The organism is Sphingomonas sp. GV3 (assembly GCF_031082075.1).
GTDB classification, from domain to species: Bacteria; Pseudomonadota; Alphaproteobacteria; order Sphingomonadales; family Sphingomonadaceae; genus Sphingomonas; species Sphingomonas beigongshangi.
Map to the genome: position 1 here is coordinate 2,880,849 of NZ_JARWLE010000001.1, position 229,711 is coordinate 3,110,559.

A 229,711-nucleotide genomic window follows, 5' to 3' on the forward strand; every position below is an offset into this window, starting at 1 on the left:
TCACGCGCCTGCCAGGCGCGCGACGATGGCTCGGGCTGGCGGGGTAGGTCGTCCGGTTCCTCTCCCGCCAGCAGCGTGCAGCCTATCGGCGCGGGTCCGCGATCAGGCCGGGCCAGCGCGCGTCGATTGCACTGGCGACGCCGTTGGTCCAGCCGAAGCCGTCCTGGTTGGGATACTCGCCGCCGCCGCCGGGCTTGCGCTCCTCGACGTCGTATTTCTCCAGCATCTTGCCCGTTTCCGCATAGGTCCGGGACACGGTGCCCATCCAGCGGCGGGCGATGTCCTTCGCCAGCGCCTGCTCGCCGCTGCGGGCGAGGCCATCGATCGCCACCCATTGCAGCGGCGCCCAGCCGTTCGGCTCGTCCCACTGCAGCCCGGTGCGCTGCGTCGTGGTGCGCACCCCGCCCTCGCCGAGCAGGCGGGCACGCACCAGCGTGGCGGTGGCGCGTGCCTGCGCCGGCGAGGCGGCGCCGACGAACAGTGGGAACAGCATGGCGGCGCTGATCGCGGCGGTCGGCTGCCTCGCCGAAAGGTCCCAGTCGGCGAAGCGCCGTTCGCCGGCCACCCAGAGGTAGTGCGCGATCGCGGCACGGCGCGCGATGGCGCGCCGGCCGAAGTCGTCCGCGCAGGCCCGGTCGCCCGCCGCTGCGCAGCGCGTCGCGATCCGCTCCTCCATCGCGAGCATCAGGCTGTTCAGGTCGACGGGTACGATCTGCGTCGTCCGGATCGTCGCCAGCGTCCGGCCGTCGGCAAGCCAGCGGCTGGAAAAGTCCCAGCCGCTTTCCGCCGCGGCACGCAGGTCGCGGTACGCGGTCGCAATATCGCGGCCGGCCTTCGCCGCCTCCGCCCCCGTGGCGACGTCCTCCGCGTAGGATTCGTCGCGCGGCGTGTCGCGGTCGTCCCAATAGCGATTGAGCAGGCTGCCGTCGGGCATGCGCACGACACGCGCGCAAGCGCTAGTCCTGGCGACGCAGGTGGTACCCTGCATCCAATAGGCATATTCGCGGCGCAGCGCCGTCAGCCGCCGGGCGGCGACCGCCGGGTCGGCGTCGCGCGACAGGTCCAGCATCAGCGCGAAGAAGGGGGGCTGCGACCGGCTGAGATAATAGCTGCGCATGCCGTTGGGGATATGGCCGTAGCGCTCGATCACGTCGGTAAAGTCCGCCAGCATCGATTCGACCAGCGGCTGCTGCCCGTCGGCGACGAGGCCGAGCATCGTGAAGTAGCTGTCCCAATAATACATCTCGCGGAACCGGCCGCCGGGTACGACATAGGGTTCGGGCAGCGGCAGCGCGGAGCTTCCGGGCCTGGCGGCCTCGGGCTGGCGGACCAGCATCGGCCACAGCGACCGGACATGCGCGCGGACATCGGTGGCGTCGTGATCGTTGACGCCAGGCACGGTGAAATTGGCGAGCACGAACGCCTTCAGGTCGCCGATCCGCGCGCGATCGAAATCCGCCATGATCGCGGCGGGATCGCGTTTCGGCACGGCGTCGACGAACGTCTTGCCGTCCGGGAAGATCTTTTGCGTCTGCACCGCGACGAACAGCGGACCGAACAGGTCGGCGGGAGAGGGGGCGCGTGCCTCCACAGTGGGGGATGCCTGCATCGCCGACGTGATCGCCGGGGCGGCAGCGAGCGCGGCGCCGGCTGCAAGACGTGATAGGAAACGTGCCATGTGCCTCTCCCAAAAGGTTACCATGCGGTGGCACAGGCCAGCGGAGACTTCCACCGTCTGATCCTGCGGCCGCGGCGCCCCCTCGCCATGGCCGGCGTGCATGTGGCAAGGAACGGCGATGACCACCAAGCCTCCGATCGGTCGCGACACGCGACTGTGCATGTCGCTCGCCGCGCGTCCCGGCAACTTCGGATCGCGCTTCCACAACCGGCTCTACGAGCTGACCGGCCTCGACTACGTCTACAAGGCGTTTTCGACGCGGGATCTGGCGGCGGCGGTCGGCGGAATCCGGGCGCTCGGCATCCGAGGCTCGGCGATCTCCATGCCCTTCAAGGAAGCGGTGATCCCGTTGCTCGACGCCCTCGCCCCGACCGCGGCGGCGATCGACAGCGTCAACACGATCGTCAACGACGACGGTCTATTGACCGGGCATAACACGGACTATGGCGCCGTGCGGACGCTGCTCGACGAAGCGGATGTCGATCCGGCGATGCCGTTCGTGCTGCGCGGGTCGGGTGGGATGGCAAAGGCGGTCGCCGCGGCGCTGCGCGACCGCGGCCATCGCCACGGCACGATCGTCGCGCGCAATGCCGACGCGGGTGGCGCGCTTGCGGCGCTCTATGGCTTCGCCTGGAAGGCGGACCTCGGCGACCTGTCCGCGCCGCTGCTGATCAACGTGACGCCGATCGGCATGACGGGCGACGCCGCGGAGATGCTCGCCTTTCCGATGGCGGCGATCGATGCGGCAACGGTTGCGTTCGACGTCGTCGCATTGCCACCGGAGACGCCCTTCCTGCGCGCGGCCCGGGGTGCGGGCAAACGCTGCATCACGGGCACCGCTGTCGCGACGCTTCAGGCGCTCGACCAGTTCGTGCTCTACACCGGCGTCCGCCCGACGGATGCGCAGATCGCGGAAGCGGAGGCGTTCGCGCGGGCCGGATAGAAATATGGCGGACACATGCGACGAACGCCCGAACCGGACGATTGCCCGCCGGGCCCGCACGCTTTAATGCCAGCCGCCGCATGTACGCGGCGTCCTATCGATCACCACCGGACCGCCGCCGCAGGGCGATCAGCCTCGCGCTGACGATCGCCGCGCACATCCTGATCGCGCTGCTACTGCTCCTGCTGCCCAATTCGCCGCTGACGCGCATGGGGCCGAGTTCCGCGCTGACGACGTTCGACGTTTCCGATTCCGGCAGCCCCTCGCCCAGCAAGGCGCAGGCGAAGAAACAGGCGGCCGCCGCGCCGCGTGGGGGCGCCCCGGAGGTTCGGCCCGAGCCCACGCCGCCGCAGGACCAGCCGGTCCCGCCGCCCCCGCCCGAGGTGGTGCAGAACAACATGCTGATCATGGATCGCGCGTCGTTCGCGGCGACCGACGTCGGCAAGATCAAGGGCAAGAAGAGCGCGCGTGAACTCGCCGTGGCGGGTGATGCGAACGGCGACAGTGGCGATTCGGGGGGTGGCAACGACACGCCGGGCGCGGGCATGGGGCCGGGCGGGCAGCGCCTCTACGCTGCCGACTGGTACGTGCGTCCGCCGCGTACGGCGCTGAACCCCTATATGCCCCCGCACGACGTCCCTGCCGGTTCCTGGGGCGAGATCGCCTGCAGAACCGCGCCCAACTACCGCGTCGAGGATTGCGTCCAGATCGCCGATTCGCGCCCCGGCCTCGGGGTATCCCGCGCGATGAGGGAGGCTGCCTGGCAGTTCCGCGTCATGCCGCCGCGCATCAACGGCAAGCAGCAGATCGGCACCTGGGTGCGAATCCACTATGACATCGTCGACAAGGGCGGCGACGGGGGCGACTGACGGGGCGCGTCCTCAGCCCCGCTCGCGCGCACGGCGATAGGTGCCCAGCACGCGGACCCATTTGGAATGGAAGCCCAGTTCGTCCAGTGCGCGATCGACCGCGGCATCCCCGGGCTTTCCCTCGATATCCGCGTAGAATTCGGTCGCGGCGAAGGTACCCCCCCGCTGGTAGCTTTCGAGCTTGGTCATGTTGACGCCGTTGGTCGCGAAGCCGCCCATCGCCTTGTACAGCGCGGCGGGTACGTTCTTCACCTCGAAGATGAGCGTCGTCATCCAAGGGCCTTCGCCGACCGCCGGCTTGCCGCCGCGCGCCAGCACGACGAAGCGCGTCGTATTGTGGTCGGCATCGGCGATGTCGACGGCCAGCAGGTCCAGTTCATAGATCGCCGCCGCCCCGGGCGGGGCAAGCGCCGCCACCGATGGATTGGCAAGCTCGGCGACATGAGCGGCTGCCCCGGCGGTGTCCGGATAGGGAACCTGCCGGATGCCATGCGCCTTCAGCCAGTGGCGGCACTGGCCCAGCGCCTGGGGATGGCTCATCGCCTCGCGCACGCCGTCGCGCGGACCGATGCCGATCAGCGCATGGCGGATCGGCAGGAAGTGCTCGCCGGTTATGACGAGGCCGGATTCCGGCAGCAGGAAGTGGATGTCGGCGACGCGACCGTGCAGCGAATTCTCGATGGGAATGACCGCGCAGTCCGCCCGGCCTTCGCGCACCGCGTCGATCGCATCGTCGAAGGCGAAGCAGGGGAGGGGAAGGCCGTCCGGAAAGGCCTCCAGCGCGGCGACGTGGCTGTTCGCCCCCGGCGCGCCCTGGAAGGCGACCGCGCGGTCCGGCTCGGCGGCGGCGGCGGCGGTCATCGCGGCGACGATCGGGCGGGCGGGTGCGGCATAGCTTTGCATGATCGGTGCGCGCGTACGGCGCCCGCCCGCCCCCTGCAAGCGCGCGCTTGCGGGCACGCACGGGCTTTCCTATGGGTTGGCCCAAGAGGCGAGGATAAGAGGGGCAAGGCCGGCTGATGGATAACCGCACCAATACGATTGCCGGCTGGGCGCTGGCGGCCTGCGGCGTTGCGCTCGGCCTGTCGATCGCCGGCGGCATGGTCTTCCATGGCGGCCGTCCGGAAAAGATGGGGTACGCGATCGAGGGCGTCGAGGAAGCCGGTGGCGGCGGCGAGGCCGCGGCGGTTCCGATCGCGACGCTGCTGCCCACCGCAGATCCCGCGAAGGGCGCGGAGGTGTTCAAGAAGTGCGCGGCCTGCCACACGATCAACCAGGGCGGTGCGAACGGGATCGGCCCCAACCTCTATGGCACGCTGGGCGAGCCGATCGGTCAGGGCAAGGGCGGGTTCGCCTTCTCCGACGCGCTCAAGGGCGTCGGCGGCAATTGGGACTTCGACAAGATGAACGCGTGGCTCACCAGCCCGCGCAAGTTTGCGCCTGGTACCAAGATGACCTTCGCGGGCCTCGGCAACGCACAGGATCGCGCGAACGTCATCGCCTATATCAATAGCCAGGGCTCGAACCTGCCGCTGCCCGCCGCGCCTGCCGCCGGGGCGGCGCCCGCCGGCAAGCCGGACGCCAAGCCGGCGACCAATGCCGCGAAGGATTCGATCACCAATACGGATGCCGCGAACAATCTCGGCAATACCGGCACCCCGGCGTCGGGCGCACCCTCGGTCGATCCGAATGCGGCCAAGGAGGGCGCGAAGGCCGGCAAGTAAGCCGCGTGACCTCCCCCTCGTCCGGGGGAGGTGTGTTGCCGTCATCGGCTCTCGAGGACAGTCGATGGCATGATCCGCGCCGGGGGCCTTGCCCATTGCGCCGCGCTGATGTGCGATCCGGCAGGGCCGGAACGGGCCGGCGCTATTGCCACGCACTAGGACCAGGCACTGGCCGATCCCCCGTAAGGTCTCTCCCCTCTCCCGCCCTGGAAGAGGGGAGGAAGGCTCAGCCTTCCTTGCGTGCCTGTTCCTCGTAGAATTCCCGCACGACGTCCCAGGCCTCCTCGGCCGTTTCGACGTAGGTGAAAATCCCCAGATCGCGCTGGCTGACGACGCCTTCGTCGACGAGCGCCTGGAAGTTCACGACCTTGTCCCAGAACTCGCGACCGAAGAGCAATACGGGAATGGGCTTGATCTTACCCGTCTGTATCAGCGTGAGCAGCTCGAACAGTTCGTCGAACGTTCCGAACCCTCCCGGAAACGCTGCCAAAGCGCGGGCACGCAGGAGGAAGTGCATCTTGCGCAAGGCGAAATAATGGAACTGGAAGCTTAGCGAGGGCGTGACATAGGGATTGGGCGCCTGTTCGTGCGGCAGGACGATGTTGAGTCCGATCGATTCCGCGCCGACATCGGTCGCGCCGCGGTTTGCGGCTTCCATGATCGAGGGGCCGCCGCCCGAGCAGACGACGAACTGGCGCATGCCGTTCTGGTCGCGCGGAACGCGGCTGGCGATCTGCGCCAGCTCGCGCGCGACCTCGTAATAGCGGCTCTTGGCGACCAGCTTCTCGGCGATCGCGCGGGCGGTATCGTCGCTCGCCATGTCGAGCAGCGCCTTGGCCTTCGCCGGCTCGGGAATGCGCGCCGAGCCGTACATGACGAAGGTCGACGCGATCTTCGCCTCTTCCAGCAGCAATTCGGGCTTCAGCAGCTCAAGCTGGAAACGGACGGGGCGCAGATCCTCGCGGAGCAGGAAGTCCATGTCCTGGAAGGCGAGTTTGTAGGCGGGATGCTCGGTCTGTGGCGTGGAAATCGCCGCCTTGGCGCTTTCTGCGTCCTGCTTGGCATGCGGGAAGACGCGCGCGGGTACTCGTGTATCAGTCATTTTCGCCGAGTTAGAGCAAAGCCGACAGGCGCTCAACGACAGAAATGCGCGTCATCGTCCTCCAGATGCAGGTGATTGCGATGCGCCGCATTATAGGCGGGCGACAGCACGGTGCCGAAGCGCCGGCAGGCGGAGCGGTGGATCGTCGACAGGAACGCCTGAACCTGCGGGTCGGGCGAGCTCCAGTCGTTCAGGATGCTGATCCGGCGCCCATCCTTCAGCGTCACGCCGCCGACGTCGACCGCATTGGCGATGGCGTGGCCCGAGCGGCGGTCGCCTGACCCCGCCGTACCGACGACGTTGCGGCATACGTAGCTGCCCATGCCCTGGACGCTGGCGAGCTCGCTGCCGAGGATCTGGTAGGCGGCGGGGCCGACGGCATTGCGCACCCAGGCGGAAAAGGCGCGCGCTTCGCCGCACCGCATCGCGGTGACGCCGGTGACGGGTACGCCGATCTCGACCAGCTGCACCGCCCCGGACAGGCCGCAGCCATTGCCGAAATCGCGATCGGGCAGGACCCTGTAGGCGACATGATCCGCACGCAGGTCAGCGAGGCATTGCGCGGTGGCGCGCGGCGAGGCGAGGGCGATCGATGATCGCTGCGGTGCGGGGCGTTCGCGGCTGCCGCAACCGGCAAGAAGGACGAGCAGCACCGAGCAGGTAAGGATGCGACGCATCCCCACTTCCTATCGCGCGGATCGGCCGGCGGAAGACGGCGGCGGCTCGAAAGCGGCTTTGCGTGACGACCCGCGCGGAAACGGCGGTGGGCCGACGGATGGGGGCCGACTGGTGTCGGACCGATCCCCTGGAGACCCGGCGCAAAAGCGGTCTCGCCGTCGCTGCCGGGCGAAAGCGGATGCCTGTCGCAAGGCCGCCGTGACGGCCGGCGCAAGGACTGTACACAGCGCGCGCGATCAGGAAAGTCCGTGACCTCGCCAGAGTTCGTTCGAAAATTGTGCAGCGCCCCACGGAGGCGATCGATCCGAACTTTCCCGCTTGCCACGTCACCCTCGTATCCCTAGGGCCGTCGACGGGCCACGCGGTCCCAACGCCGCGCGTGCTCTCTGTGAGGAGAGTCTTCATGACTGATACGACGCTCGCCGACGCCACTCTTGCGCCTGCGAAACCCGCCGCCAAGCCGGCGCGCCCCCAATTCTCGTCCGGCCCCTGCGCCAAGCCACCCGGCTACGATCCCGCCAAGCTCGCGACCGCCGTCCTCGGCCGCTCTCACCGCTCGAAGCTCGGCAAGCAGCGCCTGCAATATTGCATCGACCTGATGCGCGAGCTGCTCGGCCTGCCCGACACGCATCGCATCGGCATCGTCCCGGGCTCCGACACCGGCGCCTTCGAGATGGCGATGTGGACGATGCTCGGCGCCCGCCCGGTTACCGCGCTTGCCTGGGAAAGCTTCGGCGAAGGCTGGGTGACCGATGCGGTCAAGCAGCTGAAGATCGACCCCAAGGTGATCCGCGCCGACTACGGCCAGCTACCCGACCTCACGCAGGTCGACTGGGCGACCGACGTGCTGTTCACCTGGAACGGCACCACCAGCGGCGTGCGCGTGCCGAACGGCGACTGGATCGCCGAGAGCCGAGAGGGGCTGAGCTTCGCCGACGCGACCAGCGGCGTCTTCGCCTATGACCTGCCCTGGGACAAGATCGACGTCGCGACCTTCAGCTGGCAGAAGGTGTTGGGCGGCGAGGGCGCGCATGGCGTACTGATCCTCGGCCCACGCGCCGTCGAACGGCTCGAGAGCTACACCCCCGCCTGGCCGCTGCCCAAGGTGTTCCGCCTGGTGTCGAAGGGCAAGCTGACCGAGGGCATCTTCAAGGGCGAGACGATCAACACGCCGTCGATGCTCGCCGTCGAGGACGCGATCTTCAGCCTCGAATGGGCGAAGTCGCTGGAACAGGGGGGGCTGGTCGCGCGGTCCGACGCGAACGCCGCCGCGCTCGACCGGATCGTCGAGGCGCGCGACTGGCTCGGTCACCTCGCGGAGGACCCGGCGTCGCGGTCGAGGACCAGCGTCTGCCTGACGGTCGACGCGGACGAGGCCGTCATCAAGAAGATGGTGTCGCTGCTCGAGGCGGAGGACGCCGCCTATGACATCGGCGGCTATCGCGACGCACCGCCGGGCCTGCGCATCTGGTGCGGCGCCACGGTCGACACGGCGGATATCGAAGCGCTCGGGCCGTGGCTCGACTGGGCCTACGCCACCGCCAAGGCGGCGGCCTAACTTTCTCCCGACCCCCATCGTCATCCCGGCGAAAGCCGGGACCCACGGACGCGATACGGCTGCGACTTCAAGCGTTCGGTATCCATGGGCCCCGGCTTTCGCCGGGGTGACGAGCGGAGGGCCGCGATCCCGTCTTTCCAGAAAGGCTATTTCATGCCCAAAGTCCTCATCAGCGATAAAATGGACCCTAAGGCCGCGCAGATCTTTCGCGAGCGCGGCGTCGAGGTCGACGAGATCACCGGCAAGACGCCGGACGAACTGAAGGCCATCATCGGCCAGTATGACGGGCTCGCCATTCGGTCGTCGACCAAGGTCACCAGGGACATTCTGGACCACGCGACCAATCTGAAGGTCGTCGGGCGTGCCGGCATCGGCGTCGACAATGTCGATATCCCCGCCGCGTCGGCGAAGGGCGTCGTGGTGATGAACACGCCATTCGGCAATTCGATTACCACCGCCGAACATGCCATCGCGCTGATGTTCGCCCTCGCGCGCCAGCTGCCGGAGGCGGACGCCTCGACCCAGGCGGGCAAGTGGGAAAAGAACCGCTTCATGGGGGTCGAGCTCACCGCCAAGACGCTCGGCCTCATCGGTGCGGGCAATATCGGCTCGATCGTCGCCGACCGTGCGCGGGGGCTGAAGATGAAGGTCGTCGCCTTCGACCCGTTCCTGACGCCCGAGCGCGCGGTGGAGATGGGCGTCGAGAAGGTGACGCTCGACGACCTGCTCGCCCGCGCCGACTTCATCACGCTTCACACGCCGCTGACCGACCAGACCCGCAACATCCTGTCCGCCGAGAACCTGGCGAAGACGAAGAAGGGCGTGCGCATCATCAACTGCGCGCGCGGCGGCCTGATCGACGAGGCGGCGCTGAAGGAAGGGCTCGACAGCGGGCATATCGCCGGCGCCGCGCTCGACGTGTTCGTCGAGGAGCCTGCCAAGGCCTCGCCGCTGTTCGGCACGCCCAATTTCGTCTCGACGCCGCACCTCGGCGCGTCGACGACCGAAGCCCAGGTCAACGTCGCCATCCAGGTCGCCGAGCAGATGGCGGACTATCTCGTATCGGGCGGCGTAACCAACGCGCTGAACGTACCGAGCCTGTCGGCGGAGGAAGCGCCGAAGCTGAAGCCCTATATGGTACTGGCGGAGAAGCTCGGCAGCCTCGTCGGCCAGCTGACCACGGGCGCGATCGCGCGCATCTCGATCCATACCGAGGGCGCGGCGGCGGAACTCAACCCCAAGCCGATCACCAGCGCGGTCTTGGCGGGCTTCCTGCGCAATCAGACCGACACGGTGAACATGGTCAACGCACCCTTCCTGGCGAAGGATCGCGGCATGGAGGTGCGCGAGGTGCGTACCGAGCGCGAGGGCGATTACCACACGCTGCTGCGCGTGTCGGTGAAGACGGCGGACGGCGAGCGTTCGGTCGCGGGCACGTTGTTCGGCGACCAGGCGGCGCGTCTCGTCGAGCTGTTCGGGATCAAGGTCGAGGCCGATCTGGCCGGCCAGATGCTCTATGTCGTCAACGAGGACGCGCCGGGCTTCATCGGCCGGCTCGGCACGACGCTGGGCGAGGCTGGGGTCAACATCGGCACCTTCCACCTTGGCCGCCGCTCGGCGGGCGGCGAGGCGGTACTGCTGCTCTCGGTCGACGAGCCGGTCAGCGGGGACCTGCTCGCCCGCGTCAAGGCGCTGCCGGGCGTGAAGACCGCGATGGGGCTGTCGTTCTAAGCCGCCGGACCTGTCCCGATCCCCGCTGTCTGGGCGTCTCTTCCCTTCTCCTGTCGGGAGCGGGAAGAGACGGCGATGCCGGCCAATAGGGTGAGGGGCAGCGCCGGAACCGCCAGTGGCGCGGCGCGCGCAAGCCGGCTATCGGGCGAGCCATGATCACGACCGGCCTGCTTCCCGAAGGATTCCACGACCGCCTGCCGCCGCATGCCGATGCCGCCGCCGCGGTCGAGGCACGCGTGCTGGAGGCGGCGCGTCTGCACGGCTATGAGCGGGTCGATCCGCCGCTCGCGGAACATGCCGATGGCCTGTCCTCGCGGCTGAAGGATGGCGCCCTGACGGACGCGGTGCGCTTCGTCGATCCGGTGTCGCAGCGCACGCTGGCGATCCGTCCCGACATGACCGCGCAAATCGCGCGGATCGCCGCGACTCGCATGGGCCATCATCCGCGTCCGGTACGCCTGTCCTATGCCGGTCCCGTCCTGAGATTGCGCGCGGACCAGCTCGCACCGGCGCGCGAATGGCGTCAGATCGGCTGCGAACTCATCGGCCGCGATTCGGTCGCGGCGGCGGCGGAAGTCGTCGGGGTCGCGGTCGAATCGCTGAGCGCCGCCGGAGCGAGCGGCCTGTCGATCGATTTCACATTGCCCGATCTGGTGGCGACGCTCGCCGCCGGCCCCCTGCCGGTGGCAGCGGACCAGATCGAGCCGCTGCGCAGCGCGCTCGACGCCAAGGACGCCGGTGCGGTCGCGACGCTGGCCCCCGCCTATCTGCCGCTGGTCGAGGCGGCGGGGCCATTCGCCGCCGCGGTCGCGCGGCTGCGCGCGTTCGACGCGAAGGGCGTCCTGGCGAGCCGTCTCGATGCACTGTCGGCGATCGCGGCATCCTTGGGAGACCGCGTGGCGCTGACCCTGGACCCGACCGAGCGACATGGCTTCGAATATCAGTCGTGGCTCGGCTTCTCGCTGTTCGTCGCCGGCGCGAGCCGGGAGGTCGGGCGCGGCGGCACCTATATGATCGTGGGGGCGGAGGGCGAGGAGCCCGCGACAGGCTTTTCGCTCTATGCCGATGCGATCGTCGCGACCGCCGGCGCGGTCGAGCGTCGCCGGCTGTTCCTGCCGCCCGGCACGCCGGTGGCCGACGGTGCGGCGATGCGGGCCGCCGGCTGGGTCACGGTGGCGGCGCTGGAAGCGGACGATACGCCGCAGGCGCAATTGTGCACCCACATATGGAAGGACGGCGTGGCACAGCCGGTCTGAGACCGATCGGCGAGCGTCCCCGGCGCCGGCCGGTCGGAACCGGCAATAACGTACCTCCACGGTTGACCCCGCGGGCGCGCGCCGCTAACCGCCCGCCCGCACTTGATGGAAATCCCGCCGCGCCGAGTCCTGTCGAAGGGCGCGCCGGGTCTGGCCGGCAGGTGGAGACCTGTACATGGCGAACGTCGCGGTGATCGGCGCCCAATGGGGTGACGAGGGCAAGGGCAAGATCGTCGACTGGCTGGCGGAGCGCGCCGACATCGTCGTGCGCTTCCAGGGCGGGCACAATGCCGGCCACACGCTCGTCGTCGGCGAGAATGTCTACAAGCTGTCGCTGCTGCCGTCGGGCATCGTGCGCGGCACGCCGTCGGTGATCGGCAATGGCGTGGTGCTCGATCCCTGGGCGCTCAAGGCGGAGATCGAGCGGCTGGGCGAACAGGGCGTTGTCGCGACCCCCGATACGCTGCGGATCGCCGACAGTTGCGCCCTGATCCTGCCGCTGCACCGCGATCTGGATGGCTTGCGCGAGGATGCGAGCGGCGCGGGCAAGATCGGCACGACGCGCCGCGGTATCGGCCCGGCCTATGAGGACAAGGTCGGCCGCCGTGCGATCCGCGTCTGCGACCTTGCGCATCTCGACGACCTGGGGCCGCAGCTCGACCGACTGCTCGCGCATCACGATGCCCTGCGCGCGGGGTTCGGCGCCGCGCCGATCGATCGCGAGGGACTGATCGCGGAGCTGCGCGACATCGCGGGCTTCGTCCTGCCCTTCGCCAAGCCCGTGTGGCGCGACCTCAACGAGGCGAAGGGACGCGGCAAGCGGATCCTGTTCGAAGGCGCGCAGGGCGTGCTGCTGGACGTCGACCACGGCACCTATCCGTTCGTCACGTCCTCCAACACGATCGCGGGCACGGCGGCCGGCGGGTCGGGGCTGGGGCCGGCGGCCGTCGGTTTCGTGCTGGGCATCGCCAAGGCCTACACCACGCGTGTCGGCTCCGGGCCCTTCCCGACCGAGCTGCACGACGAGACGGGCGAACGACTGGGCGTGCGCGGCCACGAGTTCGGCACGGTGACGGGACGCAAGCGCCGCTGCGGCTGGATCGACACGGTGCTGCTGCGCCAGTCGGCGGCGGTCGGCGGGATCACCGGGATCGCGCTGACCAAGATCGACGTGCTGGATGGCTTCGACGCGGTGAAGATCTGCACCGGCTATCGGCTGAACGGCGAGACGATCGACTATTTCCCCGCCCATGCCGCCGATCAGGCGGCGGTCGAGCCGGTGTACGAGGAAATGGAAGGCTGGCAGCAGTCCACCGCCGGCGCGCGCAGCTGGGCGGACCTGCCGGCGCAGGCGATCAAGTATATCCGCCGCGTCGAGGAACTGATCCGCTGCCCCGTCGCGCTGGTGTCGACCAGCCCGGAACGCGAGGACACGATCCTGGTCCGCGATCCGTTCGCCGACTGATCCGGACACGCGAAAAGGCCGGCTGACATGACGTCAGCCGGCCCTTCGCTAGCCTCGTAAGGCGAGGCTGTTATTGCGGCGTCGGGGTGCCGGCGGTCGTGCCGGCGGTGCCGCCCATCGTGCCGGTGGTCGAGGTGCCGCCCATCGTGCCGGTCGTGCCGCCACCCATCGTGCCGGTGGTCGTGCCCGTGCCGGTGCCGGTCGTGCCGCCCATCGTATCGGTGGTGCCGGTCGTGCCGCCCATGCTGCCCGTGGTCGACGTGCCGGTCGAATTCTCGACGCCCGTCGTGCTGCCGTTGGTTCCGGCGCGGCTGCTACGTCCACGCTTGTTCATCTTGCCGCGCGACTGCGTCGACATGCTGCCCGACGTGGTCGTCTGGTCGGTCGGCGACGTGGTGGTCTGGCCGCCCATCGAGCCCGTCGTCGAACCGCCGGTGGTGGTGGTCTGCGCGAACGCGGCCGGGCTGATCAGCATGGCAGCTGCCATGATCGGAAGGACCTTACGCATTGTTCTCTCCTGCAAAAATCTGTCCGCCCTCAACGGGTCGGGTGCAGGAGCGTTCCCTCTATCGGCCGCATTGACCCCGGTGAAGCAACGCCTGATCGGCTAAAACGAGCGCGACCATCGCCTCCACGACGGGGACGCCGCGGATGCCAACACATGGATCATGACGCCCCTTGGTCAGGATTTCGGCGGCCGCGCCGGACCGGTCGACGGTCTCGACCGGGATCAGGATCGAGCTGGTCGGCTTGAACGCGACGCGCAGCCGGATCGGCTGGCCGGTCGCGATGCCACCCGCGATGCCACCGGCATGATTGGCCAGGAACGTCGGGCCGGACACGCCCGGGCGCATCGGATCGGCATTCTGCTCGCCCCGCAGCGCGGCCGCGGCAAAGCCGTCGCCGATCTCCACGCCCTTGACCGCATTGATCCCCATGCAAGCATGCGCCAGTTCCGCGTCGAGCTTGGCATAGAGCGGCGCGCCCCAGCCGGCGGGGACGCCCGTCGCCTCGCACGCCACCACCGCGCCCAGCGACGATCCGTCCTTGCGCGCGGCATCCACCATCGCTTCCCACCGTGCCGCGGCGGCAGGATCGGGGCAGAAGAAGGGGTTGTCGTCGATCGCGGCATCGTCGAACGCGCCGTAATCGATCGCATCGCCGCCGATCGCCTCAACCCAGGCACGGATGCGGACGCCCGGCACGACCAGCCGCGCGACCGCGCCGGCTGCGACGCGGCTTGCCGTCTCGCGCGCGGAGGAGCGTCCGCCGCCGCGATAGTCGCGAAAGCCGTACTTGGCGTCATAGGCATAGTCGGCGTGGCCGGGACGATAGGCCTTGGCGACATCCGAATAGTCCTTCGACCGTTGGTCGACGTTCTCGATCATCAGGCTGATCGGCGTACCGGTCGTGCGCCCTTCGAAGACGCCGGACAGGATGCGGACCTGATCGGGTTCGCGCCGCTGGGTCGTGAAGCGACTGGTCCCCGGCCGCCGCTTGTCGAGCCAGGGCTGGATATCGGCCGCGTCGAGCGCGATTCCCGGCGGGCAGCCGTCGACCACCGCCCCGATCGCCGGGCCGTGGCTCTCGCCCCAGGTGGTGAAGCGGAACAGATGGCCGAAGCTGTTGACGCTCATGCGCGCGCCCTCGTGCGCGGGGCCAGGATGGCGGGAACGACGCGGTGGTGGGGGCGGGCGGGCATGCCGCCAGCCATGGCAGATCGACGCGCGATATCCTAGCGTCGCCATGACGGCGCGATGCGCCGATTCGAAGGCCTGATTGGGGGATTGGGATGCGATTGGGGGGATGTGCGATCGTCGCTGCGGCGCTCGCGAGCGCGACGCCGGCACTGGCGGAAGCCGACAAGGTCGATTTCGAGACCTGCGACGGACTGCAGGCGCCCGGCAAGCAGGCGGATGGCATGCGTCCGCCGTCGTCCGTCGCATCATGGGGAATCGCGGGGAATCGCAACGGCGCGGCGATCGCCGCCTGTACCCGTGCGCTCGCCAGTCCGCGCTTGCTGCCGACGCAGACGCTGCGGCGTGTCCATCTGCTGCGCGCCCGTGCCGCCGCGAACATGGCCAGCGACGCGATTCCAGCCGCCATCGCCGACCTGGAGGCGGCAGAGGCGGCGGGTGCGCAGCTGGCCGGCGACCCCTTCTACAAGCGCAGCATGGGCGTTTCGCTGTCGCTGCTAAGGGCGATCGCGCTCGCCCGGCAGGGCGATGTCGCGGCGGCGGGCCCGCTGGCGCGCGCCGCGATGGCAGCGCGCCCCTATGCGCTGCATGTCCAGCTCGCGGGGGAAAGCGTGCTCGAGCAGCTGTCCGATGGCGGGGCCGCGGCGATGGACAGCGTCGTCCGGCTCGATCCCGATCTGTCCACCAAGCTGATCCTGCTCGAAACCGCGGCAGGACATCATGCCAGGGTGCTCGAACTGGCGCCCCGCACCGATGCCGCCTGGCCTGTGGCGCGCCTCGCGCCCATGGCGCTGGCGGTGCAAGCGCCCGATGGCAAGGCGCTGTTGCGCGCGCTTACGCTGACGTTGCACACCGCTTATGCCCGCGCCGCGACAGGAGATGCGGCCGGCGCGCGGCGCGACGTCGCCAATGCAATGACGCATCTCGATGCGCTGCTGCCTGTGGCCAGCGCCGACCCAAAGGCCGGGGCGGGGAGCGCGCAGGGCGCGGCATTCGTCGGCATGCTCAACGACAACGTCCGCAAATTCGCGGGCGACTATGGCCGGCTGGTCGAGGCACGGATCGCGATCGACCAGAAGCGCCCGGCCGAAGCGCTCGCCGCGGTCGGCACGGTGACGATCAGGCCGGGCGTGACGATGCCGTACAGCGGTCCGCTGCTCGACGTGACGACGAAGCTTCGCCCGATGCTCACCGCCGAACAGGCGCAGTCGCTTCCCGATACAACGTCGATCGTCGCACAACTGGCGAAGGCGCGCGGCGACGCGCTGGTCGCAGCGATCCCCCTGGCGATGATCGTGCCGGAAACGCCGCGTGCCGTCATCGATTACAACCGCGCGCGCCCGAACATCCTCGGGGCGCTGGTGGGCGGCGCCTTGTCGATGGGCACCAGCCTGCTCGGCGGCATCAAGCGCACCGACGGCTTCCGATCGACGCTGAATCCCGACGGGACCCAAAAAGTCGAGTTCATCGGCAATTCGAGTTCGCCGGCGGTGATTCAGGAAATGACGCTGCTGCGCGCGGCCGAGGTGACGCGCGGCGCCGGCAAAGCTGCCTTCGCGATCACGACGCGGGCGGATTATTCGCGGCAGCTGGTCCAGTCGCAATATGGCCGCGAAATCAGTCGCACCCCGACCGGCTTCAAGAGCGAGCTGACGATCCGCCCGCTCGACCCCGGGGCAGACACGACGCACGCGATCGATGCCACGGCGGTGATCGATGCCTTGGGCCCGCTCTATTACGAGGAGAAGAAGCCGGCGGCCTGATCCGCGATTGCGGTGAACCGCGTGATGCTGAGCATGAGGCCCGGTGATCGAGGGGCGGATCGGGCCGGCTGGTTCTTCCTGGCGGGGCAGGCAAACCCCGTCGCTTTTGCAATACAATCGCCGGTCCGTCGCGAAGCGCTTGCCGCGCTTGCGTTCAGCGCTGCGGGCCGGGATCGATGCGGAAGGCGCGAAGAAGCGCGCGCCGGGCGGGACCGGCGATCAGGACGGCCAGCAATACGCCGATGCTCGCGCCCGCGCTGCCCGCCCCCGATATCCATCCCCATTGGGGCGCGATCCAGCCGCCGATCCACACGCCGGCGACGATCAGCGCCAATGCCAACGTGTCGCCGACCGCCCGCGCATGCGCCTCACGCGGCGTAACGGCCCGTTCGTACCGGCCGCGTTGCCAGCCGTAATAGCCGGCGAGCATGGCGATCAGCGCGAGAGCGGCGGATAGCGTCATCGTCGGGTCTTCAGGCGAGCGCGATGTCCGGCGCATCCTCGGCCTTCATGCCGATGACGTTGTAACCCGCATCGACATGATGGATCTCTCCGGTCACGCCCGCCGACAGATCGGACAGCATATACAGGCCGGCGCCGCCGACATCCTCGATCGTGACGGTGCGGCGCAAGGGCGCGTTCAGCTCGTTCCACTTGAGGATATAGTTGAAGTCGCCGATGCCCCGCGCCGCCAGCGTCTGGATCGGCCCGGCGGAGATGGCGTTGACGCGGATATTGTCCGGTCCCAGGTCGACCGCCAGATATTTGACGCTGGTCTCCAGTGCGGCCTTCGCCACGCCCATGACGTTATAATGCGGAATGACCTTTTCGGCGCCATAATAGGTCAGCGTCAGGATCGCGCCGCCGTTCGGCATCATCGCGCGCGCGCGCTGCGCCACCGCGACCAGCGAATAGGCGGAGATGTTCATCGTCATCAGGAAATTGTCGAGCGTCGTGTCGTAATAGCGCCCGCGCAGCTGCGACTTGTCGGAGAACCCGATCGCGTGGACGACGAAATCGATCGTCGGCCATTCCGCCTTCAGCGCCGCGAACGTCGCGTCCAGCGCGGCCATGTCGGACACGTCGCAGTCGAACAGCCGCGCGACGCCGAGCTGCTCCGCGAGCGGGCGCACGCGCTTCTCCATCGCCGCGCCCTGATAGGAAAAGGCCAGCTCCGCCCCCGCTTCGGACAATTGCTTGGCGATTCCCCAGGCCAGCGACTTGTCGTTCGCCAGTCCCATGATCAGCCCGCGCTTGCCCGCCATCAACCCCGTCGTCACGCCGCCTGTGCCTCCACCTTATGCGTCGCGCCTTCCTCTAGCGCCGGTTCGGGTGGTTCCGCCAGTGCCGCGTTGAGATGCGCGCCGAACACGAGGCCGAGGCCGATCAGGTAGAAGAACAGCAGCATGACGACCACGCCCGCCAGGCTGCCGTAGGTGAGGTCATAGCCGCCGAGATGGCTGAGCACCAAGGGCAGCAACGCCGTCATCGACACCCACCAGCCCGCCGTGAACAGCGCGCCGGGCCATTTCGGGCAGTCGGAATGGCGGTATTTGCCGGGCGTCACCGAGTAGAACAGCAGGTAGAGCGCGCCGTACATCACGATGCCGGGGATCACGCGCGACAGGCCAACCCAGCCTGCGGCGTCGCGGGCGAACGGGAGCAGGCGGTAGATGAACTGTTCGGCGGCGGTCAGGATACCCTGGATGAGGAAGCTCATCAGCGCGATCACCACCGACAGGATGATGACACCCGACGACGACAGGCGGGATCGCCAGAAGGGCACGCTCGCCTTGGTCCCATAAGCGCGATGGAACATGTCGCGGATGGTTTCGATGAACCCCCCGACGGTCCACAATCCGACGAGGCCGCCGAGCCATAGAAGCGATCCCGTCCGCGCGACGAGCACGTCGGCGATCGGTTTGCGCAGGATTTCGGCGACGTCAGGCGGAAGGACGTGGAGGAAGGAGGCGACGGCGCGCTGCGTCTCGGCGCTCTGGCCCAGCAGCGACAGCACCGCCGCCGCCGTGATGAAGAACGGAAACACCGTCATCAGCGCCAGATAGGCCAGATTGCCGGCGTGGATGAAGCCATCGTTGAACACGCCGATCGCGGCGCGCTTGGTCACTTCCCAGGCCGCGGCGGGCGGCCGCAGCTTCGCGAGACGCTGGCGGGCGCCGCGATGCTGATGCGCGCGATCTTCGGGGGTATAGGCTATGGTATCTGTCACGTCATGGCGTCAGACGCCCATCGCCGCGCGCGGGTTCCGCCCGTCGGACCATCCTTCGACGAACTGTTGCAGCGCTGCATCATCCGCCGGCACGTCGATCATCAGCGTGACGAGCTGGTCGCCGCGCGTTCCGTCCTTCCGGTGGAACCCCTTGCCCTTGAGGCGCAGCGTCTTTCCCGACGTCGTGCCCTTGGGCACCGTCAGCATCACCGCCTTGTCGACGGTCGGCACGCGCACCTGTCCGCCAAGCACCGCCTCGCGCAGCGACAAGGGCAGATCGAGGCGGACATCGTCGCCGTCGCGGGTGAAGAAGCGGTGCGGCTGTATCTCGATCGTCACGATCGCGTCGCCGGCGCCCCCCGGACCCTGCTCGCCCTTGCCGCCCAGCCGCATCTGCGTGCCATCCTCGACGCCGGCGGGCAGCTTGAGGTCGATCGTCTTGCCGTCGCCCAGCGTCACGCGCTGCGGGCTGAGCGTCGCGGCATCGACGAAGGGCACGCGCAGCGAATAGGCGACATTCGCACCCTTCGGCTGCGGTCGACGGCCGAAACCGCTGGCGAAGCCGCCGCCACGCGCGCCACCGCCGCCGAACAGGCCCTCGAATATGTCCCCCATGTCGCCGGCATCGCCGCCGAATTCGAAACCGGCGCTGCTGAAGCCGCCGCCGGCGCCGGGCCGGGCATAGGTACCGCCGCCGCCCGGCCGAGCGCCGCCATAGCCGAAGGGGGAGGCGGGATTGCCGTCGCCGTCGATCTCGCCCCGGTCGAAGCGGGCGCGCTTGTCCTTGTCGGTCAGCAGGTCGTAGGCGGACGTCACCTGGCTGAACCGCTCGGCCGCCTTGGGATTGTCCTTGTTCCGATCGGGATGCAGTTCCTTGGCGAGCTTGCGATACGCCTTCTTGATGTCCGCCTCGGACGCATCGCGCGCGACGCCCAGGGTCTTGTAAGGATCGGCCATTGGGTCCCCGTTGGTGTATTACCGACCTATGTGGGGGAGGGCGAGGCGCAACGCAATCGGCTCGACGCTCGTTGAAGGCCGCAAGGAGACGGACGATGAGCGACAAGCAGCCAACGCAGGCGATGGATACCGACCATGACGGCGCGCACGACGGCGTCGGCGACGCACCGGGCAAGCGCGCGGGCGGCGGCGAAAGTGGCGGCGGCGCCTATCCCAACCCGCATACAGCCAAGGGCGGGGGCGATGCCGGCGGCGGCTTCATGGAACATGGCGGCCAGTCGGAGATCGACTATTCGGGCACGGGCGACAAGGATACCGACGATACCGTCGGCAACGACAATGCGGTGACCAAGGAATAGCTTGGCATTTCCGCTGTCGAGAAGCGGGCCGGCAGGAGGGCGTGCCATAGTCGGTGCCCTCCCGGTCTCAGATATCCGGCAACAGCTGGTCCGCGATACCCCAGCCCTGCAATGCGCGCGACGTCGCACGGGCAAGCAGCGCGTCGCGATCGGCGACCGACCAGCGCGCCGCGCTATCGAGGTCGCGCAACTCGCTCCACGATACCGGGGCTGCAACCGGGGCGCCGGCACGCGCGCGGGCCGCATAGGGCATGATGGCGGTGCTGCCGCGCTGGTTGCGCAAATAGTCGATGAAGATTCGCCCCTTGCGCTTCGCCTTGGTCATGACCGCAACGAAGCGATCCGGATCGGCCGCGGCGAGTGCCTTGGCGAAGCGCTCGGCGAAGTCGCGGACAATTGGCCATTCGGCCCCTGGCATCAGCGGCACGACGACATGGACGCCCTTTCCGCCCGACAGCAACGGAAAGCTGGTCAGGCCGATCTCGGCGAGCTGGTCGGCGACATATTGCGCGGCCTTCCGCGTTTCCGCGAAGTCCAGCGCCTCGTCGGGATCCAGGTCGAAGACCATGCGGTCAGGCGTTTCCAGTGCATCGATCGTCGATCCCCAGCCGTGGAATTCGATCGTCCCCATCTGCACGCAGGCGACCAGCCCGTCCGCGTCGTCGACCCACAGATAGGGTTCGGTGCTGCCGTCCTTTTCGGTGATGTCGACGTGGTGGACATGATCGCCGAAGCTGCCCGCGTCATGTTTCTGGAAGAAGCACGCCTTGGCGCGGCCTTGCGGGCAACGGACGAGACTGACCGGCCGTCGCCCCGTCCAGGGCAGCACGACGGGCGCGAGCGCCGCATAATAATCGGCAAGGTCGCCCTTGGTGACCTGGCTGTCGGGAAAGATCACGCGATCGCGGCTTGATACCTTGACCGTCACGGACGGTGCGCCTTGTGCGGGTGCCGGTTCCGGCGTCTCGACGACCACGTCCTGCGCTCGCTTGTCGCCTCGCAATCCGATGAAGCTCGGGTGGCGTAGCAGGCCGTCCGGCGTCACCTCGGTGAAGGCGATTTCCGCGACGAGCTTCGGACTGACCCACTGCGCCCCGCGGACCATGGCGCGCGGCGCCTCGACCGTCGGCGTCTTGCGTGCGAGCCGGGACAATTGTGCGGCGATCGCGTCCATGCGGCTGGCGTCGAAGCCGGTGCCGACCTTTCCCGCGTACCGCAGCCGGCCGTTCTCGTGCACGCCCAGCAGCAGCGAGCGAAAGCCGCGCTTCTTGTCCGATGGCAGCCAGCCGACGATGACGAATTCCTGCCGACGGGTGCATTTCGCCTTGAGCCAGGCGCGCGTGCGGCCCGACCGATAGGGCGCGTCGGCGCGCTTGGAGACCACGCCTTCCAGTCCCTCGCGGCACATCGTCTCGAACAGGGGCTCGCCCGCGCCCAGCACATGTTCGGCGAACTGCAGCCGTTCGCCGGCCGGCAGCAGCGCGCGCAGCCGCTCCTTGCGCGCCAGATTGGGCAAGGCGCGCAGATCCTCGCCGTCGTGCTCGAGACAATCGAACGCGAACAGCGTCATCGCGCCGCCGCCGGCGATCGCATCCTTGAGCGTGGAGAAATCGGGACGCCCGTCCTTGAACGCGACGATCTCTCCATCGATCAGCGCGCTGCCCGGGATGGCGGCGGCGGCCTGTGCGATCGCCGCGAACTTGTCCGTCCAATCCAGGCCGTTGCGCGTGAAGACCGTCGCCTGGCCTCCCGCGACCGCGACGAGCGCACGATAGCCGTCATACTTCACCTCGTGCATCCATCCGCTGCCCGCCGGCACCGCTTCCACCAACGTGCACAATTGCGGTTCGATGAAAGCCGGGGCTTTCGCTTCGGCAGAAGCGGGGGACGCCCGTCGTCTACGCCGGCTCGTGCCCGGTGTCGCCGCGCTCTTTGCGGGTGATCCGGCGCTTCCGCCGGTGGTGCGCCCCGGCGCCGCCTTGCCGCGGCGGGACGGCGTCTTCCCTTCAGCGATCTCCTGCATCGTGCGGCCGGTCGCGACGCTGGTCAGCGCCTCCTCGGTCAGCGTGTCCGTCCCTGCGGCGAAGGCGTCGTCGATCTTGCGCAGCAGCCAGTTCTCGCGCCGCTCCTTGCCGCGTGGCTTCAGGCGGATCAGCAGCCATTCGCCCTTCATCCGCTCGCCGTCCAGCACGAAGTGGAGATGGCCCTTTTCCAGGTCCTTCGCCGATTTACCGGCGACGGGCGACCAGGTGCCGCGATCCCATAGCATGACGGTGCCGCCGCCATATTCCCCTGCGGGGATCGTGCCCTCGAACGTCGCATAGGACAAAGGATGATCTTCGGTGCGTACCGCGAGACGCTTTTCGTCCGGGTCGAGGCTCGGGCCGCGCGTCACCGCCCAGCTCTTCAGCACGCCGTCGATCTCGAGCCGGAAGTCCCAGTGCAGCCGGGTCGCGTCGTGCTTCTGCACCATGAAGCTGTTGCCGTGGCCGGGGGCGAGCGTGCCGGCTGGCTCGGCGGTCTTCGCGAAGTCGCGCTTGGCGTTGTACGCGGCGAGCGGATCGGTCATCGGCGTGCGCCGAAATGACGGTGGAGGGGGCGGTCAGGCACGTTTCTTCGCCGCGGCCTTGGTGGCCGGCTTCTTGGCTGGCGTCTTCGCCGCCGGCTTGCGGGACGGGGCCGTCTTCGCGGGTGCCGCGTCCGCCTTGCCGCCTTCCATCGATTTCTTGAGCGCCGCCATCAGGTCGACGACGTTGCTGCCTGAACGCCCGCCGCCCTCGTCCTTCTCCTCGATGATCTTGCGACCCTTCGCCTTTCGCTTGCGTTCGATCAGGTCTTTCAGCGCGTCGACATAGCGGTCGTGGAACTCCTGCGGATCGAAGGCGCCCGTCTTCTTGTCGATCAGCGCCTGCGCCAGATCGAGAAGGTCGGGATCCGGCTTGTCGTCGGGAATCTCGCGGAAATAGCTCTGCGCCTTGTTGACCTCGTCGGCATAGCGCAGCGTTTCCAGTACCATGCCGCGCCCGCACGGCTTCAGGCTGACGACATATTCACGCCCCCTCAGCGCGAGCTGGCCCAGGCCGACCTTCTTCGACCGCTTCAGCGCCTCGCGCAGGACTATGAACGCCTCCTCGGCCAGATCGTCCGCCGGCACGACGAAATAGGGCTTTTCGTAATAGATGACGTCGATCTCGCTGGCGTCGACGAATTGCGTCAGCTCCAGCGTTTTCTTGGATTCGAGCTTCACCGCATCGATCTCGTCCTGCTCGAGCAGCACGAATTCGCCCTTCGATACCTCATAGCCCTTCATGATCTCGTCGGTATCGACGGGGCCGATGCCGGTGACGACCTTCTCGTAATGGATCGGTTTGCCGCTGGGTTCATGGATCTGCTTGAACGAAACGGTCGCGCCGCTGCGCGTCGCCGAATAGATTTCGACCGGGATCGACACGAGGGCGAGGCGGATCTGGCCTTGCCAATAGGCGCGTGCGGGCATGGGACAGAGCCTTGACGTTGCGGAAGCGATTCAATTCGCTGGCGGATGACGGGTTCCGCGGTGATCTGGATCGGGCTGTGACAGCGGCGGCCTTTTCGGTTAGGGCGCGCGCATGGCTGACGATCCCTTCGCGCTGTTCGACGCCTGGCTGCAAGAGGCCGAGGCGGGCGAACCCAACGACCCCAATGCCATGGCGCTCGCGACGGTCGACGCCTCCGGTCAGCCGTCCGTCCGGATGGTGCTGTTGAAGGGGCATGGCCCCGACGGATTCGTCTTCTATACCAACCGTGAAAGCCGCAAGGCGGCCGATCTTGCCGCCGTGCCCAAGGCGGGTCTGCTGTTCCATTGGAAATCGCTCCGCCGCCAGATCCGGATCGACGGGACCGTCGAACGCGTCGGCGATGCGGAATCCGACGCCTATTTCGCCACCCGCGGGCGCGACTCGCGACTCGGTGCCTGGGCCTCCGACCAGTCGCGCCCGCTCGACACGCGCGAGACGTTCGAGGCGCGGTTTGCGGCGATGCAGGCGCGGTTCGAGGGGCAGGACGTGCCCAGGCCGCCGCATTGGGGCGGCTATCGCGTGGTTCCCGATCGGATCGAATTCTGGCAAGACCGCGCGCATCGCCTGCACGAACGCAGGCTCTTCACCCACGATGGCGACGGCTGGACCGAAGGACTGCTGTATCCATGACCCAGGACGAACGACGCAGGATCATACCGCTCGCGACGCGTGCGGCACTCGCCAGCGTCGCCATGGCGTGTTTCCTGCTGGCGCTCAAAAGCTACGCGGCGTGGCAGACCGGATCGATCGCGATGCTCGGCAGCCTTGCCGATACCGCGCTCGACCTGCTTGCCAGCCTCGTGACGCTGTATGGCGTGCGGCTGGCGGCGACACCCGCCGACCATGACCATCGCTTCGGCCACGGCAAGGCAGAGGCGCTGGCGGCGCTGTTCCAGGTCGCGCTGATCACCGCGTCGGCGGGCGGCATCGCTTGGCGCGCCATCCAGGCGTTGGGCGCGGACACCGCGACCGGGGACGCGGAATTTGGCATCGGCGTCTCGATCGTCGCGATCGTCGCGACCATGGTCCTGCTATGGTACCAGCGCCGCATCATCCGCCAGACCGGGTCGGTCGCCATCATGGCGGACAATGTCCATTATCAGTCGGACGTGCTGCTCAACGGATCGGTGATGGTCGCGCTGATCGTCGACCAGTATCTGGGCTTCCACAAGGCCGATCCGTTGTTCGGCATCGCTATCGCGATCTGGCTGGCCTGGGGCGCCTTCCAGGCTTCGTCGACCGCGATCGATCAGCTGATGGACAAGGAATGGCCGGAAGACCAGCGTGCCGCCTTCCTCGACGTCGCGGCACGCCAGCCGGGGCTGAAGGGTATTCACGATTTCCGTACGCGCCGTTCCGGCAGCCACGATTTCGCGCAATTCCACATGGAGGTCGACCGGCACCTGACGGTCGGCGCGGCGCATGATATCGTCGAGAATGTCGAGAAGAGCCTGCGCAGCGCCTTTCCGAAGGTCGAGGTGCTGATCCATCTCGATCCGGAGGGCCATGTCGATACCGACAACCCGCTGGTCGAGGCGGACGTGACGCCGCACTGGTTCGGCAAACGCGTCGGCTATTGAGGAAGTCCCGAACATGCGCATTCCGTTCAGCCAGATCGACGCCTTTGCCGATGTGCCTTTCGCCGGCAATCCGGCGGCGGTGATGCCGCTGTCGACGTGGCTCGACGATGCGACGCTGCAGGCGATCGCGGCCGAGAACAACCTCTCGGAAACCGCCTTCCTCGTACCCGACGCGAGCGGACAGGCGGATTTCGAGCTGCGTTGGTTCACCCCGGCATCCGAGGTGCGCCTGTGCGGCCATGCGACGCTGGCGAGCGGACATTTCGTGCTCTCTTCGGGAGAGCCGCGAGATGCGGTGCGGTTCCGGACGCGGCAGGCGGGCATCCTGACGGTGACCCGGGTCGGCGCGGGCTACGAACTGGCGCTGCCCGCCTGGAAACCGGAATCCAAATCCTTGCCGGACGTGGTGGCGGCGCTGGGTGTCGGGGATGTGGTTGAAACCTTGTGGCGCGAGGGCGGCTATGGCGTGGTCGTTCTCTCGTCCGAGGCGGCGGTGCGCGCGGTGCAGCCCGATTTCAGGGCGCTTGCTGCGACCGGAGAGCATCAGGCGATCGTCACCGCCCGCGGCGACACGGCCGATGTCGTCAGCCGCGTCTTCGTCCCCGCCTTCGGCATTGACGAGGATCCGGTAACCGGATCGGCGCATGCGGTGATCGTGCCCTATTGGGCGGAGGCGCTGGGCCGAGACACCTTCACCGCCTATCAGGCGAGCGAACGGGGCGGCCGCTTGACCTGCCGTCTGGACGGCGATCGTTCCGTCCTCGGCGGAAAGTGCATCACCGTGATCGAGGGTACGTTCCTGCTGCCGTGACCTCTTAGTGCGCGATCCAGCAAAGCTGGATCGGCGCGGTACCGGCCCCCACCCCTCCTCGTCAGGGAGGGTTCGTTACGCGGCCGCGAGCGCGGCTTCGGTTTCCGCGATCCAGCCGCCACCGAGCACCCGGTCACCTGCATAGAGCACCGCCGCCTGGCCCGGCGCCACGCCATATTCGGGCATGTCGAACACCAGCCGCTCGCCGATCATGCGCGCCGGCACGGGCTTGGCCATCGAGCGGACCTTGGCGGTCAGCGGGCCGTCGAGCGGACCCAGACGGCTGAGATCGGTAAGCCGTGCCGCCGCGACAGCGAGCGCGGCGCGAGGGCCGACGACGACACGCTTCGTCTCGGCGTCCAGCCGCACGACATAGAGCGGTTCGGCGGTGCCGCCGATCTCCAGCCCGCGTCGCTGGCCGACGGTGAAATGGATGATGCCGCGGTGCTCGCCCAGCTTGCGGCCGCCGAGATCGACGATGTCGCCGGCGGTATCGGCGTCCGGGCGCAGCTTCTTGACCAGTCCCGCATAATCGCCGTCGGGTACGAAGCAGATGTCCTGGCTGTCCGGCTTGCCCGCGACGGCAAGACCCATGTCGGCGGCCAGTTCGCGCACCCGCGCCTTGGGCAGGGGCCCCAGCGGAAAGCGCAGGAAGTCCAGCTGTTCCTGGGTCGTGCCGAACAGGAAATAGCTCTGGTCGCGCGCGGGATCGGCACCGCGGTGCAGCTCGGCTCCCTGCGGACCGAGGACACGTCGCACGTAGTGGCCGGTGGCGAGGCAGTCCGCGCCAAGCTCGCGAGCCATTTGGAGGAGGTCGGTGAACTTCGGCCCGGTGTTGCACTGGACGCAGGGAATGGGGGTGCGACCGGCGAGATATTCGTCGGCGAAGCGGTCCACCACCGTCTCGCGAAAGCGGCTTTCGTGATCGAATACGTAATGCGCGATGCCCAGCCGGTCGCACACCGCGCGCGCGTCGCGGATGTCGCGGCCGGCGCAGCAGGCGCCGGCGCGACCGATCGCCTCGCCGTGATCGTACAGTTGTAGCGTCACGCCGATCGTTTCCGCACCGGTGCGCGCGGCGAGCGCGGCGACCACCGAGCTGTCGACGCCCCCCGACATCGCGACCACGATACGCCGCGACCCTACGGGCCCGGCCAACTGGAAATCCACATCGTCCATGATGGCGCGTCCCATACGCCCTTTCCGGTCCGGCGGCAAAGTTCGCGAAGGATCACGAGGCATTGTGCGGCGCTTTTACGGACCCTTCATCCTGTGTGGCCTAAACCGTCCGTCCCGAACGACGATGTGGGCGTACGCTTTTGGATCTGAGCTTTCCCGGTTTCGACAAGGATGCGGAGGTTACCCGGCTGCCGGGTGACCTCGCCGTGCTCATGGTCGGTATCGCGGCGCGCCAGAATGCCAGCGCGACCGCGACGGCGCAGGCGCAATTCGGCCGGGTTCGCGACATCGGGCGGCTGCTCCAGCCGCTCGACGGCGCGTTCAACGGCCCGATGGCGGCGGCGCTTATGCGGTGGGGCGAGGGGTGAACGCGATATTTACCGAGGCGCTTCAGGTGATCTTCAAGCGTCGTCGTTAGGGAAGCGTATCGAATGTTGAACGTAGGCCTGCTGGCCCCGGTCGAGGTTGAGTAATGATCGAGAACCAGAAAATCCGTCCCGCCAAGGTCATCGGCCCGCTTGGAGAGTCGCTGACCCTGGATTCGCTGCCGCCCCCGTCGACGACGCGGTGGGTGGTCCGTCGCAAGGCGGAAGTGGTCGCGGCGGTCAACGGCGGCCTCCTGTCGGTGGACGAGGTCTGCGAACGGTACGGCCTGACGGTCGAGGAATTCGCGGGATGGCAGCGCGCGATCGACCGGTCGGGCATGCCCGGACTGCGCGTGACGCGCATCCAGCATTACAAATCGCTGTACGAGCGCCAGCAGAAATACTGATCCGCGCGCCCTTGGCGCCGCATGCCGGCCCGCCTTTCCCCGGTTCGAACCGGGTGCAAAGGCGGGCCGGTATCGATTCAGGGGAGGCGGCGGTTCCTGCTCGGGCTGGCGCGCGATCCCCGCGGCCGGCTGCGTCAGAAACCCCGCGGTAGCGGCAGCCTCGCCTCGAAACGGGTATGATCATCGATGCGCGGCAGGAGGCGGACGTCGCCGCCATGACCGCGCACGATCTGACGGGCGAGCGCCAGCCCGACCCCGCTTCCCGACGGCTTGGTCGTCATGAACGGGTGAAAGATCGAGTCGGTCAGGTCGGAGGGAACGGCAGGGCCGTCATTGCCGATCGTCACGACGGCGCCATCGGCATCGCGTGACGCAGTCAGCGTCACGGCGCCGGGGCGGTCGCCCTCCGTCGCTTCCGCCGCATTCTGCAGGATCGCCCACAGCGCCGCGGTGAGCTGGTCGGCATCCGCGATGACGCTTGGCGGCGCGTGCTGCATATCGACCGCAAGCGGTATCGCAGGCCAGCGGACCGCGAACAGCCGGGCGAGGTCGGCCACGAGGTCGGCAGTCGCGATCCGGGTCCGCTTGGGCGCGGGAAGGCGGGCCAGACTGCGATAGGCGTCACCGAATCGCTGAAGCCCGCCGGCGCGACGCGCGATGGTCTCCGCCGCCTCGCATACCGCCTCCAGATCCAGCGGCGTATCGTGCAGCATCGCGGCGACGGTGTCGGCAAGCGATGCGATCGGCGTCAGCGCGTTGACGATCTCGTGGCTGAGGATCTGGACGAGTTCGCGCAGGGCGGTCGCCTCTGCGGCCTTCAACTCGGCGTCGATATCGATCAGCGCGCCGACCTGCGCCACCCGCCCTCCGAGCAAAAGTTCGCCGGCCGCGAGGGCAAAGGGGCGCGGCATGCCGGCAAGCTCGAGCGTGACGGTGGCGGTGCGGCCCGGCTGCGTGTGTGCCAGCGCCTCGAGCAAGGCGGCCGGCGGCGCGGGAAGCACGTCGTCCGCGCCGAAAAGTCGGCGCGCGGCGCGGTTGACCGCGCGCAGCACGCCGGCCTCCAGCACGACGAGTGGCGCAGGCGACAGGTCGAGATAGGCGGTCAGCCGGCGATGATCGTCCTCGCCCCGCATGGCCGCGGGGGGCGGCAGCGGCAGGGGCGGGCGGGTGGCGATCACGGCGGCGGCGGCGGTCCAACCGGCGACGAGCAGCGCGAGCACGGTCGTGGCATAGAGGCCGGAGGCGGCGCTCCACGCTGCCGCGCCTCCCGCGAAGGTGCCGACCGCGACGCGGATACCGGCTGCGAGCCGATCAGAGACCATAGCGGGCCATCCGCCGGTAGAGCGCGGCGCGCGTCAGGCCCAGTTCTGCGGCGGCGCGACTGACGTTGAAGGCGTGCCGTTTGAGCGCCGCGGCGACGAGCGCCTCTTCGCTGCGCGCAAGATTGAGATCGGCCGCCAGGGCGCGCGGCGCGAGATCGTCGGGTGGCAGTGCCAGCGCGAGATCGGCGACATCGTGCGCCGGGGCGGTGCCAAGCAGCACCGCGCGCTCGGTCGCGCGACGCAGGCCGCGGACATTGTCCGGCCATGGGTCGGCCGCGATGGCGCGCGCGGCTTCGGGTGTCAGCGGACGCGCCGGCTTGCCGTACCGCCCAGCGAAGACGCCGAGGAAATGACGCGCCAGCAACAGCGCGTCATCGTCGCGCGCGGCGAGCGGGGGCAGGTCGATCTCGATCGTCGCGACGCGGTCGAGCAGGTCCTCGTGCAGCGCGCTACGCAGCGTCGCACGATCCAGGCGGCTGGTCGCGATCACGCGGTCCGTGCCGAGCGCCCGCGCCAGCGTCGCGTGCAGCGCCGGGGCAAGTCGATCGATCTGGTCGATGACCAGTGTCGCGCCGGCGGCCTCCGCCAGCGTGGCGTCGAGAACGGCGGCATCTGCCGCAGCGGCATCCAGCGTCACCAGCGGCCGATCGCTCCGTGGCGAACCTCGGTGGATCAGCGTCGCGGCCAGCGTCTTGCCGCTGCCGGGGCCGCCGCTCAGCAACAGCGGCGCGTCGGTGGGCGCGATCCGCGCGATCAGCCCGCGGACCGCGGCGATGGCAGTGCTCTCCCCCAGCAAGGCCGGTGCCGCATCGGGCGCGGGTGCCGGCGCGGCGTCGAGCTTGGCGCGCCGCAGCGCGACGCCGCGTTCGACGGTCGCGAGCAGGCGGGCGTTGCTCCATGGCTTGATGACGAAATCCGCCGCACCGCCGCGCATCGCCTGCACCGCCACCTGGATGCCGCTATGCCCGGTGACGACGATGACGACCGCATGGCGATCGGCAGCCATCAGCCGATCGAGCAGGGCGAAGCCCTCCTCGCCGCTGGTCCGGCCGCGCGCGAAATTCAGGTCGAGCAGGATCACGTCGGCGGGGCGCTGTGCCAGGCTGACCCAGGCGGCATCCGGATCCGCGGCGCAGGCGACGGCCATGCCGTGGCGCTCGAGCAGCAGCTGCGCGGCTCGCGCGATATCGGGATCGTCGTCGACGACGAGAATGGTCGGTGATTCGGTTGACATCACGCCTGCACTGTCCGGAAACGGACACTGGCTACAGGTGTGTACGGACCCTTGGCTAGGGGTGTAGAAAAGAACACGTTAAAACAGGTGCTTAGGTGTGTGCGGGGTGTTCGGTCTACACTGTCCGGCATGTTGGACACGCCTTCTTCGACCCCGATCAGCGGCGCAGGCATGGATCGCCGCATCGAGCGGCCATCCGCCAAACGTCGCAAGCGGCTGATCCGCATCGCAATCGGTTTGGCGATCGCCTGCGCCGCCGCCGTGCTGTGGTGGCTGATGCCGGGCGGCAACAGCCTTGCGGTGGACGCGCAGTCCATCCGCACGGGCGCGGTGACGCGCGAGGCGTTTCGCGACTTCGTGCCGCTGCGGGCCGAGGTCGCGCCGCTGCGCACCGTCTATGTCGCCGCGGTACAGGGCGGCTCGGTGGCGCAGGTGATCGCCGCGGACGGCACGATCGTCGCGGCCGGCGCGCCGCTTGCGCGCCTGTCCAACCCCGGTCTCGAGCTCGACGTCGCCAGCCGCTCCGCGACGATCGTCGGCCAGCTCAGTGCCAACAGCGGCGAGCGGCTTTCCGTGCAGCGCACGCGCCAGGACAGCGCCCGCGACGTCGCCGAGGCGCGCAACGCCCTGTCCAAGGCGCAGACCGCGCTGCGCCAAAAGCAGGTGCTGTTCGACAAGGGGTTCGTCACCGCCGCCGCGATCGATCCGCTGCGCGAGGAAGTCGCCTACCAGTCCAATCGCGTGGCCGCGCTCACCGCGGGTCAGGCACAGGCCAACGGCACCCTTGCCGATCAGTCCACCGGCATCGCCGCGACGGCGCGCGAACTGCGCGAAAGCCTGGCGATGGTGCGGGCCAGTCTCGCGGCGCTCACCGTTCGCGCGCCGGTCGCGGGACGGCTCACCGCCTTCACCATCCAGCCCGGACAGATTCTCAAGGCTGGCGACCCGGTCGGCCAGATCGATTCGGAGGGGCAGTGGAAGCTCGTCGCCGATGTCGACCAATTCTACCTCGGCCGCGTGCGGACCGGCCTGTCGGCGACCGCCGACCTCGACGGCGGGCGCTATGCGCTCCACGTCATCCGTATCCTGCCACAGGTGACGGAAGGGCGGTTCCGCGTCGAATTGGGCTTCGACGATCGGGTCCCGACCGGCCTCAACCGTGGCCAGACGCTCGACGTGCGCCTCGTGCTCGGCGCGGACCGTCCCGCGACGGTCGTACCGGCGGGCGGCTGGCTCGATGCGGGCGGCACCACGGCCTTCGTCATGGACGGCGACAAGCGGGCGGTGCGGCGGGCGATCCAGACCGGTCGCCGCAATCCCGACCAGGTCGAGGTGACGAGCGGCCTGTCACCCGGCGAGCGCATCGTGACGACGCCGCTTTCGACCTACGCCCAATACCAGACCCTCCTCATACGATAGGACTTGCCATGATCCAGCTTCAGGACGTCAGCCGCACCTATGCTTCCGACGAGGTCGAAACCACGGCCTTGGGCGGCATCGACCTTCACGTCGAGGGTGGCGAATTCGTCGCCATCATGGGCCCCTCGGGGTGCGGCAAGTCCACGCTTCTTAACATCCTGGGCACGATCGACCGGCCGAGCGGCGGACGGTATGTGTTCGAGGGAGAGGACATCGCCCGCGCGCCGGAGGCGGAACTGGCGAAGCTGCGCCGCGACCGGCTGGGCTTCGTGTTCCAGAGCTTCAACCTGATCGACGAACTGACGATCGCGGAGAATGTCGCGCTCGGCCTCGCCTATCGGTCGATGCCCGCGCGCGAAAAGAAGGATCGGATCGCCGCGGCGATGGACCGCGTCGGCATCGCCCACCGCCAGCGGCACCATCCGCATCAACTGTCGGGCGGTCAGCAGCAGCGTGCCGCCATCGCGCGTGCGATCGTCGGCGAGCCGCGGCTGATCCTGGCGGACGAGCCGACCGGCAACCTAGACACCGCCAATGGCGCGCAGGTGATGGAGATCCTGCAGCAGCTGAACGCGGAGGGCGCGACGATCGTGATGGTCACGCACAGCCCCGCGCATGCCGACATCGCGAAGCGCACCGTCCATATGCTGGACGGCCGTATCCTCGCCTCCGCGCGGCTAGCGGCGTGATGCTGCGCCGCGCCCCTCGCACGCGCGGCAACGGTGTCATCGTCGTGCTGCTCGTCCTCGTCCTGCTGCTCGTGCTGCGCATCGCGTCGCAGACCAAGCCCGTCGCCTGAAGGTGATCGCCATGTCCTCCTCGGCCTCCGCCCTCGTCAGCTTCTACCGCGCGCTGACCCGCCACCGCCTGTTCGCCCTGCTCAACATCGGCGGCCTTGCGCTCGGTATCGCGGTGTTCCTGCTGCTGTTCCTCTACGTGCGGTTCGAGACGGGCTATGACCGGTCGATCCGCGGCGCGGACAAGCTCTACATCGTCCAGGAACGCTATTTCACGCCTGGTTACCCCCCGGAGGCGAGCCCCTATACAATGGGCGCCTTCCTCGAGCGCTTGCGCGGCGATTATCCGGCGGTCACCGGCACCCGATTCTGGCCGATGAACGCGATCGTCCACCAGGGAAGCACCGTCACCGACGAGCAGCTTGTCGCAGTCGATCCCAATTTCTTCGCGCTGCTGGATTTTCCCGCTGTGGCCGGCGATCCGGTCAGGGCGCTCTCCGGCCCCGATACGGCAGTCATCACGCAGCAGGTCGCGCGAAAATATTTCGGGACGCAGCCGGCGATCGGCAGGTCGCTGACGATCACGATCGACGGCAAGACCTTCACCTATCGCGTCGCTGCGGTGGTCGCCGACATGCCGACGGATTTCAGCTTCCCCAGTGACATCTTCGTGCCGATCGTACGCGCGCGCTTCGCGAACGAATGGTTCGACCATTGGGGCAGCACGTCGCTGACCACCTTCCTCCGCTTTCCCGATGCCGCGGCGGCCAGCGCTTTCGAAGGCGAACTCGGCCGCTTTGCCGAGCGGCATGTCTTCCCGGACGGCAACATCAAGAAGGGGACGTGGCAGCAATCGCTGCGTCCGCTCGTCGACAATCATCTCTACGACCCCGCCGATCGCGCCGCGGTGACGACGTTGGGCATCGTCGGGGCACTGACGCTGCTCATCGCGATCGTCAATTACGTCAATCTGGCGACCGCAAGGTCGGGTCTGCGGGCGCGCGAGGTGGCGGTGCGCAAGGTGCTCGGCGGCACGCGCGCGGCGCTGTTGCGGCAGTTCATGCTGGAGGCGACGGCGACCGTCGCGCTCGCCGCATTGATCGGGCTGGCGATCGCAGAGCTTGCCCTGCCGCTCGTCAACCTCGCTGGCGGCATGTCGCTCTCTATCCGCTACATCGGCGAAGGGTCGATCCTCGTGCCGCTGGTCCTCGTGATCGTCTTTGTCGGGGCGGCGGCCGGCCTCTATCCGGCGCTGGTGCTGACCCGCTTCCGGCCGGCGGCGGTGCTCGCATCGGCGCGGGCGCCGGGCGGCGGACGCGCGGGCGCGCGGTTGCGGACCGCGCTGGTCGTCGGCCAGTTCGCCATCGCCATCGTCTTCGGCATCAGCACGGTGACCATGCTGGCACAGGCCGTGCACGTCCGGGCCGCCGATCTCGGCTTCCGGCGGGACAATCTTTTCATCCTGTCGAAATTCGCCTGGGTGGACGAGGATCAGCAGGCGGGCGTGCTGCGCGCCTATGCGGCTCTGCCAGGGGTATCGGCCGTCACCTCAGCCCAGAACGCGCCCGGCGACCAAATGATGACCAACACATCGAACATCTACCGTGCCGGCCTCGACCAGAGCCGGGGCCACTCCACGATGGACGTCGTCGTCGGTGACGCTTACTTTCCGGCGGTGGGCGGCCGTCTCATCGCCGGCCGCTTGTTCGATGCAGCGCATCCCGCCGACGACATCGCTTTGCGCGGGAAGGACAGCAAAGCGCCCTACAACGTCGTCATCAACCGCACCGCCGCGGCGAACCTAGGGTTCGCCAGTCCGGCGGCGGCCATCGGGCAGTCGCTGGCCGGCAACGGGACGATGACGATCGTCGGCGTGGTCGACGATTTGCGCTTCCGCGGTCCGCGCGAGCCCGTGGCCAGCGTGGAATATCGCTATTCGAGCAAGCCCTTCCCCAGTCCTTATGCGATGGTCCGTTACAGCGGCGATCCCGCCGGCTTCCGTGACACGGCAGAGGCCACATGGAAGCGCGTCGTCCCCGCCGTCCCGTTCGCGGGGCGAACGGTCGAGGAGAATCTGTATCGGCGCTATTACAAGACCGACGCGCAGCGCGCCAAACTGTTCACCATCGGTGCGGTGCTGGCGGTGCTGATCGGCTGCATCGGTCTCTACGGGCTTGCCGCGTTCGACACCGCGCGGCGTATCAAGGAGATCGGCATCCGCAAGACCTTGGGTGCGTCGACCCTGGACGTGCTCAGGCTGCTGATCGGACAGTTCATGCGACCGGTGGTCCTCGCCAACATCGTCGCCTGGCCGATTGCTTTCGTCGCGATGCGGCGCTGGCTCGGCGGCTTCGACGATCGCATCGCGCTGTCGCCGCTGTTCTTCGTCGCGGTGGCGCTGGTCGCGGCGGGAATCGCGGCGGCGACGGTCTTCGCGCAGTCATGGCGCGTCGCCCGCGCGGAGCCCGCGCGCGCATTGCGCTACGAATAGGAGGGGGTCCCATGCATTCGGCGCTGGTTTCCTTCTACCGCACAGTTGTTCGGCACAAGCTCCATACCGCGCTCGATATCGGCGGTCTTGCACTCGGTATCGCCGTGTTTCTCACGCTAGCGCTGTACGTACGGTTCGAGACGAGTTTCGAGCGATGGCTGCCGCATCACGAGCAAATCTACGTCGTCGGTACTGAGGTCCACTTGCCGGGTAGCGCGATCAATGGCGTCTATCCCGCGACGATGGGCGGCCTGCTCGAGCAGATGCAGGCGGCATTTCCGGGTCTCACCGGTACACGCATGCGGGGCGGGACAGGCGGCGGCGTGGTACGCGATGGCGTGACGACAAAGGAGGATGTGACGCAGGTCGATGCGTCCTTTTTCGATGTCTTCGCCCTGCCGATGGTCGCGGGGCAGGGAGCTGGCGCGTTGCGTGACCCCGCAGCGGTGCTGATCAGCCGGGCGGTGGCCGCACGTTATTTCGGCCATGATGATCCGATCGGCCAGACGCTGACGATCGCGTTAGATGCGCCGGTCCGCTATCACGTTGCTGGCGTATTCGAGGACATTCCCGCCAATAGCGATCTCAAGGCTGGTCTGCTGATACCCATGCCGTCATTGCCGCCACCAGGCGAATGGGCATGGAATAAATGGGGCACTGCGTCGCTAACAACCTACCTGCGCTTCCCCACTCCAGCGGCGGCGGCGGCGTTCGCAGCCAAGCTGCCTCCGTTTGTCGACGCCCGAGCGCGGCCGGATGTAGGGCCGGGAGCGTCGAAATGGCTCTCGCTGCCGCTGATGCCGCTGAGGGACGTGCATCTGCATCCGGTCGGTGCGGAAAGCGCCAGCCGGAGGATGATGGTCGCGGTGTTGGGCGCCATAGGCCTGATGACTTTGGCGATTGCCGTGTTCAACCACGTGAACCTCGCGACCGCACGAGGCATCTTGCGCGCACGGGAGGTGGCGCTGCGCAAGGTGACGGGCGCCACGCGCGCGACGTTGATCCGCCAGTTCGTCGGTGAGGCGGTCCTGATGGTCGGCTTGGCGGCGCTCGTCGGGTTGGCGCTGGCGGAGGTCGGGTTGCCGCTCGTCAATGCCGCGGCCGGAACCTCGCTGACGGTCCCTTATGGCTGGGCCTTGCCGCTACTGGTTTTGCTGACGGGCGTGGTCGGTTTCCTCGCAGGCTTCTATCCAGCCATCGTTCAGTCAACCTACCCCGCCGCTGCGGCTTTATCCGCCGCTCCTGCACCGGCGGGCGGTCGCGGAAAGCGCCGCCTGCGTGAGGCATTGATAGTCCTCCAGTTCACGCTAGCAATCATCTTCGCCATCGGAACGTTGGTGATGATGGGTGAGGTCGCGCATCTACGCGGCAGCGATCTCGGCTTTCAGCGGCGCGGGCTAATCACCGTCGCATCACTTGCCGATAAAGGGCTTGCACCGGATCAGGTGCGAAGCGTCGTCAGCGCGATCCGCCGCCTGCCCGGTGTGAACTCGATAGGCCTCGCTACGGCCGGCCCGGGCGGGGACGGCAGCAGCATCGCGGATGCCATCGAGACCCCCGGTCAGTCCAATGGCGGGCCGATCTTGCAACTTGTCAGCGTCGGGCCCGGATTCTTCGACACCTATGGCGCCCGCTTGCTTGCCGGGCGCGTGTTCGACGGTCGGCATCCGGGGGACGATTCGAGCAACTGGAAGAGGTGGAATGCGGGGCGCATGATCGTGTTGAGCCGCCAGGCTGCGCAGACTTTGGGCTTTGCCACACCTGGAGACGCGATCGGCCGAACGGTCGGCTATCCCCGGCCGCGTACCATCGTCGGCGTGATAGAGGATATGCGCTTCCTTTCCACGCATCAGCCTGACGGCGGCAGCTACTACATCTTTTATCCCGATCAACCGCCGCAGCCAGTTGCCGCCGTGCGTTTCCGGGGCGATCCACGGGCGATGTTGGACCGGATCGCCAGCGTGTGGCGGCGGGAGGCGCCGCAGGTGCCGTTTCGCGGCGACACTGTCGATGCACGCATCGCCAGCCTTTATGAGGTGGACACTCGGGCGATGCGCCTGTTCACCATCGGCGCGGTGCTTGCGCTGGTGATCGCGTGCATCGGGCTCTACGGTCTTGCCGCGTTCGACACCGCGCGCCGAGTGCGGGAGATCGGCATCCGCAAGACGCTGGGCGCCTCGACGGCGGAGATGCTGCGCATGCTGGTCGGCCAGTTCCTGCGTCCGGTGGTCGTCGCCACCGTGCTGGCCTGGCCGATCGCCTTTTACGCGATGCGCCAATGGCTCGCCGCCTTCGCCGATCGGATCGCGCTGTCGCCGCTCTATTTCCTCGGTGCCGGCGCGGCGGCGCTCGTGATCGCGGCGGCGACGGTCCTCGCCCAGTCATGGCGCGTCGCCCGAGCGGAGCCCGCGCGCGCCTTGCGCTACGAATAGGGGACTACTCGTCCGTCCGGCGTTGTGCGAAGGCGGCGGCATGACCACCATCCACCTGTCCGCCGCACCACGTCCGTTGGGGCGCAGCGATATCCTGGTCTCGCCGATTGCCTGGGGCATGTGGCGGCTGGCGGGTGCGGTGGCGGGCGCGCGCGCGTCGATCGACGCGGCGCTGGAGGCGGGGATCACGTTGTTCGATACCGCGGACATCTATGGCGCGGACCAGCCCGCCGGCTTCGGATCGGCGGAACTGCTGTTCGGCGATGCGCTCGCGGAAGCGCCCGACCTGCGCGAGCGGATGGTGATCGCGACCAAGGGCGGCATCCGTCCCGGCATCCCGTACAATTCGAGCGCGGCCTATCTGGCGGATGCGCTCGACGCCTCGCTGACGCGGATGCGGGTGGAGCGGGTCGACCTCTACCAGATCCACCGCCGCGACCTGCTGACCCATCCGCAGGAGGTGGCGGGGGCGCTGACGCGGATGGTCGAAAGCGGCAAGGTCCGCGCCGTTGGCGTCTCCAATTACAGCCCGGCGGAATTCGAGGCGCTGCAGGCGTTCCTCGACCAGCCGATCGTCAGTACGCAGCCCGAATTCTCGGCTTTGCACAGCGCGCCGCTGTTCGATGGCACGCTCGACCAGGCGATGCGGCTCGGGGTGGGCGTGCTCGCCTGGTCCCCGCTGGGCGGCGGCCGCCTGGCCACGGGCGACCATCCCGCCGCGGCGGCGCTGGCGGCGCATGGCGCGCGGCACGGCGTCGATGCGGCCACGGCCGCACTCGCCTGGGTGATGGCGCATCCGGCGCGGATCGTCCCCATCGTCGGATCGCAGGCGCCGGAGCGCATCCGCGCCGTCGCCGATGCCTATACGGTCGGCTGGACGCGCGCCGAATGGTATGCCGTGCTCGAGGCCGGCCTCGGCGCGCGCCTGCCGTGATCAGCGTGTGAACGCGCCGATATCGGCGATGGCGAGCTGGCCCACCGGTTTCGCGGCGGCGGGGAAGGCCAGGCGCAGATAACGCGCGCGGACCGGTGCGGCGAAGGCGATACGCTGCGTCGAGAGGGCATAGGCGATGTTCGGAAATTCGCCGTCGCCCGCCGGAGCCCAAGACGTGCCGTCGAGGCTCGTTTCGACGCGATAGCCACGCGGTGGTGCGCTGTCAGGATCAGGGTGGCGCCATGGCGTCAGGCTGAAGCCGGCGATCGTCTGTACGCCGCCGATGTCAAGCGTGACGCCGGCCGGCGCCCTCGTGGTGGGCGCGGGTTGCGTCCAGACCGTCGATCCGTCGCCGTCGAGCAGCGCCTCCGCGCCGGGGGCGGTCGCCGCGACGACCTTCCAGCCGCGCGTCGAGAGGGTCGTCGGATCGTTCGATTGCGGCGGCGCGACGTCAGCAGGCGCGACGCTGCGGAAGAGGGCGATCTCGCTGATCGCCGGGCAGACGGGCGCCTCGAGGATCACGAGCCGCACCCGGCGCGCAGCGATCGGGGAGGGCAGGCGGATCAGCCGCTGCGCGCCGATGCAGGCGTGGGTCGCCAGCCGCCGCCAGGTGCCGCCGATGTCCGCCTCCACCGCGAACCGCGTCACGCGCACGCCGAGCGGCAGGTGTTCGCGCAGCCGGATCAGGTCGAACGCGCGGCCGGGGGGCAGGTCCAGCGTCAGCGTCGGCGTCGTCACGCCATCGGGCGTAGACCAATAGGTGTCGCGGTTCCCGTCCAGCACCTTTGCGGCGCCGAACGCCGGGCCCCGGATCGCGCTGGCTTGCGCTACTGCGCCTTGCGCGAGATCGGTGGCAAAGGTCGCGCGCATCGCGTCGCCGAAGCTCTTCAGCACCGCGACGTCATGCGCCGGGATCTGCCCGCGCCGGTCGGGCGGAAGATTGAGATTGAGGTTGGTGCCGCGACCCACCGATTCGTCCAGCAGGCGGACGAGCCGTGCCGGGCTCTTCACCTTCGCATCCTCGTCTGCGTGGTAGAACCAGCCGGGTCGGATCGACACGTCCGTTTCCGCCGGCCACCACAGCGGGGCGCCGCGTACGCCGCTATTGCCTTCCTCCTGGACATAAGGGTGATCGGGCATCGTCGGCCAGCACGGATCGCCCGCGACGCCGTCTTCATTCCCCACCCAGCGGATATCGGCGCCCAGCGGATCGAAGGTACAGGCCATCGGCTGATGCTGGTGGACCAGCGCGATGATCGAGGGCCAGTTGTAATATTTCGGCGCGTCGATCTTCCGCGTCTCGCGCGCGCCGCCGTAATAGCCGTCGCCGCCATTGGCGCCGTCGAACCAGAATTCGAAGAGCTCGCCGTAGCGGGTGCAGAGCTCGACGACCTGCTTGCGGTAATAGTCGATATAGGCCGGTCGGCCATAGTCCGCGTGATTGCGATCCCAGGGCGACAGATACAGGCCGAAAGACAGGCCGGCGCGGCGCGTCGCCTGTTCCATCTCGCGCACGATGTCGCCCTTGCCGTTCTTGTACGGGCTGTTGCGGATGCAATGTTCGGTCAGCATCGTCGGCCAGAGGCAAAAGCCGTCGTGATGCTTGGCGGTGAGGATGATGCCGGTCATACCACCTGCCTTGGCAGCGGCGACGATCTGGTCGGGCCGGAAGTCGGTCGGGTTGAACAGCGTCGGGCTCTCATCGCCATAGCCCCATTCGCGATCGGTGAAGGTGTTGATCGAGAAATGGACGAAGGCGTAGCGCTCGCGCCGGTGCCAGGCGAGCTGCCTTGCGGACGGCAGCGCTCCCCATGGCGTGGGCGCGGCGACGCTGGTTAAGCGCGCCTTGGCGGCGAAGGCAGGAGCGGTGCTGGCGGCGAGGCCGGCGGCGACGAGCGTGCGGCGGGAAAGATCGTTCATGGACGCGTGGCTCCGGTGGAAAGGGGGTCGGGAATCAGCCAGGTCTCGGCAACCTGCTTGCCGCGGCCGCTGCCACCCATGCCGGGCGGTCGAGTCCAGGCGAGGTCGAGCGTGCCTCGCGCCGTCGCGGCCCTGGGCACGTCGAGCGTGACCTGCATCGGATTGTCGGTGCGGCGGAAGGCGTCCTGGAGGACGTACCGGCCGTTGGCGACGAGCCGGATCGGGAGCGTATAGTCCTCGCCCGCATAGGTGATCGTCAGCCGATAGTGCCGGCGCGGGTCGAGTCCGGCATAATGCAGCCGCAGGGGCGTATCATAGAGCGTCTCGGCATAGTCGAGCGCGGATGGCGCCCAGCCGTCGGCGAGCGTACGGTCGGCGATACCGTCGATCACGGTGGCGAACCCCTGAGGATCGCGCGACAGGCCGAGGCCGCGCACCAGATGCGGTTCGGCATCGGGGCGGCCCAGATCATCGTAGAGTGCCCCCTCCGTCGGGCGGCCGCGGTCCGGGATCGGCCAGCGCTTCTCCATCTCTGTCTCGATCCAGGCGCGCCCCGCGAGGTCGGTGTCGGCGCGGTCCAGATTGGCGCCCCGCTCGACGTTCGATGCGCCGTAGCGCGCGACGCTGAGCTGCAGCCGTGCCCCCTGCCACAGTCGCTCGGCCAGCGCGTTCAGGCGGGCGAGCAGGGCATCGACGACGGCGCCATCCGGCCGGGCGAGGATGGCGCGCGCCGTCACGGGGTCGGGAGCGGCCAGCGCCGCCCTGCGCCGTGCGCGCGCGGAAATCGTCCGATGGCGCACGAGCGCGTCATAGACCGCGCGATAGCGCAGCGCGTCGATCCGCCAGTCGGCGAAGGCGGCGGGGCGGATCGCATCGGCATGCGCCAGCGTGGCATCGATGCCGGCGTTGGTCGCCGGGTCTCCGATCCAATTCGCTTCCAGCGCGGCGGGCAATCCTGCGGCGGCGGCATCCCCGATGAAGACGCGGGCATAGTCCGCCGCATAGCTGTTGAGACCGGTGTGCGGGTCCCAGCCCAAGCGGAACCACAGGAACTGGTTGAAATCGTCGTTCACCCCTTCGGAATAGGTGACGAAGCCGACGGCATGCGGCGCGAGATGAGCGAAGATGCGGGCATAGGCGGCGGGACGGGGATTGATCGGCTCACGACCCTCGGTCAGCGCGAATTCGGGCCACCAGCGATCCACCGGAAACTGCGCGTGCATCGTATGCGCGATGTCGGGATAGAGGATCAGCGGATAGCGTGCGGGGATGCGCGCCCGCTGCACGGCCAGCGGATCGCGCGTCTGCGGGCCGACGAAGATGCCGGTCAGCCATGCGGGGCGCTTGTCGAGTTCGTGGTAGAAGGCATCGAACCCGGCGGCGTCGAACCCCTGGGACGAAATATAGACGGGCGCGCCCGGCGCCCGTGCGCGCAACAGCGCTGCCTGCGCGGCGACGAGTGGGAACAGCCTGTCGGGCGCGGTGTGGCCGGGGTCGCCACCCGGTACATAGAGCGCGTCGACGAAGGGGAGGTCGGCAAGCGTGCGGCGGAAGGCCGCCATCTCCGCAGCGACCACCCCAGGCTTCGCATAATCCCCGAGCTCGGGATAATAGAGCGCGACGTCGAGGCCGAGTCGGTGCGCGATCGTCGCGATCCCGGCCAGCGTCTCGCGCGGCGGCGCGGGAAACAGCGGGCCGGTCGCTTCGTCGTCGGACACAGGCGCAATCAGCTGTACGCCGCTTGCGCCCCACAAGGCGAAATCCTCGATCCGCCGCGCGAACATCGGCAGCGTCCACGCGTCGTAGCTGTTGTTCTTCGGCCGGTAGCCGATCTGCGTCAGCCGTGTCGGCTGTGCCGGTGCCTCGTCGACGGGGCGGGGCAGGCGGAGGCGGGCCGTGCCGCCAGCGACCTCGAGATGCCTGAGCACCCAGCCTGAACCGTAGACGAGCCCGCGCGTGCCGTGCGCGGTCACCACCGTCGTTACGCCGACGCGGCGGATCGCGAACCCTTCGCGCGATAGGGAGGCCGGCGCGCGCCACCGCCGCCGGTCCGGGGCCGGCAGGGCAGCGGCGACCGCTTCGATCGGCGCGATGACCAGTCGCAGTGCTCCGCACGTCGTTGCCCGTTCCGCGATGCGGCTCCGCAGCAGGGTGGCGGCGACCTCTCCGCCCGCTCCGGTCGTCACGCAGGACGCGGCGAGCGCCGCCGCCAGCATCATGCGCGCAGACGGCCGTTCGACGGCGGACGGGCGGCCGGCGCGCGGCCGAAGCGCTTGTTAGGCGTCGCGCTCATCGTGAAGCTGAGCGTGCCGCCCTTCACCAGATCGGCGTGGCGGATCCAGGTCCTGCTCCAGGGACGGCCGTTCCACCGGACGGCGGTGACATAGGGCGTGTCCGCGCGGTTGCCCGGTGCCTCTATCACCAGCCGCTTGCCACCGGGCAGGCGCAGCGTCGCACGCTCGAACAACGGCGATCCGAAGACATAGACCGCCTCGACCGGGTCGACGGGATAGAAACCGAGCGCGGACAGCACGAACCAGGCGCTCATCTGACCGCAATCGTCGTTGCCGATGACGCCGTCCGGATCGTTCCTGTACATGTCCGTGCAGAGGCGGCGCACCATGGCCTGCGTCTTCCAGGGCGAACCGGTATAGGCGTAGAGATAGGCGACGTGATGGTCGGGCTCGTTGCCGTGCGCATATTGCCCGACGAGGCCGGATATGTCCGGCGGCGCATTGGCGGGGAGCGTCGACGGAGCGGTGAACAGCGCATCGAGCTTCGCCTCGAACTTCGCCTCGCCGCCCATATGGTCGATCAGGCCATAGACGTCGTGCTGGTTGAGGAACGTCGCCTGCCAGCCGTTCGCTTCCGTATAGTCGCGCCACCAAGGCTTCGGCATGTGCCCGAGCTGGACGGGATCGTAGGGGCTCCACCAGCTGCCATCGGCGAAGCGCGGGCGGGCGAAGCCGATGCCGCCGTCGATGACGTTGCGCCAGTTGCGCGAACGCCGGAGCAGGCGGTCGGCCTCGGCCGGTCTGCCGATGGCGCGCGCGATGTGCGACGATGCCCAGTCGTCATAGGCATATTCCTGCGTTCGGCTGACGCTTTCCCACCAAGTGTCGGCGGGGACGTAGCCCTTGGCATCGTAGAGGTCGCGGCCCTTGCTGTTGTCCATATCGGGCGCGGCAAAGTCGAAGGACCGCCGGGCAATGCCCGGCCAGGCGGCGGCATAGTCGCCCGGAATGCCCTTGGCCTGCGCCTCCGCGAGGACCGAGACGCTGTGCCAGCCGATCATGCAGCCCGTCTCGACGCCCTGCAGCGGCCAGACGGGCGGTCCATAGGGGCTCTGCTGCGTCTGGCGGATCATATCCGCGACCAGGCTCTCGACCCGCTCGGGCGCGACGATGGTGAGCAACGGGTGGAGCGCCCGGTACGTATCCCACAGCGAGAAGGTGCTGTAGGCGGCCTGCCCCTTCGGCAGGCGGTGCACCTTGCGATCCATCCCGACGTAGCGACCGTCGACATCGGAGAAGAGCGTCGGCGCGAGCTGCGCATGATAGAGCGCCGAGGCCATGATCGTGCGCTGGTCGGCGGTGCCACCCTCGACCGTGATCGTGTCGAGTGCCCCCGCCCAGCGCGCCCGCGCGGCGCGGCGGATGCGGTCGAAATCCCAGTGCGGCGCCTCCGCCGCGAGGTTGGCACGCGCGCCCGCGACATCGACGGCGGACAGGCCGCAGCGGGCGGCGACCGGCGCGGCGCCCGCGTCGTCGTAATGCAGCACCGCCTTCAGCCGCTTACCCGCGATGGCGCGCGATCCCGCCGGCTGCTCCCTGTCGCCGTCGCCGTAGAAGGTGATGCGATCGGGCTTGCGCGACAGCTGCAGCGCGAAATGGATGCGCCGCCCCTTGGCCCAGCGGTTGACGGTGCGTGCGCCCGTGATCGTGCCCGCGTCGTCGACCCCCAGCGTCGCGTCGGTGATCAGCGGGGGCTGGTCGCTTGAGTCGAGGATCAGGTGCGACAGGTCCACCAGGATATGGCCGGGACCGGCAGGAAACGTATAACGGTGCCAGCCGGTCCGCTCGGTCACCGTCAGCTCGGCGACGACACCACTCTCCAGCGTGACACGGTAATAGCCGGGCTCGGCATGCTCGTCCCGGAAGCGCTGACGATAGCCCTTGTCCGGATCGTCGAGCGGGCCGGGGAGCAGCTGTACGGGGCCGCGCGTCGGGACCAGCAGCACGTCCAGCATGTCGCCGATGCCGGTGCCCGACAGATGGGTGTGACTGAATCCCATGATCGACCCGTCGCCGCTGTGGTAGCCGGAACAGGCGTCCCAGCGTTCGACATCGGTGTCGGGGCCCAGCTGTACCATGCCGAAGGGCAGGCTTGGGCCGGGGTAGGTATGGCCGTGGCCGCCGGTGCCGACGAAAAGGTTAGGCGATGTGGGGACGGGGGTCGCGGCGAAGGCGGGCAGCGGCAGCGCCGCGGCAGCGGTGGAGGCTAGCAGCGCGCGGCGAGTGACGTGCACACCCTCACCCGTCCCACCCGTCCCACCCGTCTTCGGCGGGCTGGCGCCCTTCCTCCGCCAGGGGGAGAGGGCGGGGGCGGCGAGACCGCGGGAGGGCGGGGGTGTCATCGGAACGTCTCCTGCAGGATCGCCGGCTGCGTCCGTGCCAGCGTCACGATCAGCTCGCCGAACAGGCCGTTCGCCCAGGCGAACCAGTCGCGCGTGAATTTGGCGGGATCGTCGCGATCGAAGGTCTCGTGAATGAAGCCGGTGCCCGCGTCGCTGTCGCGGATCGTCCTCAGGCAGGCGCGGATCGTATCGGCGTCGCTGGTCGACAGCGCGCGGACGATCAGCGACATCGGCCAGATCTGGCCGGGGCCGACATGGGGGCCGCCGATGCCCTCGCCCGCGCGGCCGCGGAAGAACCAGGGGTTTGCCTCGCTCCACGCCGCCGCTTCGGTCGTGCGCCACAGGCGATCGTCCGGCGTCACGCAGCCGAGATAGGCGAGGCCGGACAGGGACGGGACATTGGCATCGTCCATGAACAACCGGTTGCCATAGCCGTCGACCTCATAGGCCCAGACCTCGCGCCCGTCCGGCAGGCGCATCGTGCCATGCTGCCGCAACGCTGCGGCCACTTCGTCGGAAAGGGCGGCGGCATCACCGGCGAGTGCGACGTCGCCGACCGCCTGCGCGAGCTGTGCGAGCTCGCGCAGCGCCGTCGCCGCGAACAGGTTCGACGGAATCAGGAAGGGGTAGAGGCAGGCATCGTCGGAGGGGCGGAAGCCCGATGCGATCAGCCCGACCGGCTTCACCGGATGGCCATGGCCCCACAGCAAAGTCTCGGTCGGCTGCGGCGCGCTGCGGCGGAAGCTGTAGGGGCCGTCACCCTGCTTGCGCTGCTGCTCGAGAAAGGTGCGCAGCGCCGCGCGCGCCGCTTCGCGCCACGTCGCATCGAAGGGGCGCGTGTCGCCCGTTGCGCGCCAATATTGGTGCGCGAGGCGGATCGGATAGCAGAGCGAGTCCACTTCCCATTTCCGCTCGGCGACGCCCGGCTTCATCGCCGTCTCGTCCTTCAGTGCCCAGGGCAGGTTGGTGGTCGCCGTCGGGTCTTCCATGAAGGCATTGGCGTAAGGATCGAGGAGGATCGAGCGCGCCTGCCGCGCGATCAGGCCGCGAAACAGCTCGGCGAGCCGGGCGTCTTCCTTCACCAGGTGCAGGTACGGCTTAAGCTGCGCCGAGGAATCGCGTAGCCACAGGCAGGGAATATCGCCGGTGATGACGAAGGCGTCGGGCTGGCCGCCCACCATGCCCATCCTGACGGTGGTATCGAGCGTGTTGGGATAGCAATTCCCGAACATCCAGGCGAGCTTCGGATCGGCGATCCGCTTCTGGATACGGACGATCTCGCGCTCGACCGCGCGGCTGGTGAAGCGGCGGTCGGCGGGCGCGGGGCGCTTGCTGGCAAAGGCCGGCGCGGCGGCGAATGCCGGGGTGGAGGCGATCGCCGCGCCACCGGCGACGAAGGCGCGACGGTCGATCCTCATTTCGGCAGCTCCGTGTCCGCGCCCGTCACCATGAAGTCGTGCCAGACGCCTTCGCCGTCGCCCGGCTGACCGCCGCCGACGTAGAGGCGATAGGCCCCCGGGGCGACGTGGCGGCGGCCGTCTCGGTCGACGATGCTCATGGCGCGCGGATCGATCGCGAAGCTGACCCGGCCGCTGCCGCCGCGCTTCACCGACACGCGCGCATAGCCGACGAGCTGGCGCTGCAGCACCGCCTCGGTCATGGTCGGCTTTTCGGAAGAGGCGGGGGGGACGAGATAGGCCTGAACCACCTCCTCGCCATCGCGGGCACCGGTGTTGCGGACGGTGGCGGTCACGGCAAGCGTCGCGCCCGCCGCGACGGTGACGGGCGCCGCGACGGGATCGTAGGCGAAGCGCGTATAGCTGAGGCCATGGCCGAAGCCCCACAGCGGCGTACCGGTGAAATAGCGGTAGGTGCGTTCCTTCATCGCATAATCGACGAAGGCGGGTAGGTCGCTCGTCGCCTTGTAGAAGGTGACGGGCAGGCGGCCCGCCGGGTTGTTGCGGCCGGCGAGCGTATCCGCGATCGCCGTGCCGCCCGCCTCGCCGGGATACCAGGCGGCGAGGATCGCGTCGGCGTCCGCCGGATCGACCGCGACCGCGCTGCCGCTGGTCAGGACCAGGACGATCGGCTTGCCGGTCGCCCGGAGCGCTTCGATCAGCGCGCGTTGCGGCGCGGGCAGCGCGATATCGGTACGATCGCCGCCGACAAAGCCGGGGACGGACACCGACAGAGCCTCGCCCTCCAGATCGGGCGACAGGCCGCCGACGACGACTGCGACGTCCGACGCCAGTGCCGCCGCCACCGCCTCGGCCAGCAGCGGCGCGGCGGGCGGCATCCAGGACAGGCGGAAGCTCTCGTCCTCGCTCTCGTGATCGAGCAGGATGTCGAGCGGCTGCGCGCTGCCGTCGGCGTCGATCGTCAGCTCGACGCGCCCCCTGGCCAGCGGCCCGTCGTGCAGGACCTTGCCGCCGATCGCGACACGCACGCTGTCATGCGTCGAGCAATCCTTCCAGCATTGCGCCTGATCGAGAATCAGCCGGTACCGGCCCGGCGCGGGCGGTACGAAGTCGCCGGTCCAATGCGCGATATAGCCCGTCGCCGGCACGCCCGCGGCGGGCGGGGCGCGATTGAGGTCCAGGTCGATGCGGCGGACATGGTCGGTGACGACGCGGTCGCCGACGCGGTATTCGACCGCCAGGCCGGGTCGGCCACCACTGCGCAGGGCGGTTTCCGGCAGCACCACGGCGGCGCCTTCCGCCAGCATCGATCCTTGCGCATAGCGGACGTTGCCCGCGCCGAAGGCGGTGCGCAGCCCCTCCAAGGGAGTCACCGGTGCCGCGGCGGTGCCGTGATAATTGCCCTGCAGCACGCCAAGGTCGTCGGCGTCCGCGCCGATCACCGCAATCCGCGTCCCGGGCTTCAGCGGCAGCAGGTCGTTGGCGTTCTGGAGCAGCACGATCGCCTTGCGCGCGGCCGTCAAAGCGAGTGCCCGGTGTGCCGGCGTGTCGACCTCGCTCGGCTTGATCCGCGCATAGGGGCTGGTCGCGCCGAAGGCGATGCCGAGCGCCTGCCGTGCGCGCAACGCACGCGCCAGCGCGGTGTCTACCTCACCCTGCGTGACGAGACCGCGACGCAGCGCCTCGGGCAGGGCGGCATAGGCGCCGCCGCAATTGAGGTCCGTGCCGCCGCGCACCGCCGCCGCCGCGCCGGCCGCGGCGTCCAGTTTATAGTGATGGAATAGGGAGATGTTCGCCACCGCATCGCAGTCCGACACGGTGAAACCGGTGAAGCCCCAATCCCGGCGCAGCCGGTCGTTCATCAGCCATGACGCCGCGCATGCCGGCGTGCCGTGGATCGCGTTGTAGGCGCACATCAGCGACTGCGCCTTGCCGTCCGTCACGACGCGCCGGAAGGCAGGGAAATAGGTTGCCTCCAGGTCGCGGGGGGAGGGGTCGACGTCGAAGCCGTCGCGCCCCGCCTCCGGTCCGCTGTGCACGGCGAAATGCTTCGGCGTGCCGACGACCCGTGGGTGCGCCGGGTCCGGCCCTTGCAGCCCGCGCACGAATGCGGTGCCGAGCGTACCGGTCAGATACGGGTCCTCGCCATAGGTCTCCTGGCCCCGGCCCCAGCGCGGATCGCGGAAGATGTTGATGTTGGGCGACCATATCGTCAGCCCCTGGTAGATGCGCCGGTCCGCTCCGACCGGGCGGGCATTGAAGCGCGCGCGCGCCTCCGTCGACACGACGGTACCTGCGGCCTCGAGCAACGGCGCGTCCCAGGTGGCGGCCATGCCGATCGCCTGCGGAAAGACGGTGGCCACGCCGTTGCGCGCAAGACCGTGCAGCCCCTCGTTCCACCAGTCATAGGCGGGCAGGCCCACCGCCGGATCGGGGGGCGCGGTGTTCTGCAATTGCGCGGCCTTCTGCTCCGGGGTCATCTTCGCAATGGCGGCGGCGACGGGGTCGGCGGCCTGTGCCGCGAGCAACAGGGCGAGGATCATCGTGCGAGCGTCCTTGGCGTCGGCATGGGGCCGGTGATGGTGACGGTGCGGCTCTCGCCCGGCAAGAGATCGAAGCCGTTGTCCGACGCGCTGCCGCCCGCCGCGCCGAAGTCGAGCATCACCGCACGGGCGAGGTTGCGCGCCGTGATCGTCAGCGTATCGCCCTTGCGACGCAAGCTCAGACCCGGGTCGGGATAGGCCATATCCTTTGGCGCGCCCCGCTCGACAAGTTCGCGGCTCACCACCGTGCCGCCGACCAGCAACTCCGCGACGGCATAGCTTCGCGCGGGATCGGCGGCCCCGAACAGGTCCGCGTCCGCGAACCGCGCGACATCGGTGGAGGACAGCGGGGCGAGGCTGGTCGCGCCTTCCCGCGTCGCCAGCGTCGCGCCCGTCATGTCGCGTACCGTCACGCGCCATGTGGCCGGCATGGCTTGCTGCGCGTCGGAAACCAGCGCGATCCGCGTCGCGCCGTTCTTGTGCTCGGCGACGATCGCCTGGGGCGCGTACATGCGCCGCGACTCATATTGCAGCAGCTTCCAGCGGCCGAGATGATCGATGCTCGCCCAGGATACCGCCGGCCAGACGTCGTTGAGCTGCCAAAACAGCGAGCCCATCGTCACCGGGCGGCAGGCGCGATGATGGCGTGCCGCCACGCCGATCGCCTGTGCCTGGTTCACCTGCGTCAGATAGACGAAGTCGGCGAAATCCTTCGCGGGTCGCAGGCGCTGGTCGAGGTAGAGCTGCAGGCGCGCATTGCCCTCGCCCGCCAGGAACTTCTGGTGCGCCTTCATCACCGGGCTGTCGGGCGTCAGCCCCTTCAGCGAGCCGGCGAAATTCCTGATCGTCTCCAGCATCGGCATGGACTGGAAGCCATATTCGCTCATGAAGCGGGGGCAGCCGTCCAGATAGCGTTCGACCGGCTTCGACCCGGACCAGACGTCCCAGAAGTGGCGGTCGCCGTTCGCGTCCGTGTCGACGGGCCCATCATAGTCGGTCGACGGCGAGCCTGGCATATAGGGCGTCCCCGGGCTGTTGCGCGTCACCGCGTCGCGCAGCACGCGGTCGAACAGCACCGCCATGCCGGTGCCGATCCTCTCCTGCGCATCGGGGCCGATCGCGGTCTTGAACGCCTTGCGATCGCTCCAATTCTCCCAGCCCGACAGCACTTCGTTGTTGCCGGTCCAGATGACGATCGAGGGATGGTCGCCCAGCCGCGCCGTCTGCTCGTCCGCCTCGATCGCGACGTTCCGGCGAAAGGCGAGATCGGGCGGTGTCACCGACCCGCCGAACATGAAGTCCTGCCACACCATCAGGCCCATGCGATCGGCGAGGTCGTAGAAGGCGTCATCGAGATAATAGCCGCCGCCCCAGACGCGTACCATGTTCATGTTGGCGTCGCGCGCGCTGGTGAGCAGCTGCGCCATCTCGCTCTGTTCGACACGCGCAGGGAAGCTGTCGAACGGGATCAGGTTCGCGCCCTTGGCGAAGATCGGCACACCGTTGACCGACAGGGCGAAGGCGCCACCGGTGCGATCGAGCGTGACGGTGCGCAGGCCGATCGTCCGGGTCGCGCTGTCGCGCATCGTGCCGCCGTCCACCAAGGCACCGGTGACGGTGTAGAGCGGCTGCGCGCCGTAGCCGACCGGCTGCCACCGCTGCGGCCGCGCCACCGTCAGCGGGATCGCGATCGAGTTGGTACCGGCGGCCAGCGCGACCTGTCGCTCGACGCTCTGGCGCTCGCCGTTCGGACCGCTCAGGGCGACGCGGACCGTCTGCGTCGCGGCGCGGTCCGCGACCAGCGTCATTCGCGCGGTCAGCCGCGCTTCCGCGTCATTAAGATCGTCCTGCGCGACCTGCAGGCGCTCGATCCGCGCGGTGTCCCATGCCTCCAGCCGTGCGGGGCGCCAGATGCCCATGGCAACGAGGCGCGGGCCCCAATCCCAGCCGTACTGATATTTGGGCTTGCGGATATAGGGCGACGTCTGCCTGCCTTTCGGCTCGTCGCCGAACGCGCTGTCATACTCCCCCGGCAACGCGTTCTTCTCGGCCAGGACCATCGGCTGGAGCGTGCGGATCGGCGAGGCGATGCGCACCAGGATCTCGTTGTCGCCCGCATGCAGCAGCGCCTTGGCATCGGCGCGCCAGCGTCGATGCGCGTTGTCGGCGGACAGCAGCCGCGTGCCGTTCACCCAGACACTGGCGAACGTGTCGAGCCCGTCGAACACGAGGTCAAGATGCCCGCGCTCCAGCATCGCCGGGGTCACGGCGATCGTGCGGCGGAACTGCCAGTCGGTCAGGCCGACCCATTGGATCGCGCCTTCGTTGATGCCGAGGAACGGATCGGGGACCCGGTGCGCGCGGATCAGGTCCTCCTGCACGCTGCCCGGTACGCGTGCGGGCAGCCAGCGTGCCTCCTGCGGATGCGCCTTTGCCGCTGCGCCGTCGGCGGGATCGATCCGCACCTGCCACGCGCCATCGAGCGTCACCGTGTCGCGCGGGCCGGCCAGGGCGGGGGCCGCAATGCTTGCGAGGAGAAGGGCAAGCGCGACACCGCGGATCATCGTACGCCTTCCGACAATTGCACGCGCTCGACCGCGTAGAAGGGATCGCTGAGCGGCGAGGTGAACTGGAAGCAGAGGTCCGCGTCAGTCATCCCGGCCGGAACCGGGGCATCGAAGCGGAACTGCGTCGGGGACTTTGCCGGGTCAAGCAGAGGGAAGGTCGCGATGACCGGAGTCTTCGGAACGTCCTTGACCGGGCAGCCGGCGGTGACCACCAGTTCGCCATAAGGCGTGACGTTGAAATGGCCGCGCAACGCCGTGAAGTCGTGCGCGAGGCCGTAATTGCGCGGCAGGCGCGCCACGGCCACCGTGATCGACCGCGCGTTGGCGAGGGGCGCGTCCTTCCAGGCAGTGCAGGTGTCGAACAGGTTGATGTTGAACACCGGGGCATTGGCCGTGGCTTCGGAAGTCAGCGGCACGCGCAGGCCGAGCGCGCCCATCGGACAGGCGACGAGGTCGCTGGGCGTCGCGGAAAGCAGGCTGGCGCGGCTCGTCTCGAACGGCCGTGGCGCGGCCAGCATGTCGCCCTCCAGGAAGGCGGCAGCGCGGATCGGTGTACCGGAGACGACGCCGATCGGCGCTTTATAGACGCGGGAGCGGGGCGTCGGGGGGCTGCCGTCGGTCGTGTAGTGGATCGTGCCGAGCGGCACCTGGGTTTTCAGCGCAACCGTCAACCGGCCGGAACGCAGCGCGGCGCTCCGGCTGCCCTGCAGCGCATAGGCAACGGCAAAGGCGCTGTCGGCGACCTCTCCGCCATCGCGGCGCCAGCGCGCCATCTGCGGTACGATGCGGCGCGCGAAGCTGGAAAAATCGCGCACGCTCCTGGGCGACCAGGTCACCTCCGCCAGCGCGCCGAGCCGCGGATAGACGTTGTGGTCCACCTGATACGGCGTGACGAGATATTCGCTCCATGCATTTGCCTGCGCGCCCAGGACGTGCCGCGCCTTGTCGGCATCGATCCCGGCCGGCATCGGGTCGTAGCCGTAGACGGCTTCCAGCGTCTGAATGCCGATCCGGCCATTGGGCTCGTCGGGCAGGTCGCTCTGCAGATTGTCCAGATAGAGGTTCGGGGCGGGTGAAAGGACGACGTCGTGGCCCTTGTTGGCGGCGTCGACCGCACCCTTGTCGCCGCGCCATGACATCACGCTCGCCGATGGCGGCACGCCGCCCTCCAGGATCTCGTCCCAGCCGATCAGGCGGCGGCCCTTGCTCGCCAGATAGGCGCCGAACTGGTCGATCAGCCAGCTCTGCATCTCGTTTTCGGTCTTCGCGCCCACGGCGGCCATCTGCGCCTGCACCGCCGGGCTGCGTTGCCATTGATCCTTGACCGCCTCGTCGCCACCCAGATGGATATAGGTGCCGGGAAAGACCGCCATCACCTCGTCGAGGATGTCCTCCACGAAGCGCACCGTCTTCGCATCGGGGTTGAGGAGATAGGGATTGACGCCCCAGTCGTGACCCACGTCCGGCCGGTCGCCGAACACGCCATGTTCGGGATAGGCGGCGACCAGCGCCTGCGCGTGGCCAGGCAGGTCGATCTCCGGCACGATCGTGATGCCGCGTTCGGCAGCATAAGCGACGAGCGCCTTGAGCTGTTCCTGCGTGTAGAAGCCGCCGACCTTCGCGGCCGGTGACCCGCCGGTCGAAGGCGGCGTCCGCCAGGCTCCGATCTCCGTCAGTCGCGGATACCGCTTGACCTCGAACCGCCAGCCCTGGTCGTCCGATAGATGCAGGTGCAGCGTGTTGAGCTTGACGGCGGCCATGCGGTCGACGGTGCGATAGAGAAATTCGATCGGCTGGAAATGACGCGACGGGTCGATCATCAGCCCGCGCCAGGAAAAGCGCGGCGCGTCGGCGATCGACACCGCCGGAATGGCGGCGGGGTGGCCGATCATGCCGTCGGGACTGGCAAGCTGCGCCAGGGTCGCCGCACCATGCACAAGTCCCCGGTCGCCCGATGCGGCGATGACGATGCCGCGCGGCGTGACATCCAGGCGATAGGCTTCGTCGCCCGCGAGCGCGGGATCGCGGACGAAGCGGACCGCCCCTTGGCCGGTCATGGGCCGCAGCACCAGACCGCGGGCCGCCTTGACCTGGACGGAGAGCAGGCGCGCCGCCGCGGCAGCGCCGGCATCGCCCGGCGCGGTCCCGATCGTGGCACCGTCGGTCAGCAGGAAGCGCCCGGCACCGCGGGTCACGCTTTGCGGCATCGGCACGAGTGGCAACGGGGCGGATCGGGTGGCGGAGGGAGACGCGGAACCCGCGTAAGCGGGCGCGCCGGGGGCGATCAACGTCGTTGCGAGAAGAAGCGACGCGCTGCGGATCATGACCGGCTCCCTGGTTCCGTTTTGGTATGGTCAGGTATCATGACCGAGCGAAAGCCTGTCGTCCATGCCCCTCACAAAAAAGGCCCCGGCATCGCTGCCGGGGCCGAGGGAGGGGCGGGTGCAAGCCCCGCCTCCCGGGGATGAGGTGTCAGAAGCGCGCGGTTCCCGTAAGCGAGAAGACGCGCCCATTCTTGTAGAGCGCCGTTGGCGCCTGCGGCGTGCTGCTGTACTGGTAATAGGTTTCGTCGAGCAAATTCGAGGCATTCGCCGTAATACGGAAATGCTCGTTGATGTTGTACGATGCCGAAAAGTCGAGCTGGCGATACGAGTCCGTATAATTCGACGACTGGAGGCGACCGAAGCCGTAGAAATACTTGGAGCGATAATTATAGCTCAAGCGCGCCTGGAAAGGACCGGATTCGAAGTAAGGCACGATATTGTAGGTGTTGCGCGACAGATAGGGCAGGCCCTGACCGGCGACGCCGGTATCGCCGCTGGCGAATGTGTAGTTCGACTGGATGCCGAAGCCCCAGATCAGATTGGCCTGTGCAGTAAGCGAGAAGCCGGTAACGGAAGCTTTGCCGCCGTTTATCGGTCGCGAGACGCTGTACGTGTAGGTGTTGCCGGTCAGCTGGTTGGTGATTTGCTGCTCGACCGTCTGGTTGCCGATATAGTTGGTGATGTCGCGGTAGAAGACCTCGCCGGAGAAGTAGCTTGCAGGTGCGAAATACCATTCGGCGGACAGGCCGAAATTGGTTGCCGCATACGGCTTCAAATCCGGGTTGCCGCCGCTTCCGGTGCGCTGCGTATCGTCGAGCGACAGAGAGCCCGCAAGGTCGCTGTACCGCGGACGGGCGATCACCTTCGCCGCCGCAGCGCGCAGTACCACCGTCGAGGCGGCGTCATAGGCGATATTGAACGAGGGCAGGAACCGGTCGTCCGTACGCGGCGCCGTGACGAGCGTCGTCTGGCCGCCGGAGGAAAGATAATAGGACGAGATGTCACGGGTGCGAACGAAACGGCCGCCGATGTTGCCGCGGAACTTCCCCGTGGCATAGTCGAGCTGGACGTAGCCGGTGCCGATGCGCTCTTCGACCTTGAAGAAAGACCCTGTGTCGAGTGAGCGCGTCACGTTGAGCGTTCCGGGAGCGTTCAGCGCCTTGATCGCATTGGCCTGTGTCAGCGTCGCATAGGGCGTCGCGTTGCCCGACGTCGAAAGGCCGTCATAGACCTTGCTGTCGAGGACGTAGGAGCCGAGGTCGGCCAGCGTGAAGAAATTGTTGGTGAAGGTGGCGCCGCCGTAGGTCGTCTGCTGGTTGTTGTGCACGTTGGCGCGGACACCGAAATACAGCTTCTTGAAGAAGCCCTCGAGGTCGCGGGAGAAATCGACCTGGCCGAACTTCTCTTGGTCGACGGTATTCTCCGCCTGCGTGATACCGCCGATCTGCGCACCGAAGAAGCCGGCGCCGCCCGTCTTCGCGAGTACGGCCGGTTCGGTTTGGAGACTCGATTCGGCGGGCGAGGTACTGATCCACTGGGTTCCGTCGCTGGCGGGATAATCCCAGTTCAACATAGTGTTGCGGCCGTTGGCGCCCACGGTGAAGCCCTGGCGCGTGCGGAAGTTCAGCAGATATTCCGGATCCTTGCCACCGGTTGCCCGGGTGTAGCCGCCGTTGCCGGTGATCTTCCAGCCGTCGTCGAGATCCCAGTCGAACAGCGCGGTGTAGCTCTGGTTGGAGATGCGCGTGCGCCGGAAATTGGTATCGAGTTCGCCCATCCAGGTCTTGCTGGTGCTCGGCTGTGCCGCGAACGTCGCCGAGGTTATCAAGCCATTGCTGATCGTCGCCGCTGTCAGCTGCGAGCCACGGACGTTGTAGCTATATTCCGAGTTGCTGAAATTGTCGTAGTTGCCCTTGATGTAGATGGCGTTGGCCGTCAGCGTGAAATTGTCCGTTGGCTTGAATTGCATCGTGCCGGTGAAGCCAAGGCGCTCGCGCGTCTGCTGGAAATATTCGTGAGCAAGGAAAGCGGGCAAACGTGCGGTCTGCAGATCGGCGATCGATCCACCGGTAATCTTCGCATTCGGGTTTTGCAGCACGGTCTGACCAGCGGCGTTCGTCGTGGTGAACTGGCTGCCCGTCAGATAGCCGTACACCGCCACGCCCGCACGGGCGAGGTTTTCCTTGTCGTAATTGACAGACCCCAGGATTGCGAACGTGTCGCTAGCATTGTGCCAGCTGTACAGCGCCGAACCGCGGAAATTGCCCTTATTCGAGCGGTCGTTATATTCATAGCCGCCGGTCGCGGTCAGCGTGTTCGGCTTGAGGTCGAGCGGCTTGCGTGTCACGATGTCGACCGTTCCGCCGATCGCGCCCTCCTGGATACGGGCTTCGGGCGTTTTGTAGACGACGGCTTGGCTGATGATCTCGGGCGACAGCAGCGAGTAGTTGAAGGTGCGGCTGGAGCGATCGCCCGGGTTGCCGCCCCAATCGGCCGATGCAATCGAGTGGCCGTCGATCAGAATACGGTTGAGAGCGGGTTCCACGCCAGCGATCGAAACCTGTTCGCCTTCGCCGAACTGATGATCGACGGTGACGCCCGGAAGGTGCGAAAGCGACTCGGCGACGTTCGTATCAGGGAATTTGCCGACATCCTCGGCGCTGATGACGTCCGTGATCGCATTGGTCGATCGCTTCGTGTCGATGGCATCCTGCAGACTCTTGCGGATGCCGCGCACCACGATGTCGTTGTCTTGCCCGACGGCACCCTCCTCCTGCGTCGAAGCGGGCGGGTTGGCCTGAGTCTGGGCGTGAGCGGAACCGGCGACGCCGGCGAGTGCGGTGGTCACGAGAATCACGTGGCGCAGGCGCATAATCAAAATTCCCCCCTCTAAAACGATCCAGACCCGATCGGCGTGGATCGTCGTTGCTGCAGCCGGACCGGGCCGGCGGATGCGAGCCGCCGACCCCTGCTTATAGGATCGTTTCGGCCCTTAACCGTATACGGCCATATACCAATTGAAGTCCAGAATGCTACCAGAAAAATTGCATTATTGTTTCAGCGGCTACATTGGCCTTACAAACGAACAGGTCGCTGCGCCCGCGGGCGCGGTTTGATAAGGCGGCGCGGACACGACGCGGTGGGGAAGGGGCAGACGTGATACGCGAAGGAACAGGGACCAGGATCGAGCTCGAAGTCTGCGTCGAATCGGTCGACGGCGCGCGGGCGGCGATCGCGGGCGGGGCGGATCGTCTCGAACTGTGCTCGGCACTCGCGCTCGGCGGCCTGACACCGTCGCAGGGCCTTGTGGCCGCCGTAATGCCGGTGGCGAGCGCGGCTGGCGTACCCGTGCGGGCGATGGTGCGCCCGCGCGCGGGCGATTTCGCTTATGATGCGGACATGCTCGCGCTGGCGCAGACGGAGGCCGCGGCCTTGCTCGCGCAGGGCGTGGAGGGGCTGGTGTTCGGCGCGGCGCGTTGCGGGGCGCTGGATTGCGAGGCGTTGGGGACATGGGCGGCCGGCCTTGCACGGCCGTTCGCGCCGCCGGGCCTCACGCTGCATCGCGCCGTCGACCTTCTCGACGACCCGGTGTCTGCCGTCGATCAGGCGATCGCGCTGGGGTTCGACCGAATCTTAACATCGGGCGGCGCCATAACCGCCGTTGAAGGGTCGGCCACGATCGGGGCGATGGCGCGGCAGGCAGGGGGACGGATAAGGATCGTCGCCGGTGCCGGCGTGCGACCCGACGGTGTCGCGGCGCTCATCGCGGCAACGGGGGTTCGCGATGTTCATGCCTCCGCCAGCACGGCGGACCGTGCCGACGATCCGGCGGCGCTGCGTCTCGCATTCGGCGCACGGCCCCGCGTGACGTCATCCGACGTCGTCGCCGAATTGCGCGCTGCGATTGACGACATATCCAATCTAGGACAAATGTAATGCGGGCCGCGATCCCGCGTGCGTTACTTCCCAGTCCTGTCACCGCACATGCGCGGGCAAGGAGCCGCCAATGACCTTCATCAGCAAGATCGGGACGTTTCGCACGGACAATCCGTCGCCGCTCTACCTGCAACTGCAACAGCTTATTCGGGATGCCATCGCGGGCGAACTGATCGCGCGTGGCGAGGCGATCCCCGCCGAGCGCGACCTCGCGACGGAATATGGCGTGTCGCGCATCACCGTGCGTAAGGCGATCGAGGGGCTGGTCGAAGAGGGCCTGCTGACCCGCCGACGCGGCGCCGGCACGTTCGTCGCCGGGCGCGTCGAAAAGAATTTCTCCAAATTGTCCTCCTTCACGGAGGACATGATCGCACGCGGTCGCGTGCCGAGCAGTGCCTGGATCTCGCGCAGCAGCGGCATCGTCAGTCCGGAGGAATCGATGGCGCTGGCGCTGTCGCCGGGCGAGCCGGTGATGCGGTTCCAGCGGCTGCGCTTCGCCGACGAGGTGCCGATGGCGCTGGAGCTGTCGACGATCGCGGGCTTCTGCCTGCCGGGCGTCGATGCGGTCGATGCATCGCTGTATGAGGCGCTGACCGCCGCCGGACATCGACCGGTGCGGGCGTTGCAGCGCCTGCGCGCGGTGCCGTTCGGCGGCGACCACGCCCGCATGCTCGGTGTCGATCCTGGGTCGCCCGGACTGCTGATCGAGCGGCGCGGCTTTCTGCGCGACGGCCGCGCGGTCGAATTCACACGATCCTATTATCGCGGCGACAGCTACGACTTCGTGGCCGAACTCGCCGACGCCTGACCTGCACGACCTGGGGGACCCGACGTGACCACTGCCACCGCGACGACGCTGATGCGCGCGGAGACCCATGAGGCGGGCGCCGCCGTCGCGCGGTTGCTCGCGCGCAACGGCGAGGGGCTTGCCGCGCTCGGCGCCCGGCTCCGTAACGCGGCGCCCGACGTGGTCGTCACCTGTGCGCGCGGCTCGTCGGACCATGCGGCGACCTACGGCAAATATTTGATCGAGACGATGGTCGGCGTGCCGGTCGCCTCCGCCGCGCCGTCTGTGGTGTCGCTCTTCGACGCGCCGGTAACGACGCGTCGCGCGCTGTGCCTCGCCATATCGCAGTCCGGCCGGAGTCCCGACCTGCTCGCCACGGTGGATGCGCATCGCCGTGGCGGCGCGCAGGTCGTGGCGCTGGTCAATGACGAGCAATCGCCCCTCGCCACCGGCGCGGACACGCTGCTGGCGCTGTGCGCCGGTCCCGAGCGGTCGGTGGCGGCGACCAAGTCCTGCATCGCGGCGATGGCCGCGCTCGCCGCACTGGTCGCCGCCTGGTCGCAGGATGCCGCGCTGTCCGCCGCGGTCGCGACGCTGCCGCAGGCGCTTGACGACGCTGTGGCGCGCGATTGGGGCGCGGCGGTCGCGCCGCTGGCCAACGCGCGCCAGATGTTCGTCATCGGCCGTGGTTATGGCTTCGGCATCGCCCAGGAATGCGCGTTGAAGCTGAAGGAGACCTGTCAGCTGCAGGCGGAGCCGTTCAGCGCGGCGGAAGTCCGCCACGGTCCGATGGCGATCGTCGGAGAAGGCTTTCCCGTGCTCGCGCTCGCCACGTCCGATGCGGCGGGCGACGACGTTATGAGCGTGGCCCGCGCCTTCGCGGAACGCGACGCTGTGGTGCTGGCGGCACATGCGGGCGAGTTGACCGGGGCCTTGCCGGCGGCCGCCGCGCATCCCGCGATCGAACCGATCCTGATGCTCGCCAGCTTCTATGGCCTGGTGGAGCAGCTTTCGCGGCGGCGGGGGCTCGACCCCGATCAGCCGCCGCATCTCGCCAAGGTCACCCGGACGCTATGACCCTGCTTCATCGTTACGCCAACGGCCAGGTCGTGGTCGGCGATGCCTGCTGGCCAGGTGTCGAGATCGCGGTGACGGGCGACCGGATCGCCAGCATCCGTCCGCTCGCCGCGGATGCCGCCGACGCCGTCGACCTCGAGGGTGGCTGGTTGATGCCCGGCTTCATCGACACGCAGGTGAACGGTGGCGGCGGCGTGCTGTTCAACGACGAGACGAGCGTCGATGGCATTGCCGCGATCGGCGCGGCGCACGCGCGCTACGGCACCACCGCCTTTCTCCCGACGCTGATCAGCGACACCCCCGACCGAATCGCACTGGCGCTCGATGCGGTGGACGACGCGATCGAGGCCGGCGTGCCCGGCGTGGTCGGCGTCCACATCGAGGGGCCGTTCCTCAACGTCGCGCGCAAGGGCATCCACGATGCGGCGCGATTCCGCCTGCTGGACGATGCGATCGTCGCGTTGCTGACCAGGCCGCGTCGCGGACGCGTGGTGGTGACGCTCGCGCCGGAACTGGCGGAGATGGATCAGATCGCGACGCTCGCCAGGGCAGGGGTGCGGGTCAGCGCCGGGCATAGCGAGGCGCCGTACGAGACGATGCTCGCGGCGTTCGATGCCGGACTGACGGGCGTGACGCATCTGTACAATGCGATGCCGCCGATGGTGCAGCGCACGCCAGGGCTGGTCGGCGCGGCACTCGACGACCCGCGGCCCTGGTGCGGGTTGATCGTCGACGGCGTCCATGTCGCGCCGGCGGTGCTGCGCATCGCATTGCGCGCGCGCGGTACGGAGCGGATGATGCTGGTCACCGACGCCATGTCGTCGGTGGGTGCGACCGACAAGGATTTCGTGCTGCAGGGCCGCACGATCCGTGTCGCCGATGGCATCTGTTCGTACGAGGACGGGACGCTCGCTGGATCGGACCTCGACATGGCACAGGCGGTGGCGAATGCGATGGCGATGCTGGAGCTGGATCCGGCGACGGTGGCGCGTCTGGCTTCTGCCAATCCCGCCGCCTTCCTGGGCCTGGATCACGAAAGAGGGGCGCTCGCCGCCGGCCGGCGGGCGGACTGGGTGCAGTTGTCGACCGCGATGGCGCCGGTCGCGACGGTGATCGGCGGGCACGCCGCATGACGATCGACCGGCGCCGGGTGTTGATGGGATCCACCGGCGTCGGTCTGTCGCTGACCCTGTCCGCCGGTCGCCTGATCGCCGCGCCTGCACCGGGCGGCGGCGAGGCGGGGGCGCTGCCGATGCCGCCCGTCGGCGATGCGCTGCTCGCGCCGCTGCCCGTCACGGACCCGTCCCGGATCGGCTTCGACCAGGGATGGCTGTTCCATGCGGGCGATATTCCGGTGCCGCCCGCCACCGACCACGAGCAGACCTATCTGCGCGCCAAGGCCGGTCATGCGGTCGGCGCGGCGGCGATGACCTATGACGACAGCGACTGGCAGGCGGTGACGCTGCCGCACGACTGGGCGAGTTTCCAGCCCTTCGTCGAGAGCGCCAATGTCAGCCAGGGCTATCGGCCGCGCGGCATCGGCTGGTATCGGCGCACCTTCCGCCTCGATCCCGCCGATCGCGGTAAGTACTTGGAACTGCAGTTCGACGCGATCGCGACCCATGCGACGATCTGGGTCAACGGCAGCGTCGCCGCGCACAATTGGTCGGGCTACAACAGCGTCTACATCGACATCACGCCGTTCGCGCGGTTCGGCGACGAGCCCAACGTCGTCGCGATCCGTGTCGATGCGGAGGCGATGGAAGGTTGGTGGTATGAAGGCGCGGGCCTATACCGCCACGCCTGGCTGGCCCGGCGGGCACCGGTGTCGATCGTCACCGACGGCGTGCATTGTGATCCGCGCAGGGGCGATTCGGGGTGGCACGTACCCGTCACGGTGACCGCGCGCACGGTCGAGGCGGCGACGGCGACCGTCACCACGCGCGCGCGCCTGCTCGACCCGGACGGCCGGGTGGTGGCGGAGGCGCGGTCGCAGCCCGTCGCGGTGCCGACGCTCGACACCGCCGATCTGACGATGGACCTCGCGGTTCCGGCGCCGCGGCTCTGGTCGATCGAGACGCCCGTGCTCTACGCGGTCGAGGTGACGCTGGAGCGCGACGGCGCGGCGCTGGATATGCGCCGCATCCCGATCGGCTTCCGCACGATCCGCTTCGACGCCGATCGCGGCCTGTTCGTCAACGAACGTCCGGTCAAGATGAAGGGCGTGTGCCTGCATCATGATCATGCCGGGGTTGGCGTGGCGGTGCCGGACGCGCTGCTCGCCTGGCGGCTGTCGCGGCTGAAGGACATGGGCTGCAACGCCATCCGCTGTTCGCACAATGCGCCTTCGTCGGCCTTCCTGCATCTGACCGACCGCATGGGGTTCGTCGTCATGGACGAGAACCGCAATTTCGATCCGGCGCCCGACTATATGGCGCAGCTGGAATGGATGGTGCGGCGCGACCGCAATCATCCCAGCGTCATCCTGTGGTCGGTGTTCAACGAGGAGCCGATGCAGGGTACGCCCGCGGGCGTCGAGATGGTCCGCCGCATGGCCGCGGCGGTCCACCGGCTGGACGGCAGTCGCCCGGTCACCGCGGCGATGAACGGGTCCTTCTTCGAGCCGGTCAACGTGTCCACCGTCGTCGAGGTGATGGGCTTCAACTATTACCAGTCCGACTATGATCGATTCCACGTGCTCAACCCGCGCAAGCCGACGACCAGTTCCGAGGATACGAGCGCGTTCATGACGCGTGGCGCCTATGCCAACGATCCGGCAGCGCATGTCATCACGTCGATGGACACGGAGGCCGCGTCATGGGGCGGGACGCACCGTGAAACCTGGCGGCGGATCGCGGAGCGGCCGTTCGTCGCGGGCGGGTTCGTGTGGACCGGATTCGACTATCATGGCGAGCCGACACCCTATGCCTGGCCGACGATCGCCAGCTTCTTCGGCATCCTCGACCTATGTGGGTTTCCCAAGACGGCCTATGACATCCATCGCGCGCAATGGGTCGACGATGCGCCGGTGATCGGCCTCGCGCCGCACTGGACCTGGCCGGGCCGCGAGGGGCAGTCGATCGACGTGCTGGTGCTCTCCAACACGGAGCGGGTCGTGCTCAAGCTCGACGGCCGCGTGGTCGGGGAGGGTAAGGGCGATCGAATCATGGGCAACAGCTTCACCGTCCCCTATGCACCGGGGACGCTGGAAGCGCTGGGCTACAACGGCGGCCGCCTCGTCGCGCGTGCGGCGCATGCCACCGTCGGCGCGCCGGTCGCGCTGCGGTTGACGCCGGCGCGGCGAGTGATGGCGGGCGATGGCGTCGACGTGCAGCCTTTCACCGTCGATGCGGTCGACGCCGCCGGGCGCCACGTGCCCACCGCCAATCTCCCCGTGCGCTTCGCGGTCGAAGGCGGGACGATCATCGGGCTGGGCAATGGCGATCCCAACAGCCACGAACCGGAAAAGGGCGACGTAAGGTCGTTGTTCAACGGCCTGGCGCAGGTGATCGTGCAGGCCGAGGGCGGGCGCGGCCCCCTGACGCTGCGGGCGACTGCGCCGGCATTGCGGTCGGCAAGCGTTCGCGTCGACCGGCTCGCGGTGGCAACACCGGCGCAGGTGCCGCCGCTGGCGTCCGCAACGCGTATCGAGGGCTGGCGCGTCTCTCCGCCGCTTGCCGCGAAACCCGATCCTGCCTTCGCGCCGGCGGATGGCGACAACAACAGCTGGGCCTTCCAGCGCAGTGGCGTCGTGACGCCGCCGGACGCGAGCCCTGCCTGGCGGCTGTATCGCGCCAAGTTGACGCCGCCGCGCCGCGTCGCGCGGGATGGCGGCATGCTGACGCTGGACAACGTGTCGGGAAAAGCGGAAGTGTGGATCGACGGAAGGCAGGTCGCGCGCAAGGCGGATCCGCGCCCCGCGCCGCTGACGGCGCCTGTTCCGGCGGGGCAGGGCGAGCGGACCGTCGTGCTGATCGTGCAATCGAAGGCGGGGGCGGTGTCCGGTGTCGGCGGTTCCGCGACGGTCGCGCCCTGACGATCGTCGGACTGCCACGGCTGTAGGCTTCACAGGCAACGACATCGCGCTCTCGTCGCGACGTGCCCTAGTCTGGTCGGCGTGTGCCAGGCCATTCGTCTTGCTCGATCGCACGCCAAACCCTCTTCCCGGAACGAGCGGCCAGCCTGTGGCGCCATTCCTGTCGGTTTTCCGCGTACCCGCTACCGGGGGGGGGGGCGATCACGTCGCTCGGCGGACCGATCCGTCTCATGACCGCGCCGTACGATCGTAACAAAATGGTCTTTAATAGGTATTGTCAGCCGGCCTGCTTAGGATACGATAGTCGAATGGGTCGGGGACGTGCAGATGGTTGAGGTGAAACTGGTGGCGCCGCTGCAAGGCTGGGCGATGCCGCTCGCGACGGTGCCCGATCCGGTGTTTGCGAGTGGCATGATGGGCGATGGCATGGCGATCGACCCAGTCGGCGACACGCTCTACGCGCCCTGCGACGCACGCGTCGTGTCAATCCACGCGGCGGGTCATGCCGTCACGCTGGATGCGGGGGAAGGCCTTCGGCTGCTGGTACATGTCGGGATCGATACGGTGACGCTGGCCGGCGTGCCGTTTTCCGCCTGCGTCGCGGCGGGCGAGACCGTGCGGGCTGGCGATCCCTTGCTGCGCTTCGATCTCGACGCGGTCGTCCAGGGAGCGACCGCGGCAGCGACGCCGATCCTGGTTGTCGAGCCTGAAGGCGCGACCATTTCCGCGCGCGCCGATGAGGGGCCGATCGCCGTCGGCGACCCGCTGTATTACGTGACGATGGGAGAAGCCGGTGCGAAAGCGACCGCACAGACCGGCGAGACGCTGCGTCACGCCATGACCGTCGGGCTGCCGCACGGACTGCATGCGCGTCCGGCCGCGCGGATCGTTGCGGCGGCGCGAGAAACGGGCGCAGCGGTGACGCTGGTCAGTGGCGATCGCCAGGGCGCGGCGACGAGTCCCGTATCGCTGCTGTCGCTCGGTCTCGCGCACGGCGACGCGGTGACGATCGAAGCGCGGGGCGCGGGGGCCACGGCGGCGATTGCCGCGATCGTGCCGCTGCTGACCGCGGAGGTCGACGCTACGCCGATCGCGCGCTCGCATTCTGCGCCGACGATCCCTGCGGCGGTCGATCCCGACGCCGCGGTCGGCGTCGCAGCGGCACCCGGTCTGGCGATCGGCACCGCGTGCTGGCTGCGCCCGGTGGTGCCCGACATAGCCGCGACCTGCGACGATCCGGTGGCCGAGCAGGCGAGGCTGACCACTGCGATCGGCGCGGTCGGCGCCGCGCTCGACGCGGGCGGTCATGGTGCGCAGCTTGCGTCGGTGATGGCGGCGCATCGCGCGATCCTCGACGATCCCGACCTGATCGCCGCCGCTCGACGGGCGATCGACGCGGGCGCGTCCGCTGCCGCGGCGATCCTTGCCGCCGCGGCCGATCAGGGCGCGCGGCTGCGCGCGTCGAGCAACGCCCGCGTCGCGGAACGCGCCGACGATATCCGTGATGTCGCGCTGCGCGTCGTCCATGCCCTGCTGGGCACGACGGCAGAGGCCCCGGTCCTCCCACAACGCGCGATCCTGGTGGCGCACGACCTCCTGCCATCACAGCTCGCGGCACTGGACGCGCGGCGACTGGCGGGGATCGCACTGGCCGGCGGCGGCCCGACGTCGCATGTCGCCATCCTCGCTGCCGGACTGGGCGTCCCGATGGTCGTAGCGCTCGGTGCCGCGATCGACGGCGCGGCGGACGGCGCGACCGTGATCCTTGATGGCGATGCCGGTACGCTCGTTGCCGCGCCGACGACGGATCGCCTCGCGGCCGCGACGACGACGATCGCCGAACGGGCGGCGGCGGAAGCGGCCGCGCGCGCGGCGGGTGATCGGCCGGCGAGGACGCGCGACGGCACGGCCGTGTCCGTCTTCGCCAATCTCGGGTCCGTCGAGGACGCGCGGGCCGCCGCGGCGGCGGGCGCGGAAGGCTGCGGCCTGTTGCGCACCGAATTCCTGTTCCTCGACCGCGAGACGCCGCCGACGCTTGACGAACAGAGCGCGGACTATGCCGGTGTCGTCGCCGCGCTCGCCGGCAAGCCGGTGGTGATCCGCCTGCTCGACGTCGGCGGCGACAAGCCGGCGCCCTATCTCGACCTTCCTGCGGAGGAGAATCCGGCGTTGGGCGTCCGCGGCATCCGCGTCGGGCTGGCGCAGCCCGCGGTGCTGGAGACGCAGCTGCGCGCCATCCTCGCGGTGCCAGACCGCGCCGCCTGCCGGATCATGGTGCCGATGGTGGCGAGCGGCGACGAGATGGCGCAGGTGCGCGCGATGCTCGACCGGCTGCATGACGAGATCGGCGGCGCGCCGGTCCAGCTCGGCGCGATGGTCGAGACGCCCGCCGCCGCCGCGACCGCGGACCTGATCGCCGCACACGCCGATTTCCTCTCGATCGGCAGCAACGACCTCACCCAATATGTGCTGGCGATGGATCGCGGCAATGCCGCGCTGGCTGGCGGTATCGACGGCCTGCATCCGGCGGTGCTGCGGCTGATCGGCCAGACATGTGCACGGGCCGCGACCACGGCGACGCCGGTGAGCGTGTGCGGCGGCCTGGCCGCGGACCCTCTCGCCGCGCCGATCCTGGTCGGTCTTGGCGTGCGCACCCTGTCGGTGCCGCCGGCGCGCGTGCCCGCGATCAAGGCGCTGATCGCCCGTCTCGATCTCGGCGCGGCGGAGGCGCATGCGCGGACCGCGCTCGATACGCCGTCCGCATCCGCCGTCCGCGCGCTTGCGCGTGCCTTTGCCGAGGAGATGCGCTGATGTCGCGCGGACGTTTCAACCCGATGGCGTTCCTCCAGCCGCTCGGCCGCGCGCTGATGCTGCCGATCGCGGTGCTACCCGTCGCCGGCCTGCTGCTGCGCGTCGGTCAGCCCGATATGCTGAACATCGCGTTCGTCAGCGCCGCCGGCGATGCGATCTTCGCGCATCTCGGCCTGCTCTTCGCGGTCGGCGTCGCGACGGGGTTCGCGCGTGACGGCAACGGCGCGGCGGCGATGGCGGGCGTGGTCTGCTACCTCGTCGTCGGCAATTGCGCGCAATTGTTCTTTGCTGTGCCGCCGGGCGCCGTGCCTGCGGGATTGGAGGACAAGCTCTCCGCGACGCTGACCGCGGCGTGGAAGGCGGCGGCGATCGACAAGCTGCAGGTGCCGATCGGCATCATCGCCGGACTGGTGGGCGGCGGCTTCTACAATCGGTTCGCGACGGTGAAGCTGCCCGACTATCTCGCGTTCTTCGGCGGGCGACGGCTGGTGCCGATCCTGGCGGGAATCGCGGGTCTCGTCATCGGCGGTCTGCTGGGGCCGAGCTATGGCGCGATCAGCGCGGGCGTGGACGGCCTCAGCCGCGGCGTCGTCGCGGCCGGTGGCTGGGGCCTGTTCGCGTTCGGCGTGCTCAATCGGCTGCTCATCGTCACCGGGCTGCACCACATCCTGAACAACGTCGCCTATTTCGTCGTCGGCGATTATCACGGCAAGACGGGCGACCTGACGCGCTTCTTCGCCGGCGATCCGACCGCGGGCGGCTTCATGAGCGGGTTCTTTCCGGTCATGATGTTCGGCCTGCCCGCCGCCTGCCTTGCGATGTACCGGACCGCGCTGCCCGAGCGGCGCAAGGCGGTCGGCGGCATGCTGCTCAGCCTAGCGCTGACTTCGTTCCTGACCGGCGTCACCGAGCCGATCGAGTTCAGCTTCATGTTCCTCGCGCCCGTGCTCTATGCGATCCACGCGCTGCTGACCGGGGCGGCGGAGGCGCTGATGAACGCGCTGGGCGTCCGGATGGGCTATGGTTTTTCGGCCGGGCTGTTCGACTATCTCCTGAACTTCGGCAAGGCGACGAAACCGCTGCTGCTACTGCCGGTCGGCCTGCTTTACGCCGGGCTGTACTATGGCCTGTTCCGATGGGCGATCGTGCGGTTCGACCTGAAGACGCCCGGACGCGAGCCGCTGGAGCCAGCGGCGACGTCGACGCCCGCGCCCGCGACCGCCGATGCGAAGGCCGCCGCGTTCGTTGCCGCGCTGGGCGGCGCGAGCAACCTGCGCGCTATCGATGCCTGTACGACGCGGCTGCGGCTGACCGTCGCCGACTCCCAGGCGATCGACGAGCCGCGCCTGAAGGCGCTGGGGGCGCGGGGCGTGCTGCGCCCGTCGCCGACGGCGGTGCAGGTGATCGTCGGTGGTATCGCCGATGGTCTCGCGATGGACATGCGCGCGGCGCTCGACGCCGATCCGGTGCCGCCGGCCGCGCCCGACGTCGCACCGGCGGCACCGGTGGTGCTACCTGACGGGCTGCTCGCGGCCCTCGGCGGACAGGCCAATGTCGCGGCCGCCTCCGCGCATGCGGGGCGCTATCGCGTGCGCGTCGCCGATCGCTCGCGGGTGGACGAGGCGGCACTGGCGGGCGCCGCGCGGATGATCGCCTGGCCGGTGCCGGACGTCGCACACATTCTGGTGGTCGCGATCTGATCCCGCGCCGGGCGATCGGCTGACGCGGGCCGGCGTTCCGCCCGATCGCGTCGTCCGGATCGGACCCTCAGGATAGGCGCGGCAGCGTCAGTCGCGCGCGCAATCCGCCCATGTCTGCGGCGTCGAGCGTCAGCGTGCCGCCATAGAGTTCCGCCAGTTCCGCGACGATCGCGAGCCCGAAGCCATAGCCCGGCTGGCGCTCGTCCAGCCGCACGCCCGGCTGCAGCGCCTGCGCGCGCGCTGCCGGCGAGAGGCCTGGCCCGTCATCGGCAATGTCGATCGCCCAGTTCGCGTCGCCGGGCGTGGCAACGATCTCCACGATCGCCGAAGCATGACGACAGGCATTGTCGATGAGGTTGCCCAGCATCTCCTCCAGGTCCTGACGCTCGACCGCGACGGCGGCTTGTGCCGGTATCGTCGATCGGATTGCGATCTCCCGCTCGGCGTGGATGTGCCGCAGCGCGCCGGCGACGTCGCGGGTCACGCTGGCCAATTCGGTCCGCGCGCGTGTCCCGGCGGAAGGTGCGGCGCTGCGGGCGCGGCGCAGGTGATGCGCGATGCGCTCGCCGAGTTCCGCGACGAGGCCGCGCGCCTCCGCGGACGCCTGCTCGCGGTCCAGACGCAGCGCCAATGTCGCCAATGGCGTCTTCAACCCATGGGCCAGATTGGCGACGTGGTGCCGCGCATTGGCGAGCCCGGCCGCATTCTGAGCGATCAGGGCGTTGATCTCCGCCGCCAGCGGCACCAGCTCGCGCGGCTGATCGAGAGGCAGCGCGTTGTCGCCACCCGCACGGACGCGGGCGACCGCATCCTGCAGGCGGCGGATGGGGCGAAGCCCAACGCGCAACTGTACCCAGGTCGCCGCCGCGAGACCCAGGCCGAGCAGCGCGAGGGCGCCCGACAGCGTGCCGATCGCCGCCCGGATCGGTCGGCGTACGAGTGCGCGCGGGGCCGCGGCGACCACCTCTGCGGTGCCGCCAGCGACGGGCATGGTCAGCCGCCGCAGGTGGATCGGCTCGCCATCAGCCCCGCGGACATCGCCGGGCATGATCGGCGCCGGCGGCGGGGGCGCCGCGACGGGCGATGCCTCGGGAGGGGGCGGGGGACCGGGCAGCGGCGGGTGGCGATCACGGGGAGGCGGGCGATCCGCGTCCGCCACGTCGCCGATGCGCGCGCCAAGCCGCCATTCGCCCGCCGGGGTCCGTACCCGCCATCCCCATCCGGATCCCGTTCGAGAGAAGCCAGGCAGATCGACGACCCGCGCGGGATCCAGACGCCCCTGCGCGTCGATCGCACGGGCGAGGACGGTCACCTGTGCGTCCAGTCGTTCGTCGAGCCCCTGCATGACGAAGCGCTCCAGCACGCCGCCGATCGCGAACGCCGCGAAGGCGAGCGCGGCCAAACCGCTGACCCCGGCCACAAGCAGCAGGCGTGCGTGGAGCGACAGTCGGCTCACATCGCCACCGCGTCGCCCGCGGTGAGGCGATAGCCGCGACCGCGTACCGTCTCGATCATGTCCGCGCCGATCTTTCGACGCAGCCGCGCGACGATCACCTCGAGCGAATTCGAGTCGCCCTCCGCATCATATTCGTAGACCCGTTCGAGCAACTCGCCGCGATCGACCACCATTTCCCGGCGCAGCATCAGGGCGGACAGGACGCGCCATTCGAACGCGGTCAGCTTGAGCGGCAGGCCATCGAGATCGAAATGCCCGACCTGCGTATCATAGCCCAGCCGCCCACATGTGATCCGCGCGGCGGCATGGCCCGCCGCACGCCGGACGAGCGCGCGCAGCCGCATCACCACCTCCTCGATCCGGAACGGCTTGGTCAGATAGTCGTCGGCGCCGGCCTTGAAGCCCGCGACCTTTTCCGACCAGGCATCGCGCGCGGTCAGGATCAGCACGGGCAGGTCGCGTCCCGCCTTGCGCCACGCCGCCAGCACGGACAGTCCGTCGATTACCGGCAATCCGAGGTCGAGGACGGCGGCGTCATACCGTTCGGTGTCGCCGAGGTGCAGCCCGTCCTCGCCGTTCCGCGCGAGGTCGACGGCGAAATTCTCGGCCCGCAGCGCGCGGGCGATCTCGCTGCCCAGATCCTCGTCGTCCTCGACCAGCAGGATGCGCACCGTCTTCGTCTCCCTGACCCGCCGCGCCGATCGCGCCCGGGCTCGGCCACGATGGACCGAATGCGGACAGGAACGCCGTCTAGGCAAGAAAGCCAAACCGAAACTGAACGATCCGGTTCAGTCTGGCCGCTACCCGATGCGCGTAAATCCCCGGATGTCATCTGACGAAGAGGAGGTTTGAAAATGGTTTTTGCTACTCCCAAGGCGCGTATCGCCATGGCCGGCGCCGCTTTGCTGCTCGCGGGCGGCGGGATCGGGTCGGCGATCACCCATGCGGTGGCGCCAGAGCGGGTGATGGCCGCGGCGCCGCCGGTGCGCATCGGTTCGCTCGCCACGATGCAGGCGCCGATCCTGGGCGACCCGATCGCGACCGTGCGTGGCCGCATCGCCGAACAGTTCGGCAATCGCGTGGTGCTCGACGACGGCAGCGGTCGCGTGCTGGTCGACACGGGGCCGGGCCGCGACGGGCCCACGCTCGCCATCGGCCAGACGATCACGGCGCAGGGACGGTATGGCGACGGTTCGATCCACGCCATGTATCTGATCGGCGCCGATGGGCGCACCTACGCGACGGGTCGCCCGCCGCATGGGCCGCATCCGGGCGGTCCGGACGGTCCCGGTGGACCACGCCCCGACGGCCCCCCGCCGCATGGCGGCCGCGGTCCGGGGGAGGCGGGACCGCCGCCGCCCCCGCCGCCGGCACCTGCCGGCCAGCCGCCGATGCCGGGCGCGGGCACGATGCCCGGTGGCCAGCCCGGCGCGGTGCCGGCAGTGCCGCCGCAGGCTCCTGCCGCAGTGCCCAAAGGCTAATATAAATTGTGTTGGCTCAATTAGTTGAGCGGCGCATATGGTCGCCGTCCGGTTCCGTACCGGGCGGCGATCCGCCTGTTGTGCGCCCGCCGGATTACCGTATGCTGACCGCATGGGAGACGATCGATCGGGTCAGCCGTGGGGGCACGGCGCCGACGCTGGAGCGTCCACGGATGCCGCGCGCGCGCAGCTTTCGCTCGCCGCCTCGCTTATCGAGGCTGTGCCCGGGGTCGTCTACGCCAAGGATCGCCAGGGTCGGCTGATCCTGGGCAATGCCGGCACGACGGCGCTGATCGGCCTGCCACCCGAAGAATATATCGGCCGGACCGACCTGGAGGTGCTGCGCGATCGCGATCAGGCGCTGCGGGTGATGGCGAACGACCGCCGCATCATGGAGACGCAGGAGGCCGAGCAGATCGAGGAGGAGGTGAGCCTGCCCGACGGCACGCGCGCCGTCTGGCTGTCCACCAAGGCGCCGCTGTTCGATGCCGCGGGCGAGGTGATCGGTCTGGTCGGGTCTTCGCTCGACATCACCGAGCGCAAGCGTGCCGAGGAGGAAAGGCAGGCGCTCAACACCATGCTCGAGCAGCGCGTGGCCGCCGCGATCGCGGAACGCGAGCAGGTCGAGGATGCGATGCGTCAGTCGCAAAAGATGGAAGCGGTCGGGCAGCTGACAGGCGGCGTCGCCCACGATTTCAACAATCTGCTGACCATCATTCGATCGTCGGTCGACCTGCTTCGCCGTCCTGACCTGCCCGACGACCGCCGCCGCCGGTATCTCGATGCGGTATCCGATACCGTCGACCGCGCAGCCCGCCTGACGCGGCAATTGCTCGCCTTTGCCCGGCGTCAGACGCTGAAGCCCGAAACGTTCGACGTCTGCTGCAAGCTGTCCGAGGTGGTCGACATGCTCGATACGCTGACCGGCGCACGGGTGGATATCGCGCTGCAACTGCCCGAGCAGCCGTGTTTTATCGATGCCGACCTCAGCCAGTTCGAGACGGCGCTCGTCAACATGGCGGTGAACGCCCGCGACGCGATGGACGGGACCGGCACGATCACGCTGCGCGTGACCGCGCATCGCACGCTTCCCGCGATCCGTGGCCACGCCGAATCGCCGGGTCCGTTCGTCGCGGTCAGCGTCGTCGACCATGGCGAGGGGATCGCGCCCCAGCATCTGGCCGCGATCTTCGAGCCCTTCTTCACCACCAAGGGCGTTGGGAAGGGGACCGGGCTCGGCCTCAGCCAGGTGTTCGGCTTCGCCAAACAGTCCGGAGGCGACGTCGAGGTCGAGAGCACGCCGGGGCAGGGCAGCACCTTCACCTTATACCTGCCGCAGGTGTCCGAACCTGCGCAGGGGGCAAAAAGCGTGAACGTGACGGTCGCTCCGCGCGGTCACGGCAGCCACGTGCTGGTCGTGGAGGACAACGTCGAGGTCGGTGGTTTCGCGTCGCAGATCCTGGAGGACCTCGGCTACCACCCGCATTGGGTTACCAACGCCGATGCGGCGCTCGCCAAGCTGGGGCGCGACGGCGGCGGGTTCGACATCGTCTTTTCCGATGTGGTGATGCCCGGGATGGGCGGCGTCGAGCTGGCGCATACCATCCGCGCACGTTTGCCCCATCTGCCGGTGATCCTCGCATCGGGATACAGCCATGTACTGGTCGACGATGCCGAGCATGGCTTCCCGTTGCTGAACAAGCCCTATTCCGCCGAACAGCTGTCGAGCGCGCTACGCGCGACGCTGCGGGGACAGCAGATCGGCTGACGCGGGTCGCTAGAACTAGATCCGCGTGCGTGGAAGCGGTACCGGCCCTCACCCCACCCGGCCGCCCACGCAGCGTATCCTGGATGGGCGGCCGGGTGGGGTGAGGGCCGGTACCGCGCGCCGATTCAGCTTTGCTGGATCGCACACAAAGGCGTTCGCTCGACCGCGCCGTATCAGCCGCGCCCACGATCCGCGGCGAGTTGCTCCGCCGCGACGCGTTGCAGCGATAGCGCAAGGTCGGGCGACAGGCCCAGTTCGTCGGCGGCGCGCTCGTTGGCGCCGAGCATGCGCGGATCGAGGCCGGTGACCCTGCCGAAGACCATGAGCGCTTCCAGGTAATAGCCGGCGATGCTGGCATGATATTGGTCGTAGGACCATAGATTGACCTGGCCGAAGGTGATGCCGTCATACGGATCCGGATCGGCGACATGCTGCGCCATGGCGCGGGTCCAGGCTTGGCCCACGCTGATGACGCCCGTCGCGCCGCTCGCGCGCCGCGCGCGTTCGGCGGCCGCGGCGAGGTCGTCGGCCATGGCCGCGATGCCCCGCCCGTACCAATGGCCGCCGGGGCGGTAGGTCTGGTCCGCTCGACTCCAGGTCGCGGTAAGCTCGATGCGCGCGCCGGGATTGCGCGCCCGGAACAGCCGGGTCAGCCGTTCAACGGCCGACAGATATTTGCCCGGATCGCCAGGTCGCTCCGCGTCGAGCGTGCTATATTCCTGCAGCACGACGACATCCCATGCGCGGTCGAACAATTGCCGTCGCTCGTCATAGTGGAACGCAAGACTGCGCCCGCCCTGCGTCTCCAGGCTGACCGCGTAGCGCAGACCCACTTCGTCGGCGAACTCCTTGAAAAGCGCCGGCACGCCGCCATAGCGTTGGCCGGTGAGATCGACGACCCGATCCGCGTGCCAATTGCGCACCGCCGAATGCGCCCCCTGCGTGAAGCTATTGCCGATGAACAGGATCGTGCGCTGGGTCGGTGCGGTCGGCGGTGGCGAGACGCGCTGACTTGTGCGGGCTTGCACAGCGGACGGTAGCAGGGCGAGGAGCAGCGCGGGAAGCAGGCGGATCATCCACGCCTCTTGCCAGACAAGGCGGCGCCGCCACAACCGGCGTAGGGACATGACGCACCCGCAATCGCGCGCTATCAGCCGCGACGACAATGCCGCAGTTCCATCATGACGATCTGGCCAAGCTTCGCGCAGCCGACCGCTTCCGGTCGCTGCGGCCGCGCATGGGATACGACTTCGCCTCGAACGATTATCTTGGGCTTGCCCATGCGCCGCGTCTGCGCAGAGCGGTGGCGGATGCGCTGGCGCGCGGCGTCGCGGTCGGTTCCGGCGGGTCGCGGCTGCTGCGCGGCAACGATCCGGAGCATGAGGCGCTGGAAGCGGAGGCGGCGCTGCATTTCGGCAGCGAGTCCGCCATGTTCTTCGCCACCGGCTTCGCCGCCAATCAGGCCCTGTTCGCCACGTTGCCGCAACCGCAGGACATCGTCGTCCACGATGCCCGCATTCACGCCAGCGCGCATGACGGCATGCGTCTGGGCCGCGCGCCGCGTATCGTTGTCGCCCACAATGACGCCGGTGCGGTAGAGACGGCGATACGCCGCTGGCGGCTCGAAGGAGGCACCGGCACGCCGTGGATTGCGGTGGAAAGCCTCTATTCGATGGACGGCGATGTCGCGCCGCTCGACGATCTGGCGGAGGTGGCCCGGCGGCACGAGGCGATGCTGCTGATCGACGAGGCGCACGCGACGGGGGTGTTCGGGCCGCAGGGGCGCGGCCTCGCCCACCATCTCCATGGCCGTGACGACGTCGTGACGCTGCATACCTGCGGCAAGGCGCTGGGCGTGGAGGGGGGACTGCTGTGCCTGCCCGCCCACCTGCGCGACTTCCTGATCAACCGCGGCCGCGGCTTCGTCTTTTCGACTGCGCCATCACCCCTGATCGCCGCGGCGGTACGCGAAGCGTTGCGCATCCTTGTCGAAGAACCGCAGCGACAGGCAGCCCTTGCCGCACTCGTCGACCATGCGGGTGTCCGCCTGGCCGGCATAGGCGCGGCGACGACGGGCACGCAGATCATCCCCGTCATCCTGGGTGCGGATGGACTCGCGGTCTCGCGCGCGGCGGCATTGCAGGCGGCGGGGTTCGACGTGCGGGCGATCCGGCCGCCGACGGTCGCGCCTGGGACAGCGAGGCTGCGTCTGTCGATCACCCTCAACGTCAACGAAAACGCGATCGACGAACTGACGCGGACACTTGCCGCGGAACTGGAGATGGCATGAAACCGATCGTCGTCACCGGCACCGACACCGATGTTGGCAAGACCGTCTTCGCCGCTGCGCTCGCTGCCGCGATCGGCGCGCGGTATTGGAAGCCCGTTCAGGCAGGCGACGATGACGGGACCGACCGCGAGCGGGTCCGCCGTCTTGCCCGCCTGCCCGAGGGGGCGATCCTGCCGGAGGCATATCGCCTGCGCACGCCCTGTTCGCCGCACCGTGCCGCGGCGATCGACGGCGTAACGATCGACCCGGCGCGACTGGTCTTGCCGGCGCTGGACGGCAGTCTGGTGGTGGAGGGGGCGGGCGGCGTGCTGGTGCCGGTGACCGACGGCCTCCTCTTCGCCGACCTTTTCGCGCGCTGGCAGGCTCCTGTCGTGCTTGTCGCGCGCACCGTGCTCGGCACGATCAACCACAGCCTGCTGTCGATCGAGGCGCTCCGCACGCGCGACGTGCCGATACTGGGCATCGCCTTCGTCGGGGACGCCGTCGAGGACAGCGAGGCGACGATCGCGCGCATCGGGGGCGTCCGCCGCCTCGGCCGCCTGCCGCACCTGGACCCGCTGACGCCCGAAGCGCTCGCCGATGCCTTTGTCGCCAACTTCGATCTGGCGGCGTTCCGATGAGCGACACGCCGATCTGGCATCCGTTCACCCAGCACGGCCTGGGCGAGCCGATCCCCTTGGTCACCCATGCCTCGGGCGCCGCGCTGTACACGGCGGATGGCCGTCGCATCGTCGATGCGATCTCCTCCTGGTGGGTGACGACGCACGGTCACGCGCATCCGCGCATCGCCGCCGCCATTGCGGACCAGGCGGCGCGGCTCGACCAGATCATCTTCGCCGGGTGGACGCATCAGCCGGCGCTCGACGTGGCCGAGGGGCTGCGCGCGATCATGCCGCCGGAACTAACGCGCGTCTTCTTCTCCGACTCAGGGTCCACCGCGGTCGAGGTCGCGCTCAAGATGGCGCTGGGATACTGGCTGCATCGCGGCACGCCGCGCCACCGAATCCTCGTCCTCGAACATGGCTATCATGGCGATACGATCGGCGCGATGTCGATCGGCGCGCGGGGCGCGTTCAACCGCGCCTATGAGCCCCTGCTGTTCGACGTCGCAACCATCCCCTTTCCCGCGGAGGGGGCGGAGCAGGTGACGCTCGACGCGCTGGCGGCGGCGCTGGCGGACGATCCCGCGGCGCTGATCATCGAGCCGTTGGTCGTCGGCGCGGGCGGCATGCTGACCTACCCGCCGCACGTGCTCGCCACGATGCGACGGATGTGCGCCGATGCGGGCGTGCTATTCATCGCGGACGAGGTGATGACCGGGTGGGGACGCACGGGTACGCTGTTGGCTTGCGAGCAGGCGGGTGTCGTCCCCGATATCCTGTGCCTGTCGAAGGGGCTGACCGGCGGCGCGGTGCCGCTCGCGGTGACGATGGCGACCGAACCCATCTATCAGGCGCACTATGCCGCCGACCGCGCGCGGATGTTCTTCCACTCGTCCAGCTACACCGCCAACCCGATCGCCTGCGCGGCGGCGGCGGCGAACCTTGCGATCTGGCGCGAGGAGCCGGTGATGGGGCGGATCAAGACCCTGGTCGAGCGGCAGCGCGTGCGCCTCTCCGCACTCGCGAACGTTCCCGGCGTGGCCAACGCGCGCCAGATCGGCACGATCGCGGCCGTTGACCTGCCGGGGGGCGAAGGCGGCTATCTGTCGGATCGATCGCCCCGCCTGCTCGCCTTCTTCCGCGAGCGCGACCTGCTGCTGAGGCCGCTCGGCACGACCGTCTACTTAATGCCGCCCTATTGCATCGACGACGGCGACCTCGACGCGGTCTATGCGGCAATCGGTGAGGCGGCGGGGCTATAGAAGCCGATCGCCCGGCTGACGGCGGGGCTTGATCGCTTATATCGGGATCTTCTCGCTGAGATACGGGTCCTTCGGCGGCTTGCGCGGTACGTGCACCTTGATGGCGGGGCGGGCAGCCTGTTCCGCCAGCCACGCAGGGCCGTTCTTCTGCTTGCGAATCGAAGCGTCGGTCCGATAGGCGACCAGGCCATAGATCGGCCGCCGGCCATAGCCTGGCGCCGAATCACCGAAGGCCCAAGCGATGTTGCCATAGGTCGACGGATCGCGGCCATCGAGGCTGAACCGGTCGTTGAGATAACAGGCGGTCGCCCAGCCTTCTTCCGGGCTCGGGGTCATCTGGATCAGCCATTTCGCCCAGAACATGCGCAGGTTGTTGTGCATCCAGCCATCGAGCAGGAACTGCTTCTGGGCGGCGTTCCAGCTCTCGTTCTCGGTCTCGCCATGAACGAGCGCATGCAGCGTCTCCCGATGCGGTCGTTCGTCCCCGGCGTGTTCCCCGAGTTCCCGTCGTGCCCAGTCGGGCAGGCGCGCGTAGCTTTCGGGAACGCGCATGCGCCGCGCCTTGTAGTGGAACCATTCGCGCCAGGTGAGCAGCTCGTCCAGATACTTGCCGCGCTTTTCCGCCGATACGTCCGCCCGTCGTACCGCCGCGACGATCTCGCGCGGGCCGACCATGCCGAAATGGAGATAGGGCGACAGTTCGCTGGCGCCGTCATCGCGCGAGGCATCGCCGCGTGCATCGGCATAGCGGGGCAGCACCTCTTCTGCGAGCCGCTGCAGCCGCTCGGTCACCGCATCGCGCGTCGCCGGGAAACGTGCGACCGGCGGCAGATCGTGGTCGATCGCGAGGCCGGCGACCAAAGCGTCGATCTCGGCATCGTCCATGCCCGCGACGTCGTCCGGCGCATAGGGCAGGGGGCCGTCATAGAGCGGCCGCTCCGGCTCCTCGTCGTGGCTGTCGTACCAGTCCTCGCGGATCGCTTCGTGTCGGCGGCGGAAGGCGCTAGTCGCGCGAATCTCCTGGTCGAGCGCCGCGGGCGGCACGGTGCAGGCGGCATTCACCGCATAGACGGGCCGCTCGACCCTGCCAGCCACCCGTTCGGCCTGCCATTGCGCGACGAAGGCCGGCTGATCCTCCAGCACCACTGCCGCGGCCTGCTGGGCAAGGCGATAGACGAGGCCCTTCTCGCGCTTGTCTTCGCGGTCGACGAAATGGACGCAGGCAAGGCCGCGCTCTCGGCACCCTTTGCCCAAATCGCGCGACGCACCGAGTATGAAGCGGTGCAGCCGGTCGGAGGCGTAGGGATAATCCTCGCGCAGGCCGTGATAGACCAGCACCGGCAGGCCCAGCGCATTGCCCAGCCTCACGGCCGCGTCGATCACCGGATTGTCGTGCGCGCGCAATGCCTGTTGCAGCCAGCACAGGACGTAATCCGCCTTGGCCGGCGGTTCGCAGCCGTTCATCGCACGCACGCGCGGCGCCTCGCGCCAGTCTGCCAGCGCCGGGGGAAGGGTATCGGTCATCGCCCCCTAACGCTTGCCGCTTCCGATGGTGTCAGGCAAGCCGGCGGCTATGGCCGTCACCGATATCGCCACGCGCACCTGGGATCACAATTGGCGGCTCGACCCGATCGTTCGCAGCCTGCTCGACACGGATTTCTACAAATTGCTGATGCTGCAGATGATCCGGCATCTGCACGGCGAGACCCAGGCGACATTCCGGCTGATCAACCGGACGACGTCAGTGCGGCTGGCGGCGGTGATCGACGAGGCCGACCTGCGCGCGCAGCTGGATCATGTAAGGACACTGCGTTTTTCGAAAAAGGAGCTGATCTGGCTGGCGGGTAACAGCTTCTACGGGCGCTCGCAGATGTTTTCGGCGGATTTCCTGGCCTGGCTGGCCGATTTCCGGCTGCCGCCCTACGAACTGCACGTGGTCGACGGCCAGTTCGAACTGACCTTCGCGGGGCCGTGGACGTATACCACGATGTGGGAGATACCCGCGCTCGCCATCGTCAACGAATTGCGCGCGCGGGCGGCGCTGCGCGACAAGGGGCGGTTCGCGCTCGACGTGCTGTACGCCCGCGCCAAGGCGAAGCTGTGGGACAAGGTGGAGCGGCTGCGCGACCTTCCCGACCTCGTCCTCTCCGATTTCGGCACGCGGCGGCGGCACGGATTCCTGTGGCAGCGCTGGTGCGTCGAGGCGTTGAAGGAGGGCCTGGGAGAGCGGATGGTCGGCACGTCCAACGTGCTGCTGGCGATGGACAACGACCTGGAAGCGATCGGCACCAATGCGCACGAGCTGCCGATGGTGCTCGCCGCCCTCGCGCCGGACGACGCCGGGATCGCGGCGGCGCCCTATCGCGTGCTGCAGGAATGGCAGGCGCATTATGCGGGAAACCTGCTGGTCGTGCTGCCCGATGCCTTCGGCACCGAGGCATTCCTGCGGAATGCGCCTGCCTGGGTTGCGGAATGGACCGGGTTCCGCCCGGACAGCGCGCCGCCGATCGAGGCGGGCGAGCGCATCATCCGCTGGTGGCAGGACCATGGCCAGGATCCCCGCACCAAGCTGCTGATCTTTTCCGACGGGATGGACGTCGACAGTATCGAGCGCGTCTATCGCCATTTCCACGGTCGGGTGCGGATGAGCTTCGGCTGGGGGACCAACCTGACCAACGATTTTCGCGGCTGCGATCCCGACGGGCTGCCGGGGCTGGAGCCTATCTCCCTCGTCGCAAAGGTCGTCAGCGCGGACGGTCATCCCGCGGTGAAGCTTTCCGACAATCCGGCGAAGGCGACCGGCGATCCGGCCGAGATCGCCCGCTATTTGAAGATTTTCGGGAACGCCGGGCGTGAGGCGGCGACGGTCAGCGTTTGAAAACGCAACCGCCACAGGATCAGCCTATAGCGTGAACCACACCGGCCCCGCGGCGAACAGCGTAGCTGCCGGAATCGGGCCGTCGCCGAAGCGGACGGTTGCCGCCGGCACGTCGATTCCCCGGATCAACGCGGCGACCTTGAGCGTCTTGCCCGCCACGGCTCGTTCGAACGCGACGATCCTTTCGCTCCCGCTGATAGCCACGGGCCGGTAGTCGCCGTCGGCGAACAGGGCCGGCTCCGCGTGCCGCAGCGCCAACAGATCGGCGATCAGCCGCATCTTCGCGGGCATGCCGTCCGCGATCAGCCGCTGCCGCAGCGCATAATCCACCGGTCGCCGGTTGTCTGGGTCGACGAGGCTCAGGTCGTCGAGCTCGGTCCCCTGATAGAGATCCGGGACGCCGGGCACGGTATAGCGCAGCAGCGTCTGGACCAGGGTGTTCGCCTCGGCCGCCGGGGCGAGCGTGGCGACATAGTCCGCCAGGTCGCGGACGAAGGCGGCATCGCTGAGCAGGTCGTCGACCAGACCCGCAGCCTCCGCTTCATAGGCCTCGTCCGGCGCCTCCCAGGAAGACCGCAGCTTCCCTTCGCGCAACGCCTTCTGCTGCCACGCCTTGACGCGATCGGCGAGGTCATGCCGCGCGCCGTCTGCCGGCCAGGCGCCAACCAACGTCTGCAGCAGCATGTAGCGGTCGTCGGCAGCGACCGCGCGCGCCTCGTACAGCCGCATCCAGCGCTCGACGCGCACGCGCCAGTCGCCCGGCCGGTTGCTCAGCACTGCGAGACGGGCGCGCACGTCCTCGCCGCGCTTGTGGTCGTGCGTCGCCGTGGTGAGCATCGCATGCGGTACGTCGCGCGCGCGCTCCGCCATGGCGTCGTGAAATGCCGCAACGGAAATGCCGAGCGTCTCCGCATCCGCACCGACGTCGTTGCGGCTGATCAATCGGCCATAGCGGTAGAAGGCGGTATCCTCGACCGCCTTGGCGGCGATCGGTGCGGACAATTGCTGGAAACGACGCACCGCATCCGCCGCCAGCGCTATATCGCCGGGCCCTTCGCCCGCCAGCCACGCAAGGACCATGTCCGTCACCGCGTCCTCCCCGGGCGGGATGAGGGCGGCGACCTTCTCGCGCACGAGCGCGCGGATGCGGGCGTCGGAGGTGGGAGCGGCAGTGCCGGTGCCATAGGTGCGATAGACGGGAAAGACCCAGAGCAGCCGTTCGATCGCGCGACGCAACATCGCGCGCGTGATGCCGTCGCCCTGTGGTGACGATGCCGCGAGCGCGGCAAAGGCGGCGACGCAGGCGTCGAACTGGCCGGCAAACTGCCAGGACAGAAGGTCTTGCCGCGCTTCGAATTCCTCGACCTCGAAAAATTCGCCGCGGCGACTGATGGCGTCCCACATGCCGGCGAGCGGCTCCGATCCCGCCGGATCGTGGATCAGCGTGCTCACCTGTTCCATGAAATCATAGCCGCTCGTGCCGTCGACGCCCCAGCCGACCGGCTGAGTCTCCGCCGTCCCCAGGATCTTCTCGACGACGATCCAGGCGCTCGGCCCGAGCCGCTCGCGCAGCTTGCGGCAATAGCCGATCGGATCGGTCAGCCCGTCGACATGGTCGACGCGCACGCCGTCGATCAGTCCTTCGTCGTACAGTCGGAAATAGAGCGCGTGGGTCGCCTCGAACACCGCCGGATCCTCGATCCGCACGCCGGCGAGATCGTTGACCGTGAAGAATCGCCGCCAATTGAGCTCGTCGTTCGCGAAACGCCAGCTTGCGAGCCGATAATGCTGGCGATCGACCAGCGCGGCGAGCGGCAGGGTGTCGGCCTTCGCTTGATCCTGGTCGCGGATGGGGAAGCGGTGCTCGCCATAGGCGACCAGCGTCCACCGATCGGCGTCGCGCTCGATCGCCAGGTCGCCTGCGGCAAGAACCTCGGACAGCGGTGCGCCGAGCACGGGCAGGACCAGCTTGCCGTCGGGATCGCGCGTCCAATCGATGTCGAAGACGCGGGCATGCTCGCTCGCCTGCCCCTTGGCCAGCACATCGTTCCACCACGCGTTGCCGCCGCCGGCGACCCCCATGTGATTGGGCACGATGTCGATGACGATGCCCATTCCGCGCGCCTTCGCCGCCGCGGCAAGCGCCCGGAACGCCGGCTCGCCACCCAGTTCGGGATTGATCCGCGTTGGATCGACGACGTCATAGCCGTGCATCGATCCCGCCGCCGCCACGGTCACGGGGGACGCATAGACATGGCTGATCCCGAGCGCGTCGAGATAGGGAAGCAGCGCCTCCGCGTCGGCGAAGCCGAAATTCTTGTGAAACTGGAAGCGATAGGTGGCGCGCGGCGTCATGCGGATCGGCTTTCGGCAAGCAGGGCGGTACGTCGCGCAACCTCCGGCCGGGCGAGCAGCGCCGCCGTCGTATCGGGAAGGCGGCGGCGCCAGTTGGGATGTTCGTCGGTCGTCCCGGGCAGATTCGGTTGCTCTTCAAGCCCGATCAGATCCTCTGCCGGCACGATCACCAGGGGACAGGCGGCGGTGGCGGTCAGCGCGAGCGCGGCATCGACCGCCGGGGCGGGATCGTTGGGCATCGGCCCGCTCGCCACGCCTGCCTCGGTCGCCGCGATCCACAGCTTCTTGCGCTCGCCGATACGGCGGACGCGTTCCGCCCCCTCGTCGCCGTCACTGCGCTTCAGTTTGTGCGCCCAGGTGATGTCGCGCCCCGCCCACCAGCCCGCGAGCGTCGCCGTGTCATGCGTGCCCGTCATCGCCACGGCGCAGCGGTCCCATCCGGCGGGATCGGTGAACCCGCCCGTGTCGTCGCGCTCAAACGGCAGGACGCGCATGCCGTAGATATTGCGCGCCTTCATCGTGTCGCGAAAGCCCGGCGGCACGGTGCCGAGGTCCTCGCCGATCACCACCGCGCCGGCACGATGCGATTCGATCGCGAGGATGCGCAGCAGATCGTCGAACGGCATCGACAGATACGCGCCGTCGGCCGCGCTGCCGCCGTCCGGGATCACCCACAGGCGCTTGAGGCCGAGGGCGTGATCGATACGGATGCCTCCCGCGTGACACAGGGTCGCGCGCACGGTGCGGATGAAGGCGTCGAACCCCGTCCGCCGCATCGCGAAGAACGACAAAGCGGTGATTCCCCAATTCTGGCCTTGCGGCCCGAGCGGGTCGGGCGGCGCGCCGATCGACAGGCCGGCCAGGACGTCGTCGCGCCGGCTCCACGCCTGGGCGCCACCTGCATCCATGCCGACGGCGAGATCGGCAATCAGGCCGATCCGCATGCCGGCATCGCGCGCGGCGCCTTGTGCGGCGGCGAGGCTGTCCTCCGCCAGCCATTGCAGGAAGGCGTAGAAGGCGACATCCGCGTCATGCTCGGCCGCGAAGCGGGCGACGGCGGGGCCGGCGGGATCGTGATAGGGGGCGGGCCAGTCCTGCCAGCCTCGGGCGCCGCCGCGTGCGAAGAAATGGGCGTGCAGCGCATCGAAGCGAGCCTGAGCCTCAAGCGCAGGCCGTTCCCTGCGCAGGCCCGCGATTTGCTGGCGCACGTCGGGCATGGCGGCGTCGAACGCCTGACGCAAAAGCGCAAGCCGCGAGGACAGGGCATGAGTCCAGTCGATCAGCGCCGGGGACGTCCCGGCTTCCGGAGAGACGCCCGCCAGTGCCGGATCGGCCAGCAGGGCATGATGGAAGAGTCGCGAGGAAGGGGCGTAGGGGCTGAACCGCGAGGCATCGGCGGGGAACAGCGCATGCGTCGGGCTGATCGCTAGCGCATCGGCGCCGGCGGCGGCGAAGGCGCGTGCCGCGTCGGCGAGCGTGCCGAGATCGCCGAAGTCCGTCCCGTGCGCGTCGCGCAGCGCGGGAATCTGCACCGCCGGGCCCCAGAACCGGCCCGGGGGCAGCGAGATGCACCGTGGCGGGGCGATCGCGATGTCGATGCGGCGACCGGCGATCGACAGCCGGTGATAGCCAGGTGCGGCGATCGGCTCCAGCCGGCCGGCGGTCACCTGCAGTGCGCGGCGCGTGCCGTCTTCCAGTTCGAGCTCCGCGGCGCCATCCGGCGTATCCGGCAGCACGATCGGCGCGCCGACATCCGCGCTGACGAAGGTGCGCTCGCCCGTTTGGGAGTCGAGCGTGGCCAGGATGGCGTCTATCACGGCATCCGCGACGACATGCTGCCGGCCGTCGGCATCCTCCCAGACACGATGCAGCCCGACGGCGTCGGCGCGTGCGGCAAGGTCGGTCATGCCGCGATCCCCTTGGTCATCGCGTGATCCACGCCGCGAATCGATTGCCCTCGGCGTGGAGCAGCGTTCCGTTACCCTCGGGCAGTGCAGCTGCGGTATCCGCGAGGTCGATCGCGATCGTCAGCACGCCGCCGTCGTTCAATTGCCAGCGCGCGGTCACCGCCGCCTCTCCCGTGGCGACCGCGCCGAGGGCCGTCGCGCCGTCGAGGTATGGCGTGACCTGGTTTGCGCGCAGGGCGAGAAGGTCACGGTACAGCGCCGTCCAGCGCGCGGCGTCCGGCCCCGGCCGTGGCCGGCTCGTCTCGAATGTCGACAGCGCATTGGGATCAGGGATGCGCGCACGGGCCTCGGCATCCGCGAAAGCGTCGAACTTGGCGAATTCCTTGCGGCGTCCCTCGCGCACCGCGTCGGCGAGCGCGTCGTGGAAATCGGTGAAAAAGAGAAACGGCGTCTCGCTGCCTTCGGGATCGCCCATGAAGAGGAGGGGAATCTGCGGGCAGAGCAGCAGCAGGGCTGTCGCGGCGCGCAGGCGATCGGCATCGACCAGCACGGTCAGCCGTTCGCCGAACGCGCGGTTGCCGACCTGGTCGTGGTTCTGGAGGAAGGAGACGAAGCGGGTCGGCGGCAGATGTGCGCTCGGCGTGCCGCGCGGCCTGCCGTCGTGATTGCCCGATCCCTCGCCCTGATAGACGAACCCTTCCGCCAGACAGCGCGCCAGCCGCTCCGCCGGCCGGTCCGCGAAGTCGCCGTAATAGGCGCTGGTCTCTCCGGTCAGCAGCACATGGAGGACGTTGTGAAAATCGTCGTTCCATTGCGCGTCGAAGGTCGCGGACGTCAGGCGCGCCGCATCGTTGCGCTCGTTCTCCAGCACGAGGTGGACGTGCCGGTCGGGCAGCGCGGCACGGATCTCCCGCGCCATGGCATCGAGGAAGGCGTCGTCGGCGATCGCATGGACGGCGTCGAAGCGAAGCCCGTCGATGCGATAGTCGGTCAGCCACATCAGCGCATTGTCGACGAAGTAGCGATGCACCGCGGGCTGGTCGACCGCCACCGCGCCGCCCCAGGGCGTGTGCACCTCCGGATGGAAGAACCCCTTGGCATAAGCGTTGAGGTAGTTTCCGTCCGGCCCGAAATGATTGTAGACCACGTCGAGGAAGACCGACAGGCCGTGGCCATGCGCGGCGTCGACAAGTCGGCGAAGGTCGTCGGGGCTGCCATAGCTTTCGGCGACGGCATAGGGCAGCACGCCGTCATAGCCCCAGTTGCGCCGTCCCCCGAAGGCGTTGACCGGCATCAGTTCGATCGCGGTGATGCCGAGCGCCGCCCAGTCCGCCAGATGGTCGGCGACGCCGGCGAAGCCGCCGAGCGTTCCTGCATGCACCTCCAGCACGACCGACTCTTCCCAGGGTCGGCCGCGCCAGTCGGCCTGCTGCCATGCGAAGCCTGGATCGACGACGACGCTCCAGCCGTGGACGCCGTCCGCCTGCAGGCGCGACGCGGGGTCGGGCACCGCCGTCTCGGCGTCGAGGCGAAAGCGATAGCGGCTCCCCGCGGGCGCGAGTGCTTCCGCGACGAACCAACCATCCTCGACCGCGGTCATCGCCACCGGGTCGGCGCCGTCGATCTCTAGCGTCACCGCGTCGCGATCGGGTGCCCAGAGCCGGAAGCGCACCCGACCTCCTTCAAGCGGATGCGCACCCCAGGTCATGCCTCAAGCTCTCCCGTCCAGGTCAGAAGCACCGCGCCCTGCGGCGCGACCTCGTAGCTGTCATCGATCCGCGTCTCGCCCTGATCGGGCTTCGCGCTGTCGATCAGCACGATGCGCGCGGTGTGGGGCGGCGGCAGGTGGAAGGTGATCGGCGCGCTCGAGGCGTTGAGCAGCAGCGATACCGCCTCGAGTTCGCCCGCCTCGTTCCGCGTCGCGCGGCGCATCATTAGGGCGCGCCCTTCCGGATTGTCCCAATCCGCCGCGCTCAGCTGCTGGCCGCGCTCGTCCCACCATTCGATGTCGTTGATGCCCTGGCCGGGCGAATCCTGCCCGTAGAGGAACGTCGCGGCGCGCAGGACGGGGTAGCGGCGGCGCAGGTCGGCGAGGCGCGCGACATAGTCGATCTGGCGCTGTCCGTCCTCCGAGGCGGCGGCGTTCCAGTCGAGCCAGCTGATCGCATTGTCCTGGCAATAGGCGTTGTTGTTGCCCTGCTGCGTCCGGCCGAATTCATCGCCCGCGACCAGCATCGGCGTGCCGAGCGAGGCAAGCAGCGTCGTCAGCATCGATCGCATCACGCGGCCGCGCGCGTCGTTGATCGCGGCATCGTCGGTCGGCCCTTCCGCCCCCCAATTGCGCGCGTAATTCTCCGAATGTCCGTCGCGATTGTCTTCCTTGTTGGCCTCGTTGTGCCGTTCCTCGTACATTACCGTGTCGGCGAGCGTGAAGCCGTCGTGGGCGGAGATCAGGTTGATGCTCGCCCATGGCCGGCGCGCGCGCCGGTCGAACAGATCGCCGGAGCCGGCCAGACGCGCGGCCAGCTCGCCGCGCTGGCCCGCGTCGCCGCGCCAGAAACGACGGACCGTGTCGCGATACTTGTCGTTCCATTCGGCGAAGCCGGGCGGGAAGTTGCCAAGCTGGTAGCCGCCCGGCCCCACGTCCCAGGGCTCGCCCATCAGTTTCAGACGGCCGAGCACCGGGTCCTGCCGCAGCACGTCGAAGAAGGCCGCGCCGGGATCGAAGCCGTCGTCCTCGCGACCGAGCGTCAGGCCGAGGTCGAACCGGAAGCCGTCGATGCCGAAGCTGGTCGCCCAGTAGCGGAGCGAGTCCGCCACCATCTGGATGACGCGCGCCTTCGACAGGTTCAGCGTATTGCCGGTGCCGGTGTCGTTGATCGAATAGCGCGGCTGATCCTTGACGAGGCGATAGTAGCTGGCGTTGTCGAGCCCGCGCCACGACAGCGTCGGCCCCTTTTCCGATCCCTCGCACGTGTGGTTGTAGACGACGTCCAGGATCACCTCGATCCCCGCCTTGTGCAGTCGGTGCACCGCGCGCCGGAGTTCATCCTGGTGGTCGGAGGCCATATAGGCCTGTTCGGGGGCGAAGAAGCCGAGCGTGTTATAGCCCCAGTAGTTCTTCAGCCCCTTTTCCTGCAGGAACCGGTCCTGCGTGAAGGCGTGGATCGGCAGCAGTTCGAGCGCGGTGACGCCGATCCGCTTCAGGTGCGCGATCACGGCGGGATGGCCGAGCGCGGCATAGGTGCCCCGCTCGCGCGCCGGTACCAGTTCCATCAGCTTGGTGAGGCCCTTGACGTGCGCCTCGTAGATGACGGTTTCGGACCAGGGCGTGTTGGGGCGCCTGTCGCGCGACCAGTCCCAGTGATCGTCGACGACCACCGCCTTCGGCATCGCCGGTGCGCTGTCGCGCTTGTCGAAGGACAAATCCTCCCTGGCGTGGCCGACCTTGTACCCGTGCAAGGCATCGGTCCACTTGATCTGCCCGGCCAGCTTGCGCGCATAGGGGTCGAGCAGCAGCTTGTTCGGGTTGAACCGATGTCCTTCCTCCGGCGCGTAGCGGCCGTGTGCGCGATAGCCGTAGAGCAGGCCAGGCTCCGCATCCGGCAGGTAGCCGTGGAACACCTCGTCGGTACATTCGGGCAGCGCGATGCGCCCGATCTCGCGTTTCCCCGAAGGATCGAACAGGCAGAGGTCGATCCGGTCGGCGTTGGCGGAAAAAACCGCGAAATTCACGCCCATGCCATCGAACGTCGCGCCGAGCGGGTAGGGCGAGCCGGCATCGAGCCGGTCGGGCAGGCTGTGCAAGATGGTGTCCCCCTTGATCTGACCTGCGCGCAACGCAGATGCAGCATGGAAAGGTCCGCCATGGTTGCGCGCCCGACGACCCGATGCCGGCGCCGGTCTGCAATCACCGTCCGGGCAGCGGGTCGATCCCTAGCGTACGCCATTGGCCAAGCAGGCGGCATTCCCGCATGGGTACCCGCGATCCGGTGACGGTATCGACGACACAGACGCGCGGATTGTAGGCGCGCGGTTTCGCGCCCTCGTCCACAGATGCCGCGATCGCCGGCGAGGGTGTCGCGACGGGAGACCTGGAAGCGGCGGTGTCGATAGGGCCGGCGACGGAAAAGAGCATGGCTGCGACGGTGACGAGCATGAGCGATCTCCTCGAACAACACAGCCGAAGCGGCTGCACGTGTGTTAGTGCATTATGCATGCCAAACACCTTCTCAAGGAAGATCAGCCGGTTACCGCGAGGCGGCTTGGCGCGATTCGCCAATCCATGGCGCGGACCGCCGAGGTTGCGGAATTCTAGCGCGGGGGCTTGCTGAGGTAGCGGGAGACTGCCGCACAGAATCGCCAGGGCGTGTCGACGCCGACGCTGATGCCGATGCGCGGACCGGCAAGGAGAGGCGGCGCTGCACCGGCGTCGATCAGGGCAAAGGGCGGCCGGTCCAGCGGCGCACCGTCCAGCGATTTGTCGACGCCCAGCGCCTGGCACAGTCGCCCCGGGCCGGCGCACAGCAGCCGCAGGTCGGAAAGACCGCGGCGTTGCACCATGCGCGCCACCCCCTCCAGCGGTTCGATCGCACGGATCAGCACCGCGCTGCCCGGCCGACAGACGACGTTCAGACACCAGTGCAGCCCATAGCTGCGATAGACATAGGCATGGCCCGGCGGGCCGAACATCGCCGCGTTGCGCGGCGTCGGTCCGCGGAAGCTGTGCGCGGCCGGATCGTCCGGGGCATAGGCTTCGGTCTCGACGATCGGACCGCCCGTGCCGTCGACCAGCAACGTCACGCCGACCAGCGCGCGCGCGACGGTTTCGACGTCGCGATCGAAGAAGGCGGGGGATAAGGTTTCCATCCGCCCTTCGCTGCACGCTGCGGCGGCCGAATGCCAGTCCGGCGTCGCGGACGCCGGCCCGCCCAGGCCGGTGGCGCCGCAATGTTCAGTTGCGAGACACGTCGGCACATGTAATCTTCCTATCGTGGGGTGGGCATTTTGGGTCAGAATCGGCGCGGTGGCGGCGTTGCTCGGAGGCGTTCCGGCAGCGGCGCAGGATTATACCCCCGCCGCGGCGCCGATGGCGGCGGCGCGCCAGGCGGCGCTCGCGCAGGATGGGGCGACGATCGCCAATCACCTCGGCATTCCGGCCGACGTCGCGGCGCACCAGCTGCGATTGCAGGAGGACAGCGTCGCCGCGAGCGACGCCCTCGCGACGCGCTTTGCCGGCCGGCTCGCGGGCATCGCGATCCGCCATCAGCCGCAGTTCGGCATCGTCGTGCTCCTTACCGGCGACGAACCGGTGCCCGATGAGACCGTGCTCGTAGACGAAGAGGCTGTCCCCGTCGTCTTCGCCACGGGTGCGCGGGCGCGGCACGTCGAGCTCGTCCAGGCGATCGCCACCTACCAGGCGGCGATCCGCGCCAGCCTGCTGGCGCCACCGGGCCTCGGCGTCGACCCCCGATCGGGCGAGGTCGTCGCGGTCGTGTCGACGCGCGACGTCGCGCGCGAAGGCGCGGCTGCCCTTCGCGACCGACTGGCGGCGATGACGCATGTGCCGGTGCGGCTGCGCGTCGTCGACACGCCTGCGCTCGACATGGGCGGGACGATCGCGGGCGGCGCGCGGGTCGTCGGCACCGTGCCGGGCGACCCGCATCTCTATATGTGCACGGCGGGCTTCGTGGTCAGCGACGGTCAGCGTACCGGCCTCGCCACGGCCGCCCATTGCCCCGATGCGCTCAGCACGCGCGACGCGGACGGCGTCGAGACCGAGCTGCCGTTCGTCGGGCAATGGGGCTGGGGCAATCAGGACGTGCAGATCAACGCCAGCCCGACGGCGCTCGCGCCCGTCTTCTTCGCCGACAGCGCGCGGACCGTCAGCCGCCCCGTCACAGGGGCCCGCCCGCGCGCGGGGATGCGGGCCGGCGACGTCGTCTGTCACCGCGGCGAGCGGACGGGCTACAGCTGTGCCGAGGTGGAACTGACCGACTTCGCCCCGGCGGGCGACCTGTGCGGCGGCGCCTGCCTGCCGACCTGGACAACCGTGGCGGGGCCGACCTGCAAGGGCGGCGACAGCGGCAGCCCGGTGTTCCTGGGCACCACCGCTTATGGCATCCTGAAGGGCGGCAGCTACCGGTCGAACGGCAGCTGCGCCTTCTATTTCTACATGTCCACGGATTACCTGCCCGAGGGGTGGCACCTGCTGACCGCGGACGCCGTTCAGGTGGCGGAAGGGGGCGATCCGCCGGCGCCCTGATCATGCGCGGCGGTACGGCGGATCGCGCGCGCCGTGTCGCTGGCGCTCAGGTCCGCAGCAGGGCCACGCCGAGGAACAGCACGCCCGCCATGGCGACGAAGAGGCAGACGAGCGCGACCACGATCACGCGTCGGACGATCGGCCGGTTTTCCATGGTCTCCCTGTCCTTTTCGATGCGCCCGCCGTGACCGGGGGCGTGAGGATGGTCCCCCCTACGGCCCGCGCGGCCCGCGTGGAAGCCGATCGCGTCTCTCATGGGGTTGGAAGGGCGCGCATGGGAGCCGCCATTCGGTCACAGGCTCACGCGCCCGCCGGCATGACGTTCCAGTCGCCCCGCCATCTCCAGTTCGAGCAGGACGGTCAGCACCACGGCCGGCGCCAGGCCGCTCTGGCGGACCAGCTCGTCGATCGTCACCGGAACCGGGCCCAGCAGCCCTACCACGGCGCCGCGGTCCCGGTCGGACGCGTCGCGGGCGGGCGCCATGCCGAACGGCGTCGCAGGCGCACGCACGCCGCGCGGATCGATCGGACGAATCTGTTCCAGCACGTCCGCAGCGTTCTGGATCAGCGTCGCACCCTCGCGGATCAGCAAGTTGCAACCCTGCGCGCGCGGATCGAGGGGGCTGCCGGGCACGGCCATCACCTCGCGCCCCGCCTCGGTCGCCAGACGGGCGGTGATGAGCGAGCCGGAGCGGGGCGCGGCCTCGACTACGACCGTCCCGCTCGCCAGACCCGCGATGATGCGGTTGCGGGACGGGAAATGCCGTGCCAGCGGCTGCGTGCCGGGCGGCTGTTCGGCGACGATCAGGCCGACACAGGCGACCTGTTCCTGCAAGGCGGCATTCTCCGGCGGGAAGGCGATGTCGATCCCGCTGGCGATCACGCCGATCGTGCGCGGCAATGCGCCCGCATGGGCGGCCGTGTCGATCCCGCGCGCGAGGCCCGAGACGACCACGACGCCGGCCTCCGCGAGATCGTGCGCCAGCCCGCGCGCGAAACGACAGGCGGCGGCCGAGGCGTTGCGCGCGCCGACCAGGGCGACGCAGGGCGCGGAGTTGGCGAGCGCCAGGTCGCCGCGGACGATCACCGCCGGCGGCGCCGTGTCGATGGCGGCGAGGAGCGGCGGATAGTCGGGCGCGTCGAGGAAGACATGACGGGCGCCCAGCGCGTCGACGGCGGCGATCTCGCGCAGGGCGGCACGCTCGTCCGGCACCGCGGGTGGCCTGCCGCCACCGCGTCGCGCGAGCGTCGGCAGCGCCTCGATCGCCGCGCCGGCGCTGCCGAAGCGGGCCAGCAGCTGGCGGTAGGTAACGGGTCCGACGCCCGGCGTACGGATCAGGCGGAGGCGGGCGGCGCCGTCCTCCACGCGCTAGCGATCCTTTGCGCCGCCGATGCGCGGCTCATCGCCCGCCGCGAGCCGCTCGATGTTCTCGCGGTGCTTCCACAGGACGATCGCCGCGAGGCCCAGCAGCAGCATGACGAGGTCGAAGCGGCCGAATGCCGCACCGCTCACCGGCGCGCTCACCGCAGCGGCCATGCCCGCGACCGACGAAATGCGGATGCCGGCCAGAAGCCCCAGCCAGACCGCCGCATAGACGAGTCCCATCGGCCAGTGCAGCGCGAGGACGATGCCCATCAGCGTGGCGACACCCTTGCCGCCGCGAAAGCGCAGCCAGACGGGGTAGCAATGGCCGATGAACGCGGCAGCCGCGGCGATCATCTCGTCGCCGGGAAACAGCCAGGCGACCAGCCAGACCGCCGCCGCCCCCTTGAGCAGGTCGAGCAGCAAGGTCGCCGCGGCCAGGCCCTTGCGCCCGGTGCGCAGGACGTTGGTCGCGCCGATATTGCCGGACCCGATCTGGCGCAGGTCACCGGCACCGCCCATCCGCGTCAGAATGACGCCGAACGGGATCGAGCCCAGCAGATAGCCGAGCAGCAGTGCGCAGGTCGGCGCGATCCAGAGAATTTCGGTCTGCAAACGGCCCCCTTTCCGTCGATGCCTCATAGCGGCGTACGGCGTCCTTGGCCACAATATCGATCGGTGAACGTGCGCTTCCGTCCGGCGGCGGACGGTGGGCTTCGTTGCCGGCACGGCTGGACGAGCGGCGCGGGGCCGACCTATGGCGCAAGGCCATGGACGCGCGGCCTATCCTGTTTTTCGATTCCGGTGTCGGCGGCCTTTCCGTCGTCGGGCCGACGCGGGCGCTGCTGCCGCGCGCGCCGATCGTCTATGCCGCGGATTCGGCGGGCTTCCCCTATGGCATCAAGAGCGAGGGGGAGATCGCGGCCCGCGTGCCCGCGCTGCTCGGCCGCCTCGTCGAACGCTATCGCCCGCGGCTGGTGGTGATCGCGTGCAACACCGCGTCGACGATCGCGCTGCCGGCGGTGCGCGCCGCGCTGGACCTTCCCGTTGTGGGCACGGTGCCCGCGATCAAGCCAGCTGCGGCGATGAGCGTGACGCGCACGATCGGCGTCCTCGGCACGGAGGCCACGGTGCGGCAGCCCTATGTCGACGACCTCGCGGCCCGCTTCGCCGCCGATTGCCGCGTGTTGCGGCACGGGTCGGCGCGGCTGGTCGCGCTGGCGGAGGCGAAGCTAGGCGGCGAGCCGGTGTCGGCGGATGCGGTCGCAGCGGAACTTGCCGGCCTGACGGGGCAACCGGGCGGCGCGGAGATCGACGTCGTCGTCAATGCCTGCACGCATTTCCCGCTGCTCGCGCAGGAACTCGCAGCCGCGGCGCCGACCGTGCGGTTCGTCGACGGCGGCCCCGGCATCGCCCGCCGGATCGCCGCGCTGACCGAAGGACAGGACTGGCCCCAGGGGGGCGCGCCTCACCGCCTCGTCTTCACGCATCTCGGCGCGCGGGAGCGTGCCATCGCCGCCGGCCTCGCGGCGCAGGGCTTCGATACCGCCGAAGCCCTTTAGCATCGCCTGCTGCAAGGAAGGGGAGCGGCGGCCGACCTGGGACAAAATGCCCAAGGGATCGATCACCCTGAGCGTCATTCTCCGCTGGCAAGCCCCTGTCCGGCGGTCTACATGGGCTCCCCATGGACAGCGACGTGACAGAGGCACGCGTGGATTATTCCCGTGTCTTCACCCAGGCGATCGACCGACTGCATGCCGAAGGGCGGTACCGCGTCTTCATCGACATCCTGCGCAACAAGGGCATGTTTCCCAATGCGCGCTGTTTCGCGGGCCATAACGGACCCAAGCCGATCACGGTGTGGTGCTCGAACGACTATCTCGCGATGGGCCAGCACCCCAAGGTGATCGCCGCGATGGAGGAGGCGCTGCACGATGTCGGCGCGGGATCCGGCGGTACGCGCAACATCGGCGGCAATACCCATTATCACGTCGACCTCGAGGCGGAACTCGCCGATCTGCACGGCAAGGAAGCCGCGCTACTGTTCACCAGCGGCTATGTCTCGAACGAGGCGACGCTGTCGACCATGGCGAAGATCCTGCCCGGCTGCGTCATCTTCTCCGACGAGCTCAACCATGCCTCGATGATCGCGGGCATCCGCAACGCCGGCTGCGAAAAGCGCATCTTCCGCCACAACGATCTCGCGCATCTCGAGGAGCTGCTCGCCGCCGAGGACCCGTCGGTGCCGAAGCTGATCGCGTTCGAAAGCGTCTATTCGATGGAGGCGGACGTCGCGCCGATCGCGGCGATCTGCGACCTTGCCGACAAATACAATGCGCTGACCTACCTCGACGAGGTCCATGCGGTCGGCATGTACGGCGCGCGCGGCGGCGGCATTTCCGAACGCGACGGCGTCGCCCAGCGGCTGACGATCATCGAGGGGACGCTGGGCAAGGCGTTCGGCGTGATGGGCGGCTATATCGCCGCGGACCGCACGATCGTCGACGTCATCCGCTCCTATGCGCCGGGGTTCATCTTCACGACGTCGCTTTCGCCGGTGCTGGTCGCCGGCGTGCTCGCCAGCGTCCGCCACCTGAAGGCCTCGAGCGTCGAGCGCGAGGGACAGCAGGCCGCGGCGGCGACGCTGAAGGCGATGCTGCACGACGCCGGTCTGCCGGTGATGCTGGGCGAGACGCATATCGTCCCGGTGCTGGTCGGCGATCCGGTGAAGGCAAAGACGATCAGCGACATCCTGCTCGCCGAATATGGCGTCTACGTTCAGCCCATCAACTATCCCACCGTGCCGCGCGGTACCGAGCGCCTGCGCTTCACGCCCGGGCCGAGCCATGACGAGGCGATGATGCGGGAACTGACCGATGCGCTGGTGGAGATCTGGGGCCGGCTCGACCTGCGCAAGGCGGCGTAAGCCGCCGGGGCGGTCAGGCGAGCGTTCCGCAGGCGATCGTCAGCACGCCCAGCCCGATCGAAAGCGGCACGCGCATCGCCATCCAGCCTGCCGGCGCGACCCTCTCCTCGGCCAGCCGCCGGTCGACAAGCAACGTCAGCAGGACCGTCGATCCGAGCAGCACCAGTGCCCAGGACATGGGCATCAGCCGGCAGATGAGGAGCAGGATCAGCGCGGCGGCGATCAGGGGCGGCACGACCGCCAGCCCGGCGATCGTCCCCTGGCCGCGATCCGCCATCGGATCGGCCGTGGCGCGCATCGCGAACCCCCACCAGATGCCGCCGATGAAGCTGAGGATCAGCGCTGCATAGCCGAAGGCGAACATCGCCCCGAGGCCCAGGCGCGGGTCGAAGGTTGCGATCGCCACCGCCGCGATCTGCGGCAACAGCCCGGCATAACCGAGGATCATCGCCGCCTCGCCCACCTGGCGGCGGCCGGGCGCCGCGGCGCCCTGACGCGTCTCGGCCATATGATGCAGATCAGCGTTCATGGTCGTAGCAACACTGCGCAACAGGGATACGTTCCCCCGGCAGGCCGGCGAAAATGTGCGCGGCCTCGATGGAAGACCATGCAGACGGTGGCAATCGTCGCGTCACACGGCTAAGGCGCGCGGACGTTACACGCCATCTTTTCCGGGGTCACGACCGCCTTGCGCATCGCCATCGCCTCCGACCATGCCGCCGTCGCGTTGAAGCGCGCGCTGTCCGATCATGTCCGCGCGGCCGGACACGATCTGATCGACCTCGGCACCGACTCAACCGACAGCGTGGATTACCCCGATTACGGCTATGCGATCGCCGACGCGCTGGCCGACGGCCGCGCGGATCGCGGCATCGCGCTGTGCGGATCGGGCATCGGCATCTCGATCGCCGCTAACCGCAATCCGGCCTGCCGTTGCGCGCTCGTCTCGGAGCCCTTGTCCGCGACATTGGCGCGCATGCACAACGACGCCAACGCCATCGCGATGGGCGCCCGCCTGATCGGCGAGGAGATGGCCAAGGCCTGCGTCGACGCATTCCTCGCCGGCGCATTCGCCGGCGGTCGCCACCAGCATCGTGTCGACAAATTGTCGCAGGAAGGATGAACAGATGAGCACGCAACCCAATCCCGCGAACGACGTCCGCGCGGACGGCTTCTTCACCCGCGGCCTGGCGGCGGCCGACCCCGCCGTGTTCGCCGGGATCTCTCACGAACTGACGCGCGAGCAGACGCAGATCGAACTGATCGCGTCGGAGAACATCGTGTCCAGGGCTGTGCTGGAGGCGCAGGGCTCCGTCTTCACCAACAAATATGCCGAAGGCTATCCGGGCAAGCGCTATTACCAGGGCTGCGCGCCCTCGGACGAGGTGGAGACGCTGGCGATCGAGCGCGCCAAGCAGATCTTCGGCTGCGGTTTCGTCAACGTCCAGCCGCACTCGGGCGCGCAGGCGAACGGGGCGGTCATGCTCGCGCTGGTCAAGCCGGGCGAGACGATCCTGGGCATGAGCCTGGATGCCGGCGGCCACCTGACCCACGGCGCGAAGGCGGCGATGAGCGGCAAGTGGTTCAACGCGGTGCAATATGGCGTCGACCCCGACACGCACCTGATCGATTACGACGCGGTCGAGGCGCTCGCGGTCGAGCACCAGCCGAAGCTGATCATTGCGGGCGGCAGCGCCTATCCGCGCGTCATCGACTTCCCGCGCTTCCGCGAGATCGCGGACAAGGTCGGCGCCTATTTCATGGTGGACATGGCGCACTTCGCCGGCATTGTCGCCGCCGGACTGCATCCGACGCCGTTCGGCCATGCGCATGTCGTCACGACCACGACGCACAAGACGCTGCGCGGCCCGCGCGGCGGCATGATCATGACCGACGACGAGGCGATCGCGAAGAAGATCAACTCGGCGGTCTTCCCCGGCCTGCAGGGCGGCCCGCTCATGCACGTCGTGGCGGCGAAGGCGGTGGCGTTCGGAGAGGCGCTGCAGCCCGAGTACAAGACGTATATCGCCGCCGTGGTGGAGAATGCGAAGGTGCTCGCCGCGACGCTCAAGGAGCGCGGTGCGGACGTGATCGCGGGGGGTACCGACACGCACCTGGCGCTCATCGACCTCCGGCCGCTCGGCATCACCGGCAAGGATGCCGATGAGGCGCTGGAGCGCGCCGGCATCACCTGCAACAAGAACGGCATTCCCAACGACCCCCTGCCGCCGATGAAGACCAGCGGCATTCGCGTCGGTTCGCCCGCGGGGACGACCCGTGGTTTCGGCCCGGCGGAATTCCGGGAAATCGGCCATATGGTCGCCGACGTGCTCGACGGGCTCGCCAGGATGGGCGAGGCGGGGGACCCCGAAGTCGAGGCGAACGTTCGGGACCGCGTGCGCGCGCTCTGCGTACGCTTCCCCATCTACGAAGGATAAGCCATGTCGAAGATCGAAGAGGTCCAGGACACCGTCAAGTCGACGCCGGGCCTGGGCAAGAAGATGGCGAAATACGGTGCCGTCGGCGCGGTGCTGGCGATCCCCGTGCCGTTCGTCGGCCCGGTGTTCGGCGCGCTGGTCGGTGCCGGCGTCGCCTATGCGCGCCGCAACAAGATCTGAAAGGCCCTGACGGACCGACATGCGATGCCCGTTCTGCGGCCATGAAGACAGCCAGGTAAAGGATAGCCGCCCCACCGAAGACGGGGCGGCTATCCGTCGCCGGCGGCAGTGCGAGGGCTGCGCCGCACGCTTCACCACCTTCGAACGCATTCAGCTGCGCGAATTGTGGGTGCTCAAGAGCGAAAGCCGACGCGAGCCGTTCGATCGCGAGAAACTGTTGCGATCGGTCGCCATCGCGACGCGCAAGCGGCCGATCGACCCGGTGCGCATCGAGAAGCTGGTCAGCGGCATCCAGCGCCAGCTTGAAACCGCGGGCGACGGCGAAGTCTCGTCGAAGCGGATCGGCGAGATGGTGATGGACGGGCTGCGCGGGCTCGACTCCGTCGCCTATATCCGCTTCGCCAGCGTCTATCGCGACTTCAGCGAGGCACGCGATTTCGAGGAATTCGCCGGGACGGTGGAGGAGGCGGGGCGAGAAGGATAGGGTCCGCCGCGCAAGAGCAGACGAAACAAGGACATGGCCATCCCCAATAGCATTTCAGCCCAGCCGCCCGTCATCATCCTCGTTCGCCCGCAGCTAGGCGAGAATATCGGCAAGGCCGCACGCGCGATGCTCAACTTCGGGTTGACCGAGATGCGTCTGGTCGCCCCGCGCGACGGCTGGCCCAATCCGCAGGCAGGTCCAGCCGCGAGCGGGGCCGACATCGTGCTGGAACGCGCGCAGGTGTTCGATACCGTCGCGGGCGCGGTGGCCGATTGCGCCCATGTCTATGCGACCACCGTGCGCAAGCGTGGCATCACCAAGCCGGTGGTGACGCCGGAAGAGGCGGCGCGCGCGATCCATGCCGAAGCCGGGCGATCCGCGCTGCTGTTCGGCCCGGAACGATCCGGGCTGGAGACGGACGACGTCGCGGTCGCGCGCACCATCCTGACCGTGCCGATCAATCCCGAATTCGGCAGCCTCAATCTGGCACAGGCGGTGATCCTCTGTGCCTATGAATGGTCGAAGGGGCAGGGGCTCGCGCAGCCGCCGCAGGTCGACCTGCCCGACGTCGCGCCGCAGGCCGAGCTCGACGGCATGATCGGCCAGCTGGAGGGGATGCTGGAAGTCGCCGGCTATTTCTTCCCGCCGGATCGCACGCCGACCACCAAGCGCACGCTGCGCACGCTGCTGACCAAACCTGGCTGGTCGAGTCAGGAGGTCCGCACGCTGCGCGGCGTGCTCACCACGCTCGCGCGGCCGCGAGAGCGCTGAACGCTCCTGCGCAAGCCCATGGGCTGATTGACTGAAGGGCGCTATGCTTCTCGGTGACGGTCGGGTAAGCCGACAGCTCGCCGACCGTCGAGCGCGACTCCCCTCGAGAGCCTCGCCAGCGGACGGCGGACCCTGCCTCGACCGGCAACGGTGTCAGCCAAGCGCCGCCTTCGCGCTGCGCAGATCCTCGACGAACCGGGCGAATTCGTCTTCCTTCTGCGCCGGGTCTGGCAGGCGGAGCAGATAGCTGGGATGGACGGTGATCCATGCCGCGCCGCCATCAGGCAGCGCGATCGTCCGCCCACGCTCGCGCGAGATCGTGACCGTCCGTCCCAGCAGCGACCGCGCGGCGGTCGCGCCCAGCGCCACCGTCATCTGCGGCCGTACCAGCAGCCTTTCCTGCTCGATCCACCACCGGCATGCCTCGATCTCGCCCGTCCCCGGCTTGGCATGGATGCGCCGCTTGCCGCGTTGCTCGTATTTGAAATGCTTGACCGCATTGGTGACGTAGAGCCGCGCGCGATCGATCTCCGCCGCGGCGATCGCACGATTGAACACCTGGCCAGCCGGGCCGACGAACGGCCGCCCCGCCAGATCCTCCTGGTCGCCCGGCTGCTCGCCGACGACCATCATCGCCGCGTCGACCGGGCCCTCGCCGAACACCGTCTGCGTCGCCGGCTTGTAGAGCGGGCACCGCGTGCAACCCATCGCCTCTTCGCGCAGCGCCTGCCACGCCGCCACGCTGTTGTCGCCCGACACGGCGCGCGCCTGTTCGATCATGCCGCTCTCCCTCGCTTGCGCGCCTGCGATCAGTTCGCCGACCAACGCGGTTTCCGGCATGTTTTTCCAGTATTTGCGCGGCATCTCCTTCAGCATCGCGCCCACTTTCAGGCGGGCGGGGTTGAAGATGCTGGCATAATAGGTCTTCCACACCTCCTCGACCGGATCGCCCTCGGGCGCATCCGTGCGGCTCGCGCCGGGGCCCTCGCTCAGCGCCTTGCCGTCCCAGTGCAACGAGACCTCCGGCGTCAGGATCGACCAGCGCATCGACGCGAAGCGGTTGACGAAGAAGGCCGCGTTCGCGCGGACGATATGATGGTCCGGCTCGAACCAGGCGACATAGCAGCTGTCGTCCTCGTCCGTCGCCACCTCGCGGAAGCGGAGGAAGGCGCGCATCTTGTGAATGTCGCGGCGGACCGCCTTGGCCAAGCCCTCCAGCCGGCGCACCAGCGGGTCCGCCTGGTCGGCGAGAATCCCCGATTGGCGCCGCAGCCGCACCAGCAGGGCATAGAGCAGCGCGAACCGCTCGGGGTCGTCGGCGAGGACGACGCTGCGCGCGAGATCGACGAAGCCGCGCGGTACGGAGAATGTCGCGCCTGGTCCGGTCTCCGCCGCCGCTTGCCCGTCCGCGGCGACGGCAAACAGATCGGCGGGCGTGTCGCCGACCTGCCAGACCACGTCACCGGGGGGCACCTCCGCCGCGGCCAGCGCGCGCGCGGCGTCGCGCCATGCCTCGAAATCGTCGGGTGCGGGAAGCGTGACGATCCGCAAGGCGATCAGTCGCGGTCGTCGCCGCCCGGCGGATTCGCCTTGGCGAGCTTCAGCTCCTCGGGCTTGCGCTCCTCATAGATGTCGGCGAGCCGCTCCTCCGTCGCGTCGTCGAGCCCCTTCTCGGCGGCCGGGAACATCTCTTCCTCTTCCTCGTCGATATGATGTTCGTAGCGGTGGCGCATGTGGAAGAACTTCGACTCCCATTCGTCCGACCCGAAATCGAGGTCCGCCATCTCGCCCAGCAAATCGTCGACCTCCTTGTGCTCGGCGACCGAGTGGCGGGCGTCGTCGCGCAGGTCGGGCTTGCCCAGCATCTCGGCGTACAGCGATTCCTCCTCGGCGGCGGCATGGCTCTGCAGTTCCAGGCGGAAGGCCTCGAACAGCTTCTGGCGCTTGGCCGTGTCGCCCTTCAGGTCGCCGAGCTGCTTCAGCATCTCGCGCTGTTTGTCATGGTCGCGCTTGAGGTCGGCGTAGATCTGGGCGGTCGCCATCGTGTGTCTCCTTCGCGCCGCTCAACCGGCGAGCCGCCCAGCTGTTTCACCCGCGAATCACTCTCACCCGGCGCGACGCACCCGGTCAGGCGGCGAACAGTTCCAGCTGTTCGCGCTTCGGCGCGACCATCGGGCGTAGGTCCGCTCGGTCGGCGAGGATCACCGGGCGCCAATCCTCGGCGATGATGAACGGACGGACCTTCGCCACCGACACCGTCAGTCGTGCGACATCGTCCAGACGCAGACGCCGCCAGCGGCGACTGGCGAGAATGCGGTCGACCGCCTTCACGCCGAGCCCCGGTACGCGCAGCAGCATCTCGCGCGGGCTTCGGTTGACGTCGACCGGAAAGCGGTCCCGGAACTTGAGCGCCCAAGCCAGCTTCGGATCGATGTCGAGCGGCAGCATGCCCGTGCCCTCGTCCGCCGCCGCCACGACCTCGTGCGGCGCATAATCGTAGAAGCGCATCAGCCAGTCGGACTGGTACAGACGGTGCTCGCGCATCAGCGGCGGGCGCTGCAGCGGCAGCACGGCGCTGGCATCGGGTATCGGGCTGAACGCGGAATAATAGACGCGGCGCAGGCCGAACCGATCGTACAGCGACGAAGCGCGCGTGACGATGTCGCCATCGGTCGCGGCATCCGCGCCGACGATCATCTGGGTCGACTGGCCGGCGGGAGCGAAGCGGGGCGCGGACTTGTACTTCTTGCGCGCGTCGCCCGAATCCAGGATCGCGCCCTTCACGTCGCGCATCGCGCCCTCGATCCGCGCGCCGTCCTTTTCGGGCGCCAGCCGCTTCAGCCCGCCCGCGGTGGGCAGCTCGACGTTGATCGACACGCGATCGGCATAGAGACCCGCCTGATGCACCAGTTCCGGATCCGCGTCCGGGATCGTCTTGAGGTGGATGTAGCCGCGGAACTGATGGTCCTCGCGTAGGCTGCGCGCCACTTCGACAAGCTGCTCCATCGTATAGTCGGACGACCGGATGATCCCCGAGGACAGGAAAAGCCCCTCGATATAGTTGCGCCGGTAGAAGGACAGCGTGAGGTTCACGACCTCCTGCGCCGTGAAGCGCGCGCGGCGCACGTTCGACGACTTTCGGTTGATGCAATAATGGCAGTCGAAGATGCAGCTGTTGGTCAGCAGGATCTTGAGCAGGCTGATGCAGCGACCGTCGGGAGCATAGGCGTGGCAGATGCCCATGCCCTCGGTCGAGCCGATCCCCTTGCCGTCGCGGCTGTCGCGCTTGGCGGTGCCGGACGATGCACAGGAGGCATCGTATTTCGCCGCGTCCGCCAGGATCGCCAGCTTCTCGCGGGTATCGAGCTGCGCCATGTGTTCTATTTACGTTCTCGAGCCGCATGTCGCAAGGGACGCATTCGCCGCGCCGCCAGTCATCCTGGTGCAAGGTGGCGGGTGGATAAGGGCAGGGCAGGGGACGAAAGGGAGTATGCTCATGCCCGATACGACCTACCTCCTCGAACGCTCCCGCCAGGAAGCGGTGCGTTCGATCCAGGCCACCCATCCCGCCGCGGCGGTGGTGCATCAGGAACTCTGCCTGCTCTACGTGGGTCAGGCGCTTGCGCGGCTGGTACGCAGCCGCCATTGATGGCGACGTCGCGGCCGCCGGGACGCCGGCCGCCGCGACGCGACGCAGCGGTTGCCAGGGAACCTTCGCCGGTCTGCGTCGATCTGCGCGGCGAAGGGTAAGACGACACGCATGCACGAACCTCTCAGCGCCGCGGCGCATGTCATCCAGCTGGCGCTGACGCCCATCTTCCTACTGACCGCGGTGGCTTCGCTGCTCAACGTGTTTGCGACACGGCTCGGGCGGATCAGCGACCGTATCCATGCGCTGAGGAAAGAGCCGCGCGTCAATCAGCACGAGATGGCCCGCCTACGGAAGCGGTCGCGCATCCTCGACATCGCGGTCACGCTCGCGGCGGCGGCGGGCGCGATGACGTGCTGCTCCGCCATCACCCTGTTCTTCGGCGTTCTGCGCGATTCGGGGCATGCCGCCTTCCTGTTCGTGTTCTTCGGCGGCGGCCTGCTCTGCGCCGTCCTGGGCCTGGCGTGTTTCGTCGCCGAAATCACGCTGGCCGGCCGCACGCTGCGCGACGAGGATCAGGCGTGAAGCCACGGCCGATGACCCGGCCGCCTTCGCCTATTCCGCCGCCAGCAGGGTCGCCGCGCCGCCCAGGTCGACCGAGACGAGCCGGCTCACGCCGCGTTCGACCATCGTCACGCCGAACAGGCGGTGCATGCGGCTCATCGTCACGGCGTTGTGCGTAACGATGAGATAGCGCGTCTGCGTCTCGCGGCTCATCCGGTCGAGCAGGTTGCAGAACCGTTCGATATTGGCGTCGTCGAGCGGCGCGTCGACCTCGTCGAGGACGCAGATCGGCGCGGGATTGGTCAGGAACAGCGCGAAGATCAGTGCCACCGCAGTCAACGCCTGCTCGCCGCCCGACAGCAGCGTTAGCGATTGCAGCCGCTTGCCGGGCGGCTGGGCCATGATCTCCAGCCCGGCCTCCAGCGGATCGTCCGATTCGACGAGCGCGAGATGCGCCTGCCCGCCATCGAACAGCGTGGTGAACAGCCGGCGGAAATGCGCGTCCACCGCCTCGAACGCCGCGAGCAGCCGCTGTCGTCCCTCGCGATTGAGCGTGCCGATGGAACCCCGCAGCCGATGGACCGCCTGTCCAAGCTCCTCGCGCTCGGCCGCAGTGCTGCGGCCCGTGGCCTCCAGCTCCGCCAGCTCGCGTTCGGCGACCAGATTGACGGGACCGATCCGCTCGCGGTCGAGCACCAGTTTCTCGTGCAGCGCGCTTTCCGCAGCCGGCGCCCGGATGCTGTCGCTCGCGAAGCCGAGGCGTTCGGGCAGCACCGGTGCCGGGCAGGAGAAGCGCTCGCCGGACAGTCGCCCCATCTCGACCCGGCGCAGCTCCTGATTCTCTAACCGGGCCGCGGCACCCGCCCGCCCCTCGCGCGCCTCCGCCAGTGTCGCGTTCGCCATGCGATGCGCCTCCTCGGTGCGCCGTACCGCCTGTTCCGTGGCGGCCTCCGCCGTCGCCAGGCGGGTCGCTTCGTCGCGCGCCAGGGCATGCGCTGCCGATTCCTCGGCAATGGCCGCGTCGAGGACGACCGGTCGCGTATCGATCGCCGTCGCCTCTTCGGCGAGCGCGGCGGCACGCTTGTCCATCTCGGCGATCCGCCGTGCGGCCTCGCCCGCGCGGGCCCGCCAGCCGCGGCTCTCGGCCTGGGCCGCCGCCAGTCGCTCCCGCTGGGCCTGGGCGGTCCGCTCGGCGGTGGCCCGGGCCGCGCGCGCCGCCGCGACGTCGGTGCGGCGATCCTCCGCGTCGCGGCTCAGCGCGGCGACCGTTGCGGCGCTGTCGCCGCCATCGGGGAGTGCGGCGCGTGCCGCCTGCGCCGCCGCCAGCTCGTCGGCGGCCTCGGCGGCTTCGGCTCCGACCCTCGCTTCGCGCACGACCAGATCGGCCCGTTGCACCCCCAGCCGCTCCAGCGCGGCCACGGCGCGATCCTCGTCGCGGGTCGCCTCGCGCAGTGTGGCGTCCGCTGCCGCGATCGCGCCACGCGCCGCCTGCGCGGCGCGGCGGGCCGCGGCGATCCGCACCTCCACGGTCGCACGGGCGGCATCGGCGCGTTCCGCCGCGTCCAGCGCCGCAGGACGAGCCTCCGCCAGAGCCGCCAACCGATTGAGCCGTACCAGCCGCTCCGCCGCCGCCGCGCCCGTTCCATCGGCGACGAAGCCATCCCACCGCCGCAGCCGGCCGTCCCGCGTCACCAGTCGCTGACCGACCGCGAGGGGGCGGCCGTCGTCCGCCGCGACGACGAACAGCTGCCCCAGCCGCCGCGCCAGCGTCGCCGGGCCGGCGACATGCGTTGTCAGCGGCTCGGCATCACCGGGCGGTGCCGGATCGTCCGGCAGCGGCGCAGCGCCCGGCCAGGCCGACAGCCCCGCCTCCAGATCGTCGCCCAGCGCCGCCGCCAGGGCGCGCTCATAGCCCGCCGCGGGCCGGACATGGTCGAGCAGCCGATCGCGGCCAGTGCGCTGCGTCGCCCGGGTCAGCGCCGCCGCCTCGCTATCGATCGCCGCGAGTTCGGCGCGCGCGGCGGCTCTCGCCGCCTCGGCAGCGTCGCGGGCGCCGGCAGCCTCGCGCTCCTCGTTTTCCGCCGCCGCCAGGCCGGCACGCGCCGCTTCGGCGTCGGAGGCAGCGGCGTGACGTAGGGCGGCCGCGGCATCGCGCGCGGCGGCAAGCGGGGCATCCGCCCCCAGCGCGGTCATCTGCGCGGCGACCTCCGCCGCCGCCTGTGCCGCGCGCGACTGGCGCGCTGCCGCCGCCGCCAAGGCCGCCTCTGCGACGCGAACCTCCGCCGCCTCGCGCGCCTGCGCCGCCAGGCCCTGCGCCAGCGCCACCTCCGCGTCGCGCGCCTGCCGTTCCGCCTGCGCCAGCGCGGCGTCGAGCGCCGGGACGCCGGCGGCGGAGGCCGCGAGCGCGCGGTCGAGCGCCTTTGCCTCGTCCGCGAGACGCGCCAGCGCGTCGGCCGCGTCGGCCGCCAGCGTGCCCTCCCGGGCGCGGTCCTCGGCGATCCGCCGCCGCTGGTCGGCGAGATCGGCCACCCGCCGCGCCGCCGCATCCCGCTCCGTCTTCAGCGCCGCCAGCCGGTGTCCCGCCTCGCTCGCCGCCTCGCGTGCGGCCAGTGCCGCGCCGCGCGCATCGGTTAGTGCCGCCACCGCCGCATGCTGTGCCGCGGCGGCGGCCTGTTCCGCCTCGCCCGCCGCCGTCACCCGCGCCTCCGCCGCCGTCGCGTCCGCGCGGGCCGCGTCCGCTGCCGCCACCGCCTCTCGCCAGCGCGCGAAGATCATCCGCGCTTCGGCGACGCGGATCTGTTCGGAGAGCGTGCGGTACCGCTCCGCCTGTCGCGCCTGCCGGCGCAGCGCCACCGCACGGACATCCTGGTCGGCGATCAGTTCGTCCAGCCGCGCGAGGTTCGCCTCGGTCGCCCGCAATCTCGCCTCGGCATCGCGGCGTCGCACGTGCAGTCCGGCGATGCCGGCCGCTTCCTCCAGCATCGCGCGCCGTTCCGTCGGCTTGGCGGCGATCACCGCGCCGATCCTGTTCTGGCTGACCAGCGCCGGGCTGTGCGCGCCCGTCGCGGCATCGGCGAAGAGCAGGGCCACGTCCTTCGCCCGCACGTCGCGCCCGTCGATGCGATAGGCGCTGCCCGCGCCGCGCTCGATCCGGCGCACCACCTCGCGCTCCTCGCCGTCGGCGCCGTCGAGCAGGATGGAGACTTCGGCGAAGTCGCGCGGCGGGCGCGTCGCCGTCCCGGCGAAGATGACGTCCTCCATGCCCGCGCCGCGCAGCGACTTCGCGCTATTCTCGCCCATCGTCCAGCGCAGCGCTTCGAGCAGGTTCGACTTGCCGCAGCCATTGGGGCCGACGACGCCGGTCAGCCCCGGCGCGATGACGAGATCGGCCGGGTCCACGAAGCTCTTGAAGCCGGCGATGCGCAGCCGCTTGATCTGCATGTCAGGGGAGGGGGTGAGGCATGGTGGCGGGCTTCCGCCATCCTACACGTGTTGCGGCATGGGGGAAGGGTGTCGCGAGGCGCCGCTCCCACGTCGGTGGATGGGGTTCTAGCGGACGCTCTCGAATCCGGAGAAGGTGACGAGCGTGGTGATCTGCCCCGATTTGCCCAGCATCGAACCCTTCATCACGCTCGACGATCCGGCGGGAATGATCGCGCCGTTCGGCAGCGGTGCATATCGGGCGCTGACATCCATGCTCTGCACGGACGCGACCAACATCATCCTGAACGATTTGTTCGACAGGAACCGCACCCGCTCGACGAACGGGGTCTTGCCCTTCATGTTCACGACGGCTTCGGCCTGCGTGTCGGCGGATGCATCGTGCGATCCGATCTTGACGACGCCGGCGGGCAATCGGCTGAAGCGATAGGTCGCGTAACCGGGAGCGGAATCGCTGCGCGTGGCGGGAGCGCCGAACCATTCCGCCAGCTCATGATAGGACGGCGTGGGCCCCCTTTTGGTCTTGCGCGACTGGTCGATCTCCTTGTCGCTTGGCGGACGCCCATCCACGCTGACGAGCGACCAGCGCTGATCCGCCGGCCGCCGCGGATCGAAGCGCTCGACGAAAACCTTGCGGGATGCGCCGGTCCGCTCGAAGGCCATGGTGCGCTGGAACGCATAGGCATCCGGCTGGGTGGCGCGCATGGCCTGGACCAGGCTGTTCTGCAGCTCGTCCGCCCTGGCTTCGACCGAGAGGAGCAGGCAGGATATCGCAGCCGTGCGGCGCAGATGACAGGGCGACATTATGATCCTTCCGCGCATGGGGCGAGGCAGGGACAGCCGGGCCGACGCGACGGGCGGACGGCCCTGGCCGCCTCGCCCCTCAGCGCCGGAGGTTCCGACCGCCCGCGCCGCTCGACTGGCGGACTTTACGCGCCCGCCGCCTTAAGCAGCGGTTCCAGCTGGCCCCAGGTGATCGCGTCGAGCTTCTGCCCGTTCAGGATCAGCGTGGGCGTGCCCTGCACGGTGCCATCGGCGCTCTTGTCCGCGGTCTGCTTGGTCCAGCGGTCGATCTGGCCCTGGTCGGCGAGGCACTGCATCGCCTTCGCCTCGGGAATGCCGCGCTGCTTGACGAAGTCGATCAGGCCCATCTGCTGCGCCATCATGCGGAAGGCGTCGACGGGCTTGGCCGACTGGATTTGCTGCTGCACCGCGGGGGATGCGGACTGCATCTTGTCGAGGAAGCTCTGCTGATTGGCGTACATCTGCTCGAGCAGCGGGAAGAAGGCGTCCTTGCCCGTGCAATTGCCGAGCAGCGTCGGCGGCATGTCGATCGCGCCGTGGACGAGGAACTCGCGGAACTCGAGGCTGACCTTGCCCGAATCGACGTATTTGGAGGTGAGCGGCGCATAGCCTTCGCGCGCGAGCGCGCCGCAGGTCGGGCACAGGCGCGAGCCATATTCGACGAGCTTCAGCGGCGCGTCGGGATTGCCCATCACATAGCCCTCCTTGGTCTGCGCGACCACGTCGGTCCAATGCTGGCCGGCGGGCGGGGCCTTCGCCGCCACGGGGGCGGCGGGCGCGGCGGGCGTGCCGCCGTTGGCGGTGCCGGCGTCGCCGCCCTTCGAACAGGCGACGAGCGCCAGCGGCGCAAGGAGGAGGGCGAGGAACTTCATATCGGACTAACGCTCCACGAAGGGGACTGGACGATCACTTGCCCGCCGGTGCGCCCTTGGCGCGCAAGGCGGCGGCGAGCTGCTCCCACGCCATCGGCGGTTGCAGCTGGTTGTTGATGTAGAAGGTCGGCGTCGACTGGACCTCGATCGGCGCGTCGCCGGTCATCGCCGTGATCCGGTCGACCCCGGCCTTGTCCGCGAAGCAGGCGTTGATCTGCGCCGGGGTCAGTCCGCGCGCGCGAACCGCCTGCGTCAGCCCGGCAGCGTCGACGAGCGCGCGCGCCTGCGCGATCCCCGGCTTGGCATCGAGCTCCGGATGCGCCTGGGCGTAGCTGGCGAGCTTGGGCAGCCAGGTCTCCTGAGTCGCGAAGATCATCGCGCTGGTGGGGAAGAAGCCCCTGGTGCCGGTGCAGCGCGCCAGGATCGCCGCGCCGAGATCGGCGGGATCGCGGATCAGGTGCCGGTATTCGAGACTGACCTTGCCCGATCGCACCATCTGGCCCTTGAGCGCCGCCTCGCTCGACTTCGAGAATTCGGCGCAGTGCGAGCAGGTGTAGCTGCCATATTCGACCAGCTTGATCGGGGCGGCGGGATTGCCGAGCACGAACGCGCCCTTGGTGGTCTGCGTCGCATGGCCGGCCCAGTCCGTCGCGGGCGCGGCCGCGACCAGTGCGCCGGTTGTCGCGGCGGCGGCGAGGAAGACGGCGGAACCGGCGGCGAGGGGACGCATGAAAACCTATCCTATCTTCGGCAGGCCACGCGGCGTGGCGGCCACGCCCGCGGCAAGCGATTCGAGCACGGCGCGCAATTCGGGATCGGCGATCGTCTTCAATCCCTCGCCCAGATCGGCCGGCACCGGGCGCGGGGTCGCGCCGGCGGCGGGTGCGCGGCGCACGGGCTTCGCGACCTCGCCCTGCCGCAGCGTCAGGCGCGCGACCGCGGCATAGCCGAAGAAGCGGTTCACCCGCTCGACGATCTCGGGCGCTATATGCTGCATCATCGGCGCATGGCTGCCGCGCACCGTCACCGTCAGCGTGCCGTCCGCCTTCTTGCCCGGCGGGAAGCGCAGCGATTCGGGCGCGGATGCCCCCGCCCAGCGCTCCCCGACGATCTCGGGCCAGCGGCTGACGAGCGCGCTCTGGACGAAGCCGAAGCGGCGGAAGGCGGCGCCGCCGACCGCGGGCAGCAGCTCGCTGACCGCGCGGGCGCGGTTCTGCCGGGGGGATTCCATTTCGGGGGCGCGGCCGCGCTTGCTCATCCGCCGCTCCATGCCATAGCGAAAGCGTGGACGCTACATGCCTTTACCCCGCGGATACGGCCGCCCCCGGCGATATCGCGCCGCTGCTCCTCGCTTGGTACGACCGCCATCGCCGCGACTTGCCGTGGCGCGCCAGACCCGGAGAGACGCCCGACCCGTATCGTGTCTGGCTGTCGGAGGTGATGCTGCAGCAGACGACGGTCGCCGCGGTGACGCCCCGTTTTCTCGCCTGGACGCAGCGCTGGCCCGACTTCGCCAGCCTCGCCGCGGCGGCGGAGGCGGACGTCATGGCCGCCTGGGCAGGGCTGGGCTATTATGCCCGCGCGCGCAACCTGGTGAAGGCGGCACGCGCCGTGGTCGCGGACCATGGCGGGGCGTTCCCCCGGACGGAGGCGCAATTGCGCACGCTGCCGGGGCTGGGCGCCTATACGGCGGCGGCGGTGGCGGCGATCGCCTTCGGCGAGCGCGCTGTGGTGGTCGATGCGAATGTGGAGCGGGTGGTCGCGCGGCTGTTCGCGATCCGCACGCCGTTGCCCGCCGCGCGTCCGGCGATCCGCAAGGCTGCCGACACGATCACGCCAGCCCAGCGCGCGGGCGACTTCGCGCAGGCGATGATGGATCTCGGCTCCGCGATCTGCACGGCCAGGGCGCCAAAGTGCCTGCTCTGTCCCCTGCAATCGCACTGCCGGGCGCAGATAGAGGGGGTGGCGGAGGCACTGCCCGCCAAGGCCGCGAAGAAGGCAAAGCCGCAGCGGCATGGCACGATCTTCTGGCTGGAACGGGACGGCCGCGTGCTGGTGGTCCGTCGGCCCGACAAGGGACTGCTCGGCGGCATGCGCGCGCTGCCGACGGGACCCTGGCAGGATAGGCCCCCCGGCCTCGCGGACGCCCCGGCGGATGCCGCTTGGCAGATGCGCAACACCGTGGTCGACCACGGCTTTACGCATTTCGACCTGCAACTGGCGCTTGCCGTCGCGTCGGCGGACGCGCATCACGCGGCGGACGGCGAATGGTGGCCGATCGCCGACCTGGGGGCGGCGGGGCTGCCGACCGTCTTCGCCAAGGCTGCGGCCGCGATCATGAGGAGGGAAGACTGATGCGCGTTCCAGTGATGATCGGCGCGGCGCTTGTCGCGCTCGCGGGCACCGCCACGCTCGGAGCGCAGGCGCTGCGGCAGGAGGCGCGGCCGCTGCCGGCCCGCGTGCCTGCGCCCGACGCCGTGCCGGCGCGGGCGAATGCCGCCTTCCCGGGGACGCAGGCGCTGTTCGACGGCTATGTCCGCGACGGCAAGATGCCCGGCATCGTCGCCGCCTTCGGCATCGGGGACCGTCCGACGCAATTCATCGCGGCCGGCCGGATCGCCACCGACGCCGGTGCCGCCGCGGTCACGCCCGACAGCCTGTGGCGCGTCTATTCCATGACGAAGCCGGTCACGGCGATGGCGGCGATGATCCTGATCGAGGAGGGGAAGATCGGGCTCGACGACCCCTTGTCCAAATATATCCCCGCCTTCGCGAAGATGCGCGTCCTGACCAGCCCCGATACCAGCCTCGACAGCGAGCCGGCGAAGAGCCAGATCACGATCCGCGAGCTGCTGACCCACACCTCCGGCCTCGGCTACAACATCAACGCGCAGGGGCCACTGCTCAAGCTGTACGAGGCGCAGGGAATCGTGCCGGCGGCGGTCAACACGCCGGTCGAGGCGCTCGCCCGCCGCACGCGGCCCGCGACGCTCGCCGCCTTCGCCGACCGCGTCGCGACGCTGCCGCTGGTCTACCAGCCGGGCACGCGCTGGCATTATTCGATTGGCCTCGACGTCATGGGCCGGGTGATCGAGATCGCGTCCGGCATGCCGTTCGACCGCTTCGTCCAGCAGCGCATCTTCGACCCGCTCGCGATGACGTCGAGTTTCTGGACGGTGCCGCCGCAGGACGCGGCGCGGCTCGCCACCAATTATGCCTTCGTCGGCGACCAGCTGACGCCGCTGGACCCGGGCGCGACCTCTGTGTGGCTGAAGCCGCCCAGTTTCCCCTACGGGGGCGCGGGCCTCGTCATGTCGGCGCGCGACTATGACCGCTTCCTGCACATGCTCGCCGATCAGGGCACGCTGGACGGGGTGCGGATCATGAAGCCGGAGACGGTCCGCCTCGCCATGTCGAACCTGCTGCCCGCCGGCGTCACCTTCGGCGGCGTCGCGGGCAATACCGGCGGCACGCGCGCGGCGACGCCGATGGGGTTCGGCGCGGGCGGATCGGTGTATCTTGCCGACGGCCCGGCCGGCGTCCCGTCCAAGGGCACCTACGGCTGGGGAGGCGCGGCCGGGACGGTCGCCTTCGTCGATCCGGTCAAGCGCATCCGCGGCACGATCATGGTCAATTACTTCCCCGCCGATCGCTGGCCGGTCCGCGAACAGACCGTCGCCGCCTTCGCCGGCGACCTGACGCGTCTGCGCCCGTGAGCACGTCGACCCAGGAGCGCCCGACGCCGGGCTTCACCGGCGGCATGCTGGACCGTGCCGACGCTATCCGCCACGATCCCGATGCCTTCGCGGCGCTGCTGACCCCCGCGGCGCGGCTGCTCCGCCTCGACGGCCTGATGCCCGCGGTCGACGGCGACCACCTGTGCTGGGGCAGTATCGCCGAAGCCCCCGATGGCGCGGATTTCGCGCTGCTCGGCCTCAATGGCGACGGACGCGCGCACCTTGCCGCAATCCCCCCGGCCGGCGCGGAAGGCACGGCGCCGGCGATGCGCAATCCGCAGCTGATGGCGATCCTTGGTGCGCTCGCGCCGGGCGAGGCGGCGGTCTATGCAGCGGCGCGCAGCCTGCTCGACTGGCACGCGCGGCATCGTTTCTGTCCGCGCTGTGGCGCGACGACGCACGTCTTCCGCGCGGGCTGGGGGCGCAAGTGCGACGCCGACGGCACCGAACACTTTCCGCGCGTCGACCCGGTAGTCATCATGATCGCGGAACATGACGGGCGCGCACTGCTCGGTCGTCAGCCGAGCTTTCCGCCGGGTCGCTATTCCGCGCTCGCGGGGTTCCTGGAGCCGGGCGAATCGATCGAGGAGGCGGTGGCGCGCGAGATCGCGGAGGAGGCCGGCGTCCGCGTCCGCGACGTCCGCTATGTCGCCAGCCAGCCCTGGCCCTTCCCGTCGTCGCTGATGATCGCCTGCGTCGCGGTCGCCGAGGACGATGCGTTGACGCTCGACCGCAACGAGTTGGAGGATGCGATCTGGGTGCCGCGCGACGCGGTACGCCGGGTGCTGGCGGGCGAGGCGGGCGCGTTTTTGCCGCCGCCGCCCTATGCGATCGCGCACACGCTGTTGAGCATCTGGGCGGCGGAGCGCGATTGAGGCGCGCAGACGCGTGCGGGCCGGTACCGCGCCGATCCAGCCTTGCTGGATCAGGCTCTAATACCGCCCCCAGGTGAATTTGGACGACAGCGCGTAGTTCCACACCGCGCCCACCAGGATCCCGGCCAGCGCGGAGCCGGCCGCGCTGCCGTCGCGGAAGTCGTGCAGGAAGGCAGCGATGCCGATATTGGCGATCAGTCCGACCGAACAGACGATACAGAACGATACCCAGCCGTCGAACAGCTTGCGGAACCCCTTCAGGCGCCGCTCGCGATAGGTGAGGGTGTTGTTGAGGAAGAAGTTGAAGGTCATCGCGCTCATCGCGCCGAGGATCTGTGCGAGCAGGAAATCGGCGCCGAGCGACAAGGCGGCGCCGAGCACGCCCATGTGGACGCCGACGCCCAGCACGCCGATGCCGGAGAACATCGCGAAGCGGACCGGCACGACATGGCCGAACATCCGGTCGTAGAGCGCGATCAGATATTCCATCGCAACGACATGATCGAGCTTGCTCTCCCCCTCCGTCCGCAGGCGGAAGGTATAGGGCAGCTCGGCGAAGCGCAGCGGCTCCGGCGACGTCGTCATCAGGTCGAGCAGAATCTTGAACCCGATCGCCGACAGGTCGGGCGCGAGGCGGCGGACGTGGTCGGTGCGGATGGCGAAGAAGCCGCTCATCGGGTCGGACAGGTCGCCCTTCAGCACGCGGCGCGACAATTTGGTCGCGAAGGCCGATTTGGCGACGCGGTCGCGATCCCAGTCGCCCGTGCCGCCGCCAGCGACGAAGCGCGAGCCGACGACGACGTCGAGCTCCGTGTCGCGTTGCAGCAGGTCGAGCATCGCGGGCAACAGCGTCTCGTCATGCTGCAGATCGCCGTCGATCACGGCGACGACGGGTGCGGCGGTCGCGCACATCCCCTCGATGCAGGCGGACGACAGGCCGCGCCGGCCGATTCGCTGGATCACGCGGACGCGGCGGTCGAGCCGGGCGAGCTCGCGCGCGGCATCGGCTGTGCCGTCGGGGCTGTCGTCGTCGACGAAGATCGCCTCCCACTGCCGCTCGACGAGCGCCTGGTCCAGCTTTGCCACGAGGGTCGGAACGTTCGCACGCTCGTTGAACGTCGGGATGACGACGGCGATCTCGAGCAGGTCGCTCATAGCGCGGCGAGGATCGCGTCCGCCATCGCCCGCGTCGACAGCGTGCCGCCAAGGTCGGCGGTGCGCGCACCGCCGTCCAGCGCCCGGGCCACGGCCGCCTCGATCCGCTGCGCCGACGCCTCGTCGTCCAGCGAATGGCGCAGCAGCATCGCGGCGGACAGGATCGCCGCGCAGGGATTGGCCTTGCCTTGCCCGGCGATATCGGGCGCGGAGCCGTGGATCGGCTCGTACATGCCGGTGTCGCCGCTCCAGGCGCGCAGCGAAGCGCTGGGCAGCATGCCGATCGAGCCGGCGCACATGCTCGCCTGGTCCGACAGGATATCGCCGAACAGATTGCCGGTGACGATGACGTCGAACTGCGTCGGCGCGCGCACCATCTGCATCGCGGCATTGTCGACGTACATGTGCGTCAGTGCGACTTCGGGATAGGCGGCGGACAGCTCGATCACGATGTCGCGCCAGACCTGCGACGTTTCCAGCACGTTCGCCTTGTCGACCGAACAGAGCTTGCGCTTGCGACGCTTGGCCATCTCGAAGCCGACGGTGGCGATGCGGCGCACCTCGTCCTCGTCGTAGCGCATCAGGTCGTAGCCCTCGCGCTTGCCCGCCTCGGTGGTGCGTTGCCCCTTGTCGCCGAAGTAGACGTCACCCGTCAGTTCGCGGACGATGACGATGTCCAGGCCCTCGACCACCTCTGGCCTGAGCGACGACGCATGGGTCAGGGCAGGGAAGATCGTCGCCGGGCGGATGTTGGCGAACAGGCCTAGCCGACTGCGCAGGCCGAGCAGCGCCGCCTCGGGGCGCAGGTGCCGGTCGAGCCTTTCGTAGCGCGGGTCGCCGATCGCGCCGAACAAAATGGCATCGGCGCGGCGGGCGAGCGCCAGCGTCTCCGGCGGCAGCGGATGGCCGGCAGCTTCATAGCCGGCACCGCCGACGGGCGCCTCCTCGAACGACAGGTCTAGGTCGAGCGCCTCGAGCACGCGCCGCGCCTCCGCCGTCACCTCCGGACCGATGCCGTCGCCGGCGAGGATTGCTACGAGGGCCATGAACGCCTTTCCAGTCATGCGGTTGGTGCCGACGCGGCTTCATGGCGACGGGCGGGCGATCAGGCAACCGCCCTTTGCATCAGGTCGACGAGCCGCGCGCGCGCGGCGATGGTGTCGGCGCGGCGGTCGGTGAGCAGGTCGCGCGCGAGGAAATGGCCGGTGATGCCGAGCGCCTCGAAGACCGCCGGCCAGTCCGCGACGCCGCCGTCACGCAGGAACGGGGGCAGCGGGAACAGCCGGCTTTCATAGCCCGCGGCCGCCGCGCCGCTGACGGCGGCGCCGCTCTTGGGGCTGACGAAGCCCAGGTCGGCCGTGGCGCCGGTGACGATGCACGCGCTGAGGTCCAGGCCAAAGCCGAGTTCGGCGAGCAGCAGCAGCTCGTAGCGCGCGAGCGCCGCCGCCCAGCCGCGCGCGCTCGGTGCCGCCTCGATGGCGTCGAGCAGGCCGGCAAGGCCGTCATAGACCCGTGGATAGGGCTGCGCCTCGGGCAGGGCGGCGGCGGTGAGCGCGGCGATCCAGGCGAGCGCGGCGGCGGGCAGCGGCTCGCCGTGCAACGCGGCGCGGCTGTGCAGCGGTTCGACGGTCAGCGCGGCGAGCTGTTCGCCCGTGCGCGCGCGCCATTCGCCGCGGATCGCGTTCGCCGGTTGTAGGATGGGACGCAGCGCGCGCGAGCGGCCGCCGCGCACATAGCCCGGCTGTACCCCGTCGTCGCGGGTCAGCGCGCGCACCACCGCGCCATGCTCGCCATGCGCGCGAACGGCGAGGACCAGGGCTTCGGCGACGCGGTGCATGATGGCGATATAGGCGCGGTCAGGCGCCGCGGAAACGCAGCGTGAAGGCGATTCCGCGACCATCCTCGGCCGGGGCGATGGCGAGCGTGCCGTGATGCGCCTCCGCGACGCGCTGGACGATCGACAGGCCGATGCCATGCCCCTCCGTGCGCGGCGCATCGCCGCGGAAGAACCGTTCGGACAGCCGCGCGCGCTGTTCGGCGGGCACGCCATCGCCGTCGTCGCTGACGGTCAGCCGGGTGCCGGGGCCGACGATGACGGTGATATGCGTTCCCTGCGGCGTGTGGCGGACCGCATTGTCGACCAGATTCTCCAACGCCAGCGTCAGCGGGCCGGCAAAGCCGTGGAGCGGCGTCGCGCCGCGATCGTCGAGCGCGATGGTGCGACCGCCGGCGAGGATCGCGGGGGCGCGGGACGCGACGACCTCTTCGGCGAGCGTGGCGAGATCGATACGCGTGCCCGCGTCCTCGACCCGGCGTTCGAGATCCGCGAGCCCGAGCAATTGGCCGACGACGCGCGAGCTGCGGTCGAGGCTGTCGAGCAACGCGCGCCGTTGCTCCTCGTCCGCGACCTTTTCGGCGCGCAGGCGCACGATGGCCAGCGGCGTGCGCAGTTCGTGCGCGATGTCGGCCGCGAAGGCGGCCTGGGCGCGGAACCCCTTTTCGAGCCGGTCGAGCGCGGCGTTGGTCGCCACGGCAAGCGGCTCCACCTCCAGCGGCAGCGTGCCGCGCGGCAGGCGCTGGTCGATCGCGCGCGGCCCGATCCCCGCGGCGATCGCGGACACGGTCCGCATCCGCCGGGTGAGCCGCCGGGTGAGCAGCGCGCCGATCAGCGGCAGCAACGCCGCGAACGGCAGCAACAGTAGCGCGAACCGCGTGAGGAAGACGCGCACGATATCGTCGGTGACGACCTGCGGCGCGTCCGAATCCTGCGCGACGACGATCCATCCGGCCCGGAACGGTCGGCTGAGCGCCCGCACGCTGCCGCGATGGAAGAACACGGTCTCGCGCGTCAGCGGCGCCGCGGCGATGATCGCGCGGCGGGCCGGGCCGTGGACGATCCGCGCGCGGCGGCGCGCGTCGAGCACCGCGATCGACAGGCCGCTGACCGGCAGGTCGGTCGCGGCGACGATCGTCGCATCAGGGCGGCGCGCCAGCACATGTTCCGCCGCCGTCGCCTGCTGCACGAGCAGGTCGCGCTGATAATGGCGCGCGGTGCGGTTGAGCAGTACGGACACGCCGAGCGACAGCACCGCGGCGGCGACGATGCCGAGGATGACGTGCAACGCGATGAACTGGCCGAACAGCGAGCGTGGCCAGAGGCGCCGCAGCCGGGCCGCGAACCGTCCGTGCGTCATGCCGGCGCGCCGGTCCGGTCGGGCGCGATCATGTAGCCGACGCCGCGCACCGTCTCGATCCGCACGCCGCCCCCGGCGTCGCCCAGGCGCTTGCGCAGGCGATGCACATAGACCTCGATCGCGTTCGAGCCCAGATCGCCGCCGACGCCGAACAGATGGTCTTCCGCCAGCCGCTTGGGCACGACGCTGCCCTGCCGGCGCAGCAACAGCTCGAGCAGTTCGGTCTCGCGCGCGGACAGCGTCAGCACCGTATCGCCGATGCGCGCGCGCCGCGCGGCGATGTCGAAGGTCAGCGCCCCGCAGCCGAGCGTCTCGCCGATATAGCCGCCCTGGCGACGCAGGACGGCGAGGATGCGGGCGTGCAGCTCGTCGGTGTCGAACGGCTTGACCAGATAATCGTCCGCTCCCGCGTTGAGCCCCGCGATCCGCGCTTCCACCGCGCCGCGGGCCGTAAGCAGCAGGACCGGCCGCGTCACGCCGCGGGCGCGCAGCCCGCGCAGCAGCGCGAGCCCGTCGCCATCGGGCAGCCCCAGGTCGAGCAGCACCGCGTCGTGCGCGCCGGCGCGCAGGAAGGCTTCCCCCTCCTCCACGTCGCGGGCGCGGTCGACCGCCATGCCACGCCGTTCCAGGGCATCGGCAAGTTCGCGCGCAAGGTCGGGGTCGTCCTCGACCAGCAAAATCCGCAAAACCCGGCTCTCCCATTCCCGCAGCGCAGCATCCGTAAGCCGCTTGTAAGGAAGCGACCGTATCGGGGCCAGTCGGATATCGTCAGGACCGCCGAATGCACGCTTCTACCCCCGCCGAACCGTTGCCCCCCACCCGGACGCTGACGCGTCCGCAGCAAGTGCGCTGGCTGGGGATCGTCGCGGCGGTGCTCGTCGGGATCGCCCTGCTCGTACTGATCGTCGGCAAGCTGACGCACCATGAGCCCGCACCCACCCCGACCACGCCGCCGGGCACGCTGCGTCTGACGCCGCAGCAGATGGCGTCGTTGACAACGATGCGGGTCGGCGTGGCGGCGACGGGCGAGCGGACGCTGGCGACCGGCGCGATCACCGTCGACGGCAACCGGTCGACGCCGGTGCTGATGCCCTATGCGGGTCAGGTCGTGCGGGTGCTTGCCGATGCGGGCCAGCGCGTGAAGCAGGGCCAGCCGCTGCTGCTGATCAAGACGAGCGACTTCGTCGATGCGCGCAGCGGCCTGTTCGCCGCGCGTGCGGCCTATCAGAACGCACAGGCGCAACTCGTCGCGGCGCAGCGCACCGCGGACCGCCAGCAGCAGATCTACCAGACCGCGGGCGGCGCGCTGAAGGATTACCAGCAGGCGCGCGCCGATCTGGTCGCGGCGCAGGCGAGCGCACGCACCGCGGCGGCGTCGCTGGGCGCGGCGCGCGACAAATTGTCGATCCTGGGCAAGTCGCAGGCCGAGATCGCGCGGCTGGAAAGCGTCGGCGAGGTGTCGGGCATCCACGACGTCACGACGCTGCACGCCCCGATCGGCGGCCTGATCGCATCGCGCGACGTGGCCGCGGGCCAGTATGTGTCGCAGGGCGGCGACAAGCCGGTGATGACGATCACCGACCCGTCGCGCGTCTGGCTGGTCGCGCAGGTCGCGGAGAGCGACGCGAGCGACGTCCACCTCGGCGATACGGTGACCGTGACGACGCCGGCGCTGCCGGGGCGGACCTTCTACGCGACGATCGACCTGGTCGGCGCGGCCCTCGATCCGCAGACGCATCGCCTGCCGGTCCGTGCCACCATCGCAAACCCCGATGGCGCGCTGAAGCCGCAGATGTTCGCCAGCTTCGCGATCCGCAGCCGCCGGCAGGCGGAGGCGATCCGCGTCCCCGCCGCGGCGGTGATCCACGAGGGCGACGCGGCGCGCGTCTGGGTGGTACGGCCCGACGGGCTGCTCGCCGCGCGCAGCGTGCGCACGGGCGATTCGACCGACGGACAGGTGTCGATCACCGACGGCCTGAAGCCAGGCGAGCGGATCGTCACCGCGGGCGCGCTATTCGTGAACGAGGCGGGCCTGGGCGAATGAACCGGATCGTCTCCTTCGCGCTGCGCCAGCGCCTGCTGATCGTGGGCGTGTTCGTCGCGATGCTGGTCGCGGGCGTGATCGGCTTCGCGAACCTGAATATCGAGGCCTATCCCGATCCGGTACCGCCGATGGTCGAGGTGATCACCCAGACCAAGGGGCTGTCCGCGGAGGAGATGGAGCGCAACGTCACCATCCCGATCGAGGTCGGCATGGCGGGCATCCCCCATATGACGGCGATCCGCGCGATCAGCCTGTTCGGCCTGTCCGACATCAAGATCCAGTTCACCTACGACTACACCAACGAACAGGCGAAACAACAAGTCATCAATCGCCTGTCACAGTTGCCGCCACTTTCCGGGGGGGCGCAGCCGTCGATTTCGCCGACCAGTCCGGTGGGTGAAATCTTCCGCTACAAGCTGACCGCGCCGCCGGGTTATTCGGTGATGGACCTGAAGACGATACAGGACTGGATCCTCGACCGCCGGTTCAAGCGGATTCCGGGCGTGATCGATGTGACCGGCTGGGGCGGCAAGCTGCGCACCTATGACGTCGTCATCGACAACGACCGGCTGGTCGCGCACAACGTCTCGATCCCGGCGGTGCTGACGGCGCTGTCCAAGAGCGACGGCAACGTCGGCGGCCAGACGATCAACTTCGGCAGCCAGGCGGCGATCGTGCGCGGCGTGGGCCTGATCCAGTCGGTCGGCGGGATCGAGAACGTGCTCGTCGGCACGGCCAACGGGCAGCCCATCCTGCTGAAGGACGTCGCCCATGTGACGATCGGCAACGCGCCGCGGCTGGGCATCGCGGGCTACAACGACCAGGACGACATCGTGCAGGGGATCGTGCTGATGCAGCGCGGCGCCCAGTCGATGCCGACGATCAAGGCGGTGCAGAAGGAAGTCGCCGACATCAACGCGTCCGGTATCCTGCCGCCCGGCGTGCAGCTGCAACGGATCTACGACCGCTCCGACCTGATCAACCTGACGATCCACACCGTGCTGGAGAACATGGTGGTCGGCATCCTGCTGATCTTCGCGCTCCAGTGGGTCTTCCTCGGCAATCTCAGGAGCGCGGTGATCGTCGCCGCGACCATTCCCTTCGCGCTCGCCTTCGCCATCCTGCTGCTCGTGCTGCAGGGGGAGAGCGCCAATCTGCTGTCGGTCGGCGCGCTCGACTTCGGACTCGTCGTCGATGCCAGCGTGATCATGGTGGAGAATATCTTCCGCCACATGGTCGAACGGTCCGCGCACGTCGAAAGCGGCAGGGGGCATTACACGGTCGCCAACCGCTTCTCCGCGGTACTGGGGGCATCGAGCGAGGTCAGCCGCGGCATCTTCTTCGCGGCGGCGATCATCATCGCGAGCTTCCTGCCCCTGTTCACGCTGACCGGGGTCGAGGGCCATATCTTCGGCCCGATGGCGAAGACCTACGCTTATGCGATCACCGGCGGCCTGCTCGCGACCTTCACCGTCGCACCGGTGCTGTCGACGCTGCTGCTGCCGGACAAGCTGTCGGAGGTGGAGACGTGGATCGTCGGCAAGCTGCGGCGCGCCTACGAACCGGCCGCGGCGTTCGCGCTCGGCAACCGCGTCCTGGCGATCGGCGGCGGCGTCATCATGCTGCTGCTGGCGGTGGTCGGCATACGCTCGCTGGGCATCGAGTTCCTGCCGCACCTCGAAGAGGGCAACATGTACATCCGCGCGACCATGCCCGCGTCGATCAGCCTCGAGGCGGGTCAGCCGATGGTCAACCAGGTGCGCCGGATCATCATGCGCTATCCGGAGGTGCAGTCCGTCCTGTCGGCGCAGGGCCGGCCCGATGACGGGACCGATTCGACCGGCTTCTTCAACGCCGAATTCTTCGTGCCGCTCAAGCCCTTCGACACCTGGCCCAGCGGCGTCACCAAGGAGACGATGACCGACGAGCTGTCGAAGAAATTGCAGCAGCGCTTCCCCGGCGTCGATTTCTCTTTCTCCCAATATATCGAGGACAATGTCGAGGAGGCCGCGTCGGGCGTGAAGGGCGCCAATTCGATCAAGCTGTTCGGTCCCGACCTGCCGACGCTCGAGAAATATGCCGATCAGATCAAGGATCAGATGGCCAAGGTACAGGGCATCACCGACCTTGGCGTATTCCAGTCGCTGGGCCAGCCGACGGTGCGCATCGACGTCGATCGGCTGAAGGCGGCGCGCTACGGTCTGACGCCCGACGACGTCAACGCGACCGTGGCGGCGGCGATCGGCGGTAATTCGGTGTCGGACCTGTACGAGGCGGGGACCGACCGCCACTTCCCGATCGTCGTCCGCCTGAAGCCGGCGCAGCGCGACTCGATCGAATCGGTCAGCCAGATCGCCATCGCGGCGCCGGCACCCGACGGGACCGGCACGATCCAGGTACCGCTGTCGCAAGTCGCCGACATCAAGCTGACGACGGGTGCCTCCTTCATCTACCGCGAGCATCAGGAACGCTACATACCGATCAAATTCTCGGTGCGCGGGCGCGACCTGGGCGGCGCGGTGGAAGAGGCGCGGACGCGTATCCAGCGCAACGTCCATCTGCCCGCCGGCTACCATCTGGAATGGGCGGGCGAGCTCGACAATCTCAAGAACGCCATCGCGCGGCTGGAGATCGTCGTGCCGATCAGCCTCATCGTCATCCTGCTGCTGCTCTACGCCAATTTCGGCTCGATCCGCGACAGCCTGCTGGCGTTCAGCGCCATTCCGATGGCCATCGTCGGCGGTGTGATCGCGCTGGCGCTGACCGGCACCGCGTTCAGCATCTCCGCGGCGATCGGGTTCGTCGCGCTGTTCGGGATCGCGGTGATGGACGGCATCCTCGTCGTCACGACCTACAACAACGCGATCGACGACGGCGCGCATCCCGACGTGGCGCTGGCGACCACGGTCCGCAACAGCCTGCGCCCGGTGGTGATGACCTGTCTCGTCGCGGCGATCGGCCTGCTTCCCGCCGCCTTGTCGCACGGCATCGGCAGCCAGGTGCAAAAGCCGCTCGCGCTCGTCGTGGTCGGCGGCATGACGCTGGCGCCCGTGCTGATCCTGCTGCTGCTGCCGGTGCTGATCGCGCGCTTCTCGCGTCGCGTGCCGCCGGACCTGCGCGGCGCGCATGGCCGCGACGTCAGTCATGCGGAGGACGCCCGTCATGGAGGGGACGGGGATCCGCTCGCACAGGACGGGGAGGCGCTGGCATGACGCATGGGAAGACGCGCGCGCTGGCCCAGCTCGGCTTGGCCGGCCTGCTCGCCGGGTGCAGCATCGGGCCGCGCGATCTCGATCCGCATGCGGCGCTGCCGCCCGCGCCGGCGGCCGTGCGCATCGCGCCGATCGGTGGCCCGGCACAAGCGACGGGGGAGACGGCGGTTGCCGCCGACTGGTGGACCGCCTTCCGCAACCCGTCGCTCGACGGCCTCGTCGCGGAGGCGCTGGCGCACAGCACCGACGTGGCGGTGGCGGAGGCGACGCTGCGTCAGGCGCGGGAGCAGGCGCGTGTCGCCGGCGCCGCGCTGCTGCCGCAGGCCGATGCCAGTTACCAGGCGCAGCGAACGCGCGTGTCGAACGCGCTGTCGCCGGCGGTGGCCGACCAGAACCAGCAGCTCTATACGCTCCAAACCGCGCAGGCGACGGTGACCTATGACGTCGACCTGTTCGGCCTGAACCGCAATCGCCTGCGGTCGGCGCGTGCGGCGGCAGCGGTGCAGGCGCATCGCCTGGACGCGGCGCGGATGACGGTGGTCGCCAACCTCGTCACCGCCGTGATCACGCGGGCGAGCCTCGCGGAGCAGATCGCGGCGGCGCAGACGAGCATCCGCGTCAATCGCGACATATTGGGCAAGATCCAGCAGCGCCAGCGACTGGGCGACGTGGGCCTCGCCGACGTGGCGACGCAGCAGACGGCGCTCGCGACCGCAGAGGGCGTCTTGCCGCCGCTGATCCGCGCGGAGGCGCAGCAGCGCGTGCTGATCGGCACGCTGATCGGTCGGGCGGCGGGGTCGCCGCTGCCGGCGCTGCCCGACATGGCCTCGCTGACGCTGCCCGAGACCTTGCCCGCGGTGGTGCCGTCCGACCTCGTCGCGCGCCGTCCCGACGTGCAGGCGGCCGAGGCCCAGCTCGTCGGCGCGGGCGCCGATGTCGGGACCGCCATCGCCGCGCGGCTGCCGAGCATCCAGCTCAGCGCCAGCGCCGGCGGCGCGGCGCAGCGGTTCGGCGACCTGTTCGCGACCGGCAATCCGTTCTGGAGCCTGATCGGCGGCATCACCCAGCCGATCTTCCACGGTGGTGCGCTGCGCCATCAGCAGAAGGCCGCCGAGGCGGCGCTGGAAGGGGCCAAGGCGCAATATCGCGCGGCGGTGCTCCAGGCGTTCGGCGACGTCGCCAATGCGCTGACGGGCCTGCAGACCGATGCGGACGCGCTGACGGCCGCGACCCGCGCGAGCGACGCGGCGACGCAGGCGCTGACCTTCGCGCGGCGGCAGCTCGCGCTGGGCAGCGTCGGATCGCTCCAGTTGCTGAACGCGACCGGTGCGGACGCGCAGGCGCGCGCGCAGCTGATCCAGGCGCGCGCCGCGCGGCTGACCGACACGGTGGCGATCTTCCAGGCGGCGGGTGGTCCGATCGCGACACCGGCGACGCAGGCTCCGCCGCCGCGCTGATCGGCGCGGGTCGCCGCGCGCCCGGGGCGGGGGATCGCGGCGGCGCTTGCGGCGTTCGGACGTCGGCGTCTAGCGACGCATCGACGATCGTGCCTGCCTTCGACGGGCGGGCTCCGTCGCGGCCTGGCCGCGGTGGCAGGAGGTTTGAACAGTACGATGACGACGATCCGCGTGCGCTGGCTCTTGATCGTTGCGCCCGTGCTGGCGCTCGCCGGCTGCGCGACGCCGGTCGCGCCGCCGCCGGTCGTCGCCACGCTGCCGCCGCCGCCACCCCCACCGCCGACGATGCCCGCGGGCGGCTATGCCGGGATGGAGATACCGAACAAGCGCGAGGACGGCACCTTCGTCACGCCCAATTTCCGGATGACCGACGCGGCGGCGGTCTGGCACCTGCGCGGCGCGCTCAATGTCGCCGCGCTGGCGTGCGACGGCGCGGGCGGCGGGGTGGTCGGGCCGTATAACGCCTGGCTCGTCGGCCATGCCGCCGGTCTCGACCGCTACGTCAAGAAATATCGCGACGAATGGGCGGACACGGGCTGGAGCGACTGGGAAGCGGCTTTCGACGCCAACCAGACGCGGCTGTACAATTTCTACGGCGCGCCGGCGCTGCGCGTCGCGTTCTGCGCCGTCGCGCGACAGGAGATCGCCGCGGTGCTCAACGTTTCCGATGCCGATCTTCCCGCCTTTGCGCGCGGCTCGCTCGGCCGGCTCGACCATCCGTTCATCGCCTTCTTCGGCGCGTTCGAGAAATGGCGCGACTATTACGAGCCACGGGTGACGCCGCCGCCGGTGGTCCCGACGCTGCCACCGCAGCCCGCGCCTGCGGCTGCCATCGCGCAGGTGCCGGTGCCGGGCGAAGGCGCGGCGATGACCGCGGACACGGGGGCGCAGGCGCAGGCATCGACGGCGGCCGGCGAAACGCCGGCGCCCGCGACGCAGGCCACGACGCCCGCGTCACCGCCCGAGGCGCAGGCTCCGATGCCCGCCGCGACGACACCCTGATGTGCGGTCCAGCCGCGCGGGATCGGCGCGGCGGCGCTGCCATGCAGGTGGATCAGGCGCCGGTCGACCGTCAGATCCAGCTCTGCAGCCACATCCAGCGATGGAAGGCGCCCGGCCCGTCGAGCGCAGTGGCGGCGAGGATCGGGTAGAAATGGACGAACAGCACCGCCGACAGTAGTAGAAAGCCTTCGTCCCAATAGGCCAGCTTCGTGCGCCAGTGATCGAGGGCGACCGCGATCGCGATGCCGAGCCAGATGCTCGACAGATAGTAATAATAGAAGAAGCCGAGCGATTTGGGGATGATCGCCCACATCGCGATGCTGGCGGCCCATAACAGTCCCGCGAGTGTCGGCGCCGCCGCTCGCGCGCGCATTCCTGCCCAGAGGCAGGCAGCCACCGCGACCAGGCCGCCCCACATCACCGCCGGGTTGCCGAGCATCAGGATGCCGCGCTGCGCGCCATCCGCCCGTTCGTAGAGATACCAGATCGGGCGATAGTCGAACGGCCAGCTGTACCAGGCTGACTGATAGCTGTGCGGTGGCAGCACCTCCGTCTGCTGCCGATACATGTCGAGCTGGAAGGGCAGGAGCCGATCCAGCGTCAGCGGCGCACTGGCGTAGAGGAAGGCGGGCCAGAACGTGGCGAAATAGACGAGCGCGCTCGCCACGCCGAGGATGGCGAGCCCGGCCCACCACGGCATGCCTGCCCAACGATCCGTCCGGCCACGCCCCAGCACCAGGAAACCGGCTCCGGCGAGCGGGATATAGGGTAGGGCGGTCCACTTGCACCCGACCGCAAGCCCCAGCAGCGCGGCACCGAGCAGCCAGCGCCACCACACCGCCGCCCCTGCGCCGCGCATGGCCCAGAGCAGCGCGGCGAGTCCCAGCACGACGAAGGCAGCCATGAACCCGTCGAGCATCGCGATCCGGGCCTGCACGAAGACGGTGAAGTCGAGCAGGGTCAACAACGACCCGATCACCGCCGGTCGCAGCCGGCCGAGCCCGAGCCACAGGATCGCGAACACCCCGAGCACCACGCCCGTCGCCGCCAGCGTCGACAGCGCACGCCAGCCGACCGGATCGTCGCCGAACACGCGAATGCCGAGCGCGATCAGCGTCTTGCCGAGCAGGGGATGTTCGGTGTTGGTCGGCCCCCACAGCCGTCCGAGCACCTGCGCCGCGGGGACGTAATGCACCTCGTCGAAGACATAGCTGTGCGGCGTGGCAATTCGCCAGCTGAACAGTCCCTGCGCGAGGAGCCCGATCGCGGCAGCAGCGGGAAGGGGACGGGAGAGGGCACGCACGCGGCACGTTGTTCCCGCTGGCGCGGCGCTTGGCAAGGCGACACGCGTCCTCCCGCGACCCTTGCTCCCCGCGCGTCTTCCCGGCAAAGCGGACGCCATGAAGCGCAAGGCAGGCCAGGACCGTTCGATCACCCAGTCGTGGCGCCCCGCGACGCTCGCGGTGCGCGGCGGCACCGCGCGCAGCGAATATGGCGAGACGAGCGAGGCGCTGTTCCTCACCTCCGGCTACACCTACGACCGGGCGGCGGACGCGGCGGCGCGCTTCGCCGGCGAGCAGCAGGGGATGACCTATTCCCGCCTGCAGAACCCGACCGTCGAAATGCTGGAGCAGCGGATCGCGCTGCTGGAAGGCGCGGAGGCGTGCCGCACGATGGCGAGCGGCATGGCCGCGATGACCGCAGTGCTCCTCTGCCAGCTCCAGGCGGGCGATCATCTGGTCGGTGGTCGGGCGGCGTTCGGGTCGTGCCGATGGCTGACCGACACGTTGCTGCCAAAGTTCGGTATTGCGACGTCGATCGTCGATGCGCGCGACCCGCAACAATTCCTCGACGCGGTCCGGCCGGAGACCAAGGTCTTCTTCTTCGAGACGCCCGCCAATCCGACGATGGACGTCGCCGACCTGGCGGCGATCTGCGCCATCGCGCGCGAGCGCGGCATCACGACCGTCGTCGACAACGCTTTCGCCACGCCCGCGCTGCAGCGGCCGATGGATTTCGGCGCCGACGTGACCGCCTATTCGGCGACGAAGATGATGGACGGGCAGGGGCGCGTGCTCGCCGGGGCGGTGTGCGGCACCGAGGATTTCATCACCAACACGCTGTTGCCGTTCACGCGGAACACGGGCCCGACGCTCTCCCCGTTCAATGCCTGGGTGGTGCTGAAGGGGCTGGAGACGCTGGATCTCCGGATCATGCGCCAGTCGGAGAATGCGCTGGCGGTCGGCCGATTCCTCGAGGCGCGCGTACCCCGCATCCTCCACCCGGGCCTGCCGAGCCATCCGCAGCACGATCTCGCGATGCGCCAGATGCGTGCGACCGGGCCGATCTTTGCCTTCGAGGTGGAGGGGCGCGAGCAGGCGCATGCGTTGCTCGACGCGCTCCTGCTGATCGACATCTCCAACAACATCGGCGATTCGCGCTCGCTGATGACGCATCCTGCGTCGACCACGCATGCCGGCGTGTCGGCGGAGACGCGTGCGGAGATGGGCGTCACCGAGGGCATGTTGCGCCTGAACGTCGGTCTCGAGGATCCGCAGGACCTGATCGACGACCTCGATCAGGCGCTGAAGATCGCCGGATTGTGAGGACGGGACGGTGAAGCAGTTGTTTCCGCATGCCGCGACGACCGACGGCGTCACCGTGCGGGTGTCGGTCAGCTACCTTTCGGACCAGTCGGAACCTGCACGCGGCCGCTGGTTCTGGGCCTATCATATCCGGATCGAGAACGCGACGGCGGCACCGGTACAGCTGCTGACGCGTCACTGGATCATCACCGACGGTCGAGGCGCGCGGCATAGCGTCGAGGGCGAGGGCGTCGTCGGCGACCAGCCGGTGATCGCGCCGGGCGGCAGCTACGATTACGTGTCGGGCTGTCCGCTCGGGACTCCTTCCGGGGCGATGCAGGGCAGCTACCGCATGATCGGCGCCTGCGGCGATACGTTCGACGTCGCCATTCCGCGCTTTGCGTTGATCGCGCCGGCGGTGGAGACATGAAGCGTACGCACCTGCCGCTGAACGGCCTGCGCGTGCTCGACGCGGCGGCACGGCACCTGTCGTTCACGCGCGCCGCGGACGAACTGGCGGTGACGCCGGCGGCGGTCGGCCAGCAGATCCGCGCGCTGGAGGACACGCTGGGCGTCGTCCTCTTTCGCCGCACGACGCGCGGGCTGGAGCTGACGCCGGAGGCGGAGGCGGGACTTGCACCGCTGCGCGACGGTTTCCTGCAGTTCGAAGAGGCGGTACGCGCCATGCAGGCGGGCCAGTCGTCCAAGTCGCTGACCATCGCCGCGCCGCGCGACGTGACCGAGAAATGGCTGATGCCGCGTCTGGCGGCGATCGCGGCGCACGATCCCGACCTGCGCTTCGTGCTGCTGCCGGCCGACAGCCATGGCGGCGGCACCGCGCTCGATTTCACCGAGGCCAACCTCGACCTTGCCATCCGCTGGGGCGAGGGGCCGGGTGAACACGAGGGCGAGGCGCTCGAGTCGGAAGGCATGGTCACCGTCACCGCGCCGGGCGGCGCCACGGCGAGGATCGGCTGGCCGGGGGACGGTGATGGCCAGGCGCTGGTCCGCGTCGCCGACGCCGGCCTCGCGATCGACGCGGCGGCCTCGGGCCTCGGGCAGGCGGTGGTGCCGGAAATGCTGGCGGCACGCGACATCGCCGCCGGGCGGCTGGTCGTGACGGGCGAGCCGCAACCGTCGCGCCTTGGCTATTGGTTGGTTGCGCCGCTGCCGCAATGGCGGCAGGCGAAGGTGCGGGCGCTGGTCGACGCGCTGACCGCGTGACGCCGACCGCAGCGCCGACCCCGACGCTGGCGACGACGCGGCTGACGCTGCGACCGCGGGTCCCGCGGGACGCCGACGCGCTGTTCGCGACCATGGCCGACCCGGCTGCGATGCGCTGGTGGTCGCACGCGCCATTCGACAGCGTCGCCGCGCTGCGCGCGCATTTCTCTGCCGACGGCGAAGGCCCCTGGCGTGCCTGGGCGATCACCAAGACGGGGGAGGACCATGCGGTCGGCTTCGTCGCGGCCGGTCCGAAGCGGCAGGGCGGGGTCGCAGAGATCGGCTATCTGCTCGCCTTGCAGGTGACGGGCCGGGGGATCGCGCGCGAGGCCGTGGCCGCGGTGATCGAACAGCTGTTCGGGGAAGGCTATCGTCGGGTGTTCGCCGACACCGACCCCGACAATCAGGCGTCGATCCGTCTTCTGGAGCGCCTCGGCTTCGTCCTGGAAGGGCGGCTGCGCGGCGAGTGGCAAACGCATATCGGCGTGCGCGATTCGCTGATTTACGGGTTGCTTGCGGACGAGTGGTCATATGCGCCATCGGGCGACCGCCGGCACGGCGGGGCATAGGCCCGGCGCCTCCTTCGGAACCGCGCCGGAGAAACGCGGTTCATCCCAGCGGAAGGTCGTCATGCGCTGCCGTGTCCTGCTGCTGGGGTTCGTCGTCGGTACATCTTTGTGCTGCGGTGCTTGCTCGGGCGAGGACAAGGAGGCGCGGCGCCGCGCGGCCGGGGCGGCACCCACGCGGGCGGCGCTAGCGTCGGTCGCCAGCGCATCCGCCGGCGCCGCGCTGTTTGGGCGATGCGCCGCCTGTCATCCGATCCGCCGCGGCGCACCCGACCGCAACGGTCCGAACCTGTTCGGCGTCATGGGAAAGCCGGTCGGGCAGAACAGCGCCCGCTTCGGCTATACCGCGGCGTTGCAACAGGTCGGCGGGCGGTGGACGCCCGACCGGATGGATGCGTGGCTCGCCAATCCTCAGCGCTTCGCGCCGGGTACGTCGATGGGATTCCCGGGGCTCGCCGACCCGCTCGATCGCGCCGACATCATCGCGTATCTCGCCGCGCAGCGCTGATCCAACGTCGTCTTCGGCTCAGCGGCCGATCAGCCCTAAAGCGCGCATCGCCAGCGCGGCGAACTTTCCCTCGTCGACCGCCGCATCGGTGCGATGCCAACCGCCGACGAGCGCATACCAGCGGCCGTCCTTCGTCCGGACCAGATAGGACAAAGCGATGACGCCGGGTTCGGACCCGCCCTTGAAACCAACATAGTCGAGCCGTCGCGCGGTGCCCGGATCCGTTCCCGCATTGATCGCCAGGATGGCACGCACCACCGGTCCTGCGTCGCGCAGGTCGGCGAGCAGGCGGACCACGTCCCGGGGTGCGGCGAACCATTCGACGCTGTCGGTGGCGAGCGGTGCGCCGGCAAACATCATCGGGTCGAGCGGCGCGGCGGCCAGAGCCGGGCCGATCCTTCTCAGCATCGCGCGCCGTGCCTGCGCATCCGCGGCGGACCAGCGCTGTGTCAACGTGCCATCGGCCTTGATCGCGAACGCCTCGCGCGTCGTCAGGACCGGCCCAGACCCGCCGTAGCGCGCGGCAGTGGCATCGACCGCGTCGCGGCCCAGCAGCGCGATCAGCGTATCGGTCGCGGTATTGTCGCTCACCGCGATCATCAGCGTCGCGAGCGACTGCACCGTCATCGGTGTCGCGCGCGGCCAGGATTGCAGGATACCCGTCGGCAGAGAGGGCGTGCCCGTCGGCACCACCTCGTCCCAGCGATGCGTGCCCGCCGCGATCTGCCGTGCCAGCTCGGCCAGTACCCACAGCTTGAACGCGGAGCCGAGCGGCATCGGCCGTGCATCCTGGATGGCCAAGGATGGCGGCTGCTTGCCGTCGAGCGCGTAGAGCGCCAGCGCGGCCTGGCCGGGCAGGGCAGCAAGGTCCGCGGCGATATGTGCGGCGGAATCGTCGGCGACCTGCGTACCGGTGACGAGCAGGCCGGTGACCGCGTGGGGCGCGGCGAGATCGATCGCCAGCCGCATCGTTGCCGTGCCCCGTTCATAGGCGATCGTCAGTTGCGCCGACCATCGCCCCTCGGGCGCGATCGTGACGACCCGCAGCGGCGCGCCGAGGCTCGCGCGCAACTGCGCCGCAAGGGCATCGAATCGCTCTTTTGGGACCGCCGTCTGGAAGGCGGGCGCGAAGTAACGGTCGAAGACGTACCTGCCCGCCAGCACGTCGATCAACTGATGCGCCCGCTGGCCGAGCTGCGGCTCGATCGCCTGCGCCTGCGCCTGTTGCTGCGCCCACGCGGGGGTGGACGGGGTCAGCATCAGCGCGGCAAGCGCGGCGGGAGCGGCCTGGCGGATCAGCTCTTGAGCTTCCAGCCGCGGCGCAGCAGCAGATAGCAGGCGATGCCGAGCGCGACGTCCGCGGCGAGGATCGCGACGCTGCCGACCAATATCGGCGAGTCGGCGGTGCCGAGGAAGCCATAGCGGAAGCCCGAGATGATGTAGAAGAAGGGGTTGGCGTGGCTGAACGCGCGGAACGCCGGAGCGAGCCGATCGACCGAGTAGAAGGTTCCCGACAGGAGCGACAGCGGCGCGATGACGAAATTGGTTACCGCCGCGGCATGGTCGAACTTCTCCGCCCAGATCGAGGTCAGCACACCGAGAAAGGCGAGGAAGCCGGCCCCCAGGAATCCGAACCACAGCACCGCGAGCGGATGGCTGACCGCAACGTGCACGCCCGGATAGAGCGCCATCGCACACCAGCATATGAAGCCGACGAGAAAGGCGCGGGTCATCGCGCCGCCGACCAGCGCGGCGAGCAGCTCCGCGGTCGACAGCGGCGGTTGCAGATAGTCGACGATCGTTCCCTGGATCTTGCCGACGAGCAGCGAGAAGCTGGCGTTGGCGAAGGCGGGGCCCATCATGCCCTGGCTGATGATCAGGCCGGGCGCGATGAAGTCGGCGAAGGGGATGACGACGCCGCCGACATGCACGGGGCTTTTGGCGCCCGTCGCAATGGTGAAGACGACGAGGAACAGCAACGTGGTGATCGCCGGCGCCCATAGCGTCTGGAGCTGGACCTTGAAGAACCGGCGCACCTCCTTCACATAGAGGGTCTTCAGGCCGCCCCAGTTCACGTTCCGGATCACCGGGACGCCGGGTGCGGACCGGATCGCCGAAGGAATTTGGCCGATTGGGGGCTGGCTGCTCATGCGCCAAGCGGGTAACCGCAGCGGCTGCCGCCTGCAACCCGGCTGACGTGTGAGTGAGGAAAGACCATGTCCTGGACCGACGAGCGGATCGATACGCTCAAGACGATGTGGGAGGCGGGGCAGACCGCCAGCCAGATCGCCGATGCGCTCGGCGGCGTCAGCCGCAACGCCGTCATCGGCAAGGCGCACCGCCTGGGGCTGCAGTCGCGCCCATCGCCGGTGAAGCCCAACGATCCCGAGGCGAAGGCGGCGGAGCCTGCGCCGGCCGAGCCGGCAGCGGTCACCCCGCCGCCGCCGCCGCCCGCGCCCGTCGCCGCTGCGGAACTGGAACCGGAACCGGAACCGGATTCGGATCCCGATCCGGAACCCGTGCGCGCCGCGACTGTCTCGTCCCCGGCGGCGGAACCGCCGGTGCGCGATCCCCAGCCGGTGCTGCGCTCGGTCGGGCCGGGCGGCTTCGTCCGCCAGGCGCCGGGCGAGCAGCAGGCGCCCTCCACGCCCGCGCCGCCGCGCCGCCTCGTCCCCGCGAAGCCGTCGCCGGAGATCGCGGGCAAGACGACGTTGCTCGATCTCAACGACCGTATCTGCAAGTGGCCGATCGGCCATCCGGGCGAGCCGGACTTCCACTTCTGCGGCGACAAGGTGAACCCCGGCTTCCCCTATTGCGTCGAGCATTGCGGGCACGCCTACCAGGCGCAGCTTCCGCGCCGCGACCGCCGTCCCCCGCCGCCGCTGCCGTTCGGCGGACCGCGCGTGCGCTGATTCCGGCGCAGCCGGTCAACACCTCCCGCAGCGTCTGGCTGGCGCGTGCGCGCGACATTTCGCGTGCACGCGACGTTCGTCGGCCTGGCGTCAGCCGCGTGGTTGGTGGGGCGCCACTGCCGGTGACCGCCGATCGGATCGGGAGGCCGAGAGCGATGCATGCGGCACGCTGCCGCGATGGTGAATCAAACCGTTTTGGCCTTTATACGGTATCAAAGTACAACCACAAATCATTGATCGAGATCATAAAATAGCAAGTAATTGCTGTCATCTCGGTTGTATGACCTACCGGATCGACTTGCTGGCGCGTCACCATCGGCACCTGCTCGACGTTATAGCGGCCGCTCACCCGCTCATCACGGAACGTCATCGTGATGCGGATACCCACGGCCTCCGCCACCTGAGGCGCGAGTTGGAGGAGGCGCTCATGGCGTACGAGCGCTTCATCCGCGAAGAGATCTGCGACCGTTCGCTGTGGAGTCGGGTCGACGACGCGACCGCGGATGCTCGCGCGCTTCTTGCGTCATGTATCCAGTTGCGCAGCGACTATGACCAGTTCGTCGCGCGATGGAGCGCGACCGACGCGCAGATCAGCTGGCCGCGATATCGGTTGAGCGCGCTCTGCATGGTCCAGCAGTTCCGCGACCACGTCATCGAGGCCGCCCTCATGTCCAAACGCTGGATAGGCGACGAGGCGGCCTAGCACGCCGTGCGCGGATCACCGTGCGCGACCCGGCCGCCTGACGGCCGGCCTGGCGCGGTGATCCGGGAAATCAGCTGCCGGGGGGTGGCAAGTATCTGACGGCACGCACGCAAATCGATCGTCGCGATCCGATTACGGCCCCGTGCTTGTCCCCCCGCGCTTGCCCTAAGCGCCGCCGTACCCCATACGTTCGCACATGGCCGACGATCTGTTCGCTTCCTCCTCCCCATCCGCATCGCACAGTTACGACGCCTCCTCGATCGAGGTGCTCGAAGGGCTGGAGCCCGTACGCCGGCGTCCCGGCATGTACGTCGGCGGGACCGACGAACGCGCGCTGCATCATCTTGCCGCCGAGGTGCTCGACAACGCGATGGACGAGGCGGTGGCCGGCCATGCGACGCGCATCGAGGTGACGCTGGAGCCGGGCAACCGGCTGACAATCGTGGACAATGGCCGCGGGATTCCCGTCGATCCCCATCCCAAGTTTCCCGACAAGTCGGCGCTCGAGGTCATCCTGTCGACGCTGCACTCCGGCGGCAAGTTCGCTGGCAAGGCCTATGCGACCAGCGGCGGCCTGCACGGCGTCGGCGTTTCGGTGGTCAACGCCTTGTCGAGCGACACGGTGGTCGAAGTGGCCCGCGATCGGCAGCTCTACCGCCAGCGGTTCAGTCGCGGACAGACTGTGGGGCCGCTCGAGCACGTCGGCGCGGCTCCCAACCGGCGCGGCACGTCGGTCGCGTTCACGCCGGACACCGAGATTTTCGGACCCGAACTCGGCTTCAAGCCCAAGCGCTTGTACCAGCTCGCGCGATCGAAGGCCTATCTGTTCGCGGGCGTCGAGATCCGGTGGAAGTGCGCGCCCTCGCTCGTCGAGGGAACCGATACGCCGGCGGAGGCGGTGTTCCAGTTCCCGGGCGGGCTTGCGGACCATCTGCGTGAGCAGATCGGCGGACGCGAGTGCGCGACGGCGGACTTCTTCGCGGGGCGGCAGGACTTTCCCGGGGAACAGGGGCGCGTCGAATGGGCGGTCGCGTGGCCGCTGTGGAGCGACGGCAGCTACAGCTGGTATTGCAACACCATCCCGACGCCGGACGGCGGCACGCACGAACAGGGGCTGCGTCAGGCGCTGGTGCGGGGCCTGCGCGCCTTCGGCGAGCTGGTGAACCAGAAGAAGGCGAAGGACATCACCGCCGACGACGTGATGGTCGGCAGCGAGCTCATGCTCAGCGTCTTCATCCGCGATCCCCAGTTCCAGAGCCAGACCAAGGACCGGCTGACAAGTCCGGAGGCGGCCGGACTGGTCGAAAAGGCGGTGCGCGACCATTTCGACCATTGGCTCGGCCACAATATGGAGCGCGGCAAGGCGCTGCTCGGCTACGTGCTCGACCGCATGGACGAGCGGCTGCGCCGCAAGGCGGAACGCGAGGTCAAGCGCAAGACCGCGACCTCCGCGCGCAAGCTGCGGCTGCCCGGCAAGCTGACCGACTGCGCCGCCGACTCGCCCGAGGGTACCGAATTGTTCATCGTCGAGGGTGACTCGGCGGGCGGCTCGGCGAAACAGGCGCGCGACCGGAAGACGCAGGCGATCCTGCCGATCCGCGGCAAGATCCTGAACGTCGCATCCGCGACCAGCGCCAAGATCCTGGCCAACCAGGAGATCGCCGACCTGATCCAGGCGCTGGGCTGCGGCACGCGCAAGGATTGCGTGCCGGACAATCTACGCTACGAGCGCGTCGTCATCATGACCGACGCCGATGTCGACGGTGCGCACATCGCGACGCTGCTGATGACCTTCTTCTTTCAGGAGATGCCCGATCTGGTGCGGCGAGGGCACCTTTATCTCGCACAGCCGCCGCTCTATCGGCTGACGAGCGGCGCGAAGTCGCTCTACGCGCGCGACGACGCGCACCGTGCCGAACTCGAACGCACGGCGTTCAAGGGCAAGAAGGTCGAGGTCGCGCGCTTCAAGGGGCTGGGCGAGATGAACCCGCAACAGCTGCGCGAGACGACGATGGACCCGAAGACACGCGGCATGATCCGCATTACCCTGCCGCAGGAATATGAGGAGCGCGCCGGGGTGAAGGATCTGGTCGATCGCCTGATGGGCAACAATCCGGCGCACCGCTTCGCCTTCATCCAGGAAAACGCCGCGCGGCTCGATGAGGAGGCGATCGACGCATAATTTTGGCGGCTCATGGTCCGTATCGATGAGCAATGCAGGCAGGTCTTGCAGCGGCGCTGGACTCACCATGAAAACTTAGCCACGCTGTGATGTGGGAGATTAGTCATGATGATACTCGCGTTGTTCGCCTTGCAAGCCGCCAGTGTCGTCTCCCCTTCCGCACCGTCAGACAACGGCGACGATACGATCGTCGTAACGGCGACGCGCCTCAAGGATACGAGGGAGGCGTGGGAAGCGTGCCTTGCGAAAGGTTGCCCCCCGGATAAGGAAATGCGGGCCGGTATCGCTTACGCCAACGCCTTGTTCCTGAATGGCGACTTTCCGACCGCACGCCAGACGTTGTCGCAGGCGCAGCGACGCAACGATCGCTATGCGAAGACTTACCCGACCCTTGTTTCCGATCTCGCACGGGTGAACGCCAGGGTTTCGTCCTTCGATGGCCAGCCCATTTTTGCGATGGACCAGACGCTGCAGGCGGTCTCAACGCTGAAGCAGGGACTGGCGAGCCAGGACGCGATCGTGATGATGCAGCGGCTGGAAACGGGCGACCAGATGGCCCGCGCGGGGCGCATGGAAGCCGCGTCGAGCATCTACCTGAAGGTGGCGCGTGCGGCCGAGCGGCACGGGCTCGGTGCCGTACGTGGACACGCCTTGTTCCGTGACGCCGTGCTCATCTCGGCGGCGGCGAGCGTCAATCCTGACTATAGGGTGCGCGCGCGTCGTGCGGTCGCCAAGATCGCGGCCGACAGGGACCCTGCCATGGCGCCATTTCGCGATGGGCTGACGCAATTGTCCGCCCGTATCGCCCTGCTGGAGGACAAGCATTCCGATCCCGCGGCGGCGGCGAAATTTTCGCGTGTCCGTTCGCCGGATGCCGTGGCTCTCCTTTACGAACCTCTGTTCGACTATCAGCGCTCGGGCCTGACTGACTCGACCGCTATGGGTAATTCGGCTGAGTGGGCCGATGTCGCCTTCTGGGTTCGTCCCGACGGTCGCGTCGATGACGTCGAGGTGCGGCAAACTTCCGACAATAAGCCAGGGGCATGGCTGCCATTAAAGCTCAAGCTCGTCGCGCAGCGGCGCTACACGCCCTTCGATGCCGCGCCCGATTCGCCCGGCCTCTATCGTGTGGAGCGTTATGCGATGGTGCACGACATGGTCATGCCGACGGGCACCCACGCCTATATCAGGTCGCGGACGCCGAGGCTCGAAACGATGGATTTGTCGTCCACCTATCGCGGGAAGTCGGTGGCGGTAAATTAGTCGACGCGTGACGGGCCCCGCGGGTACGCGGGGCCGTCCGCCGCCGTCTTCATTTGACGACGAAGGTCACGCCCTGCGCTTCCCAGTCGGCGCGCGTCTGGCAGAGCGTGTCCGGCATCGCCTTGGTCGCCTTGTTGCCCAGGGTCGTCTTGGGCATGCAGAGGCGGCCCTCCTTGTTCTCCTGCATCTTGGCCGTCAGCGTGATCGTGGCAGGGCCCTTCGAGCGGGCAAGCGCGGGAGTCGCGAACGCCGCGGCAAGAAGCGCGGAGGCGATCGTCGCGGTGGCGGCGCGGGTGGCAATCGAGCGATAGGTCATGGTCATTTTCCCTGGCGGAAGTGCTTCTTGAGGCTCCTTGGCCTCCAACCGGGGCACTGCATTAGTCATGCCAAACACCTAAGTTACTGTAAAACAATGATAAGCATCGTGACGGTCTGGCGTGGATTGCGAGGTCCGGGTGGATTGCGCCATGATCTGGCATGATCGTGTCCGGGCGGCACGGTACGTCTCCGGGGTGTTGATTCCCCAATGCCATTCCCGGTAATAGGCACGCCGGGCGGTCCTCGACGGGCCGCCCTTTCTCGTTTGGAGAGAAGGAGACCTTCCGTGACCATTACGCCGCTCATGCCCGTCTACCCACGGTGCGGGGTGCGTCCGGTCCGAGGCGAGGGCTGCTACCTGATCTCCGAGGACGGCGGCCGCTATCTCGACATGGCGGCGGGTATCGCCGTCAACGCGCTGGGCCATGGCCATCCGCACCTCGTCAAGGCGATCGCGGATCAGGCGGCGACGCTGATGCACGTGTCGAACCTCTACGGCAGCCCGCAGGGCGAGGCGCTGGCGGAGCGGATCGTCGCCCACAGCTTCGCCGACACGGTGTTCTTCACCAATTCGGGCACCGAGGCGGTGGAATGCGCGATCAAGACCGCGCGCCGTTACCATTATGCCAACGGCAATCCGCAGCGGCACACGATCATCACCTTCAACAACGCCTTCCACGGGCGCACGATGGGGGCGATCTCCGCCACCAATCAGCCCAAGATGCGCGACGGCTTCGAGCCGCTGCTGCCCGGCTTCGCCTATGCGCCGTTCAACGATCTCGAAGCGGCGCTGGCGCTGGTCGACGAACACACCGCCGGATTCATGGTCGAGACGATCCAGGGCGAGGGCGGCGTGTCGGTGGCGACGCCGGAATTCGTCCAGGGCCTGCGCCAGGCTTGTGACGAGCACGGCCTGCTGCTGATCCTCGACGAGGTGCAGTGCGGCTATGGCCGCACCGGCAAGATGTGGGCGTATGAGCATTATGGCATCGAGCCGGACATCATGTCGGTGGCCAAGGGCATTGGCGGCGGCTTCCCGCTGGGCGCCTGCCTCGCCACCGAAGAGGCGGCGAAGGGCATGGTGATCGGCACGCACGGCTCGACCTACGGCGGCAATCCGCTGGCGATGGCGGCCGGGCAGGCGGTGCTCGACGTCATGCTCGCGGACGGCTTCCTCGACCATGTCGCCACGATGGGCGAGCGGCTGCGCGGCGCGCTGGAGCAGCTGATCCCGAACCACGATCACGTCTTCGAGGGTGTTCGCGGCAAGGGGCTGATGCTCGGCCTCAAGCTCAAGGCCGGGGTGGAACCGCGCGAATTCGTCGCCCATGCCCGCGACAACCACAATCTGCTGCTCGTCGCCGCGGGCGAGAATGTCGTGCGCATCCTGCCACCGCTGGTGATCGAGGATGAGCACGTCGCCGAATGTATCGAGAAACTGTCGGATGCGGCGCGCGTCTTCGCGCCGGCGAGCGACGATTGAACGTCTCTCCCTCTCCCATGCGGGAGAGGGAAAGAAGGACCTGCCATGATCCGCCATTTCCTGAACCTGACCGACGCCGGTCCCGATGGCCTAGCCGCGATGCTGGACGATGCGATGACCCGCAAGGCGGCGCGCGCGGGCTGGCCCAAGGGCCGCATCGATGCCGATGCGCCGCTTGCCGGCCACGTGCTCGCGATGATCTTCGAGAAGAATTCGACGCGCACCCGCGTCAGCTTCGACATGGCGATCCGCCAGCTCGGCGGCACGTCGATCGTGCTGGACGCAGGCTCGATGCAGCTCGGTCGCGGCGAGAGTATCGCCGATACCGCGCGCGTGCTGTCGGGCTATGTCGACGCAATCATGATCCGCACTGATGACCATGCCAAGGTCGAGGAGATGGCGGCGCATGCCGGCGTGCCGGTGATCAACGGCCTGACCGACGCGTCGCATCCCTGCCAGATCATGGCGGACCTGCAGACGATCCTGGAAAGCGGCAAGGCGCTTCCCGGCCTGAAGATCGCATGGCTCGGCGACGGCAACAATGTGCTCGCCTCGATCATCGAGGCGGCGGGGTTGATGCACTTCGATGTCGTCGCCGCCTGTCCGCAAGGCTACCAGCCGACCGAGGCCGATGTCGCGCTGGGACGGGGGCGCGCGCGCGTCGTCGGTACGGCGGCGGAAGCGGTCGAGGGGGCGGACGTCATCGTCACCGACACCTGGATCTCCATGGGCCAGGCGCATGCCGACACGAAGCTCGCCGCGATGATGCCGTTTCAGGTCGACGAGGCGCTGATGGCGCGCGCCAAGCCCGACGCGACGTTCCTGCATTGCCTGCCGGCGCATCGAGGAGAGGAAGTGACGGAGGCGGTGATCGACGGGCCGCAGTCGCTGATCTGGGCGGAGGCGGAGAACCGCCTGCACGCGCAGAAGGCGGTGCTGCGCTGGTGCTTCGGGCAGACCGGGTAAGCTGCGCATCGGGCTAGTCCTGCGCGGTCGGAATGGGGAGCGCGACCGGCCCGCTGCGGCGGGGTGTCCGCCCGCCTGTTGACCGCCGCGCGGCGCACCCCATCTTGTCGCGATGCAACAGACCGTGACTTTCGACCTGGATCGCGCGCTGGCGTTCGCGATCCCCTCCCGCTCGGCGCGTGGGCGTGTCGTTCGCCTAGGCCCCGCGCTCGACCAGATCCTTGCCGCTCACGCCTATCCCCCGGCGATCGAAGCGCTGCTCGCGGAAGCGATCACGCTGGCGGCGCTGATGGGGTCGATGCTCAAGGACCCGCAGGCGCAGCTGACCTTGCAGACGCGTACCGACCGCGGCGCGGTGACGCTGCTCGTGTGCGACTATCGTGGCGGCGAGGTGCGGGGGTATATCCAATATGACGGCGACCGGCTGGCGACGCTCCCCGAGCAACCGACGCTGTTCGCGCTGTTCGGCGAGGGCTATCTTGCGATCACCTTCGACATGACCGCGACGGGCGAACGATACCAGGGCATCGTCCCGCTCGATGGCGCCACGCTGGCCGAGGCAGCGCAGAGCTATTTCGTCCAGTCGGAGCAGATCCCGAGCCTCGTGCGGGTCGGCGTCGCCAAGCGCGACGGACGCACGATCGCGGGTGGCCTGTTCCTCCAGCATCTGCCCGAAGGCGAACTCGGCCGCGAACGCCTGCATACGCGTCTCGACCATCCGGAATGGGAGCACGTCGCCGCCCTTGGCGAGACGATGGGGGTCGACGAACTCGCGGAACCGACGCTGCCGCTCGAGACGCTCGTCTGGCGCCTGTTCAACGAGGAGCAGGATGTCCGCGTCCTGACCGACACGCCGCTGGCGCGCGGCTGTCGCTGCACCGCCAGCTATATCGCGAGCGTGTTGGAAAAATTCTCGCTCGAGGAGCGCCGCGAAATGGCGGACGAGAACGGTTTGATCCAGGTGGATTGCGCCTTCTGCGCGACCAAATTCCCCGTGCCGGCGGAGCCGCAGGCGGCGGGATAGGGGTCGCGTAGTTCGTCGCGCCGTGCGAACGTCTGGCCGACGTCTTCATAAACACGTGGGAACGCAACGGGTTAACCGGATATTTACCGACCGGCTGCTAGGGCCGCTCGTGTGCACAGTCTGTATGGGCACGCTTTTTTCTCCCTAAAGGGCGGCGACGCTCTCTCCTTTCGGGCCGCGGTTTTCCGCGGCCCTTTTCTTTTGGGGCATTTTGGCCTAGCCGCGCGGGGATCATGACACTTCAACCGATTGCCGTCGTGCTCGTCTCGGGCGGGCTCGACTCGATGATCTCCGCCGCCAGCGCGCGCGAGGCGGGGTATCGCCTGCTCGCCCTGTCGATCGACTATAACCAGCGCCATCGCGTCGAGCTCGCGGCGGCGCGCCGCGTCGCGCATGCTCTGGGCGCGGAACGGCATATCGTGCTGCCGATGGATCTGGCGGCCTTCGGCGGATCGGCGCTGACGGACGATATCGCCGTGCCCAAGGACGGCGCGGGCACGGAAGAGGGCGGAGGCATCCCGGTCACCTACGTACCCGCCCGCAACACCATCTTCCTCAGCCTCGCGCTCGGCTGGGCGGAGGCCGCGGGCGCGCGCGACCTGTTCATCGGCGTGAACGCGCTGGATTATTCCGGCTATCCCGACTGCCGGCCGGAGTTCATCGCCGCGTTCGAGGGGCTGGCAGAACTCGCCACCAAGGCGGGGGTGGAGGGAGAGCCCTTCCGCATTCACGCGCCGCTCCAGCATATGACGAAGGCGGACATCGTGCGGGAGGGCGCGCGTCTCGGCCTCGACATGGGGCTCAGCTGGTCGTGCTACGATCCCGCGCCGGGCGGCGTCCATTGCGGCCTGTGCGACAGCTGCCGCCTGCGCGCGCGCGGCTTCGAGGAAGCCGGGATCGCCGATCCCACCACCTACGCCACGCGGGCCTAACCCCTCCGATGAGCTATGCGGTCAAGGAAATGTTCCTGACGCTGCAGGGCGAGGGCGCCAATGCCGGCGCGCGCGCGGTGTTCGTGCGCTTCGCCGGCTGCAACCTGTGGTCGGGGCGCGAACTGGATCGTGCCAGCGCGATCTGCCGGTTCTGCGACACCGACTTCGTCGGCACCGACGGACTTGGGGGAGGACGCTTCGCCGATGCGGCGGCGCTGGTCGCGGCGGTCGAGGGTTTCTGGGGGCCGGGAGCCGACCATCGCTTCGTCGTCCTGACCGGGGGCGAGCCGATGCTCCAGGTCGACGACGCCCTCGTCGAGGCGCTGCACGCAGCGGGTTTCCGGATCGCGATCGAGACCAACGGGACCTTGCCCGCGCACCCCGGGATCGACTGGGTCTGCGTCAGTCCCAAGGCCGGCAGCATCGTGGTCCAGCGCTCGGGCGACGAGCTCAAGCTCGTCTGGCCGCAGCCGGGGTCGGATCTGGATGAGATTGAGCGCTGGGACTTTCGTCACCGCCTGCTCCAGCCGCTCGACGACGCCGATGCGCCCGCGCATGTTGCCGCGGCGATCGCGGTAGTCATGGAGCGGCCGCAATGGCGGCTGACGCTCCAAACGCACAAGATGCTGGGATTGCGCTAGAGTTTTCCACGTGCTTGGTGGCCGGTACCACGCCGATTCAGCGTTGCTGGATCGCACGCTAACGGCTGATCCGGCGAGGCCGGGTCAGCGGCGGTGCATCGGATCATGTCCAGCCCGTGCCGTCCCGGGAGGGGGCGGGGACACTCAGGAGGGGGGCGCAATCCGATCGTGCCGGGCCCCTCGCGGGGCCGGGCGCGGCACGATCGGATTGCCGCGCCGGGTTCAGCGGAGCGCGGTCTGCGCCGCCGCCGGAGCCGCGCCGGCGGCGATCGCCGCGGTGGGGGCGGCCGCCGGCGGCCAGTTGAACGTGCCGCACTTCTTGATCGACCAGTCGCCGCGCTTGTCCCAGCAGACCGGATCGAACCGCGGCTTGGACGCATAGTCGCGGCCCAGATAGCGCGAGAAATGCTGTTCGCCATAAGGCGCCATCAGGCTGGCGCGCAGCTCGCGGAGCCGCTCGGCGGCAAAAGCGGCGAAGCTGCCGCGAGGGACGAAGGTCGCGTCGCGACCGATCACGCTCGCCGTCTGGCAGAAGCCGTATTGCGCCGCGACCGGCGTGAAGCCCGCGTACAGCCGCGTGCCGAACTGGTCGAGCGCGGCGGTGCCGGCCTTGGGGGTCTTGTTCGTGCGCGCGAAATATTTGGCGATCGTGTCGAATGCGCCCTTCAACTCGGCGGAATGGTCGGTGAGCAGCGCATTGTAATTCTGTACGGCGAGCAGCGTCGGTTCGAACTGGCACTGCAGCGCGGCGACGTTGAGGGCCGCGCGCATGTTCCAGCTGACCGCCGCGCTACGTTCGGCATCGGTCGCGCCGGGCAGCAGCTCGGCGACGCCGCTGGGATCTCCCTTCAGCGTGTCGCTGCGGAAATCGTGCGAGCGCAGGAAGAATTGTGCCGAGGCCGGTGCCGCCAGCGTCAGGGCCATCGCCGCGCCGCCGAGGGCGATCGCGGTACGCAACAGGGTCATGGGTAGGGTTCCTCCCGAAGCGGGTATGTTATGCCGCGCAGAATACAGGAATTCCGGGCCCGACCCAATCCCCCATTTACCATGATCAGGTCTAGGACGCGACGAATTGAGTCGCGGTGGCGCCAAGACGACATGGGGCGGGGGAACAAAAAGAAACGGCCGCCCGGTCTCCCGGACGGCCGTTTCACGAACGTAATGAACCCGTGAGGGGGTCGATTACATGGCGTTCGTGGTCGTGGTGGTGTTCGACATCATCGTGTCGTTCGCCATCATCGTGTCGTTGGCCATCATGCCGCCGTTGGTCGAACCGTCGACCGCGGTCATGTTGTCCGACATGGTGCCCATGTCGTCGCTGCTGTTCATGTCGGTGACCATCGTGTTTTCGGTGGTGGTCTCCGTCTTCGGGCCGCAAGCCGACACGGCGAGCGCGGCGCCGGCGATCAGCGAGCCGGTCAGGACCTTGGAGATGATTGCACGCATTGGAAGCTCCCTAGAAAACGGATTTGGACGGCTTGCTGGCCCTTTAATCCCAAATCACGGTGGACATTAGCACATAACGCCTGCCCCTCAAGCCTCGTTTTCCGTGGCACAAGAAAGAGTATCGAGGAACGCCGGGGCGGTGAACGCAAGGGCGGCGTCAAAGGTTTCCAGCGGGCTAGGCCGGCCGAGCGCCGCGAGGCTGATGACCGGGAAGTCCGGCAGGCCGCAGGGCACGATACCACCGAAATGGGACAGGTCGGGCGCGACGTTGACCGCGAAGCCGTGCAGCGTCACCCAGCGCTTCACCCGCACTCCGATCGCGCCGATCTTGGCCTCGGGTGCGCCGGCCTCGGCACCGTCGCGGGTCCAGATGCCGACGCGACCCTCCGCCCGGAACGCCTCGACGCCCAGCCGGGCAAGCGCGGCGATCACCCATCCCTCAAGCCCATGGACGAAACAGCGGACGTCGCGGCCACGTCGGTTGAGGTCGAGGATCAGGTAACCGATCCGCTGGCCGGGGCCGTGGTAGGTGTATTTGCCGCCGCGGCCAGTCACATGCACCGGAAACCGCGCGTCGATCAGTTCGGCGGGATCGGCACTCGTTCCCGCTGTGTAGAGCGGCGGATGCTCCAGCAGCCAGACGAGTTCGCGTGCCTCGCCTGCCGCAACCGCCGCGGCGCGGGCCTCCATTTCGGCGAGCGCGGCTTCATAGGGCGTCAGACCCGGCGTCACGCGCCATTCGATCCCGTTGAGCGCGGGCGGCAGGTCATAGGGTGGGAGCGCATCCGTCATGCGGCTGGCCATGGCGCAACGGTCGCCCCTCGCGCAAGCGATGGTCGAGCGCCCTTCGCGCAAGTGATGGTCAAGAGCCCCTCGCGCAAGCGATGGTCAAGAGCCTTGCCTTGGGCTAGTCCCCGCGCTCGACAGTCGGGCGAAAGGTGGGACGGGCGATGGTCAGGATGGCGAGCGTGTGGGACCGCAGCAGCGCGGTGTTGAGCGGGCGAGGCGCCATGCTGGCCGCGATCGCCGCACCGACGCTGTTCCTGCCCGGTGTGATCCGGGCAGGGTACATATGGGCTACGACCCCCATCGGCGGCGGGCCCGCGCCCGTGTCGGCGGCGATCGGCGGCCTGCTCGCCATCGTGGTCGCGCTGGTTTCCCTGTGGGGACAGCTTGCCCTGATCGCCGCGTCCAGCGCGCCGGAGACGCAGGGACCGGACGCACGGCATATGGCGACGGCACGGTTCCTGCCGGCGCTAGGCGTGATGGTGGTGCTCGTGGTGGCCTTGACGCTGCTCGCGCTCCCACCGCTCTTCGTCATGGCGCGTGCGGGGTTCGATTTCGCCGCGGCCGCCGCAGGCACGCAGCAACTCGCGGTCGCGCCGGGGGCGGCGGCCTTCGCCGGCCTCTACATCCTGGTGCTGGGCATCGTCCTGCTGTTCGTCGGCGCCCGTCTCGCGCTCACCTATGCGGTGATCGTCAACGAGCGGCTGGCCCTGGGCGCCATCGGGCGGAGCTGGCGGCTGACGCGACGGCATACATGGCGGATCGTCGGCGTGCTGCTGTTGTGGGTCGTCGTCCTGCTCGTCGCAACATGGGCGACTCAGGCGGTGGTCGGCACCGTATTGGGCCTGCTGCTGGGGCGCGAGGGCGTGGCGACCGTCCTGTTCGTCACCGCAATCGCCACCGCGGCGGTGTCGACGGTGTTCAGCGTCATCGCGATCGTGTTCACGACGCAGCTCTACGTCGTGCTCGCCGCGCAGCGCCGCGCCGCGGACGGTTGAGGACCATCGCGTGCAGACGTCCGGACGCCCGACCTTCGCCGGCCTGATCGCGGAGGGCTGGGCGCTGTTTCGCCGCGACGCCGACCTGCTGGTGCGGATCGCGGGACTGTTCATCTTCCTGCCGACCTATGCCGTCACGTTGCTGGTCGCGCCATTCCCCTTGCCCGACGACAAGATCGTGGACACCCAGGCACGGGCGCAGGCCTGGATGACCGCGCTCGACGGCTGGATGGGCGATTACGGGCTGGGCTGCGTGCTCGCGTTCCTCGTCACCTATTTCGGGATCGCGCTCGTCTATTGCCTCATGCTCGACCCGGATCGGCCGACGGTCGGGCAGGCGCTCAAGCGCGCGCTGCGACTATATCCACGCTTTCTTCTCGCGATGCTCGTGGTGCAGGTACCCGCCGGCGCCGGCATGTACCTGCTGCTGTTGCCGGGCCTGTGGCTGATGAGCCGCTTCCTGCTCGCCGGCCCGACGCTCGTCGCGGAGGCGCCGGTCGGTGCGCTTGCAGCCGTGGGACGGTCGTGGCGCCGCACGCGACCTGCGCAGCTCGCGCTGCTCGGCGCTACCGCCTTCATCTATCTCGCCGCGATGCTCGGGGGCCAGCCCTTCCTGCTGCTCGGCACGTGGCTGGGCGGCGGCGGCGCCAATCCGTTGGGCGTGGCGCTCGTCGACGCGCTCGCCGCCGCGGTGGCGAGCGCGGCACAGCTCGCCGGTGCGCTCGTCGCCGTCGTCGCCTATCGTCGGCTTGGCCCGGCCAGATAGGGGACATGCGCACCCGCGCTTTCCGGCAACAGGCCGAGCGCGCGGGGATCGGGAAAGGTTTCGAGCGTCCGCTTGACCGCGACGAACCCCTGTGCCCGATAGAAATTGAGCGCGGACGGGTGGTCGAGCGTACAGGTGTGAACCCACAGCTTCGCGATGCCGGGCCGCCACGCGCGGGCCAGCGCCTCTGCCATCATCCAGCGGCCATGACCCTGGCCCGCGAGCTCGGGCACGAGGCCGAAATAGGAAAGTTCGCATACGCCCGCCGCGCGGAAGTCCAGTTCGACCATGCCGACCTCAATCCCCGCGCGGTCGACCGCCGCGTGAATGACGACGGCAGGATCGTGGATGATCCGTGTCAGCGCGGCGTCGTCCATCGCCAGGCGCGAATACCAGAGCCAGGGACCGCCGATCCGCTCGAACAGCAGGCGATAGCGCGCCGGCTCCGGCGTCCGCCACGCCACCAGCCGTAGCGGGGATGCGGGCAGCGGCCGCAGCGGCGGCCGGGCGCGCATTTCCAGCGTCGTGACGACCGTCGCCAGCTGGTCGGGCGGCACGTCGATCAGCGCCACCCGCTCACTCCCAGGTGGCGAGCGGCGGCAGGCTCATCAGGATCGCGTCGATGTTGCCGCCCGTTTTCAGACCGAACAGCGTGCCGCGATCGTAGACGAGGTTGAATTCGGCATAGCGGCCGCGCCAGGCGCGCATCGCCGCGACGTCGGCGTCGGTGAACGGGGTGGCCATCCTTCGCCGGACGATGCGCGGGAAGGCGTCGAGGAACGCCTCGCCCACCGCGCGGGTGAAGGCGAAGTTCGCCTCGAAATCGCCCTCCAGGTGATCGTAGAAGATGCCGCCCACGCCGCGATGCACGCCGCGGTGCGGGATGAAGAAATACTCGTCCGCCCATTGCCGGAACCGCGGATAATAGGCCGCATCGTGCGCGTCGCATGCCGCCTTCAGCGTGGCGTGGAAATCCTCGGTGTCCTCAGCATAGGGCAGCGGCGGGTTCAGGTCCGCGCCGCCGCCGAACCAGCGCTTGGTCGTCACCAGGAATCGCGTGTTCATGTGAACCGCGGGGACGTGCGGATTGGCCATATGCGCGACAAGGCTGATGCCGGTGGCGAAGAAGCGCGGATCGCTGCCCGCACCGTGGATCGTCTTGCCGAATTCGCCCTCGAACGTGCCGCCGACGGTGGAGACATTGACCCCTACCTTCTCGAACACCCGCCCCTTCATCACGCCGCGCACGCCGCCGCCGCCGGGGGCGCCCGACGGGTCCGCGCGGTCCCAAGGCGTATAGGCGAAGGCGGCATCGGATCCCGCCTCGCGCTCGATAGTCTCGAACGCAAGGCAGATCCGGTCGCGCAGGGATTCGAACCACGTCCGGGCGGCGGTCTGTTCGGCGTCGAGCGTCAGCATGACCGCTGCCTTACAGGCTCGGCCATGCGCGTGGAAGCACCGCAGCCGTCACACGTCGGGCGCGACGGCCTTGAGCCAGTCAGGATCGTGCGCAAGCCGGCGGTCCTGCACCCCCGCCAGGCTGCGCAAGCGCTGCCGGTCGGGGATCGTGATGCGGTTCCGATCGCGCAGGATGATCCCGTCGACTTCGAGCTGGCGGATCATCCGGTTCACGTGGACGCCCGTCAGCCCCAGGTAATCGCCGATCTGCTCCTGCGTCACCGGCAGGTCGAAGCTTTCGGAGGCGGCACCCGCCACCGCCGCCAGCCGATCGCTGAGGTCCAGCAGCAGCGCGCCGAGACGCTGGAGCGCGGACATGCGTCCCACGGTCGCCAGCCGATCCATCAACGCAACCCTTTCGCGCTGCGCGCTCAGGAACATACAGGCGGCAAAGCGGGGATTCGACATGAACAGCGCCCCGAACGCCTGGGTCGGAATGCGATGCACGGTGACGGGCGTCAGCGCTGTCAGCGTGTCGGGCGCGCCGATGACGCACAAGGCCGTCGAACCGAGCATGTCGCCGGGCAAATGCAGCTTCAGGATCTGCCTCTCGCCATCGGACAGCAGCATCGACGAGGCCGCCCAGCCGTCCGAGAGCAGCCACACGGCCTGCGCCGGTTCACCCTCCCGCCGGATGATCGCATGGCGGGGAAGGCGAACGGGCGCCTCCGTCAGGTCGCGGATGCGCGCAAGTTCACCGGCCGTAAGGCTTGCGAATTCCTTGAGCCGGTGGGTCGGCAGGGGAACAGAGTGAGATTGCGGGTCGAGCAAGGTACGGTTCCGGTCAGAAGAAGTGTCCTTGCTAGCGTGAAACCCGCCAGGCGCAATTGACGCATGTTGCTGTCTTCGCTCGCTAATCCTGTCGCGCGAGGGACGGGTCCGTCGGCGGCCAGCCGTTCGTCTGGCGAAGCGCTTCGGCCAGGACGATGGCACCGGACACCGCGACGTTGAGCGACCGCATGCCCGCGCGCATCGGTATGCGCACGCGCGCATCGGCGCGGTGGTGGACCTCGGCCGGGACGCCGGCGCCTTCGCTGCCCAGCAGCAGGGTGTCGCCGGGCTGGAACGTCATGTCGGGGAGGGGTGTGGCACCGCGCGTCGTGAGCAGCACGATCCTGCCCGGCACGGATGCGACGAACGCGTCGAAGTCGGCGTGACGGCGGATGCTGGCGGCCACGCCATAATCCATCGCGGCGCGCGCCATCGCCCTGTCGCCGAAGGGAAAGCCCATCGGTTCGATCAGGTCGAGGCCGACGTCCATACAGGCGGCGAGGCGCATCAGCGTACCCACGTTGCCGGCGATATCGGGCTGGTAAAGGGCAAGGCGCATCGCGATCGTCCTATCGCGCGGTGACGCGCCGCGCAAAAAGCCTGTTGGCAAAGCGCGCGAGGCCCGTCTATCACCGCGACCAGCCTGCCAAGGGGATGGCGGTGTTCGGACGGGGTGTCTTTCGAAGGTTCCAGCAGGAACGACGGAGATGGCTCCGCCGCAATAAAGACGGTTAGGGTGAGAGACGCATGGCGACTGACAGCATGGTGCCTCCCGGTGAATCGCCGGAGCCGTTCCACGAGGAGGTGCCCGATCCCCGTCGCCGCGACTTCATCAACATCGCCGCCGTATCCTTCGCGGGTGTCGGCGCGGTCGCGATCGTGCTGCCGCTGATCAACCAGATGAACCCCTCCGCCGACGTGCTCGCGCAGTCGACGACGGAGGTCGATCTGTCGAAGGTCGAGCCCGGTCAGGCGATCGTCACCACGTTCCGCAAGCAGCCGCTGTTCGTGCGCAACCTGACGCCGAAGGAGATCGCGGACGCGGATGCGGTGTCGCTGTCGACGCTGCGCGATCCGCAGACGCTGGAACAGCGCACCAAGCCCGGCAAGAAGAACTGGCTGATCACGCTGGGCGTCTGCACCCATCTCGGCTGCGTGCCGCTCGGCGCGCGCGAGGGCGAGAACCGGGGACCGTTCGGCGGCTATTTCTGCCCGTGCCACGGTTCGGCCTATGACACCGCGGCGCGCATTCGCCAGGGACCGGCACCGAAGAACCTGCTCGTCCCCGATTACAAGTTCGATTCCGACACGGCCGTCACGGTCGGCGTGGCCAGCTAAGGGAGACCCGAGACATGAGCTTTCCCTGGGCGAAGCATTACGAGCCGAAGCAGCCGCTGATGCGGTGGCTCGACGAGAAGCTGCCGCTGCCGCGCCTCGTCTACAATGCCGTCGGCGCGGGTTATCCGGTGCCGCGGAACCTCAACTATTTCTGGAACTTCGGCGTGCTCGCCGGGGCGGCGCTGGCGATGCAGATCATCACCGGCGTCGTGCTGGCGATGCATTATGCCGCCAATGCCGGCGTCGCGTTCGGCTCGGTCGAAAGCATCATGCGCGACGTCAACGCCGGCTGGTTCCTGCGCTATGCGCACGCCAACGGCGCCTCGATGTTCCTCGCCGTCGTTTACATCCACATCGGCCGCGGCCTCTATTACGGCTCGTACAAGGCGCCGCGCGAGATGGTGTGGCTGCTCGGCGTCGTCATCTTCCTCCTCATGATGGCGACCGCATTCATGGGGTATGTGCTCCCGTGGGGGCAGATGAGCTTCTGGGGCGCGCAGGTCATCACCGGCTTCTTCTCGGCCATTCCGCTGGTCGGCGAGACGATCCGCGTCTGGCTGCTCGGCGGTTTCGCGCCGGACAACGCCGCGCTCAACCGCTTCTTCTCGCTTCACTATCTGCTGCCGTTCGTGATCGCGGGCGTGATCATGCTGCACATCTGGGCGCTGCACATCCCCGGCTCGAACAACCCGACCGGCGTCGAGGTGAAGGATGAGCAGGATACTGTCCCCTTCCACCCCTACTACACCGCGAAGGACGGCTTCGGGCTCGGCGTCTTCCTGCTGATCTTCGCGCTGTTCATCTTCTTCTCGCCCAACCTGCTCGGCCATCCGGACAATTACATCGAGGCGAACCCGCTCTCGACGCCGGCGCACATCGTTCCGGAATGGTATTTCCTGCCCTTCTACGCGATCCTGAAGAGCTTCACCGCGGACTTCATCCTGCCGGCGAAGCTGTGGGGCGTGCTGGCGATGTTCGGCTCGATCCTGCTCCTCTTCTTCCTGCCATGGCTCGACTCGTCGCCGGTGCGTTCGGCCAACTACCGGCCGAAGTATCGCATCTTCCTCGGCATCCTGCTCGCCGACGTGCTGGTGCTCGGCTATGTCGGCGGGGCTGAGCCGCTGCCGCGCAACGTCATCATGGGGCAGATCGCGGCGGCCTATTACTTCGCGCACTTCCTCATCATCCTGCCGTGGGTCGCCCGCTCGGAGCGTCCGCGCCCGCTGCCCAATTCGATCACCGAGGCGGTGCTGGCGAAGCACGGCGGCACCAGCCTCGCGCACAGCGCGGCGCAGGCCTGATCCGGCCCAGGGGGAAATAAGACAATGGTCCGTATCATCTCATCCCTGGTCGGCGCTGCCTTCGTCTTCGTGCTGGCGATCGCGCTGTTCGGCACGGTCAAGACCGCCATCACCGAACCCGCGAAGGAGGGGCCCGAAAAGGTCTTCCACCTCCATCCCGAGGATATCCACCTGCCGTCCGCCGGCTGGTTCGGGAAGTTCGACAACCGCCAGATCCAGCGCGGCTTCCAAGTCTACAAGGAGGTCTGCTCGGCCTGCCACAGCCTGAAGTACGTCGCCTTCCGCGACCTCACCAAGATCGGGTATTCCGAGGCCGAGGTGAAGGCGATCGCCAACCAGTGGGTGATCGAACAGCCGACGGTGAATCCGGAGACCGGCGAGGCATCGACGCGCAAGAACGTGCCGTCGGACCACTTCCCGTCGCCCTTCGCCAACGAGGTCGCCGCACGTGCCGCGAACAACAACGCGCTGCCGCCCGATCTGTCGCTGATGACCAAGGCGCGCGAGGACGGGCCGAACTACGTCCACGCGCTGATCACCGGCTATCGTAACCCGCCGGCGGAGATGAAGCGGGAGTTCCCCGACTTCACGACGCCCAAGGGGCTGCACTACAACCCCTATTTCGCGAACCTGAACATCGCGATGCCGCCGCCGCTGACGCAGGATGGACAGGTCACCTACACGGACGGCACCAAGGCGACCCGCGACCAGATGGCGCGCGACGTCGCGGCGTTCCTGACCTGGACCGCGGAGCCGAACCTCGAAGCGCGCCATGGCGCGGGGCTGGCCGCGGTGATCTTCCTGGCGATCTTCATCTTCCTCGCTTGGGGCGCCTATCAGAACGTCTGGCGCGACGTGAAGCATTGATCCCCGCCGCCTGGCGGGCGGTGCGGGACGAAAGGGGCGGGTGGCGCACATCGGCGCCGCTCGCCCTTTGTTTTGGGTAGCCGGCCGCCCCCTTTCGTCATCCCGGCGAACGCCGGGACCCATGGTTGCGGGCGGCCGGCGGTGTCGCGCCATCGCTCCGCAATCGTGTCCATGGCTCCCGGCGTGCGCCGGGATGACGAAGGAATGGGCAGGCGCAGCCACCCCCCATTGACCCCGCCACCAAGCCACGCGAAAGCGGCTCGCATGAACGACGATCTCAAGGCGCTGATCCGCACGATTCCCGACTTCCCCAAGCCGGGGATACAGTTCCGTGACATCACGACCTTGCTGCTCAATCCGCGGGGGCTGGCGCAGACGGTGGCGCGTATGGCGGCCGCAACGGTCGGGCCGGTCGACCTCGTCGCCGGGATCGAGGCGCGCGGCTTTCTGTTCGCTGCCGCGCTTGCCGTCCCGCTGGGGGCGGGTGTGCTGCTGATCCGCAAGGACGGCAAGCTGCCGGGGGCGACCATCGCGGAAGATTATGCGCTCGAATACGGCCAGGACCGGATCGCCATGCACGAGGACGCGCTCGTGCCGGGTCAGCGCGTGCTGCTGGTCGACGATCTGATCGCGACGGGCGGCACGGCGCGCGCGGCGATCCGGCTCTTGCGCAAAGCCGGCGCGGAGGTGGAGCAGGCGCAGTTCGTCATCGACCTGCCCGATCTCGGCGGCGCGGCCGCGTTGGCGGCGGACGGTGTCCGCGTCGATTCGCTGTTCGCCTTTCCGGGGCATTGAAAGACGGCGCAACGCGACGCTTAACCAGTCAGTAAGGGTTCATCCGGAACCTGCGATGATCCGCCCTCGTTTTACGACGATCGGCGCGCCCGAGCCATCAGCCCGCGCCCGCAAGTATTGGGAGAGCGTGATGATCCTCAAGCGCCTTGGCCTCACCGGCCTCATCCTCGCCGCAGGCCTGGGCACTGCCGCCTGCACCGACGGCTACGGCTATAGCGGCGTGTCCGTCGGCTATGGCACCGGCTATGGCTACGGATATGGCGACCCCTATGGGTACGGCTATGGCGGGTACGGCGGCTATGGCTATCCCGGCTACTTCGGCTGGTACGGCGACTATTATTATCCCGGCACGGGTATCTACGTCTACGACCAGTGGCGGCGGCCCTATCGCTGGAACGACGCGCAGCGCCGCTACTGGCAGGACCGTCGCAACGGCTGGCGGGGTGACCGCAACTTCCGGAACAATTGGGGTGGTTTCGATCGCGGCCAAGGCGGGACGTGGAACGGCACCCGGCCGGAAGGATGGAACGGACAGCGTCCGGGTGGCTGGAGCGGCAATCGCCAGAACTTTTCCGGTACGCCCGGCCAGACGCCTCCAGCGGTGACGCCGCAGGGAACGCCGGGCGCCACGGGCGAACAGCATTGGGGCGGCAATCGCGGCTGGGGCGGCGGTGGCCGTGGCGGCTGGGGCGGCGGCCGCGGCTGGGGTGGCGGTCGCGGCGGCGGTCACCCCCGCCGCTGAGCCATTCGGTCAGCCGTCGACGGGCCGCGTCGCGACCAGATAGTTGGACACGAACGTCATGACGACGACGTCGTGCTGGTTGAAGACCGCCATCTTGCTGCGCACGATGCCCATTTCCGGACGGCTGGCCGAGCGCCGTGCCTCGAGCACTTCGGTTTCGCAGCGCAGGCGATCACCGGGATAGACCGGCTTCAGCCATCGCAACTCGTCGATGCCGGGCGATCCCAGGCTGGCCTGACGATGCGTGTCCATGTGCGCGACCAGCATCGCCATCGTCATCGCGCACGTATGCCAGCCGCTCGCCGCCAATCGCCCGAAATGCGTCTTCGCCGCGGCTTCGTCCGAAAGGTGAAAGGGTTGCGGGTCGTATTGGCGGGCGAAGCCGATGACTTCTTCGCGCGTCACCGCATAATCGCCGAACCGCGCGGTCTCGCCGACGACGACATCCTCGAAGTAGCGCATGCTTGTCCTCCTATCGTCGCAGGACGGCGCGAAAGGGTGCGTCGTCGCCATCGAGCTCCGTCCCCGCGGGCAAGCCGATCAGATCGCGCAGCAGCGGCGCGACGTCGGTATTGTCGAAGTGGGCGAGGGTCTTGCCGCCCTCGAACGCCGGACCATTGGCAATGAACAGGGCTGCCATGTCGGGAGCGCGATTGTCATAACCATGGGCGCCGCCGTGGATCGTATCGGTCGGCGCCGTCTTGAGAATCAGCCAACCCGTGTCTGCGAGGCAGAGATAGGGCGGGATGCGCGGATTGGTGCCGTAACGGAAGCGCGGCGGGATCGCACCCTTGCGCCAGCATTGCATGTGTGCGTGCGACTTGAGCAGCGCGGCCTCTAGGGCGGCCTCGTGCCCCGGCACGGGATAGAGGCTGGCGAAGGGGCCGGTGTCGAACAGGCGATAGTCGGCCGGATTCGCCACACGATCCATCGCGATCGTGCGCGCGGTGTCGGTCGCGGCCATGCCGTGGTCAGCGACGACGACGATATTGGCGCGCTGGCGCAGCGTCGCCAGCCCGTCGACCAGCCGGCCGATCTGCGCGTCGATCATCGCCACCGCCTGCGTCGTCTCCGGCGCATAGGGACCATAGCCATGGCCCGCAGTGTCGACCGTATCGAAATAGAGCGTGACGAAACGCGGCCGCGTCGCGGCCGGGCGGCGTAGCCAGTCGATCACCGCGTCCACCCGCTGCATGGGAGAGACCGCCTGGTTGAACTGCTGCCAATCCTCTGGCCGCGTCGCGCCGTCGATCTGACCATGACCATGCGGCGACGGCGTACCGCCCCAGCCGACGTTCGCGCCGGGCCAGAACATCGTGGCGGTGCGGATGCCGGCCTTTTCGGCGGTCACCCAGATCGGTTCCGCCTGGCTCCACCAGAAGGGGTCGTCGGTGGCCATGGTGAAGGTCTCGCCGGGACGGCGCGGATCCTCCATCTTGTTGCCGACGATGCCGTTGTGATCGGGCACCTTGCCCGTCACGAGCGTCCAGTGGTTCGGAAAGGTGATCGAGGGAAAGGACGGCTGCATCACCGCGCTCACCCCATTCGCCGCGAGACGGTCGAGGTTCGGCGTCACGCCGCGCATGCGATAATCGGGACGGAAACCGTCGATCGATACCAGGATGGTCACCGGCGCATCGGCGGCGATCGGCGCGGCGCTGGGCGGGGTCGCGGTGGACAGCGCGACCGTCGATCCCGGCGGTGCGGGCTGCATGACGGGAGACAGCGCGGGCGGCGTCGCGGGCAGGCCACATCCGGCCAGCAGGAGGAGCGGTACGGCGAGGGCGAGCGACTTCATGGGATATGTATTTTCCCGGATAGACGAAAGGCTTGCCGTCTTCCCTAGCCGCCGGCTGCGGTCGGCGGAAGGGTCGACGGCGCGCCCCGATGCTACAGACCCAGCGCGAACTTCGCGAAGACCGTCCCGCTCACCGGATGTCCATAGGCCTCCGCGATCGCACGCGGTCTATCATAGACGGCGACCGTCCCGCCCAGCGCGACCCCGAGCGGTCCCACGATGGGCAGGCGATAGGCATAGCCCGCTTCCGCCTTGGTGACGCGATAGGCGATGTCGTGGCGCGGATCGTCATCGCCCGGGAACAGCTCGTCGTTGGCGACATTCTCGATCCGGCCGAAGATCGCATGGCGTCGGTCGATTTCCCAAGTCGCCTCGCCCAGCCACGCGGTCAACGACGCGCCATCCGAACCGCCCGGAACGAGCCGCTTTTTGCGCGACCAGGCGCCGGTTAGCGCGAGGCCGGCGCGCGCGTACGAAATGCTGGCCGTGGTCCGTGCCTCATCCTCGCCGGGATGCTGCTGCTCGGGACTGTCTAGCCGGCCATGGCTGACCTGCACGGCCCAGAAGGGGGAGGGAGTCCAGGTGCCGCGCACGCTCCAGGAATCGAGCCTGGGCGATTCGATGTCCCATCGAAGCTCGTCCGGTTCGCGCCCACGGAACGCCGAGGCCTCCAGCTGGACCCTCGGTCCCGCATAGCCGGCGGTGACGACGCCGTAGGTGATGTGCGTCGAATCGAACCAGTGGTGCGTGATCGGCGCCATCGGCAGGTAGCGGGCGGAGGCCCGATGCATGAACGCGCTCGGGCCGAGCGCCGGCTCGCCGACGGGAGCGGCATAGACGAAGGCGGTCGCATTCTCGCCCAGCCGCGCATCGAGCCGCGCCGACAGCTCCATGAACAGGTCGTGCGGGTGCTGGCGGTCGACGAGCGGTCGGCCGTTCGCCAGCTCGCCGGTGGCGAACAGATTCGCATAGCCGCGCGGTCCCATCAGCGGTTCCAGGCTGCCCATGCCGCGTACCTGCACATGGAAGGCGTCGCCCAGATCGCGGTCCGCCATCAGCATGGCCATCGATCCGACGAAAGCGTCGCTGCCGCCGCGCGGACCGCCCTGCCGCGTCGCGGCGCCCCAGGCATAGCCATGCGTCATCAGCATCCAGTCGCCGGCGTGGATCATCGCGCCGCGCATCGGCCCCTCGCCCGCGGGAAGGCGGCTGGTGCCGCTGCCCATCTGGTACCATCCACCGCCGGCACCCATGGACATCGTTGCCGGTGGGGCGCCGGGGGGCGCCTTGGCCCATGCGTCGGACGCGGCGTCGCGATAGGCGGCCGGCGCGGTGAAGGCCGGCATCGCCATGCCGTCGTGTTCCATCGCGCCGTGATCCATCGCGCGCTGCCCCATCGCGTCATGCCCCATCGTCGGATGATCGCCTGCGCCAAGATCCATCATCGGGGTCCGCTGAGACGTCGGTTCGGCCGCCGGGGGCTGGGGAGGGCCTGCCGCAGCATGGTCCATATCTGCTGAATTGCCGCTTGGCATCGGCTGGGGCGCGTGTCCCGCCGCCGCGTGGGTTCGAGCCGGTGTTGCCGGCATCGCCATGCCGGGCATGGCGTGTTGGTCCTGCGCCGCAATGGACGCGGCGCTGCCCGCGGCAAACGCCGCGAGCAAAAGTGTCGCTGTCATGCTGTAGTCTTTCTTCGCGATTATCGAAGCCGAGGCTGAGGGGCTGATCGCCCCGCAGGCTCAGCCCAGTCGCGGCGGCGGCAGGGCCGGGGGCGTTCCCCGGCCCAGGTCGAGCCGCGTCGCGCGCGCGACCAGCAGGGGACGCGACGCCGGCGCGGCGCCGATGTCGGGCGCACGCAGCCAGTCGCTCGGCGGGACGCAGCCGATACATCCATGGGCCACGGTGGCATCGGGACGGGGTGCGGACCGATGGTGCATCGCCATCGAATGTGCTGTGATTCCGTTGCCCTCGTGGCAGGCGGCCGGCGCCGCGCCGGGTAGGGCGGACATCGCGAGGAAGAGGGCCAGGACCAGCCGGAACAGCATCGTCATGCGCTAGCCGGAACCGCGGCCCGCGTCACCATGGCCTGCACACAATAGGTCGGAGAGTCGCCGGCAGCCGGCAAGGTCGTGCGCCCGCGGACCGTGCGCGACGCGCGATCAATCGGGTAGCACCCAGTTGACATCGCGCAGTGCGAAGCTTCCCGCCACCGCGGTGCCGGCATGCGACGCCGGGACGAACCGCGCATTGCGTCGCGCCAGCTCGCACGTCTGCCGGTCGAGCGCGGCCGACCCGCTCGAGCTGGTGATACGGCATCCGACGACGCGCCCCTTGGCGTCGATCGTCAGCATCGCCGAGACCTTGCCCTGCTGTCGCTTGGCGAGCGCTTCGGGCGGATAGGGGGTCATCGGAAACCAGTCGCTGCCGTCGCGGATCGGCGAGGGCGGCATGTCGCCGTTTAAATCCTGCAGGAAGAGCGCCAGAAGTAGGATCGACATGGCCCTATATTAGCCGCGCCGCGTCCGCCTGTCACGCCACCTGACGCTCGACGACCCGCCGCGACATGCGCCGACGCCAAGCTGGATGCCACGAAGCGAATGGACGACTGATACCGGGATGGCATCGGCCATCGCAGCCTTCAACCGCCCGTTGCGGCGCGCAAGCGTGGAGGTCATCCATCGCGTGCAGCGGAGCCGCGACGAGACGATCCTGCCTGAACGGACCTAGCGCCACCTATCCGACGGGTCGCAGTCCAGCGCTTCAATCGTGGCGGTGACCGCCGTCAGACGTTGAAGCGGAACAGCATCACGTCGCCGTCGTGGACGACATAGTCCTTGCCTTCCTGCCGCAGCTTGCCCGCATCGCGCGCGCCGCTTTCGCCGCCGAACTTGACGTAATCGGCATAGGCGATCGTTTCCGCGCGGATGAAGCCGCGTTCGAAGTCGGTGTGGATCTCTCCCGCCGCCTGTGGCGCCTTGGCACCCGCATGGACCGTCCAGGCGCGCGCCTCCTTGGGGCCGACCGTGAAGAAGGTGAGGAGGTGAAGCAGCTTGTAGCCGGCACGGATGACGCGGCCGAGCCCCGTTTCCGTCAGCCCCAGTTCAGAGAGGAATTCGCCGCGGTCTTCCGGCGCCATCGTCGCGATTTCCGCCTCGATCGCGGCGGAGACGACCACCGCTTCCGCGCCCTCTGCCGCCGCCTTCTCGAACACCCGCGCCGAATGCGCGTTGCCGGCAGCGGCATTGGCCTCCTCGACGTTGCAGACATAGAGCACCGGCTTGGCGGTGATCAGCTGCGCCTGCGAGAAGACGCGCGCCTCCTCGGCGTCCTTCGGCTGCGTCAGCCGCGCCGGCTTGCCCTCGCGCAGCAGGTCGAGCGCCTGGCCGAGCACGCTAGCACCGATCTTGGCTTCCTTGTCGCCCTGCTGCCCCTTCTTGATCAGGGCCGGCACGCGCTTCTCCAGGCTTTCGAGATCGGACAGCATCAGCTCGGTCTCGACCGTCTCGGCATCCGCGATCGGGTCGACCTTGCCTTCGACATGGGTGACGTCGCCGTCCTCGAAGCAGCGCAGCACGTGGACGATCGCATCGACCTCACGGATGTTGCCGAGGAACTGGTTGCCCAGGCCCTCCCCCTTGGAGGCGCCGCGCACCAGGCCGGCGATGTCGACGAACGCGAGCTGCGTTTCGATGATCTTGGCCGAATTCGCGATCTTGGCCAGTTCGTACAATCGCGGATCGGGCACGGCGACATTGCCGACGTTGGGCTCGATCGTGCAGAACGGGTAATTGGCCGCCTGCGCCGCAGCCGTCTCGGTCAGCGCGTTGAAGAGTGTGGACTTGCCGACGTTGGGCAGGCCCACGATGCCGCAGCGGAAACCCATGAGGAAAACTCTGTTCTGCAAAATGGACGGGAAGGTCGCGCCCTTACCCGGCTGTACCATGCTTGACCAGCAGTTAAGCGGTTCCCTATTTTCGTCTACAGAAATGCACGGTTCGCCGCATGACAGGCATGCCACAATTGTGCCTTGATCCGCCGCGCGTCGTCTGTGGTATGCAGCGGGACGGCGGCCGTGGGGACGGTCGGCGTGGAATGAGATCGCTGTGGTGGGAGAACACATGCGTCGACTGGTGTGGTGCAGCACAGCGCTGGCAGTGATCGGCCTGAATGGTGCCGCCGGTGCGCAGTCGCCGACGCAGCCCGCGGTTTCCGCATCACCGGCGGTGCCGGCGGCGTCGATACCGAACGCCCCCTTCCTCCCGCCGGCCGCTGCCCCCGCGCCGCGTGGGCCGGTGCGTCTGTCACTCGCGCCTGTGGCGGCGGGCGGATCGGTCGAGCGCTCGGCCCGGCTCGCCGGCAAGCTGAGCATGCGCGTGACCGTGCAGTCGGTCGGCGATGGTTCACGCGAGATGTTCCATTCGCGCATGACGGGACAGATGGTCGACTTCTTCCCGGCCGGCGATCACGGCTTCCACCTCTCGATGGGGACCCGCGTCTTCAACCCGCGGCCGATGGGGCCGTCCGAGATCGCGATGCGCGGCATATTGCCCAGTCTGCGCCGGCTGAACATTCCCGGGATGAAGACCAACATGCGGCGCGCGCCCGCACTGACCATGGGCTATACCGATCGGGTCGACCGCGACACCAGCGTCGGGTTCGAGGTCGGCGCGATGCAGGGGCGTGCCTATAACGACGTCGCCAATGTCGCGCGTCAAACCCGGGCGGAGCGCAACGCGATCGAAAGTCCGATCAACCCCATGGTCAATCTGGTGATCGGGCACCGATTCTAGGGTCCGATCCAGTGCGTGGATGCGGTGCCGGCCCGATCCAGCCTTGCTGGATCGCGCACTGAGGGCGGTACTCTTCGCGGCCGGCTTTCGCTAGGCAAGGCGGTGCCATGTTGACGCCCACCGCCCTGCTGCTGCCCGCCTTCGCGCCCTGGTTCGATGTCGCCGGGCTTGCCGTGTTCGCCGCCTCGGGCGCACTCGCCGCGGCCAAGCGGGGACAGACGGCGGTGACGCTGGCCTTCTTCGCGCTGATCACCGGCGTCGGCGGCGGAACGGTGCGGGACCTGCTGATCGGCGCGCCCGTCTTCTGGGTCCATGACGCGCGGGCAGCGACCGTCTGCCTGACGATGGCCGCCGTGATCTGGGTCACGCCCGAACGCTGGTGGCGCGACAGCGCGCTGGCCTGGTTCGATGCGGTCGGGCTTGCCGCTTATGCGGTCTATGGCGCGGCGAAGGCGATCGGCTATGGCATCCCGCCGATCCCGGCGGCGGTCATGGGTGTGGTGACCGCCTGCGTCGGGGGGATCATTCGCGACGTGCTGGCCGGCGAGCCTTCGATCCTGATGCGTCCCGAACTCTATGTCACCGCCGCCGCCTTGTCCTCGTCCAGCTATGTCGCGCTGAACCTCGCCGGTATTCCCAGCGCGCCCGCCGCGGTCGTCGCCGCGCTGGCAGGCTTCGGCCTGCGCGCAGCGGCGATCCACTGGCATCTGGGCCTGCCCGCCTATCGGGGCCGGCGGTAGTTCTCCTTCATTCTGAACCAGTCTCCCGCGTCGGCTCAGCCGAAGCTTTAACGATCTCCGGCTCACTTCGCGGTGGTTACATCAGAAGTGGGAAATCATGAACGCTACACAATTCGCCCTGATCGGCTTTGGTCCGATTGCGACGGCGCTGACGATATTTGGCTTTGTCGTCGTGCGGGGAACGAAGGTTTCGGAATTTCGCCAATCCTGGATAAACGACCAGCGTACCGATCTGAGCAAGCTGCTTGCCGCGTCGCGGCAGCTGGCTCGATGCACCGGCGGCACGGGAGACGCCGCCTGGCTGGCATTCGACGAGGCCGCAACGCGGATCAACCTGCGCGAAAATCCAGCTAAAAGCGAATGGAAGGATGTTCTGGACGCCATTGCGGCACTGCGAATTGACCTGCGCGCGCAGCCGCGGCGTGCGGCGTTTGACGTCGACGTTGCAGCAGCGGACATCGAAAGTAAGGCACGGCTGCTGTTGAAGGCGGAGTGGAAACGCGTCCGCTTCGGCGAGGCGGGCTACAAGACCCTGATTCTATTCGCTGCGCTGATGGTTTTCTGGCCGATTTTACCGCTCGTCGGTTATACTCTCGCGCACATGTTCGGGCTCGGTCACCTTCTGCCGGCCGGTCTCGCCCTGAACGCCCTGCTTCCCGATGCAACTAAATAGTGGCTGAGCGGGCCGGCCTATGGCGAGCGTTTTCCTGCGAATGCCCTTTGGCCGGCCTTACCCCCGTACGACCCCGACGTCGACGAAGGGGCGTGGCTCTGCCGGGGGTGCGCCCGGTTCGGCGAGTTCGCGCTGCCAATAGCCGACGTCGATCCACTGGCCATGCTTGTACCCGATCTCGCGGAACACGCCCGCGCGGCGGAAGCCGACTGCCTCGTGCAGGGCGATCGAACGCTCGTTGGGCAGCGCGATGCGGCCGATCGCCTGCGTGAAGCCCTGTTCGCGCAGCGTCGCGATCAACCCCGGATAGAGCAGGCGGCCGATGCCCTGCCGCTGCGCGACGTCGGCGACATAGATCGTCGTCTCGACGGTCCAGCGATAGGCACGCCGCGTCGAGAATTCCGAGGCATAGGCATAGCCGATCACGCCGCCCTCGGCTTCGCCGCTGGTGGCGACGATCCACGGGTAGAGGCCGTGCGAGGCCGCCATGCGCGCGCGCATCGTGCGGGCGTCGGGGGCCTCCTCCTCGAACGAGACCGTGCCGGCGAGGACGTGCGGCGCGTAGATTGCGGCAATCGCGCCCGCATCGTCCGCGGTCGCGGCGCGGAGCGCGATCACCAGCCCTGGAACCCCAAACGGGCGATCACCAGGTCGACCAGGTTCGCATCGCCCGCGCTCGCGGCCGTCGGCGCGAGTTCCCCGCATTCGAGGCAGCGCGCCTGCACCGAACCCGAGCTCGCCAGCCGTCGCGCGTCGCCAAGCGCACGCGCGAAGGTGGCGCGCCGCTCGGCCGCGATCCGGCTGAACACGTCGCCGCCGTTGGCCGCGGCGTCGCCGGCGCCGTCCTCGTCATCGCGATTGAGCGACGCGGCGAGCGTGGCGGCGAAGCCCGGCGCCTTCTCGAGATATTCTGCATGGACCTTCGCCGGGTCGAGCTTGGCGCGGCGCGCGGCCTCGGCGATCGCGTCGTTCAGATTGCCGAACCGGTCGACCAGATTGATCTGGCGCGCCGTGCCGCCATCCCACACGCGACCCTGCGCGATCGTGTCGACGCGCTCCGGCGTCATGTGGCGCGACTGTGCGACACGTGCCAGGAAGTTGCGATAGCCGTTCTCGATCCCAGCCTGCAGGATCGTGTCCAGCATCGGGGTAAGGCCGCCCGTGACGTCGGGCTGGCCCGACAGCGGCGTGGTCTTCACGCCGTCGGTCGTCACCCCGATCTTGGCGAGACTTGCCTCGAAGCTGGGGATGATCCCGAAGATGCCGATCGAGCCGGTGATCGTCGACGGCTCCGCAAAGATCACATCGCCCGGCGTCGACACCCAATAGCCGCCGGAGGCGGCCAGCCCGCCCATCGAGACGACGACGGGAAGCCCCTTCTTCTTTGCTTCCAGGATGGCAAGGCGGATCCGCTCGGAGGCGAGCACGGAGCCGCCCGGCGAATCGACGCGGACGACCAGCGCCTTCAGATCCTTCTTCGCGAGGCCGTTGAGGATCGCCTTGGCGATCGTATCGCCATGGGCGCTGCCCGGTCCGCCCTCGCCGTCGACGATGTCGCCGGCGATCGTCACCACGCCGATCGAGTCGCCGGTACGCGGCAACGGATGCGCATCGACCCATGCGTTATAGGGGATGGCCGCATAGCCGCCGAGCGGCTTGCTGCTGTCGGCCCCCGCGACCTGGGCCACACGCTGTCCGAAGGCGACGCGGTCGCCCAGCTTGTCGACGATGCCCGCGGCCAGGTTCGCCTTGGCCATGTCGCCACCCGCACCCAGGATCATCTTGTCCGGTTGGGTCAGGAAGGCGCGTACGTTTGCCTTTGGCCGCGCCTTGGCGATCGCCTCCTGCCACTGGCCGAACAGTGCGCCATAGAGCGCCTGGCTGGCGGCACGCGCCTCCGGGCTTTGGTCGGATCGCGTGTAGGGTTCGACGAAACTCTTGAACTTCCCGACGCGGTAGACGTGGACGTTGACCCCCAGCTTGTCGATCAGCCCCTTGTAATACAAGGAATTGCCACCGGGGCCCGTGAATATCGTACCCCCCAGCGGATTGACCCATATCTCGCTGGCATTGGCGGCAAGCCGATATCCCGCGTCGGTATAGGCGGTCGCGTAGGCGAGGACCGGCTTGCCGCTGTCGCGGAAGCGGCGAATCGCATCGGCGACCTCGTTGAGGGAGGCCGGATAGCCGCCGCCGAACTCGTCGAGATCGAGCACCAGCGCCTTGACCCGGTCGTCGCTGCGACCGGCGTCGATGCTGCGCACCAGATCGCGCAGTCGAAACTGATGGGGCACCTTGCTGCCGCCGCCGGACAGCATCGCCGTGATGGAGGGCGTTTCGGGCTGTTCGACGATCGGCCCGTCGAGGTCGAGCACCAGTGCGCCATTGCGGATCGGCTTCGACCCCGGCCGCGCGTTGAGCGCCGCGAACAACAGGCCAAAGAACAGCAGCATCGCGACGAGGACGAGCCCGTCCTTGATCGCCACCAGCAGCTTCCAGGCACCCCGAACCAGCTTCACGTCATGCTCCTCGCTCTCGTGACCGACAGAGCTAGAGCAGCCGCGCGCCGCTGGCAACGGCCCGTATTACCGAGGCAATACAGGATCGACGTGCGATTCCCCTTCCGCTCGCGGGAGGGGCACGACGAGATCACCCGCGCGATGGTTTCTCCGCGGCATAGGACATGGCCGCGGCGGTACCCGTCGCGGGCTTGATGTGCCACCAGCCCGGGCGGTCGATCGCGACGAGAAAGGCAAGTGCGAGCAGGCCAAACGCTAGCACCAGCGCCGACGTCCAGTTGGGCTGGTAACGCTTCTTTTCGTCTTTTCCGTGCATCGATCTGTCCTTCTTCAGATTGGTCGCGGGTCGAGCAGAGGACATAGGCTGCGGGGATCAACGCTCCATGGTTGCGACGTTACGTTTTCTTGCTGCGTTGCGGCATGCGGCGGGACGACCCGGACGGCGGGACGGATCGATCGCCCGGTGTCAAATCGCGCCGGCGACTCTCTTGACCTTGATCGAGGGCGGGCACATATCCGCCGCTGTTGGCACTCCCGACATGGGAGTGCCAGAAAAGTGTCACACAACCTAAAGAGGGTATCCGCAATGAACTTCCGTCCGTTGCACGACCGCGTCCTCGTCCGCCGCGTCGAGGCCGAGGAAAAGACCGCAGGCGGGATCATCATTCCCGACACCGCCAAGGAAAAGCCGCAGGAGGGCGAGGTCGTCGCCGCCGGTGCCGGTGCCAAGAACGAGAAGGGCGAAGTCGCGCCGCTCGACGTCAAGGCCGGTGACCGCATCCTGTTCGGCAAGTGGTCGGGCACCGAGGTCAAGGTGAATGGTGAGGACCTCCTCATCATGAAGGAATCCGACATCCTCGGGATCGTCGGCTAACCAGCCTTCCGCACCACCCTGCGCACGAGGGTGCGAAGGGTGGGACTTTTGAGACTTTCCACATTCTAGAAAGGGCAGTCACATGGCAGCCAAGGAAGTTAAGTTTTCGCGCGACGCCCGTGAGCGCATCCTGCGCGGCGTCGACATTCTCGCCGACGCGGTCAAGGTCACGCTGGGGCCGAAGGGCCGCAACGTCGTGATCGACAAGAGCTTCGGCGCGCCCCGCATCACCAAGGACGGTGTATCGGTCGCCAAGGAGATCGAGCTCAAGGACAAGTTCGAGAACATGGGCGCGCAGATGGTGCGCGAAGTGGCCTCGAAGACCAACGACATCGCCGGTGACGGCACCACCACCGCGACCGTTCTCGCCCAGGCGATCGTGCGCGAGGGCATGAAGTCGGTGGCCGCTGGCATGAACCCGATGGATCTGAAGCGCGGCATCGATCTCGCCGTGATCAAGGTCGTCGAGGACGTCAAGGCGCGCTCGAAGCCCGTCTCGGGCTCGTCGGAAGTCGCGCAGGTCGGCATCATCTCCGCGAACGGCGACAAGGAAGTCGGCGAAAAGATCGCGGAAGCGATGGAGAAGGTCGGCAAGGAAGGCGTCATCACCGTCGAGGAAGCCAAGGGTCTCGAGTTCGAGCTCGACGTCGTCGAGGGCATGCAGTTCGACCGCGGCTACCTGTCGCCCTACTTCATCACCAACCCGGAGAAGATGACGGTCGAGCTCAACGACCCGTATATCCTGATCCACGAGAAGAAGCTGTCGAACCTGCAGGCGATGCTCCCGATCCTGGAAGCCGTCGTCCAGTCGGGCCGTCCGCTGCTGATCATCGCCGAGGACATCGAGGGCGAGGCGCTCGCCACGCTCGTCGTCAACAAGCTGCGCGGTGGCCTCAAGGTCGCGGCCGTCAAGGCGCCGGGCTTCGGCGATCGCCGCAAGGCGATGCTCGAGGACATCGCGATCCTCACCGCCGGTGAGCTGATCAGCGAAGACCTCGGCATTAAGCTCGAGAACGTCACCGTCGGCATGCTCGGCACCGCCAAGCGCGTCACGATCGACAAGGACAACACCACCATCGTCGATGGTGCTGGCAACGCCGACGCAATCAAGGGCCGCACCGAGGCGATCCGTGCGCAGATCGAGAACACCACCAGCGATTACGACCGCGAGAAGCTCCAGGAGCGCCTCGCCAAGCTCGCCGGCGGCGTTGCGGTGATCAAGGTCGGTGGTGCGACCGAGGTCGAGGTGAAGGAGCGCAAGGATCGCGTCGACGACGCGCTGCACGCGACCCGCGCCGCGGTCGAGGAAGGCATCGTTCCGGGCGGCGGCACCGCGCTGCTGTACGGCACGAAGGCTCTCGACGGCCTGAAGGGCGAGAACGACGACCAGACTCGTGGTATCGACATCGTCCGCAAGTCGCTGACCTCGCTGGTCCGCCAGATCGCGCAGAACGCCGGTCACGACGGCGCCGTCGTGTCGGGCAAGCTGCTCGACCAGTCGGACACGTCGTTCGGCTTCAATGCGGCGACCGATCAGTATGAAAACCTGGTCCAGGCCGGCGTCATCGACCCGACCAAGGTCGTGCGCACCGCGCTGCAGAACGCCGCTTCGGTCGCCGGCCTGCTCATCACCACGGAAGCCACCGTGGCCGAGCTGCCGGACGACAAGCCCGCCATGCCCGCGATGCCGGGCGGCGGCATGGGCGGCATGGACTTCTAAGCCGCATGCGGCCCCGGCCAGCGCCGCTGGTCGGGGGCTCGCATCGGCGCGGCGGGCGGGGGTAGCGATGCCCGATCCGTCCGATGTCCGGTCGGCGGCTCTGCCGCCGCCGTCCGCCAGGCCATTCGGGAAGGGGAGCGACGGAGCGATCCGTCGCTCCCCTTTTTCGTCAGGCATGCGTTTCCGCGCCAGGCAACCCGCCCAGGCGCCGCACGTTTCCGCGGGCGATGAGCCAAGATGCAACCCGCACCGCACCGCCCGCCGACAGCATCATCCTGGGCTATGGCCCGATGCTGCCCACTCTCGCCGCCGCGATCGGTGCATGGGTCCTGCCGCCACCCTGGCCGCTGTGGGCGCTGCACCTCGGGATCCTATGGGCGGCGATGATCCTGATCTTCATCGCCGGCGTGCGTCGAGGCTTCGGCTTCGGTTTTCCCGCCGCGTCGAAGGCCGCCTCGATCGCCAGCAGCCTTGGCTATTTCGTGCTCGCGGGCGTGGCGCTCGTCCTCGCCTCGCCGGTACTCGCGCTGATCCCGCTGCTGATCGGCTATGCGCTCGTCGCGCTGCTCGACCGGCGTGCGGCGCAGCATGGCGATGCGCCCGCCTATTTCGCCGCACTGCGTCCGCGCCAGATGCTTGTCGCGCTGCTCGGCCTTGCCGGACTTTGGGCCTGGGTGCTCACCCGCTGACGCGGCGTTGACCAATCCGCCCGGCCCCATCGCTCGCCTGCAATCCAGCAAGGCTGGATCGGGGGGGGGCGCCGCTTCCACGCAAGTGGAACAGACCCTAGAAGGACGCTGTGCACCGTGCCCTAGCCATCCTGCCGTTCGCGCTGATCCCCGCGGTGCTATTCGCGCTCTTCTTCCAAGTCGCGATCCTGGATCCGTCCCATATCGGCTGGCTGATCCGTGGCAGCGACAATGGCGAGAACGCCCTTGGACTGCACGCCTATCTCCACGACGCGACGGCCGCGTGGAGCCTTCGCACTTCGCTGCTCAACGCGCCGGAGGGGGTGCCGCTGCTCTTTACCGACAGCAATCCGCTGATCGGTCTTGTGGCCCGGCCGTTCGCGCGGCTCCTTCCGGCCGATGCGCAATTCGTCGGCCTGTGGTTCCTGCTGTGTCTCGTGCTGCAAGCGGCATTCGCGGCCGCCCTGCTACGCCGTCACGCGCCGGACAGGCTCGCGCTTTGGGCCGGGACCGCGCTGCTGTGCCTGCTGCCGACCTTGTTCAACCGGATCATCCACGCCAATCTGTTCGCGCACTGGCTGATCCTCACGGCGCTGTGGCTGCACCTCGAGCCGCGGCACGGCCATACCCGCTGGTGGCTGCCGCTGCTCGCCGTCACGGCGCTGGTGCACAGCTATCTGCTCGTCATGGTCGGCGCGGTCTGGGCGTGCGCGACCGCCTCACGCATCGCCGGAACGCATGGCCCGCCGCGCCGGCGCGCGATATTGGGCGCGGCGGCGGCGCTGGTCCTCGTGGCGGTGCTCGCCTGGTGGCTGGGAGCGGGCGGGCAATACGCGCTGGCAGGAAATTACGGCGCCTTCGCGATGCCGCTCGATGCGCTGGTCAACCCGGGCAATCCGTCCTTTTCGACACTGCTCCCGGCGACGCTCCAGCGCGAGGGCAGGGGATTCGAGGGATTCCAGTATCTTGGCGCGGGACTGCTGGCGCTGCTCCTGATCGCGGCCGTCATCGCCGTCGTCCGGCCGCGGCCTGCGGCGGAGCGAATCATGCACCGCCGGTTGCTTTGGCTCGTACCTGCCTTCGCTGCGCTGACGCTATTGGCGATCAGCAACTATCCCGACATCGCCGGCCACCGGCTGCCACGCATCGCCCTGCCGGCGATATTGGCGCCTGCGCTGGACATGGTCCGCGCCTCGGGGCGGCTCTTCTGGCCGGTCGCCTATGCGCTCGTGCTGCTCGCGGTGGTCGCGGCTTACCGGCTGGGGCGCGACCGCGCCGGGCTGGTGTTGATGGCGCTGATCGCGCTGCAAATCGCCGATCTATCGGGAATGGCGACCGCGCTGCGGACGCTCACCCGTGGAGGGGACACGACGTTCGTACGGACGCGTGATCCCCGCTGGGCGGCGGCGCTGGCGCATGCGCGCGACGTCGCGGTTCTTCCCGCCGAGCCCACGCACGATCTCCAACTGTTCCAGGAAGTCGCCTGGCGCGCGACGTCCGCCGCGAAGCCGGTGCGCGCCGTCTATGCCGCGCGTACGCCCCGTGTGACGCAGATCCGAGCCGCGGCCGATCTCGCCAGTTTCCGTGCGGGCCGGCTGCGCTGCGGGCGACTGTACCTGCTGCTCGATGCCGAACCCGCGCCGCCGGGTGCGGCGGTCACCACGCTCGACGGCGCCCGCATCATTTGGCCCCAGGCGTGCCGCCGTCCTTCATCGCCTCGATCAGCTTCTTGACCTCCTGGCTGCGACCGCGCGGCAGCACCAGCACGTCGTTGCCGCTCGCCACCACGATGAGATCCTCGACGCCGACCGCCGCGATGCGGATGCCGTCGGAGCGCAGCAGGCAGTTCGTCGTGTCGATCGCCAGCACCTCGCCGCGATGGACATTGCCCCGGTCGTCCTGCTCGCTGATCGCGTGAAGCGCGTCCCAGCTGCCGACGTCGCTCCACCCCATCGCAACCGGCACGACCGCAACGCGTCCGGCCTTTTCCATGACCGCATAGTCGATCGAGTCGGACGGCGAGGCAACGAAGGCGGCGGCATCGGGCCACACGCAGGTCCGCTCGCGCCGCGCTTTGGTCATCGCCTCCTGCGCCGCGGTCAGCATCGCCGGCGCATGCTGTCCCAGTTCGCCAAGGAAGATATCCGCGCGGAACAGGAAGATGCCGCCGTTCCACGCAAAATCGCCCGCTGCGAGCATCGCCTCGGCCCGCTCGCGTGGCGGCTTTTCCACGAAGCGCGCGACGCGGTGGACACCCTTGCCGATCTCCTCACCGACCTGGATCCAGCCATAGCCGGTCTCCGGCGCGTCTGGCGTGATGCCGAACGTCACCAGCCAGCCCTCCGCGACCAGCGGCATCGCCGCCTCGATCGCGGCGTGAAAGGCGGCGACGTCGTGGATGACGTGATCCGACGGCATCACCAGCAGCGCATCCTCGCCCTTTGCCGCGAGGGCGCCGAGTGCGATCGCCGGGGCGGTGTTGCGAGCGGCCGGCTCCAGAATGACGGCCTGCGGCGCGATCCCCGCCGCGTCGAGCTGCCCTTCGATGTCGCGGACATGCGCCGCATTGGCGACGACGATCGGTGCGGCGAAACCTTCCCCGTGCGCCCGCTTCGCGGTCAGCTGCAGCATCGTCTCCTCGGCCGTCAGTGCAAGCAGCTGCTTGGGCATCTCCGGGCGCGACATCGGCCACAAGCGAGTGCCCGACCCTCCGGAGAGGATCACGGGAACGATGGTCATAACGGTCGTATTCTCCCTGGGAGGCGCATCTATAGACAAAAGGATGCGATGCCGAAACAATCCGGGGCACGATCCTGTTCCACGGCGTGGGCGTCTCGTCCGCGATCGTACATGTTCAGCAAATCTTTGCCTTTTCCTGCCAATCGAGGAACGTGTCGGAAAAGCTTACACCAAAGCGGATCGCGCGGGCTAGCCGGGGGCCGGATCGGTGATCCGCCTTTTCAAACATTATGTGCCGCAGGCGGTGCTGCTGCTGGGGGTCGTCGACGCCCTGCTGCTGCTCGTCGCCGCCGAGGCGGGCTGGGTCATCCGGGCGCACCAGATCGGCATGGCGGCCGGATCGATCACCACGCGCATCCCGCAGGTACTCAGCTTCGTCGTCGCGTTGCAGGTCGCCCTGGTATCGGTGGGCGCCTATGGCGTCGCCTCGTTCCTGTCGTTGCGGTTCGCCGCGGCGCGGCTGGCGGTCGCGATCGGACTCGGCGTGCTCTTCCTGTCGCTGATCTTCTTCCTGGTGCCCGCTCTGACGTTCTGGCGGTCGAACCTGTTCTACGCGATGCTGGTCGCGATCGTGCTGCTCGTCACGGTGCGCGCGCTGCTCGGCCGGACGCTCGGCGGCGACACTTTCAAGCGGCGCATCATCGTCCTCGGGGCAGGACCCCGGGCCGCGCGCATCGGCGAACTCGCCCGCCGCCCGGGATCGAACGTCATCGTCGCGGGCTATGTCGCGATGGGCGAATCCGGCGTCGCGGTCGACGATGCGGTCGCGCGCGCCGACATTCCCAACCTCGCGGCGCATGTCATCGACCGGCGCGCGACCGAGGTCGTGCTCGCGCTGGAGGAACGGCGCAACGCGCTTCCGCTCAAGGATCTTCTGCGTGTACGCACCACGGGCGTCGCCGTGTGCGAGATATCGACCTTCCTGGAGCGCGAGACCGGGCGAATAGACCTTAATTCCGTCAATCCGTCGTGGCTGATCTTCTCAGACGGCTTCGCATCCGGGCGGATCGTATCGGGCATCGTCAAGCGGGCGTTCGACATCGCGGCCAGCCTGTTGCTGCTGACGTTGACGCTGCCGCTGATCGTGGTCGCCGCGATCGCGATCAAGGTTGAATCGCGTGGCCCCGCCTTCTACCGGCAGCGCCGCGTCGGCTTGTACAACCAGCCGTTCGAAATCCTGAAGCTGCGGTCGATGCGGCAGGACGCCGAAGTCGCCGGGCAGGCGGTGTGGGCGGAGAAGGACGATCCCCGCATCACCCGGATCGGCCGCTTCATCCGCAAGGTGCGCATCGACGAACTGCCGCAGACTTGGACCGTGTTGAAGGGTGAGATGAGTTTCGTTGGCCCGCGTCCCGAACGCCCGCAGTTCGTGGCGCAGCTGGAGGATCAGCTACCCTATTATGCCGAGCGGCATATGGTGAAGCCCGGCATCACCGGTTGGGCGCAGATCAACTATCCGTATGGCGCCTCGATCGACGATGCACGCCACAAGCTCGAATACGACCTGTATTATGCGAAGAATTATTCGCCCTTCCTCGACCTGCTGATCCTCCTCCAGACGCTCCGCGTGGTGATCTGGCCGACGGGGGCGCGGTGACGCTCGCGCTGATCCTGTGGGGCTATGCGATCGCCGCGCTCGCGTTCGGCGTGCTCGCCGTGGCGGTCGCGCGCGGTCCGGCGTCGCTGCCCGCGCGCGTGGGGCTGACGAGTGCGCTCGGGCTCACCGCGCTCTGGGCGCTCGCGGTGGCGGGGATCGCGGCACGCGATCCGGTGACGACATTGGCGGAAAGCCTTCGCAACGTCGCCTGGCTCGCCCTGCTATGGTATCTGGTCCGCCGCGCGCGCGCGGGCAATGTCGCGCTGACGGCCCTGTATCTGGTCACTGCCGCGGTGAACGCCGGCGCCGTGGTGCTCGCCCTGCTCCAGACGCTGCCGCTGGGGACGGATGTCGCGGCGGCCGTCGGCGGCGTCTGGCTTGCCGCCCGCATGGTCGGCGCGCTGCTGGGCCTGATGCTCTGCCATCAATATGCAACCCGCGTCGCGGCGATCGGCGGATCGGCCGCGCTACTGCCCGGGATCGCCCTCGCCGGCATGTGGACGATGGACCTGGCGCTTGCCGTCCTCGCCTATGGCCTCGACGGCTGGCCGGACGCGATGGTGGCGATGCGCGGCTTCGGCATGGTCGCGGTCGCCGCGCTGATGCTGCCCGCGGCGATGGCGTCGGACCGGACGCTGACCGTGTCGCATGGCGGGGCGCTTCGCCTGCTGTCAGGCTTCGCGGTGCTTCTGTATGTCGCGCTGACGCTCGCTCTGCTGCGCGTCGCGGAAGGACTGGCGGGCACGCATGCGCGGATCGCGGAGACCGCGATCGTCTGCGGCGCCACCGCCGCGCTCGGCACCGTGCTGACCGCGCCGTGGCTGCGTGCGTGGGCGAAGGTGAAGCTGGCCAAGCATTTCTTCGACCACCGGTACGATTATCGGGTCGAATGGCAGCGGTTCGCGGCGCGGCTCGGCGCCCCCGGCAGCGGCGAACCGCTCGGCCAGCGCGTCGTGCGAGCGCTGGCAGACCTTACCGATTCGCCCGGTGGACTGCTGCTGGTCGCGGCGGGCGAGGGGCTTGAGCGTGACGCGGCGTGGAACTGGTCCGCCCCGGGCGACGCCGACGCGGCGCTGGCGGCCCATCTCGCCGGCAGCGAGCGGATCGTCGCGCTGGACGAGGTGCGCGGCGGGCTCGCCCCCGTCGAAGAAGCCGCGGTCGTCCCCGACTGGATGCGGGCGCAGGCGGATGCCTGGGCGCTGGTGCCGCTGCTGCATGGGCGCGATCTCGTCGGCGCGGTGCTGCTCGCACGACCGCCCGTGGACCGGTCGCTCGATTGGGAGGACCTCGACCTGCTGCGCATCGCCGGGCGTCAGGCCGCGGGGTATCTCGCCGAGGAGCGCGCGCACGTGGCACTGGCGGAGGCGGCGCGGTTCGACGAATTCAATCGCCGCTTCGCGTTCATCCTGCACGACATCAAAAATCTGGTCAGCGGCGTCAGTCTGGTCGCGCGCAACGCCGAACGTCATGCCGACAACCCCGCCTTTCGTGCCGACATGATCGCCACCCTCCAGGATTCCGCCGCCCGCATGAATGCGCTCCTGTCCCGCCTGTCGCAGCATCACCTGAGCCAGCCCGAGGCGCTCCAGCCGGTCGACGCGGGGGCGCTTGCGGCGCGCATCGCGCGCCGCCGCCGTGCCCAGCATCCGGTCGAGGCGCGCGGCGCAGGGGTCGCGCGCGCGCATCCGGGCCGGCTCGAACAACTGCTCGACCATCTCGTGCAGAACGCGCTGGAGGCGAGCGCGCCCGACGCCCCCGTCATGATCGAGGTCGCGGAGGCGGACGAGTGCGTCACCATCGTCGTCGCCGACCGGGGCTGCGGCATGAGTCCGGCATTTGTCCGGGACCGGCTGTTCCGTCCCTTCGCCTCGTCCAAGCCCGGCGGGTTCGGCATCGGCGCCTATGAGGCGCGCCAGCTCGCAGCGGCGATGGACGGCACCATCGCGGTGACCAGCCGCGAGGGCGAGGGCAGCCGCTTCACCGTCACCTTGCCGCTCGCCGCGCCGGCGGAGGCGGCGGCATGAGCGGGCACGCCGATCCCATGCCGGTTCTCCTCGTCGTGGAGGATGATCTCGCGCTGCAGCGCCAGCTGCGATGGGCTTATGACGGCTATCAGATCGTCACCGCCGCGACCCGTGCCGAGGCGATGGAAGCGCTGCGCAGCCACGAGCCCTCGGTCGTTACGCTCGACCTCGGCCTGCCGCCGGACCCCGACGGGACGAGCGAAGGCTTCGCCCTGCTCGCCGAGATACTTGCCGCCAAACCGGATACAAAGGTCATCGTCGCCTCGGGCCATGGCGCACGCGACAGCGCGCTGATGGCGATCGACCGGGGTGCGTGGGATTTCTACGCCAAGCCGATCGACATCGACGCATTGGGCCTGATCGTCGCGCGCGCGTTCCACGTTCAGGCTCTGGAAGCGGAGAACCGGCGTCTGGCGCAGCGGGCCGACGCGGGTGCCAGCAGCTTCGGCGGCCTGATCTACGCGTCCGACGAGATGGCGCGCGTCGTGCGAACCGTCGAACGCGTCGCCCCCGCGGACGTATCGGTGATGCTGCTCGGCGCGAGCGGAACCGGCAAGGAACTGCTCGCGCGCGGCCTGCACGACGCCTCCCCACGCGCACGCGGGGCGTTCGTCGCGATCAATTGCGCCGCCATTCCCGAAACGCTGCTCGAGAGCGAGCTGTTCGGGCATGAAAAGGGGGCGTTCACGGGTGCGGTCAAGACCACGCCCGGCAAGATCGAGATGGCGGCGGGCGGCACGCTGTTCCTGGACGAGATCGGCGACGTGCCCCTCGCGTTGCAGGTCAAGCTGCTGCGCTTCCTGCAGGAACGGACGCTGGAACGGATCGGGGGACGCAAGGCCATCGCCGTCGACACGCGCATCGTCTGCGCGACGCACCGCGACATCGATGCGATGGTCGCGTCCGGGGACTTCCGCGAGGACCTCTATTACCGGCTCGCCGAGATCGTCGTGCGCATCCCGGCGCTGGTCGAGCGGCCCGGCGACGCCGTGCTGCTCGCGCGCCAGTTCGTGCGGCGTCATGCCGCGGCGATGAAACTGCCCGTCGCGGGCCTCGCGCCGGATGCGATCGACGCGATCGGCAGCTGGGGCTGGCCCGGCAACGTCCGCGAGCTGGAGAATCGGGTCAAGCGCGCGGTGATCATGGCCGACGGCAAGCAGGTGACCGCCGCCGACCTGGACCTTGCCGACCGGTCGCAGGAGCCGGTGCCGCTCAACCTGCGCAGCGTGCGCGAGGCGGCGGACCGGCGCGCGATCCGTCAGGCGCTGGCGCAGGCGGAGGGCAATATCTCGGGCGCCTCGCGCCTGCTCGGCGTCAGCCGGCCGACGCTCTACGACCTGCTCAAGAGCTACGACCTTCATGGCTGAAGCGGTCTATCCGATGCTGCGCCCGCGTCGGCGAAAGCGCCGGGCCGCACCGTCCGCGCGGACGGTACGCCTGCTCGCGGTCTTGGTCCTGTTCGGCATCGCCGCGGCAGCGGCGGCGCTGATCGTCCGCCGCCCCGCCCCCGTCGATCCGCAGCGTGCGCTGTCGGATGCCCGCCGCGCCTATGCGCTGGGCAATTACAGCGCCGCGCGCAATCATGCCTTGCGCGTACTCGGCGTCGCACCGCAATCGGTGCCCGCGCAACGCCTGCTCGCGGACGCCTATCTCCGGCTGGGTGACGGCAACGCCGCCGAAGGAGCGCTCAGCCGAGCGCGCGCTGCGGGCGCGCCGGGCCTGGCAGGGCATCTCGCCGCCGCCCGGCTGTTGCAGGGCGATGCTCGCGGCGTGGTCGCGCTGCCGCTGCCGCATGGCGATGTGCTCGCCCTCCGTGCGCGGGCAGGCGCGCTGGCGCTGCAGGGCGACGTCGGGCAAGCCGCGCGGCTGCTGCTCGATCGCCTCGCCGCGCGACCGGACGATGGCGAGACCTGGGCGGCACTCGGCCGGATCAGGCTGGACGCGGGGCAGGTCGCCGCCGCCGCTGATGCGAGCGCCCATGCCCTGCGCCTGCGGCCCGGCGACCCCGTGGTGCTGACGCTCGCGGCGCAGCTGATGCGGACGCGCTATGGCCTCGTCGCGTCCCTGCCCTGGTTCGAGGCGGCGCTGCAACGCGACGCCTATTTCTATCCCGCTCTGGTCGAATATGCCGCGACGCTCGGCGACGCGGGCCGTTATCGCGACATGCTCGCCGCCAGCCGGCGCGCGCTCGCGGCGAGGCCGGATGCGATCGCGCCGCTCTATCTCCAGGCGATCCTCGCCACCCGTGCCGGTCGTGCCGACCTTGCCCGCGACCTCTTGCAGCGGGCGGGCGCGGGCGGCGCGGACCTGCCCGGCGCGACGCTTGCCGCCGGCGCAGTCGCCTATGGCGGCGGCCGCTATGAGCGGGCGATCGACGCCTGGCGCCAACTCGCGGTCGCGCAGCCGCTCAACGTCACCATGCGGCGTCTCCTCGCGGCGGCGCTGCTCCGCTCGGGTGACGCAGCCGGCGCGATCGCCGCTCTGGCGCCCGTCGTCGCGCGCGCCGATGCCGATACCTATGCGCTGACGCTCGCGGCACGTGCGCAGGAACGCAGCGGCGACCGCGTCCGCGCGGCGATGCTGCTGGACCGCGCCGCCAGCGGTACGCGCGGCCCGTCGGCGGTCTTCGCCAGCGACCAGGGCGTCGCGGCGCGGGTCGCCGATGCCGCCGCCGCGCCCGGTGACCCCAATTACATATTGGGCGTGATCCGCGCGCAGCTGACGCAGGGCGACGTGGCGGGGGCGGTCGCCCGCGCGCGGGCCTTGGTCGCGCGCGCGCCCGGTAGCCCGGCGCCGCTGCTCGCGCTCGGCGACGCGCTCGCGATCGGTGGTCGTTACGCGGAGGCGGCGCCCGTCTATGCGCGTGCCGCCGACCTGGCCTTCGACGAGCCGACGATGCTGCGCGTCGTCGACGCCTGGGGCCGGGCAGGCAACCCGCGCGCGGCGGCCGCGGCCCTGTCGCTCTACCGCCAGCAGAACCCGCAAAGCCTCGTCGCGGCGCGCCTGCTCGGCCATTGGCAGGTGCTGGCCGGCGACGCGGATTCGGCGATCGAGACGCTTGAAGACGTGCGCCGGCTCGTCGGCGACCGCGACGCGGGCCTGCTGGCCGATCTCGCCTACGCCTATGCGGCCGCGGACGAGGGCGCGGTCGCGCGCGTCTATGCGCGTGCCGCCTATCGCCTGCAGCCGATGAACGCGAGCGTGTGCGACGCCTATGCCGTGTCGCTCGCGGCGGCGGGCGAGATCGACGGCGCGCGCCAGCTCGCCGCCAAGGCGTTGGCCCTCGCCCCGCGCGATTCCGTCATCGCCGACCACGCCCGGCGCATTTTGAAGGCCTGAGGCCGCCGACGGTCTCGCTGCCGGACAAGGGTCTGATGTACCTGCGCGGAAGCGGTACCGGTTCTCACCCTAGGCTGGGTGTAGGGGCCGGCACCGCCCCGATCCAGCCTTGCTGGATTGCCGATTATTCCGATCACATCGCGAAGGTTCAGCTTTCGGGCGTCTTGCTGTACCGCGCGCCCATGGCCGATCCCCTGGACCGTATCGCCGCCGCGCTGGAGCGGCTGTCGCCGCCGCCCCCGCCGGCGGCCGATCCGCTAGCCCACCCCGCCTATGTGTGGCGCGACGGCGTACTGGGCGCGGCCCGCGCGTTCGCACCGCTGCCGCTCGGGATGCTGCGTGGCGTGGAGGCGCAAAAGGCGGCGCTTGTCGCCAATCTGACGCGCCTCGCCGCCGGCCACGCCGCGCAGGACGTCCTGCTCTGGGGTGCGCGCGGCACCGGCAAGTCGGCGCTGGTGAAGGCGGCGGTCGGCGCCGTACAGGCGGACGGCGCCCCCGTCGCGCTGGTCGAGGTCGCGGCGGACCGTCTGGCGGACCTGCCCCATCTGTTCGCGGCGCTGGCGGCGCTGCCGCGCGCCTTCGCGATCTTCCTCGACGATCTCGGCTTCGATGCCGCGGCGGACGCGCGCATCCTGCGATCGCTGCTGGAAGGCGGCGCGGAGGCGCGGCCCGCCAATGCCCGGCTGATCGTCACCTCCAACCGCCGCCACCTGATCGTGCGCGACATCGCGGAGCAGTCGAGCGCGATCAATCCGCGCGATTCGGTCGACGACCAGCTCGCGCTCGCGGACCGGTTCGGTCTCAGCCTGGGGTTCCACGTCGTCGACCAGGACGGCTATCTGACGATCGTGCGAGGCTATGCCGAGGCGCACGATCTACCTTTCGATCCCGCCGACGCGGTGCAATGGGCGACGCGCCGCGGCAGTCGATCCGGCCGCGTCGCATGGCAATATGTCGTCGAGCTGGCCGGGCGCGAGGGGAAGGCGGTCTAGGGGTTTGATCTCCGTGCGCGGAAGCGGCGCCGGCCCGCACCCCCACCCCGCCGCGCCCCTCACATGAACGGTGTGCCGCCCGTCACCGGGATCGTCGCGCCCGTCGTGTAGCTCGCGCCGTCGCTGGCCAGATAGACATAGGCCGGGGCCAGTTCCGCCGGCTGCGCCGCGCGGCCGATCGGCGTTTCCTGGCCGAAGCTCTTCACCTGGTCGTCCGGCATGGTCGACGGGATCAGCGGCGTCCAGACGGGGCCGGGCGCGACCGCGTTGACGCGGATGCCGCGCTCGGCGAGCATCTGCGCCAGGCCGCTGGTGAAATTGTGGATCGCGCCCTTCGTTGTGGCATAGGCGAGCAACGTCTGCTTCGGCTTCACCGCGTTGATCGAGGCGGTGTTGATGATCGACGCGCCTTCGCCCATGTGCCCTACCGCCGCCTTGGCGAGATAGAACATCGCATGGATGTTGGTGGCGAAGGTGCGCTGCCATTCCTCGTCGGGAATGTCCTCCAGCGCCTCGAACGTCTGCTGGTGCGCGGCGTTGTTGACCAGGACGTCGATGCGCCCGAACGCGTCGACCGCCCGATCCACCACCGTGCGGCAGTGCGCGGGATCGGACAGGTCGCCGGGCACCAGCACCGCCTGACGCCCGGCCTCCTCGACCAGTCGTTTGGTCTCGGCGGCATCGTCATGCTCGTCCAGATAGGCGACGAGCACGTCGGCGCCCTCGCGCGCGAAGGCGAGCGCGACCGCGCGGCCAATTCCGCTGTCGCCGCCGGTGACGATCGCCTTGCGGCCCTCCAGCTTGCCCGACCCGCGATAGCTGTCCTCGCCATGGTCGGGACGCGGGTCCATCGCATCGGTGCGGCCGGGAATGGGCTGCTGCTGCGCGGGGTAGGGCGGGGTGGGGCGATCGGTCATGGCGTGTCTCTTGCGGCGGATGGGCCTGACGAACCGCACGGGCAGCGCCGCCGTTCCGGCAGGTTGATCGAAATTGGCCAGTTTTCACGCACGGCCCCCGCGCGCATCCTGCGAAAGGTCTTGTCTTCGACGCCCATTCGGGCTCCGGCACTGGTCCATGCGCGCCCTTGCCCTCGCTGCCGTCTCGATCGTCGCGACGCCCTGCCTCGCCCAGACCGCCGGTGCGGGCGAGGGGGCTGGCGACATCGTCGTCACCGGGCGCGGGCTTGCCGGTTCGCCCGGCGACGATGCGCTCGCAACCGTCACGATCGACCGCGATCGCCTTCTGGAGAATGCCGGCGGAAGGCTGGAGGGTGCGTTGTCCGACATCGCGGGCCTGCAGCAGTTCCGCCGCGCCGACTCGCGTAGCGCCAATCCGACCAGCCAGGGCATCACCTTGCGCGGGCTCGGCGGCAATGCGGCGAGCCGCGCGCTGCTGATTCTCGACGGCGTGCCGCAGGCGGATCCGTTCGGCGGCTGGGTCGCGTTTCCGGCCTATGCGCTCGGCAGGCTGGGGCAGGTGCGCGTAACGCGCGGCGGCGGCAGCGGCTATGCCGGCCCCGGCGCGCTGGCGGGAACGGTGGAGCTGTCCAGCGCCACACCCGATCAGCTGCCGCCCTCCGCCGGAAGCCTGTTCTACGGCAGCCGCAGCTCGGTCGCGGCGGACGCCTCGGCGGCACTGGTCCGCGACGACGGCTTCGCGACCCTCTCGGCCGCCTATGCCCGCGGCGACGGCTTCGTGCCCATCGTCCCGGAGGATCGGGGACCGATCGATCGCGCCGCCCCCTATGAACAGGCCTCTGCCGCGGTGCGCACCGTCGTGCGCGTTGCCCCGGCGACGGAGTTGCAGGCGAATGTCGCAGGCTTCACCGACACCCGCGAACGCGGCACGGCCTTCACCGCCAACCGCTCGCGCGGCGCGGACGCCAGCCTGCGACTCGTCGGACGCGGCAACTGGGGCTGGTCGGCGCTCGCCTATCTCCAGACGCGCGATTTCGCGTCGGGCTTCGCCGCCCTCGATGCGGCAAGGACAAGCGCGACGCAGACGCTCGATGAATATGGCACGCCCGCGACCGGCGCCGGCGCGCGGCTGGAGCTGAGGCCGCCGATGGGCAGCGGCATCGACCTGCGGCTCGGCGCCGATGTCCGCCACGTCGACGGGCGGACGCAGGAACTGTTCGCCTATGCCGCGGGCCGGCCGACCCGCCGCCGCGTCGCGGGCGGGACGTCGTCAACCGCGGGCCTGTTCTCGGACGGTGCCGTCGACGTCGGCCGGCTGACGCTCACCGCCGCCGCGCGGATCGATCGCTGGACGATCCGCGACGGCTTCCTGACCGAACGCGCGCTCACTGGCGGGCCGGCGTCGACGGACGCGCGCTACCCGGACCGCTCGGGACAGGAATGGACGGGACGCACCGGGGTCGCGTGGCGCATGTTGCCGGGCGTGACGCTGCGCGCGGCAGGCTATCGCGGCTGGCGGTTGCCGACGCTCAACGAGCTGTACCGTCCCTTCCGCGTCGGTAACGACGTTACCGCCGCCAATCCCGTGCTCGCGCCCGAACGGCTGGTCGGGGCGGAAGCGGGGGTGACTTTGACTCCCTCGCGCGGCGCCAGCCTGGCGGCGACCTGGTTCGATGACCGGCTGGACGATGCGATCGCCAACGTCACCCTGTCCACGACACCGACGAGTGCCGCGCGGGTGCGCCGCAACCTGGACGCGATCCGCAGCCGCGGGCTGGAGGTCGACGCGGCTTATGCGCCGGGGCCGGTCGGCATGCGGCTATCATGGAGCCATGTCGACGCGCGGGTGCGGGCGAGCGGCGCGGCGGCGGCGCTCGATGGCCTGACACCTGCGCAGACGCCGCGCGACCAGGTGTCCGCGACACTCGACTGGCACCGCTCCGGGTACGCCGCGTCGGCGACGCTGCGCCATGTCGCGCGCCAGTTCGACGACGACCAGAACAGCCGCAGCCTTGCCCCCGCGACCACGCTCGACGCGACGGCGGCGGTGCCGTTGCGCAGAAGACTGGCGCTGGAGGCGCGCGCGGAGAACCTCTTCGACGCGCGGGTGGAGGCCGGCATTTCCAGCGGCACCATCGTCGAGCGCGCGACGCCGCGAACCCTGTGGCTGGGGATGCGGGCGGGATTCTAACGGGCCGGTCCGGGGCTCGCGATCCGCGCCGATTGACGCGCGACCGCCCGAGCCCCTAAAGGCCCATTCGTGACGGGTCCCCGGAGACGGGGTCAAAAGGGAAGTCCGGTGAGCGCCTTTCGAAGGCACGAGCCCGGCGCTGCCCCCGCAACTGTGACCGGATAGCGGTCCCTCCACGATGCCACTGGGCGCCTGCCCGGGAAGGCGGGGGGATTGCGGCGACCCGGGAGCCAGGAGACCTGCCCTTCACCGTCGATCCACTGTGCGGACGGGGTGTGCCGGACAGCCGAAGGGGGGACCTTCGTGAGCGAACGACATCCGCCGCGTGCGAATGGTCGCGCGCGGGACACGAAGGATGTGGAAGAATGCCCGTAACCCGTTTTCTGATCACCGCCGGCGCATGCGCGCTCGTTGCGGTCGCCGCGCCTGCCGTCGCACAGGTCGCGCCCGCTGCCGACGGCAGCGACGACGTCATCGTCACCGCCGCCCGCGCCGCGCAGCGGGCGGATGAGGTCGGCCAGGCGGTCACCGTCGTCACCCGCGACGAGATCGACCGGCGCCAGACCGTCTCCGTCGCCGACCTCCTGTCGACCACCCCGGGCGTCACCGTGACGCGCAACGGCAGCCTGGGTGGCTTCACCGGCGTGCGGCTGCGCGGCGCGGAAGCCGAACAGACGCTCGTCGTTATCGACGGCGTGCGCGTCAACGATCCCTCCTCGCCCGGCGGCGGGTTCGATTTCGCCAACCTGCTCTCCGCCAGCGTGGAGCGGGTCGAGGTGTTGCGCGGCCCCAACTCGGTGCCTTGGGGCAGCCAGGCGATCGGCGGCGTCGTCAACGTCATCACCGAGGCGCCGACCGAGCAGATCAAGGCGCGCGGCAGCGTCGAATATGGCTATGCCGACACGCTCTATGCGCAAGGCGGCGTGTCCGGTCGCCAGGGTGCCGTCTCGGCCGCGCTGACCGGCGGCTATCTGCGCAGCGACGGCATCTCGTCCGCCGCGGTCGGCGAGGAGCGCGACGGCTATCGCCAATATGGCGCGACCGGCCGTGTCGGCGTCGATTTCACCGATCAGATCGGCCTCGACCTGCGCGGCTATTGGGCGAACAGCAAGACCCAGACCGACGGCTATCCTGCGCCGCTCTACGTCTTCGCGGACGATCCCAGCTATTCGACCGCGGACGAGCTCTACGGTTATGCGGGGCTGCACGCCAATTTCGGCACCTTCCGTAACCGCGTCGCCTTCACCATCGCCGACATCAACCGCGACACCTATGCACAACCCGGCGCGACTCCGTCGCCGTTCCGCGGCCGCTCGGAGCGCTACGAATATCAGGGCGAGTACCAGCCGCTCGACCAGGTCCGCATCGTCGGCGGCGCGGAGCATGAGACGAGCCGCTATCGCGACGCGACGCTGCGCCGCTCGGTCGGCATCACCAGCGTCTATGGCGAGCTGATCGTCAAGCCGATCCAGCCGCTGACGATCACCGGCGGCGTCCGCAACGACGACCACGACACGTTCGGCAACCACACCACGTTCGGCGCCGACGCCGCGCTGGCGCTGGCGACGGGCACGGTGCTGCGCGCGAGCTACGGCGAGGGCTTCAAGGCGCCGACGCTGTACCAATTGTACAGCCCCTACGGGAACACGCGCCTCGACCCCGAAACCGCGGCCAATTACGACATCGGGGTGCAGCAGACCCTGCTCGACGGCCGCGCAACATTGGGCGCGACCTGGTTCCACCGCGACACGCGCAACCAGATCAATTTCCGGGGCTGTTCGCGCGCCGAACAGACGACCGCGAACTCGATCTGCGTCAACCGGCCGTTCGGCGTCTACGACAATATCCAGCGCACCCGCGCCGAAGGCGTCGAGTTCGCGATCGGCCTGCGCCCCGTCGATGCGCTGACCGTGTCGGCGAACGTCTCGTACATCGACAGCGAGAACCGGACGCCGGGAACGACGTTCGGCAGTGACCTGTTGCGTCGGCCCAAGGAGACGGCGGCGTTCGTCGTCGACTATCGCCTGCCGTTCGGGCTCGGTATCGGTGGGACGGTGCAGCTCGTCGGCGACAGCTTCGACAGCGACAGCTATGGCAATCGCGTGCGCCTCGACGGCTATGCGCTCGCCTCCATCCGCGCCGAGCTGCCGCTTGGGGATCGTTTCTCTGTCTACGGCCGGGTCGATAACGTGACGGACACGCGCTACCAGGCGGTCGCCGAATACGGCACCTACGGCCGTGCGGCCTATGGCGGGGTGCGCGTGAAGCTGTGATGCGCCGGTTCCCGTCATCGCTCCCGCGGTGGCGGGACCTGCTTCGTCGGTGGCCCGGTGGCCCCGGACCCGTTTCGGCGGCCACCGGACAACTGACGCGCGACAAGGCGGTCGCACGGAGTTACCCGCCGCACCGGGGACCCAGGACGGGCGCCGGGGTGACGGCAGGCGTCTGGCTCGGTGCGCTCCTCCTGCTCGCCGCCTGTGCTCCGGCCCCCGCTAGGATGGGGGGCATCGTCTCCACCAATCCCTGCGCCGACGCGATCCTGGCGGTCGTCGCGCCGGATCGGCTCGCGGCGGTCAGTCATTATTCGCATGATCCCGGCGCGACCTCGATGCCGCTCGCGCTCGCGCGGCGTTGGCCCGCGACGTCCGGCACGGCGGAGGAGGTGATCGCGCGCCGTCCCGATCTCGTCGTCATCGACAGTTTCGCCCCCGCCGCCAGTCGCGAAGCCTATGCCCGCGCGGGGCTCAAGGTGCTGACGCTCGACATCGCCGCCACCATTCCCGCCAGCGAGGCGCAGGTCGCGACACTCGCCGCCGCCGCCGGCCGGCCCGAGCGCGGCGCGGCGCTGATCCGCGCGATCGATGGCGCCATCCCCCGCGCGACCGGCCCGCGCCCGCCGGCCTTGCTGTTCATCGCCGGCGATCTCGCCAATGGCGGCGGAACCCTGCTCGACGCGCTGTTGCAGCGCGCCGGCTTCCGTAACGCCGCTGCCGATTATGGCCTCGCCTTCACCGGTGCGCTGCCGATCGAGACGATCGCCGCCCATCCGCCGCGCGTGATCCTCAGCGATGACGACGGTCGTTCGGCGAACCTGCGGCGCCGTGTGCTCGATCGCGTCGGCGCCCGCACCGTCGAGGCGCGCTTTCCCCGTCGCCTGATGAATTGCGGCGGCCCGGCGCTGATCCCTGCGCTGCGCCGTCTCGCCGCCGTCCGCGCGCAGGTCCTTTCGTGAACCGCGCGGGGCGGATCCTCGCGCTGGTGCTGCTCGTCGCGGCGGCCTTCGCGCTGTCGTTGGTCGCGGGCAAGCAATGGCTGCCATGGGACAGTCCCGCCGCCAGCGCGATCTTCGTCGAGCTGCGCCTGCCGCGCGCAGCGCTCGGCGCGCTCCTTGGCGCGATGCTGGGCCTCTCCGGCGCAGTGCTGCAAGGCTTCCTGCGCAATCCGCTTGCCGACCCCGGCGTGCTCGGCGTCTCGTCGAGCGGCGCACTCGGTGCGGTCTTCGTCATTCTCTACGTCGGGGCGAGCGGCCTCGCGCTGTTCGCGGGCGCGATGGCCGGCGCGCTGGTCGCGCTGCTGGTGCTGATGGCCCTGACGTGGCGGGGCGCGGACGCCGTCGCCTTCATCCTGGCAGGCACCGTCCTGTCCAGCCTGACCGGTGCGCTCACCGCCTTCCTGATCGCGATCGCGCCCAATCCCTACGCCGTGGCGGGCGTACTCGACTGGCTGATGGGGGCGCTGACCGATCGCGGGCTGGCCGACCTCGCCCGTGCCGCGCCATTCCTCGTCGCGTCGATCGTGCTGCTCGCCTTCACCGGGCGCGCGCTCGATGCGCTGTCCTTGGGCGAAGCGGCGGCGCGGTCGCTCGGCATACGCGTCGACCGGCTGCAATGGCTGGTGATGGTCGGTACCGGTGCCGGCGTCGGTGCCGGTGTCGCCGCGACGGGCGTGATCGGATTCGTCGGACTGGTGGTGCCGCATCTGCTTCGTCCGCTGTTCGGTCACCGCCCGTCGGACCTGCTGCTGCCGAGCGCGCTGGGCGGTGCCGCGCTGGTGCTCGTCGCGGACAGCCTGTGCCGCCTCGCGCCGGGCGCGGCGGAAGTGCGGCTCGGCGTGGCCATGGCGCTAATCGGTGCGCCCTTCTTCCTGATGCTGTTGCTGCGCCGCAGGGGGCAGGCATGGATCTGATCGCGCGCGATCTGTCCGTGTCGCTCGGCGGCCGCCCGGTCCTGCATGGCGTCGACGTCGCGCTTCGCCGCGGCCGCGTCACCGCGATCCTCGGGCCCAATGGCGCAGGCAAGAGCAGCCTGCTCAAGGCGGCCGCGGGCTTGCTGCCGCCGCGGACGGGAACCGTGATGCTCGGGGACCGCGGGATCGGGACCATGGGCGCGCGGGAAAGGGCGCAGACGATCGGCTATCTGCCGCAAGACGCGACGGTGCATTGGAATCTCCACGCCGGTGACCTGGTCGCGCTCGGCCGCCTGCCGCATCGCGCGCGCTTTGCCGCGCCGTCGCAGGACGATCGCGCGGCCATAGCGGCGGCCATGGCCGCGACGGAAACGGAGGACCTCGCCGATCGGCCGGTCGCGTCGCTGTCCGGCGGCGAGCGCGCGCGGGTCCTGCTGGCCCGTGTGCTCGCCGGGCGGCCGCGATGGCTGCTCGCGGACGAGCCGCTTGCCAGCCTCGATCCCGCGCACCAGATCGACCTGCTCGACCGCTTGCGTGGCCTTGCCGCCGAGGGCGTCGGGGTGGCGGTCGTCCTGCACGATCTCGCGCAGGCGGCGCGCATCGCGGACGACGTCGTCCTGATGCGCGACGGCCGCGTCGCGGCAGCGGGCACGGCCGCCGAGATCCTGTCGCCGGAGACGATCGCCGCCGTCTTCGACGTGACGGTCGCGCGCCTGCCGGAAAGCCGCATCGTCGTGCCGGTCGGTCGCATCGCGCGCTGACGGCATCGACGCGGGCGCGGTCGCGGCTTATGCGCAGGCCGTGACCGCACCTCTACGCCTCCGCCTCGATACCGCCGCCCTGCAGGACAATTGGCGCGCTCTCGCGCGGATCAGCGGCCCTGCCGCCTGCGGCGCCGCGGTCAAGGCGAACGGTTATGGCCTGGGAGCGACCGTCGTCGCGTCCCACCTGGCGGCGGCGGGATGCCGCGACTTCTTCGTGGCGACATGGGCGGAGGCGGAGCGCCTCGCCGGGCTCGGACTGCCGAACCTGTCGGTGCTGCATGGTGTCCGCGACGCCGACATGGACCTGGCCCGCTCCGCGATGGCGCGGCCGGTGCTGAGCACGCCGGCGCAGGCGACGCGCTGGCGCGACGCCGGCGGCGGCGCGTGCGACGTCATGGTCGATACCGGCATGAACCGGCTGGGCGTCGCGCCGCAGGACGTGCACGACGGCCTGCTCGACGGACTGCGCATCGAAACGCTGATGAGCCATCTCGCCTGCGCGGACGAGGACCATCCGATGAACGCGCGCCAGCGCGACCGTTTCGCAAGTCTTGCCGGCGTGACCGGCGCGCGGCGGATGAGCCTCGCGAACTCGGCGGGTATCGCGCTCGGCAGCGGATATCACTTCGACCTCGTCCGGCCGGGTATCGCGCTATACGGCGGCGTGCCCCGCGACGACCTTGCGGGCGTCATCCGCCAGGTCGCCTATCCGGAGGCGCAGATCCTGCAGCGGCGCACGGTCCGTGCGGGCGACACCGTGGGCTACAACGCCACCTGGACCGCAACGCACGACACCGAGGTCGCGATCCTCAACCTGGGCTATGCCGACGGCTATCGCCGCGCCTTTTCGGATCGGGGCAGTGGGGAGGGCGGGGCATTGCCCGTGATCGGCCGGGTGTCGATGGACCTCGTCGCGATCGACGTGACCGCGCGTCCGGCGCTCGCCGAGGGCGACTGGGTGACGCTGGACTATGCGTTGCCGGCGGCGGCGATGCGCAGCGGCGTGTCGCAATACGAGCTGCTGACGGGGCTGGGCGCGCGGTTTGGGCGATAGGGCAAAAAAAGGGCCGTCGCCGAGGCGACGGCCCATAAGGTTGAGCGAGGCTTAAAAGCGCGCTTCGACGCCCGCGTACAGGAAGCGACCGATATTCGGATAGATCGCATCGTTGCCGGTGCCGGTCAGGTCATAAGGCGGCAACTCGTTCGAGAGGTTGTCCACGCCAACGTAGAACCGGAACTTGTCTGTGGCATTCACGCTGATCCGCGCGTCATGATAAATGACCGGCGAATAGTAGATGAACGGCCGCGCATCGGGATTGGTCGCCGGGCGACCCTGCGAGGCGAAGAACGTCTCGTAGCTCAGGCCCGACACAATCTGGCGCCCAACGTAGCGCGCCGTGTATCCGATGTTCAGCGCCGACAGCTTGGCGCTCAGGTTGAACCGTCCCTGCCACTTGGGATCGCCAAGCGTGCTGTCGATGCGATCGTAGCGCGCCGGCTCGGTGATGTAGCTGTATGACAGACGATCGATGACGTACGAGGCCTGCAGGTTCGCGCTCAGCGCATAGTCGGCATCGAACTTGTGGTTGTATCCGACTTCGAAGTCGATGCCGCGCGTCTTCAATGCCGCGAAGTTGAACGGCTGGTTGATGAAGCTGATCCCGTTACCGGCCTGCGCGAACGTGAACTGCGACTGGTCGATCGTGCGGCCGGTCTGGCCCAGGAAGGTCTGATTGGTGATCGGGTCGTTGGTCGTCCGACGGAAGACCGCCGAGCAGAACTGGTTGTTGATCCCGCCCGGATCGTCATAGCAACGGTTGACGATCGCCTGGCCGGTCAGGCCCGTGATCACGTTCTTCACCCGGATGTTGTAATAGTCGACCTTGAAGCTCAGGCCGGGGATCTGGTGCGGAACGTATGCCCCACCGACCGTAAAGCTATACCCGACCTCAGGCACCAGCGCGGAATTGCCCTGGTTCACGCCCGGAAGCGTTGCTGGCGACTGATTGGTCCACGGGCGGGTCAGGACTGTCCCGCTCGCCGGATCGGTAAAGGTAATGGTCGTCGGAATGCCGGCCGCGGCACAATTGCGCGCGCGGTTGGGATTGGTCGTGATGTTGTTGCCCGAGTTGGTGCCGCCGGGCTGGTCGCACGGATCACTGATGCTCGCGAACGTCGTCGCAGCCGTCGCGTACAAGTTGCTCAAGTTGGGTGCGCGCACCGAACGCGACAACGTACCGTGGAAGTAAACGTCGCGGATCGGCGACCAATTGGCCCCCGCATTCCAGGCCCAGACCGAACCCGTTGCGCCGCCATAGTCGGAAATGCGCGCCGAGCCTTCGAGCGTCAATTCCTTGAAGAACGGCAGGTCGGCAAGCAGCGGCAGGCGGAGTTCGCCATAGGCTTCCTTGATATTCACCGCCGGCGGATCGAAGGTCGATGCCGGGTTAAGGAAGGTCGCTCCCGAGGCGGTTACCGGATCCTGGCCCGAGAAGGCATCCTCGCGCCGGTATTCGCCGCCGATCGTGAAGGCGACCGGGCCGCCGGGCAGGCGGAAGAAGCCGTCGGTGTTACCCGTGATATAGCCCGTTACGTCGATCTCTTCGGCCCACTGGTTGCGAGTGGAGGTGTAGAGGATGTAGTTCGCCGCACGCGGATCAAAGGCGTTGGTGCCGAAGAGGTTGAGCGGCACGCAGTTGGGATCATCGTCGGCGGTACTGGCATTGGCGTTGACGGCGCAGACGACGCGCTGATTTTGCGAGTTCAGCACGTAATTAGAACCGGAGAAGCCCGCCGGTGCTACCGCGGCATTCACCGCCTTGGCGTAATTGGCAACGAGGACGTTGCCGCCGGTGCGATAGAAGTTCTCGGTGCGACCGTAGTTGCCCGCGATCTCGTAGTGCAGATTGCCCTTGGTGCTGATGTCGCCTTCGACACCGATCACGCCGCGATAGGTCCGGCGGGTATGGAATTCCGCGCGGGTGCCGATATCGTTGTTGAAGCGGTTGAGCGTGAAGCTGGTCGCTCCCGGTGCGAGGATTGTCTGTAGGGTCGAGCGTGCGCCTGGTGTCAGGAACGGATTGTTGATGCTGAACGTGCTGGTCAGCGTTCCGCCCGTGAAGCTGGGCTGAGTCGATTGCTGCTCCGCCTTCACCTGCGCGAAGCTGAATTCGACGAAGGGTTTGAACGCCGGCGAGAAGTCCCCATTGAGGTTGATGTTCGTCACAAAGCGGTCGAGGCCGGGCAGCAGCATGGCACCCTCGACGCCGGTCGCGGTACCGCCGAACAGGATGCCGCCGCCGATCAGGCGGTTATCAACCAACCCGGTGGTCGTCGGTGAATCCTTGAGAAGCGAACCGTCGGGCTGGAACAGATAATTGTAGGCCAGCGGGCTACCGGTTGGCGAGCTTTGACCGGTACAGATTGCTGCGCGCTGCGCCGCATTGGCTGCTGTCGCGGTCCCTGGGCACGACGTGACGACCGTTCCACCGATCGAGCGATTGCCGAAAACGATGCCGCGGCTGACGAACGCGGTGTTCGGCACGCCGTCGAAGTTGCGATTAGGGGCGGTCGTGATTTGCGACGTGATGAACCCAGGCGTACCCGTCAATGCACCCAGATAGTCTCGGTCCTCGTAAAACACGGGATTAGAACGAGAATATTCAGCCGACACGGTAAGGTTCATTCGCCCATCGGCAAAATTCGAACCCGTGATACCGCTGACCAGATAGCTGCCGCGGTCTCCATAGCTGGTCACACCGCCTTGCATGCGCAGACGGGTGCCCTCGTAATTCTTTTTGAGAATGATGTTGACGACGCCGGCAATCGCGTCCGAGCCATAGATTGCAGACTGGCCACCGGTAACGAGCTCGGTACGTTCAATGAGATCGAACGGTAGCGTGTTGATGTCCGGCGTGTAGCTTCCGGGGACGGCCGTTACCACGCGGCGACCATTGACGAGGGTCAGCGTGCGCGACGGGCCAAGGCCCCGCGCGTCGAGCAAGTTGAGGCCTGCCGTGCCGATCGAGCCGGTCGAGTTCGCTTGGCTGAAGGTCGTGCGCATCTGCGGCAGCTGGTTGAGCGCGTCACCGAGCGAGATGTCGCCGCGCGTGCCGAGCAGCTGCTCCGCCGTCACCGTCGCAATCGGCACTGCCGCATCGAATTTATTGCTCAGCCGGATACGCGAACCGGTGATGACGATCTCGTTGTTAGAGCTCTCGGCTTGCTCCACCGATGCGTCCGTCGACGTCGGTGACGTCGCGGCTTCGCCGGATTTGGGGGGAGGAACATCCTGGCCGGCGGTCTGTGCCGACACGGCCGACGCAATAAGCAGGGAGCTCACGAGCGCCGTGGCGCCCGCAAGGCGGGAAATTCGTGTCATAAGTACCCCTGTTGAGACATTTTTGTCTAACGAGGGCATGCTGTCGGCAAGTCCGACGCCACTCAAGTCAAATTGGCTTACCAATCGTGACGTAAACGTCATTTTGACGTTATGTGTGCCGTTCAGGTCACAGTCAGGTAAGGATGACCCTGACGTGCGTTGTTAACCTGAGTGCGCCTCACCGCTCGACGCACATGGCGATCCCCATGCCGCCGCCGATGCACAGGGTCGCAAGGCCCTTCTTCGCGTCGCGCTTCTGCATCTCGTAGAGCAAGGTGGTCAGCACGCGGGCACCGCTGGCGCCGATCGGGTGGCCGAGGGCGATCGCGCCGCCGTTGTCGTTGACCTTGTCGGCGTCCCAGCCCAGCTCCTTGCCGACCGACAGCGCTTGCGCCGCGAACGCCTCGTTCGCCTCGATGAGGTCGAGGTCGGCGATCGTCCAGCCGGCCTTTTCCAGCGCCTTCTTCGACGCAGGGACGGGGCCGATTCCCATCACCGACGGGTCGACGCCCGCGCTCGCCCAGCTGCGGATCGTCGCCAGGACCGGGGCGCCGCGCCGCTCCGCCTCGTCACGGGACATCAGCACCAGTGCGGCGGCACCGTCGTTGAGGCCGCTGGCATTGGCCGCGGTGACCGTGCCGTCCTTCTTGAAGGCCGGCCGTACGCCCGACACGCTGTCGATCGTCGCGCCGGCGCGGATATATTCGTCCTGGTCGACGACGGTGTCGCCCTTGCGGCCCTTGACGGTCACCGGCGCGATCTCGTCGGCGAAGCGGCCCGAGCCGCGCGCGGCCTCCGCGAGATTCTGCGAGCGGACGGCGAACGCATCCTGCTCGCCGCGCGTCACCTGATATTCCTGCGCCAGGTTCTCGGCGGTGATGCCCATATGATAGCCGTTGAACACGTCGGTCAGCCCGTCGTGGACCATCGTGTCGACCAGGCTGACGTTGCCCATCTTGGTGCCGCCACGCATCGTCTGGGCATGCGGGCTGAGCGACATGCTCTCCTGCCCGCCGGCGACGACGATCGTCGCGTCGCCGGTCTGAATGGCCTGGGCGGCCAGCGCGACCGCGCGCAAGCCCGATCCGCACACCTGATTGACGCCCCATGCGGGCACTTCCTTGGGGATGCCGGCCGCCATCGACGCCTGGCGGGCCGGATTCTGCCCCTGCGCCGCGGTCAGGACCTGGCCGAGGATCACTTCCGATACCTCCTCGCCGTCGACGCCCGCCTGGGCCAGGGCCGCCTCGATCGCGACGCGACCCAGTTCATGCGCGGGGGTCGCGGCGAAGGCGCCCAGGAAGCTGCCGACGGGGGTGCGCTTGGCGGCGGTGATGACGATCTCGGTCATGACGATCTCCTTGTGTGGCGGCCTTTAGCGGGTGGCAGCGCACCGATCCAGTCGGCCAGCGGCTGCCAAAGCGCGCCGCGGGCCCGCCCACCGACGATCATCCCGACATGCCCCAGCGACAGGTCGCGGCGATCGGCCAGGCCCGCGGCGGTGGCGGCCGGTACGATGCGGTCGGTGGTGGAGACGAATTCGACTGCGGGGCAGTCCAGTCGGTGCGGTCCGGCGGGAGCGCCCGCGATCGACCAGAGGCCCCGGCCGGGCGTGTCCTGTGCCACGAACGCCTCGAACAGATCGGTGGCGAAGGCGAGGGGCAGCGGCGCGCCGGCATTCGCCCAATCCTCCAGCCGGACGAACGCCCTCGCCGCCGGGGCATCCGGCGCGAGGCGGCCGAACCGCACGTATTTGTCGATCGTCCGCGCCGGGTCGAGGCGCCAGAAGCCGCTCTGCAACGCCTCCATGGGCAGGACGCCCAGCGCGTCGGCGGCGGGACGGGCGGCATCCCAGAGGTCGAGCATCGCGCTGCGCGCTGCCTCGCCATAGCCACGATGCCACCATGGCGCCGCGATCGTGGCGAGGCCGGCGACGGGCGTCGCGCAGGCCGCGGCGAGCGCCAGCGTACCGCCAAGGCAATAACCGACCAGCACCGGCGGGTGATCGAGCATGGTCAGCAGCGGCACCAGCATCGCCTCGACATGCGCGGTGACACCCTGCTCGCGGTCCGCCGCCGTGGCCTCGCCCCAGTCGATCGACAGGACGCGATGGCCCCGGTTGATCAGAAAGGCGGCGAGCGATGCGTCGCCGAGATCGAGGATCGCCGGCGGATTGATCAGCGACGGCACCAGCACGACGGGGGCGGGGCCGGCGTCGGCGTTGCCGCCATGGTCGCGCAGCACTGCGCGGCCCGCGCTCGCCACGACCGGATGGCTCGGCGGCGGAACGGGGCGTGGCGCGGCCTGATAGGCGGCAAGGCCGGCGAGCGCTGCGGTGCGGCGCACGGGATCGTCCCGCGTTTCCTCGCGCAGCATCGCCAGGAACAGCGGCAGCGGACGCGGCCCGTGTTGCGACGCAGAAAACACAGGTCTATCATCCCTCTCCGTCACGGACAGGATCGTCGCGGACAGGGGAGCCGTATGAAGAAACAGAACAAGGGCGACGGCACGGTCATCATCAAGAAATACGCCAATCGGCGCCTCTACAATACCGAGACGTCATCCTACATCACGCTCGACCATCTGGCGACGATGACCCGCGAGGGGCGTGACTTCAAGGTCGTGGACGCGAAGACCGAAGAGGACATCACCCACAACGTCCTCACCCAGATCATCATGGAGGAGGAAAGCCGGGGGCAGACGATGCTGCCGGTCAGCTTCCTGCGGCAATTGATCGCGATGTACGGCGACTCGATGCAGGCGATGGTGCCGGGATATCTGGAGGCGTCGATGGATAGCTTCCGTCGCAACCAGGAGCAGTTCAAGAGCGCGGTCGAGGGCGCCTTCGCCGGCTCGCCCTTCGCGGAGATCGCCAAGCGCAACCTGGCGATGTTCGAGGCGGCGGCGGCCGCGTTCAAGCCGGCATCGCCCGCGCCGGCGCCCACGCCCGCACCGGGCGGCAACAAGGACGACGAGATCGCCGCGTTGCGCGCCGAACTATCGCGCCTGCAGGAAAAGGTCGAGAAGCTCGGCTGAGCCGATGGCGGTGCCGGTTGCATTCGTGGGCGCGGGCGCCGGCGTGGCGGTCGCCATCCTTGCCGCATGGCGGGAGCGGCGGCGGCATCGACGCGCCGACCTTGACCGCGTCGGCTGGATCGACTGGCGTTCCGTGCAACTGGCGGCGCTGGTCGTGGCGATGATCCTGGTCAGCATCGGCCTGAATGCTCGCTGACCGCCAACGGCGATCCTGGGGGGGGGGGGACGTCGGCCATGCCGAACAGCAAGAAGCCTGGCTTTCCTCCGCCATTGGCGCCGGCCGTAACCCTCGACGATCTGGGCCCGCGGGTCGTCCTGATGGGCCCCTCCAATGCCGGCAAATCGACGCTCGCGCGCGCGATCGGCAGGGCGCGCAAGATGCCGGTCGTGCACCTCGACCTGTTGCATCATCTGCCGGGGACCGATTGGGTACCGCGTGCGCCGGAAGCCTTCGTCCGGCTGCACGATGCCGCGATCCAGCAAGACCGCTGGGAGATGGAGGGCAATTATACCAGATTGCTGCCGCAGCGGCTGGCGCGGGCGTCGGGGCTGATCCTGCTCGACGTGCCGACGCGGGTCAGCCTCTGACGCTATGTGCGGCGGTGCCGGTTCGAGAGCGACCGCGCCGGCGCGCTGGAGGGCGGCAGGGACAGCGTCAGATGGAGCATGCTCCATCATATCGCGGTCGCGACGCGCGCCAGCAGACGCCGCTACCGGGCGTTGCTGGCCGGCCTGGACATCCCCTGCATCCCTCTGCCTTCTCCCGATGCGACCGCCAAATTTTACCGGCGCGAGGGGCTGATCCGATGACGACTCAATAGAAGCGACGCGTGGTCAGCGACCGGGTGGCGCCCCCGCACAGGCCGAGCCGCACGATGGTGCCCGGCGGCGCGATCGACCAGTCGGCGAGCGTGCTGCGGGCATAGTCCGCCGGGATCGCCGCGCCGTCGATCGTGCAGATCATGTCGCCGGCCGCCCAGCCTGTCATCGCGGCGGGGCTGCCGCGCATGACGTGGAGTACCTTGAGCCTGCCCTGCTCCATTCCGACCAGAAGCCCGCTCGTCGAGCGCAGCGGCGGCACGTCGGCATCGGGGCCGGGCTGCAGCACCATCCGCCCCGCCGACGGGTCGAGCAGCACGCGATAGTGTTGCAGGAACCCCGATCCGATCCGCCCGGCGACGCCGATCTGTTCGGAAAAGCCGCCCTCCGGCTCGACGCGAACCTCCACCTCGCGGGCGACGCGTTCGCCTATCGACAGCCTGGGCAGGATGGCGAGCGTGCTCGTCACCGCACCGGCGAGGCCGAACGAGATGGTTGTCGTGGTCGGCAAGCCGTTGGGCCGTACCGCGCGCCAAGTCGGCTCCGACAGCGTCAGTGCGGCGCCGTCGCCGGTATCGAGGACGAGTGGCGCGACGCGGCGGCCGGCGATCGTCGCGCTGCTTTCGTAGACGCGGCGGGTCGGCGACACGGAGAGCGGCGCGAGCGCGCCCGTGAACGGCAATTGGCCGGAGGGGAGCAGGCGGAAACGATGGTTGGCGAAGTCGATGTCGAGCGCCTGGCCCGCGACGATGTCGCGACCGACGAGGATGTCGACAGGTGTGGCGCTTCCGGTGGCGAGTGCGGGCAGGTCCGCGACGGTGACGCCGCCGCCGGTGCGCGTAAGGCCGCCCAGACTCAGCCGCGCCGTGGGCAGCCAGCCGATCGGCACCGCGCCGCCGATCGCGGTCGCCTTGCCCCCGTCGGTGATGCGTGTCGGATCCGCGGCGGCGGACTTGCGCGCGAGCACCGAATGGCTGACGCCGGTATCGAGTATGGCGACGAGCGAGCGGGCGTCCAGCGTCAGCGTGAACCGGATCTGGTTGCCCGGCGTCAGGTCGAACGGCACCCAGCGCACGTCGCTGTCCGGCGCGAGCGTCGCGATGCCATCGCCCTGCGGCGGCACGAGCGCCGGCGTGCGCGCCACGACGGAAGGGGCAAAGGCGGCCGCGGCGGCGGCGAGGAGCAGGGTGATCGGCAACATCGGTCGCCCCTGCTACCGCGCGAGCGACCTCGAGGCTATGGGCGTGGCGCGATCACCGGAACGCCGTCGAGCAGCAGCGGCGTCGTGCCCGCCGGCGGGGACGCCGTGGGCAGCAGGACGTACATCCGACCGGGGACGAGCGCCCCGCGATCGAATGCCTGCCGTTCACCTCGCAGCCGTGCGGCGGTCTGGCGGCTGATCCGCGCGGCGTAGACGCTGGTGACGGGAATGCCCGCGTCGATCGCGCGCCAGGCCACTTCCTGGAACAGCGACAGGTCGCGCGGCGGCTGGCCGGGCATGAAGGCGACCGAACGCGCCCTGCCGATCAACATTTCCCAACGCGGATCGAGCGTGCGTCGCCACAACCGGTGACTGGCCGCATCGGCGCTGGTGGTGCGGATCGCCCGCGCCATCGGGGCGAGGTCGATCGCCTGAACGGTCACCAGCAGCGTGAGGAGCGGGCCCGCGTAACGGGCGGGCAGGCGGTAGACGGCGAGCAACGCGACGAACACCAGCACATAGCCGATCGGCCAGAACAGCCGCCCGGACGCGCGCACCGGATCCAGCACATGCAGCACCGCAGCGGGTAGGGGCGCGCTCCAGATCGACAGCAGTCCCAGCAGACCCAAGGCAGGCACCAGCGCGCGGAGCCGATCCGTCGTCTCCCGCATTGCGGCAGGGGCGGCGTGACGGCGTGCGATCAGCAGCGCCACGGCGACGAGCGCCAGTCCGCCGGCGCCCATGTACTGGAACCCTTCGGACCATTGCGCCGGATCGTAGGGGCCCTGGCCCGCAAGACGCGATAGGCCACCGGCATGCGGATTCCAGAGCGCATCGATCGGTACCGCAAAGGCACCGAAGAATTCGGTCGGCATCTGGTCGCCGACGCCGAGCCACCGTGCCAGCACCGCGACGATCGCCAGCATCGCCGTGCCCGCCAGCAGAACCTGTCCGCGCACAGGCCACGATCCACGGCTGAAGCGGTCGAGCAGCGCCGCGCCCCATAGCGCGCCGACCATGACCAGCAGGTAGCTGTGGATCAGCGCGGTGGCGACGATCAGCGCCGCCCACCAGCGCCATCGGTCGCGGCGCGCCGGGTCGACGAACAGCCACAGCGCGGCAAGGATCGTCCAGTGCGCCATCAGATTGACGTGGATGAACCGGTTGGCCAGCGTCGGCGGAAACGCGAGCAGCACCACGCCCGCCCACAAGGCCAGCGGTCCCGGCGCATGCCGGCGCAGCAACGCCCAGGCGAACAGCGCCTGCAACATCAGGTTCAGGAGCAGGACCGGCCCGACGAGCTGTGCGTCGGCGGGCAGGAGGGCGGCGAACGGCTTTGCCAGCAGCACGGCGAGCGGGTTGCTGTCGGTATACAGGACCGGGACGCCGTCGGGCGCGTTGAGCAGGCGGGTCCTGAGCGATGCGCCGGCATGCACGTCATGCCAATAGGCATGGGCGCCCAGCGCATTCTCGCCATTGTCGGTGCCGCGGATCAGCCAGCCGACATCGCCGATGTCGAGCGTCGCGGGTTGGAACAGCGCGAGATAGAAAGCGAGCGGCAACAGCAGGAGCAGCGCGGGCAAGAGCAGCGCACCTGCGCGCGCGCGCCAGCGACGAGGCACATCGGCCGACATCTCTCCGCGATCCGGCGTGCGCAGGGCGCGCGCGACGGCGCCATGGGCCGCGCCGTTCACCGGCACGTCCGCGACGAAGGATGAAGCGGTGAAAGGCGCGCCATCACCATGGCTGTCGTCCGCGGCCGCCCGCGCTGCCTTACAGGCACGCTTCCAGGAACGCGCTGTCGAAGCCGAACTGCTTGGCCTTGTCGAGCGTGTAGGGCCTGAGGCCCATCGAGCGATATTCGCCGATGATCTTGCCGTCGGCGCTTTCGTCCAGATACTCGAACTTGAAGAGTTCCTGCGTGACGATCACCGGCCCTTCCATGCCGATCACCTCGGTGACGTTGGTGACGCGGCGGCTGCCGTCGCGGAGGCGCTTCACCTGGATGATCAGCTCGACGGAATCGGCGATCTGGCGACTGATCGCCTCCTTGGGCACCTTGATGTCGCTCATCAGCACCATGTTCTCCATACGCGCCAGTGCCTCGCGCGGCGAGTTGGCGTGGAGCGTGCACATCGAGCCGTCGTGACCGGTGTTCATCGCCGCGAGCATGTCGAAACATTCCGCGCCGCGGATTTCGCCCAGGATGATCCGGTCGGGACGCATACGCAGCGCGTTCTTGACGAGGTCGCGGATGTTGATCTCGCCCTGGCCCTCCAGGTTGGCGGGGCGCGTCTCCAGCGGCAGCCAGTGCGGCTGCTGCAGCCGAAGCTCGGCCGCGTCCTCGATCGTCAGCACGCGCTCGCCGGGGTCGATCATCTTCGACATGGCGTTGAGCATCGTCGTCTTGCCCGAGCCGGTGCCGCCCGAGATGATGACGTTGAACCGGCTCGCGCCGGCGATCTTCAGCGCCGTCGCCATCTTCGTCGACATCGATCCGCCGGCAGCCATCATGTCGAGCGTGATCGGCTTGGCCGAGAATTTACGGATCGAGATCGCGGTGCCGCGCAGGGACAGCGGGGGCACGATGACGTTGACGCGGCTGCCGTCCTTGAGGCGCGCGTCGGCGAGCGGCGTCGTCTGGTCGACGCGGCGGCCGACCGAGTTGCAGATCCGCTGCGCGATCTGGAACAGATGCTCCTCGTCGCGGAACTGGATCTGGGCGAGCTCCAGCTTGCCCTTGCGCTCGACATAGGTCTGGTCGGGTCCGTTGACCATGATGTCGCTGACCGCCGGATCGGCCAGCAGCTCCTCGAGCGGACCCAGGCCGAGCAATTCGTCGACCAGCACCTTTTCCAGCGCGAATTGCTCGCGACGGTTGAGCGTCAGCTTGAGCTCGGCGAGCACCTCGCCGATGATCGGTCGGAATTCCTCCGCGAGCTCGTCCTTGCCCAGCGTCGCCGCGGCTTCGGGATCGACGCGCTCCAGCAGACGCGGAAGGACCTGCTCCTTGATCTTGTGCACGGAGGCCTCGAAGCCCTCGGCGCGGCTGTTGCCGGCATCGCCGCTGGCATTCTGGCGCTCGGCGAGGCGCGCCATCGCGTCCATCGCCGTACCGGGCATGGTGCCCGGGCCAAAGCCGTCAGCCGCGCCGGCGTCTGCCGCACCCATCGGCGGTATCGATTCCAGGGGCGGAAACTGGCCTCCGCCGGTCAGCGGATCCGGCTCCGGACGGGCGAGGCCGCCACCCTGCATCGGCTTGGCGACACCGAACGCCGGGCGCACCGGTTGCCCGCTCCCCATTCCATTGCGACGGCCGAACGCGCTCATCCCTCAGTCCTCATATTCGAGTGCGAAGGGGTAGGGGCCAAGGTTTGACATTTTCCTAACCAAACCACCCGCCGGGCGGTGGACACGCTTGACAGCGCGGCCCCGCCCGCGTTCGAAGGCGCGGCCATGCTGCGCCGCATCCTTATCCCTCTCGCCCTTCTCGCCGGGGCGACCCCGGCGGCGGCGGACGACATCGGCGCGACCGCGCGCGGCGTCGTGCGCATCGTCACCATCGCGGTCGTCGACGGACAGGTGGTGGGCTTCGGCCACGGCAGCGGCGTCGCGGTCGCGCCCAACCGCATCGTCACCAATGCGCACGTCACCGAACTCGCCGAACGCTATCCCGACAATGTCGTCGTCGGCGTGGTGCCGAGCGAAGGTGACAAGAGCTTCCAGGGCCATGTCGTCGCCTATGATGCCAAAGCGGATCTGGCGATGATCGAGTTCTCCGGCGCGCGCCTGCCGCCGGCGACGCTCTACACGGGGCCGGTGAGCGAGGGCGATCCGGTCGTCGCGCTCGGCTATCCCGGTAACGTCGACCTCGCCACCGCCCGGTCCGCCGCCGACTATATACGGCCGACGTCGCCGGTTCGCTCGGAAGGCGTCTTTTCCGGTCGTCGCACGCTGACCGGGGTCGAGGTGCTGCTTCACACCGCCAGCATCGCCCGTGGCAATTCGGGCGGCCCGCTGCTCGACCGCTGCGGACGGGTGATCGGGATCAATTCCGCGATCACGCGCGGCGAGGAGGGCGACAGCTCGTTCGGCTTCGCCATCGCCGACACCGAGCTCGCCGCCTTCCTCCGCGCCGCCAAGCAGCCGTTCCAGCAGGTCGGCACGCCCTGCACCTCGATCGAGGAGCGGCTGCGCGAGGACAGCGACGCGGATGCCCGCGCGCGCAGCGACGCTGCGTCGAACGCGCGGGAGACGCTGGCGCGCGAGACGCTGGCGCGTGAGGCGGCGCTGGCGGAGGCGCGCACCACGGCGCTGACCCGGCGGGAGAATGCGATGGCGCTCGCTGGCCTGATGCTGGTGCTGGGTGCGATGGGGATCGGCGGCGCCGGGTTCCTCGTGCTGCGCGAGGACGCGCGGCGCGCCCGCTGGGCGCTGTATGGCGGCGGCGCGGTGATGGCCGGTGCGGTGGTCGTCTATCTGCTGCGCCCGTCCGCCGAGGTCAGCCTGCCCGCCGTCGCCGCCGCGGCACGTCCGGTCGCGAGCGCCAATGCACCGCTCGGCCGGCTGACCTGCGCCTTCGTGCCGCAACGCAGCCGCGTCACCGTCTCCTCGACGCAGGACGTGTCGCTCGACTGGGGACGCAGCGGCTGCGTCAACGGGCGTACCCAGTATCTGCCGAGCGGCGACCGGTGGGAGCGGGTCCTGGTTCCCGACGGCGAGCAGGCGGTATCGGTGCTTGGCTTCGACGCGGCGACGAAGACCTACACCAACACGCGCTACCTCCTCGGATCGGCGGCGATGGATTCGGTGCGCAAGATGCGCGGCGATGCGCTCCCGAAATCCTGCACCGTCGCGCCCGCGACGCTCGAGCGCCTCACGCAGGCGGAGGCCGCCATCCGCGCCGCGCTGCCGCCGCTGCCCAACGAGAAGCTGGTCTACAGCTGTCGAAAGACCGGATGAAGCGCGCGGGGACGATAATGATCCGTTTTCGATCTATCCGGCCCATGAATCCTTGCGAGATAAGCAGACGCTTTTAGTCTCGACCCCGGTCTTTGGGGAGGGCGGGTATATGGCGCGGGTTCTGGCATGGCTGTCGGGCGCGGCGTGCGTGGCGGCATGCGCCGTCGCCGCCCCCGCCGCGGCCGAATGGCGCCAGGCGACGAGCAGCCACTTCATCGTCTACGGCGATACGAGCGAGACGAGCCTGCGCGCCACGGCGGAGCGCCTCGAACGGTTCGACGGCGTCCTGCGCTATTTCCACGCCATGCCGGCAAAGCCGGCGGGAGAGGACGAGGCGAACAAGCTGACCGTCTACATCGTGCCCAGCGTCGGCGCGGTACAGCGGCTCTATGGCAAGGGCGGAAACGACGTCGCCGGCTTCTACTTCGGTCGGGCGAGCGGATCGGTGGCCTTCGTCCCCGACAAGGGGATGGGGGACGGCGACAACGGGCTCCAGCCCCAGATCGTGCTGTTCCACGAATATGCGCACCACATGCTGCTGACGAACTACGCGATCGCCTATCCGTCCTGGTTCGCTGAGGGTTATGCCGAATTCGCCTCCACCACGCGTTTCGACAAGGACAAGATTTGGGTGGGCGGCGCGGCGCAACATCGCGCCTACAGCCTGTTGCTGACCCGGGGGCTGACCGTCCAGCAGCTCTTCGAAGCCGACCGCCGCAAGCTCAAGGCAGAAGATACCGAATCCCTGTATGCCCGCGGATGGCTGCTGACGCATTACCTGATGCTCGATGATACGCGCCGCAAGGCTTTCCAGCGTTTCCTCGTTGCTTTCAACAAAGGCACGCCGGCGTTAGAGGCCGCAAAGGCTGCATTCGGTGATCTTGGAAGCCTGAACCGTGACGTCAATGCCTACCTCAATCGCAACACCCTTCCGGCCGTCACCATTCCGATGGACAAGTTGCCAACGCCTCGCGTTTCCGTTCGCCTGCTCACCGAGGGCGAGCGCGCGCTGATCCCGTTGCGTATCCGCTCGGACCGCGGCGTCGGGGAAAAGGATGCCGCCGATGTGTTTGCCCGCGCGGCGCCGCTTGCCGCGCGCTTCCCCGACGACGCGACGGCGCAGGGCTGGTTCGCCGAAATGGCCTATGACGCCGGCAAGGACGACGAGGCGGAGGCCGCGGCCGATCGCGCGCTGACGCACGATCAACGATTGATCCAGGCGCTGATCTACAAGGCCAAGGTGCATCTGCGGCGAGCCGTGACGCGCAAGGCGGATGTCGCGGGATGGACGGAAGCGCGCAGCTGGCTGCTCAAGGCCAACAAGGTCGAAAATGACAATGCCGAGGCGCTGGAGGCCTATTACGACAGTTTCGGCATGGCGAACGTCAAGCCGACGAAGAATGCCGTCGACGCGCTTTACCGCGCGATGGAGCTGGTGCCGCAGGACGAAAATCTGCGCTTCCGTCTCGCCCGCCAGACGCTGATCGACGGCGATGTCGCGACGGGGCGGCAGGTGCTGCGCCCGCTCGCCTATTCACCCCACGCTTCGGCCGACAATGCCGCCGCGCGCCTGCTCGCCCTGCTCGACGACGGGAAATCCGGTCCGGCCGCCATCGCGGCACTGGAAGACCGCGGCAATCCGGCGAAATAGGCTCAGAGCGCCGCCATGTGGCGCACGTCCTCGTCGCCCGCAGCCAGCGCGCCGACGCGGGCGAGGCCGCGGGTCACTTCGCCGCCGGCCTTGGGCGCGAACAGGCGCGCCCGGCCATAGCGGTCGCGCGCTTCGGGATAGAGGCCCGCGGCTTCCGCGCAGAGTGCGAGGTTGAACATTGTCGGGCCGTGATCGGGGACCATCGTGTCGACCTGCGCGAACCCACGGCAGGCGGCGGCGGGATCGTGCTTGGTCTGTCGCACGGCCTGCTTGAACACCGCCGCGGCTTCCGGCGGCAGGCCGTCGCGGCTTTCCAGCACGCGGACCTTGTAGCTCTCGCGATGCGGAGCGAGGTCGAGGCGCACCTCCTGCGCGATCGAGTCCACCATCGCCTGGATCTCGCCGTCGACGCTCGTCTCCACCCCCGAATCCTCGCACCAGCTGCTGCTGTCGTCGCGGGTCTTGGGGCTTGCGAACAGCACGCGGCGATCATTCCAGCGCAGGACCCTGAGGTCGGCGCGTACCGCGATCGTGCGGCGGGTGCAGGCGACGCGATAGCGCGTGCGGCTGACGCATTTGCCGTCCTTCTTCTCCGTGCAGCGCTCGCGCGTCTCGCTATAGTCGTCGTGCGACACGGTGGCGCCCGCATCGCCGACGAGCAGGCCGTCGGGGCGGAGCGAGGCCGGCACGATCTGCGCATGCCGTACGCCGTCGCGCCCGAGCGTCGCCAGCCGCTGCGCGATGGCATCCGCCAGTCGCCCGCCCTCCGGCCCGCCGATTGCGCCGACGCCCAGCGTCGGAAGCAGGCTCGCCTCCCGCGCGGTGGCGGCGAAGATGCCCTCGACCCGCAGGACTTCGGCATCGGCAGAAATAGGAAAAAGGGCTGCGAGGACGGCGGCCGTCATCGGCAGCACGGGGGGGCGTATCCGATCGCGTGCCTGCGCCGGCCGCTCAGCCTCGACAGGGGAGGCGGCGTCCGTCGCGGCGTCGCGGCCGCGACCTTGCTGTCCCGATCCGCCGGCTGTCGAACACCGCATCGCATTGCTCCCTTTTCTCGCCCGTTCGCCGATCGTTACGGCGGCGTTCCTGAACGGGCCGTTGCGGCCTCGTTCATCGGGTGTTGCCTCGTCGGCCGTGCGCGTCTTGCATCCTCGCCACCCCCATGCTAGCCGCCCGCAACCCATAGCAGGTGCGAGCTTTCGCGCCCTCTTCCCCATGGGCCAACATCAGTTGTGAGGGATTTCGATCGCGTGGAGACGTCCGGCGGTATTCAGGCAAGTTTAGGCGGACGCTACGCGCTCGCGCTGTTCGAGCTGGCACGTGATTCGAAGAGCATCGACACGGTCGAGGCCAGCCTGTCGCGTGTCCGCGACGCGCTCGACCAGTCGGCCGATTTCAAGGCGCTGACCGCGAGCCCGCTGGTCGCGCGCGGCGCGGCGGCGAAGGCGGTGCTCGCCGTCGCCGACGCGCTCGGCGTCGATTCGACCACCAAGAATTTCCTCGGCGTGCTTGCCGAGAACCGCCGCCTGGGCGCGCTGCCGCAGATCATCCGTGCCTTCCGCCAGCTCGCCGCGCGCCATCGCGGCGAGGCGACCGCCGAGGTGACGAGCGCGCATCCGCTCAGCGGCGACCAGGTCGACGCGCTCAAGCAGCAGCTGCGCCAGCGCCTTGGCCGCGAAGTCGCGGTCGACCTGTCGGTCGACCCCGCGCTGCTCGGCGGGCTCGTCGTCCGCATCGGTTCCCAGATGATCGATTCGTCGATCCGTACCCGTTTGAATGCGCTCGCCAGCGCGATGAAAGGCTGACGTAATGGATATCCGCGCCGCAGAAATCTCGAAGGTCATCAAGGACCAGATCGCCAATTTCGGCACCGAGGCCCAGGTCAGCGAGACCGGCCAGGTGCTCAGCGTCGGTGACGGCATCGCGCGCATCTACGGCCTCGACAACGTCCAGGCGGGCGAGATGGTCGAATTCGCCAATGGCGTGCAGGGCATGGCGCTCAACCTCGAGGCCGACAACGTCGGCGTCGTGATCTTCGGCTCGGACGCCGAGATCCGCGAGGGCGACACGGTGAAGCGCACCGGCACGATCGTCGACGTGCCCGTCGGCAAGGGGCTGCTCGGCCGCGTCGTCGACGGCCTCGGCAATCCGATCGATGGCAAGGGCCCGATCGTCGCCGACCGGCGCAGCCGCGTCGAGGTCAAGGCGCCCGGCATCATCCCGCGCCAGTCGGTGTCGGAGCCGATGCAGTCGGGCCTGAAGGCGATCGACGCGCTGGTGCCCGTCGGCCGCGGCCAGCGCGAGCTGATCATCGGCGACCGCCAGACCGGCAAGTCGGCCGTCGCGATCGACACGTTCATCAACCAGAAGACGGTGAACCAGGGCAGCGACGAATCGAAGAAGCTGTACTGCGTCTATGTCGCGGTCGGCCAGAAGCGCTCCACGGTGGCGCAGCTCGTCCGCACGCTGGAGGAGAATGGCGCGATGGACTATTCCATTGTCGTCGCCGCCACCGCCTCGGACCCCGCGCCGCTGCAGTTCCTCGCGCCCTATACCGGCTGCGCGATGGGCGAATATTTCCGCGACAACGGCATGCACGCGCTGATCGTCTATGACGATCTGTCGAAGCAGGCGGTCGCCTATCGCCAGATGTCGCTGCTGCTGCGCCGTCCGCCGGGCCGCGAGGCCTATCCGGGCGACGTCTTCTACCTGCACAGCCGCCTGCTCGAGCGCGCGGCGAAGATGTCGGACGCGAACGGCGGCGGCTCGCTGACCGCGCTGCCGATCATCGAGACGCAGGCAGGCGACGTGTCGGCCTATATCCCGACGAACGTCATCTCGATCACCGACGGCCAGATCTTCCTCGAGACCGACCTGTTCTTCGCGGGCATCCGCCCGGCGATCAACGTCGGCTTGTCGGTCAGCCGCGTCGGCTCGGCCGCACAGACCAAGGCGATGAAGAAGGTCGCGGGCTCGATCAAGCTGGAGCTGGCGCAGTATCGCGAGATGGCGGCGTTCGCGCAGTTCGGCTCGGACCTCGACGCGTCGACGCAGCGCTTGCTCAACCGCGGCGCGCGCCTGACCGAGCTGCTCAAGCAGGCACAGTTCAACCCGATGCCGTTCGAGGAGCAGGTCGCCTCGATCTTCGCCGGCACGCAGGGCTATCTGGACACTGTCGCGGTGAACGACGTGGTGCGCTACGAGGCTGCGATGCTCGCCGACCTGCGCGCGAACCATGCCGACGTGCTGACCAAGATCCGCGACACGCGCGATCTGGGCGACGAGGCGAAGGCGGGGCTGAAGGCCGCGCTCGACCAGTTCGCGAAGACGTTCGCGTAAGGACGCGCATAGCGGCTGACACACACACGCCGTCACCCCGGACTTGTTCCGGGGTCCACCGATCCACAATTGCCCATGGCGCGGGTGGCGAGGTGGATGCCGGAACAAGTCCGGCATGACGGTTTGAGGGAATGGTGACGCACTAGAATGGCAAGTTTGAAGGCCCTCAAGCTTCGCATCGGCTCGGTGAAGTCGACGCAGAAGATCACCAAGGCGATGAAGATGGTCGCCGCCGCCAAGCTGCGCCGTGCGCAGGAAGCGGCGCAGAACGGCCGTCCCTATGCCGAGCGGCTCGAGACGGTGATGGCCAGCCTGGCCAGCCGCGTCGGCGGCGTCGGCGCGTCGCCGCTGCTCGCCGGCACCGGCAAGGACCAGGTGCAGCTGCTCGTCGTCGCGACCAGCGAGCGGGGCCTCGCGGGCGCGTTCAACAGCAACATCGTCCGCGCGGCGCGCCGCAAGGCCGAGGAGCTGATCGCGCAGGGCAAGACGGTGAAATTCTACCTGGTCGGCAAGAAGGGCCGGGTGCTCAAGCGCTTCTATCCGAACGCGATCCTGGCGGACCAGGAGATGGGCCATATCAAGACCGTGTCGTTCGATGATGCGCGCGTCGTCGCCGACGACCTGGTCGCGCGCTTCACGCGCGGCGAGTTCGACGTCGCGCACCTGTTCTTCTCCAAGTTCGTCTCGGCGCTGGTGCAGGAGCCGACCGGCCGCCAGCTGATCCCGGTGCCGCTCGCCACCGATCGCGCGCCAAAGGGCGGCGTCGACGCGGTGGTCGAGTATGAGCCCAGTGAGGAGGACATCCTGGCCGACCTGCTGCCGCGCAACATCGCGGTGCAGATCTTCCGCGCGCTGCAGGAGAATGCGGCGTCGGAACAGGGCAGCCGCATGAACGCGATGGACAATGCCACGCGCAACGCCGGCGACATGATCAACCGCCTGTCGATCCAGTACAACCGCACCCGCCAGGCCGCGATCACGACGGAGCTGGTCGAAATCATCTCGGGCGCCGAGGCGCTGTAAGTCAAAGACGTTGTTCCCCGGCGAAGGCCGGGGCCCAGTTACGCAGGTCCCCATGCTGGACCCCGGCCTTCGCCGGGGAACTAGAAGGAAACGAAAATGGCAACTGCCGCAGAAGATATCCGCCAGGCGACTGGCTCGACCAACAACACCGGCACGATCGCCCAGATCATCGGCGCCGTCGTCGACGTGCACTTCCCCGACCAGCTGCCGGCGATCCTGTCGGCGCTGGAGACCAGCAACAACGGCAACAAGCTGGTGCTCGAGGTCGCGCAGCATCTGGGCGAGAACACTGTCCGCACGATCGCGATGGACGCGACCGAGGGCCTGACCCGCGGCCAGTCGGTCACCGACACCGGCGCGCAGATCAGCGTCCCCGTCGGTCCGGCGACGCTGGGGCGCATCATGAACGTCGTCGGCGAGCCGATCGACGAGCGCGGGCCCGTCGCCACCGACCTGCGCGCGCCGATCCATGCGGAAGCGCCGCTGTTCGTCGACCAGTCGACCGAGAATGCGATCCTGGTCACCGGCATCAAGGTCATCGACCTCCTCGCGCCCTATGCGAAGGGCGGCAAGATCGGCCTGTTCGGCGGCGCCGGCGTCGGCAAGACCGTGCTGATTCAGGAGCTGATCAACAACATCGCCAAGGGCCATGGCGGCACGTCGGTGTTCGCCGGCGTCGGCGAGCGGACCCGCGAGGGTAACGACCTGTATCACGAGTTCCTCGACGCGGGCGTCATCGCCAAGGACGCGGACGGCAACCCGACCAGCGAGGGGTCGAAGGTCGCGCTGGTGTTCGGCCAGATGAACGAGCCGCCCGGCGCTCGCGCCCGCGTCGCGCTGTCGGGCCTGACGATCGCGGAATATTTCCGCGACCAGGAAGGGCAGGACGTGCTGTTCTTCGTCGACAACATCTTCCGCTTCACGCAGGCGGGCGCGGAAGTGTCGGCGCTGCTCGGCCGTATCCCGTCGGCGGTGGGCTATCAGCCGACGCTGTCGACCGACATGGGCGCGCTGCAGGAGCGCATCACCTCGACCAACAAGGGCTCGATTACCTCGGTGCAGGCCGTCTACGTCCCCGCGGACGACTTGACCGACCCGGCGCCGGCGACCTCGTTCGCCCACTTGGACGCGACGACGGTGCTCAGCCGCGCCATCTCGGAGCTCGGCATCTATCCGGCGGTCGATCCGCTCGATTCGACCAGCCGCGTGCTCGAGCCACGCGTCGTCGGCCAGGAGCATTACGAGACGGCGCGCGCGGTGCAGTCGCTGCTCCAGCGCTACAAGTCGCTGCAGGACATCATCGCCATCCTGGGCATGGACGAGCTGTCGGAAGAGGATAAGCTGACGGTTACGCGCGCGCGCAAGATCCAGCGCTTCCTGTCGCAGCCGTTCCACGTCGCCGAAGTGTTCACCGGCATCCCCGGCAAGTTCGTGCAGATCGAGGACACGATCCGCTCGTTCAAGGCGGTCGTCGACGGCGAATACGACCATCTGCCGGAAGCGGCCTTCTACATGGTCGGCGGCATCGACGAGGCCGTCGCCAAGGCCGAGAAGCTCGCCAAGGAGGCGTAAGCCGTATCGCCTTCTCCCCTTGTGGGAGAAGGATGCCGAAGCCTGGCGGCTTTGCTGCCTGGCGGAGGCTGGATGAGGGGCAAGCGCCGCGCGAGCCTTGCGGCGTGTAACCCTCACCCGCCCATCGCTGTTGCGATGGGCCCCTCCCTCTCCCACAAGGGGAGAGGGGTGTCAGGACCTGAGACAATGCTCCACTTCGAACTCGTCACGCCCGAAAAGCTGATCCGCTCCGAGGAGGTCCACATGGTCGTGGTCCCCGGCACCGAGGGCGATTTCGGCGTGCTGGAGGGGCATGCCCCCTTCATGTCGACGATCCGCGACGGCGCGCTGTCGATCTATCGCAGCGCGGGCGCACAGCCCGAGATCGTGCCGATCCAGGGCGGCTTCGCCGAGGTCAACGCCAAGGGGCTGACCGTCCTCGCCGAACACGCGGGGTGAGGCGGGCGGGGCTCCCGCCAGGCGGGCGCTGAAGTCGCGGCCCGCCCCGTCCGTCCTCGCCCTGTCTGTCCCGGCTCTGTCCGTCCCCGCTCTGTCCGTCATCGCAACCTTCGTCATTGCGAGCGCAGCGAAGCAATCCAGCGCCGGACCAGGACGCCCTGGATTGCTTCGCTGCGCTCGCAATGACGGATGAGAGCGAGGGCGGACCGCCTATGCCGCGAACAGCGACGGTGCCTTCAGCACGACGGTCGTACCGGCCGCATCCGTCACCGCATAGGTGAAGCCCGGCAGCAGGCAGAAGGCGCCGACCTCGCCCTGCGGCGACAGGGCAAGAAAGCCGACCTGCACCCCCTTGATCGCATCGCCGCGCAGCGCGGCGATATGCCGCACCACCTCCTCGCACGCCTTCTGCGGCGACAGGCCCGCGCGCATCGAGGCGACGACCCGCGCGCTGCCCGATACGCGCGTCACCTCCTCGCCCAGACCGGTCGAGGTCGCGCCGCCGACGCCGCGCTCGACGTACAGGCCCGCCCCCACCTGCGGCGAATCGCCGACGCGGCCGCGCATCTTGAACGCCATGCCCGACGTGGTGCACGCGCCCGCCATCCGTCCCGACGGGTCGCGCGCCAGCAGGCCGATCGTGTCGTGGTCCAGCGCGCCGCCACGGGGGCCGGCATGGGGCCCCCGCCTGTTCTCGAAATTCGCCTCCGGCTTGTACTGAGAGGTCTTGAGCCAGTCGCGCCACGCCTGCTCGGCGGGCGGGGTGAGCAGGTCGACCTTCGGAAAGCCCTGATCGCGCGCGAAGCGGGTCGCACCCTCGCCGACCAGCAGCGTATGCGGCGTCTTCTCCATGACGCGGCGCGCGACGGAGATGGCATGGACCGTATCCTCCAGCGCCGCGACGGCGCCGACCCCGCCGGCGTCGTCCATGATCACCGCGTCGAGCGTGACATGGCCGTCGCGATCGGGATAGCCGCCATAGCCGACCGAATGATTCTCCGGGTCCGCCTCCGGCACCATCGCCGCCGCCTCGACGATGTCGAACAGCGAGCCACCCGCGCGCATCTTCGCGAACCCCGCGGCATTGGCGGCGGCGCCGAAGTCCCAGGTCGACACGATCGTCGCGCGCGGCGTGGCGGCCCGTGCCGCGGTGCCCGCGGCCAGGCCGCTCGCCGCCATGCCGCCCAGGAACGTGCGCCGTGTCGTCATCTCTTCACCCTTTCAACGTCCTGCCGGACCCGTCCCTGCAGCGACCATGCCGCAGGGGCCATCGGCCCGACCGTGCGGCACGGCGGAACCGGGAACAACCCCGGCAAGACGATTCGCGCGGTCGTGGCGCGCGACTCACAGGAAATTGTACGGATCGACGTCGACCGTCACGCGCACTTTCGCCGGCCAGTCGAGCCCGCCCAGCCAGCCCCGGATCACGTCCTGCACGTCGAGTGCGCGGCGGGCGTGGACGAGCAGGCGGAAGCGGTGGCGTCCGCGCAGCATCGCGAGCGGGGCGGGGGCAGGGCCATAGACCGCCATGCCGTCGATGCGCGGCGCGGCGGCGGCGATGCTGCGCGCGATGTCGTGCGCGGCGGCCTGATCCTCGGAGGAGACGATGATCGCCGCATAACGGCCGAAGGGCGGCGCGCCGGCGTCCGCGCGCGCCTCCGTCTCGGCGGCATAGAAGGCGTCGGCATCGCCGGTGACCAGCGCCCGCATCACCTGCGCGGACGGACTGTGCGTCTGGATGAAGACATGCCCCGGTTTCTCGCCGCGCCCCGCGCGCCCCGACACCTGGCGGATCTGCTGGAAGGTGCGCTCGGCGGCGCGCAGGTCGCCGCCCTCCAGCCCCAGGTCGGCGTCGACCACGCCGACGAGCGTGAGATTGGGGAAATGATAGCCCTTGGTCACCAATTGCGTGCCGACGACGATGTCGATGTCGCCCGCCTCCATGCGCCCGACGAATTCCGCCGCCTTGGCGGGCGACCAGATGGTGTCGGAGGTGACGACCGCGACCTTCGCCTCGGGGAAGAGCGCGGCGACCTCGTCCGCGATCCGCTCCACGCCGGGGCCGCAGGCGACCAGGCTGTCCTCCGCGCTGCATTCCGGGCAGGCGCGCGGCGTCGGCATGACATGGCCGCAATGGTGGCAGGCGAGGCGGCGGGTCAGCCGGTGCTCGACCATCCAGGCGGTGCAATTGGGGCACTGGAACCGGTGGCCGCAATTGCGGCACAGCGTCAGCGGCGCATAGCCGCGGCGGTTGAGGAAGAGCAGCGACTGTTCGCTCCGCGCCAGCGTCTCGCCCAGCGCCTTGACCAGCTTCGGCGCCAGCCAGCGGCCACGCTCCGGCGGCTCCGCGATCAGGTCGATCGCCTCGATCGACGGCATTTCCGCCGGTCCGAAACGGCCGGGCAGCTTGAGCTCCTCGTATCGGCCGAGCACGACCTGCTGGCGCGTCTCGATCGCGGGGGTCGCGCTGGCGAGGATCACGGGGCAGCCCTCGAACTTGCCGCGCATCACCGCGACGTCGCGCGCATGATAGTGGACGCCCTCTTCCTGCTTGAAGCTCGTCTCGTGCGCCTCGTCGACGACGATCAGGCCGAGGTTGCGATAGGGCAGGAACAGGGCCGAGCGCGCGCCGACCGTCACCAGTGCCTCGCCGCTCGCGATCGCGCGCCAGGCGCGCCGGCGCTGGGTCGAGCGCAGGCCCGAATGCCACGCGACGGGCTCGCAGCCGAAACGGTCGTGGAAGCGCTTGAGGAACGGTTCGGTCAGCGCGATCTCGGGCAGCAGGACGAGGCACTGGCGCCCCTGCCGGATCGCCTCGGCCACCGCCTCGAAATAGACTTCGGTCTTTCCCGACCCGGTGACGCCGTCGAGCAGCGTCGGATGGAAATCGTGCGCGGCGACATGGCCGACCAGCGTGTCCGCGGCCGCCTGCTGGTCGGCGGACAGCGTCGGCGGGCCGAAGGCGGGGTCGGGGCGGGGGAAGGGGCTGTCGATGTCGACCTCGACCGCCGCGATCGCGCCGGCCTTCACCAGTCCGCGGATCACCGCGTCGGAGACGTCGGCGATCGCCGCCAGTTCGCGGATCAGCCCCTGCCGGTCGCCGATCCGCTCGAGCGCCTGCTCGCGCTGCGGCGTCAGGCGCGGCGGCACGTCGCCCGTCGCGCGATATTCGGTGACGGTGCGCGCGCCCTCCAGCGCGGATGTCGAGGAGAGCGTCATGCGCACCACGGCGGCGGGCGGCGCCAGATAGTAATCGGCGGTCCATTCGACGAGCCGGCGCAGCGCCGCACCGAGGGGCGGCGCGTCGGCGACCGCGAGCAGGTTGCGCAGCCGGTTGTCGCCGACCTCCGCATCCGACGGCAGCCGCTCCGGCTCCCACACCACGCCGATCAGCTGGCGCGGGCCGAGCGGCGCGACGACGATCGAGCCGGGCTCGACATGCATACCCGCGGGCACGCGATAGTCGAGCGGACCGAGGGCGGAATTGAGGACGAGGACGCGGGCGCGGGTCGACATGCGCGCTCCATATGGGGCGCGACGCGGGCCGAGGAAACCGCCTTATGCCGCCTCGCGGGCCCGGCGGTGGCGACCGATGCCGACGCGGCCGCGCTTCGCGGCATAGAGATCGCTGTCGGCGCGGCGCGCGAAATCGCGCAGCGACTGCATGTCGCTGTCGAGCGCGGCGATGCCGATCGAACCCGCGCTGGTCATGACGATGCCGTCCGCATCGACGGGGATGCGCAGCGTCGCCTCGATCCGTTCGCGGAGAAGGTCGGGATCGCGCGCGAGCGCGGGATCGCTGACGATCAGGGCGAATTCGTCGCCCCCGATCCGTGCAGGGTGGCACTGCGCGAGCCACGGCTGCCGCAGGGCCTGGGCCGTGCGGCGCAGCACCTCGTCGCCGGCATCGTGGCCGAGCGAATCGTTGATGTCCTTGAACCCGTCGAGGTCGACGAGCACGAGCAGCAGCGGCGTGTCGTCGCGACGGGCGCGCGTCATCGCGCGCTCCAGCTCGCGGTCGAACGCGGCGCGATTGGCGATACCGGTAAGCGCGTCGGTGTCGGCGGAGCGGCGCAGCTGCTGTTCGAGGCGATAGCGGTCGGTCACGTCCTGGAACACGCCGATGATCGCGGTGACGGTGCCGTCGACGATCTCCGGTTCGCCCATCGCGCGGACACGGATCTGGCGCCCCTTGGCGGTGATGAAGTCGGTCTCGTAGTCGAACGGCTTGCCTTCGTCGATCGTCGCCTGGATCACCGCCTGCACATAGTCGCGCGCGGCGGCGGGATAGAAATCGAGGGCGGTGTCGATCGTCGGCTGTTGCCCGAGCGGCACGTCGTGGATGCGGTAGACGTTCTCCGACCAGTCGACCTTGTATTCGGGCAGCGTCACGCGCCACGAACCCATCGAGGCGATGCGTTCCGCCTGACGGAAGATGCGATCCTTCTCGGCCAGCGCGCCGAGCAGCGTCTCGCCGCGCATGGCTATGTGCAGCGCGTCCTGTGCCGTACGCCGGGCCGTGATGAGCGATTCGGCGAGCGTCGCGAGGTGGACGAGCGCACCCTCGCCGGCGGCGTTGAGCGAGCGCGGCGCGACGTCCAGCACGCAGATCGTCCCCACCGCATGGCGCACGCCGTCGGCATCGCGCGCGTGGATCGGCGCCCCCGCGTAGAAGCGGCTGCCAGCGCTGACCAGCGGCGTCATCGCGAAGCGCGTGTCCGCCGTCAGATCGGGGATGATGACGGGAGCGTCCGTCGCGATGGTACGATCGCAGAAGGCGTCATGGCGGTCGATCTGCCGCGGCGCCGGGGCATTGCTGGCCTGGATCCAGACCGTGTCCCGATCGACGAGGTTTATCAGCGCGGTCGGACACCCCAGCATGTCCGCCGCGAGCGCGACGAGCGAATCGAATTCGCGGATCGGCTCACCGTCGATGAGGGCGAGGGCATGCAGGGCCGCGAGGCGGGCGTCCTCGTCGGCGTAGGCGTTCTTGCGGGTCGTGTTTGTCACCGGCAAAGCCATGATCACAAACGGTTAAAAAGGGCTTTGCAATGCGGTGAACATGGACGACATCGATCGGGCCATGGACCAGGAACAGCCCCCGTCGATGCGCTGGGCGGCGCACCTTTCGCACGACCGGCGGCGCTCCATCCACACGGTGCGCGCCTATCAGGCGGCGGCGGAACGGCTCGTCGCCTTTCTGCAGATGCATCGCGGCGAGCGGATCGACGCGGCGGCATTGCGTGCCGTCGACGCGACGGACCTGCGGGCCTTTCTCGCCGCGCGCCGCGCGGAGGGGATCGGCAATGCCTCGGCGGCGCGCGAACTGTCGGCGGTGCGCGGCTTCCTGACGTGGCTGGGCGCCGAGCCCCCGCGGATCAAGGGGCCGCGCGTGCGCAAGGGCGTGCCCCGGCCGATCGCGCCCGACGAGGTGGTGGCGCTGGCGGAGGCGATCGCGGACGATGCGCGCGAGGAGTGGACAGGCCGGCGCGACTGGGCTCTGCTGCTGCTGCTCTACGGCGCCGGGCTGCGCATCGGGGAGGCGGTGGCGCTCACCGGCGCGGTGCTTCCGCTCGGCGAGACCCTCGTCGTGACTGGCAAGCGCGACCGGACGCGAGTCGTGCCGCTGCTGCCGCAGGTACGCGCGGCGATCGAGGCCTATGCCGCCGCCGTCCCCTATGCGCTGGAGCGTGGCGCGCCTCTGTTCCGCGGCGTGCGCGGCGGCGCGCTGTCGCCGGGCATCGTGCGCAAGGCGGTGCAGGCCGCGCGCGGACGCCTCGGCCTGTCGGAGCGGACGACCCCGCATGCCCTGCGCCACAGTTTTGCGACCCATCTGCTCGGGCGGGGCGCGGACCTGCGCCAGCTGCAGGAACTGCTCGGCCATGCCAGCCTCAGTTCGACGCAGGTCTATACCGGCGTCGATGCGGCGCATCTGCTTGACGTCTATCGCAACGCGCATCCGCGCGCCTGAGCGCTACCGCCCACGCGGCTTCCACGTCGCGACGCGCCACAGATAGGCGCCCACCATCGCCGCCGTCAGCACGATGGCCGCCGGCCCGACGTAGCGATCGATCGCGGCGAAATTGGCGCCGAGATAATAGCCGGCACCTGCCAGCATCGTGTTCCAGATCGCACTGCCCGCGAAGGTCCAGACGACGAACTTCCAGCGCGGCATGCGCGTGATCCCGGCGGGAAGCGATATCATGGTGCGGAAGGTCGGCATGAAGCGGAAGACGAACACCACCCAGCCGCCGCGCTTGACGAAGAAGCGATGCAGCGCCTCGACATCGCGCCACTCCATCGTCAGCCACCGCCCTTGGCGCTCGACGAAAGGGCGGAAGCGTTGGTAGCCGACGCGCCGCCCGAGCGCATACCAGGCGTAATTGCCCGCCGTCGTGCCGGCGGTGCCCCAGGCGATCAGCGGTACGAGGCCCATGTCGCCGCGCGCCACCGCCATGCCGCCAAGGCCCATGATCACCTCCGACGGGATCGGCGGGATGATGTTCTCGAGCGCCATTAGCAGGAAGATGCCGATATACCCGCCCCGCGCGATCGCATCGAGGATGAATGCGGTCATGACCCGACGAACGACCGCGCCGTCCCGGACGTTCCGTCAGCCTTGCGCATGCCGTCAGCCGCGCGCCGCCACCCGACGTTCGATCGCGTCCCAGATCAGGCCTGCGACGTCCGTCCCGTCGAATCGCTCGATCGCGACGATCCCGGTCGGGCTGGTGACGTTGATCTCCGTCAGCCATTCGCCGCCGATCACGTCGATGCCGACGAAGAGCAGCCCGCGCCGCTTCAGTTCGGGCCCCAGCGCCGCGCAGATCTCGCGCTCGCGCGGCGTCAGTTCGGTCTTCTCCGCCGATCCGCCGACCGCGAGGTTGGAGCGTATCTCCCCCTCGCCGGGCAGGCGGTTGATCGCGCCCACCACCTCGCCGTCGACCAGCACGATGCGCTTGTCGCCCTTCGCCACCGCCGGCAGGAACGCCTGGATCATGTGCGGCTCGCGCCAGGTCTGGTTGAACACCTCGATCAGCGCGGACAGGTTGGCGCCATCGCTGCCGACGCGGAAGATCGCCTTGCCGCCGTTGCCGTGCAGCGGCTTGACGACGATCTCGCCATGCTCGGCGAGGAAGGCGCGCGCCTCCTCCAGGCTGCGCGTCACCAGCGTCGGCGGCATGAAGCGCGCATAGTCGAGGACGAAGACCTTCTCGGGCGCGTTGCGGACGCTGGCCGGGTCGTTGACGACCAGGGTGCGGTCGGCGATCCGCTCCAGCAGATGCGTCGCGGTGATATAGCCGAGGTCGAAGGGCGGGTCCTGCCGCATCAGCACGACATCGGCCTCGTCTCCCAGATCAAGGTTCACCGGCGCGTCGAAACGGAAATGGTCGCCCTTCGTGCCTGGGGCGGGCCGCTGGACCGTCACCGGATGCGCCTTCGCCCAGACGCGGCCGTCGCGATAGTTCAGCGCGTCGGCGGTGTAATGGAACAGGCGGTGGCCGCGTGCCTGGCCGGCGAGCATCAGCGCGAAGCTCGAGTCGCCCGCGATGTTGATGCTGTCGAGCGGGTCCATCTGGACGGCAACGGTCAGGGTCATGGGTCCTCCGGAACGGCGTGGCGAGCGGTCGAGGTAGGCGCCCGCGCGCCGCTTGTCAGTAGCCGATCCAGGCATTCTCGATATGCCGCGGCCGCATGCCGGGGGCGAGCAGGATGACGTCGACGCGCATGTCGTCACCCGCCGCGACGAAGCGCGGCATCAGCAGCTCCGCCGCGGCGGCGACGCGTGCCAGCCGCCGCTCGTCGATCGCGCTGTCGAGGTCGGCGGCGCTCGCCCGCGTCTTCACCTCGACGAAGGCGACCAGATTGCCCTTGCGCGCGATGAGGTCGATCTCGCCCGCCGCGGTCCGCACGCGCCGGTCGAGGATGCGCCATCCCTTGAGGCGCAGCCACCATCCTGCGAGCCGTTCGCCGCGTCGGCCGGCGGCTTCCGCGGCTTGCCGGGCGGGCGTCGGGGGGCGGCGGGACGGCGGGGTCATGCGACGAGGCTGCGCCATCCCGACCGTCGCGGCAAGCGTGGCGTTTGCGCCACAGCGATAACCAAATAGTACCCAGCCTAGGCAATGGTCATTCAAATGTATTGACTGACAAGACCAATGGGAAAAGATTGCGGGCTTGTTGCTGACCTTTTCCTACAAAGGCGGCGAGAAGGGGTGTCGAACATGTCACGTCAATCCAAGATCTCCACGCTTGCGCTCGCGGTGGCGATGCTCGGCGGCGCACCGGCCCTGGCCCAGCAGAAGCCTGCGGGCGGTACTGCGCAGACCGATACCAATGGCATGCCCGTTGCGGACGGCACGACGCCCGGCGACACGGTGCAGGCATCCGCTGCGGATCGCGCCGCGGCCATCGACGGCGCGCCCGCGCGCTCCGACCGTGGCAATGGCGAAATCGTCGTGACCGGGACGCGGATCGTCCGCCCGAACCTCACCGCGGCCGCCCCGATCACCTCCGTGACCTCGGCGGACATCCGCGCGCAGGCGCCGCTCAACGTCGAGGAGGTGCTGAACCGACTGCCGCAGGTCGCGCCGGACAGCCAGCAGAACTATCAGGATTCGGATGGCCGCCAGCGCATCAAGCTGCGCAGCCTCGGCTTCGAGCGCACGCTGGTGCTGGTCGACGGCAAGCGCCTGGGCACGCAGAATGGCGAGGATACCAATATCATCCCGGTTACGCTGCTCGACCGGGTCGACGTGCTCACCGGCGGCGCCTCGTCGGTCTACGGTTCCGACGCCGTGGCCGGCGTCGTCAACTTCATCATGAAGCAGAATTTCACCGGCGTTCGGGTCGATGCCAACTACAATTTCTACGATCACGTCAACCGGTCGAACGTCGTCAGCCAGACCGCGCAGGCTTCGGGATTCTCGCCGCTGCTCGGCCATGTCAACGACGGCGGCCGTGCCGACCTCACGCTGACCGCCGGCACGTCGCTGTTCGACGGCAAGCTGAACGTCGAAGGCTTCGTCAACTACAAGCACGCCGATCTCGTGCCCTACGACGCGCGCTCGACCTCGGCGTGCCAGTTGCTCCAGACGGGCAAGGACGGTCCGCTCAGCTGCTCGCTGTCGACCTATTCGGTCAGCGGCTACGTCCGCCCGCTCGCCGGTGCCAATGCCGGCACCGCCTATGTCAACGATCCGAACGGGACGCGGACCTTCGTCCCCTACGGGATCGGGGCGGGCAATGCAGCCAATCCCTATGACGGCTATTCGTACCAGCGCCAGGACGAGCGCGTGAACGCGGGCGGCTTCGTCACGCTGAAGCTCGCGCCGGAATACGAGGTCTACGGTTCCGCCCTGTGGTTCCGCGACAAGTCGATCAACCGCGTGCCGACGCGCGTCTTCGCCGCCGCCAACTACGGCTCCGATCCGTTCCAGGTGAACTGCAACAACCCGTTCCTGTCGAGCCAGCAGGCGGCGATCATCTGCGGCGCGGCGGCGGGGACCAGTGCGCTGGCGCCCGTCGACATCCGGTATCGGTTCAACGCGCCCTATCTGGACGACGTCTACACGAACAGCGCGATCCGGGCGACGGGTGGCCTGCGCGGCAAGGTCGGCGATGCCTGGACCTATGACGTCGGCGGCGTCTATGCGCGCAACCAGCAGATCTGGAATTCCTCGCGCCTGCCCGACTTCGGCCGGATCAACAACGCGCTGAACGTCGTCAACGTCAACGGCACGCCGACCTGCGTGTCGGGGGGCGCCTGCGTTCCCTTCGACGCCTTCTCGGCCGGCAACGGCAACCAGGCGCTGATCGACTATATCTACGGCGGGCAGGGGCCCGCGATCCAGAAGACCGTCGGCATCCTGTACGACGTCCAGGCGAACATGACCGGCGACCTCGGCAAGTACGGCATCACGTCGCCGCTCGCGACCGATGGCCTCGCCTTCGCGCTGGGGACGGAATATCGCAAGGACCGCCAGTTCTCGCAACTGACGCAGGGCTTCATCGACGATTACGGCGGCAGCCCGTCGGACCTCAGCCAGGATGTGTGGGAATCCAACATCGAGGCGCAGGCGCCGCTGGTGCAGGATCGTCCCTTCGCGCACCTGCTGCAGGTGAACGGCGGTTATCGCCTGTCGAAGTACAGCAGCAATCCGAACCGCTTCACGACCTGGAAGGTCGAGGGCATCTACGCGCCGGTCAGCGACCTGACCTTCCGCGCCTCGTTCAACAAGGCGCAGCGCGCGCCGACGGTGGTCGAAGCCTATCAGGCGTCGAACATCAGCTTCTCGCGACAGGGCGGCTCGCAGAACGACTTCTGCGCGCCGGTGCCGCGCCAGATCGCCGACCCGAACAACCCCGGTCGGACGATCACGACGACCACGCCGCTCGCCTCGCCGGCGGTCTGCGCGGCGACCGGCCTGTCGCCCGCGCTCTATGGCAGCCCGACCTTGCTCTGCCCGAACGACCAGTGCACAGTGCGCTCGGGCGGCTTCACCGCCGATCCGGAAACCGCCTACACGCAGACCTATGGTCTGGTGGTGAAGCCGCGCTTCATCAGGGGGCTGGTCTTCTCGGTCGACCGCTACCGGATCAAGATCAACAACTCGCTCGGCTATAACGACGACAGCTACTATACCGACGGCTGTCTGCGTTCGAACGGCAACCCGTTCTTCTGCTCGGGCATCGTGCGCGCCGCCAACGGCACGCTCTATGCCGCGGCATCGGGCAATCCGACGAGCGGCTTCATCCGCGCCGGCACCACCAATTATTATTTCTCGATCGCGCGCGGCTGGGATTTCCAGGGCACCTACACGCTGGGTCTGGGCGGCGCGGGCCGGATGGACTTCGACTTCAACGGCTCGATCACGACCTTCGCCGGTGGCCAGGATTCGCCGCTGCAGCCGATGCGCAACTGCACCGGCTATTTCGGCAACGGTTGCAGCCAGCTGATCCCGAAATGGGCGCACGGCCTGCGCGCGACCTATTCGACCGCGGACAGCTTCCTCAACGCGTCGTTCAACTGGCGCTATGTCGGCGCGCTGACCAATGCCAACAACGCGTCCGACCCGGCGATCAGCGGCGCCAACGCGGCCAATCCGACGCCGGCGCAGACGACGTTCTACCGGCTCGCCCCGGTCAGCTATTTCGACCTGGCGCTGACGTTCAACATCGCCAAGCGGTTCGCCTTCCGCGTGATCGCGAACAACCTGCTCGACAAGAACCCGCCGATCATCCCGAACTCGTACAACGTGTCGCTGGCGCGCAACAACACCATCCCGCAGCGCTACGACTCGCTGGGCCGCCAGATCGCGATCGGCACGACGATCCAGTTCTGATGCCGCGCCGGTCCCCGCCCGCCCGGCCGGCGGGCGGGGATCATCCGTCCTTGAGCGCCAGCGCGCGCGCGTAGAGCGTCTTGCGATCGAGGCCGAGCCGCTTCGCCACCTCGCCCGCCGCCTTGGCGAGAGGCAGGCGGGTCATCGCCTCCGCGAGCGCGGCGTCCGCATCCTCGATCGTCGAGGGCGCCGCTTCGCCGGGCGGCGCGACGACGACGACGATCTCGCCCTTGGGCGGCGCATCGGCGTAGCGGGCGGCGAGCGTCGACAGCGTCCCGGTCACCGCCTCCTCGAACTTCTTGGTGATCTCGCGCGTCACCGCCGCCTCCCGGTCGCCGAGGCCCTCGGCCAGCGCCGCCAGGCAGGCGGCCAGCCGCGGCCCCGATTCGTACAGCACCAAAGTCGCCCGCACCGCCGCGACCTCGGCGATGGCGTCGCTGCGCGCCTTGGCCTTGGGCGGCAGGAAGCCGAGGAACAGGAACCGGTCCGTCGGCAGGCCGGCGAGCGTCAGCGCGGCCACGGCGGCGCAGGGGCCGGGGATCGTCACCACCGCATGCCCCGCCGCGCGCGCGTCGCGGACCAGCTTGTACCCGGGATCGGAGATCAACGGCGTCCCCGCGTCGGAGACGAGCGCCACTGCCTCGCGCGCCATGCGGGCGACCAGGCCCGGCCGCACGCCCTCCGCATTATGGTCGTGATAGGGCAGCATCGGCCGCTTGATCCCGATATGGCGGAGCAGCCCGGCGGTGACGCGGCTGTCCTCCACCGCGATCACGTCGGCACGGGACAGGATGTCGGCGGCGCGCGGCGACAGGTCAGCAAGATTGCCGATCGGTGTCGCGACGATGTAGAGGCCTGGATCTAAAGCATTCACGGGAGCGGTCATGGCAGAGGCGGGAACGATTGGACAGCCTGCGGGCAGGCTTGGGCGCTGGCTGGCGATCGCCGCGGCGGCGGCGCTCGCCGCCTGTTCGACGGTGGTCCCGCGCGGGCCGGTCGAATCGCCCGAGCAGCGGCCGGTCCGCTCGCAGGCCAACCGTCCCGCACCGGCGGTCGAGCCCGGCCTGCCGCGCGACACGCAGCGCAACCGCGTTGCGCTGCTGGTACCGCTGTCCGGGAGCAACGCCGGCGTCGGCCGCTCCATCGCCAATGCGACGATGCTGGCCGTGCTCGACACGGGCACCGACAAGGTCCGCATCACCAACTACGACACCGCCACCGGCGCCGCCGCCGCGGCGCAGCGCGCGATCCAGGAGGGCGCGCAGCTGATCCTCGGGCCGTTGCTGGCCGACGACGTCCGCGCCGTGGCGCCGGTCGCGCATGCGGCGGGCGTACCGGTGCTCAGCTTCTCCAACGACACCACCCTGGGGGGCAACGGTACCTATCTGATGGGCTACGTGCCGTCGCAGTCGATCGCGCGGGTCGTCGCCTATGCGCGCGGCCGCGGCGTCACGAGCTTTGCCGGCCTCGTCCCCAACGGCCTCTATGGCGAGCGCGCCTCGACCGCCTTCCTGCGCAGCGTCGAGGGGGCGGGCGGACAGGTCGTCTCGCTCCAGACCTACAGCCGGACGAGCGGCGGGGTGCAGGCGGCGGTGACGCGACTGGCGGCGAAGGCGCCCTATGGCGCGGTGCTGATCGCCGACGGAGGGCCGACCGCCGCCGCCGCCGCGCCCCTGGTGCGGCGCGGCGCGGGCGCGGACACGCGCATCCTCGGCACCGAATTGTGGAATTCCGAAAGCGGTATTGCCGCCAGGCCCGGCCTGTCCGGCGCCTGGTTCGCCAGCGTCGGCAATACGCTCTATCGCCAATATGCGACCAAATACCGTGCCCGCTACGGCGCGGCGCCGTATCGCCTGTCGAGCCTGGGCTATGACGCGGTGCTGCTGACGGTCCGGATCGCGCGGGACTGGCCCGTCGGCCGCCCCTTCCCCGAGAGCCGGCTGCGCGACTCGGACGGCTTCGCCGGGATCGACGGCGCCTTCCGCTTCGGGCGCGACGGCGTCGCCGAGCGGGCGCTGGAGGTGCAGGAGATCCGCGACGGCACGACGGTCACGGTCTCGCCCGCGCCGACCGGCTTCGGGGGGTAAGGGCCGGCGCCGCCCTGATCCAGCCGCGCCGGATCGCGCTTCAGGCAGCTGCTTCGTCCGCCACCACCAGCGGCAGGATCGCGTCGAGCAGCAGTGCGCCCGCCTCGGTGATCCGCAGCCGCTCGCCGTCGCGCACCGCCATGCCCTGCGCGACCAGCCGGTCGACGGCGCTGTCGACGACGGGTGCCTGGCCCCCGGCGAGCGCCGCGACATGCGCCAGGTCGACCCCCTCGTGCAGGCGCAGCCCCATCACCAGCGCCTCGGTGGCGCGTTCGTGCGGCGTCAGACAGGTTTCCGCCTCGATCCCGTGGCGGTTGCGGGCGACCGCGGCAAGCCAGTTCTCCGGCTTGCGCCGCCGCTGCGTCGCCATGCCGCTGCGCCGCCCGTGCGCGCCCGGGCCGATGCCGGCATAGTCGCGATAGCGCCAGTAGGTCAGGTTGTGGCGGCTCTCCGCGCCCAATCTGGCATGATTTGACGTCTCATAGGCGGGCAGGCCGGCAGCGGCGGTCATCTGTCGCGTCGCCTCGAACAGGTCCGCCGCATCGTCGCCGTCGGGCAGCGTCAGCCGGCCCTTCGCGGCCTCGGTGGCGAAGCGCGTGCCAGGCTCGATCGTCAGCTGGTAGAGCGACAGATGCTCGGTGCCGAACGCCAGCGCGCGCGACAGTTCCGCCTGCCAGGCGGCCAATGTCTGGTCTGGGCGGGCGCAGATCAGGTCGATGCTGACCCGCGCGAACGTCGCCTGCGCGACATCGAGCGCGCCCAGCCCCTCCTTCACGTCGTGCGCACGGCCGAGGAAGCGCAGCGCCGCATCGTCGAGCGCCTGCAGGCCCAGCGACGCGCGGTTCACCCCCGCGGCCGCAAGGTCGGCGAAGCGCGCCGCCTCGACCGACGACGGATTGGCCTCCAGCGTGATCTCGACATCCGGCTCGTGTGGCCAATAAGTCTGCGCGGCGTCGAGGATCGCCGCCACTGTCGCCGGCGGCATCAGCGACGGCGTGCCGCCGCCGAAGAAGACCGAGCCCAGCGTCCGCCCCGGCAGCTGCGCCGCCTCGTGCGCCAGATCCGCAAGCAAGGCGTCGCGCCACGCCGCCTGGTCGACCGTGTCGCGGACATGGCTGTTGAAGTCGCAATAGGGGCATTTCGAGACGCAGAACGGCCAGTGGACGTAGAGCGCGAGCGGCGTCTTGTCGGGGGTCATGGTGGCGCCGATATGGCGGCGATGTGGTTCAAACGCCAGCATCTCGCCATCGCCCTGCTGTTCCTCGCCAGCGCCTGCGCCCAGCCTGGCCCGGAGCGCGTCGTCGAGCGGCGCGAAACGCAGGCGCCGGCGGCGCGGGGCGAGGCGCTGTTGCGCGGGGCGGTCATCGACAGCCACAATGTCGCCCGCGCGGCGGTCGGCACCCCGCCGATCGCGTGGAGCGACGCGCTCGCGGTGTCGGCCAGGGCCTATGCCGAGGAGATGGCGCGCACCGGCCGCTTCGAACATGCGCATCAGCCGATGGGGCCCGGCCGCCAGGGCGAAAACCTGTGGACCGGCACGCGCGACGCCTATGACTATGCGGAGATGATGGGCCACTGGCTCGCGGAGCGGAAGGATTTCGTCAACCTGCCGGTCCCCGCCGCCAGCCGCACCGGGACGTTCGGGGACGTCGGCCATTATTCCCAGATCGTCTGGCGGGGCTCGACCGAGGTCGGCTGCGCGCTCGCCAGCAACGCGCGCGACGATTATCTGGTCTGCCGCTACAGCCCGCCCGGCAATGTCGTCGGCTGGCGCGCCTATTGACCTTTGCCGGCGCCTTCGGCGTCCGGGATGACCGCGGTCGTGTAGGGGACGTACACCCGCCAGCCGATCGTCGCGTACAGCGCGCGGCCCATCGGCGTCGCCGTCAGCACCTCGCGCGCGGTCGGGTCCCGGCGTGCCGCGGCCAGGGTCCCCATAAGCGCGCGGCCCAGCCCGCGGCGCCGGTGCGCCTCCCCCGTGACGATCCGGTCGTAGCAGAAGACGCCGCCGTGCTCGGCCGCGAACCCGCGCGCCACCGGGCGGCCGTCCTGCGTCACCAGATCGACACGCGTGACGGCGCCGCGCCGCTCCACCATGGCGCGATAGCCGGCCGGGATCGCTGGCGCGGGGCCGGGCGCCGCGCGCACCATCATGCAATTGGACGGCAGGATCGACCAGCGCGGCGGCAGCAGCGCACGCAGCGCCGCCGCATCGGCGCAGAGCTTCACGAAGACGCGCGGCGCCTCGATCGACCCGGCAAGGGCCACCAGGCCCTCACCGGCCGCCGCGAAGACGTAGCGGCGGCGCTCCTCCGCATCGTCGGTGTCGACGCGCCAGCCGCCATGGTCGGCGACCGGCGCCGGCAGGCCGCGCGACAGCGAGCGCGCGGCGAGCCAGCCGCGGACGAGGTCGGGATCGACGGCGGCCTCCGACCCCGGCACCGGGTCAGAACACCGCGTCGGTCAGCTGGCGGAACGCATCGGCGCGGTGGCTGATCGCGTTCTTCACCGCCGGATCGATCTCCGCGAAGGTCTGGTCGTAGCCCAGCGGCTGGAAGATCGGGTCATAGCCATGACCCTTGTCGCCGCGCGGCGGCCAGACGATGCAGCCGTCGACCCGGCCCTCGAACCATTCGACATGACCATCGGGCCAGGCGAGTGCCAGCGCGCAGATGAAATGCGCCTCGCGCGGCGTTTCCGGCTCTTCCGACAGACGGTCCTCGACCAGGCGCATTGCCATGCCGAAATCCTTGTCCGGCCCCGCCCAGCGCGCCGAGAACAGGCCGGGATCGCCGCCCAGCGCCTCGACGCACAGGCCGCTGTCGTCGGACAGGGCGGGCAGGCCCGACAGGTCCGCCGCCGACAGCGCCTTCAGTTCCGCATTGGCGACGAAGGTCGTGCCGGTTTCCTCCGGTTCGGGCAGGTCCAGTTCCGCCGCCGACAGCAGCTCGACACCATAGGGCGCGAGCAGCTCGCGGAATTCGGCGACCTTGCCCTGGTTGTGGCTGGCGATCACCAGCTTGCCGCGCTGGAGCTTGCGGATCGCCTGCGGCTGCGGGCCTTCCCCGCTCACGCCGTCACCGCCCGGTCCTGCGCGGCGAAGATCTCGGCGCAGCCCATCCGCGCGAGGCGCAGCAGGCGCAGCAGCGCCTCCTCGTCATAGGTCGCGTGCTCGGCGGTGGCTTGCGCCTCCGCGATATGGCCGTTCTCGAGCAGCACGAAATTGGCGTCGGCGTCGGCGGCGGAGTCCTCGATATAGTCGAGGTCGAGCACCGGCGTGCCTTGATGGATGCCGCAGCTGACGGCCGCGACCTTCTGCTTGATCGGGTCGACGGTCAGCTTGCCCTCGGCGAGCAGGCGATTGACCGCAAGGCGCATCGCCACCCAGGCGCCGGAGATCGACGCCGTCCGCGTGCCGCCGTCCGCCTGGATGACATCGCAGTCGAGCGTGATCTGGCGCTCGCCGAGCAGCTTCATGTCCATGACGGAACGCAGGCTGCGGCCGATCAGGCGCTGGATTTCCTGCGTGCGGCCGGACTGCTTGCCCTTCGCGGCTTCGCGGCTGCCGCGGGTGTGCGTGGCGCGGGGCAGCATGCCGTATTCGGCGGTGACCCAGCCCTCGCCCTTGCCGCGCAGGAAAGGAGGCACGCGCTCTTCGACGCTGGCGGTGACAAGCACGCGCGTGTCACCGAAGCCGATCAGCACTGATCCTTCCGCGTGGCGGGTGAAATGCGGCTCGATCGTAATGGCACGCATCTGGTCGGGGGCGCGTCCGCTGGGGCGCATTCGGATCTCCTTATCTGGTCAGTCGCGGCGATAGACCGGACGGAAAGGTGACGCCAGCCGTTGCCGCTCGGGCTGTCGTTACGCGCAGGTTCGTCACCCCCAGGCCCTCCGTCACTCGGGGCCTCCGTCACCCGGCGGCTTCCGTCGCTCCCGCGCCCTTCCTTCATTCCCGGGCCCCTCGCCGTCATTCCCGCCCTCGCGGGAATGACGGTGACGGGGCGAACCTGCCATTCCCTATTGCGCGCCCCCTTCGTCATCCCGGCGAACGCCGGGACCCATGGTTGCGGAACGCCGGTTTCGTGCGAGACTGCGACCCCATCGCATCCATGGGTCCCGGCGTGCGCCGGGATGACGAAGGGGGAAACGGATGCGCGGAAGAGGGAACGTCATGCACGGAAGGGGAGACGGATGAGATGAAGAGCGTGATCCAGGCGATATTGGCCGCGTCGGCCGCCTTGGTCGCCACGGCCGCGGCGACGACCGGCGCCACCGCCGCCGCGTCGCGGCCGGGCCCCGAGCGCATCGTCTACGAAACGGGGCCGTGTTTCGGCTTCTGCCCGTCGTATCGCGTCACCGTGTCCTCGACGGGGGAGGGGCTTTTCGAGGGCGGCCGCTTCACCGCGGTGACCGGGTCGCAGCGCTTCCGCGTCACCCCGGCGCAATTCGCGGCCTTCCGCGACCGCCTGCGCGGCGACCGGCCGAGGTCGGAGCGCCTGCTCGGCGGCAAGCCTGCCTGCCGCACCATCGCCACCGACCAGATCACCGTCGACGTCCGCTGGGCGGGCGGGGCGGCGCCTCCGTCGCATCTGCACGCCTATTTCGGTTGCGACATGGACCTCAACGCGGCGCTGTTCCGGCGGCTGGCGGACGCGCCGAAAGCGCTGCCGATTGCCGACTTTATCGGCACGACACGCCGTCCTAAATAGGAGGCATGGCTCCGCCCGTCACCGAACTGACCGATCGCGCGCGCGACATCTTCCGCGCGGTGGTCGACGGCTATGTCGAAAACGGCATGCCGGTGGGGTCGAAGACGATCGCCGCGGCGTCGGGCCTCAACCTGTCGCCGGCATCGATCCGCGGCGTCATGCAGGAGCTGGAGGAGCTGGGCCTGCTCGCCAGCCCGCATACCAGCGCGGGGCGCATCCCCACCGAGCGCGGCCTGCGCCTGTTCGTCGACGGCATGATGCAGGCGCTGGAACCGAGTGCGGAGGAACGCGCGGCGATCGAGGCGCGCGCCGGCGCGGGTGGCCCGGTCGAGGAGGCGCTGGCCGCGACCACGGCGGCGCTGTCCGGCCTGTCCGCCTGCGCGGGGCTTGTGCTGGTGCCGAAGCGCGAGCTCGCGCTGCGCTCGATCGGCTTCGTCGCCCTGTCGCCGACGCAGGGCATGGCGGTGATCGTCAGCGAGGACGGCTCGGTCGAGAACCGCGTCATCCGCCTGCCGGCGGGCATGAGCCCGTCCGCTTTGGTGGAGGCGGGCAATTACATGACCGCGACGCTCGGCGGCCTGACGCTGGCGGAGGCGCGGGCGCGCATCGAGCGCGAGATGGCGGAGGAGCGGGCGATGCTCGACGGCGCGGCACGCGCGCTGGTCGAACAGGGGCTCGTCGTATGGAGCGAGGACGGCGCGCGCCGACCCGTGCTGATCGTGCGGGGCCAGGGGCGTCTGATCGATGCGGCGGCGGCGGCGGACCTGGAACGGGTGCGCGACCTGCTCGACGACCTCGACGGCAAGCAGGAGATCGCCGCGCTGCTCGACAGCGCGCGGGCCGGCGACGCGACGCGGATCTTCATCGGTGCGGAGAACAAGCTGTTCGCCTTGTCGGGCTCGTCGGTGATCGCGCGACCGTTCCGCGGGCCGGGTGGGCGCGTCGTCGGCGTGGTGGGGGTGATCGGCCCCACGCGGTTGAACTATGCGCGCGTCGTGCCCATGGTGGATTTCACGGCGGCAACGCTGGCCCGACGCATGGGCTGAAGAACAGGGATACGAATGACCGACGAGACGACCAAATCCGCCGCGGCGGAGGATCTGCGCCAGGAAACCGCGGAAGCCGCGCCCGAAGTGGCGGAGCACGATATTGCGGCGCGGCGCATCGCGGAGCTGGAGGATCAGCTCGCCGCGGCGAAGCAGGATACCTTGTACGCGCAGGCGGACATCCAGAACGTCCGCCGCCGTGCCGAGAAGGATGCGGCCGACGCACGCAATTACGCCGCGACCAATTTCGCCCGCGACATCCTGTCCGTGGCCGACAATCTGTCGCGCGCGCTCGCCGCGATCCCCGCGGAGCTGCGCGCGGACGATAAGATGAAGGGCCTGGTCACGGGGTTGGAGGCGACCGGCCGCGAGCTGGAGAGCGTCTTCACCCGCCACGGCATCACCAAGGTCGAGGCGATGGGCGTGACGCTCGACCCCAACAAGCACCAGGCGATGATGGAAATGCCCAGCGACGCCGAGCCCGGCACGATCGTGCAGGAGATGCAGGCTGGCTATATGATCAAGGACCGCCTGCTCCGCCCCGCGCTGGTCGCGGTGGCGAAGAAGCCGGAGTAACGCGCCGTGACGCCGCGCCACGACAAGCCGACCGGCAGGCCGGTCGAGCTACGAATGTCGGCGGCGCGGCTGGTCTTTGCCCGTGGAATTGCGCGGCGTCGCCGCGGCGGCCCGGATGTCAGGGGCCTGCCGGGCGCGGACCCGTGCCCGGTCACCCCCGACCGCCCGCTCGACCTGTCGGGCGGCGCGGCGGCGGCGCTTGAATTCGACGACTAAGGCCGCGTCAGAGCTGCGCCGCGCGGAGTGCCGCGTTGATCCGCGCATGCCAGCCCGGCCCGGTCGCGCGGAACTTGGCGATCACATCCCGATCGAGGCGCAGCGTCACCTTCTGGGGGGCGGCGGTCAGCATGGCGGCGACATGCGGCGGCAGCACCTCGCGGGCCGGCCGGGCCCGCGCAAAGTCCGCCTTCGTCCATTCGGGGTTTTCGTCGAAACCGGCATCGGGATCGAAGTGCGCGGACGGCTCTGGCTTATTCATAGCGGCGAAGCTCCTTCTCTCGAGCGCGCCGATAACTTATGACGCGTACGCCCGTTTCGGTGAAGGTGAAGATTCGGCAGTGCGGCTTGCCGTCGACCCTGCCGAACGCACGGTGGCGGATTTCACCATAGTCAAAGCGATCATCCCGGACGACCTTGGGCTCCCGATCGAACGGCCGGACCTCGGCTAACGACAGGCCGTGCCTGCGTCGATTAATCGCATCCTTTGCGGAATCGAACTCGAATGGCATGGGGATGGTCTAACGATCCTCCCGGCCCCATCAATGGCCAAAATGGACCTAACATGGAGCGGACGCCATCATGACTTTCGGCAGTAACCTTAATCTCAACACCGACCGCCCCACGTTCGTCACGCACCTCGAATGTTCGATGACGGGGGAGCGGTACGAGGCGGACCGGCTGCACGGCCTGTCGCGCGTCGGGCGGCCGCTACTCGTCCGCTACGATCTCGACGCGGTGCGCGCCAATCTGCCCAGGCCGATGCTTGCGGCGCGGCCGACCGACCTGTGGCGCTGGCGCGAGCTGCTGCCGGTGCGCAGGACGGAGAATATCGTCAGCCTGGGCGAGATCGAGACGCCGCTGATCCCCATATCGCGCAGCGCCGGCGGCGGCACCGTGCTGGTCAAGGACGAGGGACGCCTGCCCACCGGCAGCTTCAAGGCGCGCGGCCTCGTCATGGCGGTGGCGATGGCGAAGGAACTGGGCGTGCGCACCATCGCGATGCCGACCAACGGCAATGCGGGTGCCGCGCTCGCCGCCTATGCCAGCCGCGTCGGGATCGAGACGATCGTCTTCTGCCCGGAGGACACGCCGGAGGTGAACGTTCGCGAGATCGCGCTGCAGGGCGCGCGCGTCTATCGCGTCAACGGGCTGATCGACGATTGCGGCGCGATCGTCGGCAAGGGGGCGGCGGAGGGGCGCTGGTTCGACCTGTCGACGCTGAAGGAGCCCTATCGGATCGAGGGCAAGAAGACGATGGGCCTCGAGCTCGCCGCGCAGCTCGGCTGGACGCTGCCGGACGCGATCTTCTACCCCACCGGCGGCGGCACCGGCCTGATCGGCATGTGGAAGGCGTTCGACGAGATGGAGGCGCTCGGCTGGATCGGCTCCGAACGGCCGCGCATGTATGCGGTGCAGGCGAGCGGCTGCGCGCCGATCGTCCGCGCCTTCGAGGAAGGTGTGGAACATGCCGAGCGCTGGGAGGATGCGCATACCGTCGCGGCGGGCATCCGCGTGCCGCGCGCGGTCGGCGATTTCCTGATCCTGCGCGCGGTGCGGGCAAGCGGCGGCAAGGCGC

At 69.0% G+C, this 229,711-nt stretch carries 200 protein-coding genes and 1 riboswitch (2 of these 201 only partly in view); of the genes, 108 read left to right on the forward strand and 92 right to left on the reverse strand.

Going from position 1 to position 229,711, the window contains the following annotated elements:
- Window positions 1-47 carry the end of a PepSY domain-containing protein gene (locus RF701_RS13660; RefSeq protein ID WP_308815272.1) on the forward strand. It extends 1,288 nt beyond the left edge of the window, so the window shows 47 of its 1,335 coding nt (coding positions 1,289-1,335); its start codon lies beyond the left edge, outside the window; the stop codon is at window positions 45-47.
- 35 nt (window positions 48-82) lie between these two features.
- Here RF701_RS13660 and treF read toward each other — a convergent pair whose 3' ends face one another.
- The gene (gene treF, locus RF701_RS13665; protein WP_308815273.1) at window positions 83-1,678 is read right to left on the reverse strand and encodes an alpha,alpha-trehalase TreF; all 1,596 of its coding nucleotides are present in this window, start codon (window positions 1,676-1,678) and stop codon (window positions 83-85) included.
- Window positions 1,679-1,796: 118 nt separating this feature from the next.
- On the opposite strand from treF, the gene RF701_RS13670 reads away from it, so the two are divergent.
- Together RF701_RS13670 and RF701_RS13675 are read left to right on the forward strand one after the other, a co-directional pair.
- A complete protein-coding gene (locus tag RF701_RS13670; protein WP_210357052.1) occupies window positions 1,797-2,621 on the forward strand; it encodes a shikimate 5-dehydrogenase in 825 nt (274 codons plus the stop codon).
- A gap of 80 nt (window positions 2,622-2,701) precedes the next feature.
- Window positions 2,702-3,490 carry a hypothetical protein gene (locus RF701_RS13675; RefSeq protein WP_210357051.1) on the forward strand — a complete coding sequence of 263 codons (789 nt, stop codon included), beginning with the start codon at window positions 2,702-2,704 and terminating at the stop codon, window positions 3,488-3,490.
- 12 nt (window positions 3,491-3,502) lie between these two features.
- Here RF701_RS13675 and RF701_RS13680 read toward each other — a convergent pair whose 3' ends face one another.
- On the reverse strand, window positions 3,503-4,393 hold the full coding sequence (locus RF701_RS13680; protein WP_210357815.1) for a prephenate dehydratase: 891 nt from the start codon (window positions 4,391-4,393) through the stop codon (window positions 3,503-3,505).
- A 116-nt stretch (window positions 4,394-4,509) separates the two neighbouring features.
- Between RF701_RS13680 and RF701_RS13685 the strand changes: the two genes are divergently transcribed.
- Window positions 4,510-5,214: a cytochrome c family protein gene (locus tag RF701_RS13685; RefSeq protein WP_203308631.1), complete on the forward strand. Its 705-nt coding sequence runs from the start codon at window positions 4,510-4,512 to the stop codon at window positions 5,212-5,214.
- Between the two features lie 226 nt (window positions 5,215-5,440).
- Here the strand turns inward: RF701_RS13685 and RF701_RS13690 are convergent, their stop codons facing one another.
- Window positions 5,441-6,316 carry a TIGR00730 family Rossman fold protein gene (locus RF701_RS13690; RefSeq protein ID WP_203308630.1) on the reverse strand — a complete coding sequence of 292 codons (876 nt, stop codon included), beginning with the start codon at window positions 6,314-6,316 and terminating at the stop codon, window positions 5,441-5,443.
- A 32-nt stretch (window positions 6,317-6,348) separates the two neighbouring features.
- Entirely contained in the window at window positions 6,349-6,993 is a 645-nt protein-coding gene (locus tag RF701_RS13695; RefSeq protein WP_210357050.1) for an extensin family protein, read from the reverse strand.
- Window positions 6,994-7,397: 404 nt separating this feature from the next.
- On the opposite strand from RF701_RS13695, the gene RF701_RS13700 reads away from it, so the two are divergent.
- The 4 genes from RF701_RS13700 (at window position 7,398) to RF701_RS13715 (ending at window position 13,004) form a co-directional block, all read left to right on the forward strand.
- Window positions 7,398-8,552, forward strand: a complete 1,155-nt coding sequence (locus tag RF701_RS13700) for a phosphoserine transaminase (protein ID WP_308815274.1) — start codon at window positions 7,398-7,400, stop codon at window positions 8,550-8,552.
- 153 nt (window positions 8,553-8,705) lie between these two features.
- The gene (gene serA / locus RF701_RS13705) at window positions 8,706-10,283 is read left to right on the forward strand and encodes a phosphoglycerate dehydrogenase (protein ID WP_210357048.1); all 1,578 of its coding nucleotides are present in this window, start codon (window positions 8,706-8,708) and stop codon (window positions 10,281-10,283) included.
- Window positions 10,284-10,435: 152 nt separating this feature from the next.
- The gene (locus RF701_RS13710) at window positions 10,436-11,539 is read left to right on the forward strand and encodes an ATP phosphoribosyltransferase regulatory subunit (RefSeq protein ID WP_210357047.1); all 1,104 of its coding nucleotides are present in this window, start codon (window positions 10,436-10,438) and stop codon (window positions 11,537-11,539) included.
- Between the two features lie 175 nt (window positions 11,540-11,714).
- A complete protein-coding gene (locus RF701_RS13715) occupies window positions 11,715-13,004 on the forward strand; it encodes an adenylosuccinate synthase (RefSeq protein WP_308815275.1) in 1,290 nt (429 codons plus the stop codon).
- Window positions 13,005-13,074: 70 nt separating this feature from the next.
- Here the strand turns inward: RF701_RS13715 and RF701_RS13720 are convergent, their stop codons facing one another.
- Both RF701_RS13720 and aroC read right to left on the reverse strand, forming a co-directional pair.
- Window positions 13,075-13,512, reverse strand: coding sequence for a hypothetical protein (locus RF701_RS13720; protein ID WP_308815276.1), 438 nt, complete (start codon window positions 13,510-13,512; stop codon window positions 13,075-13,077).
- A 58-nt stretch (window positions 13,513-13,570) separates the two neighbouring features.
- The gene (aroC, locus tag RF701_RS13725) at window positions 13,571-14,641 is read right to left on the reverse strand and encodes a chorismate synthase (RefSeq protein ID WP_210357044.1); all 1,071 of its coding nucleotides are present in this window, start codon (window positions 14,639-14,641) and stop codon (window positions 13,571-13,573) included.
- A 155-nt stretch (window positions 14,642-14,796) separates the two neighbouring features.
- Here aroC and RF701_RS13730 point away from each other — a divergent pair, with 155 nt between their 5' ends.
- The gene (locus tag RF701_RS13730) at window positions 14,797-16,464 is read left to right on the forward strand and encodes a hypothetical protein (protein WP_308815277.1); all 1,668 of its coding nucleotides are present in this window, start codon (window positions 14,797-14,799) and stop codon (window positions 16,462-16,464) included.
- A gap of 154 nt (window positions 16,465-16,618) precedes the next feature.
- On the opposite strand, the gene RF701_RS13735 is transcribed toward RF701_RS13730, so the two are convergent.
- The 4 genes from RF701_RS13735 to RF701_RS13750 are packed head-to-tail and all read right to left on the reverse strand — an operon-like array spanning window position 16,619 to window position 19,651.
- The gene (locus RF701_RS13735) at window positions 16,619-16,927 is read right to left on the reverse strand and encodes a hypothetical protein (RefSeq protein ID WP_210357042.1); all 309 of its coding nucleotides are present in this window, start codon (window positions 16,925-16,927) and stop codon (window positions 16,619-16,621) included.
- A gap of 10 nt (window positions 16,928-16,937) precedes the next feature.
- Window positions 16,938-17,729, reverse strand: coding sequence for an enoyl-ACP reductase FabI (fabI, locus tag RF701_RS13740; protein WP_308815679.1), 792 nt, complete (start codon window positions 17,727-17,729; stop codon window positions 16,938-16,940).
- A gap of 11 nt (window positions 17,730-17,740) precedes the next feature.
- Window positions 17,741-18,694, reverse strand: a complete 954-nt coding sequence (locus RF701_RS13745; RefSeq protein WP_203308620.1) for a YihY/virulence factor BrkB family protein — start codon at window positions 18,692-18,694, stop codon at window positions 17,741-17,743.
- 9 nt (window positions 18,695-18,703) lie between these two features.
- On the reverse strand, window positions 18,704-19,651 hold the full coding sequence (locus RF701_RS13750; protein WP_203308619.1) for a DnaJ C-terminal domain-containing protein: 948 nt from the start codon (window positions 19,649-19,651) through the stop codon (window positions 18,704-18,706).
- Window positions 19,652-19,746: 95 nt separating this feature from the next.
- Here RF701_RS13750 and RF701_RS13755 point away from each other — a divergent pair, with 95 nt between their 5' ends.
- Window positions 19,747-20,010, forward strand: a complete 264-nt coding sequence (locus RF701_RS13755) for a hypothetical protein (protein ID WP_287980531.1) — start codon at window positions 19,747-19,749, stop codon at window positions 20,008-20,010.
- Between the two features lie 67 nt (window positions 20,011-20,077).
- Here the strand turns inward: RF701_RS13755 and ligD are convergent, their stop codons facing one another.
- Entirely contained in the window at window positions 20,078-22,579 is a 2,502-nt protein-coding gene (ligD, locus tag RF701_RS13760) for a DNA ligase D (protein ID WP_288936441.1), read from the reverse strand.
- Between the two features lie 33 nt (window positions 22,580-22,612).
- Entirely contained in the window at window positions 22,613-23,506 is an 894-nt protein-coding gene (locus RF701_RS13765) for a Ku protein (protein WP_203308616.1), read from the reverse strand.
- Window positions 23,507-23,618: 112 nt separating this feature from the next.
- On the opposite strand from RF701_RS13765, the gene pdxH reads away from it, so the two are divergent.
- Genes pdxH through RF701_RS13780 form a run of 3 tightly spaced genes read left to right on the forward strand, consistent with a single transcriptional unit; the run spans window position 23,619 to window position 25,958 of the window.
- Entirely contained in the window at window positions 23,619-24,197 is a 579-nt protein-coding gene (gene pdxH, locus RF701_RS13770; RefSeq protein ID WP_308815278.1) for a pyridoxamine 5'-phosphate oxidase, read from the forward strand.
- A complete protein-coding gene (locus RF701_RS13775) occupies window positions 24,194-25,147 on the forward strand; it encodes a cation diffusion facilitator family transporter (RefSeq protein WP_210357037.1) in 954 nt (317 codons plus the stop codon). Before pdxH ends, RF701_RS13775 begins: the two co-directional genes overlap by 4 nt.
- 13 nt (window positions 25,148-25,160) lie before the next feature.
- A complete protein-coding gene (locus tag RF701_RS13780) occupies window positions 25,161-25,958 on the forward strand; it encodes a PhzF family phenazine biosynthesis protein (RefSeq protein ID WP_308815279.1) in 798 nt (265 codons plus the stop codon).
- 75 nt (window positions 25,959-26,033) lie between these two features.
- Here the strand turns inward: RF701_RS13780 and mnmA are convergent, their stop codons facing one another.
- On the reverse strand, window positions 26,034-27,137 hold the full coding sequence (mnmA, locus tag RF701_RS13785; protein WP_308815280.1) for a tRNA 2-thiouridine(34) synthase MnmA: 1,104 nt from the start codon (window positions 27,135-27,137) through the stop codon (window positions 26,034-26,036).
- A gap of 140 nt (window positions 27,138-27,277) precedes the next feature.
- Between mnmA and RF701_RS13790 the strand changes: the two genes are divergently transcribed.
- Both RF701_RS13790 and RF701_RS13795 read left to right on the forward strand, forming a co-directional pair.
- Window positions 27,278-27,505: a hypothetical protein gene (locus RF701_RS13790; protein WP_308815281.1), complete on the forward strand. Its 228-nt coding sequence runs from the start codon at window positions 27,278-27,280 to the stop codon at window positions 27,503-27,505.
- A gap of 104 nt (window positions 27,506-27,609) precedes the next feature.
- On the forward strand, window positions 27,610-27,909 hold the full coding sequence (locus tag RF701_RS13795; protein WP_115378580.1) for a DUF1153 domain-containing protein: 300 nt from the start codon (window positions 27,610-27,612) through the stop codon (window positions 27,907-27,909).
- A gap of 134 nt (window positions 27,910-28,043) precedes the next feature.
- Here RF701_RS13795 and RF701_RS13800 read toward each other — a convergent pair whose 3' ends face one another.
- Window positions 28,044-29,231: an ATP-binding protein gene (locus RF701_RS13800; protein ID WP_308815282.1), complete on the reverse strand. Its 1,188-nt coding sequence runs from the start codon at window positions 29,229-29,231 to the stop codon at window positions 28,044-28,046.
- Window positions 29,221-30,465: a response regulator gene (locus RF701_RS13805; RefSeq protein WP_308815283.1), complete on the reverse strand. Its 1,245-nt coding sequence runs from the start codon at window positions 30,463-30,465 to the stop codon at window positions 29,221-29,223. Before RF701_RS13805 ends, RF701_RS13800 begins: the two co-directional genes overlap by 11 nt.
- Before the next feature lie 171 nt (window positions 30,466-30,636).
- On the opposite strand from RF701_RS13805, the gene RF701_RS13810 reads away from it, so the two are divergent.
- The 5 genes from RF701_RS13810 to RF701_RS13830 all read left to right on the forward strand — a co-directional run bounded on the left by RF701_RS13810 (window position 30,637) and on the right by RF701_RS13830 (window position 38,478).
- Window positions 30,637-31,884 (forward strand): efflux RND transporter periplasmic adaptor subunit, encoded by a 1,248-nt coding sequence (locus RF701_RS13810; protein WP_308815284.1) that lies wholly within the window; start codon window positions 30,637-30,639, stop codon window positions 31,882-31,884.
- An 8-nt stretch (window positions 31,885-31,892) separates the two neighbouring features.
- On the forward strand, window positions 31,893-32,573 hold the full coding sequence (locus RF701_RS13815; protein ID WP_203308607.1) for an ABC transporter ATP-binding protein: 681 nt from the start codon (window positions 31,893-31,895) through the stop codon (window positions 32,571-32,573).
- A 121-nt stretch (window positions 32,574-32,694) separates the two neighbouring features.
- Window positions 32,695-35,112: an ABC transporter permease gene (locus RF701_RS13820; protein WP_308815285.1), complete on the forward strand. Its 2,418-nt coding sequence runs from the start codon at window positions 32,695-32,697 to the stop codon at window positions 35,110-35,112.
- 11 nt (window positions 35,113-35,123) lie between these two features.
- On the forward strand, window positions 35,124-37,544 hold the full coding sequence (locus RF701_RS13825; RefSeq protein WP_308815286.1) for an ABC transporter permease: 2,421 nt from the start codon (window positions 35,124-35,126) through the stop codon (window positions 37,542-37,544).
- A 40-nt stretch (window positions 37,545-37,584) separates the two neighbouring features.
- Window positions 37,585-38,478: an aldo/keto reductase family oxidoreductase gene (locus tag RF701_RS13830; protein ID WP_287980551.1), complete on the forward strand. Its 894-nt coding sequence runs from the start codon at window positions 37,585-37,587 to the stop codon at window positions 38,476-38,478.
- Here the strand turns inward: RF701_RS13830 and RF701_RS13835 are convergent, their stop codons facing one another.
- The 8 genes from RF701_RS13835 to RF701_RS13870 all read right to left on the reverse strand — a co-directional run bounded on the left by RF701_RS13835 (window position 38,479) and on the right by RF701_RS13870 (window position 56,758).
- Entirely contained in the window at window positions 38,479-40,398 is a 1,920-nt protein-coding gene (locus tag RF701_RS13835; protein ID WP_308815287.1) for an alpha-L-fucosidase, read from the reverse strand.
- Window positions 40,395-42,617, reverse strand: a complete 2,223-nt coding sequence (locus RF701_RS13840) for a hypothetical protein (protein WP_308815288.1) — start codon at window positions 42,615-42,617, stop codon at window positions 40,395-40,397. The genes RF701_RS13835 and RF701_RS13840 overlap by 4 nt, the downstream gene beginning before the upstream one ends.
- On the reverse strand, window positions 42,614-45,034 hold the full coding sequence (locus RF701_RS13845; RefSeq protein WP_308815289.1) for a GH92 family glycosyl hydrolase: 2,421 nt from the start codon (window positions 45,032-45,034) through the stop codon (window positions 42,614-42,616). Before RF701_RS13845 ends, RF701_RS13840 begins: the two co-directional genes overlap by 4 nt.
- Window positions 45,031-46,452 (reverse strand): glycoside hydrolase family 125 protein, encoded by a 1,422-nt coding sequence (locus RF701_RS13850; protein ID WP_308815290.1) that lies wholly within the window; start codon window positions 46,450-46,452, stop codon window positions 45,031-45,033. Before RF701_RS13850 ends, RF701_RS13845 begins: the two co-directional genes overlap by 4 nt.
- Entirely contained in the window at window positions 46,449-48,995 is a 2,547-nt protein-coding gene (locus RF701_RS13855; protein WP_308815291.1) for a glycoside hydrolase family 3 C-terminal domain-containing protein, read from the reverse strand. Before RF701_RS13855 ends, RF701_RS13850 begins: the two co-directional genes overlap by 4 nt.
- Window positions 48,992-51,559: a glycoside hydrolase family 2 protein gene (locus RF701_RS13860; RefSeq protein WP_308815292.1), complete on the reverse strand. Its 2,568-nt coding sequence runs from the start codon at window positions 51,557-51,559 to the stop codon at window positions 48,992-48,994. The genes RF701_RS13855 and RF701_RS13860 overlap by 4 nt, the downstream gene beginning before the upstream one ends.
- Complete coding sequence (locus RF701_RS13865) at window positions 51,556-53,886, reverse strand: family 20 glycosylhydrolase (protein ID WP_308815293.1); 2,331 nt, start codon at window positions 53,884-53,886, stop codon at window positions 51,556-51,558. The genes RF701_RS13860 and RF701_RS13865 overlap by 4 nt, the downstream gene beginning before the upstream one ends.
- A gap of 148 nt (window positions 53,887-54,034) precedes the next feature.
- Window positions 54,035-56,758: a TonB-dependent receptor gene (locus RF701_RS13870; RefSeq protein WP_308815294.1), complete on the reverse strand. Its 2,724-nt coding sequence runs from the start codon at window positions 56,756-56,758 to the stop codon at window positions 54,035-54,037.
- 284 nt (window positions 56,759-57,042) lie between these two features.
- Here RF701_RS13870 and RF701_RS13875 point away from each other — a divergent pair, with 284 nt between their 5' ends.
- From RF701_RS13875 to nagE, 7 genes are all read left to right on the forward strand, one after another.
- On the forward strand, window positions 57,043-57,822 hold the full coding sequence (locus RF701_RS13875) for a copper homeostasis protein CutC (protein ID WP_308815295.1): 780 nt from the start codon (window positions 57,043-57,045) through the stop codon (window positions 57,820-57,822).
- A gap of 70 nt (window positions 57,823-57,892) precedes the next feature.
- Entirely contained in the window at window positions 57,893-58,630 is a 738-nt protein-coding gene (locus tag RF701_RS13880) for a GntR family transcriptional regulator (protein ID WP_203308594.1), read from the forward strand.
- 51 nt (window positions 58,631-58,681) lie between these two features.
- On the forward strand, window positions 58,682-59,686 hold the full coding sequence (locus tag RF701_RS13885) for an SIS domain-containing protein (RefSeq protein ID WP_308815680.1): 1,005 nt from the start codon (window positions 58,682-58,684) through the stop codon (window positions 59,684-59,686).
- Window positions 59,683-60,819 carry an N-acetylglucosamine-6-phosphate deacetylase gene (gene nagA, locus RF701_RS13890; RefSeq protein WP_308815296.1) on the forward strand — a complete coding sequence of 379 codons (1,137 nt, stop codon included), beginning with the start codon at window positions 59,683-59,685 and terminating at the stop codon, window positions 60,817-60,819. Before RF701_RS13885 ends, nagA begins: the two co-directional genes overlap by 4 nt.
- On the forward strand, window positions 60,816-63,722 hold the full coding sequence (gene galA, locus RF701_RS13895) for a beta-galactosidase GalA (protein ID WP_308815297.1): 2,907 nt from the start codon (window positions 60,816-60,818) through the stop codon (window positions 63,720-63,722). The genes nagA and galA overlap by 4 nt, the downstream gene beginning before the upstream one ends.
- 327 nt (window positions 63,723-64,049) lie before the next feature.
- Entirely contained in the window at window positions 64,050-66,533 is a 2,484-nt protein-coding gene (ptsP, locus tag RF701_RS13900; protein WP_308815681.1) for a phosphoenolpyruvate--protein phosphotransferase, read from the forward strand.
- Window positions 66,533-68,233 (forward strand): N-acetylglucosamine-specific PTS transporter subunit IIBC, encoded by a 1,701-nt coding sequence (gene nagE, locus RF701_RS13905; RefSeq protein WP_308815298.1) that lies wholly within the window; start codon window positions 66,533-66,535, stop codon window positions 68,231-68,233. Before ptsP ends, nagE begins: the two co-directional genes overlap by 1 nt.
- A gap of 67 nt (window positions 68,234-68,300) precedes the next feature.
- On the opposite strand, the gene RF701_RS13910 is transcribed toward nagE, so the two are convergent.
- On the reverse strand, window positions 68,301-69,689 hold the full coding sequence (locus RF701_RS13910; protein WP_308815299.1) for a HAMP domain-containing sensor histidine kinase: 1,389 nt from the start codon (window positions 69,687-69,689) through the stop codon (window positions 68,301-68,303).
- The gene (locus tag RF701_RS13915; protein ID WP_308815300.1) at window positions 69,686-70,360 is read right to left on the reverse strand and encodes a response regulator transcription factor; all 675 of its coding nucleotides are present in this window, start codon (window positions 70,358-70,360) and stop codon (window positions 69,686-69,688) included. The genes RF701_RS13910 and RF701_RS13915 overlap by 4 nt, the downstream gene beginning before the upstream one ends.
- 183 nt (window positions 70,361-70,543) lie before the next feature.
- On the opposite strand from RF701_RS13915, the gene RF701_RS13920 reads away from it, so the two are divergent.
- Together RF701_RS13920 and RF701_RS13925 are read left to right on the forward strand one after the other, a co-directional pair.
- The gene (locus RF701_RS13920) at window positions 70,544-71,170 is read left to right on the forward strand and encodes a hypothetical protein (RefSeq protein WP_308815301.1); all 627 of its coding nucleotides are present in this window, start codon (window positions 70,544-70,546) and stop codon (window positions 71,168-71,170) included.
- A gap of 112 nt (window positions 71,171-71,282) precedes the next feature.
- Window positions 71,283-72,938: a PAS domain-containing protein gene (locus RF701_RS13925; protein WP_308815302.1), complete on the forward strand. Its 1,656-nt coding sequence runs from the start codon at window positions 71,283-71,285 to the stop codon at window positions 72,936-72,938.
- Window positions 72,939-73,111: 173 nt separating this feature from the next.
- Here the strand turns inward: RF701_RS13925 and RF701_RS13930 are convergent, their stop codons facing one another.
- Window positions 73,112-74,014 (reverse strand): SGNH/GDSL hydrolase family protein, encoded by a 903-nt coding sequence (locus RF701_RS13930; RefSeq protein ID WP_308815303.1) that lies wholly within the window; start codon window positions 74,012-74,014, stop codon window positions 73,112-73,114.
- Window positions 74,015-74,103: 89 nt separating this feature from the next.
- Here RF701_RS13930 and RF701_RS13935 point away from each other — a divergent pair, with 89 nt between their 5' ends.
- The 3 genes from RF701_RS13935 to RF701_RS13945 are packed head-to-tail and all read left to right on the forward strand — an operon-like array spanning window position 74,104 to window position 77,092.
- A complete protein-coding gene (locus RF701_RS13935) occupies window positions 74,104-75,228 on the forward strand; it encodes an 8-amino-7-oxononanoate synthase (protein WP_308815304.1) in 1,125 nt (374 codons plus the stop codon).
- Window positions 75,225-75,848 (forward strand): dethiobiotin synthase, encoded by a 624-nt coding sequence (gene bioD, locus RF701_RS13940; RefSeq protein WP_308815305.1) that lies wholly within the window; start codon window positions 75,225-75,227, stop codon window positions 75,846-75,848. The genes RF701_RS13935 and bioD overlap by 4 nt, the downstream gene beginning before the upstream one ends.
- Window positions 75,845-77,092 (forward strand): adenosylmethionine--8-amino-7-oxononanoate transaminase, encoded by a 1,248-nt coding sequence (locus RF701_RS13945; RefSeq protein ID WP_308815306.1) that lies wholly within the window; start codon window positions 75,845-75,847, stop codon window positions 77,090-77,092. The genes bioD and RF701_RS13945 overlap by 4 nt, the downstream gene beginning before the upstream one ends.
- A 36-nt stretch (window positions 77,093-77,128) precedes the next feature.
- Here the strand turns inward: RF701_RS13945 and RF701_RS13950 are convergent, their stop codons facing one another.
- Window positions 77,129-78,616, reverse strand: coding sequence for a deoxyribodipyrimidine photo-lyase (locus RF701_RS13950; protein ID WP_308815307.1), 1,488 nt, complete (start codon window positions 78,614-78,616; stop codon window positions 77,129-77,131).
- A 49-nt stretch (window positions 78,617-78,665) separates the two neighbouring features.
- Between RF701_RS13950 and pncB the strand changes: the two genes are divergently transcribed.
- Window positions 78,666-79,970 carry a nicotinate phosphoribosyltransferase gene (gene pncB / locus RF701_RS13955; RefSeq protein ID WP_308815308.1) on the forward strand — a complete coding sequence of 435 codons (1,305 nt, stop codon included), beginning with the start codon at window positions 78,666-78,668 and terminating at the stop codon, window positions 79,968-79,970.
- A gap of 24 nt (window positions 79,971-79,994) precedes the next feature.
- Here the strand turns inward: pncB and treY are convergent, their stop codons facing one another.
- The 6 genes from treY to RF701_RS13985 all read right to left on the reverse strand — a co-directional run bounded on the left by treY (window position 79,995) and on the right by RF701_RS13985 (window position 89,101).
- Complete coding sequence (gene treY, locus RF701_RS13960) at window positions 79,995-82,325, reverse strand: malto-oligosyltrehalose synthase (protein WP_308815309.1); 2,331 nt, start codon at window positions 82,323-82,325, stop codon at window positions 79,995-79,997.
- Entirely contained in the window at window positions 82,322-84,232 is a 1,911-nt protein-coding gene (malQ, locus tag RF701_RS13965; protein ID WP_308815310.1) for a 4-alpha-glucanotransferase, read from the reverse strand. Before malQ ends, treY begins: the two co-directional genes overlap by 4 nt.
- A gap of 16 nt (window positions 84,233-84,248) precedes the next feature.
- Window positions 84,249-85,904: a malto-oligosyltrehalose trehalohydrolase gene (gene treZ / locus RF701_RS13970; RefSeq protein ID WP_308815311.1), complete on the reverse strand. Its 1,656-nt coding sequence runs from the start codon at window positions 85,902-85,904 to the stop codon at window positions 84,249-84,251.
- Window positions 85,905-85,936: 32 nt separating this feature from the next.
- Window positions 85,937-88,039, reverse strand: a complete 2,103-nt coding sequence (glgX, locus tag RF701_RS13975) for a glycogen debranching protein GlgX (protein WP_308815312.1) — start codon at window positions 88,037-88,039, stop codon at window positions 85,937-85,939.
- A gap of 103 nt (window positions 88,040-88,142) precedes the next feature.
- Window positions 88,143-88,391, reverse strand: coding sequence for a hypothetical protein (locus RF701_RS13980; protein ID WP_308815313.1), 249 nt, complete (start codon window positions 88,389-88,391; stop codon window positions 88,143-88,145).
- A gap of 155 nt (window positions 88,392-88,546) precedes the next feature.
- Window positions 88,547-89,101: a DNA-3-methyladenine glycosylase gene (locus RF701_RS13985; protein ID WP_308815314.1), complete on the reverse strand. Its 555-nt coding sequence runs from the start codon at window positions 89,099-89,101 to the stop codon at window positions 88,547-88,549.
- Between the two features lie 157 nt (window positions 89,102-89,258).
- Here RF701_RS13985 and RF701_RS13990 point away from each other — a divergent pair, with 157 nt between their 5' ends.
- Entirely contained in the window at window positions 89,259-90,497 is a 1,239-nt protein-coding gene (locus RF701_RS13990) for a hypothetical protein (protein ID WP_308815315.1), read from the forward strand.
- Window positions 90,498-90,789: 292 nt separating this feature from the next.
- Here the strand turns inward: RF701_RS13990 and dprA are convergent, their stop codons facing one another.
- Window positions 90,790-91,863, reverse strand: coding sequence for a DNA-processing protein DprA (gene dprA / locus RF701_RS13995; protein ID WP_308815316.1), 1,074 nt, complete (start codon window positions 91,861-91,863; stop codon window positions 90,790-90,792).
- Between the two features lie 3 nt (window positions 91,864-91,866).
- Window positions 91,867-92,502, reverse strand: a complete 636-nt coding sequence (plsY, locus tag RF701_RS14000) for a glycerol-3-phosphate 1-O-acyltransferase PlsY (protein ID WP_374758630.1) — start codon at window positions 92,500-92,502, stop codon at window positions 91,867-91,869.
- A gap of 128 nt (window positions 92,503-92,630) precedes the next feature.
- Here plsY and murI point away from each other — a divergent pair, with 128 nt between their 5' ends.
- Entirely contained in the window at window positions 92,631-93,422 is a 792-nt protein-coding gene (gene murI / locus RF701_RS14005; protein ID WP_308815317.1) for a glutamate racemase, read from the forward strand.
- Between the two features lie 122 nt (window positions 93,423-93,544).
- The gene (gene hemA, locus RF701_RS14010; RefSeq protein ID WP_308815318.1) at window positions 93,545-94,786 is read left to right on the forward strand and encodes a 5-aminolevulinate synthase; all 1,242 of its coding nucleotides are present in this window, start codon (window positions 93,545-93,547) and stop codon (window positions 94,784-94,786) included.
- Between the two features lie 13 nt (window positions 94,787-94,799).
- Here the strand turns inward: hemA and RF701_RS14015 are convergent, their stop codons facing one another.
- Window positions 94,800-95,315, reverse strand: a complete 516-nt coding sequence (locus RF701_RS14015) for a DUF3429 domain-containing protein (RefSeq protein ID WP_246847976.1) — start codon at window positions 95,313-95,315, stop codon at window positions 94,800-94,802.
- 159 nt (window positions 95,316-95,474) lie between these two features.
- Between RF701_RS14015 and rpiB the strand changes: the two genes are divergently transcribed.
- Genes rpiB through RF701_RS14040 form a run of 5 tightly spaced genes read left to right on the forward strand, consistent with a single transcriptional unit; the run spans window position 95,475 to window position 98,659 of the window.
- Window positions 95,475-95,909 carry a ribose 5-phosphate isomerase B gene (rpiB, locus tag RF701_RS14020; protein WP_210357002.1) on the forward strand — a complete coding sequence of 145 codons (435 nt, stop codon included), beginning with the start codon at window positions 95,475-95,477 and terminating at the stop codon, window positions 95,907-95,909.
- A 4-nt stretch (window positions 95,910-95,913) separates the two neighbouring features.
- A complete protein-coding gene (gene glyA / locus RF701_RS14025) occupies window positions 95,914-97,224 on the forward strand; it encodes a serine hydroxymethyltransferase (protein ID WP_246847975.1) in 1,311 nt (436 codons plus the stop codon).
- A gap of 3 nt (window positions 97,225-97,227) precedes the next feature.
- On the forward strand, window positions 97,228-97,404 hold the full coding sequence (locus RF701_RS14030) for a hypothetical protein (RefSeq protein WP_203308570.1): 177 nt from the start codon (window positions 97,228-97,230) through the stop codon (window positions 97,402-97,404).
- A 19-nt stretch (window positions 97,405-97,423) separates the two neighbouring features.
- A complete protein-coding gene (gene nrdR / locus RF701_RS14035; RefSeq protein ID WP_203308569.1) occupies window positions 97,424-97,888 on the forward strand; it encodes a transcriptional regulator NrdR in 465 nt (154 codons plus the stop codon).
- Window positions 97,889-97,921: 33 nt separating this feature from the next.
- Window positions 97,922-98,659: an RNA methyltransferase gene (locus RF701_RS14040; protein ID WP_308815319.1), complete on the forward strand. Its 738-nt coding sequence runs from the start codon at window positions 97,922-97,924 to the stop codon at window positions 98,657-98,659.
- Between the two features lie 153 nt (window positions 98,660-98,812).
- Here the strand turns inward: RF701_RS14040 and RF701_RS14045 are convergent, their stop codons facing one another.
- The 3 genes from RF701_RS14045 to RF701_RS14055 form a co-directional block, all read right to left on the reverse strand.
- Complete coding sequence (locus RF701_RS14045) at window positions 98,813-100,210, reverse strand: UdgX family uracil-DNA binding protein (protein WP_308815320.1); 1,398 nt, start codon at window positions 100,208-100,210, stop codon at window positions 98,813-98,815.
- A 5-nt stretch (window positions 100,211-100,215) separates the two neighbouring features.
- Window positions 100,216-100,701 carry a hemerythrin domain-containing protein gene (locus RF701_RS14050; protein WP_210356999.1) on the reverse strand — a complete coding sequence of 162 codons (486 nt, stop codon included), beginning with the start codon at window positions 100,699-100,701 and terminating at the stop codon, window positions 100,216-100,218.
- A gap of 85 nt (window positions 100,702-100,786) precedes the next feature.
- Window positions 100,787-102,034: a putative DNA modification/repair radical SAM protein gene (locus tag RF701_RS14055; protein ID WP_203308565.1), complete on the reverse strand. Its 1,248-nt coding sequence runs from the start codon at window positions 102,032-102,034 to the stop codon at window positions 100,787-100,789.
- A 121-nt stretch (window positions 102,035-102,155) separates the two neighbouring features.
- Between RF701_RS14055 and RF701_RS14060 the strand changes: the two genes are divergently transcribed.
- Window positions 102,156-102,308: a hypothetical protein gene (locus RF701_RS14060; RefSeq protein ID WP_210356997.1), complete on the forward strand. Its 153-nt coding sequence runs from the start codon at window positions 102,156-102,158 to the stop codon at window positions 102,306-102,308.
- A 111-nt stretch (window positions 102,309-102,419) separates the two neighbouring features.
- On the forward strand, window positions 102,420-102,833 hold the full coding sequence (locus RF701_RS14065) for a DUF2721 domain-containing protein (RefSeq protein ID WP_308815321.1): 414 nt from the start codon (window positions 102,420-102,422) through the stop codon (window positions 102,831-102,833).
- Window positions 102,834-102,863: 30 nt separating this feature from the next.
- Here the strand turns inward: RF701_RS14065 and RF701_RS14070 are convergent, their stop codons facing one another.
- The 5 genes from RF701_RS14070 to RF701_RS14090 all read right to left on the reverse strand — a co-directional run bounded on the left by RF701_RS14070 (window position 102,864) and on the right by RF701_RS14090 (window position 109,187).
- A complete protein-coding gene (locus RF701_RS14070) occupies window positions 102,864-106,253 on the reverse strand; it encodes an AAA family ATPase (protein WP_308815322.1) in 3,390 nt (1,129 codons plus the stop codon).
- Window positions 106,254-106,361: 108 nt separating this feature from the next.
- Window positions 106,362-107,057: a hypothetical protein gene (locus tag RF701_RS14075; RefSeq protein WP_210356994.1), complete on the reverse strand. Its 696-nt coding sequence runs from the start codon at window positions 107,055-107,057 to the stop codon at window positions 106,362-106,364.
- Between the two features lie 125 nt (window positions 107,058-107,182).
- Window positions 107,183-107,929, reverse strand: coding sequence for a thioredoxin domain-containing protein (locus tag RF701_RS14080; protein WP_308815323.1), 747 nt, complete (start codon window positions 107,927-107,929; stop codon window positions 107,183-107,185).
- A gap of 34 nt (window positions 107,930-107,963) precedes the next feature.
- Window positions 107,964-108,659, reverse strand: a complete 696-nt coding sequence (locus tag RF701_RS14085; protein ID WP_308815324.1) for a thioredoxin domain-containing protein — start codon at window positions 108,657-108,659, stop codon at window positions 107,964-107,966.
- A gap of 6 nt (window positions 108,660-108,665) precedes the next feature.
- Entirely contained in the window at window positions 108,666-109,187 is a 522-nt protein-coding gene (locus RF701_RS14090; protein ID WP_210356991.1) for a DUF721 domain-containing protein, read from the reverse strand.
- A gap of 26 nt (window positions 109,188-109,213) precedes the next feature.
- Here RF701_RS14090 and mutY point away from each other — a divergent pair, with 26 nt between their 5' ends.
- The 3 genes from mutY to nudC are packed head-to-tail and all read left to right on the forward strand — an operon-like array spanning window position 109,214 to window position 112,541.
- Window positions 109,214-110,284: an A/G-specific adenine glycosylase gene (gene mutY / locus RF701_RS14095; RefSeq protein WP_308815325.1), complete on the forward strand. Its 1,071-nt coding sequence runs from the start codon at window positions 109,214-109,216 to the stop codon at window positions 110,282-110,284.
- On the forward strand, window positions 110,284-111,645 hold the full coding sequence (locus RF701_RS14100) for a serine hydrolase domain-containing protein (RefSeq protein WP_374758631.1): 1,362 nt from the start codon (window positions 110,284-110,286) through the stop codon (window positions 111,643-111,645). Before mutY ends, RF701_RS14100 begins: the two co-directional genes overlap by 1 nt.
- A 44-nt stretch (window positions 111,646-111,689) precedes the next feature.
- Window positions 111,690-112,541 carry an NAD(+) diphosphatase gene (gene nudC, locus RF701_RS14105; RefSeq protein ID WP_308815683.1) on the forward strand — a complete coding sequence of 284 codons (852 nt, stop codon included), beginning with the start codon at window positions 111,690-111,692 and terminating at the stop codon, window positions 112,539-112,541.
- A gap of 57 nt (window positions 112,542-112,598) precedes the next feature.
- On the opposite strand, the gene RF701_RS14110 is transcribed toward nudC, so the two are convergent.
- The 5 genes from RF701_RS14110 to RF701_RS14130 are packed head-to-tail and all read right to left on the reverse strand — an operon-like array spanning window position 112,599 to window position 117,576.
- The gene (locus RF701_RS14110) at window positions 112,599-113,696 is read right to left on the reverse strand and encodes a glycosyltransferase family 2 protein (protein ID WP_308815326.1); all 1,098 of its coding nucleotides are present in this window, start codon (window positions 113,694-113,696) and stop codon (window positions 112,599-112,601) included.
- Window positions 113,693-114,742 carry a 3-isopropylmalate dehydrogenase gene (gene leuB / locus RF701_RS14115; RefSeq protein WP_308815327.1) on the reverse strand — a complete coding sequence of 350 codons (1,050 nt, stop codon included), beginning with the start codon at window positions 114,740-114,742 and terminating at the stop codon, window positions 113,693-113,695. The genes RF701_RS14110 and leuB overlap by 4 nt, the downstream gene beginning before the upstream one ends.
- Before the next feature lie 59 nt (window positions 114,743-114,801).
- Entirely contained in the window at window positions 114,802-115,533 is a 732-nt protein-coding gene (gene recO, locus RF701_RS14120) for a DNA repair protein RecO (protein WP_308815328.1), read from the reverse strand.
- Between the two features lie 19 nt (window positions 115,534-115,552).
- The gene (locus RF701_RS14125) at window positions 115,553-116,890 is read right to left on the reverse strand and encodes an ATP-binding protein (RefSeq protein ID WP_308815329.1); all 1,338 of its coding nucleotides are present in this window, start codon (window positions 116,888-116,890) and stop codon (window positions 115,553-115,555) included.
- Window positions 116,887-117,576, reverse strand: coding sequence for a response regulator (locus tag RF701_RS14130; protein ID WP_210356987.1), 690 nt, complete (start codon window positions 117,574-117,576; stop codon window positions 116,887-116,889). The genes RF701_RS14125 and RF701_RS14130 overlap by 4 nt, the downstream gene beginning before the upstream one ends.
- A 95-nt stretch (window positions 117,577-117,671) precedes the next feature.
- Between RF701_RS14130 and RF701_RS14135 the strand changes: the two genes are divergently transcribed.
- The 4 genes from RF701_RS14135 to RF701_RS14150 all read left to right on the forward strand — a co-directional run bounded on the left by RF701_RS14135 (window position 117,672) and on the right by RF701_RS14150 (window position 124,605).
- Entirely contained in the window at window positions 117,672-118,934 is a 1,263-nt protein-coding gene (locus RF701_RS14135; protein ID WP_308815330.1) for an efflux RND transporter periplasmic adaptor subunit, read from the forward strand.
- Window positions 118,931-122,146: a CusA/CzcA family heavy metal efflux RND transporter gene (locus tag RF701_RS14140; protein ID WP_308815331.1), complete on the forward strand. Its 3,216-nt coding sequence runs from the start codon at window positions 118,931-118,933 to the stop codon at window positions 122,144-122,146. Before RF701_RS14135 ends, RF701_RS14140 begins: the two co-directional genes overlap by 4 nt.
- Window positions 122,143-123,603 (forward strand): efflux transporter outer membrane subunit, encoded by a 1,461-nt coding sequence (locus tag RF701_RS14145; protein ID WP_308815332.1) that lies wholly within the window; start codon window positions 122,143-122,145, stop codon window positions 123,601-123,603. Before RF701_RS14140 ends, RF701_RS14145 begins: the two co-directional genes overlap by 4 nt.
- Window positions 123,604-123,759: 156 nt before the next feature.
- Entirely contained in the window at window positions 123,760-124,605 is an 846-nt protein-coding gene (locus tag RF701_RS14150; protein ID WP_287977466.1) for a hypothetical protein, read from the forward strand.
- Window positions 124,606-124,675: 70 nt separating this feature from the next.
- On the opposite strand, the gene RF701_RS14155 is transcribed toward RF701_RS14150, so the two are convergent.
- Window positions 124,676-125,908 (reverse strand): phospholipid carrier-dependent glycosyltransferase, encoded by a 1,233-nt coding sequence (locus RF701_RS14155; protein ID WP_308815333.1) that lies wholly within the window; start codon window positions 125,906-125,908, stop codon window positions 124,676-124,678.
- A 97-nt stretch (window positions 125,909-126,005) separates the two neighbouring features.
- Here RF701_RS14155 and RF701_RS14160 point away from each other — a divergent pair, with 97 nt between their 5' ends.
- The 5 genes from RF701_RS14160 (at window position 126,006) to RF701_RS14180 (ending at window position 129,488) form a co-directional block, all read left to right on the forward strand.
- Window positions 126,006-127,211 (forward strand): aminotransferase class I/II-fold pyridoxal phosphate-dependent enzyme, encoded by a 1,206-nt coding sequence (locus tag RF701_RS14160; RefSeq protein ID WP_308815334.1) that lies wholly within the window; start codon window positions 126,006-126,008, stop codon window positions 127,209-127,211.
- A 10-nt stretch (window positions 127,212-127,221) separates the two neighbouring features.
- A complete protein-coding gene (gene apaG / locus RF701_RS14165; protein WP_210356980.1) occupies window positions 127,222-127,620 on the forward strand; it encodes a Co2+/Mg2+ efflux protein ApaG in 399 nt (132 codons plus the stop codon).
- Window positions 127,617-128,414 (forward strand): LysR family transcriptional regulator, encoded by a 798-nt coding sequence (locus RF701_RS14170; RefSeq protein ID WP_203308545.1) that lies wholly within the window; start codon window positions 127,617-127,619, stop codon window positions 128,412-128,414. Before apaG ends, RF701_RS14170 begins: the two co-directional genes overlap by 4 nt.
- Window positions 128,411-128,983 (forward strand): GNAT family protein, encoded by a 573-nt coding sequence (locus RF701_RS14175; RefSeq protein WP_308815335.1) that lies wholly within the window; start codon window positions 128,411-128,413, stop codon window positions 128,981-128,983. Before RF701_RS14170 ends, RF701_RS14175 begins: the two co-directional genes overlap by 4 nt.
- 61 nt (window positions 128,984-129,044) lie before the next feature.
- Window positions 129,045-129,488, forward strand: coding sequence for a c-type cytochrome (locus tag RF701_RS14180; RefSeq protein ID WP_308815336.1), 444 nt, complete (start codon window positions 129,045-129,047; stop codon window positions 129,486-129,488).
- A gap of 18 nt (window positions 129,489-129,506) precedes the next feature.
- Here RF701_RS14180 and RF701_RS14185 read toward each other — a convergent pair whose 3' ends face one another.
- Window positions 129,507-130,748: a serine hydrolase gene (locus tag RF701_RS14185; protein ID WP_308815337.1), complete on the reverse strand. Its 1,242-nt coding sequence runs from the start codon at window positions 130,746-130,748 to the stop codon at window positions 129,507-129,509.
- A gap of 35 nt (window positions 130,749-130,783) precedes the next feature.
- On the reverse strand, window positions 130,784-131,638 hold the full coding sequence (locus RF701_RS14190) for an ABC transporter permease (protein WP_210356977.1): 855 nt from the start codon (window positions 131,636-131,638) through the stop codon (window positions 130,784-130,786).
- Window positions 131,639-131,704: 66 nt separating this feature from the next.
- On the opposite strand from RF701_RS14190, the gene RF701_RS14195 reads away from it, so the two are divergent.
- Window positions 131,705-132,400, forward strand: coding sequence for a GcrA family cell cycle regulator (locus RF701_RS14195; RefSeq protein ID WP_308815338.1), 696 nt, complete (start codon window positions 131,705-131,707; stop codon window positions 132,398-132,400).
- Window positions 132,401-132,602: 202 nt separating this feature from the next.
- Here RF701_RS14195 and RF701_RS14200 read toward each other — a convergent pair whose 3' ends face one another.
- The gene (locus tag RF701_RS14200; RefSeq protein ID WP_308815339.1) at window positions 132,603-132,788 is read right to left on the reverse strand and encodes a hypothetical protein; all 186 of its coding nucleotides are present in this window, start codon (window positions 132,786-132,788) and stop codon (window positions 132,603-132,605) included.
- A gap of 39 nt (window positions 132,789-132,827) precedes the next feature.
- Between RF701_RS14200 and RF701_RS14205 the strand changes: the two genes are divergently transcribed.
- The 3 genes from RF701_RS14205 (at window position 132,828) to RF701_RS14215 (ending at window position 136,548) form a co-directional block, all read left to right on the forward strand.
- A complete protein-coding gene (locus RF701_RS14205) occupies window positions 132,828-133,103 on the forward strand; it encodes a hypothetical protein (protein ID WP_308815340.1) in 276 nt (91 codons plus the stop codon).
- A gap of 196 nt (window positions 133,104-133,299) precedes the next feature.
- A complete protein-coding gene (gene parE / locus RF701_RS14210; RefSeq protein WP_308815341.1) occupies window positions 133,300-135,285 on the forward strand; it encodes a DNA topoisomerase IV subunit B in 1,986 nt (661 codons plus the stop codon).
- Between the two features lie 270 nt (window positions 135,286-135,555).
- A complete protein-coding gene (locus RF701_RS14215; protein ID WP_308815342.1) occupies window positions 135,556-136,548 on the forward strand; it encodes a hypothetical protein in 993 nt (330 codons plus the stop codon).
- A 49-nt stretch (window positions 136,549-136,597) separates the two neighbouring features.
- Here RF701_RS14215 and RF701_RS14220 read toward each other — a convergent pair whose 3' ends face one another.
- A complete protein-coding gene (locus RF701_RS14220; RefSeq protein ID WP_210356973.1) occupies window positions 136,598-136,864 on the reverse strand; it encodes a hypothetical protein in 267 nt (88 codons plus the stop codon).
- A gap of 288 nt (window positions 136,865-137,152) precedes the next feature.
- On the opposite strand from RF701_RS14220, the gene RF701_RS14225 reads away from it, so the two are divergent.
- The 5 genes from RF701_RS14225 to queE all read left to right on the forward strand — a co-directional run bounded on the left by RF701_RS14225 (window position 137,153) and on the right by queE (window position 141,912).
- Window positions 137,153-138,349, forward strand: a complete 1,197-nt coding sequence (locus RF701_RS14225; protein ID WP_210356972.1) for an aspartate aminotransferase family protein — start codon at window positions 137,153-137,155, stop codon at window positions 138,347-138,349.
- Window positions 138,350-138,394: 45 nt separating this feature from the next.
- Complete coding sequence (gene argF, locus RF701_RS14230) at window positions 138,395-139,315, forward strand: ornithine carbamoyltransferase (protein ID WP_308815343.1); 921 nt, start codon at window positions 138,395-138,397, stop codon at window positions 139,313-139,315.
- Window positions 139,316-139,427: 112 nt separating this feature from the next.
- Window positions 139,428-140,339 carry an Hsp33 family molecular chaperone HslO gene (locus tag RF701_RS14235; protein ID WP_308815344.1) on the forward strand — a complete coding sequence of 304 codons (912 nt, stop codon included), beginning with the start codon at window positions 139,428-139,430 and terminating at the stop codon, window positions 140,337-140,339.
- Window positions 140,340-140,572: 233 nt separating this feature from the next.
- Window positions 140,573-141,271, forward strand: a complete 699-nt coding sequence (gene queC, locus RF701_RS14240) for a 7-cyano-7-deazaguanine synthase QueC (protein ID WP_210356969.1) — start codon at window positions 140,573-140,575, stop codon at window positions 141,269-141,271.
- An 8-nt stretch (window positions 141,272-141,279) separates the two neighbouring features.
- Window positions 141,280-141,912 carry a 7-carboxy-7-deazaguanine synthase gene (queE, locus tag RF701_RS14245; protein WP_203308533.1) on the forward strand — a complete coding sequence of 211 codons (633 nt, stop codon included), beginning with the start codon at window positions 141,280-141,282 and terminating at the stop codon, window positions 141,910-141,912.
- 222 nt (window positions 141,913-142,134) lie between these two features.
- Here queE and RF701_RS14250 read toward each other — a convergent pair whose 3' ends face one another.
- From RF701_RS14250 to lipB, 3 genes are all read right to left on the reverse strand, one after another.
- Entirely contained in the window at window positions 142,135-142,878 is a 744-nt protein-coding gene (locus tag RF701_RS14250; RefSeq protein WP_246847972.1) for a hypothetical protein, read from the reverse strand.
- Between the two features lie 216 nt (window positions 142,879-143,094).
- Window positions 143,095-143,358, reverse strand: coding sequence for a hypothetical protein (locus RF701_RS14255; RefSeq protein WP_203308532.1), 264 nt, complete (start codon window positions 143,356-143,358; stop codon window positions 143,095-143,097).
- An 87-nt stretch (window positions 143,359-143,445) separates the two neighbouring features.
- Complete coding sequence (gene lipB, locus RF701_RS14260; RefSeq protein ID WP_210356967.1) at window positions 143,446-144,150, reverse strand: lipoyl(octanoyl) transferase LipB; 705 nt, start codon at window positions 144,148-144,150, stop codon at window positions 143,446-143,448.
- Window positions 144,151-144,317: 167 nt separating this feature from the next.
- Here lipB and RF701_RS14265 point away from each other — a divergent pair, with 167 nt between their 5' ends.
- Window positions 144,318-145,142, forward strand: coding sequence for a hypothetical protein (locus tag RF701_RS14265; protein ID WP_246848091.1), 825 nt, complete (start codon window positions 144,318-144,320; stop codon window positions 145,140-145,142).
- A 10-nt stretch (window positions 145,143-145,152) separates the two neighbouring features.
- A complete protein-coding gene (locus RF701_RS14270) occupies window positions 145,153-145,908 on the forward strand; it encodes a hypothetical protein (protein ID WP_308815345.1) in 756 nt (251 codons plus the stop codon).
- Here RF701_RS14270 and RF701_RS14275 read toward each other — a convergent pair.
- The 4 genes from RF701_RS14275 to RF701_RS14290 form a co-directional block, all read right to left on the reverse strand.
- Window positions 145,881-146,480: an N-acetyltransferase gene (locus RF701_RS14275; RefSeq protein ID WP_210356965.1), complete on the reverse strand. Its 600-nt coding sequence runs from the start codon at window positions 146,478-146,480 to the stop codon at window positions 145,881-145,883. The two genes, RF701_RS14270 and RF701_RS14275, sit on opposite strands and share 28 nt — an antisense overlap.
- 4 nt (window positions 146,481-146,484) lie before the next feature.
- Window positions 146,485-147,327, reverse strand: coding sequence for an oxygen-dependent coproporphyrinogen oxidase (gene hemF / locus RF701_RS14280; RefSeq protein WP_308815346.1), 843 nt, complete (start codon window positions 147,325-147,327; stop codon window positions 146,485-146,487).
- A gap of 48 nt (window positions 147,328-147,375) precedes the next feature.
- The gene (locus RF701_RS14285; RefSeq protein ID WP_308815347.1) at window positions 147,376-148,137 is read right to left on the reverse strand and encodes a Crp/Fnr family transcriptional regulator; all 762 of its coding nucleotides are present in this window, start codon (window positions 148,135-148,137) and stop codon (window positions 147,376-147,378) included.
- 82 nt (window positions 148,138-148,219) lie between these two features.
- Window positions 148,220-148,696, reverse strand: a complete 477-nt coding sequence (locus RF701_RS14290) for a tRNA (cytidine(34)-2'-O)-methyltransferase (protein WP_308815348.1) — start codon at window positions 148,694-148,696, stop codon at window positions 148,220-148,222.
- A gap of 203 nt (window positions 148,697-148,899) precedes the next feature.
- On the opposite strand from RF701_RS14290, the gene petA reads away from it, so the two are divergent.
- The 5 genes from petA to RF701_RS14315 all read left to right on the forward strand — a co-directional run bounded on the left by petA (window position 148,900) and on the right by RF701_RS14315 (window position 153,180).
- The gene (gene petA, locus RF701_RS14295) at window positions 148,900-149,475 is read left to right on the forward strand and encodes a ubiquinol-cytochrome c reductase iron-sulfur subunit (RefSeq protein WP_238940752.1); all 576 of its coding nucleotides are present in this window, start codon (window positions 148,900-148,902) and stop codon (window positions 149,473-149,475) included.
- A 14-nt stretch (window positions 149,476-149,489) separates the two neighbouring features.
- The gene (locus RF701_RS14300) at window positions 149,490-150,776 is read left to right on the forward strand and encodes a cytochrome b N-terminal domain-containing protein (RefSeq protein WP_203308524.1); all 1,287 of its coding nucleotides are present in this window, start codon (window positions 149,490-149,492) and stop codon (window positions 150,774-150,776) included.
- Between the two features lie 24 nt (window positions 150,777-150,800).
- Window positions 150,801-151,643 (forward strand): cytochrome c1, encoded by an 843-nt coding sequence (locus tag RF701_RS14305; RefSeq protein WP_203308523.1) that lies wholly within the window; start codon window positions 150,801-150,803, stop codon window positions 151,641-151,643.
- Window positions 151,644-151,907: 264 nt separating this feature from the next.
- Window positions 151,908-152,438, forward strand: a complete 531-nt coding sequence (locus RF701_RS14310; protein ID WP_308815349.1) for an adenine phosphoribosyltransferase — start codon at window positions 151,908-151,910, stop codon at window positions 152,436-152,438.
- Between the two features lie 55 nt (window positions 152,439-152,493).
- Window positions 152,494-153,180, forward strand: a complete 687-nt coding sequence (locus RF701_RS14315; RefSeq protein WP_374758636.1) for a hypothetical protein — start codon at window positions 152,494-152,496, stop codon at window positions 153,178-153,180.
- Window positions 153,181-153,189: 9 nt separating this feature from the next.
- Here the strand turns inward: RF701_RS14315 and RF701_RS14320 are convergent, their stop codons facing one another.
- The 6 genes from RF701_RS14320 to ychF form a co-directional block, all read right to left on the reverse strand.
- On the reverse strand, window positions 153,190-153,642 hold the full coding sequence (locus RF701_RS14320; protein WP_210356960.1) for a MaoC family dehydratase: 453 nt from the start codon (window positions 153,640-153,642) through the stop codon (window positions 153,190-153,192).
- A 10-nt stretch (window positions 153,643-153,652) separates the two neighbouring features.
- Window positions 153,653-154,978, reverse strand: a complete 1,326-nt coding sequence (locus RF701_RS14325) for an ectonucleotide pyrophosphatase/phosphodiesterase (RefSeq protein WP_308815350.1) — start codon at window positions 154,976-154,978, stop codon at window positions 153,653-153,655.
- A 92-nt stretch (window positions 154,979-155,070) separates the two neighbouring features.
- Complete coding sequence (locus RF701_RS14330) at window positions 155,071-156,423, reverse strand: hypothetical protein (RefSeq protein ID WP_308815351.1); 1,353 nt, start codon at window positions 156,421-156,423, stop codon at window positions 155,071-155,073.
- Window positions 156,424-156,717: 294 nt separating this feature from the next.
- Entirely contained in the window at window positions 156,718-157,029 is a 312-nt protein-coding gene (locus RF701_RS14335) for a hypothetical protein (RefSeq protein ID WP_210356957.1), read from the reverse strand.
- A 108-nt stretch (window positions 157,030-157,137) separates the two neighbouring features.
- The gene (locus tag RF701_RS14340) at window positions 157,138-157,476 is read right to left on the reverse strand and encodes an energy transducer TonB (protein ID WP_210356956.1); all 339 of its coding nucleotides are present in this window, start codon (window positions 157,474-157,476) and stop codon (window positions 157,138-157,140) included.
- A 284-nt stretch (window positions 157,477-157,760) separates the two neighbouring features.
- A complete protein-coding gene (gene ychF, locus RF701_RS14345) occupies window positions 157,761-158,861 on the reverse strand; it encodes a redox-regulated ATPase YchF (RefSeq protein ID WP_308815352.1) in 1,101 nt (366 codons plus the stop codon).
- 235 nt (window positions 158,862-159,096) lie between these two features.
- Between ychF and RF701_RS14350 the strand changes: the two genes are divergently transcribed.
- From RF701_RS14350 to RF701_RS14360, 3 genes are all read left to right on the forward strand, one after another.
- Window positions 159,097-159,768 (forward strand): hypothetical protein, encoded by a 672-nt coding sequence (locus tag RF701_RS14350; protein ID WP_308815353.1) that lies wholly within the window; start codon window positions 159,097-159,099, stop codon window positions 159,766-159,768.
- 107 nt (window positions 159,769-159,875) lie between these two features.
- Window positions 159,876-160,508 (forward strand): trimeric intracellular cation channel family protein, encoded by a 633-nt coding sequence (locus RF701_RS14355; protein WP_210356953.1) that lies wholly within the window; start codon window positions 159,876-159,878, stop codon window positions 160,506-160,508.
- A gap of 97 nt (window positions 160,509-160,605) precedes the next feature.
- Complete coding sequence (locus RF701_RS14360; protein ID WP_288936550.1) at window positions 160,606-161,181, forward strand: hypothetical protein; 576 nt, start codon at window positions 160,606-160,608, stop codon at window positions 161,179-161,181.
- Between the two features lie 57 nt (window positions 161,182-161,238).
- On the opposite strand, the gene RF701_RS14365 is transcribed toward RF701_RS14360, so the two are convergent.
- From RF701_RS14365 to RF701_RS14375, 3 genes are all read right to left on the reverse strand, one after another.
- Window positions 161,239-161,799, reverse strand: coding sequence for a GNAT family N-acetyltransferase (locus RF701_RS14365; protein ID WP_210356951.1), 561 nt, complete (start codon window positions 161,797-161,799; stop codon window positions 161,239-161,241).
- Window positions 161,796-163,700, reverse strand: a complete 1,905-nt coding sequence (gene sppA / locus RF701_RS14370) for a signal peptide peptidase SppA (protein WP_308815354.1) — start codon at window positions 163,698-163,700, stop codon at window positions 161,796-161,798. The genes RF701_RS14365 and sppA overlap by 4 nt, the downstream gene beginning before the upstream one ends.
- 130 nt (window positions 163,701-163,830) lie before the next feature.
- A complete protein-coding gene (locus RF701_RS14375; RefSeq protein WP_203308508.1) occupies window positions 163,831-164,016 on the reverse strand; it encodes a hypothetical protein in 186 nt (61 codons plus the stop codon).
- Window positions 164,017-164,286: 270 nt separating this feature from the next.
- Between RF701_RS14375 and groES the strand changes: the two genes are divergently transcribed.
- From groES to RF701_RS14395, 4 genes are all read left to right on the forward strand, one after another.
- Window positions 164,287-164,574: a co-chaperone GroES gene (gene groES, locus RF701_RS14380; RefSeq protein WP_203308507.1), complete on the forward strand. Its 288-nt coding sequence runs from the start codon at window positions 164,287-164,289 to the stop codon at window positions 164,572-164,574.
- An 82-nt stretch (window positions 164,575-164,656) separates the two neighbouring features.
- Window positions 164,657-166,294: a chaperonin GroEL gene (gene groL / locus RF701_RS14385; RefSeq protein ID WP_308815355.1), complete on the forward strand. Its 1,638-nt coding sequence runs from the start codon at window positions 164,657-164,659 to the stop codon at window positions 166,292-166,294.
- A 227-nt stretch (window positions 166,295-166,521) separates the two neighbouring features.
- Window positions 166,522-166,983: a DUF3429 domain-containing protein gene (locus RF701_RS14390; RefSeq protein WP_308815356.1), complete on the forward strand. Its 462-nt coding sequence runs from the start codon at window positions 166,522-166,524 to the stop codon at window positions 166,981-166,983.
- Window positions 166,984-167,093: 110 nt separating this feature from the next.
- Window positions 167,094-168,716, forward strand: a complete 1,623-nt coding sequence (locus RF701_RS14395) for a DUF6311 domain-containing protein (RefSeq protein ID WP_308815357.1) — start codon at window positions 167,094-167,096, stop codon at window positions 168,714-168,716.
- On the opposite strand, the gene RF701_RS14400 is transcribed toward RF701_RS14395, so the two are convergent.
- A complete protein-coding gene (locus RF701_RS14400) occupies window positions 168,664-169,722 on the reverse strand; it encodes a mannose-1-phosphate guanylyltransferase/mannose-6-phosphate isomerase (protein WP_203308503.1) in 1,059 nt (352 codons plus the stop codon). The genes RF701_RS14395 and RF701_RS14400 overlap by 53 nt on opposite strands.
- Before the next feature lie 208 nt (window positions 169,723-169,930).
- Between RF701_RS14400 and RF701_RS14405 the strand changes: the two genes are divergently transcribed.
- The 5 genes from RF701_RS14405 to RF701_RS14425 all read left to right on the forward strand — a co-directional run bounded on the left by RF701_RS14405 (window position 169,931) and on the right by RF701_RS14425 (window position 177,674).
- The gene (locus RF701_RS14405; RefSeq protein ID WP_210356948.1) at window positions 169,931-171,319 is read left to right on the forward strand and encodes a TIGR03013 family XrtA/PEP-CTERM system glycosyltransferase; all 1,389 of its coding nucleotides are present in this window, start codon (window positions 169,931-169,933) and stop codon (window positions 171,317-171,319) included.
- On the forward strand, window positions 171,316-173,343 hold the full coding sequence (prsK, locus tag RF701_RS14410) for an XrtA/PEP-CTERM system histidine kinase PrsK (protein WP_308815358.1): 2,028 nt from the start codon (window positions 171,316-171,318) through the stop codon (window positions 173,341-173,343). Before RF701_RS14405 ends, prsK begins: the two co-directional genes overlap by 4 nt.
- Window positions 173,340-174,710, forward strand: a complete 1,371-nt coding sequence (prsR, locus tag RF701_RS14415) for a PEP-CTERM-box response regulator transcription factor (RefSeq protein WP_210356947.1) — start codon at window positions 173,340-173,342, stop codon at window positions 174,708-174,710. Before prsK ends, prsR begins: the two co-directional genes overlap by 4 nt.
- Window positions 174,703-176,682 (forward strand): tetratricopeptide repeat protein, encoded by a 1,980-nt coding sequence (locus tag RF701_RS14420; protein ID WP_308815359.1) that lies wholly within the window; start codon window positions 174,703-174,705, stop codon window positions 176,680-176,682. The genes prsR and RF701_RS14420 overlap by 8 nt, the downstream gene beginning before the upstream one ends.
- A 182-nt stretch (window positions 176,683-176,864) precedes the next feature.
- On the forward strand, window positions 176,865-177,674 hold the full coding sequence (locus RF701_RS14425) for an ATP-binding protein (protein ID WP_210356945.1): 810 nt from the start codon (window positions 176,865-176,867) through the stop codon (window positions 177,672-177,674).
- Window positions 177,675-177,733: 59 nt separating this feature from the next.
- Here RF701_RS14425 and RF701_RS14430 read toward each other — a convergent pair whose 3' ends face one another.
- Window positions 177,734-178,591: an SDR family oxidoreductase gene (locus RF701_RS14430; protein WP_308815360.1), complete on the reverse strand. Its 858-nt coding sequence runs from the start codon at window positions 178,589-178,591 to the stop codon at window positions 177,734-177,736.
- 157 nt (window positions 178,592-178,748) lie between these two features.
- Between RF701_RS14430 and RF701_RS14435 the strand changes: the two genes are divergently transcribed.
- The 6 genes from RF701_RS14435 (at window position 178,749) to alr (ending at window position 186,785) form a co-directional block, all read left to right on the forward strand.
- Window positions 178,749-180,782 carry a TonB-dependent receptor domain-containing protein gene (locus RF701_RS14435; protein WP_308815361.1) on the forward strand — a complete coding sequence of 678 codons (2,034 nt, stop codon included), beginning with the start codon at window positions 178,749-178,751 and terminating at the stop codon, window positions 180,780-180,782.
- A 57-nt stretch (window positions 180,783-180,839) separates the two neighbouring features.
- A riboswitch (cobalamin riboswitch) is annotated at window positions 180,840-181,044 on the forward strand.
- 103 nt (window positions 181,045-181,147) lie between these two features.
- On the forward strand, window positions 181,148-183,055 hold the full coding sequence (locus RF701_RS14440; protein ID WP_308815362.1) for a TonB-dependent receptor domain-containing protein: 1,908 nt from the start codon (window positions 181,148-181,150) through the stop codon (window positions 183,053-183,055).
- A gap of 158 nt (window positions 183,056-183,213) precedes the next feature.
- Entirely contained in the window at window positions 183,214-184,014 is an 801-nt protein-coding gene (locus RF701_RS14445) for an ABC transporter substrate-binding protein (RefSeq protein ID WP_308815363.1), read from the forward strand.
- Entirely contained in the window at window positions 184,011-184,967 is a 957-nt protein-coding gene (locus RF701_RS14450) for an iron ABC transporter permease (protein ID WP_308815364.1), read from the forward strand. The genes RF701_RS14445 and RF701_RS14450 overlap by 4 nt, the downstream gene beginning before the upstream one ends.
- Complete coding sequence (locus RF701_RS14455) at window positions 184,958-185,728, forward strand: ABC transporter ATP-binding protein (RefSeq protein ID WP_308815365.1); 771 nt, start codon at window positions 184,958-184,960, stop codon at window positions 185,726-185,728. The genes RF701_RS14450 and RF701_RS14455 overlap by 10 nt, the downstream gene beginning before the upstream one ends.
- Window positions 185,729-185,768: 40 nt before the next feature.
- Window positions 185,769-186,785, forward strand: coding sequence for an alanine racemase (gene alr / locus RF701_RS14460; protein ID WP_308815366.1), 1,017 nt, complete (start codon window positions 185,769-185,771; stop codon window positions 186,783-186,785).
- Between the two features lie 51 nt (window positions 186,786-186,836).
- Here alr and RF701_RS14465 read toward each other — a convergent pair whose 3' ends face one another.
- The 3 genes from RF701_RS14465 to RF701_RS14475 form a co-directional block, all read right to left on the reverse strand.
- On the reverse strand, window positions 186,837-190,214 hold the full coding sequence (locus tag RF701_RS14465; RefSeq protein ID WP_308815367.1) for a TonB-dependent receptor domain-containing protein: 3,378 nt from the start codon (window positions 190,212-190,214) through the stop codon (window positions 186,837-186,839).
- 76 nt (window positions 190,215-190,290) lie between these two features.
- Window positions 190,291-191,463 carry an acetyl-CoA C-acetyltransferase gene (locus RF701_RS14470; RefSeq protein WP_308815368.1) on the reverse strand — a complete coding sequence of 391 codons (1,173 nt, stop codon included), beginning with the start codon at window positions 191,461-191,463 and terminating at the stop codon, window positions 190,291-190,293.
- On the reverse strand, window positions 191,460-192,488 hold the full coding sequence (locus RF701_RS14475; protein ID WP_374758655.1) for an alpha/beta hydrolase: 1,029 nt from the start codon (window positions 192,486-192,488) through the stop codon (window positions 191,460-191,462). The genes RF701_RS14470 and RF701_RS14475 overlap by 4 nt, the downstream gene beginning before the upstream one ends.
- 105 nt (window positions 192,489-192,593) lie before the next feature.
- Here RF701_RS14475 and phaR point away from each other — a divergent pair, with 105 nt between their 5' ends.
- From phaR to RF701_RS14490, 3 genes are read left to right on the forward strand one after another with little or no spacing between them, the layout of a single operon-like run.
- Window positions 192,594-193,148 carry a polyhydroxyalkanoate synthesis repressor PhaR gene (gene phaR, locus RF701_RS14480; protein ID WP_203308489.1) on the forward strand — a complete coding sequence of 185 codons (555 nt, stop codon included), beginning with the start codon at window positions 192,594-192,596 and terminating at the stop codon, window positions 193,146-193,148.
- A 4-nt stretch (window positions 193,149-193,152) separates the two neighbouring features.
- Window positions 193,153-193,344, forward strand: a complete 192-nt coding sequence (locus RF701_RS14485; RefSeq protein WP_210356935.1) for a hypothetical protein — start codon at window positions 193,153-193,155, stop codon at window positions 193,342-193,344.
- Window positions 193,345-193,382: 38 nt separating this feature from the next.
- The gene (locus RF701_RS14490; protein ID WP_308815370.1) at window positions 193,383-193,736 is read left to right on the forward strand and encodes a hypothetical protein; all 354 of its coding nucleotides are present in this window, start codon (window positions 193,383-193,385) and stop codon (window positions 193,734-193,736) included.
- Between the two features lie 226 nt (window positions 193,737-193,962).
- Here RF701_RS14490 and RF701_RS14495 read toward each other — a convergent pair whose 3' ends face one another.
- The 3 genes from RF701_RS14495 to RF701_RS14505 form a co-directional block, all read right to left on the reverse strand.
- Window positions 193,963-195,168: a hypothetical protein gene (locus RF701_RS14495; RefSeq protein WP_308815371.1), complete on the reverse strand. Its 1,206-nt coding sequence runs from the start codon at window positions 195,166-195,168 to the stop codon at window positions 193,963-193,965.
- Window positions 195,169-195,203: 35 nt separating this feature from the next.
- Complete coding sequence (locus tag RF701_RS14500) at window positions 195,204-196,862, reverse strand: DUF6311 domain-containing protein (RefSeq protein WP_308815372.1); 1,659 nt, start codon at window positions 196,860-196,862, stop codon at window positions 195,204-195,206.
- A gap of 79 nt (window positions 196,863-196,941) precedes the next feature.
- Window positions 196,942-198,498 (reverse strand): CpaF family protein, encoded by a 1,557-nt coding sequence (locus RF701_RS14505; RefSeq protein ID WP_308815373.1) that lies wholly within the window; start codon window positions 198,496-198,498, stop codon window positions 196,942-196,944.
- A gap of 126 nt (window positions 198,499-198,624) precedes the next feature.
- On the opposite strand from RF701_RS14505, the gene RF701_RS14510 reads away from it, so the two are divergent.
- Window positions 198,625-200,130 carry a trypsin-like peptidase domain-containing protein gene (locus RF701_RS14510; protein ID WP_308815374.1) on the forward strand — a complete coding sequence of 502 codons (1,506 nt, stop codon included), beginning with the start codon at window positions 198,625-198,627 and terminating at the stop codon, window positions 200,128-200,130.
- Between the two features lie 109 nt (window positions 200,131-200,239).
- On the forward strand, window positions 200,240-201,781 hold the full coding sequence (locus tag RF701_RS14515; RefSeq protein WP_308815375.1) for a hypothetical protein: 1,542 nt from the start codon (window positions 200,240-200,242) through the stop codon (window positions 201,779-201,781).
- A gap of 2 nt (window positions 201,782-201,783) precedes the next feature.
- On the opposite strand, the gene RF701_RS14520 is transcribed toward RF701_RS14515, so the two are convergent.
- Window positions 201,784-202,818, reverse strand: a complete 1,035-nt coding sequence (locus RF701_RS14520; protein WP_308815376.1) for a hypothetical protein — start codon at window positions 202,816-202,818, stop codon at window positions 201,784-201,786.
- A 213-nt stretch (window positions 202,819-203,031) separates the two neighbouring features.
- Between RF701_RS14520 and RF701_RS14525 the strand changes: the two genes are divergently transcribed.
- The 5 genes from RF701_RS14525 (at window position 203,032) to RF701_RS14545 (ending at window position 208,153) form a co-directional block, all read left to right on the forward strand.
- Window positions 203,032-203,586 carry a F0F1 ATP synthase subunit delta gene (locus RF701_RS14525; protein WP_308815377.1) on the forward strand — a complete coding sequence of 185 codons (555 nt, stop codon included), beginning with the start codon at window positions 203,032-203,034 and terminating at the stop codon, window positions 203,584-203,586.
- A 4-nt stretch (window positions 203,587-203,590) separates the two neighbouring features.
- Complete coding sequence (atpA, locus tag RF701_RS14530) at window positions 203,591-205,120, forward strand: F0F1 ATP synthase subunit alpha (RefSeq protein ID WP_210356930.1); 1,530 nt, start codon at window positions 203,591-203,593, stop codon at window positions 205,118-205,120.
- A gap of 147 nt (window positions 205,121-205,267) precedes the next feature.
- Entirely contained in the window at window positions 205,268-206,143 is an 876-nt protein-coding gene (locus RF701_RS14535) for a F0F1 ATP synthase subunit gamma (RefSeq protein ID WP_210356929.1), read from the forward strand.
- 96 nt (window positions 206,144-206,239) lie between these two features.
- Complete coding sequence (gene atpD, locus RF701_RS14540) at window positions 206,240-207,715, forward strand: F0F1 ATP synthase subunit beta (RefSeq protein ID WP_203308478.1); 1,476 nt, start codon at window positions 206,240-206,242, stop codon at window positions 207,713-207,715.
- 186 nt (window positions 207,716-207,901) lie between these two features.
- Window positions 207,902-208,153 carry an ATP synthase F1 subunit epsilon gene (locus RF701_RS14545; RefSeq protein ID WP_203308477.1) on the forward strand — a complete coding sequence of 84 codons (252 nt, stop codon included), beginning with the start codon at window positions 207,902-207,904 and terminating at the stop codon, window positions 208,151-208,153.
- A 210-nt stretch (window positions 208,154-208,363) separates the two neighbouring features.
- On the opposite strand, the gene RF701_RS14550 is transcribed toward RF701_RS14545, so the two are convergent.
- The 3 genes from RF701_RS14550 to RF701_RS14560 all read right to left on the reverse strand — a co-directional run bounded on the left by RF701_RS14550 (window position 208,364) and on the right by RF701_RS14560 (window position 213,163).
- Window positions 208,364-209,362, reverse strand: coding sequence for a N(4)-(beta-N-acetylglucosaminyl)-L-asparaginase (locus tag RF701_RS14550; RefSeq protein WP_210356925.1), 999 nt, complete (start codon window positions 209,360-209,362; stop codon window positions 208,364-208,366).
- Window positions 209,363-209,497: 135 nt separating this feature from the next.
- Window positions 209,498-211,669: a primosomal protein N' gene (locus RF701_RS14555; protein ID WP_308815378.1), complete on the reverse strand. Its 2,172-nt coding sequence runs from the start codon at window positions 211,667-211,669 to the stop codon at window positions 209,498-209,500.
- A 42-nt stretch (window positions 211,670-211,711) separates the two neighbouring features.
- Window positions 211,712-213,163 carry a diguanylate cyclase domain-containing protein gene (locus RF701_RS14560; RefSeq protein ID WP_308815379.1) on the reverse strand — a complete coding sequence of 484 codons (1,452 nt, stop codon included), beginning with the start codon at window positions 213,161-213,163 and terminating at the stop codon, window positions 211,712-211,714.
- A gap of 97 nt (window positions 213,164-213,260) precedes the next feature.
- On the opposite strand from RF701_RS14560, the gene RF701_RS14565 reads away from it, so the two are divergent.
- On the forward strand, window positions 213,261-214,124 hold the full coding sequence (locus tag RF701_RS14565; RefSeq protein WP_374758656.1) for a tyrosine-type recombinase/integrase: 864 nt from the start codon (window positions 213,261-213,263) through the stop codon (window positions 214,122-214,124).
- A gap of 3 nt (window positions 214,125-214,127) precedes the next feature.
- Here the strand turns inward: RF701_RS14565 and RF701_RS14570 are convergent, their stop codons facing one another.
- The 3 genes from RF701_RS14570 to RF701_RS14580 are packed head-to-tail and all read right to left on the reverse strand — an operon-like array spanning window position 214,128 to window position 216,192.
- Window positions 214,128-214,730, reverse strand: a complete 603-nt coding sequence (locus RF701_RS14570) for a DedA family protein (RefSeq protein ID WP_308815381.1) — start codon at window positions 214,728-214,730, stop codon at window positions 214,128-214,130.
- A 54-nt stretch (window positions 214,731-214,784) separates the two neighbouring features.
- Entirely contained in the window at window positions 214,785-215,753 is a 969-nt protein-coding gene (gene gshB / locus RF701_RS14575) for a glutathione synthase (RefSeq protein WP_210356921.1), read from the reverse strand.
- Between the two features lie 55 nt (window positions 215,754-215,808).
- Entirely contained in the window at window positions 215,809-216,192 is a 384-nt protein-coding gene (locus RF701_RS14580; RefSeq protein ID WP_210356920.1) for a YraN family protein, read from the reverse strand.
- Window positions 216,193-216,375: 183 nt separating this feature from the next.
- Between RF701_RS14580 and RF701_RS14585 the strand changes: the two genes are divergently transcribed.
- Window positions 216,376-219,495 (forward strand): TonB-dependent receptor domain-containing protein, encoded by a 3,120-nt coding sequence (locus tag RF701_RS14585; protein WP_308815382.1) that lies wholly within the window; start codon window positions 216,376-216,378, stop codon window positions 219,493-219,495.
- A 40-nt stretch (window positions 219,496-219,535) separates the two neighbouring features.
- Here the strand turns inward: RF701_RS14585 and rsmI are convergent, their stop codons facing one another.
- Window positions 219,536-220,381 (reverse strand): 16S rRNA (cytidine(1402)-2'-O)-methyltransferase, encoded by an 846-nt coding sequence (rsmI, locus tag RF701_RS14590; RefSeq protein WP_308815383.1) that lies wholly within the window; start codon window positions 220,379-220,381, stop codon window positions 219,536-219,538.
- Here rsmI and RF701_RS14595 point away from each other — a divergent pair.
- On the forward strand, window positions 220,380-221,582 hold the full coding sequence (locus RF701_RS14595) for a penicillin-binding protein activator (protein ID WP_308815384.1): 1,203 nt from the start codon (window positions 220,380-220,382) through the stop codon (window positions 221,580-221,582). The genes rsmI and RF701_RS14595 overlap by 2 nt on opposite strands.
- 40 nt (window positions 221,583-221,622) lie before the next feature.
- Here the strand turns inward: RF701_RS14595 and hemW are convergent, their stop codons facing one another.
- The gene (gene hemW / locus RF701_RS14600) at window positions 221,623-222,780 is read right to left on the reverse strand and encodes a radical SAM family heme chaperone HemW (RefSeq protein WP_308815385.1); all 1,158 of its coding nucleotides are present in this window, start codon (window positions 222,778-222,780) and stop codon (window positions 221,623-221,625) included.
- Window positions 222,781-222,792: 12 nt separating this feature from the next.
- Here hemW and RF701_RS14605 point away from each other — a divergent pair, with 12 nt between their 5' ends.
- Entirely contained in the window at window positions 222,793-223,365 is a 573-nt protein-coding gene (locus RF701_RS14605; RefSeq protein ID WP_203308466.1) for a CAP domain-containing protein, read from the forward strand.
- Here RF701_RS14605 and RF701_RS14610 read toward each other — a convergent pair.
- From RF701_RS14610 to rph, 3 genes are read right to left on the reverse strand one after another with little or no spacing between them, the layout of a single operon-like run.
- On the reverse strand, window positions 223,359-224,024 hold the full coding sequence (locus RF701_RS14610) for a GNAT family N-acetyltransferase (protein WP_308815386.1): 666 nt from the start codon (window positions 224,022-224,024) through the stop codon (window positions 223,359-223,361). The genes RF701_RS14605 and RF701_RS14610 overlap by 7 nt on opposite strands.
- A 4-nt stretch (window positions 224,025-224,028) precedes the next feature.
- Window positions 224,029-224,655: an RdgB/HAM1 family non-canonical purine NTP pyrophosphatase gene (gene rdgB, locus RF701_RS14615; RefSeq protein WP_308815387.1), complete on the reverse strand. Its 627-nt coding sequence runs from the start codon at window positions 224,653-224,655 to the stop codon at window positions 224,029-224,031.
- On the reverse strand, window positions 224,652-225,368 hold the full coding sequence (gene rph / locus RF701_RS14620; RefSeq protein ID WP_203308463.1) for a ribonuclease PH: 717 nt from the start codon (window positions 225,366-225,368) through the stop codon (window positions 224,652-224,654). Before rph ends, rdgB begins: the two co-directional genes overlap by 4 nt.
- Window positions 225,369-225,781: 413 nt before the next feature.
- On the opposite strand from rph, the gene RF701_RS14625 reads away from it, so the two are divergent.
- Genes RF701_RS14625 through RF701_RS14640 form a run of 4 tightly spaced genes read left to right on the forward strand, consistent with a single transcriptional unit; the run spans window position 225,782 to window position 228,132 of the window.
- Window positions 225,782-226,294 carry a DUF6438 domain-containing protein gene (locus tag RF701_RS14625; protein ID WP_308815388.1) on the forward strand — a complete coding sequence of 171 codons (513 nt, stop codon included), beginning with the start codon at window positions 225,782-225,784 and terminating at the stop codon, window positions 226,292-226,294.
- 5 nt (window positions 226,295-226,299) lie between these two features.
- On the forward strand, window positions 226,300-227,340 hold the full coding sequence (hrcA, locus tag RF701_RS14630; RefSeq protein WP_203308461.1) for a heat-inducible transcriptional repressor HrcA: 1,041 nt from the start codon (window positions 226,300-226,302) through the stop codon (window positions 227,338-227,340).
- A 15-nt stretch (window positions 227,341-227,355) separates the two neighbouring features.
- Window positions 227,356-227,916: a nucleotide exchange factor GrpE gene (gene grpE, locus RF701_RS14635; RefSeq protein ID WP_203308460.1), complete on the forward strand. Its 561-nt coding sequence runs from the start codon at window positions 227,356-227,358 to the stop codon at window positions 227,914-227,916.
- Between the two features lie 6 nt (window positions 227,917-227,922).
- Entirely contained in the window at window positions 227,923-228,132 is a 210-nt protein-coding gene (locus tag RF701_RS14640) for a hypothetical protein (protein ID WP_308815389.1), read from the forward strand.
- A 7-nt stretch (window positions 228,133-228,139) separates the two neighbouring features.
- Here RF701_RS14640 and RF701_RS14645 read toward each other — a convergent pair whose 3' ends face one another.
- Together RF701_RS14645 and RF701_RS14650 are read right to left on the reverse strand one after the other, a co-directional pair.
- Window positions 228,140-228,394, reverse strand: coding sequence for a BrnA antitoxin family protein (locus RF701_RS14645; protein WP_210356909.1), 255 nt, complete (start codon window positions 228,392-228,394; stop codon window positions 228,140-228,142).
- Window positions 228,387-228,644, reverse strand: a complete 258-nt coding sequence (locus RF701_RS14650) for a BrnT family toxin (RefSeq protein ID WP_210356908.1) — start codon at window positions 228,642-228,644, stop codon at window positions 228,387-228,389. The genes RF701_RS14645 and RF701_RS14650 overlap by 8 nt, the downstream gene beginning before the upstream one ends.
- Window positions 228,645-228,714: 70 nt before the next feature.
- Here RF701_RS14650 and RF701_RS14655 point away from each other — a divergent pair, with 70 nt between their 5' ends.
- On the forward strand, window positions 228,715-229,711 hold the 5' portion of the coding sequence (locus RF701_RS14655) for a threonine synthase (protein WP_308815390.1). 242 nt of this gene lie beyond the right edge of the window; the window shows 997 of its 1,239 coding nt (coding positions 1-997); its start codon is at window positions 228,715-228,717; its stop codon lies beyond the right edge, outside the window.

Coding starts and splice junctions, on each gene's coding strand:
- RF701_RS14050 (WP_210356999.1), bottom strand. CDS start 100,701: ATGGCGACCGCCCAGATCTACGCCGACCTCAAGCGCGACCATGACAAA.
- RF701_RS14090 (WP_210356991.1), bottom strand. CDS start 109,187: ATGAGCAAGCGCGGCCGCGCCCCCGAAATGGAATCCCCCCGGCAGAAC.
- RF701_RS14265 (WP_246848091.1), top strand. CDS start 144,318: ATGGCGAGCGTGTGGGACCGCAGCAGCGCGGTGTTGAGCGGGCGAGGC.
- RF701_RS14315 (WP_374758636.1), top strand. CDS start 152,494: ATGATCCGCCCTCGTTTTACGACGATCGGCGCGCCCGAGCCATCAGCC.
- RF701_RS14145 (WP_308815332.1), top strand. CDS start 122,143: ATGACGCATGGGAAGACGCGCGCGCTGGCCCAGCTCGGCTTGGCCGGC.
- RF701_RS14440 (WP_308815362.1), top strand. CDS start 181,148: ATGCCCGTAACCCGTTTTCTGATCACCGCCGGCGCATGCGCGCTCGTT.
- pdxH (WP_308815278.1), top strand. CDS start 23,619: ATGGCTGACGATCCCTTCGCGCTGTTCGACGCCTGGCTGCAAGAGGCC.
- RF701_RS14235 (WP_308815344.1), top strand. CDS start 139,428: ATGCAACAGACCGTGACTTTCGACCTGGATCGCGCGCTGGCGTTCGCG.
- RF701_RS13765 (WP_203308616.1), bottom strand. CDS start 23,506: ATGCCCGCACGCGCCTATTGGCAAGGCCAGATCCGCCTCGCCCTCGTG.
- gshB (WP_210356921.1), bottom strand. CDS start 215,753: ATGACCCTGACCGTTGCCGTCCAGATGGACCCGCTCGACAGCATCAAC.
- RF701_RS13930 (WP_308815303.1), bottom strand. CDS start 74,014: ATGATCCGCCTGCTTCCCGCGCTGCTCCTCGCCCTGCTACCGTCCGCT.
- RF701_RS14425 (WP_210356945.1), top strand. CDS start 176,865: ATGGCCGATCCCCTGGACCGTATCGCCGCCGCGCTGGAGCGGCTGTCG.
- nrdR (WP_203308569.1), top strand. CDS start 97,424: ATGCGATGCCCGTTCTGCGGCCATGAAGACAGCCAGGTAAAGGATAGC.
- RF701_RS13865 (WP_308815293.1), bottom strand. CDS start 53,886: ATGATCCGCAGCGCGTCGCTTCTTCTCGCAACGACGTTGATCGCCCCC.
- RF701_RS13845 (WP_308815289.1), bottom strand. CDS start 45,034: ATGACACCCCCGCCCTCCCGCGGTCTCGCCGCCCCCGCCCTCTCCCCC.
- RF701_RS14375 (WP_203308508.1), bottom strand. CDS start 164,016: ATGCACGGAAAAGACGAAAAGAAGCGTTACCAGCCCAACTGGACGTCG.
- RF701_RS14555 (WP_308815378.1), bottom strand. CDS start 211,669: ATGTCGACCCGCGCCCGCGTCCTCGTCCTCAATTCCGCCCTCGGTCCG.
- RF701_RS14075 (WP_210356994.1), bottom strand. CDS start 107,057: ATGTCGCCCTGTCATCTGCGCCGCACGGCTGCGATATCCTGCCTGCTC.
- hrcA (WP_203308461.1), top strand. CDS start 226,300: ATGGCTCCGCCCGTCACCGAACTGACCGATCGCGCGCGCGACATCTTC.
- RF701_RS14325 (WP_308815350.1), bottom strand. CDS start 154,978: ATGAAGTCGCTCGCCCTCGCCGTACCGCTCCTCCTGCTGGCCGGATGT.
- RF701_RS14510 (WP_308815374.1), top strand. CDS start 198,625: ATGCTGCGCCGCATCCTTATCCCTCTCGCCCTTCTCGCCGGGGCGACC.
- hemF (WP_308815346.1), bottom strand. CDS start 147,327: ATGCTGACGCTCGACGCCGAACAGACCGCCGCCCGGACGTGGTTCGAA.
- RF701_RS14185 (WP_308815337.1), bottom strand. CDS start 130,748: ATGCTGACCCCGTCCACCCCCGCGTGGGCGCAGCAACAGGCGCAGGCG.
- RF701_RS13820 (WP_308815285.1), top strand. CDS start 32,695: ATGTCCTCCTCGGCCTCCGCCCTCGTCAGCTTCTACCGCGCGCTGACC.
- hemA (WP_308815318.1), top strand. CDS start 93,545: ATGGACAGCGACGTGACAGAGGCACGCGTGGATTATTCCCGTGTCTTC.
- RF701_RS14580 (WP_210356920.1), bottom strand. CDS start 216,192: ATGACCCCGCCGTCCCGCCGCCCCCCGACGCCCGCCCGGCAAGCCGCG.
- RF701_RS14350 (WP_308815353.1), top strand. CDS start 159,097: ATGCGTCGACTGGTGTGGTGCAGCACAGCGCTGGCAGTGATCGGCCTG.
- RF701_RS13750 (WP_203308619.1), bottom strand. CDS start 19,651: ATGGCCGATCCTTACAAGACCCTGGGCGTCGCGCGCGATGCGTCCGAG.
- RF701_RS14455 (WP_308815365.1), top strand. CDS start 184,958: ATGGATCTGATCGCGCGCGATCTGTCCGTGTCGCTCGGCGGCCGCCCG.
- RF701_RS13685 (WP_203308631.1), top strand. CDS start 4,510: ATGGATAACCGCACCAATACGATTGCCGGCTGGGCGCTGGCGGCCTGC.
- RF701_RS13670 (WP_210357052.1), top strand. CDS start 1,797: ATGACCACCAAGCCTCCGATCGGTCGCGACACGCGACTGTGCATGTCG.
- RF701_RS13695 (WP_210357050.1), bottom strand. CDS start 6,993: ATGCGTCGCATCCTTACCTGCTCGGTGCTGCTCGTCCTTCTTGCCGGT.
- RF701_RS13710 (WP_210357047.1), top strand. CDS start 10,436: ATGATCACGACCGGCCTGCTTCCCGAAGGATTCCACGACCGCCTGCCG.
- RF701_RS13775 (WP_210357037.1), top strand. CDS start 24,194: ATGACCCAGGACGAACGACGCAGGATCATACCGCTCGCGACGCGTGCG.
- RF701_RS13810 (WP_308815284.1), top strand. CDS start 30,637: ATGGATCGCCGCATCGAGCGGCCATCCGCCAAACGTCGCAAGCGGCTG.
- prsR (WP_210356947.1), top strand. CDS start 173,340: ATGAGCGGGCACGCCGATCCCATGCCGGTTCTCCTCGTCGTGGAGGAT.
- RF701_RS13880 (WP_203308594.1), top strand. CDS start 57,893: ATGACCTTCATCAGCAAGATCGGGACGTTTCGCACGGACAATCCGTCG.
- RF701_RS13920 (WP_308815301.1), top strand. CDS start 70,544: ATGGTTTTTGCTACTCCCAAGGCGCGTATCGCCATGGCCGGCGCCGCT.
- RF701_RS14060 (WP_210356997.1), top strand. CDS start 102,156: ATGCCCGATACGACCTACCTCCTCGAACGCTCCCGCCAGGAAGCGGTG.
- groES (WP_203308507.1), top strand. CDS start 164,287: ATGAACTTCCGTCCGTTGCACGACCGCGTCCTCGTCCGCCGCGTCGAG.
- grpE (WP_203308460.1), top strand. CDS start 227,356: ATGACCGACGAGACGACCAAATCCGCCGCGGCGGAGGATCTGCGCCAG.
- RF701_RS13985 (WP_308815314.1), bottom strand. CDS start 89,101: ATGGAAACCTTATCCCCCGCCTTCTTCGATCGCGACGTCGAAACCGTC.
- RF701_RS13885 (WP_308815680.1), top strand. CDS start 58,682: ATGCGCGCGGAGACCCATGAGGCGGGCGCCGCCGTCGCGCGGTTGCTC.
- RF701_RS14430 (WP_308815360.1), bottom strand. CDS start 178,591: ATGACCGATCGCCCCACCCCGCCCTACCCCGCGCAGCAGCAGCCCATT.
- glyA (WP_246847975.1), top strand. CDS start 95,914: ATGAGCACGCAACCCAATCCCGCGAACGACGTCCGCGCGGACGGCTTC.
- argF (WP_308815343.1), top strand. CDS start 138,395: ATGATCCGCCATTTCCTGAACCTGACCGACGCCGGTCCCGATGGCCTA.
- RF701_RS14360 (WP_288936550.1), top strand. CDS start 160,606: ATGAACGCTACACAATTCGCCCTGATCGGCTTTGGTCCGATTGCGACG.
- bioD (WP_308815305.1), top strand. CDS start 75,225: ATGAAACCGATCGTCGTCACCGGCACCGACACCGATGTTGGCAAGACC.
- RF701_RS14595 (WP_308815384.1), top strand. CDS start 220,380: ATGGCAGAGGCGGGAACGATTGGACAGCCTGCGGGCAGGCTTGGGCGC.
- malQ (WP_308815310.1), bottom strand. CDS start 84,232: ATGACCGACCTTGCCGCACGCGCCGACGCCGTCGGGCTGCATCGTGTC.
- RF701_RS14495 (WP_308815371.1), bottom strand. CDS start 195,168: ATGTTGCCGATCACCCTGCTCCTCGCCGCCGCCGCGGCCGCCTTTGCC.
- RF701_RS14420 (WP_308815359.1), top strand. CDS start 174,703: ATGGCTGAAGCGGTCTATCCGATGCTGCGCCCGCGTCGGCGAAAGCGC.
- RF701_RS14070 (WP_308815322.1), bottom strand. CDS start 106,253: ATGCAGATCAAGCGGCTGCGCATCGCCGGCTTCAAGAGCTTCGTGGAC.
- RF701_RS14490 (WP_308815370.1), top strand. CDS start 193,383: ATGCCGAACAGCAAGAAGCCTGGCTTTCCTCCGCCATTGGCGCCGGCC.
- plsY (WP_374758630.1), bottom strand. CDS start 92,502: ATGAGGCATCGACGGAAAGGGGGCCGTTTGCAGACCGAAATTCTCTGG.
- RF701_RS13795 (WP_115378580.1), top strand. CDS start 27,610: ATGATCGAGAACCAGAAAATCCGTCCCGCCAAGGTCATCGGCCCGCTT.
- RF701_RS14585 (WP_308815382.1), top strand. CDS start 216,376: ATGTCACGTCAATCCAAGATCTCCACGCTTGCGCTCGCGGTGGCGATG.
- RF701_RS14550 (WP_210356925.1), bottom strand. CDS start 209,362: ATGACGACACGGCGCACGTTCCTGGGCGGCATGGCGGCGAGCGGCCTG.
- phaR (WP_203308489.1), top strand. CDS start 192,594: ATGAAGAAACAGAACAAGGGCGACGGCACGGTCATCATCAAGAAATAC.
- fabI (WP_308815679.1), bottom strand. CDS start 17,729: ATGGCGGGCAAGCGCGGGCTGATCATGGGACTGGCGAACGACAAGTCG.
- RF701_RS14505 (WP_308815373.1), bottom strand. CDS start 198,498: ATGAGCGCGTTCGGCCGTCGCAATGGAATGGGGAGCGGGCAACCGGTG.
- RF701_RS14320 (WP_210356960.1), bottom strand. CDS start 153,642: ATGCGCTACTTCGAGGATGTCGTCGTCGGCGAGACCGCGCGGTTCGGC.
- galA (WP_308815297.1), top strand. CDS start 60,816: ATGACGATCGACCGGCGCCGGGTGTTGATGGGATCCACCGGCGTCGGT.
- RF701_RS14160 (WP_308815334.1), top strand. CDS start 126,006: ATGAAGCGCAAGGCAGGCCAGGACCGTTCGATCACCCAGTCGTGGCGC.
- RF701_RS14310 (WP_308815349.1), top strand. CDS start 151,908: ATGAACGACGATCTCAAGGCGCTGATCCGCACGATTCCCGACTTCCCC.
- RF701_RS14250 (WP_246847972.1), bottom strand. CDS start 142,878: ATGACCCTGTTGCGTACCGCGATCGCCCTCGGCGGCGCGGCGATGGCC.
- mnmA (WP_308815280.1), bottom strand. CDS start 27,137: ATGGACGATGTGGATTTCCAGTTGGCCGGGCCCGTAGGGTCGCGGCGT.
- hemW (WP_308815385.1), bottom strand. CDS start 222,780: ATGACCCCCGACAAGACGCCGCTCGCGCTCTACGTCCACTGGCCGTTC.
- RF701_RS13945 (WP_308815306.1), top strand. CDS start 75,845: ATGAGCGACACGCCGATCTGGCATCCGTTCACCCAGCACGGCCTGGGC.
- RF701_RS14605 (WP_203308466.1), top strand. CDS start 222,793: ATGGCGGCGATGTGGTTCAAACGCCAGCATCTCGCCATCGCCCTGCTG.
- RF701_RS13830 (WP_287980551.1), top strand. CDS start 37,585: ATGACCACCATCCACCTGTCCGCCGCACCACGTCCGTTGGGGCGCAGC.
- RF701_RS14100 (WP_374758631.1), top strand. CDS start 110,284: ATGCGCGTTCCAGTGATGATCGGCGCGGCGCTTGTCGCGCTCGCGGGC.
- groL (WP_308815355.1), top strand. CDS start 164,657: ATGGCAGCCAAGGAAGTTAAGTTTTCGCGCGACGCCCGTGAGCGCATC.
- RF701_RS14520 (WP_308815376.1), bottom strand. CDS start 202,818: ATGCGGTGTTCGACAGCCGGCGGATCGGGACAGCAAGGTCGCGGCCGC.
- RF701_RS14190 (WP_210356977.1), bottom strand. CDS start 131,638: ATGAGCAGCCAGCCCCCAATCGGCCAAATTCCTTCGGCGATCCGGTCC.
- RF701_RS13815 (WP_203308607.1), top strand. CDS start 31,893: ATGATCCAGCTTCAGGACGTCAGCCGCACCTATGCTTCCGACGAGGTC.
- RF701_RS13825 (WP_308815286.1), top strand. CDS start 35,124: ATGCATTCGGCGCTGGTTTCCTTCTACCGCACAGTTGTTCGGCACAAG.
- RF701_RS13950 (WP_308815307.1), bottom strand. CDS start 78,616: ATGACCGATACCCTTCCCCCGGCGCTGGCAGACTGGCGCGAGGCGCCG.
- murI (WP_308815317.1), top strand. CDS start 92,631: ATGGACGCGCGGCCTATCCTGTTTTTCGATTCCGGTGTCGGCGGCCTT.
- RF701_RS14290 (WP_308815348.1), bottom strand. CDS start 148,696: ATGCGCCTTGCCCTTTACCAGCCCGATATCGCCGGCAACGTGGGTACG.
- RF701_RS14570 (WP_308815381.1), bottom strand. CDS start 214,730: ATGACCGCATTCATCCTCGATGCGATCGCGCGGGGCGGGTATATCGGC.
- lipB (WP_210356967.1), bottom strand. CDS start 144,150: ATGACGGATGCGCTCCCACCCTATGACCTGCCGCCCGCGCTCAACGGG.
- RF701_RS14335 (WP_210356957.1), bottom strand. CDS start 157,029: ATGACGATGCTGTTCCGGCTGGTCCTGGCCCTCTTCCTCGCGATGTCC.
- queC (WP_210356969.1), top strand. CDS start 140,573: ATGACACTTCAACCGATTGCCGTCGTGCTCGTCTCGGGCGGGCTCGAC.
- RF701_RS13925 (WP_308815302.1), top strand. CDS start 71,283: ATGGGAGACGATCGATCGGGTCAGCCGTGGGGGCACGGCGCCGACGCT.
- RF701_RS14135 (WP_308815330.1), top strand. CDS start 117,672: ATGCACGCTTCTACCCCCGCCGAACCGTTGCCCCCCACCCGGACGCTG.
- RF701_RS13980 (WP_308815313.1), bottom strand. CDS start 88,391: ATGCTCGTCACCGTCGCAGCCATGCTCTTTTCCGTCGCCGGCCCTATC.
- RF701_RS14650 (WP_210356908.1), bottom strand. CDS start 228,644: ATGCCATTCGAGTTCGATTCCGCAAAGGATGCGATTAATCGACGCAGG.
- RF701_RS13690 (WP_203308630.1), bottom strand. CDS start 6,316: ATGACTGATACACGAGTACCCGCGCGCGTCTTCCCGCATGCCAAGCAG.
- pncB (WP_308815308.1), top strand. CDS start 78,666: ATGGCCGTCACCGATATCGCCACGCGCACCTGGGATCACAATTGGCGG.
- RF701_RS13675 (WP_210357051.1), top strand. CDS start 2,702: ATGTACGCGGCGTCCTATCGATCACCACCGGACCGCCGCCGCAGGGCG.
- RF701_RS14475 (WP_374758655.1), bottom strand. CDS start 192,488: ATGCTGCGCGAGGAAACGCGGGACGATCCCGTGCGCCGCACCGCAGCG.
- nagE (WP_308815298.1), top strand. CDS start 66,533: ATGTCGCGCGGACGTTTCAACCCGATGGCGTTCCTCCAGCCGCTCGGC.
- RF701_RS14170 (WP_203308545.1), top strand. CDS start 127,617: ATGAAGCGTACGCACCTGCCGCTGAACGGCCTGCGCGTGCTCGACGCG.
- RF701_RS14040 (WP_308815319.1), top strand. CDS start 97,922: ATGGCCATCCCCAATAGCATTTCAGCCCAGCCGCCCGTCATCATCCTC.
- RF701_RS14065 (WP_308815321.1), top strand. CDS start 102,420: ATGCACGAACCTCTCAGCGCCGCGGCGCATGTCATCCAGCTGGCGCTG.
- RF701_RS14545 (WP_203308477.1), top strand. CDS start 207,902: ATGCTCCACTTCGAACTCGTCACGCCCGAAAAGCTGATCCGCTCCGAG.
- RF701_RS14220 (WP_210356973.1), bottom strand. CDS start 136,864: ATGACCTATCGCTCGATTGCCACCCGCGCCGCCACCGCGACGATCGCC.
- RF701_RS14470 (WP_308815368.1), bottom strand. CDS start 191,463: ATGACCGAGATCGTCATCACCGCCGCCAAGCGCACCCCCGTCGGCAGC.
- petA (WP_238940752.1), top strand. CDS start 148,900: ATGGTGCCTCCCGGTGAATCGCCGGAGCCGTTCCACGAGGAGGTGCCC.
- RF701_RS14030 (WP_203308570.1), top strand. CDS start 97,228: ATGTCGAAGATCGAAGAGGTCCAGGACACCGTCAAGTCGACGCCGGGC.
- RF701_RS14015 (WP_246847976.1), bottom strand. CDS start 95,315: ATGAACGCTGATCTGCATCATATGGCCGAGACGCGTCAGGGCGCCGCG.
- atpA (WP_210356930.1), top strand. CDS start 203,591: ATGGATATCCGCGCCGCAGAAATCTCGAAGGTCATCAAGGACCAGATC.
- RF701_RS13800 (WP_308815282.1), bottom strand. CDS start 29,231: ATGGTCTCTGATCGGCTCGCAGCCGGTATCCGCGTCGCGGTCGGCACC.
- atpD (WP_203308478.1), top strand. CDS start 206,240: ATGGCAACTGCCGCAGAAGATATCCGCCAGGCGACTGGCTCGACCAAC.
- rsmI (WP_308815383.1), bottom strand. CDS start 220,381: ATGACCGCTCCCGTGAATGCTTTAGATCCAGGCCTCTACATCGTCGCG.
- RF701_RS14305 (WP_203308523.1), top strand. CDS start 150,801: ATGGTCCGTATCATCTCATCCCTGGTCGGCGCTGCCTTCGTCTTCGTG.
- RF701_RS14565 (WP_374758656.1), top strand. CDS start 213,261: ATGCGCTGGGCGGCGCACCTTTCGCACGACCGGCGGCGCTCCATCCAC.
- RF701_RS14535 (WP_210356929.1), top strand. CDS start 205,268: ATGGCAAGTTTGAAGGCCCTCAAGCTTCGCATCGGCTCGGTGAAGTCG.
- RF701_RS14215 (WP_308815342.1), top strand. CDS start 135,556: ATGCGGGCCGGTATCGCTTACGCCAACGCCTTGTTCCTGAATGGCGAC.
- treF (WP_308815273.1), bottom strand. CDS start 1,678: ATGGCACGTTTCCTATCACGTCTTGCAGCCGGCGCCGCGCTCGCTGCC.
- RF701_RS14400 (WP_203308503.1), bottom strand. CDS start 169,722: ATGACCATCGTTCCCGTGATCCTCTCCGGAGGGTCGGGCACTCGCTTG.
- RF701_RS13855 (WP_308815291.1), bottom strand. CDS start 48,995: ATGATCCTCGCCCTGTTGCTCGCGGCACAGGCCGCCGACCCCGTCGCC.
- nudC (WP_308815683.1), top strand. CDS start 111,690: ATGCTGGACCGTGCCGACGCTATCCGCCACGATCCCGATGCCTTCGCG.
- RF701_RS13730 (WP_308815277.1), top strand. CDS start 14,797: ATGCGATTGGGGGGATGTGCGATCGTCGCTGCGGCGCTCGCGAGCGCG.
- nagA (WP_308815296.1), top strand. CDS start 59,683: ATGACCCTGCTTCATCGTTACGCCAACGGCCAGGTCGTGGTCGGCGAT.
- RF701_RS13780 (WP_308815279.1), top strand. CDS start 25,161: ATGCGCATTCCGTTCAGCCAGATCGACGCCTTTGCCGATGTGCCTTTC.
- RF701_RS14300 (WP_203308524.1), top strand. CDS start 149,490: ATGAGCTTTCCCTGGGCGAAGCATTACGAGCCGAAGCAGCCGCTGATG.
- RF701_RS14435 (WP_308815361.1), top strand. CDS start 178,749: ATGCGCGCCCTTGCCCTCGCTGCCGTCTCGATCGTCGCGACGCCCTGC.
- RF701_RS13715 (WP_308815275.1), top strand. CDS start 11,715: ATGGCGAACGTCGCGGTGATCGGCGCCCAATGGGGTGACGAGGGCAAG.
- ptsP (WP_308815681.1), top strand. CDS start 64,050: ATGGTTGAGGTGAAACTGGTGGCGCCGCTGCAAGGCTGGGCGATGCCG.
- RF701_RS14515 (WP_308815375.1), top strand. CDS start 200,240: ATGGCGCGGGTTCTGGCATGGCTGTCGGGCGCGGCGTGCGTGGCGGCA.
- aroC (WP_210357044.1), bottom strand. CDS start 14,641: ATGAGCGTCAACAGCTTCGGCCATCTGTTCCGCTTCACCACCTGGGGC.
- RF701_RS14180 (WP_308815336.1), top strand. CDS start 129,045: ATGCGCTGCCGTGTCCTGCTGCTGGGGTTCGTCGTCGGTACATCTTTG.
- RF701_RS13840 (WP_308815288.1), bottom strand. CDS start 42,617: ATGATGCTGGCGGCGGCGCTCGCCGCGTCCTGCGTGACGACCGGAGCG.
- RF701_RS14080 (WP_308815323.1), bottom strand. CDS start 107,929: ATGAAGTTCCTCGCCCTCCTCCTTGCGCCGCTGGCGCTCGTCGCCTGT.
- RF701_RS14625 (WP_308815388.1), top strand. CDS start 225,782: ATGAAGAGCGTGATCCAGGCGATATTGGCCGCGTCGGCCGCCTTGGTC.
- leuB (WP_308815327.1), bottom strand. CDS start 114,742: ATGGCCCTCGTAGCAATCCTCGCCGGCGACGGCATCGGTCCGGAGGTG.
- RF701_RS14485 (WP_210356935.1), top strand. CDS start 193,153: ATGGCGGTGCCGGTTGCATTCGTGGGCGCGGGCGCCGGCGTGGCGGTC.
- RF701_RS14355 (WP_210356953.1), top strand. CDS start 159,876: ATGTTGACGCCCACCGCCCTGCTGCTGCCCGCCTTCGCGCCCTGGTTC.
- RF701_RS13850 (WP_308815290.1), bottom strand. CDS start 46,452: ATGAGGATCGACCGTCGCGCCTTCGTCGCCGGTGGCGCGGCGATCGCC.
- serA (WP_210357048.1), top strand. CDS start 8,706: ATGCCCAAAGTCCTCATCAGCGATAAAATGGACCCTAAGGCCGCGCAG.
- RF701_RS13735 (WP_210357042.1), bottom strand. CDS start 16,927: ATGACGCTATCCGCCGCTCTCGCGCTGATCGCCATGCTCGCCGGCTAT.
- RF701_RS13835 (WP_308815287.1), bottom strand. CDS start 40,398: ATGAACGATCTTTCCCGCCGCACGCTCGTCGCCGCCGGCCTCGCCGCC.
- RF701_RS14125 (WP_308815329.1), bottom strand. CDS start 116,890: ATGACGCACGGACGGTTCGCGGCCCGGCTGCGGCGCCTCTGGCCACGC.
- RF701_RS13805 (WP_308815283.1), bottom strand. CDS start 30,465: ATGTCAACCGAATCACCGACCATTCTCGTCGTCGACGACGATCCCGAT.
- RF701_RS13720 (WP_308815276.1), bottom strand. CDS start 13,512: ATGCGTAAGGTCCTTCCGATCATGGCAGCTGCCATGCTGATCAGCCCG.
- RF701_RS14055 (WP_203308565.1), bottom strand. CDS start 102,034: ATGGCGCAGCTCGATACCCGCGAGAAGCTGGCGATCCTGGCGGACGCG.
- RF701_RS14330 (WP_308815351.1), bottom strand. CDS start 156,423: ATGATGGATCTTGGCGCAGGCGATCATCCGACGATGGGGCATGACGCG.
- RF701_RS14465 (WP_308815367.1), bottom strand. CDS start 190,214: ATGACGTTTACGTCACGATTGGTAAGCCAATTTGACTTGAGTGGCGTC.
- RF701_RS14255 (WP_203308532.1), bottom strand. CDS start 143,358: ATGCGTGCAATCATCTCCAAGGTCCTGACCGGCTCGCTGATCGCCGGC.
- RF701_RS14205 (WP_308815340.1), top strand. CDS start 132,828: ATGGCGTACGAGCGCTTCATCCGCGAAGAGATCTGCGACCGTTCGCTG.
- RF701_RS14085 (WP_308815324.1), bottom strand. CDS start 108,659: ATGCGTCCCCTCGCCGCCGGTTCCGCCGTCTTCCTCGCCGCCGCCGCG.
- RF701_RS14195 (WP_308815338.1), top strand. CDS start 131,705: ATGTCCTGGACCGACGAGCGGATCGATACGCTCAAGACGATGTGGGAG.
- RF701_RS13935 (WP_308815304.1), top strand. CDS start 74,104: ATGCCGCAGTTCCATCATGACGATCTGGCCAAGCTTCGCGCAGCCGAC.
- RF701_RS14390 (WP_308815356.1), top strand. CDS start 166,522: ATGAGCCAAGATGCAACCCGCACCGCACCGCCCGCCGACAGCATCATC.
- rph (WP_203308463.1), bottom strand. CDS start 225,368: ATGCGCCCCAGCGGACGCGCCCCCGACCAGATGCGTGCCATTACGATC.
- RF701_RS13700 (WP_308815274.1), top strand. CDS start 7,398: ATGACTGATACGACGCTCGCCGACGCCACTCTTGCGCCTGCGAAACCC.
- RF701_RS14110 (WP_308815326.1), bottom strand. CDS start 113,696: ATGAGCGACCTGCTCGAGATCGCCGTCGTCATCCCGACGTTCAACGAG.
- treY (WP_308815309.1), bottom strand. CDS start 82,325: ATGACGCCGCGCGCCACCTATCGCTTCCAGTTTCACAAGAATTTCGGC.
- RF701_RS14340 (WP_210356956.1), bottom strand. CDS start 157,476: ATGTCGATCCTACTTCTGGCGCTCTTCCTGCAGGATTTAAACGGCGAC.
- RF701_RS14150 (WP_287977466.1), top strand. CDS start 123,760: ATGACGACGATCCGCGTGCGCTGGCTCTTGATCGTTGCGCCCGTGCTG.
- ligD (WP_288936441.1), bottom strand. CDS start 22,579: ATGACCGATCCGCTCGCCGCGTACAACGCCAAGCGCGACTTCGCGAAG.
- ychF (WP_308815352.1), bottom strand. CDS start 158,861: ATGGGTTTCCGCTGCGGCATCGTGGGCCTGCCCAACGTCGGCAAGTCC.
- recO (WP_308815328.1), bottom strand. CDS start 115,533: ATGCACCGCGTCGCCGAAGCCCTGGTCCTCGCCGTTCGCGCGCATGGC.
- RF701_RS14645 (WP_210356909.1), bottom strand. CDS start 228,394: ATGAATAAGCCAGAGCCGTCCGCGCACTTCGATCCCGATGCCGGTTTC.
- RF701_RS13680 (WP_210357815.1), bottom strand. CDS start 4,393: ATGCAAAGCTATGCCGCACCCGCCCGCCCGATCGTCGCCGCGATGACC.
- RF701_RS13755 (WP_287980531.1), top strand. CDS start 19,747: ATGAGCGACAAGCAGCCAACGCAGGCGATGGATACCGACCATGACGGC.
- RF701_RS14140 (WP_308815331.1), top strand. CDS start 118,931: ATGAACCGGATCGTCTCCTTCGCGCTGCGCCAGCGCCTGCTGATCGTG.
- RF701_RS13860 (WP_308815292.1), bottom strand. CDS start 51,559: ATGATCCGCGGTGTCGCGCTTGCCCTTCTCCTCGCAAGCATTGCGGCC.
- RF701_RS13870 (WP_308815294.1), bottom strand. CDS start 56,758: ATGCGCCTGCGCCACGTGATTCTCGTGACCACCGCACTCGCCGGCGTC.
- parE (WP_308815341.1), top strand. CDS start 133,300: ATGGCCGACGATCTGTTCGCTTCCTCCTCCCCATCCGCATCGCACAGT.
- queE (WP_203308533.1), top strand. CDS start 141,280: ATGAGCTATGCGGTCAAGGAAATGTTCCTGACGCTGCAGGGCGAGGGC.